Below are 230,686 nucleotides of genomic sequence, written 5' to 3'. Positions count from 1 at the left end.
TGCCCAATAATACCGTCGGCTTCCCACTCGATGGCCCAGTTCAGAATGCCATCGATACCCATCGTTTCGCGATGGAAAAGCGGCATTCGACAGAATACCCACGGGCCATATTCCCGCGAATATTTGGTAATCCCTTTCATTAGACTCTTGCTGTAGTCTTCCGAAAAATCGATCAACAGAATTATCTTGTGCATGATGAAAGAGCGAAAGAGCGAAAGAGCGAAAGAGTGAAAGAGTGAAAGAGTGAAAGAGTGAAAGAGTGAAAGAGTGAAAGAGTGAAAGAGTGCTGCTTTTCACCGCCCAGCGGAGCGGTCCGCTCTTTCGCTCTTTTGCTCTTTCGCTCTTTCACTCTTTAAGTTTATGGTTGCGTTTGTGATCAGTGGTCGGGCCCAGATGCCGATACTGAAAATATAGCCTAATGTAATCAAAATTGCAAGCATTGCCAGACGAAGACCAACCAGTTCGGCAAGGCCCCCAATAACGAGTGGCCACAAAGCCCCACCGACAATGCCCGTACACAAGATTCCGGAAAATGTACCATGGTGTTCGGGTACTGAATTGAGCGCGAGTGAGAAAACAATCGACCACATGACGGACGCAAAGAAACCCGTTGCCGGAAACGCATATAAGGCCATCTCTTTGGTGCCGAACAGCCCAATAAGTAACGCAAGAATTGCTCCCAGCGTGAAGATCATGAGCACCTTCCGGCTATCGGCCAGTTTGAGCAAAACCAGTCCCAGAACGCAGCCAATGGTCATAAGCCCCCAAAAATAAGCGACTACTTCGGCACCAGTAGTGGTTGGATCGACGCCATGATACAACTGAAGAAATTTGGAAATCCAGTTGGCAATGCCCTGTTCAGTGCCGACATAGGCGAAAATTCCGGCAAAAAACAGAAGTACGGTTTTGTTGCGGAGAAGTTCGGTAAGCGTTCCGCCCACTTCTATTTTTTCGTCTTCTTTCAATTCGACGGCCGGAAATCTGATCAGGGCAACCACCGCAATCATCAGCAGCGTGACGACGGCAAACACCCAATAGAGCGACACCCATTCGAGATGAAGCGGAACCAGGTTGTTTAGGACGGATAGTGGGAAAGTCGTATTGGCTGTGTGTAGATTCTGGACCAAATAACTGTAGAGGAATGGGCTAATAAACGAAGCGGCTCCCGAGAAAAGTTGCGCCAGTACGGAGTTAAATGCAAAATGTTCTTCGCCACCCGTAACGCGCAATAGCGGATTGATCACTACCTGCAACATGGCCATACCAACCCCAATGGAAAACAGCGAAACCAGCGCCACCGAAAATTTGGGTACCAGTGCAAACAGCAAGGCACCAAGAAAAGCCAGCACAAAGGCACCCAGCAATACGCGTTTTTCCTGATATTTCTCGACCAGCAATCCCGACGGAATGGATGCACTATAGGCCACAAAAAAGGCAAAAGGTAAAAAACCTGCCAGCCCGATGCTCAGTTGAAAACTGTCGACGAGATCGGGGATGATAGGCCCCAGAATATTGGTCAGGAAGGAAATGACGAAAAAAATGATCAGGATCAGAATAACGATCAGGGTATTTCGCTTCATATTCAGGTACGATTCAGAAAAGCAGACCCTGGAGAGAGCCTTAATCAAACGTATTGGTGCTGTATTTCGTTAATCAACGAGGGCGGCTGCTCCCAGCATGGCGATTCCTTCCCGCTGTGACTGGAAAATCTTTAGTCGTTGGAGCGTTACTGGATACGCAAAATCCTGCATGCTCTCAATCATGGCACCTTTAAAGAATGGATAGGCCTTCGAGATTGAGCCGCCTAACACAATTACTTCGGGGTCGTAGGCATACAGAACGGCTTTTATGGCACAGCCCAGATGAAAACCAAACTCTCGCCAGAGCGTTAACGCATATCCGTCGCCCCGCTGGGCTGCCTGACTGGCTTCCAGCGCCGTAGTGCCGTGGACAGCTTCGAAAAACTCAGCCGAAGCATAATATTCAAGGTTTTTATCGCGGTAGGGGAGCAAACCAATCTCTCCGGCCCCGCAGTTGCTGCCCACAATTAGTTTATTGTCGATAATAATACCCGAACCCAGCCCCGTGCCTATCGACATGCCTACTACCGAATGATAGGCTCTGGCCAGCCCAAATCGATGTTCGCCCAGGGTGAAACAATTGACATCGTTATTGACATAAACGGGTACCGCAAATTCTTCTTCCAGAATATCGCGTAGGGCGACTTCTTTCCACGACGGAATATTGGCAACGTTGTAAACAATACCCCGGTCAACATCCACTACCGATGGAACACCAATACCAATGCTGCTAACAGTTGATTCGGCTAGAGGCCGGATCAGTTCAATGAGTTGAGATAAAGTTGATGAAAGCGATTCTTTCTGATATAACAAGCCGCTTTTTTGCTGGAGAATAGAGCCCTCATGTACAAGGCCCGCTCGTACATTGGTTCCTCCTAAGTCGACCCCAATAGTCATTTGATGCATTATTTATTGGTGAAATTCGTTGCGTAAATAGTAAAAAATTACGTTAAAAAAGATTAAGGCATAGTTAATACGATGGTTCGACTTGATCGGCCAGCGGCATCAACGCATTTTAATTTCACCGTGCCGGAAACCTTTACAGGGGTTGTGTAGAGTGGCGATTGACTCGTTGGCTCTTCGCCCGTGGTTGTATAACGAATCGCCAGACCGGGCAATTCGCTGTTTGCTTTCAACAGGCCTTTCTCCAGGATAGCACCCGGCGGTGGTACCCGATAATTATAACCACCGTTTAACCGGGCTAATTTCGGAAACTCCCGCTGTGCCAGCGTATTGGCAAAAATAGTCCAGCCTGCGCTGATCGCTTTTTCGCGGGCCTGCCGGTCTTCAATGGTCTCCCAACTGCGTTCGGGAGCCCACGCACTTTCGGCAAAACCCAGTAGTTTCGGTAGCGTATAGTATTCGGCCATATCCGGGCCTTTTACGGTTTCGCTCCACAGTTGCGATTCAATACCAACTACGTTTTTGCGGGCTTCGGGTTTCATTCGTTCCAGACCCGCAAAACTGAGGGGTTGGCCCATCGAGTTTTTGTAGGTCGTCTTAAACATATCGAACGGAGCAAACGTCCAGTTATTACGGGTGTCGACATAGCCCGCCCAGTAGAGACCGGGCTCCAGTGGGTCGTTGTTATAGGCCAGATCGAAATAAAAGTTCGATACATTGCACAGAATGACCGGATAACCTGCATTGGCGAGCCGGTTGCCCAGATCGGGATCGTAGAGATTGTTCCAGATGTAGGGATAAACGCGCTTACCAACAAACTCAGGATTTGGCTCGTAGTTACCGTCGGCGGTTTTCAATAGCGCCACCTCTTCCCAGCCGTGAACGGCCAGATTTCGCTTTTCGAGCCGCTTCAGCAGATTGCGGAAGAAGTAAGTCTGTAAGTTCTTCGGATCTTTGAGGCTGGGGTTATCGTTCAGCAGTTTCTGAGCAATGGGCGATTTTGTCCAGGCACCTTCGGGCACTTCGTCGCCACCAGCATGCATTACATCCATCGGCACACCGGCTTCCTTATACATCTTCGTAATTTCATCGACCACCTTTTCGTAGAACCGGTACGTCGACTCCCGACCCACACTAACCACGTTGTCGGTATAGCCTTGCGCCGATTGGTAAACCGATTTATCGTCGGGATCGATGAGCCGGTATTCGTCTGCTTCTTTTTCCTTTCCTTCTTTCATCAACCGCTCATAGCGGGCCTCCATTGCTTTGATGGCGGCCCGGGCGTGGCCCGGAAAATTCAGCTCAGGAATAACCTTGATGTGTCGTTGTTTCGCGTAGTTGAGAATCTCGATAAAATCGGCTTTTGTATAGTAACCACTACCATATTTACCCTTGTCGTAGGCAACGGGACCTGAGCCATAGGCCGGGTGGAGGGCAGGCGCTTCTTTGCCAGAGGTATGTTCACGCTGAGCACCTACCTTGGTGAGTTCGGGTAAGCCGTCAATTTCGAGCCGCCAGCCTTCGTCTTCTGTCGTATAAAAGAGGAAGTGGTTGATTTTGTAGGTGGCCAGCAGGTCCAGAAAGCGTAAAATGGTTTCTTTGGTTTGAAAATTCCGGCTAACATCCAGGTGCATACTGCGGAAATGGAACCGGGGCGCATCTTCAATCTGAGCAAACGGCAACGAAAGGGTAGAGGAAGGTTTAAGGAGGGCTTCGGTCGGAACTAAGGCCAGCAGACTTTGCACCCCATAAAATACACCGGCAGCATCATTGCCTACAATACGAACACCATTGGCGTCGATGGTGAGTCGATAGGCTTCGCTGTTGATGCCCTTAACCGAGAGCGGTGCGATTTGCAGCGAAATCCGGTTGCCTGTTGCATTGCCGGGAGTAGTTTTAAACTCATTCCCGGTCAGCTCTTTCAGTTTCCGGGCCAGAAATGTTCCTTCATTCTCCAGTCCTGAGCCGTATTGAATCGCGAATGCCGCTGTTAGCGGCAACACACCATTACCCATACTAATTTTAACCGGCGACGGGATAATTTGCTGTAATTTATTGGCGGGCAGCAGCGAAACGGCCAGATTCTGCTGGTAGGCGTGTTCGGGCGTTGGCAGGGGTTCCTGATCTATTTTGCCCCGAAGGATTTGTTCGCGACGGGTGAATGGAACAACGGTATAATTCGCTACCTGAACAATATTTTCTTCCTTGCCCGACTGGTCATAAAAGACGAAATATAGCCCCATCGGCGCATCGGTAACTTTGTTTTCGGCCTCGGTGCCTTCGTAGGGAATATCGATACTGGCACCGGGTTTGAGGCTAAAGCCTTTGGTAGGCGTAAGTTTATACCAGTCGCCATTGATGTGCTGAACGGCAGCAGCTTGTGGTGTTTTCGAGGGGAGAATCGGGCGGGGCGACATATTGAAAAATAAAGCCCAGTTGGCATCCGTTAGCGGAAAATTACTCTCATTCCTGAGCCTGAATCGGGCCTGAAACCCCGTTTCAACCGGCGTGAAATTACTGACCAGTTCCCAGGAGATAGCGATCTTTTGGGCCTCGCCCGACGAATAGTTTTCGGTCGAGCCGCAGCCGGTCAATCCGGCAAAGCATACTGAAACAAGAAAGGCGTAAAAAGCAGTGCGCATAAATCCTGAGGTTAAGTAGCCTTTATACTACGTAAATCAGTACTAAAGATACCATTGGTTGGTGGTGGCTTTTTGAACTTTTTGATGATACAGCAACAAAAGCGGCTGATTTCTCTGGATGCGCTTCGTGGTTTTACGATGGCTGCCATGATCGTTGCCAATTTTCCCGGTAGTGAAGACTTCGTTTACTTCACCCTACGGCACACCCGCTGGAATGGGTTGTCGTTTACCGATCTGATCGCACCTGTATTCCTGTTTGTGGTGGGCGTTTCCATAGCTCTGGCTTACTCCAGAGCTGTAGAGCAGCAATGGCCTAAAGGAGGATTATACCGGAAAATCATGATTCGGTCGCTGAAGATTTTTGCTGTAGGTATGTTTCTGAATCTGATGCCCGATTTCGACGTGTCGACTATTCGCTGGACGGGTACCCTGCATCGAATTGCCATCGTCTTTCTGGTTTGCGCAACGTTATTTTTGAACACATCCTGGAAACAACAGGCCTGGATTGGTATTGTTACGCTGGTGGCCTACTGGCTGGCGATGACCCTGATTCCAACGCCCGATGTAGGAGCGATTGTGTTGGAGCCGGGGCAGAATCTGGCTGCCTGGCTCGACCGGAAGTACCTGCCCGGTCGGATGTGGCAGGGGTCCTGGGACCCCGAAGGTATTCTGAGTACATTCCCGTCCATTGTGACGGGAATTACCGGAATGCTGGCGGGCCGGTTGATGCTAAGTACATTTAACCAGCTCGAAAAAGTGGCTTACCTGATGACGATTGGCCTGTTTACGGCAATAGCGGGCTATTTCTGGGGACTGGCGTTTCCGGTGAACGAGAACCTGTGGACCAGTTCGTTTGTGCTCGTAACGTCGGGCTTTGCGTCGATGATGCTGGGGGCTATGTATTTTCTGGTCGACATTTTGGGATACAACCGGGGCACAAAACCAGGAATCATTTTCGGCGCTAACGCCATAACGGTTTATGTACTGGCCGACGTGTTTGCGCTGTTCTTCTACCGATTTCCGGTTACGGGGCTACCGCTGAACGAGTATGTAGTGCATCGTCTCAGCCAAATGGGTATTCAGCCTGAGTTAGCCAGCCTGCTTTATGCACTGTTCTTCGTTGGTGTCAACTTCATTCCAGCCTATTGGCTCTATCGGAAGCGGATTTTTATTAAACTATAGCGTATGCCCTTTCCTATTCTTACTCCCTTTTCCCTTTTTATGAAAGCTGCCAGAAGTATAGTATGTCTGGCAGCTTTGATGCTCTTATCGTCGAAGACCGTATTGGCCGATCCGATCGATTTGACAAAAGCACGGGTGGTCAATCTGGTGCGTGATAAACAAGTGTTACGCCGAAGTCTGGATGTATTGCAGCAGGAGGTGAAAAAACGAAGCGGTATTCAGCTACCGGTTGTAGCCAAACTGCCTGATGCTGGTCAGCCGATTATAGTTCTTGTTGAGGAAAATGACTTATCGCTCCTCCCTGCTCCTCTTCGCGCACTGGCGGCATCGATGCCTGAAATTAAACGCGATGGATACAAGCTGGTGGCAGACAGGAACACCGTTTTGATTGTTGGTAAGGATGCCCGTGGATTGCTCTACGGTGTCGGGCGGTTGTTGCGTAAACTTGAGATGCGAACCGGAAAACTGTCGTTGGCCAACAATATATCGATAGCTTCCAGTCCAACCTATCCGATTCGGGGGCATCAGCTTGGCTATCGGCCCAAAACCAATGCCTACGATGCCTGGACGGTGGCTCAGTATGATCAATACATTCGGGAACTGGCTTTGTTTGGTGCCAACAGCATCGAAATTATGCCACCCCGCACCGACGACGACGTGACCAGTCGGCACATGAAACTGCCTGCTATTGACATGATTCGGGAGCAGTCGCGGATTTGTGCCGACTATGGGCTGGATGTCTGGATGTGGTATCCGAACATGGGCATGAACTACACCAATCCCGACTCGATCAAAAAAGAACTGGCCGAGCGACACGAGATTTTTGCCAACGTGCCCAGGCTGGATGCCGTGTTTGTTCCCGGTGGCGATCCCGGCGATCTTGAACCCGATGCGCTGTTTGCCTGGCTCGCAAAAGAAGCCGACGTGCTTCATAAATACCATCCCAACGCAAAAATCTGGGTGTCTCCGCAGGTGTTCCGGCCCACAACGGCCTGGTTTGATGCCTTCTACAAACACGTCAATAATGAGTATTCGTGGTTTGGTGGGGTCGTATTTGGTCCGTGGATCAAAGTGCCGGTGCAGGAAATTCGGAAACGGATCAAGCCGTCGATCCCCATCCGGCATTATCCCGACATTACGCATAACTATGCGTCGCAGTATCCGGTGCCGCATTGGGACCTGGCCTATGCCATGACCCTGGGCCGCGAAAGCATCAACCCTCGTCCGCACGATGAAAAAGCCATTCATAATGCCTTCGACGAATACGGATCGGGGAGTATCAGCTATTCGGAAGGAACGAACGACGATGTAAATAAATTTGTCTGGAGCGATCAGGACTGGAGTCCAGAAACGCCTGTCATCGAAACCCTGCGCGACTATGCTCGTCTTTTCTTCGGGCCCGACTATGCCGAATCGGGAGCACAGGGGTTGGTTGCACTGGAACAAAACTGGCGGGGTAATCTCCTGACCAACGAGTCGGTCGATCGGACACTGATGCAATGGCAGGCACTCGAAAAAACGGCTTCCCTGGCTCTATTGCAAAATCCACGATTTCAGATGGGGTTGATTCGCGCTTATTATGATGCCTATACACGTCGGCGACTACAGTACGAAATGGAACTGGAAGCACAGGCGCGTGATCAGCTTAGACACCCGAACGCCGGTAAGTCGACAGACGCGATCCGGCAGGCCCGCATAATCCTGGAAAAAGCCTGGAAATCGCCAATTCTGCCCGAATATCGGCTCAGATGCGTTGCCCTGGCCGATTCGTTATTTAAAAGTATTGGCGCTCAGCTAACCATCGAAAAACACGGTGCCATGAGTGGAAGAGGCAATTTTATAGATAACATCGACATTCCGCTGAACGATTCGCCCTGGCTGCTGTCGCAACTGGAGCCAATTGAAAAGCTAGGCAATGAGCAACAGCGGTTGCTGGAAATTGAAAAAATGCTGCACCGCACCGATCCAGGACCGGGGGGCTTCTATGATTATTTTGGCGATCCGGCAAGCTGGCACCGGGTAGTTTCGGATGTGAGCTGGGCTGATGATCCGGGTGGTTTGAAATCGCCCAGAATTAGTTTTGGGGTTGGACTGGTTGGCGAAGAATGGGTCGACGAAATAAAGGCAACGGGCTTTCGCGGGCAGATTACGCCACGGGTCTGGATGAAGCAGGCGCAGGCGCTCTATGATCAGCCCCTGAAAATTGCCTACTCCGAACTGAATCCGGCGGCTTCCTACAAAATTCGGATTTCGTATACGGGCCGCTTTCGTTCCCGCATGAAACTAACCACCGACGATGGTTCAGTTATTCACGATTTTATTCAGACCGGTGAGCAACCCATTTATGAATTCGACGTGCCAAAAGCCGCATCGGCGGATGGCTCCGTAACGTTTATCTGGGCTTGTGGCGAAGGCGAACGCGGCTCACAGGTTACCGAAATCTGGTTGATGCCTAAGTGAACTAGTCATTGGTAAATACTCTTTCTAATGACCAGTAACCAATCCTGCTTTTTGCTTTCGTTTAAAGGTTTTTCTTAACCGCAACGATCGCCAGGGAATATTTCTCGGTGATCGTTGCGGTTAAACAGAATGGCTTTGATCTCTATTTTGGAAAGTTGATTACACCCGCAAAAACGTCTTTTTCTTATACAGGAAGTAGAGGAAGACCCACTTCACGGCAATATAGCCCAGAACGCCAAGCAGAGCCGCCACCCAGCCCGACGAAACAAGGTGAATAATGCCTTCGAAGAAAAACTTAGTCGCATATTCGAAGTCGATGAATTCGCCCGCCAGATAAATCAGGATGGAATTCATGCCGATAACCATAAAGAAGAATGTCCAGCCTTTGATGCCTTTCACGTCGATGATCCAATAGAAGATGCCGAGCAGGAGTAGGCTTAAACCACCCGTAACGAGCACAAACGAACTGGTCCAAAGGTTTTTGTTGACCGGGAAAACGAAATCCCAAAGCCAGCCTACTGCGAAGAAGACAGCTCCTGTAGCCAGTAATTGTACGGTTTTTTGCTGCTGTGTTTTTCCCGAGCGATGATCGCGCAGCAGGTTACCGGCAAAGATGCCCAGCAGCGCATTACAAATAGCGGGCAGTGTCGAAAACAGTCCTTCCGGATCATGAATGGTTTTATAAAGATGCCCCGGCACCAGCATCCTGTCGATGTAGCTGGCCAGATTGCATTCCATCGTTAACACACCGGCTCCGCAACCCGGCACCGGCACCAGCATCATCAGCGCCCAGTAACCGAATAGCAGCGATAGAAACCAAATATATTGCGCCCGCTGGTTGAAATACACGTAAATTAACTGGCCAAACATACCGGCCAGGCCAATCCGGGCCAGCACGCTCGGGAAACGCATGTCGTGAAACGGTTTGGTGAACAGGCCATTGTTGTAAATAATGCCCAACACGACCAGAATGAGCCCACGGGAAATAATCTTGCGGACAATGGCTGAACGGTCGTCGCCTTTTTCCAGCCGACTACCGATGGAAAACGGAGTCGAAACCCCGGCCATGAATAGAAAAAGCGGGAAGATGAGGTCGTAGGGCCGGAAGCCATTCCAGTCGGGGTGGGTAAACTGATCGGCCATGAAAACTGCCCAGCCCCAGCCCGTTGTTTTTCCCAGGATTTGAAAAATTTCTTCACCGCCCATGATCCAGAACATATCGAATCCGCGCAGGGTATCGAGCGACAGCAGTCGTTTGACCGGAGCAGGTTGAAGAACCGCAGGTTCCGGCTGGGTAGTTGGGGCAGACTTTGTTGACATAGGTTTTCGATAGAATTATAGGTTAAGAACTGATCTATTTGTTTTGCTGGGCCTGTTTTCGGGCTTTGTATTCCTGAAAACGATTTCGGTATTCGGTTTTTTGTTCGGGGCTGAATCGTTTCTCATATTCGGCGGGTAGGGCAAGTCGTTCGGGCAGTAGGGTAGGTGCCTGATCGACCAGCGTATTTTGGCCTTTGCTATTCTTGGTCAATAAAAAGGAGTCGTATTTCTGGCCGGTCACCGTAAACGATTGATAGGATAGCTTGTCGCCATCAATCGATATGGTTTGGTAGAGTTGCGTATTGGAAGCCGCCCGGTCCATCCAGTCCTGCAACCCAATATCATACATTTTAGGACCGCTTACCGAAACAACATAGATGGGGCCATCGGGCCGTTTGCGACTTTTGCCAAGGGGCATATTCAGCCCGCGTCCGTAGGTGTGGTCGTGACCCTGTAAGACCAGGTCGACACGGTATTTTTTGTAAATAGGCTCCATCCGGTTTCGCCAGTCGTCGTTATCACGACCGTTTTTGGTTGAATAAATAGGGTGATGATGAATGACTACTGTCCAGCGGTTTTCATTTTGTCGTAAAATCTGTTCGAGCCACTGGGCTTGTAGATCCATTACGGATGAATCGAGCAGCGCGGCCTGTGAATTTAAGGAAATAAACCGTGTTCCCTGATAATCGAAAAAATAGGCTGTTTCTTCGAGCCCTTTGGGGCCATTTTCGGGGAGCACAAACGACGGTCGCCAGTGTTTCGATACCCGGCTGTTGCCTTGCTCGTCCTTAAAATATTCGTGGTTTCCGGGCGTCGCCAGTGTTGGAATCATGCCATTGATCCAGCCACCCGCTTCGAACCATTCGGCCCATTGCCAGTCGGCATTGGATGTAGTGATCAGGTCGCCCGCATGAACCATCAGGCTAACGGTAGGAAGCGTTGAATAAGCCCCCCGAATGGCCCGCGACCAGAGCGAACGAATGTCGTTCTGGGCATCGCCAAAATATAAAAATGAAAACGGTGCTGATTGAGCCTGAGCTGTTTTAAAATGAAACCACTCGCTCCAGTGGGTGCCGTCGCCTACGCGGTAGCTGTATTGGGTAGCGGGTTTGAGGTTTTTGAAATGAACGGAATGATAGCGAACCTGATGGCCATCCAGCACCACTGGCTCACTAACGGCCGGTACCAGCGTAGCGCTTTTGACAAAGTCGGGCGATGGGTCGGCTTCGGATATTGCTCCAACCGCGTTGCTAACGGTAGAGTCGGTACGCCAGTTGACCGATTGCGATGTTGCCGGAGCGTCCTGCCAGCCTAAAATAAGGCGGTCGGGATAAACCGTTGCCGGATAATCTTTGTGCGTTTGTGCGTTGGCTGTTATGGCCGCTGCGACCAGAAAAAAGGAAAGACACGTTTTCATTTGACGGCAGTTAAACCGAAAAGGACTGATACGCCTTTTCGATTTGGACAATCTTAATTGGGCTTGCTGCTCAGGGCCTTATAAACGTTGAGGACAAAGTCGGTCTGGATAACGTCGAGTTTCAGGTGGGCGGCTTTGCGGTATTGTTCGGCAGTATCGGCTGGGCCGAGCAGATCCGAAAAGGCTTTGATCCCATGTCGATGAATTTGTTCGATAAGCGATTCATTGACTGCCTGCCAGCGAAGGTCGAACGCGTAGGGATGCAGTTTATTGATTTTGTCGGACAATTCGTCGGCTTTATTCAGCGAAGGCATTAACCGGGCCGTTGGTGCTACGTTTTTCAGGCTCAGCAGATAATCATCCGATCCGTAGAAAACGGCCTCGTTGAACAAGCCATATTTTTGGAGGGTTTCGACCAGCGGTTGAGGAGTTACCTCCTTACAATCGACATACAGATTGGTTTTGTGCGGATGGCTGGCATTCCAATCGGCAACCAGCTTACAAACTTCGTCCAGGGTTGGAATGCGTTCATCCCGAAACGAATCGCCATAGCCTTTCCCGGCCGACAGCGCTTTCAGGCTGGCCAGTGTTTGCTCTTTCATGGGGCCAGTACCTGTGGTTGTGCGGTTCAGCGACCCATCGTGCAGAATAGCTAACTGTCCGTCTTTCGTCGTTCTGACATCAATCTCAATATAGGCAACCTGCATCTTTAGCACTTCGCGGTACGTTGCCAGTGTATTTTCGGGGGCAATGCCCGATGCGCCCCGGTGCGCCGAAACATCAGTTGGATAGCGTTTGGCAAGAACGGTTCGGTAGTATTGAATAGAATCGGAAGGTTGCATAGTAGAACCCGATTGACCAGAAGCCGAACTGTAGATACTAATAAGGCCAGCGGACAAACATAGGCTGGTGATATAGGCCCGGAAACCAGATGGATATTTCATTTATGCTGGGCGTTTTTCAGATTTGGTTTAGCCCGCCAGTCGGCTTCCTGCCCAAAGCGGGTATGATACATGGTATCGTGTTTTTCCTGAAGTGGATACTGATAAATCAGTCGGTTCGTCAGCCAGAAGAAGGTAGTAGGCAGAATAATGGCAATGGCAGCTCTCAGCCAGACTTGTTTATAGAGGAGCGTAAACGATTCCGATGCCTGAACAACGACGGATTCAGCTTTCGACGGAAGGGTTATGATCAGGAATGTTGCCAGAATCGCGTTGAACGTAATGACCCATTCGGTGAGCAATCGGCTGGGGTGCCAGTTGACCAGCGCCCGTTCAAAATTACCAACAACCATAAGCCAGAGCAGGATCAGAAAAACCAGTTGCCCTTTGCCGAGCCAGCTTGTGGGAATAACGGCCAGCGGTTCCCGGAAATGCCGACGAACCAGAACGATGAACAGTATAAGCACTCCTAGCCAGGTCAGGTTAAACCAGCCGACCGGTGTTAGGTGCAGGAAGTCAGCACCGGGCAGGTGCCCCAGATAAGGTACTTCCCAGACGGCGGGTTCCGTTTCCTGAGTACCGTTGGGTAACGTAACTTCCTGAGTCCATACTTCAGGGTTAAGTTGTTTACCCCACTCTTCAACGTTTTTTACGAGATTGACATATGGAATGGCTACCAGAACAACTATAGCAGCCACGCCGAGAGTCCATTTTCCGCCAATGGCGCCATCTGCTTTGGTATCGTTGTGTTGGGGAATTCGGGTTGCCAGAAAACCCAGTGCCGCCACAATGGCCAGTCCATTGACAAACCCATAACTCTGTTCCAGAAAGCTATGCCAGTTCTGTTGTTGCCAACTGGCCCAGGTGTCGACCGTCGACCGGAACGGAATACTGTCGGGGGACATTCCCTGACCGAGCAAAATGCGCGGATTGCCGGGAACCATCAGGAATTGTTTGATCCATTGAATACCGGAGAAGCCTAATCCGCCGATGGTGCCACTAATAACCGATGCTGTAGCCACCGGAAGCAAGTCATTTCGGCGCATCCAGAAGATCATGCCAACGAATACACCCGTAATGCCGGCCCAGTCGTCGCTGCGGGGTGGCGTCATGCGGAGTCCACCGGTATCGGCAAACAGCAGACTGCCCAGTACCGGGAAGGCCAAAAAGCTCAGCAGCCAGCCCGTAGCCATATACACAATCAGCGAAGACCCATTGCGGAACTTGCCAAAGCGAACGAAATAGATCCCGAATCCGAGCATAAGCCCTATCACCCAGCCAATATGATCGGGATAATCGCCAAACCACTGCGGCCAGTTATTCAGAAAATTATGCGGGTCGTAGGCCAGTTTACCCGTTTCGGGATCAACATAGGTTAGGTCGCCCAGTTGATAGGTCAGGAGCGAAGCCAGCGACTGGTCCCAACCGAGCGAATGCAGCAACGACTGAACAAGCCAGCCCGCCAGAGCACCTGCGAGGGCAAAGACGGGCAACCACCAGCCATTGCGGCTTTTTCGATCAACCAGATCATAAACGCCCATTGCCAGCAGTGCGGTGGATGCGGCCAGATAATCGGCATCGAACCAATACAACGGACTTTTGTGTCGGGAGGCTGTATGGTCCAGCTTGATACCCGATTGCAGCGCATGGGCAATCGGATCTTCGATCAGGTCCTGAAGAAACCAGAACCCAAACAAAAATAAAATCGGCGTAACCAGACGAACCAGTCGGTCTCGCTCGGCCACCGCAGCCAGCGCCGTACCGGCCCCGCCCAATCCGGCCCACAAAAATCCGATGTAGAATAAGGCAACGTAGCCATACCATTGCGACAGACTATGGCCACTTTGCGTGTAGGCAATCACCTGCATGTAGGATACCGAAGCGCCAAATCCCCAGCCAATAGCGCCGAAAAAACCAAAGTAGAGCACACGATTCCGCCAGTCGGGGCGACCCGACATCAGGGGAATAACCAGCGCAGCCAGACAGCCCGCAAAAGCGGCACCGTATTCGTGCCCAAAATTACCCCGTATGCCCCAGCCAATCGACAGAGCCAGTCCGCCGAGGAGTATGTTTCGCCAGTGCCAGATTGGGGTTTCGTGACTACGAAAAAGGGCTAGCCTGCGCATCAGACAATCAGTTGGGTGGTTGAATCGGTCGATTGATCGTCGCCCGCAGCTTCTTTAATAATGCGTAAATCGTGGCGCAGCCGCTGACTGAACAGGGCTACGTCGAAACTATGCACAACCATGTTGACACCTTCCCGCATCCACTGAATTTGCCGTTCGGGTTCGAGGGAGAAATGAATGCCAATGGCCAACCCCTGCGCCCGTGTTTTATGAATAATGGTTCGGACGGCAGCTTCAAAGTCGGGGTGGTCATATTGCTCGGGTAACCCCAGACTAACCGACAGGTCGTGAGGCCCAATAAAAACGGCATCAAGCCCCGGTACAGAAAGCAGTTCGTTGAGCCGGTTCAGGGCCGGAACGCTTTCGATGTTGGCAATACAGATGATGCCAGGATTATAGCTGTCGATATAGGCTTTCATCTCGGCCGACATCGTTTCGGTTCCGGTCAGGTAAGCCTGTAGTCGTTCGCCTTTCAGCGGGCGGAACTTGGTTGCGCCCACCAGTTCCCGAACCTGCTCTATTGATTCCAGATAAGGGGCAACAACACCGAGGGCACCGCCATCGATCACCTGGCAGGCCCGGTAAGGGTCGGGGCTCGGAATCCGAACAATGGGCGTAATGTCATAGGCCCGGAACTGTTGACAGAGCTGGGCCAGTTCGGCGCGGTCGAGCGGGATGTGTTCGGTATCCAGAAACACAAAATCGACACCCGTTTGTTTGATCGCTTTGGGCCACATGGGCGCCGTTGAGGTAATGCAGGTGCCGTAGACGTTCTGGCCGTTTTTGAGCTTTTGCAGGAGGCTTAAAGGGCTTGATTCCTTCATTGAATGAGCAAATACAGGTTACTGATAGTACTGTTCAATGAAGGCTTCGGGCTACTATACCTGCGAATAAATTGATGCAGTCGATAGTCTGAATTAATCAGCAACTAGTAGTATAACCGGACTAGGAGTTGCCTTTTCTCGATTTAACTCAATAGAATACCCAATGGCGCTGGAGAATCCCCTACCAGAAGGCTTATGGCCTGTAATGTTAACCCCTTTTACAACAAGCAATCATGTCGATATAGATGGTTTAAAGCGAATTACCACGCTGTATCTGGATGCTGGGTCGAATGGTTTGTTTGCCAATTGCCTGTCGAGCGAAATGTTTCAGCTTACCGATAATGAGCGATTGCTGATTACCAAAACCGTTGTCGATCATTGTCAGGGAGCGGTTCCGGTAGTGGCAACCGGAACGTTTAGCCGCGATATGACGGCTAATAGTGAGTTCATTAAAAAGATATACGACACCGGTACGCAGGCGGTTATTCTGATCACGAGTATGCTGGTCGAACCCGATGAGAGCGAAGACGTACTGAAGGCGCGGCTGGAAACGATTATGGCGCAAACGGGTGATATTCCGCTCGGTGTATACGAATGCCCGATGCCCTACAAACGACTGCTAAGCCCTGGCATCATGCGCTGGATGGCCGACACCGGTCGGTTTGTGTATCATAAAGACACCAGTTGCCATTCGGGGGCCATCGATCGGAAAGCGAAAGCGGTTGAGGGAACGCTGTTTGGTTTTTATAACGCCGATACGGCTACTGCTCTCGATTCGCTCGATTCGGGTGCGCGGGGTATTTCGCCGATTTCGGGTAATTTTTATCCTGAACCGTACAGCTATCTGCTGAAAACCTACCGCCAGGAGGGACGCACCGAAGCCCTGAACCAACTTCATGCCTTTCTGACTATGATGGACCGGGTTACGCACGTTTTTTATCCATTTGCGGCCAAGCTGTTTCTGCAACGACGTGGCCTGAAAATCGAAACCAATACCCGAATCCCGGCCGAAACAATGGCCAATGTCGACCTGATTCGCCTGAATGCGTTAATGGATTCGTTTAAGGCCTTAGCCGGGATGTACGAAATTCCGCTGGTGTTGTAGGCCAGTTATTGATCACTCAAGTATTCGTCCGGCACGGATGCCGTTGTCGAATATGCTATTGCATTTGTTCCTAAAGCCCTTAGCCTTATGAAAACGCTCCCCATAATTGATTTGCTCATTATTGGCATTTATCTGGTCAGTATGGTAGCGGTTGGGATCTATTTTTCCCGAAAAACAAAAAATGCCGATCAGTTCACGACCGCTTCGGGTAAGATTCCGGGCTGGGCCATCGGTATGTCGTTATACGCAACGTTTCTGAGCAGCAATACCTTTCTGGGCGTACCCGGAAAAGCCTTTGGCAGCAACTGGAATTCGTTTGTGTTCAGCCTGTCGATGCCACTGGCGGCCTGGGTGGCGGCCCGTTTTTTTGTGCCTTTTTATCGCCACACCGGCGAAGTGTCGGCTTATACGCACCTCGAACACCGGTTTGGCGCCTGGGCGCGTACCTATGCCGTAATCTGTTTTCTGCTGACACAACTGGCCCGGATGGGGTCCATTTTTCTGGGAATTGCTCTTAGCCTACAGGCATTAACCGGCTATTCGATGCAGACCATCATGCTCGTTGTTGGAACCTGTATTGTGCTTTATACGGTGTTGGGTGGCATTGAAGCCGTAATCTGGACGGAGGTGGTGCAGGGCGTGGTGAAAACTGTGGGTGCGCTCGTGATTCTTTGGCTGGTGGTTTCGGGAATGTCGGGCGGAGTGGATCGAATTATGGAAATCGGAAAGGCAGACCACAAATTCAGTTTGGGTAGTTTTGCGCCCGACTTTACGCAGCCTACGTTCTGGGTTGTGCTGCTGTACGGTTTTTTTATGAATCTGAACAACTTCGGTATGGATCAGAACTATGTACAGCGCTACCATACCACCACGTCTATTCGCGAAGCGGCCCGGTCGATCTGGCTGTGTGTCTACCTCTATGTGCCCATTTCGCTGATTTTCTTCGTGATCGGATCATGCTTATATGCCTACTATCAAACCAACCCCGAATTGCTTCAGGCCGTCCAGCTTCAGGTAGCGGCCGAGCGCCTGCCGAACGGAACCCCGGACGCTATCCGACAACTGGCCGCAACGCTTAGTCCGGCTGATATTGGCGACAAAGTGATGCCCAACTTTATGGTGTCTAAAGTGCCAACGGGCTTGCTGGGGCTGATTGTAGCCGCTATTCTGTCTGCCGCGATGAGTACGATCAGTTCGGGAATGAACGCGTCGGCAACGGTTTTCTCGGTCGATATTTACCAGCGGTATGTGAAGTCGGACTTAACCTCAAAGCAGTCGTTGCGGCTACTATACATTGCTACAACCTGCTTTGGATTGCTGGGTATGGCAATGGGTATTGCCATGATTGGTGTAAAAAGCGTACTCGATGTCTGGTGGCTGCTGTCGGGTATTTTTGCCGGTGGAATGCTGGGTCTGTTCCTGCTGGGTATCATTTCGCAACGGACCGGCAATGCCGAAGCATTGGTGGCAACTCTGATTGGGCTGCTGGTGATTGTCTGGATGACGTTTTCACCGCAAATTCCTGAGCAGTACGATTACCTGAAGAGCCACTTGCAGCAGAACATGATCATGGTGGTTGGTACCTTAACCATTTTCCTGGTTGGCATACTGCTCAGCAACCTGCGCCGTAAAACCCCCAAACCCGTCAGCGAAGTCTATGAACGTTAATTAGTCATTGGTCATTTGGAAGGGGCATCTGACAAAAACAGCCCCTTCCAAATGACCAATGACTAATTAACTAATAACCATCTTATTCACTCTTTAGTAATGAAACCAATTGTTCAAATTTCTCTTGACCTGACCAACATCGACGAAGCCCTCGAAACGGCGGCTTTGGCTATGCGGGCTGGTGTCGACTGGCTCGAAGCCGGAACGCCGTTGATCCTGGCCGAAGGCTTGCATGGTGTTCGTAAACTGCGTGAAGCGTTTCCGGGCGTGCCTATTGTAGCCGACCTCAAAACAATGGATGGCGGTTATCTGGAAGCCGAAATGATGGCCAAAGCAGGGGCTACGCACGTTGTGGTTATGGCTCGGGCTCATGCCGAAACCATTAAATGCGTTGTGAAAGCCGGGCAGGATTTTGGCGTGAAAGTAATGGGCGATAACATGGTATGCCCCGACATGGTAGAAGGGGCCAAATGGCTCGAAGATCTGGGCTGCGATTATGTAATTCACCACATTGGCTACGACGAACGACGCGGCATTGCGGCCCAGGGTCACCGGATGCCGAGCCCGCTGGATCAGCTTCGTGAGGTTGTGCAGGCCGTAAAGGTGCCCGTTCAGGCGGTGGGTGGGCTGAGCCTCGAACAGGCCATTCGTTGCCCGGAATACGGCGCTCCGCTAGTCGTCCTGGGTGCTCCCCTGACCATCGATGCCGATGCGTTTAAAACCGCCGATGGAAATCTGGAAGCGTCGTTGCGGCTCATCTGCGAAAAAATTCATGCCTATGGCGATGTCGCCGTTGCTCAGTGAGTGTCTGGCGGCATCCATTCCTAATTCCTTAGCTAATTTGTTGATTACTCTATGAAATCTGCTGCCGTTGTTAATTATGCGCCAGAGAAAGGGTCGGTCGAAATTCGTGAGATCGACCGGCCAGCTATTGGCGAAGACGATGTTTTGCTCGAAGTAGCCAATGTAGGTGTTTGCGGGAGCGACCTGCATCAGTGGACCTCCGATCATAGCTGGCCCGTAAACTATCCGGTGGTGCTGGGTCATGAATTTGGTGGCCATATTGTTGAATTAGGAAGCCGGGTGTCGGGCTGGCGCGAAGGCGACCGGGTTGTCAGCGAAACAGCGGCTGTCATCGATCCGAACAATCCAATGTCGCGTCGTGGGCTATACAATCTCGATCCGACTCGCAAAGGCTTCGGCTATGGGGTCAATGGAGCCATGACGCGCTACGTACGGGTACCCGCTCGCTGCCTGCACCTGGTGCCCGAGCAACTGGCGTTTGAACAGGCCTGCCTGACGGAGCCCTGCTGTGTGGCTTTCAATGCCGTTGTCGAAAATACACGCCTGAAACCCGGCGACCGGGTCATTGTGCTTGGGCCGGGCACCATTGGGATTCTGTGTGCGGCTGTTGCGAAACTGTGCGGAGCCGATGTTGCCGTTGTTGGTCTGGAAGCCGACCGGCACCGGTTGGCCATAGCCGAACAGTATGGCTGTACGGCTATTGTGGGCGATGCTTCTGAATGGGCTAAACAAGCCGATGGGCTTGGTGCCGATTGTATCATTGATGCGGCTGGTGCCAGTGCTACCCTAAAAATAGCCATGCAACTGGTGCGGCCGAATGGCCATATTACCAAAGTTGGCTGGGGGCCGCAACCGCTGGGTTTTTCTCTCGATCCGCTGGTGCAGAAAAATGTAACGCTTCAGGGAAGTTTTAGCCATAACTGGCCCATCTGGGAGCGCGTTATTTCGTTGCTGGCCAGTGGCCAACTCGACGTAAAACCCATCATTGGCGGTGTTTGGGACATTACCAACTGGCACGAAGCCTTTGAAAAAATGCACAAGGGCGAGGTAGTGAAAAGTGTACTGAAACCCATATAGCTGATGCGATTGCAGGATAAGGTGGTGATCGTAACGGGCAGTTGCACGGGCATCGGTAAAGCCATTGCCCGACGCTGTGTTACCGAAGGTGCCAACGTAGTTGTGCATGGCCTGGAACGCGACCTGGGCGAAGCTGTAGTGGCCGAGTTAGGTGCTGACCGGGCGGTGCTACATATCGAAGAAATTACAGCCGACGAGGCACCGCAGCACCTGGTCGATCTGGCGATGGCCACGTTTGGGCGACTCGATGCCATTGTCAACAATGCGGCTTTTGTGGCCTCATCGAATATCGAAACAACAGATCTGGCTTTGTTTCGGCAGGTACTCGACGTGAATACGCTGGCACCGTTTGCGCTGATCAAAGCTGCGTTGCCGCACTTGCAGGAGCGCCGGGGTTGTGTACTCAATATCGGCTCGGTGAATGCGTGGAGTGGCGAACCGAATCTGATGGCCTACAGTGTATCGAAAGGAGCATTGCTGACCATGACCCGCAATCTGGGCGATTCGCTGCATCGGGAATATGGTGTTCGCGTCAATCAAATCAATCCGGGCTGGGTTTTGACTGAGCGCGAAATCGAACGAAAACGCGAGCAGGGAATGCCCGACGACTGGTACAGAACACTACCCGCCGAGCTTTCCCCGGCAGGACGAATGCTGATGCCCGACGAAATCGCAGCCGCAGCCGTATACTGGCTCGCCGACGAAAGCGGCCCCGTCAGCGGACAAAGTGTCGATCTGGAACAATTCCCGTTTATTGGACGAAACTTACCTAAAAATTAAAGAGTGAAAGAGCGAAAGAGTGGCTGACGCATCAATTTCACTCTTTCGCTCTTTCACTCTTTCACTCTTTAAATCTATGCCTCAATTAGCCGCCTTCCCGAAGGCATTTATGCAACAGCTTTGTAAGGATGGAACCATGACGGTTTCGGAATGGATTGAGCTGGCTTCTCAATTAAATATCGATGGGCTGGAATGGTATGCCGGGTTTCTGGAAATGGCCGATGAAGCCAACTGGCCGCTGTTTCGGCAGCAGGTAGAAGCACACGGTAAGGTTATTCCGATGATGTGTTGTTCGCCCGACTTTACGCATCCCGACCCCGCCTTTCGCGCGCAGGAAATCGAAAAGCAAAAGCGCTGGATCGATATGACGTATATACTGGGTGGTTCCTACTGCCGGGTATTGTCGGGGCAACGTCGGCCCGAACTGTCGATGGAAGAAGGCGTTTCGCTGGCCGCCGAATGCATTGAGGCCTGTTTGCCCTATGCCCAGGAACGGGGAATCACGCTAATCCTCGAAAATCACTACAAAGACGATTTCTGGACTTACCCCGAATTTGCCCAGAAAATGGACGTGTTCTGTATGCTCGTCGATCGGATTCATCATCCCAACTTTGGTGTCAACTACGACCCGAGCAATACGTATCTGGCGGGTGAAGATCCGCTGGAACTACTCTACCGTGTATCCAATCGGGTTGTAACGATGCATGCCAGTGATCGGTATCTCATCGAAGGCACCATCGAAGATCTACGACGTGAGGAAGGGGGCGCTGCTGGCTATGCCAAACGACTCAGTCATGGCGAAATTGGCAAGGGCCTTAACGACTACGATGCCATTTTTACGGAACTCAAACGCGTAGGGTTCGATGGCTGGATTAGTATCGAAGATGGTGTCGATGGGATGGCTCAACTGGAGCGGAGTGTGGCTTTCCTGCGCCGGAAAATAGCCGAATACTGGCCGTGTGACGAGTAAACGGTTTTTTCTGACAGGATTTACAGGATGAACAGGATTTAATTATGTCCAATAAAAAATCCTGTTCATCCTGTAAATCCTGTCAGAAAAAAAGAGGTACGATTGGGCTATAAATCAGTATAGTATACGTAGCCAGCCATTGGTTGGCAACACGCACTATTCCTAAACGCTCAAATTTTCGTACCTGATTATGGAAGAGAAGAATACGACTCCCCCGGCAAGTAGTCGTCGTGATTTTCTGAAAACATCGTCACTAGCCGCTACCTCCTTTATTATTGTTCCCCGTCATGTACTCGGTAAAGGGTTTGTTCCGCCAAGCGACAAGCTAAATATTGCCGGCATTGGTGTGGGCGGTAAAGGCAAAAGTGATCTGGCTGCGTTTGCCAACAGCCCCAATGTGAACATCGTAGCCCTTTGCGATGTCGACGACCGGCAGTCGGTCGAGTCGCGGACTCGTTTCCCGAAAGCAACATATTACAAAGACTTCCGGGATATGCTCGCCAAAGAGCATAAGCATATCGATGCCTGCTCCATTTCGACGCCCGATAACACCCACGCCGTGGCCACGCTGGCGGCTATGCAATTGGGCAAACACGTATATACCCAGAAACCACTTACCCACGATATTTACGAAGCCCGAATTCTGGGTCAGGCCGCCAAAAAATATAAGGTGATAACCCAGATGGGCAACCAGGGCGGATCGGGCAACGGCGTTCGTCGGATGAAGGAAATCTACGATTCGGGCATTATTGGTGAGGTTCATAAGGTGCTCTGCTGGACCAACCGCCCGGTGTGGCCGCAGGCTATCCCGACCGACAAAACCTATGATGTTCCCAAAGAACTGGACTTCGATCTGTGGCTTGGGCCGTCCAAAAAAGTACCATATAACGAAGCCTATCTGCCCTGGAACTGGCGCGGCTGGTGGCCCTACGGAACTGGTGCGCTTGGCGACATGGCCTGCCACATTATGGACCCCGTGTTCCGAATTCTGCCCATCGATTACCCAACTTCGGTTGAGTGCAGCGTAGCCGGAACCTGGACCTTTACGCTCCGTCCGCAGGACGATAATCCCGACTGGACACCTTTTTCGACGTCTATTCACCTCAACTATCCGCGTAAAGACAGCAAAGGCGATATAAAAGTAAGCTGGTATGACGGTGGTATTTTACCCGAACTGCCCGAAGAACTGCTACCGGGCGAAAGCTTTGGCAATTCGGACGGGGGCGTGTTGTTTATTGGCTCTAAAGGCAAACTGATGGCCGACTGCTATGGGGCTAACCCACGCCTGTTGCCGCTGAAAGCGAATGAGTCGCTCACTATTCCCGAAACTATTGCCCGGGTTCCTAATGAAGATCACTATCTACAATGGGTAAATGCCTGCATTGCTGGTTATGGGAAAGGCGTAACGAGCTCGCCGTTTGAGTATGCAGCGCCATTTACGGAGAGCATTCTGATCGGAAACCTGGCGCTACGTAGCTGGATGCTGCGCGATAATCCGTCGGCTAAACGCTCGGCGGAGCGGTATAATGGTCGCAAAAAGTTGTATTACGATGCTCCGAATATGAAAATCACCAACTACGATCTGGCCAATCAGTTTGTCAAGCGCGATTATCGCGACGGCTGGAACCTGACACTGTAATATATCAGAGTTCGCTATTATAATGATCGGGCGGAAGCGGGAATACCCCTCTTTCGCCCGATTGGCTTTAGTCGGTTGCCTTCCCGCCTTTGGCGTACCAGTTTACGATCGTATTAATATCGTTCTCCGACAAGGAGCCACCCTGCGGCATCCGTTTGTTGGTTGGTGATATTGGATCAGCAACGGCGGCTTTGATAGCACCGGCCAGATCGACGATCTGACTATCGGTATCAAATGCCACAGGACGCCCTGTCCAACTACCCGATGAGCTATGGCACGAAAGGCAATTAGTGCCGATAATTGCTTTTACGGCGGGAAAATAGGAATTGGTTGGTGTTACCGCTTCTGATTTTTTGCAGGCATTTAGCAGCAACAATTCTGCCGTCAGGCAAAGAACCAAAACTAGCTTGGCGAACTTGTTTAACGAAATCATTGGACCTGTTCGATGTAGCGAATAGTCGTATGATTCCGTTTTATAGAGCAGCGTTGCAAGTGGGATTCAACTTTAACAAAGTTTGAAACCACATCGGTCTTTACCGTCTTCGGCTGAACTGACGACTCATGTCGACCAGCCGGTACCGATCGATTTAGGACCCCATTGGCCTACCTGGGCCCTAGACTCATTGGAGCAGCTCGTTTCATAGAAATTTGGACTGAAGATACATAAGCAAGTGGGTACCCCGTGGCGTATTGAGTGTGCGACAGTTTACAGGCTTAAGTACTATCACGAGGCCCAATAGACTGCTGTTATTTATTATCTGCCGCAACCTTACCCGATGGCATCACCGTTAGGCCTTCCTCTGGTTTCCATTTGTCATACTCCATGTAGCGAGCGGTTTGGGTGGCTATAGCCTGCCCCTTTAATTTCGCCACTACGTGCAGGGCACCATCAATACCAGCCGAAACACCCGCCGTTGTGATAATTTGTCCGTTGTCGACAAAACGAGTATTGCGTAAAATCTGGGCTTTAGGCGTTGCTCGTTGGAGCGGTTCGATGTAAGAATGAAAGGTAGTCGCCTGCTTCCCATCGAGCAGTCCCGCTTTAGCCAGCAACCCGGCACCGGTGCAAACCGATAGCATAATCTCGGCTTGCGTAGACGCGTTTTTTATCCAGTCGATGAGTGGCTTATTCTCGATAAACGGTCCTGTTTTACCCCCTGGCAATACCACAATATCAGGCTTAGGACAGTCGGACAGGCTATAATTCGGCGTTATTTTAATAAATCCCTGACTAATGATTGGTTCTTTGGTGAGTGACACTGTGTAGACATTGAACCCCTCTGTAGAGGCAAACACCTCACTGGGGCCAGCGAAATCCAAAATTTCAACGCCATTGTGAATAAAAATGGCCACGTTCCGCTTTTTTTCCTGCCTCTGGTGGCTTGTCAGCGAGTCCATCAGAGCAACGCTACGTTGAACAAGGGGCATACCACAATGCTGACAACGGCCGGGCTTTTCGTGCCGTTCTAAATCACAGCTACTGCCGCAGGGCTCGCAATAGTATGCTATCAGGCGTTCTTTCGCAATGACTTTCTGAGCCCAAAGGAAACTACTGGTAATAATGAGCCAACCGGCAACGAGTAAGTAAAAACGGGACTGAAGAATGACGTTCATAGGGTTATGAATTAAGTTGATATAAATGACCTGGTGCTATTTTTAGATTCGGCTTTCTGCCAGATTCGACGTAGCTGACGGGCATCCTGAAAACCACACTGCTCGGCAATGGCTTCCATGGTCATACCCGGATTGTGCCGTAGGGTGCGGGCCCGTTCCAGCCGTAGCAGGGTGGTATAGTCATGAATGGATATCCCCGTCTCTTTTCGAAATGTTCGGGTTAGATTACGGGTACTCATACCGGCCACCTGGGCCAGGTCATCTAACGTGGCCTTCGTTTTTAGATTTGTAATCAGCCAGTCCTGCAAGTGGTGAACGGCCACATTCATGTGATTGCGGTAATCAAGGTAAACGCTTTTCTGCGAATGATAGGGGCCTCGACGTAAATAGACGACCAACTCACGGGCAATCTTTGCCGCAAAAAGTGGCCCTTGCCGCTCCTCCAGAATCGCCAGCGCCAGGTCTATACCGGCGGTTATGCCTGCACTGGTATAGATACCGCCATCCTGAACGAATAATCGATCATGCTGGGTAACGACCCGTGGATAGGTCGTTTGTAGTTCGTCCACGCGCTTCCAGTGGGTAGTACATTTTCGGCCATCCAGCAGACCGGTCTGAGCGACTAAAAATGCGCCCGTACAAATGGAGCATATGCTAACACCCTGACGATGCTGCTCCCGGAGCCAGCGCTGGAAATCGTGCTCCGCTTTACATTCAGCGGACCGGATATAAGCCATCTCCATGCCTGGTACAAAGATCAGATCGCCAGGTTGAGGTTGTACCTGGGTAAAAGGTTGCACAGGTCCTATAGCCAAACCTGCTGAGCTAACTAGCTGGTTCTGAAATGAGCAGTACTGTAATTGATACGGAGCTCCATACTCAACGGCTTCGTAAAAGACCTGAACGGGGCCCGTCAGATCCAAAACGTGGACATAAGGTGGTACAACAAAAATGACTTGTTGAGTAGGCGACATGATCTAGCTGAGTCTGGCCGTAAAAGTAGGCGATACCCGGCATTGATACGAGCCAAATAGCGGACATTTTGGGCCAAAAAATATGTGGCCTGGCTACTTCTGCTACCTGGCTATTTAAGGGAAGCCGATCAACCTGAGCAACTTGTTGAATTTTAGCAATTGGGAATTGCGGTGAAACCAATCCTCGGTATTAAAATATACAGCAACGAGCAAAACGATGACGTGAGTAACACAATAAACGATCCTCACAGCATCAACGCTGTAGGGGATATTCTTAGGGAGTCCTAAAATTCCATTTAGAATTATCGCTGTTAAAATCAAATTGGGCCAGGGTCGGTGTGCTGTCACCGGAAGATACCAGCGCTACTTTCTTTCCTGAATTCGGTACTACCTTGGGCATGATCCGGTAGGTGCCATCCGTCAATTGATCGATTCGCCATAACTGTTCGGGGGTACCGGTAAATGCCGGTACGGTTATTACTTCGGCGTCGGCAGTGGTCGCTAAGGCCCGATCGGTTCCGGCCAGTACAATTTTATAATAGGGACCACCTAAATACCCGGTGGAATCAGGCGCATCGGTAATCGTCCATTGTTGATGAGGGCGGGACATGTAATCGCCGATTCTTAACGTAATAGTCCCGGTTGGCCAGTTTTTCATGACATCGGCCAATTGCTGAGCCGGAACGGGCTTTATAGGCTCATTGTTGGGCTGACCAAATCCCCGTACAACGGGCATTCTTGTAAAATCAACAGCCAGCTCTAAGGCGTAGCCTCGTCGTACGGATTCAATTTCATACGTCCCTTCTTTAAACTTCTCTCCGGCAACAGGCCATCCATCTTTCCAAACCACCGGAAGTATGCCTAATACGCTTCGGCCACCCTGCTCTAAATCGGCTTCGTAATGGATAGACATTTTTTCAATGCCTTTCTCCAGCACGATATGGCCGAAATGTCCGGGGCCTATTAATCCGCCACGGGTAGCTACCACCAGTTTCCCCCCGCCTTGCAACATGCTTCTGCCTACATTATCGAGGTAAGGGCCAGTTATCTTTTTTGAACGGCCTGCCACCACATTGTAAGTAGAGTTGGCTCCATCGCAACAACTGCCATGCGTGGCAAGCAGGTAGTACCAACCGTCGCGGTAAACCAACGTGCTGGCTTCGCATACAATGGCTACATCGACGGGTTTATTGCCTGCTTTGAGGCCTCCGGTTTTGGGGTCTAATTCGATCAGGCGAGTGAAGCCAAAATACGTGCCGTAGGTGAGCCACAAGCGTCCGGTAGTGGGGTCGAGCATCACGCCAGGGTCAATGGCGTCGTTCTCTTCATAGCCATCCGACGTAGCTACCACAACCGGTTCAGAATACTTAAAGTCAGGGGATTTGGGGTCTAATGTCTTGTTCCACATGGTCAGGATAGCGCCTTTGTGGCTGGGCGAGCCACCGGTTGCGCCATAGATGACCAGGTAACGATCCCCAATTTTGATGACATCAGGAGCCGCTCCACCACCCGGCCTCACCCCACCCCCATACCAGGTCCAGCCATCGTCGGAAATCAATCCACCACCGCCTGTACCGAAGGTGTAATATTTGCCATCGCATTCCGTGACGGTTGAGGGGTCATGGATAAAGGGTCTTCCGATCTGAGCTAATACGGTTCGGGTTATCAGTAAGGCGAATAAGGTTGTCAGGGTGGTTTTCATGTATGTTAATGGGGTTTAATTGAACCCGTTTAATCTTTCCCTTTTTTAGTATTATCCTGACACACCTTCGGTGTTAAAAATAGTGCCTAACAGTGCTGCCATTCAGGGATTTAGGGGTGAAACAGTAAATTATACACAACTTATTATTCGTAACGAATACTGAGGTTTTTCACGGGCGACCCTTTTTCATCTAAAAAACGAACACAGAAGTTAGCCATTCCCGGCCCATTGATGACGGCCCCACGGATGATATTCCTGCCTTTTTTAAGCGTTAAACGGGCAGATGTGCCATTATCGGCAATCATATCCCGGTCGCCGGAAAGTAGCAGTGCTTCCTGACCATTGAGCCACCACATACTACCCGAATTACATCCGGCCGCCATCCTGACATTTTGAATTTCTTCAGGGCTATCAATGACCGTGACCAGCCAGACAAGTATGCCGTATTTGGGCTTGTTGATGGCGTAGGTAAAATGGTATAAATTAACGTTGAATGCCTTGCTGTCCAGCGCATACCATTTCAGTTCCTGATTGCCTACTTTTACCGTTTCGCCATTGTGAGGAATGGTGGTGTAATCGCCGGAAAAATTATCGGCTGAAAAAGTTGTTCTGAGATAGTTGTCCGTGAAAATATTATTCCTGACAATATCTTTCTTTACGGGTTCCAGCACTAGCCAGCGCTGAATAAATCCACTTGCATCCGGCGCTTTTTTGGCAGCAGATGCCAGGGTGAAGTGTTTGGATAGGGTATGAGTCGTATCGCTTTTTAGCGGTATGGGAGGCAGGGGTATTCGTTGTCCAGGACCCGGTCCCTGGGCGAAAGCGGTAAGGCTACTGGTTTGTAATCCTGATAAAACGATAAACGATAGAATCGGCAATGCGTATTTGTATTTTCTGTTCATAGCCTATTCCTTTTATAATGATTTCTATTTCTACATAAAGCGTAGTTTATGGAAACCTACTAAACGAAGCGGTGCTAACTTAACTCTAACAAGAATGAGGTGTTACAGGGCTAGCATCAATAGTGTTTACTGGAATCGGACTGCCGATGCGACTAATTCATCGTATTGTTGTTTCGGCGGGGAACCGTTGCGTTTAGCGGACTTGCTTAAATCATAGAAATTGGTCCGAGTTATCAAAATTGATAGTTGACAGAAAGGTCATTCGCTTATTGCTAACGCCAGTTTGATATGTGCCAGGTGATGTTGTACGTGCCAGGCCGTCATCGCTAATGCCTGTGCCTGTGAGTAGGAACGTTGCCGAACCGGATGGTAATACGAAATGGCTAGCTGATCGTTGGTCAGCGATTTAGCCAGATAGACATAGCGTCGGGTAGCGCCATCGAGCAGCAGGAGGGAATCGGTAATGGGGGCTTCCATAGCATCAGGCGTTTGTGCCCAGGCATTCATGTCGATCAGCGTAACCTCGTTGTAGTTAGGTTCGGTCAGGGCTTTTTTCATGCGCATAAAATGCACGAACTGAATGTCGGCCACATGGTGTACGAGTTGCTGCACGGTCCAGCTTCCTTCCCGATAGGTTTTGCTAAGGTCTTCTGGCACTAACTTTTCTACCAGTTGCCGATACTGTGCCGGACTAGCGGCTATAATATCAATCAGGTTGGCTAATTCTTCAATAGGATAGGTATCCTGACTAATGAATGGGCCAATGGGAAATCTGCGGTTGTCGTCCATATTTTTTAGAGTATCAGAGGTTACAGTAAAATGCTTATTTGACGCGTAAACGGATCTGGGCCGTATCGTCCTCACCCGTGTCGAAACCATTGGCCGGATTGGAATCGACATCTTCCCAATCACAATAGCTGATCTGGGCTTTGATGGAATCGGCTATCGGGCCCGTGACCTGAGCCTGAAAGCTAAAGGTTTGGGGCCAATTTTCGTAGAACCGGCCACCCGATAAATTGATCTGCTGACCTGCTGCGGTGAAATTGGCGCCCCCTACGAATGTAAGGCCTGCTGGTAACTGACAATTGACCTCAGGACTAAGTAACCGTCTATTCGTGTAATTATCCAGTTGTAGTGTTATCGTGATGACTTCATCTATAGCAGGCGTACGATTGCTGACAGATGCCTGCAGACTCAAATCAATCTTATCCGTAGGTAAAAATAGTTCATCGTATGCAGTAGTGGGAAGTAGGGCTGGAGTTGGCTCAGGAGATACGCTGACAAGAGAACCTGCCTGGCTTGTTCGCAGATCGACCCAGCTCATGTCATCCTGCCCGTCGTTGGTGCCACTTCCCGGATAGGAGTCAGGGTCTGGGTTGTCAGCGGCCATGATCTGGGCGGCTAACCGAATGGTTCCGATGGCAATGGGTGTGACCTGAAACGTTACTATTATCATACCGTTTGCCGGAACGCTTGGAACGGTTGCTGTTAGTGTGTTGCCGCTTAGCTGAAAATCACCGGTATTCAAGACAGACAGGAAATCAGGCAAAAGACTTTTTATCTGGACATTACGCGCTTCCTGCAGACTACTGTTTTGAACTATCAGAGTAATACTAACGGGCTGATTCAGGGCGGGGGTTCGATTGCTAACGATCAGTTGGACGCTTAAGTCGGCTTCCGGCTGGTCGCTAACCTGAACGGTTAATGGGTCAGACGGTGGGCTAAGGCACCCTTCCAGGCTGACGCAGACGGCCGTATAGACGGTGGTTTGGACGGGACTGACAACAATAGAGCGTCCTGTTTGTCCATCCGACCAGCGAACGTATTCTCCGGCGCACTGATCTGCCAGTAAGGCTGTTGATTTTCCCTTAGCAATAAACAGATTTCGTGACCATACCCGGGGAGATGGTATACCCACAACCAGATCAATGGTATCGCGTGTGACGGCAGGGGCACAGGCTCCACCCAGTGTCGTTTTTAGAATATAACGTCCTGCATCGGCGGCACTGGAACTGTTAATTGTCAGGGAGCTTGAGGTTGCTATTGAACCCGTAGGGAGTATCCATTCGTACGTGTTGTTAATCCCGAGAGAATCATACGAATAGGATTGTACATTGGGCGATAGCTTGTAGTAGTTTCCCGGACATAGTGGAAATGCGGGACCTCCGCTTCCATTAGCCCTATAAACACCAATGTAAACAGAAGGAGTTTCGGCTTTAATGTTTACGAAGTCAACCCGTTTACCGGCACACTGGCCGCCATAAATAGTAGTTAGACTATATACGCCCGTATTGGCTGGACTCAGTTTCCCAAGGGTAAAACTTTTTGCCGAACTGGTAAATCCGTTCGGACCGCGCCACTGGTAGGAAATAACCTCCGCATCATAAGGGAAAGTTGATGAAGATACCTGAACGGTAGACCCCGGACAGTAGGAGTCGTTCTGCGAGAGTCCTGTTAATGGAAAAGCGGAAGCGAAGCTTCGTGCCGTACCAATATTGACCTCCAGTGAAGACGTATATACACCACTGCATTCTCCGGAAATTGTAGCCTTCAGGCTATATATACCGGAGGCCAACGTGCTGGCCGCTGGAATCGTTGGCTGTTTCAGCGAGCTGGTGAAATTATTCGGTCCACTCCATTGGTAGGAGAACGTGGACTGGCTGGAAGGAAAGATAGCGGGAGTTTCGAAGAAGATTGGATACACATCAAACGAAGTGCCTGGGCAATATTGATCGCCCCCAGATGATTTGTTTGTCGCTTGGCTAAATATCCCTAGTGATGGTTTTTTGACCTGTGCCTGAACAAAACCAGTAATAGTACCCGTACAGCCGCCAGATAGCGTGGCCGTAACACTGTAGGTGCCAGCCATGGCCGGGGTGGCATTTGGTAGAATGAATTTTTGATCAGTACTCGTAAAACCGGTGGGGCCTGTCCAGCGATAGCTAGCCGGAATATTCGTTTGGATGTAGGAGATGAGTAGACCGGCGCCGAGCCTAAGCTCACCACCCGGACAGGCGTAAGGAGCATTACCCAGAAATAGGGTAGGCGTACCGATTAGGATCGATTTCGTTGCTTCTGATGTGCCAGGACATCCTCCTGAGAACGTGACTGTAAGGCTATAGTTGCCTGACATATCGGGCGATACATTGGCCAGGGTTAAGCTTTTTGCTGTGCTGGTGAACCCATTTGGACCACTCCAGGCATAGGTTGCCGGATACAGAGAGCTAGAAAGATAAGCGTCTATGAGAACCGTACTGCCGGTACAAAATGCAGTTTCGAATGAGGCTGTTGCTTCATAGTGAGAATTTATGGAAACCGTTGGTGTGCTTGCACTCACCTGAGCCGTAGCCGTATTGGAGCACCCGCCCGAAAATGTAGCCGTAACGCTGTAGGGGCCAAACATCTCGATGGTCGCATTAGTAATTGTTGTGCTTGAGGCTGTGCTACTGAATCCGTTTGGGCCACTCCATACATACGTAGCTGCACTATTATTGCCCGATACGCTAAGTCTGAAGCTACTGCCGGGGCAGTAGGATCTGTTTGTCCCTCCTCCATACAAATCGTTCGGGTCTGAACTGAAAGCGGCTACTGTAGGAGTACCTACCGTAATACTGACCGAATTTGTGCCACTACACCCCCCTGGCACTGTTGCCGTAACGCTGTAAAGGCCGCTTGTAGCTGTGCTTGCATTCGTGATCGTGGGGCTATCAACATCGCTGACGAAACCATTGGGACCGGTCCAGTGAAAAGCGACTTGTTTTGATGTATTTGATGGATATGCCATGACATAAGCACCTACACCAAAATCACTGCCTGGACAAATCGTTTGGGCAGGAGCCCGGTTACCATCGCTGAAAAAAGCAAAAGAACCCGCCGGAACCGTAAGTGACCAGACATTGACCTGCTGTGTGGCAGTTGCCGTTCCTGTGCAATTTCCCGAAAACGTAGCTGTTACGCTGTAGCTCCCGGTCATTGTTTCCTGCGCATTAGTCAGCGTAAAACTCTGCCCGGAGCTAATGAAGCCGTTTGGGCCTTTCCATTGAAAGGAGACTGTTGTGCCCTCGGGTAGATAAGAGGCCTGTGCCTGAACCGCTATACTCTGACCAGGGCAAATGCTGTTGACGGGCTGCGGATTGTTGCCTACCGAATAAGCGGTCGTATAGACAGACAGGTTGGTGTTATAAATCTGTACGGTGTCTTTGCCTACGCCACAATTATTAGGGTAAGTAGCCTCAACGATGTACAAACCAGCGACTCCCTGAACAACGACCGGGTTGCGTTCATTACTCACAAAATTGTTAGGGCCGGTCCAGCGGTACGTAGCCGAATTGCCGCTGAAGTTCTGATCGGGGTAAGCCGCTAACGATAGGCTCGTTGGGCCGCAGATAGACAGGGATGAGCTAAGGTACTGCCCATCACGTACGAGCGCTGCGGGTTTGGACGTGCCGAGCGAAACGGTTTTAGACGCTGTTGCTGTGCCTTGGTTCGTACCCGAGAACGTCATGGTTACTGAATAAACACCGGCCGTAGCAGCAGAGGCAGGTATGTTCAGCGTACTGGCAGTGGTATTGATTGGGCCATTGGGACCTGACCATCGGAAGCTGGTTGTTGTGCCCGAGGGAGGGACCGAATAGGCTGCATAAATCGCGAAGAACTGTCCTTCGCAAACGGGACTATTCGTGCTGATTTCAAAATAAGTGGGATAGGACTGACTAAAAACAGAAGAGGCCGTTAGTAAAACGGCCAGTAAAGAGTAAAAAAACGCATAAGAGGCAGTAAAAGTTACTGCTCAAAATAAGCAGAATCTTCGATGTGATCCTACGTTTATATATTTTTTGGATAGGTGTTACTTTACTTTTATCCCGCTTACATTTGACCACCAATTATTTATTTGCCGGAGCACTGATAACGCCCAGATAACGACCCATCCAGTAAGGTAATAGAAACGAATCGCCTGCGCTGAGTTCGCTCGATACCTTTTGCGGGCGGTCGAGTTTAAAGAGGTCGCGGTTATGCTTTAGTTCGGGCCGTTCGTCGGGGGGGAGTACTTCCCGTGTGGTTTGCCCCCGGAAATTTTCGGGCACCCGTTCGATGTCTTTCCGGTGGCTGTTCATGACTGGCCATTCGATCATGTCGAGCGGAAATTCTTGTAGATACCAGATTGTTTCGGGCAGGTCGAAGGCTTTGGCACCCGTCATGGCATAGCAGAGATTCCAGAGACCATCTTTTTCGGGGCGTTCGGCTTGCCAGTGATCCTTGATGGCTTCGCCGAAGTTAGCTTTCAGCTCGGGCGTGAAGGCATACGGATACAGGCACCAATAGGCCAGAAAATACATTTCATCGTCGGAATGGTTCCAGCCTTCCGAGAGCATTTTAGCCCAGTCGTCGGAGCCGGCTGGTGCTTTGCCGATTTCGTTCATGGGGCGCATGAGGTTTTCCAGATAGCCATATTTCTGCATCAGTTCGTAGGCTTTCTCCTTGTAAATTGGCTTTCCGGTAAAGTGATAAGCCGCCTGCAAAAAACCAATAATGTTGGACGAGTTTATCTTACGATCGCCTACATTCGTCGGAAAGCCATTGACATAGGTCGGATTCCATTTGCCCCAGAGCGTAGGCTTGCCATCGACATCGATCAGATACCAGTCGTTGTTGATAATGTTGGTCATCAACTGATCCATGAGCGTGATGGCTCGCTTTTTTATGTCGCCGTCCATCAGCTCGGCCACGAGCGTGAGCGTAAACATCTGGCCAACGGTCTGGTCGCTGCTGGTGGTGCCGCGCCAGTCCCATTCGGAGTCCTGGGCATGATTCCAGCCATTGGTCAGACCTCCATCCCAGGCCCTGGCTTCAAACGTATGATAGCCCCGGCGTTCGAAACCGCGACCAAAAAAGCCGCTCATATTCGTGATGCTAAACAGCCGCTCCATGGCATCGAACGATTCCTGAACATTTTGCAGAGCCTCTTTATCTCCCGTCACTTTATAGCGAAACAACTGACTTACCAGATACATCGACGTCCAGAGGTTGTCGCTGTCACGCTGGCCCATTTGCGCCGTTGCCAGATCGCCATTCTGAAGCGTTACAACATCGCAGTTGAACCCATAGCGGATGTGTCGTTGCCGAACCTGTTTTTCGTATACCAGTGCTTTCTGGTAGAGGGTCATCGGTTCGAAATGAATTTCGCCCAGCCCTTTGTTAGTCAGAATCAATACGGTTTTGTCGGTTCCTTCGGCAATAGCTGTTACGGTATTGCCCGGTAGCCAGCGTTCACCGTAATAGTAGTTGAATTTGCCATCGGGGCGGAGCATAAACGCGCCCATCGTCGAGCCAAACCACACAGTGCCGTGAGCAACCGAAATGGTAGTTAAGTCGGTCCACGGCAGTTTTTTCTGGATCGTGCCAATGGGCTTACCCGTTTTGGCGTCGAGGGTCCAGTAGCCGTCGTGTGTGCCGACATAGACTTTACCCGGAGCCAGATCGAAACAGGTTAGATTCGCGCTCTGAAAAATAGCGCTGATCTGTTTCCGAACAGGATCGAACCTGCTAAGGGAGTGTGAACCCAGTATCCAGAACTGGTTCTGGGTGGCTTCGTAGCGAATGGCACGAACAACATCCTGCTTCAATGCGCCGTCCCAAATGACGGTCGTGTCGGCAAAGGCTTTCAGGCTGGTGCCATCGGATACCAGAAACGTGTTGTTAGTGCCTGCTGCAAAAAACGTGGCATTGGGTAGTGCATGGTGGATAAGCATTTTACCCGCCCAGGCATTGCTAAAAACCGCCTTATCGTCCAGATAAACGAATTGCTGATCACGTATAGCCAAAGCGGTTAGCTTCCGATCCATCATTGGCCGATACGATCGGTCTGGTACCAGGGTTCCGGGATACTGAAACTGCCCGTTTCGTGGCACCAGTAAGCCTTTGGCCGACAGTACCTGCACGACACCATTCCGGTCGACGCCCACATTCGTTAGCTGAATTGTACTATCCGATGTATAGTATTTAATGCTGTAATCCTGCTGATAGGGCACATCGCGGTAGGCAGAAGGAGATTGGGCGGATATAAAGAGTGCCGCAACGGAAGTTGAAAGAGTGAAAGAGCGAAAGAGCGCTCCGTAGAACAACCAACTCGTTTTAGGTTTTTTCAGAAGGGTTAATAGCTTCATTGTGTAATAGGGCAAATAAAGAGGTTGTTCTAAAGCCTGGCCACTAGTCAACATCCGTTGCGGCAACATCCGTTGTGGCAACATCCGTTGTGGCAACATCCGTTGTGGCAACATCCGTTGTGGCAACATCCGTTGTGGCAACATCCGTTGTGGCAACATCCGTTGTGGCAACATCCGTTGTGGCAACATCCGTTGTGGCAACATCCGTTGCGGTACTCTTTTCGATCATTTAACTGGTGCGCTGATAACGCCCAGATAGCGACCCATCCAGTAGGGAAGTAGCCAGATATCGCCCGCACTATGTTCGGACGTGCCATTACCCCGCGTACGGTCGAGGCTGAACATATTGCCATTATGCCGCTGAATGGGCCGCTCGTCGGGGGGCAGTACTTCTTTGGTAGTCTGATTACGGAAGTTTTCAGCCATCAGGTCGATGTCTTTCCGGTGGCTGTTCATAATTACCCAATCGATGAGGTCGAGCGGATGCTCCCGCAAATACCAGGCAGCTTCGGGTAGATCAACATCTTTGGCACCCGTCAGGGCTGTAAAGATGTTCCAGGCACCTTCTTTTTCGGGGCGTTCGGCCTGCCAGTGGTCCAGAATAGCCTGTTTATATTTGGCCTTGAGTTCGGGCGTAAAGGCATACCGGTATAGACCCCAATAGCCAACAAAATACATCTCGTCGTCGGAGTGATTCCAGGATTCGGACATGTGTTTGCTGTGGTCGTCAGCGTTTTCGGGAGCCTGACCAATTTCTTTCATGGGGCGCATGAGGTTTTCCAGGTAGCCGTATTTCTGCATCAGTTCGTAGGCTTTGGTCTTGTATTTCTCCTTTTTGGTGAAATGATACGCCGTTTGCAGCATAGCCATAATGTTGGACGAATTCAGTTTCCGGTCGCCCACATTGGTGGGGAAATTATTGACATAATCCGGATTCCATTTGCCCCACATGGTTGGCTTGCCATCGTAGTCGATCAGGTACATATCGTGCGAAAGGATATGGCTCATAAGCGTGTCGATGAGCGCAATGGAACGGCGTTGCAGGTCTTTATCATCGACCAGTTCGGCCATTGCGCCGAAGGCGAAAACATGCCCGATCACCTCATCGCTGCTGGTCGTTGATTTCCAGTCCCAGCCGGGTTGCTGCGAATGTTGCCAACGATCAGGGTCAGATAGCTGCTTGATATAACCTGCCCGCTCAAACGACCGCGCCGGGAAACCGGGAACCGGGTTGATGGTGTAGAGCCGCTCCATGGCATCGAGCGATTCGCGGCAGTTTTGCAGGGCGTCTTTATCTTTCGTAACGGCATACCGGAAAATCTCTCCGCCCAGATACATGGAAGTCCAAAGACCATCGTTGTCGGAGTCGGACAGGTAGCCAGTGGCCAGATTACCTTTTGTCATGTTATCCAGCGACGCATTGAAGCCATTCCGAATGTGCCGCTGCCGAACCTGATCTTCATAGAATAGGGCTTTGTCGTGCAGGGTCATGGTCTTGAAGCAGAGTTGGCCCAGACCAGCAGTTGTCAGAATCAGTACCGAGTTTTTAGGACCTTCGGCAATGGCCGTTACGGTATTGCCCGGTAGCCAGCGTTCACCAAAGTAGTAATCGAATTTGCCGTCGGGTCGCAGTGCAAACGCGCCTTTGGTTGAGCCAAACCAGACCTTTCCGTTCACTTCATTAACCGTGGTGATTTCGGTCCAGGGGAGTCGGCGCTGCACCGCGCCGATCTGTTTTTTGCTAACAGCATCCAGCTCAATATAGCCATCGTTGGTGCCGATGATTACTTTCGTGCCGTTTTGGGCTAGTGTAAAGCTCGTAAGCCCCGACCCATCGAACACTTTGGTCAGTTTGAAACCAGCCAGCGGTAATGTATACAGCGATTTTTTGCCCAGAATCCAGAAGGTTTTGGTAGCAGGCTGATAGCGTGCCTCGATCGCTTCGTCGGATGGGAAGGTGCCTTTCCAGAGCACTTTACCATTCTGAACGACCTGCATCGCACTACCATCCGATACCAGAAACGTCAGATCGGGGGTTCCGGCGAAGAGGGTTGCCTGTGGCAACTGATGTTCGGCAAAAAGCTTTCCGGCCCAGGCATCGCTCAGAACGGCTTTATCGGAAAGATAAACGAACTGCTGATCATAGGCGTCGACAGCCCGTAGTTTCATGTCTTTCAGGGGCCGATAATGCTGATCGGGGACTAAGGTGCCGGGGTGCAGAAAAGCACCATCAGCCGTGTGGAGTAGCCCATCGGACGAAAGCACCTGGATGGTGCCGTTGCGGTCGGCGGCCACACTCGATAGATTGGTGCCTGATTTATCGAAATAATATTTAATGCTATAGTCCTGCTGGAAAGGCTTGTCCTGGTAGACAGCCTGAGCCAGCAGAACCCGGTCGAAAAAGAGGAAAGTAAGTAAAGCGAACGCGAATCGTGTATAACGAATGTGCATAATCGTAAGTGAAAACAGGTTGTACATACCGACGCCCTCGGGCGTTGATTCTAATTGATAATTCGTTTGGGGTCTACTACCACGTAGTTTATCGACTTGCCATCGGGCCGACCGTCGTGATGCGAGTACGTCATGTGCAGCAGCCCATCGGGTGTCTGGATCAGCGATGGATACGAATAGCCACCCTGCCCTGGCTTGTGATCTTCGATACGGATCTTCCATTTCCAGGTTTTGCCTTCGTCGTCCGACAGGTATAAACTGAGTCGGTAGCGGCCGTCGTTGATGTCGTTGCCCAGAAAGGCCCAGCGGCCGTCTTTCAGCGCCAGTAGTTCTACGCTGGCCGTGTTCGGGATGTCGGTTTTGGTCGTAGCGGTCCAGGTTTCCCCCTTATTCTTCGATTCGCTGTAGTGCACACGGGTTGGCTCGTCGCCACTGTCGCGCATGAGGGCCACCACCGTACCATCTTTTCGCCGGGCCAGTGCTGGCTGAATTGGCCCCCGACCGACTACGGGTAGACTTGGCCGCCAGCTACTCCCGTCGTCGTCTGAAATGGCCATTAGCGAGAAGTTGAAACCGTCGGAATAGAGCGGGAGCAGAATCCGGCCGTTGTCCAGCAGGAGCGGTTTAATACGGGTCATCCAGCCAATAGAGCGTTTGCCTGCATCGCGGCTGGCCTGAATTATCATGTCGTCGTATTTGGGCGCATAACCACCCCAGCCAGCAGTATATTTGGGCAGATCGCCGAATTTTTTAGCGACCTCCTCCGCGAAACTGTCGCCGGGTTTGAGCAGAATATTGTCCTGCCAGTTCCAGACGGGTGGCCCGCTTTTGCTATAGTCGGTAGCGGTTCTGACCCGTAGAATAGAGTATTCCCACTGGTTAGCCTCAACGGCAATCCAGACCAGAAACAGCTTTCCCTGACCGTTCAGAAACAATACCGGGTTACAGTCGGGGATGTTGGGCGTATCGGCCATTTCGAAGGGGGCACTCCAGGCTTTTTCTCCTTTTCGTAAGCGGGCTCCCATAATTTTGACATCGTCGGCCGAACGTTCGCCACTGCCATAAAACCATACGGCCAGAAAATCGCCATTGGGCAGATTGACAATACTGCTGCCGTGAACATGCTTGCTTTGAGCCGGAAAAATAAGCGACGACTGCACAATGGCCGGATTTGGGCTCTGTGCATGGGCGAGACGGATGGCCCAAACGATACTGAAGAAAAAAATACGTACTGTTTTCATTGGTGTCAGAACATGAACAACGATGTCCGATCGATAATGCTGGTGGGTGTACTTTTGAGAAAGCTATTTGACCTGTTTGCGTCGTTGCATCACCTCTCGCCAGGTCGTCAGAATGATGCCTTCTTTGTTGAGATAGGCTTTCAAATCGGGGTCGATCATCGACAGCATATCGCCGTAGCGCGAACCGCCCGACGACGATATTTGCTTGAATTCTTCCGACGCATCGGTACTGTGGATGATGAACATGGCCAGTCCGGGTTCCATCCGGTTAATTGCATCTTTAAACTGTTCGGTCTTGTAGTGGCCCCAGGCTTCGGGCGTTACGTTGTTGCCTGCGGGTTTCCAGTTGCCGCTGATGGTATGTAGGTCATCGAGAACGGGTAAGCCAGCCTGCCAGATTGTTTCGCCCACGGCTTTCGCTTTTTTCAGGTTGTCGGGTGTGGGTAGTTGCATCCCGTCTTTCCATTTGCCTTCGGCTTTTAACTTACTGACAAGTGGGTAATTAGTACATTCGATAATGAGCTTGTTATTGCCGCCCGGAAACATAACCGGAATACCATAGGCAATGCCTGTTTTGATATATCGTTCCAGAAACGACTCATCGGCAAAGAGCGTACCCATGTGTGAGTCGAGGTGGGTTGGTTTGAGCCCCATGGCCAGTGCCCGGTCGATCTGGGCTTTTATCTCCCGTTCCACTTCATCGGCTTTGGCATGTTTAATTACATCCACGACTTCGGGCCAGAGCGCGCCTTCTTCGTCGGTCAGACCTGGCACCTGGTTGCTACCCGCCAGTGGACTCCAGCGGTAGTTTTTCCATTCGGAAGTCAGGGTAAGATGGATGCCTGCGTCGATGCCCGTTTTTAGCGCATACTTCACAAAGCTGGCCGACCACGGGCAGGGCATCATAATGCTGGTGGAGGTGGCCACGCCCTGCTCCATCGATTTGATGGTTCCCTGATTGGACGGATACGACATGCCCGCATCGTCGACATGGAAAATTACTACTTTAGCTCCCTTTGGCCAGCCCAGTTTTTCGGCATAGGTTTGAGCACTTGCCGGAGAAACAGCATAGGCCAGCAGCACCAGTAAAATGAGACCGTATTTCATATCGTTTGTGGTTCAGACTATACGTATTGCCATTTGGGGATTAGTTCAATTTTGGCTGTGCTGGCTCAATCATGCCCAGATAGCGGCCCATCCAGTAGGGGAGTAACCAGAAAACGGGTTCCCGTTCAATATCGGGTTGACCGTTGATGGCCGCCCAGGGGTTTTTGTCCCAGCGAACTACCGTGCGGATGCTGGCCGGTGGGAGTTCGCTGACCTGAAGTTCATCCAGCACCGGATTATGTACCATCGTTACATCCTCACGCTTGCTATGGTCAATTGTCCAGTTGACGAGGTCGAGCGGAGTGTCGACCAGAAATTCGACCGACGAAGCCAGCTCCACTTTTTTATTCCGGCTGTAGCAGTACAGAAAGTTTATCAGCGGGTTTTTATCGCCTTTGCGCTGTTGGAGCCAGCGGTCCATATGCTCTTCGTAGAATGCCCGAAGTTTGGGGTCGGTTTCGCAGCGAATCAGAATGGGATATACATAGGCTGCCAGTATCACATCGAAATAAATGAACCAGGCCGGATTCTGGTCGAGGTTTTTGCCCATGTTGTCGAGGTAGCCTTCCCTGTCTATTAATTGCCGATAGTGCTGTTCATATTTCGGGTTGCCCGTCATGTGATAGGCAAGCTTCAGAAACGCGAGCAGTTCCATTGAGTTCTGATTACGGTCAGGGGCCCAGTCGGGGTCGCGGTTGAGCCGGTCGGGCGACCATACGCCCCAGCGCGTATGGTTGCCGTCGATGTCGGTCAGCGTATAGTTATGCGCAATGAGATGATCGACAATCCGGGCAACGTGTTTTCGGACAACGGCTTTTTCGGCTTCGTCGGCAGCAAGTTCGTAGTAGAAGTAGTAACCCATCATGTGGCCACACACCTCGTCGCTGCTGGTATCACCTTTCCAGAGCCATTTGCCGTCGTTCGATTTATGCCATCGAACCTCAACAGGTTTAAAACGAGGTTCGTTTACCCGTTCATCAGCTCGTTCGCGGTCGGTATAGGTTCGGTTGCCATCGTCGACCCGCGTCCAGTCGGTTGGTACCACTGTTCGGGCAAAGAAACCGTCGGTATTTGTCACTTCCTGAAGTAATTTCAGAAAACCGAATGCTTTTTTTGCTTTTTGGCGGGCATCCGGATTTTTCGTAGCCGCATACCGGAAACTTTCCATGGCCAGATAATTGCCCGTGTATTCGCCATCGTTATCATCGTCGTCGGGTTCCCAGCGACTGATGTCGCCCGGTGTGGGCAATCGGCATTGCCCGGCAATCCACGGAGCGCGAATATGCCGTTGCATCAGTACGTCGTAGAAATAATCCTGCTTCTGAGCCAGCGTCATTGGCCGTTTTCGGATTGCACTAACGCCTTTGGTGGTGGCTATCCAGGCCGTTCCCTGCCTGTCGAACGTAATGTCGTTGATGTGGTCGTCGAGCAGCCACCGTCGGCTAAACCGCAGTGAATGCGTTTTATTAGGATGATAACGGACAATGCCCGCTTCAGTACCAACCCACATACTGCCATCAGGAGCCTGTTCGACACAGGTAACAAAAATGGACGGGATGCCCTGCGCCGGGCGAAGCGTTTTCTGCACTTTGCCATCCTGACGTATTGTGACACCGCCCAGGCCACCCACCCACAGGGCCTGACTGCTATCGGTAGCCAGACCTTTAACCGATGCGCTCAGCAATTCGTCGGGCTTTTGAAAAACGGTGGTTTGCTGATCGGTGGCATGATATAACCCCACGTCGGTAGCAATCCACAACCCCCCCCGATTATCGGAACGACTACTCCGAATGGAGCGAGCCAGCCGATAGGGTTTTTTCTGTACGCCTTTGGCATTTATTAACCACACACCCTGCGGGCCGAGTGCATAAATTCCTTCTTTGGCAATCGTTATTGATGCAATAGGTGCTTCGGGGCCATTAATGCGCTCAAGTTGCTGATCTTTATAACGATACAGCCCATTCCAGACACCGAACCATACGACCGACTGCTCGTCTACCACAACGGCATAGGCTGGCCCTTCGTCGGCAGAAGAGAGTACAGATGCCCAGTGTTGCTGCCCACTTTCCTTTTTGTAGATACCGGCTGCGGTTGCTGCCCAAAGGGTTCCCTGCCGGTCTGCCGCAATGTGGCGAACGTCGTTGGCTTTGCTGTCTGTTCCTATGGGGTACGGTTCATGATAGTCCTGCTCAAAGGCTGTATCGGTATAGGTTGTTACAGATGCCTGGTTTCCATGTGCCGAGCATCCCCAAAGTAGTAAACCAGCCATTCCCATGGTCAGGCTTTGCTGAAAATAGCGATACAGATTCATTCGGAAGAGCACAGGATTCGATTAGTGAGCTTTGGTGGTCAGAACTTCAGGCGGAGACGTGTCCTGGTTTATTGACACGCGAGAGGGAACCGGGGCACGGCTCTGCGTGAAGTCCTGTTGGTATACTCACGAAAAGAAGTATCGGACTATTGGAGTAGGGGAAAATTTCTGGATAGCCGACGGGCCTTGAATCAGAACAGGATTTCCTAATTGTGCCTGTATATACTTCCATTCATGCCTTTTGGGGAGGTTGCGGGTTAAATCAGGCTCATTTTTATAATTAGTTGATAATGAGAGCGCTGTGTAGATGCATATTAAGGAACTATTACCCCCGTGTGAAATTTCTACGTGTTGCGCAAATGGAAGGTTATTTTACGTAAAAAGCGAAATTTAATTAAAAGTAGCCCCTCTATATTTGTTGTGGTCAAAGTGCTATGGACAAAATCTTATTTGGGGAAATATCGTCTTTGCCGGACGATGACGATGTGATTGTGTACGATCGCCAAAAATCGTTCTGTACTCAGATCTCAAAATCCTATTCGGTTATTCTCTCGATTTATTTATAAAAATTTTGCAATTAATTCAATTGTCCTATTTCCAGGGCAGTTTAGGCAAAGGAACACAGTGGCTGTTGAGCTTTCTGATGACCTCCATTTCAATTTGAATTCCCAAAAACCAAAATACCCAGAATTCCACCTATACCTCGTACGATCATGATCTGTTCAATCGAAAGCATCCTATTGCAGGCAGTGAAGGGCGATCAGTCAGCTTTTGCTAAACTGTATCAGCATTACCGAACGCCCGCGCTTAAGTTCTGTTTCTGCCTGTTGAAAGATGAGGAAGAAGCGGAGAATATGGTGCACGACGTATTTATAAAAATCTGGGAAAAGCGAAACCTCATCAATCCTGAACTGAATTTCAGTTCATACCTCTTTACATGTCTGCGGAATATGGCTTTCGATTATATGAAGCAGGTAGAAAAGAGCCAGCTACTGCGCCAGCGGTATATGGAACGGATGGAACGGTTGAGCGACGACGACCATGAAGAGCAGGAAAACCGGGATCGGCTCCTGCGCAATGCCATCAATTCGCTGTCGGAACGGCGAAAGATGATACTGATGCTCAGTGTAGAAGGAGGAAAATCATATCAGGAAATTGCCGATTCGCTCCGCATTTCGAAGAATACTGTCAAGAACCAACTCGTAAAGGCCAAACAACTCCTGCGCGAACGGGTCGATCTGCATTAGTCATTGATGTTGGTCACTGGTCGTTAGAATATACTAATAGTCAGTGACCAACATCAATGACTAATGCCCAATCACTTCGGAACGACCGTAACAATCACCCGTTTGTAGCGACTGAGTGCCGGAGTGCCTTTGTCGGTTACGCGCAGGATAAAATGAATGGTTTGGGGCGACGTGACGGTGGGTGCTGTTACCGGAACATCATACAGGTTTGACGCGTAGGGCCGGAAACTGACGAGACCCGGATAGGTTCCGGCTTCAGGATATTGAAACCACAGATAGCTCATCGAATCGCCGTCGGGGTCGGTCGTGCCGGCCGCATTTAAATGAAACGGTTCTCCCGATCGCACAGTCAGACTGGTAGGGTGTGCCAGCGCAGGTTTTGGGGGATGATTCGCTGCCTGATACGATTTTGTACACCAGTCCATACGAGCGGCAAAATCGTTCTGAAAATCCTGCCGCCACCGCCAGATGGTGGTGTAGATGCTTTTCGGCGGGGTCGATTCGGGGGCTTCCATAAACGATTTTCGGACTAGAGCACCTGCGTAGAGCGAGTCTTCGGTGTTTGTCCAGATGGGTCGTGTTTCCAGCTCATCGGCCGGGAAATCGGGCCGGGAGAAACGGCCTTTTGGGGGAAGTGATGTAGGTTGATAGAGCCTGTACCGGCCACCCCAACCCCCAAAATCAGGATGCTCAGGATTGTTCAGGCCGTTTGGAATCAGGTTCATGAACGAAGGCGTGTCGCCTTCCATACCATAGGCCACATCGGGATACATCGCGCCCATTGGCCCATGTCCCTGCTGAATGTGCTGAGCAAGCCAGTCGCTGCTGATTACGTCGGGATGGGTTCCTTTTTCGGTAGTGTTGATGCCGCGCCACGTTGCTGCTTCATAGCCGTAACCGGGGCTACAGATGAAGAAAACGCCCGGAAATGTTTTCCGAATCCAGGGGCCCGAATCGTCCTGATCCGAGATGGTATAGACCCGCAGTTTTCGATACAGCTTTTCGGCCTGCTCTGCCGAACGGGTCTTTTGAATTTTCCACAGCGCCTGCGCCAATGTATTGGGCCCACCCCAAACCGGAACCCATAGCGGTCGGGTATCGGGCTTTTCGAGTACCTTAATAATCCACTCGGAGCCTTCCGAATCATGGCCTTCGCCAACACCACCCATGCCATAAACCGGTAGCCCTTTTTTGATGACTGCTTTGATGGCCTGGGCTGTTGGATAACCCGGCTCATGTTTGAGCAGATTGGGCTGCACTTTTCCGTAGGCATCCACAATCTGATGAATGGTTTCGGGAGCAACGCGTTGTTTCTGGTGAATCGACGTGGTGGCAACCAGTCCTTCAATATCCCATTTATTGGCATAGGTCAGAAACCGGACAAGGGATTGAGAATCGTCGGGGTCGGCTTCTATATCGGTCAGCACGAGCACCCGCGTCCGGGGTTCGGGCTTCGGTTGAGCGGGATTAGCCTGGCCATATGCCATTGACGACAATAGTATTCCGCTGGCCAGCAAACATGAGTGTAAAAGGGTTAGCATAGGGGTAAGGGGTTGGGGCAAAGGGAAAAGAGATCCTGTTAATCCTGTCGAAAAACTTACGGATTCAGCAACTCCAGTTTAGCAAAGAAATCGTTGAACATCAGATTCGTATCCATATGCGTATACACCCGAATCGACCTTCCTTGGTGGTTGTGTTCATACGAACCGGCTCGGTTGATGAGAGGAGCCTGTCTGATTACATAATCGCTGGATGATGGGTCGGGTTCGAACGACGACTGTAGGGCGGTGAGCAGAACCAAAGGGCTGTCGCCTAGTATGTAGGTTTCGCCAATGTTAATGAACCGCTGAATTCGAGTCATCAGTGTTTCGAGAGTTCCGCTCAGATAGGCACCAACTTTTCCTCTGGGTTTCACCTTAACCAGAAGCTGCGAATAGGAAAGCAGACATTGGCGATACACATTCCGGGGAACCTGCCACAATGCTATCGTCGACTGATTAAAAATGACTCTGGCGGCCGAAATGTCGATGTTCAGGTTGTATTCGGGATTGGAGTAACCCGGTGGTGGTAGCGCCAGACCGGAATATTCGGGACCACCGATCCAGATCAATGTCAGTTTGCCTGCAATTTGAGGATTTGTCAGTACGGCCGATGCAATCTCGGTTAACCCGGCTCCACAAACAACGTATAGCGGCAATTTGGTGTCGGTGCGCAAGGCTTCCTGAATGATGAAATTGACCGCTTCATTTTTTGCCGGCGTGCTGTCGTTTGCCATCGCCGTATTCGATCCGGCAAAAACAGGTATGTTGCTCGTGCTGTTCATGATCTGGAGCACTTCCCGCGCTTTTTTAGCTGCATTGTCGGCTTGTGTTTTGGAGGGGTCGAACCCATCGCCAACTTTCAGATGCGACCCGATGATGGCACGAATATCGACCGATGGGGACATCAGCAGATGTGCCAGTTGGAACAGACCATCGGGGTCACCGCTGAAGTCATTATCGACAATTACCCGCATTCGGGGTGTTATGGCGACGTTGCTGCCGACTGATTGACAGATACTTATTGCTGGGTTTGTCAGGAGGAGCAACAGGAAAAACAGGTTTATTTTTTTTATCATGGTGGTATTAGGGATTGGATTAGGGCTTTTTCATATCAATGCCGTGGGCATGCTACTGTAGTAGTTCGTCCGTGAGTTTGTGTATTTTCAGTTCCATAGGAGCGGCATGATTCCGGCAGATATCGTTCCAGCGGCCCACCACTACGTGGTTATACTGTTTTATGAAAAAGCCCTGTATCAGGGATTAGAGATGCGTAAGGTGGTTTTATTGATTCGTTGCAATGGCATTTAACCAGCCTTCATACGATTGCATAACTAGTGCATTATTCGGATTGGGTTGAATAATTGCTTTTCCCGCTTCCAGTCGTTGCAGGTGCGCCAGATCAGTATAAATTCCGGCTTTCAGTCCCGCCAGATAGGCGGCTCCCTGGGCCGAAACATCGGGCATGCCTTTGTTAACGACGGGTTTCTGTAGCAGATCGGCCAGAAATTGCAGCACAAACTGATTCGAGCTGATGCCGCCATTGACCATCAGTTCGGCCAGCGGAATGCCGGTGTCTTTTTCCATCGCCACAATCACGTCTTTAATCTGATAGGAAATCGATTCCAGAGCCGCTCGAGCCAGATGATTTTTGGCTGTTCCAAACGTCAGTCCTGAAATCGACGCTTTACGCGCCATTTGCCAGTGGGGAGCACCCAGGCCGCTAAATGCCGGAATAATATATACGCCACCATTGTCGGAAACAGCTGTAGCCATTGCTTCGGTATCGCGGCTGTTGGCAAACAAACCCAGGCTGTTTTTAAGCCATTCGATTGTTGCGCCACAGCTTACAATAACGCCTTCGAGTGCATAATCGACCGAACGTCGGCCCGGTCGCTCTTCGGTGCTCCAGCAAATGGTTGAAACCATGCCATACTGCGATTCGGTCAGTCTATCGCCAACGTTCATGATGATCGAACAGCCAGTTCCCAGCGTTGCTTTGGCCGTACCTGACGAAAAACAGCCTTCACCAAAAGCAGCCGCGTGCGAGTCGCCGATCATAGCTGTTAGCTGAACAGTATGGTCGAACAGACCGTTGAAGGTTGATTCGCCAAAAAAGGCTGAAGAAGGTTTTGGCTCTGGTAAATTCAAGCCCGAAAGGCCGAACAGTTCCAGTAGCTCGGTGTCCCAAAGGAGGGTTTTCAGGTTAAAAAAAAGCGTGCGCGAGGCATTGGTGTAGTCGGTGAAATAGCAGGCTCCGTTGGTTAGGCGGTAAAGTAGCCAGGTGTCGATGGTTCCGAAATAGGCGTTGCCCGACTGAATAGCCTGTTGCACCGATGCCACGTTTTCGGCCAGCCAGATAAGCTTGGTTCCCGAAAAATAGGGGTCGATAAACAAGCCGGTTTTTTCCCGGATCAGGGCTTCATGACCCTGCGCTTTCAATCGCTCACAAACGTCGATAGACCGTTTGCATTGCCAAACAACGGCATTGTAGAGCGGCTCACCCGCTTTATTCCAGACAACAAACGTTTCGCGCTGATTTGAAATGCCAGCTACCGAAATGTGGTGCGGATTACCACCGGCAGCCGCAAATCCGCCAATGCATTTGCCAACGGAGGTCAGCACGTTTCGGTAGATTTCTTCGGGCTCCTGTTCTACATAGCCATCGCCATAGTAATGGGTTTTCAGCGGCTCCGAAGCACGCGCCACTACCTGCCCGTTTTCGTCAAAAATGAGCGTTTTCGTGCTGCTGGTGCCCTGGTCGACTGCCAGTATAAACGACTGTTGTATGTCCATAAACGCTTACTCGTCTTTCGTATTCGATTTGTCGATAATTACGGCCAGCAGAATCACAATCCCTTTTACGACCTGCTGCCAGAATGGCGACACATTGAGCAATACCAGACCGTTGTTTAGTACACCGATAATGACAGCACCCTGCACCGTTCCCAGAATACTGCCTCGCCCACCCGACAGCGATGTGCCGCCAATAACTACGGCCGCAATGGAGTCGAGTTCGTAGCTGACACCCGCATTGGGTTGTGCCGAATCGAGTCGCGATGTCACCAGCAAGCCACCAACAGCCGCCAGTGTGCCAGCAAGGGTATAGACGATTACTTTGATCCGCTCCACATTAACGCCCGACAATCGGGCGGCACTTTCGCTGCCGCCAATGGCATAGATGTATCGCCCTAACCGGGTTTTGTTGGTAACCAGTACGGCAATTGTCACAATCAGCCCGGATACCCATACCGGAACCGGAATGCCCAGAAACCAGCCCGTGCCGAGGTACGTAAACGAATCGCCGAGGCCCGTTATGGGAAAACCTTCCGTCCAGAGCATGGTTAGCCCCCGCGCAATGGTGAGCATGGCCAGTGTGGCCACGAAGGGCGGAAGCTTGAAACGAGTGATTGCCCAGCCATTGAACCAGCCCAATGCCGACCCTGTCAGCAGTCCGGCCACCATACCTCCCAATAGCGTAAACCCGATGAACAGATTGGCACTGGGTATGGGAATGCCATTGCGAAGCAGGCCCGCCGTAATCGCACCCGACAGGGCCAGCACCGAGCCAACCGATAAGTCGATACCGGCCGTGAGCACAACCAGCGTCATGCCCGTTGAAATACATACGTTGACCGAAATCTGCCGAAGCACGTTCCAGAAATTGGCAACCGACAGAAATTTATCCGACAATAGGCTGATTGCCAGGCATAAAACAAATAGAGCAATCAGCGACTGAAAACGGATAAGTAACGGTCGGTAGGCGGTTAGGGATAACTGCATGTTGGTTCAGTTTACAGGATTCGGTTTACGGGATTCGGTTTGCAGTTTACGGTTGCTCTTCTTGTTGGCACACCTCCTTAGGCGGAGCAACCGTAAACCGAATACCATAAACCGAATACTATTTTGGTATTGCGGCTTTCAGTATGGCATCTTCAGTAGCTTCGGTAAGGCTTAGTTCGGCGGTAAGGCTTCCTTCGCACATGACTAGAATCCGGTCCGATATGGACAGAATTTCGGGGATTTCGGACGATACCACCAGAATGCTCATGCCTTCGCTGGCTAGTTGTAAAATGAGTTTATAGATTTCGTTCTTGGCGTTGATGTCGATGCCACGTGTGGGCTCGTCGAGCATCAGTACTTTCGGGTGCGTAGCCAGCCATTTCGAGAGCACAATCTTCTGCTGATTACCTCCACTCAGGTTTTTGGCGGTCTGTTTTTCCGATGATGTTTTAATCCGTAGATCGGCAATGTATTTTTGAGCCAGCGCAGTTTCCTTGCGCTGATTCAGAAAGCCAGCCTTTTCAATAGCGTCCAGCGCTGTCAGACTAATATTTGTCCGCACATCCAGGTCAAGCACCAGCCCGTCGCGTTTCCGGTCTTCGGGAACCAGGGCCATTCCGGCTTCAATGGCCCGCATGGGCGCTTTCAGTGAGATCGTTTCTCCGTCGACCTGAACCGTACCGCTGGCCCGTTTGGGGTGAAGCCCAAACAGGGTTTCGAGCAGTTCGGTACGACCCGCGCCCATGAGTCCGAAAAGACCAACGACTTCACCGCGCCCAACCGTAAACGACAGATTTTTTAGCTGAAGCTCCTGCGGTCGAATGGGGTGCGTCAGGCAAAGGTTCGTTACGGACAGCAAGGGTTCGTAACTCGCTTCGTCGGTTTTTCGCCGGATAATCTGCACTTCCCGACCTACCATTTTACGAATCAGGTTATCGTGATCCATATTGTGCATATCGCCCGACTCGATGGATTTGCCGTCGCGCAACACAACATAGTGGTCGGCAATGGTGAACAACTCATCGAGCTTATGCGAGATGTAGGCAATGGCTTTACCGCGCTGCCGCAGCTCATTGATGATGCGGAACAGCACCGCGACCTCGCTTTCGCTGATGGCCGAAGTTGGCTCGTCCATGATGATCACTTCCGATTCTTCGAGCAACGCCTTGGCAATTTCGACAACCTGTTGTTGCCCTACTTTCAGATCGGCGATGAGCGTGTCCGGGTTGATCGATAATTGCAGATCGTTCAGAAGCTGATGAGTGCGTTCCCGCATGGCGCGTTTGTCGAGAGTACCCCATTGGGTAGTCGGTTCGCGGCCCAGAAAGATATTTTCGGTGATGCTGAGATAGGGAATCAGGTTTAGCTCCTGGTGAATGATGGCAATTCCGCAGTCCTGCGCATCGCGGATCGACCCGAAATGCACAGGGGCACCCTTAAACCGAATCTGCCCTTCATAATCGGCATATACGCCCGAGAGAATCTTCATCAGCGTCGATTTACCCGCACCGTTTTCGCCAATGACGGCCGTGACTTTACCCGCCTGAAATTCCAGACAGACATTGTCGAGAGCCGTTACGCCCGAAAATCGTTTGGTTATGTTTTCTGCTACTAGCATAGGGTTGGGGGCGGGGGAGTTGCGGGGAGAGCAGGGGTGGCTCGGGTGGCTCGGAAATTCCCCGCCACTCCCCGCCATCCCTGCTAGTTAACCGAAATCGGAATAATCTCTATATCAGCTAGGTGTAAATGCGCCTGGTTTAATTCGACAGCGCCGACGAAGGTCAGTTTCTGGCCGGTTTTAGCCGTCGATTTTAAGGGCGGAATGACTTTGTTGCGGATGATGTCGTTTAGGGCTTCCGACACGCTGTTCAGATCGGCCGTGTTGTCGAACTCGGTGATTTTGATCAGGCCCGACGCATCGCGCGCGGCATTCCCAAAAATGTATTCTGTTGCCAGATTAACCGTTTCGCCCGTCGGCAGCGATACCGAAATAGTGTTATCGCCAACGCTTGTGATGGTGCCTTCGCCTTTCACCAGAAAGTAACGAATGTTGCCAATGCCTAATGCCTGTGAGTAGGTTGTGAAGGCTTTTTCTTTATCCGTTTTCAGCAACGGTAGAAGCGTAGACAGATTCGTAGCGGAATCCTGCGCGGCAGGAAGCAGCTTTTTTGTCCAGAACGTTTTGGCATAGCTGGCCGCATCGAACTTCCCGGTTTTGGCGGCTCCGGCCCTGACTTCGTCCAGCTTTCGGAAATAGACCGAATTGTAGGCTACAATAAGCACCAGCGCCAGACCGATCAGGTACGTCAGCGGTTGCGGTTTCCGATGGGTTGCGTTTCGGGTCATGGGCGGGCCGGGGTTTCGTAATCGGCACTATTTTTCTGCGTGACCAGTTCGACCGCTACCGGAATTCGCTGGGCGAAGTCGCGCTTGCCTTTAAAGTATTCGTCGGCAAACCGGGCGGCTGTTTTAGCCATCGTCTGGGGCGATTGCAGCCCCGTAGCCCTGATTTTGCGGTCGCGGATGGCATTCATGACATCATCGGCCCCGTCGAAACCATAAACCCCCACACTGTTGGCTTTGCCCGCAGCAACCAGCGCCTGATAGGCCCCCATTGCCATGGCATCGTTGCCGCAGAATACGGCATCAATGTCGGGGTGTGCCTGCAGAATGGATTCCAGCACGTCCATCGCTTTGTTACGGTCGAAATCGGCACTTTGCTGCGCCACCATGTTCAGGCCCGGATACCGATCCACCACGCTATGAAACCCCTTCGAACGATTCCAGGTGTTGTTGTCGCCCACGAGACCGAGAATTTCGACGTAGTTGCCTTTTTTATTCAAATCCTTCACAAAGTCTTCACCGATCGCAACGCAGCCCGAATAGTTGTCGGACAGAATCTGTGAGGTTGCTACGTTCGACGAGTTAACTTCCCGGTCCATGCAGAACACCGGGATGCCCGCTTCCTTCGCTTTCATCACATTAACGATTGAGCCGTCCGAATCGGTTGGATTAAGCAGAATGGCGTTGAACCCCGACACAATCGCATTCTCGAAATGATCGGCTTCCAGCGAGGTATTATTCTGCGAATCGAAGATTTTGGTTTCATACCCTAGCTTTTTCGCTTCGGTAGCCGCTGTTTCGGCCAATACGACAAACCATGGGTTATTTAGCGTCGACACAATGACGGCCACTTTTTTAGGCGCGTTTGCCTTATCGTTTCCTGAGCGGCAACTGGCAAACACGCTGGCAAACACGAGCAGAAACAGCATCGACCCATAGCTGGCCCGGCCAGAAACATCGCTTCGATTTGGGCCGAAAAGCGGATTTATGGAATGCGCATTTGGTGTCATAGGCAGGGCAGGGGCATTAGGGAAAGACAGTTACAATGACTCGCTGATAGCGCGTAAGTGCCGGAACACCCTTGTCGGTTACGGCCAGAATAAAATGCAGTGTTTCGGGCCTGGCGACTTTAGGCGCGGTGAATGAAGCAACTTTACTGGTTCGATTCGATACCATTACCGGATTGTTACTTTCGAAAGTGCCTACTTCGCGGTAGTAAATCCAGTCATACGTCAGGTTGTTGCCATCGGGGTCGGTAGAGCCTTCGGCACTGAGCGTAACTGTTTCGTTGCTTTTTGCTCGTAGTTCATTCGCATGTCCCAGTTTGGCAACGGGTGGGTGATTAGCTTCTTTATACGGTTTGATTGTCCAGTCGATGCGGGCCGCAAAATCGTTCTGGTAGGCGCTGCGCCACCGCCAGATGGTGGCTTTGTCGCTGGTATGATAACTACTGTCAATGCCCAGTACTTCGTCTTCCGCATTGGTCCAGATCGGGCGGGTTTCGGGTTCGAAAAACCACTTGCGCGTGCGGGGTGTATACAACTCGTAGCGTCCGCCCCAGCTACCATAGTCAGGATGTTCGGGACTGCCTAATCCGTTCGGAATCAGGTATAGGAAGGTTGGCGTGTCGCCTTCCATCATAAATTCGGTATGCGGGTGCTGGGCACCGAGTGGACCATGGTTTTTACGGATGTTTTCGTCGAGCCAGGGATTGTCTACGATGCTGAAATCGGCACCCGTAAAGCGCCCGTGTTTCTTATCGCCACTGATGCCGCTCCAGGTACTGTAGTGATAGCCGCCCCTGGAATGATAACCCGGACTGACGATGTAGAACAGATCGGGAAACGTTTTCCGAATCCAGGGGCCGGTGTCGTCCTGATCCGAAATGGTATAGACCCGAATTTTGCCAACAAACCGGGCCAGTTCGTCGGGGGTGCGGGTCTGGCGTACTTTCCAGAGTGCCTGCGCCAGGCAGTTGGCACCCCCCCATACCGGAATCCATACCGGTCGCGGATCGGCTTTGTCGACTACACTGATGATATGCTCCGAACCTTCCGAATCGTTACCTGGTCCTACGCCTTCCATGCCGTATTTGGGTATACCAGATTTCAGTACGCTCAACAAATAGGCCGTTTCGGGATAGCCTTTTTCGTGCAGCAGCAGGTTATTCCGTACCTGACCGTAGGCATCGACAATTTGCCGGATACGTTGGGGGGCTACCCGATTTTTCAGGTGAATGGAGGTGGTCGCTAGTAAGCCCTCAACATCCCATTGATTCGAATAGGTCAGAAAACGCACCATCGACTGAGCATCGTCGGGTTCGTTTTCGATGTCGGTCAATACGAGCACCCGCAGTTTCTGATTCGGCGACTGAGCCTGAAGTGGGCCCGTCAGAACGATCAGCACACTCAGGGCGATCAGTGAAAAAATAGGTTTCATCAGGTTTAGGAACGAAATCGGTTGAGTGATTGAGTGATTGAGTGATTGAGTGATTGAATGATTGAATGATTGAATGATTGAATGATTGAATGATTGAATTGTTTACTGCCAGAACGGACGTTGAATAATTCAATCATTCAATCACTCAACCAGCGTCAGCGCTTCGCGTGCAATGCCGTTCTCAGATAAACCATAATGGTTGAAAATCTCGATCTGAGAGCCTGTTACGGTATATTCGTCGGGAATGCCCATGATTTTAAAGCGGTTATGATAGCCATTCGTGAGCAGGAAGGATGCACAGGCTTCGCCCAGGCCACCGAAAATGCTATGTTCTTCAACCGTCAGAATGGGCACGCCTGTAGCGGCCACTGTTGCCAGCAGTGCATAGTCTAAAGGCTTAATTGTGTGCATGCTAATGACCGTTGCCCGAATTCCGTGGGTATTTTCCAGTTGATGAGCCGCCTGACGCGCCGGATAAACCGTTTCGCCAGTAGCAATCAGTACCAGATCATCGCCTTCGTTCACGACGCGCCCTTTCCCGAACTCGAACGTCTGGTTTGTTTCCGATAACAACGGCATCGGTTTTTTACCAAAGCGGATGTAAATAGGGGTGTCGAGCTGGGTTGCCTGTCGAATGGCTTGTTCAGTTTCGAAATTGTCGGCTGGCGCTACTATCGTCAGATTATGTACGGCCCGCAGTGCCGCGTAATCGTGCAGACTGTGGTGCGTCGAGCCTAATGCGCCATAGCTGACCCCCGCACTGATGCCGATCAGCCTAACCGGATTGTTCGAATAAGCCACGTCGGTTTTGATCTGCTCGAACGACCGAGCGGTTAGAAAGCAGGCTGGCGATACGGCAAAAACGTTTTTACCCGTAGAAGCCAGACCGGCCGCAACGCCCACCAGATTTTGCTCGGCAATGCCAATCTCGACGATTTGGCGGGGGTATTTCTGGCCGAAAGGTACCAGCTTACCCGATCCACGCGAATCGCTCGTAACAACCAGCAGATTGCGGTCGGTGGCCGCCAGTTCCTGAAGCGTGGCCGAAAAAACGTCCAGATTAGCCTGATAGGCCAGTGGTACTGCAGTAGCAACTTCTCCCATGTTTTTGATTATGAAGTCATTAGTCATTCATTGAAAGGTCAATGACCAATGACTAATGACCAATGACCGTTAATTCTTCCAGTGCCTGCGCGTATTGATCTTTATTCGGTACGCCGTGGTGCCATTTGAGCTGATTTTCCATAAAGCTGACACCTTTCCCTTTTACGGTATGCGCAATGATCAGGCTGGGTTTGCCCGATGCAAAGGGCAATGCATCGAACGCTTGCTGAAGAGCGGCCAGGTCGTGGCCATCGACATGATGCACTGCCCAGCCAAACGCTTCGAACTTCTGGTCGAGCGGATCAGTGTTGCATACGTCGGCGGTTGGTCCCGAAATCTGTAAGGTGTTTTTATCGACAATGGCGCAGAGGTTGTCGAGCTTATAGTGCGATGCCAGCAGAGCGGCTTCCCAGTTCGAGCCTTCTGGTAATTCGCCATCACCCAGCAGCGTAAACACCCGATAGTCGAGATCATCCAGCTTGGCAGCCAGTGCCGTACCAACGCTTAGTGGCAGGCCGTGCCCCAGTGAACCAGTGTTTTGTTCGACGCCCCTGATCTTACGGGTGGGGTGGCCAATGTAGTGCGACTGATACCGGCACAGTGTTTCAAGATCCGATTCCGGAAAAAAGCCCTGATCTGCCAGCACCACATACAACGCTTCAACCGTATGCCCTTTACTCTGAATATACCGGTCGCGGGTGGGCGACGTAAACGTTTCGGGCGAGACATTCAGCACATTGTTATACAACACGTTCAGAATGTCGATGCACGATAAACTGCCGCCGGTATGACCAGCATTAGCCCCAACAATATAGTTAAGAATGTTTCGGCGGTATTGTGCCGACTTCTGAGCCAGTTCAGCGGTGGTTAGATGGGTCTCTGCTTTCATACCTAAGCCTGGTGATGATAAACGTCCCAACCCATGTAATTTTCCAGGGCTTCTTTCAGGACGTCAGCCGTTTTTGACGCATTCATGACAACGTGATGCTCGAAACCGTTGCGGCATACATACTGCATCAGCCCCTGAAGATTACTGATCTGAGCGACGGCGCGGTTACCAAACGTGTTGAGCGGATCGTCGGTCAGGGCGCCCTCGCCAATGTAGGCTTTCATGATGCCCTTTGGGTCGTCGGTACTGATGCGACCGTAGGTGAGTGGATTGGCTGGTGTTCGACCCGCCAGTGCGCCATAGGTGTTTTCTTCGCCCACGCTTGTTCCGAGAATTGGGGCTGTGCTGATTTCAATATCAGGCAGGAACGATTTGGCCCAGTTGCCACAGTGAAACAGTACGCACTTGTTTTCGTCGTCGGCGTAGTTATTATTCCAGTCGACCAATGCACTCGGAGAACCTGAAGCCAGTTGCATGGCATACATACTGAGCGTACCGGTCACGTCGACTTCACAGGCGCTGGGTAGCATGTTTTCGCTCATGATGCTCATATTGGTGCATACATTGCAGCCGTAGTTTTGCTGCAACGAGGTCCAGCACTGGATGGCGGTGGCATCCAGTGCATATTCCTGCATGAAATTGGCCAGTACAACATCCAGTTTGGCAATCTGCACCAGTTTGTCGGTTGGGGTGCGGCCCGTGGGGGCGTAGGCCGTGATGGCGTCGAGACGGTCTTTAACGACCTGATCGGCGGCTGTTAGCTTATTGGCATCGCCCAGAATCTGCGACAGATCGACCGTAACGACCGAAATACCATTGCGTTGCAGGATCTTCTCACTATACCGTACCGTATTGAACGAACTCGGACGAGCCCCTACGGCCCCGATACGCACGTTGCGGAGCCCTTTCACGACCCGGCAAACGCCCATGAAATTCTTCAGGTCGGTTTCGAAGCTCGGGTCCGACGGATGAACAACGTGTTTGGTTGTAAGCGAATACTTAATGCCGAACTGATAGAGGTTATTGCAAACCGAGATTTTGCCACACCACGAATCCCGCCGACGCGCCACGTCGAGCCGGTTCAGATCGTCGGGGTAGGCCTGAATCAGTACCGGAACGTCCAGACGAGCCATTTTCAACGTTTCGGCCACGCCTTTTTCGTCGCCAAAGTTGGGTAGTACGACCAGAACGCCCATGATTTCGTCGGCATGTTTACGGAACAGTTCGGCGCATTTCTGGGCCTCCTGAAACGTTTCGACACCGCCCAGTTTCGTGACCGATTCGTCGAGCATGATTGGGTTAATCCCTACCTTCTCAAATACCGCTAGTAAGTCGGACCGGCATTCAGCTACCAGTCTGTCGGGAAAAAAATCTCGGTTACCAATGATGACCCCGAGTGTAATGGGGCCACTTGTTTTAACATTCATGGCTGATCTGTCTATCGAATTCCTAAATCAATCGAATAGCCATTACCCTAATTCAGGGTAGCAGGGCTTTCTTATGCTTTCGTTTTATTTGGTAGTCTGGTGTTTAGCTTCCTGCAAACCCCGGTTTTTACCTGTGTTTGGATAACAGGAATATAAACCTGTGTTTATTTAAGGGCAAATATAAAGAATCTTAAGTAAAAGAAAATAAAAGAAGAAAATAATAAATAATAGAAAATTGAAGTGCTTGAATGATCAGGCTATATGTCTTGATACAGAACCTTTGCCTGTGGCTTTGCTGCAGGCTGTAATCGTTAAAAAACGAGAAAAATCAGCAGTTTTTGGGTAGGACAGTGGAGAAAAAGCAGGTGTTTGCCTTTAGTTATCGATGAAACACTACAGTCTTACTCTCTTCTTAGTGCTATGTATGCTGAGTACACAGGCTCAGCAGTCTACTTCCCTGAAACTCTGGTATAAACAACCCGCCGGAACCACCTGGACCAGTGCACTGCCTATTGGCAATGGACGCCTGGGGGGAATGGTGTATGGTAATCCCGATCAGGAAATCATTAAGCTGAACGAATCGTCGGTGTGGTCGGGTGGGCCAAACCGAAATGACAACCCCGATGCGTTGGCGGCTCTGCCAACCATTCGGAAATTGATTTTTGATGGAAAACAGGCCGAAGCGCAGAAACTAGCCGCTAAATCCATTGAGTCGAAGAAAATCAACGGCATGATGTATCAGCCGGTGGGCAATCTGGTGCTGAATTTTCCGGGCCATCAGCAATCGTCCAATTATTATAGGGAACTGGACATTGAAAGGGCAGTTGCGACGACAACCTATACCGCTGATGGCGTTCGCTATACCCGTCAGGTGATTGCGTCGGTGCCCGATCAGGTGATTGTTCTTCGGCTGACTGCCGACAAACCCGGAAAATTATCGTTTGCTGCGTTTATGACCAGCCCCCAGAAAAACGAACGAACCGTTGATGGGGCCACTAAACTGGTGTTGACCGGTACGACCAGCGATCATGAAGGCGTGAAAGGACAGGTGCATTTTAATGCCCATGTACGGGTGCTGCCCGAGGGTGGCCAAACCAGCCGTACCGATACCTCCATTACCGTAACGGGTGCCAATGCGGCAACGCTCTTTGTGTCGATAGCAACCAATGCTGTCGATTATAAAACCCTGACTGCCGACCCGCAGGCATTGGCCGATAAGTATTTAGCTTTGGCCGCGAAACGCTCATTCGCTGCCATCCTGAACGATCATATTGCGGCTTATCGGCGCTATTTTAATCGGGTGAAGCTCGATCTGGGAACAACCGACGCGGCCAAACTACCCACCGATGAGCGGCTGAAACAATTTGCCTCCGGTAATGATCCGCAACTGGTTTCGCTCTATTTTCAGTTTGGGCGCTACCTGCTCATTTCGGCTTCGCAACCGAACCCGAAAGGGATGTTAAGTCAGCCTGCTACCTTACAGGGACTCTGGAACGATCAGATGAGTCCGCCCTGGGATAGTAAGTACACCATTAACATCAACACCGAGATGAACTACTGGCCCGCCGAGGTTACCAACCTGACCGAGATGCATGAGCCACTGGTACAGATGGTAAACGACCTGTCGAAAACGGGGCAGGAAACCGCTCGGGTGATGTATGGTGCCAAAGGCTGGGTGGCACACCACAACACCGATTTCTGGCGAATTACGGGACCTGTCGATCCCATCTATTACGCTATGTGGCCAATGGGTGGTGCCTGGCTGAGCCAGCATTTATGGGAAAAATACCAGTATTCGGGTGATAAAAACTACCTCAAATCCGTGTATCCGGCTATAAAGGGAGCCGCCCAGTTTTTTGTCGATTATCTGGTTGAGGACCCCAATCATCATTATCTGGTGGTTTGTCCGGGTATGTCGCCCGAGAATGCACCATCTACCCGTCCCAACACGTCGATCGATGCGGGGGTAACGATGGATAACCAGCTTGTATTCGATAGTTTTACCAGTACCATCCGGGCGGCAAAAGCGTTGAATGTCGATGCCGATTTCGTGAAAATTGTTCAGGATAAACTGGCGCAGCTACCACCTATGCAGGTTGGTAAATATGGACAATTGCAGGAGTGGATCGACGATCTGGACAATCCTGACGATAAACACCGGCACATATCGCATTTGTATGGGCTATATCCATCGGCGCAATTGTCGGCCTTCCGAACCCCACAACTATTTACGGCCGCCCGAAACACGCTCGAACAGCGGGGCGATGTATCGACAGGCTGGTCGATGGGCTGGAAAGTGAACTGGTGGGCGCGGTTGCTGGATGGAAACCGGGCGCTCAAACTCATTACCAATCAGTTGTCGCCAGTGGGTAGGCAGCAGGGTGGAGGAACCTATACCAACCTGTTCGATGCACATCCGCCATTTCAGATCGACGGTAATTTTGGCTGTACAGCGGGTATTGCCGAAATGATTATGCAAAGCCACGACGGAGCCATTCATCTGCTTCCGGCACTGCCCGACCGGTGGCAGGATGGTAGCATCAGCGGTTTGCGGGCGCGGGGTGGTTTCGAACTAGTGGGGCTGGTGTGGAAAGACGGCAAGGTAGCCCGAGTTACCATAAAATCGACGCTGGGAGGTAACTGTAGGTTACGGGTTCCGAATGAACTGAAGGCCAATGGCTTTGCAGTAACACCGGAAGGGGGCGAAAATCCAAACCCATTTTACCAGGTATTAGCCATAAAACAACCTATTGTGTCGCCCCAGGCGCAACTGGTGCTGCCCAATTTTCGGACAGGAAATGTGTATGACTTCATGACTCAGCCCGGTAAGACCTATACCCTTATGGCGAAGTAAAGGAGTGTGGCTTTGCTATTGGAAATTGGTCATTGGATAAGAGGACGTCTATAGCTGATGACTAATTCCCAGTTTTATGCCTGACATCGGATGGGACAAAAACGAATCCAGCTTGGTTCTTCTATGGAAATTAGTGTCAACAGAATACAACCATGGAATTAGGCATCAGTAGTTTTGGGGAAGTAAACCCCGATGGAGTAGCCGGAAGAGCCGTCAATGCACATCAGCGTATGCAGGAACTGCTCGACGAAATAAAACTGGCCGACGAAGTAGGGCTGGATGTGTTTGCGCTCGGCGAACACCACCGGCCCGATTTTATTATATCAGCTCCCGAAGTCGTTTTGGCGGCTGCGGCTGCCCTGACGAAACAGATACGGCTTTCCAGCTCTGTTACGGTGCTGAGTTCGGCCGACCCGGTTCGGACGTTTCAGAATTTTGCGTCACTTGATCTGATCTCGAACGGCCGCGCCGAAATTATGGCGGGGCGCGGATCGTTCATCGAGTCGTTTCCGCTGTTTGGCTACGACCTGAACGACTACGACGAACTCTTTACCGAAAAGCTGGACCTGTTACTCAAAATCAATCAGCAGGAGATCGTTAGCTGGCAGGGGAATCTTCGCCCGTCCATTCCGAATCGGGGTGTTTATCCCCGGCCCTTTCAACCGGCATTGCCGATCTGGATTGCGGTGGGTGGAACACCCGCGTCGGCTGTGCGGGCGGGTTCACTGAATCTGCCGATGGCGCTGGCCATTCTGGGTGGTACACCCGATCGCTTTGTGCCGTTCGTAAATCTGTTTCGGCAATCGGCCGAGCGAGCCGGACACGATGTGAGTAAATTACCGCTGGCCATTAACTCTCAGTTTTATGTGGCCGATACGTCGCAGCAGGCAGCCAATGAGTTTTTTCCGCCCTACGAACTGCTAATGAACCGGGTTGGAAAAGAGCGGGGCTGGTCGCCAATTGGCCGTGATCATTTTGAGTTCATGCGCGAACAGGGACCGCTGATGGTGGGCAGTCCGCAACAAGTCATCGACAAGATTCTGTATTTCCACGAGTTGTTTGGCAATACGCGGTATCTGGGGCAAATGATTACCGGTCAGGCTATTGAACACACCAGCTCAATGCGGTCCATTGAATTGTTTGGTACGGTGGTTGCCCCGGCTGTTCGGAAGGCGATTGGTGGTTAGTCATCGGTCACTAGCCATTGGGAAGGATCTAATGACCAATGACTAATCACCAATGAAAGCGTTTTCGGGTTGTTCGTAACTACGCAATCCCGCCTGCAATCGTTTCTGGATAATTCGGCGAAGGCGTTCGGGTTCGAGTACGATCATGCCTTCGCCAAAGCCCAGGATTTCTTTTTCCAGCTCAAAATTGTGCTGAACACAAATCTGAACGACAATGCCTTCGCTGGTGCGTTCCAGAATCTCCTGTGAATGATGAAGCGGTTTGGTTTCAACGTAAGGAGCATGGAGTCGACTCACAAACAGCTTTACCTTCATGGCCCGCATGTTCTCACTGACCGATACACCGATCACATCGCGGTAAAACAGATCAGGGTCGGTATGGCTGGCAATATAGTCGATGTCGGGAGCAGTCGCAACGGTCAGCATTCGGTCTAAGGCCAGATTCATGATTTGCCCTTTTCCATCGCGAACGCCCACTGCAAACCAGCGGTTTTTGAACTCTTTCAGCCACCAGACATGAAAAATAAGTGTCTGTGGTTGTCGGGCCGAAAACGACTGGTAGTCGATCCGAACGGCCTGTTTCTGAATGATGGCCTGATACAGATCGTCGAGGAAATGAAGCCCTTTAAGGTTTTCGTTCTTTTCGAAATCAATTACGGGTACTGATTTCTGAGCCGTCGAGTAAACATAATCTTCCAGTTTCTGCACCACTTCGTTCAGTGCCGTAAAGTGCGAAAACCCTTTAAACTGCTTCAATACGTCTACTGCCTGGTTCATACGCACCAGATCGCCGTCTGATAGGGGAATGTTGGTGATGCTATAGGTCGGATCTTCGTAGGTGTAGTATTTTTTATCGACAACAACAATAGGCGCAAAGTAGCCCAGTTTATCGCTGCGCATCATCTGCAAATCGGCCTGGATGGTTCGTCGGCTGATGCCTTTGTCGATTCCTTCGTATTCAAAGAGCGCTTCCGATACTTTTTCGATCAGCGCATCGAGTGTCCATTTACGCTGCCGATTGCGCAGGCAGGCATCCAGTGTTTTATAGCGAATAAGGGCGTTACGGTTGACGGGCATCTGATTTTCAGATATTTTTTGGGGAAAATCTGAAAATTTTCTGAACTGCGCAAAAAGACTGCGCAGATGTCCTAAATCTTTGCAACGACGGGAGCATCGATAACCGAACCGGATGCGGGTTTCTGCATAGCCCCATAGTGTCGCAGCCACTGGTTGAAATCGATATGCTGTTGGTTATTTATGATTCTGTCGCGATCTGTAGGCCGGAGGTTCGAATCCTCCCGCTGTTTCGGCAGTGTAGCTCAGGGGGTAGAGCAACAGGAAAATGCAGGTTCGAATCCTGCTATCAACGCTGTAAAGGTTGATCCATTGGATGGGGAAGCCGACCACTTCTAAAACAGGTCACCATGTTCCAGAAAACTACGCAGGAGCTATCTGGTTGGGCGACCGATTCGTCGGAAGCACAACAATTTGGCCCAGGCCAGCAGGCCAATACCGCGTTTGTCGGCGTACGTTGCCGTAGCCTATGTGCTCTGATCGATAAGTTGCTTTGAAAAGGCAATTGCCTGTCTAAAAGCAGTCGTTGGTCTGATCGATTCGCACCGCATCGTACCAGGGCACTCGTCAACCGGCTTCCGCTCTGGCCAGATGGATAGCTCCAAGCGGGTTTTATTGTTTATCGTTTATCTGCATTAGAGGGTTGTATGCCGACGGGCGAAACAACAATAGACCAAAAACTAAATACCGTAAACCAATAAATAACGATGAAAACTGTACGCATCCAGGCCTGGCAAATCGGGCTTGTGTTTAAACAAGGCGGGTATAAACGAATTCTTTCGGAAGGCAAACATTGGTTTTGGCTTAACGAAACCGTCCATGTGTTTAACCGGGGAGAGCGACTACAGAATGCTCCCTGCGATCTGGACGTGCTGCTGTCGTATCCCGACGTGGCGGCTGCGCTCGATATAGTCGAAGTAAAAGACCCTGAAATTGCGCTGCAATATGAAAAAGGCCTTTTTCTGTCGATTTTGCCGAAGGGTCGCTGGGCTTATTGGAAAGGTATCAAACAGTACGATTACCAGAAAGCCGATTTACGCCAGATCGGGATTCCGGCTACTGTCGACCCGGTTTTGCTGACGGCAGCGCCATTGTCTGCTTATGTTCGTACGTTTACCATTGAAGCACAGGAGCAGGGTGTTTTGTTTATCGACTGGACGTTCGACCGGATTTTGAAACCCGGAGTCTATTCCTGGTGGAAAAACAGCACGCCGATTCATGTGGCGAAAGTCGATACGCGCCAGCAGCAGATGGAAGTGTCGGGACAGGAAATTCTGACCAAAGACAAAGCCTCGCTGCGGTTGAGTTTCTTTGTTCAATATCAGGTGCAGGACATTATCAAAGCCCTGGTCGAAAATAAAGAGTACGATAAGCAGTTGTACGTGTCGATTCAGTTGGCGCTGCGCGAGTATATCGGTAGCCTGACGCTCGATGAATTGCTCGACAAAAAAGGCGATCTGGCTCTCTATGTGCTGTCGGCTACGGCCGCCAAAGCGTCGGAACTGGGGGTAGACCTGCGTAGCGGTGGGGTACGCGACATTATTTTGCCGGGCGATATGCGCGACATCATGAATCAGGTATTGATGGCCGAAAAGAAAGCACAGGCAAACAGCATCATGCGTCGGGAAGAAACCGCTTCGACCCGGAGCCTGCTGAACACGGCCAAACTGATGGAAGACAACGAAATGCTCTGGAAACTGAAAGAGATGGAATACGTTGAGAAAATCGCGGATAAAATCAGCTCAATTTCCGTATCGAACGATGGCTCTATGGTCGATCAGTTGAAACAGCTTTTCGTCCGTAAACGCTATGCTGTTACTAAAAAATAATGAGCTAGTCCAGGCGTAGTTACGTGTAGCGAATACTACGCCTGCGAAAATCTAAAACCTATATGGAAGTACCATTTTTAATTGACGACATTCTGACGCTTGGGCCTATTCCTGAGCCGTTACATAACGCATTCCTGCGCGTGGCCAACGGGCTGGTGCAGCGAGCCGACTACTCTAAAGAAAGAGCGATGGGATTGCTGGCGCAGATGCTCCAGAACCCGAAAAAGTTTGCCTATTCGCGTAATAAAGTCACGAATCTGGCGCGGTCGGTTTACGATCTGGCTAAACAGGGCGTACTGATTCCGCTGAGCGAGGTAGGGGCTACTTACCTGCCACCCGAACCTGAGCCGTATGTACTGGCCGCTACCGGCAACCAGACCGAGCGAACCTTCGACCTGCGAACGGGACCATTGCCCTATGCCGTATTCGGTCGGGAGCATATTGAAGAAGGTGCCCTGAAGCAGATGGAAACGGCTGCCAGCCTGCCCATTTCGGTGGCTGGTGCGCTCATGCCCGACGCCCATCAGGGCTACGGATTGCCGATCGGTGGGGTGCTGGCAACTACGGCCAATACGGTGATTCCGTTTGCGGTTGGGGTCGATATTGCCTGCCGGATGTGTCTGTCGGTGTTCGATCTGCCGCCCACGTTTTTAAAGCGTGAACCGCATCTGTTGAAACGGTCGCTGGTTGAGCAAACCAAATTCGGAATTGGTGGCGAAACCCGCGAAAAATACGACGAGTCGGTGATGGATTTGCCCGAATGGAGAGCCACGAAGGTGATCCGCGACCTGAAAGACAAAGCCTACCGACAACTCGGAAGCTCCGGTACGGGCAACCACTTTGTGGAGTGGGGTATTGTGGAGGTCTATAGCGACGACGCAGCGGCAGAAGGCGCACATCTGAACCTGCCACCGGGCGAATATTTGGCGTTGCTGTCGCATTCAGGCTCGCGCGGATTCGGTGGGGCGGTTGCCAACTACTACTCTAAACTGGCCATGCAGAAAACCCGTTTGCCGAAGCAGGCGGCTCACCTGGCCTGGCTCGATCTGAACACCGAAGAAGGGCAGGAGTACTGGATTGCCATGAACCTGGCCGGTGACTATGCGTCGGCCAACCACCACGAAATTCATAACAAGCTGGCCAAAGTGCTGGGCGAGAAACCGCTCGTCAGGATCGAAAATCACCACAATTTTGCCTGGAAGGAGCAAATGCCCGACGGGCAGGAGGTAATTGTTCACCGCAAGGGGGCAACGCCCGCCGGACCCGATGTGCTCGGCATTATTCCGGGCTCGATGACGAAACCGGGCTTTGTGGTGCGTGGCCGTGGCTTTGCCGATGCGCTGAATTCGGCTTCGCACGGGGCTGGTCGGGTGATGTCGCGGACGCAGGCGTTCAACAGCATTACGCGCTCGCAGCTTAACAAAGCCTTACGGGATGCCGATATTGAACTGATCGGTGGCGACCTCGACGAAGCGCCAATGGTTTACAAAGACATCGAGACCGTTATCGGTGCCCAGCACGATCTGGTATCGGTACTGGCGAAGTTTACGCCCAAAATTGTCCGCATGGCCGACGCCAACCGCAAGGAAGGCCGCGAGGATTGAGAAGTGGTATTTTTCTCCCCGAAAGCTTGCTGCTTTTGGGGAGATTTCACGTTTCGTAAATACGCATAATAGCTGGTGGATTGAGACCGTAGGAGTAGGGGAAATATGCGTATATTTATGAGTTGGCGGCAATGCCGTGAGCCTCTACAAGTGAAAGACGACCGAATGAAAAGCATCTATATATTTAGCGGATTGGGAGCGGACGAAAGGGTTTTCAAACATTTAGACTTTTCAGGCTTTGACACAACTTTTATTCGTTGGACACAACCAACAAAAGGTGAAACGATTGAACATTATGCTTGTCGGCTGAAAGAACAAATTGGAACTGAAAGACCAATTTTGTTAGGACTTTCATTTGGCGGAATTATGGCAATAGAAGTCGCAAAGCATATTGACACAGAAAAAATTATTATTATTGCATCGGCAAAGACAAAAAATGAAATACCTTTTTACTATCGACTTGCAGGACGTTTAAACATTCACAAACTATTGCCGATAGCAATTATGAAACGACCAAATGTCTTGAGCTATTGGTTTTTTGGTACACAAAGCAACAATGACAAAAGAATGCTAGCCAACATTTTGCACGATACAAACGCTGAATTTTTAAAATGGTCTATCGACAAAATTGTAAAATGGAAAAACCAAACACTACACAAAAACCTAATGCATATTCACGGAACAGCGGACAAAATTTTACCTTTATGTTTTGTTGACTGCGACTTGAAAGTGAGTTGTGGTGGACATTTTATGACAGTAAACAAAGCGGACGAACTAACTAAAAAAATACGTAGGTTGCTATAACATCGCGAAAAAGGCACTGCCGCCAACATTGCATTGGCGTTATGGCGGCTGACGAGCATATGCTCAACATTTGTACTACTATTTAGCTTTTGTGCTAAATTCGGCTGACGGAAGGTTATTTCCGCCACAACGCCAATGCTTCAACGTTGTATGCAAGCCTAAAAGACGACACAACAAGAAATGGAAATTTGGCAATACATAGAAATTTTAAGACGACCTAACAAGACTTGGTTTTTCTCAAAGGACAACACAGAAGATAAAATTAACGCCTTGACCAAAATAGCCAGTGATGGTTATCCAAGTCTTATATCGAACTTGACAGATTTTCTAAAAGACGACAACAAAGAAATAAGAGAAACTGCTTGCAGGACAATAATTCACCTATTCAAAAAGGTAGACAGCAAAAAAGGATATTACGACACTCTAAAACATTGCGGCATTTCAAAAAGTGACATTGACTTTTACGAAAATAATTTTCCCAAAGATCAATTTGTTGAGTTATTGGCAATAAGTTCATTAAACAGAAGCGGATACGTAAGAGAAAAAGCAGTTAAAAAACTTTCTCAAGTTGACAGTCCAAAGGCTATACAATTTTTAATCTATCGTTTAGCAGATTGGGTTTTACCAGTTCGACAAGCTGCACTAAAAGGGATTCACAACTTTATAACTATCAACTACGTTGACAACTTAATTGAAAATTTACCGATTTTTGAGTGGCTACAAAAAGTTGAGCGGACAAACCTTAGCGGAATTTACCAAGAAACTCTTGAGTTTCTTGTTTCTAAAAAAAGGGCATATGTAATTGATAATTTCAAGAAATACCCAGACAAAATAAGAATACTTTTAGCAAGACACATTTCAAGTTCACTTAGGGAAAATTCGCAAGAATTAAAACTGTTCTTAACTGACAATCATTTTTTAATTAGGAACTTTGCAATAAACCACTTTAATAAACTTGGACAAGCAGAAATCGAAGAATTATTGAATGACAAATCAGCGAATGTTCGACTTCAAACACTTTATTGCTTGAAAGACCAAAACGGTTTTAAAACAACTGCAAAGAAATTTTTAGCGGACAATTCAGCTACAATAAGACATTTTGCAAGGTTTACGCTTAAACAATCAAACATTGACTTTGCGAAATTTTACAACGACAACTTACATAGAAACTATCAGGTTGTTGGTTCATTAAGCGGACTTGCTGAAACCGAAGAAAAACACTATTCGGAAATAGTTAAGTCGTATCTGAATGACAAAAAAATAAGAGTTAAAAAGACAGCGTTTTTAGCGCTTTGCAAACTTGATGAAGAAAGTGCTTATGATTTTGCACTTGCAAACCTTGACAACTCTTATCTTGGACTTAGAAATGTAATAATTGAATTTCTATCGGACATTCCGAGGCAAGAAGTTTTGACAAAAGCAAGAAACATTTACGAAATAGGTAATTGTGATTTAAAAAAGTCAATGCTCAAACTCTTTAACAAAGTTGGCGGTTGGGCAGCAATCCCCGAATTGATGATTGGAACAATTGATAAAAACGAAAACATAAGACAATTGGCATTTGGATATTTGCAAATTTGGAGAGCAAGAGCGGTAAGGCTATTTTCAATACCTAAACAAGGAGAAATTGAAAGAGCAAAACAAATTTTTGACTTCGTAAATGAGACACACGAATACAAACAATATTTTAAAACAAACCCAGTAAATGGACTTGACTTTTACTTCAAATAAGAGAAGGCCAGCTTGTAACACAGGTTTGGCAAAAGTGGCGGTTCAGTGCTCCGCAGACACATTTGTGGTTAATAAAACATTGATTCTTCGCATCAACATGCCACCTTTACCAAGCCCGAAACCGTTAGAGGCAAGTTTAAACAACGGCACTCTAACAATGATAAAATGGAAATAGCACAAAGATTCAATACCCTTACATTAGAGGAATACTTCTTTTACATTGACAATTATAAGAAGTATAAAGACTTTAATACGCTTGGACTTTATCGCTCATTGTGGAGAACGAAAAATTGACACTTGACGACAAAATAGCCGTTAGAGAGTATGCACATAAACAATTTAAAAAAAACATTTGACTTTCTTCAACTTAAAGACCCAAAAACATTTGTTGAGGTTGAACATTTAGGGCAAGAGCTAACCAAAGGTGACGAGCAAAGAATTTGGGATGATGTTAGACGAAACCAACAACGAATTTTAGAAGGTAAACGAATTACGCAGAGAAATTTTGGTGAATATTCTAAGCATAATTGCGGTTACAGGGCTTTCTTAGAGCGTGTTGGGGAATTGAAAAGAGTTGAGAGTCGTGTCAACTTTGTATCGACCAAAATGCAAAGTGATGACCAAACAGTGGCAACCACTGACCGACCCTCAATGGGACGCAATTTCGCCTTTCTTTGACCTCAAACGCAAGCGAAAACATGAATTGCGCCAGATCATCAACGTTATTCTGTGGCTGCTGCGAACCGGTTGTCAATGGCGGAACCTGCCACCGCAATGGCCTAACTGGCAGGCGGTTTACTATTACTTTGACCGCTGGAAGCAGGACGGCACCTTCGAACGAATCAACGCAGCCTTGAATCAATCAGACCGAAAACGAGTGGGTAAGGAAGCTCAGCCATCTGTTCTATGCATTGATGCACAAAGTGTTAAGTTAAATCCCATGATCTGCGAACACCGGGGTATGGACGTCAATAAACGCGTCAACGGGCGAAAACGAGAGTTCGTCGTGGATACCGACGGCCGCTTGTGGGTGGTCGATGTGCATGCGGCAAATGAAGCAGAAGGACCGGCGTCAATTTCTCTGATTGGGACAATCCTTTGGCGAGTTGGGGAACGCCTGGAGAAGGTTTACGGCGATCAGGCTTACAATGGAGCTTTTGCCCAGGCATTAACCGAGTGGAGCATCGATTTCGAGAAGGCTTCGCGTCCCGAATCAACCCAAGGTTTTGTGCCTGTGGCCAAGCGATGGGTCGTTGAACGGAGCATTGCCTGGACGAATTTCTTCCGGCGCATCGTCAAAGATTACGAGTACACGCTATCTTCTTCGGTGAGTTGGCTGTATTTAGCAAACATTCAGATCATGCTACAACGCCTTTGACTGCTTCACCAAATAAAATTCCCCAACACGTTCTTATAAAAATGCCACCCTTCCAGGGTTCAACGTTTTTATAAGAAAGCCCTGTATCGCGCATGAGCAATGAGCCAATTGTTACCGCTGCCGACGGCGTTCTTTCATGGCGCTACGCATTTCTTCCTTGATGTCCTGATATTGCTTGAATTGCTCTTTGGTCAGCACTTTTTCCAGTTCATCGTCTTTGCTTTTCATTATTGACCGGGCTTCCCGTGCGGTTTTCAGGTTCCGGCTTCCCGTTTCGAGCAGGGGCTGTGCCTGTTTGGCGTATTTCAGGTTGATACTGGCTACGGCCGTTTCCTGATCGGGCGACAGGTTCAGGGCTTCTTTCATACGGGTGGTCTGTCGGCTGGCGCGTTCTTCGGGTGTGCCCACCTGCCGCTGCTGGGCAAATGAGCTGATAGAAACCAGAAGTAATGAGAACGATAAGGCGATTGTTAACAGGTTGTTTTTCATGACTTTTAGTTGTGTTTTTGCAAATTGTTCATTAACTGTTGTTCGTTTCTACCATACCACTACCCGGCGAGGGCGAGCCACAACGGCCACCGGTGGTGCCGGAACCACCACAACGGGCGGAGCAACCACCACCGGACGACGCATTATTACGGGCCGAGGCCGAACTACTACAACCGCAGGCCGGACGGGCCGACGGACTACAACCACCTGCGCATTGGCCCAGGCACTTCCCAGAAGACTTACTGCCAGCAATAAACCAGCTACTCGTTTCAACGTGTTCATGTTAATTGATTGTTGATTGGTCATTAGTTAGTTGTCATTGGTTATTAGTCATTAGCTTTTTAATACAAGAGAGGAATCCAATGACTAATGACGCCGAATGCAATTAATTCACCGACTTACTTCTTTTAAAAAGGTACCCGTCTGATCGAAGATGAGCGCTTTGCGTTTGCCGCCGATCTCAATCACGATTCCGTAGTTGCCTTTGGGGCCTTGTCCGGCCTGTTTGATGGTGGCACCGGCATAGTTGCTGGTTATGTAGGTCGTGATGGCGGATGGTAGTTCGCTGGTTTCAATCAACTTACCGCCCGATGCTCGGTCGATCTGTTTCAGAAAAACCCCGTTTTTCGTGAAGACCAGCAGTTCGTAGGTGTTGCCGGATTGAAGGAGAACACCGTAGTTTCCACGTGGCCCCTGTGCTACCCGCCGGATGGCAGCATTCGGGTAATGCTTCTGGATGTAAGTGTTTGCCAGTGTTGGGAGTGCTGAGGCACCCAGGCTTTTTACCTTCAATGTATGCTCAGTTTTGAAACTACCATCCGCTTTAAAAAACAGGACGGTTTCGGTGCCGTTCTGGTCAACCAGCACAGCATAGTTTCCTCGCGGTCCTTTCCCCGCCTGTCTGATGGTGGCACTGGCATACTGATTCTGGATGTAGGTTTTGATTGCGTCGGGGAGTTTGTCGGGACTTACTACCATGAGCTTACCACCTGTGGTTGTGGCTATGCGGGCCGTTGCATCGTCAGGAGCAGGCGAATTGTTGTCTTTCTGGCAGGCGGCCAGACTGAGAGTTAGGGTTGTCAGGCCAATTGCCCAAAATCGTTTCATACGTAAGTGTTGGTTTGTTGTTTATCGGATTACGCTTGCCGAAAAGCGACGATACAAACCTAGCCGTTGGATGAAGGCACCGCTGGAAAACAAACGTGAAAGTGGCAGATAGGCAACTCAAACAACCTGAAGTTACGGTGAATTTTCGTCGGGGCTTTCACCACAAGTCAGTCACGGTTGCTGCCCGACTTGCGGCTCTATTTTGTTTTATGATAAGCAGCGATGCGTTGGCGGACATTTGTGCGGATGTTCATCCAGAACAGGTTATAGTCGAGCACATGCAGGTTTTTTAACCGTTTGGCGCGTTCGTCGATGCCGTCGGGGAAACGAACCCACAAAATGGCCAACTCGGGTTCAATACCTGCGCTGATGCTATGCGGCAATAGTTCCGTGAAATGTCGCAACGCGCCCAGATGCAATTCGCGGGAGGCCCATTGGCTGCTGGTTGTCCAGGTTAGCGGATTTACACAAACCGAATTGCCATTTTCAGCATTAATGCCTCGTGGTCGTTCCCCTTCCTGATACGACCGCCAGCCCACTACACAGCCCGTTGCGGTTGGCGAATTGCCAATGGGTAGTTTCTGGAAGGCTTTTTTCTCAATCTGATAGCCGACTATATAGGCGCATACCAGTTGCTGCTGCAATGGTTTTCCATCAAAAAACTCCTGCAACAGCCGAATCGCGTGTAAACTGCCCTGGCTGTGCGACGCAATGACGATGGGTCGACCGTGGTTATCATGTTCCAGATAATACTGAAAGGCTTTTCTGACATCGCTATACGCCAGATCGAAAGCCGCTTGTGCGCTGGGCGAACTGCGTACAAAAAACGCTTTCAGGCTGGCCTGTCGATACCGTGGCGCAAACACCCGGCAACTGCCGTTAAACACCGAAGCCTGATATAAAATAGGGCGTAGATCGGTCAGGCGATTCAGCGCCGTATCGCTCAGGTCGGCATTCCAGGCCGAGGTTTTCAGTTCGGTCATTAAATTGACCCGTTCAGTAGAGGGTTCGCTGGCATCGGCTTCGGAGTGAATGCCGGTGGCGAAAGTTGTTGGGTGGATAAAAAAAACATCGGCCGTACTATCGCGCTGTTCCGATTTCAGAAAAGCCGGAATACTGTCGGCCGGATCGTGTTTGTGGGGGGAGGCTGCCCAGTAATAGAGCTTGCTATAATCGGGAGTTGGGCCGGTTGTTGGGGCCGAATTTCGCTCGAAACTCCGTTCGAGCATCTGCTGCATGAGCCGTCCCCGCTGGGCAGAGGCAGTGAAATATGTCAGGCAGGTGAAAAGTATGAGTAGCGTCGATTTCATACGGTCAGAAGGCTTCCATCCATTTTTTGAATTGCGGAGCACGGTCTTTGCTAATCAGAACCGGCGTTGTAGGCTCGGGTTGGAGCTTGAGTTGTAGCCGCCCGTTGAAATACAGCTCAGCTTCGCGGATGCTGTTGCGCGACACCACAAACTGCCGATTGGCCCGAAAAAACTGCTGGGGGTCGAGCTGTGTTTCCAGCTCTTCCAGTTTCAGATCAATTGGGTAGCTGATTGGCTGAACCGTCACACGGTGGTCCGTCACACGGTGGTCCGTCACACGGTTAACGAGAGTGGCCGAAACGACACCACCCTCAATGGAAAAATAGGCAATGTCCGACACCTTAATGGGCAGTAGCTTATCCCGAAACTGAATGAGAAAGCTTTGCCGATACGTTTGCGTCAGAAAAGCCTGACTACTCAGGAGCGTTTGCATCTGTCGGACCAGATCGGTGGTGGCCGGGCGGGCCAGCGAACGGTATTTGTGTAAGCTGGCGGCTAGCGCTTCGGCTTCGATGGGTTTGAGCAGGTAGTCGATGCTGTTGAGCTTGAATGCCCGAATAGCATAGTCGTCGTAGGCTGTTGTGAAAATAATGGGGCAGGGCACAGGTACCTGTTCCAGCAGCGAAAACGAAAGGCCATCGGCCAGTTGAATGTCTGAAAAAATCAGATCGGGTGTCGGGAGGTGGGGCCACTGTAGCCGACCATCGTCAACACTGTCCAGAATGCCGAGCACCGTCAGCGATGGTTCGATATCCCGAAGCAAGGCCGTCAGGTGATTTGCTGCCATCTGTTCGTCTTCAATAATCAATACACGCATTGTACGGGTTGGTTTACGGTTATCAGGCAGGGTTCGATAACTCGTGGTTGGAAAGGGGGATAATGGGTAGACGTACGCAAAACTCGCCATCGGTTTGACTAAGCTGGATCGACTGACCCGTCAGCAACTGAAATCGGCTGTTCAGATTGGCTAACCCGCTCCCCATGCCATCGGCGGGTTCGGTTTTGGGTTGATTCACATTGCTGACGGCGATGTACTTGTTGTCGCCATCGGTTGTCAGATGAATGGTCAACGGGCGAGTGTTCGAAACAATGTTGTGTTTAACGGCATTTTCAATGAGCAGTTGCAGCGACATAGGCGGAATCTGCCACGGAGCCTGGTCTGGAAGTTCATTGTCGATTCGGAGATTGCTGCCGAAGCGAATCGTTAGCAGATAGGAATAGGCTGCGGTAAACTGCATTTCTTCGGCAAACGGAACAAGTGTTTGCTGCTGCACCTGTAACGAATAGCGCAGTACCTGCGAGAGTTTGGTCAGGTACTGCTGGCTCGCTGGTCCGCCTTCGCGAATGAGCGAACTAAGGGCATTGAGCGAATTGAACAGGAAATGCGGGTTGAGCTGGGCTTTTAGTGCGTCGAGCTGGGCTTGCAGGCTCTGTTGTTTGAGTTGTTCGTTCTCGGCCTGCATGGCCCGATTTTGCTGCAGTACGGTCAGAAAGTTACCAAGAACCAGGGCTGTTATCCAGACGAAAAACGTACGGAAATAGGAGGTGATAATGACCAGCAAAGGCCGTTCGGAATACCAGAATAACACAACGACGACGAACAGCCCAACCAGAAACAGGTAGAGCAGAAAGTTGATGCCATACCAGCCAACGAGATTCATCCGCGACCGATATAGTTTTTTGGGCAGCACATATCGGTTCAGTTCGATAAAGAAAAAGGTAAAAAGGGTATGAAAAAACAAACGGCTGAAGGTGAAACTGCTATCGGGCACACCCGGCACCGCCACCCAGCGCGAATGGGTTGTTAGAGTAATGAGTGGGAGGTTGACCAGAACGGCTACAATGAGCGATGCAATGGCGGCAATCTGACGCCACGATAAACGAACATTCATAATCCAAGATAGCGAGTTGGGAGGGTTTTCAGGTTAAAAAAAAGGTGAAACCACCGAAACAGCGGGTTAAGCTGATAAATCGAACTGCGAACCCAACAGTAGGGCAGGGTTACCGGAATTGCCAGGAAGACATTTATTTTAGACCTAAAGAGTATTTTTGAAACATAAGTGCCTATTCTTCTATGAAATCGCACTTGTAGAAAACGATTCTGAGACTGTAATGCCAGGATCGGGCAACTACCGAGGCTGCCAATCAATACACGTATGCAAACAGAACGGACAACACTAGCAGAACAGCCAACTGACCGGGAGGTGGTTTTTGAAAGCCGATACGCCACCTCACCCAATGAAGTGAAGGGGATGACTACCGAACAGCTTCGGCAAACTTTCCTGATCGAAAATCTATTCGTAGCCGATCAGTTTCGGTGGGTGCTGTCATTTTTCGACCGCTACCTCACGGGAGGGATTATGCCGGTTGAAGGCCCCGCTACACTATCGGTGCCCGATCAGCTTAGGGCTGATTATTTTCTGGAACGTCGCGAACTGGGCATCATCAATGTGGGGGGCTCTGGCCGGGTTGTGGTTGATGGTGATTCAATCGATCTTGACTTCAAAGAGGCTTTGTATATTGGCCGGGGTATAAAAAAAGTACAGTTTAGTTCGCACGATGCCACCGCACCCGCCCGATTCTACCTGAACTCAACCCCAGCCCATAAGCCTTATCCAACCCGTAAAGTAGCACGGACAGATGCCGAAGTTGTTGAGTTAGGAAGCCTTGAAACGGCCAATCATCGTGTCATCAATAAACTGCTGGTTAATAGTATATTGCCAACCTGTCAGCTACAGATGGGTATGACCGAACTGAAAACCGGTAGTGTCTGGAACACAATGCCCGCGCATACACACGACCGACGCATGGAGGTGTACTTCTATTTTGAAGTGCCCGACGGTCAGTCGGTCTGTCATTTTATGGGACAACCGCAGGAAACCCGCCATATCTGGATGCAGAACGAACAGGCTGTTATATCGCCCAACTGGTCGATTCATTCCGGGGCTGGTACGTCCAGCTATACATTTATATGGGGAATGGCCGGTGAAAACCTCGACTATGGCGATATGGATTTCTGTGCGATTACCGATTTAAAATAAGATGAGAAGTTTATTTCTAGTAGCCATTTTGATTGCTTTGTCGGGGATGGTAGTTGGTCAGAGCACAACACTGACTATCCGAAACCCAAGTTCGGTTTCACTCCGGCAAACGGTTGTAGAGATACCGTGGGCAACTGTTATAAAAGCCTATCCGCAGGTCGATACGGCGCATTTGCAGGTTTTGCAGGGAGCGAATGAAGTAGCGTATCAGCTTGAACATCGTGGCCATAAGACCATACAGAATCTGCTGGTACAGGTTTCTCTGGAACCCAGACAGCGTATTGTGTTAACCCTTCAGAAAGGCCAGCCCGCTAATGTGGAATCGAAAACCTACTGCCGCTATGTTCCCGAACGATACGACGATTTTGCCTGGGAGAACGATCGGGTGGCCTTTCGTATCTACGGAGCAGCGCTGAATGGCCGCCCCGATAATGCCTACGGTTCCGACATCTGGGCGAAACGTACGAATGCGCTGATTCTGAATAAGTGGTATAAACAGAATGATTACCACAAAGACCACGGCGAAGGGCTCGATTATTATCATGTCGGGCTAACCCTGGGGGCGGGCGATATTGGCGTTTTTCTGAACGATTCAATTCAGTTTATTCACAATTACCGTTCGTGGGAGATTCTGGATAATGGCCCACTTCGGTCGACTTTCCGGGTTAAATTCGATCCGTATACATTCAATGGCATCACGGTAAACGAAACCCGAACGGTGTCGCTGGATGCCGGTTCGCAACTAAGTAAGGTGCAGGTCAGTATTGCCCATACGTCGGATAAAGCGTTGCCTATGGTTGCCGGGATAACCCTTCGCCCGGAGGCCAGCCCGCTGCTGCTTAATGAAACGAAGGGGATTCTGGGCTACTGGGAGCCGAAACACGGCGACGATGGCACTATTGGCGTTGGTTGTATTTTTCCTGCTACTCCCGTATCGATGCAGCGAAAATATCAGCATGGACTGGCTAAACTTAGTGTGAAATCCGGAAACACTATTATTTACTATTCGGGCGGGGCCTGGGACAAAGCCGGACGTATTACATCGGGCGATGACTGGTTCGCCTACCTGCACCAATTCGCCGATCAATTGAAAACTCCTCCCATGGTGACGGTAGGGAAATAGGTATTCGGTTTACGGTTGCGCTGCTTATTAGCATACACCATACTAAGGCAGCGCAACCGTAAACCATAAACCCAACTACCCAAACCAACTATTTTTTATGAGCATAGTTACTGATTCTTTTTCACTTGCCAGGAAACTGGCACTGGTTACGGGTTGCAAACGCGGTATTGGTAAGGCAATGGCTGAGGCTCTGGCCGAAGCAGGTGCTGATATTATTGGTGTTTCGGCCAATCTTGAGCCAACGGGGAGTGCCGTTGCAGAAGCTGTTGAACAGCGCGGACGTAAATTCTATGCCTACCAGGCCGATTTTGGTAAACGGGAGGCTATTTATGCATTTCTTGAGCAGGTTAAAAAAGACCACCCCGTTATTGATATTCTGATTAATAACGCCGGAACGATTCTTCGCAAACCGGCTGCCGAACATCCTGACGAATACTGGGATGAGGTGATTGCCATTAATCAGACGGCACAGTTTATTCTGACCCGCGACATTGGCAGAGATATGCTTGAACGGGGGAGGGGGAAAGTTATTTTTACCGCGTCGCTGCTTACGTTTCAGGGGGGCGTCAATGTGCCGGGTTATGCTGCCAGCAAAGGCGCTGTTGGTAGCCTGGTTAAAGCGTTTGCAAACGAATGGGCCTCTAAAGGGGTCAACGTAAATGCCATTGCTCCGGGCTATATTTCGACCGATAATACGGAAGCCTTACGGAACGATCCGGTTCGGAGTAAAGCCATTCTCGACCGTATTCCAGCCGGTCGGTGGGGCGAGCCCGACGATTTTAAAGGGCCAGCGGTCTTCCTGGCTTCGTCGGCTTCCGATTATGTGCATGGTACGATTCTTACGGTCGATGGAGGCTGGATGGGTCGATGAGCCAATCGGCTTTGTAATCATGAAAACCCCGGCCAGCGTCGGGGTTTTTTGTTGATGACACAACGATACTTGTTGCCGACAAATCATTAACGCAGACAAGTTTCAGGAAGAAACCTTACCTGGACTGCCAGAATATGCTTACCAGGGTTTCGCTTAGCGCCTTGCCACGACTCTATAGCCCATAAAAAACAAACCACAGCGCATCATACGCTGGCACAACGCTAAGCAAAAGTCCTGCCTAGGATTCTGAGGTACTTCCAAATGATAAAGACGCCTTTATAGGCATATTGATAAACAGATATACAGCTAAACTTTTGAATAATTAGGTTATAGCTAAGGCAAATAAGGTTAATTTAATTTACAGATAGGATAAAACGTTTACTTGTATTCCGATAGTATGTTGATTGTCAGATATATGGATATATAGTTTTTTGTATTATTAATAAAAGCTTAAAAATTTCTTAAATTTTTTTAATTTCTAACGAGTAGTTACTGAGAAATAAGTATTTCTAGCAAGAGGTTAGGGCCCTATTCTGCTATTTCTATTGTTCAAACCTAAACATGCCGCTTTAGGGCGGTAGTAATCGTTATGCAAAAACGTTTACGCCCGCAGGCTTTGTCTGCGAGGATAGTGAGATCATGTCTCATGCCCAACCTTTTACTTATTTTCTGCACTACGTTCGCTTTTGCCACTACGGTCACAGATCGGAAAGCCGCTCCGGCAAACCGCTTTACCTTTTCTACGCGCATTGCTTTTGATCGGTCGATTGCTGGCCGGGTTACGGATGAAAATAATGCTGTTTTACCGGGTGTGAGTATTGTTGTGAAAGGTACTCAACGCGGTACGGTTACCGACTCTGAGGGTCGCTATAAAATTGACGTGCCGAATAGCGATGCTACACTTGTTTTTTCATTTGTAGGTTATTTGCCACAAGAGGTTCGCGTGGGTGCTCAGGCTACCATCGACATATCACTGAAAGCCGATAGTAAAGTACTGGACGAAATCGTTGTGATTGGTTATGGTACGACCAAGAAATCGGATCTGACGGGGGCTGTCGCCAGCGTAAAAGAAGCACAACTTCAGGAGCGTCCGGCACCGTCGCTTAACCAGGCGCTTTCGGGTCGGATGCCGGGTGTGCAGGTAAACACAAACTCGGGGCGTCCCGGTGGCCGGACAACCATTCGGATTCGGGGGTTTAGCTCGATCAACTCATCGAACAATCCGCTCTACGTGGTCGACGGAGTAATGCTGCCACAAAGCACGGGTAATCAGTTTAGTTCGCCAATCGACTACATTAACCCGAATGATATTGTTTCGGTAGAAGTTTTGAAAGATGCTTCTTCAACAGCCATTTATGGAGCCAGAGGTGCCAACGGCGTTATTCTGGTACAGACCAAAAAAGGAAAAGCAGGCGAAGGCCGGGTTACCTACGATGCCAACTTCAGTGTAAATACCATTGGTCCTAACCGGCCTCAGGTGCTGAATGCGAAAGAGTATCTGGCGGTCGAAGATCTGGCGTATGCCAATATGGCAAAATATGACCCTGTTGGCTGGGCGGCTGGTAAATGGTCTTATCTGGACCCAAAAGTTCGGCGAGCTGCCTTTAGCGCAGCCCACCCTGGGATTTTTGATGCAAATCTGAATCCTCTGTACGATACCGACTGGATGAAAGAAGCAACGCAAAATAAGCTGTCGCAGAACCATCAGTTAAACTTCAGCGGTGGTAACGAACGGACTCAATATTCCTTGTCGGTAGGGTACCGGAATGATCAGGGATTGATCAAAACATCGTATCTGAAACGCTATTCGGGTCGGTTTACGATTGACGATCAGGTGAAAAAATGGTTGAAAATTGGCGGAACCCTAAGCTACAACAACCAGTCTGAAAACATTGTCGACCAGAACGATGCCGTTGCCCGGCAGATTGTTGAAGACTTTCCGTTCCTGCCGGTTAAGTATGCCGATGGAAGCTATGCGAACAACCGCGATTATCCGTATGCCGAAGGAACGATGAGTTCGGTGCACCGGCTGATGGATCGTCGGTATATTCTGAATACACAGACCACAATCGGTAGCCTGTTTACGAATCTTAATCTGGCGAAAGGGCTGGAAATGCGCACCGTACTTGGTGTAAATATCCAGACGCAGGAGAACGATCAGTCGAGCACCCGCACACTGGAAATCGGCGCAAACGGAACCGCTTCGACCAGCAACCGGAAAGAGAGTTTCTGGTCGTTGGAAAACTACCTGACCTATAACAAACAGTTTGGTGCCGACCATTCGTTTACGGGCCTGTTGGGTATTTCGTGGCAGGAAACGAACATTTTTAGCATGAGTGCCAGTGTTCGGAATTTTGCAACGGACTATTTTGGCTACAACAACCTGGGAGCCGGTAGTACGCTACCAACGGTTGGGTCTGATGCTTCGCGGTTTGCCTTTAACTCATACTTCGGTCGTATCAATTATGGCTACAAAGATCGCTACCTGCTGACCGTAACGGGCCGGGCCGATGGTTCGTCGAAGTTTGGTGAAAACCACAAATTTGCTTTCTTCCCGTCGGCTGCACTGGCCTGGCGCGTAACCGAAGAGAATTTCCTGAAAGGCAATCCGGTGATCTCGAACCTGAAAGTTCGGACCAGCTTTGGTTTGACCGGTAACTCTGAAATTCCGCCCTATACATCGCTGTCATTGCTCAGCTCGAACTATGCTACGATCTATAACGATGCCAAAGTAACCGGAACTGGCATCAGCCGATTGGCCAACCCCGATCTGCGCTGGGAAAAAACAGCCCAGAGCGATGTGGGTCTGGAAATTGGTCTGTTTAAAGGACGCGTCAATCTGGAGGCTGATTACTACTACCGGAAAACAACCGACATGCTGCTCGATGCCCCTGTACCTCGCACCAGCGGTTATGCAACCATCCGTCGGAATGTGGGTTCGATGCAGAACTACGGCTTTGAGTTTGGCCTGAACACGGTCAACATCGACCGGGGAGGTTTCCAGTGGAGCACAACGTTCAATATCTCGTTCAACCGCAACAAAGTTCTGTCGCTGGCAACGCCATCGGATATTTTCGGCGTAGGTGGTCCTAACTTCACCAACCAGACCAACATCATTCGGGTAGGGCAGCCGGTTGGTTCGTTTTGGGGGCTAACCCGTCTGGGTACCTGGAGCGAAGCAGAACGCGAAGAAGCGGCTAAGTTTACCAGCTATCGGAACGGTCTGACTATTCTGCCGGGCGATATCAAGTATCTGGACGTAAACGGCGACCATGCTATTACGGATGCCGACCGGAGTATTATTGGCAATGGTAGCCCAAAATCGTGGGGAGCCATGACCAATACCTTCCGGTATCATAATCTGGACCTGACGCTTGAACTTCAGTTCTCCTACGGAAACGATGTGCTGCTGATGAACCTTCACCCCAGCGAAGACCGCCAGGCACTGGCCAACAGCTACAAAAGTGTGCTGAATGCATGGACGCCAACCAATCAGAACACGCCGATTGCCGAAATCCGCGATACACGGGCTGGTTACGTAACCAATGTAGATAGTCACTGGGTGAAAGATGGCTCGTTCCTGCGTGGTAAAAACCTGTTGCTGGGCTACACCTTCACGCCCGAAGTGCTCAACAAGATCAAGGTGAATCGCTTGCGGGTATATGCAACGGTGCAGAATTTCTTCCTGGCTGTTCACGACAAAATCATTGGCGATCCAGAAGTTACACCAACCAACCAGGGTAACGATAGCAGTGCGTTCTCGCAGGGCGAAATCTGGCATAACTATCCAAAACCTACAACCTATATGGTGGGTTTGCAGATCGGTTTATAAGCTAACCAGGCATGAGTCATACGGGCCATTTGTCGGTGAAAGATGAATCTGAACAATGAGGAATGGCCTTTGACAGCGGTTCAGGATAGTTAACTCCAAAATCTTTTTAAGACATTTACAATGAAGTTTATCGCAAAAAATATAGGTAAGGTAGCGGTTTTAGGCGCTGTTTTGCTTGGCCCCGTTGGTTGTACGGATTTCCTGGTTGAGAAAGCTCCCTCAAATCTGACTCCCGACAATTTTTACACAATTCCCGACCATGCCGAAGCAGCCCTGGCCGCTGTGTACGACAACATGCGGTTTATGGGCGACGGAGCCGGGATTTTCTCGTCGAACTGGCAACTGCTCGAAGCGCCTACGGGAACGTCGACAACCGAAACGGCCCAGAACTCCGACCTCAACAACCTGTATGGGCTGGTGTATGATGGCAATACGGCGCACGTTGTCAACTACTGGAATGGCCTGTATCGGGTTATTGCCCAGGCGAACCAGTTGCTTGATAAAGTACCTGCCATTACGCCGATGGATGATGCTCAGAAGACAAAAATTCTGGGCGAAGCCAGGTTTCTGCGTGCTACGGCCTATTTTACGGCAGTACGGCTATGGGGCGATATTCCGCTCGTAACCAAGCCACAAACGGCGAACTCCGCTGACTTTCAGCCGCCCCGTGCTAAACAGGAAGATGTCTACAAGCTCATTGTTGAGGATCTGACCGCAGCCGAAGCTGCCGGGCTGGCCTGGATGGATGTGAGTGGTCGTGTGAACCTGGCTGCGGTTAAATCGCAACTGGCCCGCGTTTATCTGACAATGGCCGGTCAGCCGCTCAACAAGGGGGCTTCGTACTACAAACTGGCCGCCGACAAGGCATTTGAAGTGATTACCTACGCCAATGCCAATCCGTCGACAATCAACCTGTTTCCAACGTATGAAGATGTACATAAGGAAAGCAACAAAAACAAGGTTGAACACCTGTTTATGCTTCAGTACAACACGCTGGTAGCTGGTAATCCAATGGACAATATGTATCCGAATTTTAAACCGGTGACCTATAACGGTCCATCAGGGACGGGTAGTACGGTGCCAACATCATCGTTCTACAAGTCGTATGAAGCAGGCGATCTGCGGGCGAAAGATCAGGAAGGGTATTTTTATACTACCTACTTCACGAATGGGAACGGTGCCCCGTTCGATCTGGGGGCTCCGTATATTTTCAAACACTTCAACCGTACGGCCAATGGTACGTTTGGGGTAGCGGGTACGCGGAACAATAACCTGAATGTGCCACAAATCCGCTATGCCGAAGTGTTGCTGATATACGCCGAAGCTCAGAATGAGGTAGGTGGACCTACGCAGGCAGCCTACGATGCCTTCAAACGGATTCGGGATCGGGCCCAGTTGACAACTCCGGCACTGGGTACCTACACACAGGCGACCTTCCGCGAAGCCGTATGGCGCGAACGCTGGCATGAACTGTGCTACGAGCAAATCACCTGGTTCGATATGGTTCGTTTGCGGAAGGTCTATAATGAGCAGACAAACGGTTTCGACGACTTCGTTGGACACGTTAACCAAAGCTCCAAACAGGCATTGCAGGAAAAACACCTGTTGTTTCCGCTGGGCAAGCAGGAAATGCTGAATAACCCGAACCTCCGCCCCCAAAACCCTGGCTACCCAGGCGTGTAATTAGTCCGTATCAATATGCGTGCTGCCACAAAAGCTCTCTCAGCAATGGGAGGGCTTTTGTTTTAATACCATTAGGTGAAGTTGATTTCTCCTGTTGTGTTGCTAATTTGTGCCCAAAAACTTATACATTATCTTTGTTGAATACAGGAAGCCTGTACGCTTATTGCTTATGATAAATTTCGTCTGCTCGTGGGTTCTGTCCCGATTTACTTTGCTGAGTAGGCGTTTGCTTTCCCTGAATACCTGGCCCATTCTATTCTGTTGCCTAGTAGGGGCGGGGTGTACATCGCCAACTGAAAATAAATCATTTCGGATTGGCTTTTCGCAACGCACGGAGGCCGACACCTGGCGAAAAACCATGCTGGACGACATGAACCGCGAGCTGTCTTTTAACCCCGAAATCGAATTATTGGTCGAAAATGCCGATGGGCAGAGTGCAAAACAGGTACAACAGATTCAAAAACTTATTGGGCAACAGATCGATTTGCTGATTGTTTCGCCCAATGCCGCACTACCCATTACCCCCATTGTTGAAAAAGCTTACCAGCAGCAGATTCCCGTCGTTATTCTGGACCGGCGTACCGCGTCTGACGAGTATACGGCTTATGTTGGTGCCGATAATGTTGAGGTAGGCCGAACGGCAGGAATCTATGCAAACGCTCTGTTGCATGGGGCTGGCAATGTGCTGGAAATAGGAGAGTCGCCGGGCTCTTCGGCCGATATCGACCGGCATCGCGGTTTCATCGAAGTTATTCATCAACATCCGGGCCTCCGGCTGGTCACAAAACTCGAAGGCGACTGGGATACGCACTCCTTTGCCGGGAAATTGACTAAGTTGCTACAAGAGAAACCGGGCCTACAACTGATTTTTGCCCAGAATGACCGTACAGCGCTGAAAGCGTATCGGGTTTGTCAGCAGGCAGGAGTAGCTAATCAGGTGAAAATTATTGGTGTCGATGGCTTGCCAGGCAAAAACGAAGGTATCGATCTCGTTGACCGGGGTATTCTCAGTGCTACGGTCTTATATCCTACTGGCGGTAAAGAAGCCATTCAGACTGCGCTTGCCATCCTGAATAAACAACCGTTCAAACGGGAAAACCGGCTTCCTATTACGCTCATCGATTCGACGAATGTACGCATCATGAAGCTACAGAATGAGCGGATTATGGCGCAACAGACCGACATCAACCGTCAGATTCGGCGCATCAGAGAACTCACGCAAACGTATTCATCCCAAAAAAATACACTTTATTTTACGCTGATCTGTCTGATTGTTGTGATTGCGCTGGCTGCCTGGGCACTTTACCTGTTTCGCCAGAAACGGGCCGCTTACCAAACGCTCGAACGGCAGAATCAGGAAATTCTTGATCAGAAAGATCAGATTGAAGCCGTATCGCAGCAGGCACGGGCGGCCACCGAAGAAAAACTACGGTTTTACTCCTACATTTCCCACGAATTTAACACACCCCTAAGCCTGATTCTGACTCCAACTGAAGATCTGCTGGAGAAAAAGAATGTGAGCCCTCATGAGTTGAAAACTAGTTTGGGGCTGGTGCAAAAAAATGCCTATCGACTCCTGCGACTGGTGGATCAGATGTTGGATCTGCGCAAAACGGATGCCGGTAAGCAGCGGCTGCATGCATCGGAACAGGATTTGGTGGCCTTTGTTCGGGAAATTGTTCATGACTTTGCCCGAAAGGCGCAAAAACAACGCATCGATCTGCAATTTATACCCGAAAGAACCAGTCTGCCGGTATGGTTCGATGCCGAAAAGCTGGACAAAGTTCTCTTTAACCTGCTATCCAATGCCTTTAAATATACGCCCAAAGGCGGTCTGATTCATGTTCGGTTAACGTTGCTTGACAATTGGGTACAGATTCAGGTGAGCGATAATGGCGAGGGAATGACACCGGAAGAACAGGAACATGCCTTCGATTTGTTCTTTAGCGGGGCAAAACCATTCAATCTTGGAAAAGGCTTAGGCCTCGCGCTTTCGATGGAGTTTATTCAATTGCATCAGGGCGAACTTCGTGTGCAGTCGGAGAAAGGAATTGGAACGGAGTTTACCATTCAGTTGCCCACGGGTAATCAGCATTTAAGTCCTGATGAGATGGGGAAACCCGCATCGCCATCGGTGATACGGCCACGAATACTGACGCTGGACGAAGAAGTGGACGATACGGGCGAATTGATAGTAAATGTACCAAAACAGGCAAGTACGGTATTGATTGTTGAAGATAACGATGACCTGCGTACGTTTCTGGCAACCCGGCTCGGGCAGGAGTTTGAGGTAGTAGTTGAAAAAACAGGTGAAAACGGATGGGAGCGGGTTCTGGAAATTGTACCGGATGTGATTATCAGCGATGTAATGCTGGATGGCACTGCTCTGGATGGGTTGCAGCTCACCCAGCGGATAAAGGCAGATTCGCGCACATCGCACATTCCGGTTATTCTGTTGACTGCGAAAGGGCAGATGGAAAATCGGATCGAAGGAACCCGTGCCGGAGCCGATGCCTATATCACCAAACCATTTAACAGCACGTATCTGCTCGAAACATTGCGTACCACGCTGGCCAATCGGGCGAAATGGCAGCGCCGTTATTCGGCCGATTTATTGCCGCAGCCGGCCAATCGGCAGGAGAAGAAATTCCTCAACGAACTGACTGCTCTTATTGAAAAACACCTGGCCGATCCAACATTTAGCGTTGAAAAGCTTAGCCGCGAAATGGGATTGTCGCGCGTTCAGCTCTACCGGAAAGTACAGGCACTGCTTGCTATGAATGTAAGCGATTATCTGGCTGAAGTAAGGCTGAAAAAAGCGAAATATATGCTGAAAGAAACCAATAAATCGATGGCTGAAATTGCGGCCGAAACAGGTTTCGGCTCGGCAGCCTACTTCACAACATTTTTCAAACAGCATACCCAGAAAACGCCCTCCGAATACAGGAAATCGCCGATGCGTGTATAAAGGCAACAGAGGCCAGCACTGATTGCTGGCCTCTGTTTAACGAAATGAATCAACTCAGTTATTTACTCAGCAATACCCGGTCAATAACGTGCAGCACACCGTTGGAAGCTACCTGATCGGCCTGCGTAATTGTGGCGGCATTAGTACCATTTCCTTTACCTAGTATGGTAACCTTGCCGTTGCTAACATTCGTCTGAACACTGCCTCCCTGTGCCGTTACAATGGTAGCACCATTCTGGAAGGTCTGCGAATAGGCACTGTATGTCAGCACATGATAGAGGAGCAGATCGGCAAGAACTTTCGGATCGGCCGCTTTGATGGCTGCTTCGTCAGCATAGCCAGCCGCTTTGAAGGCATCGTTGGTTGGTGCAAACACTGTATAGCCGTTTTGAGTGTTTTTGTTCAGCACATCCAGCACGCTCGAACCTGCCCGATCAACAGCGGCCGAGAAGAATGAAAGATTGGCATTGTTTTTCGCCAGCGCAACCAGATTGACAGTGGCAGGCATCAGTACCTGATTGATAATGTGAACAACACTGTTCGTGGTCGGGTTGTCGCCTTCAACAATTTTGGCCTGGTTAACGCTAATGTCGCTCATACTGACCTTATAGACCGAAAGCTGATTATCGGCCAGATCAGTTTGATAAGTTGTATTGACGGCGGTCGGTATAGCCGATTGGTCGATGCGGGAATTAACGATATGATAGCGGAGAATACGCTCAATATCGGCAGCGGGGGCAGCCGAAACGGCTGCTTCGCTGGCATAACCCGCAGCTTTGAATGCATCATCTGAAGGGGCAAAAACCGTAAGGTTTCCTTTGTTGAACTCGCTGGTCAACCCGGCCCGGTCAATGGCAGCCTGTAGGAAATTGAGATTATTTTTCTGCCCGATATATTCAACTGTTGAAACAACAACCAGAGTGCCGGAGCCAGGATTTGTGCTAGTGCCCGATCCGGGTGTTGTGCTGGTCCCTGATCCGGGCGTTGTCGATGTGCCCGATCCGGGTGTTGTACTGGTGCCTGAGCCGGGAGGGGTGGTACCGGTTCCGCCAGTAGGGTCAGGGGTATTGTCGTTGCAGCTAAAAAGTAAAGGCGATGCTGCAAGCAGTAGAACAAACGTACTCTGTTTTAAGTACGTGCGAATTGAATGGTTCATACGTTGAGTAATTAAAATGAACAGATGGAACAACAGTCGTCTGTTACATACCCCGTCTTGCCGAGATACGTACAAGACTACCTAATAAGAACAGGCTTTTGGGGGCGATGTTGCATTGGGGATAAGTCACAAATACGGAGCAGCTATCGACAAATTTTAGGTAACTACTTGATTTTGTTTAATTTATCTTGTAATAATCCTATTTTTTGTAACCAGTAATAACTGATTAAGCGGTACATGCCCCATCAGCTCAGCACGGTCTGCGATTGCATCGATAGCTAAATGTTTAGCAACCAAATCGCTACTTCAGCTCCTTTCTCTGACTTTCTGGAAGTTGGGCTTAAAGAAAAGTAGCTAAGTAGACCAGGTCATTAATTAATGGAGTCGATCATTGCCGGGCGTCAGGTGCCTGTTCAACCGCTGATTCGACCGAAACATAATCAAAAAACGACGAAACAAAATCAAAAGATAAATTTTTAAACTTAATGGTAACTATTTGATTATGAATTGGTTGGCATTTTGTTGGTATTTCGAAAGTATTTGAACGAATAGCAAAAGCCGGGGCCTAATTAATGTGGTAAGTTTGGTTCAGGAACCGGCAACTGACCCGGTTCTGCTAAGCCTGACATGCATCAAAAACAACGAATTTTTTTCTGGTCGATCACGGCAGCTTTGGGTGGCTTTTTATTTGGATTCGATACGGCTGTTATATCCGGTGTTGAACAATCGCTTCAGGTATTGTGGAAATTGAGCGTGTGGGAGCATGGGCTTACCGTTTCGATTGCCTTGATTGGAACTGTTCTGGGGTCGATGCTGGGCGGAATTCCAGCGCAGCAACTAGGGCGCAAAACAACGCTTTTCTGGATTGCTGTTCTATATCTGGCGGCATCGGTGGGGACGGCACTGGCGGCTAACTGGCATATTTTTCTGATTTTTCGTTTTCTGGGTGGGTTAGGAGTGGGTGCCTCATCGGTGGCTGCCCCAATGTATATCACCGAAATATCACCGCCTAAATCGCGTGGTCGATTGGTTGCCCTGTTTCAGTTCAATGTGGTACTGGGTATTCTGATCGCCTATCTTTCCAATTTTCTGCTGGAAGGGCTAGGCGATGAATCGTGGCGCTGGATGCTGGGCGTGCAGGCGTTTCCGTCGCTGATTTTCTTGATTGCGGTTCTCAATATTCCGGAGAGTCCACGCTGGTTATTGTTACAGAAAGGTAATGTTGCGGCTGCCCGCGATGTATTGACTATGATTGATCCTGAAACGGCTGAAGAGACCCTTCTGGCCTTGCAGCAACATGCCGGGCAGCAACAAACGGCCCATCTGTTTTCGAAACGATATAGCACACCCATCATGCTGGCTGTTTTGTTTGCCGTTTTCAATCAGGTATCGGGCATCAATGCCATCATTTACTATGCGCCCCGGATTTTTGAGATGACTGGCCTCGGCAAAAGTTCGGCCCTGTTGTCGTCGGCAGGAATTGGTCTGATCAACCTTATTTTTACCCTTATTTCGCTCAATCTGATCGATCGTTATGGCCGCCGAACGCTGATGAAAGTAGGATCGATAGGGCTGATTGTAACACTAGCCCTGGTTGCCCGTGCTTTTTACGTACAGGATTTTGGCATGACCGTACCTCTGCTGTTGTTTGCTTACATCGCCTTCTTCGGCTTTTCGCAGGGAGCCGTGATCTGGGTGTTTATATCGGAAATTTTTCCGAACGAAGTACGCGCCAGTGGGCAGGCATTGGGTAGCTTTACACACTGGTTCATGGCGGCAATTATTACGTTTACATTCCCCTATCTGGCCGAACACGCTGGCGGAGGAAATACGTTTCTTTTTTTCGCCGTCATGATGGTACTCCAGCTCCTGTTTGTGCTTCGGTTAATGCCCGAAACAAAAGGGACCAGCCTGGAAAAAATCGAACGGACATTCGTTGGTCATTAGTTATTTGTTACGCTTCTACTGACGAAAGACCAATAACTACTGATCAATAACTACTGACAACTAACGATGATACCAACAATCACTTGTTTCGGCGAAATTCTGTGGGATGTACTTCCTACCAGTAAACAACCCGGCGGTGCACCTATGAATGTGGCTGCCGATCTGCGCAATTTTGGCGTGAATGCTCAGATGATCAGCCGCGTTGGCAATGACGAACTTGGGCAGGAAATGCTGAAATTTCTGGCCCAGAAACATATTCCGCTCTATCTGGTGCAGATCGGTGAAACTCATCTGACTGGTGTGGCCAAAGCAAATATTTCGGATTGTAATGAGGTTACCTATAAAATCGTGCAGCCTGTAGCCTGGGATTATGTTCAGCTTGTGCCGGGCCTGCTTCAGACGGTGCAGCAGAGCGATCTGTTTGTGTATGGGAGCCTGGCCGCCCGTAGCCCACAAACGCGCGAAACGCTAAATGCACTGCTGGCTGTTGCACCCCGGAAAGTTTTTGATGTAAACCTTAGGGCTCCTCACTACGATCGCGAAACGGTAGAAGAACTCCTGTTTCAGGCTCACATTGCCAAACTCAATGAGTTCGAACTGATCGAGTTGTCGGGATGGTATGGCGAAGAGAATGACCTGCATGGTGCCATGCACCAATTGCGCGACCGCTATCAACTCGAAACCTTATGCGTAACCCTGGGCGAAGCGGGAGCCGTGTTGTTAGATGATACAGGGCTATACAGTCAGGTAGGTTTTCCGGTTAAAGTGGCCGATACGATCGGAAGCGGTGATGCGTTTCTGGCGGCTTTCCTGTATAAAAAGCTTCGGGGCGAATCGCCGAAAAAAGTCCTTGAATTTGCCTGTGCAACCGGCGCTTATGTGGCAACAAAACAGGGCGCAACTCCCAACTTTTCGGAAAACACGATTCAGGCATTTATTGAGCAGGCTGCTCAGGTAGCCTAGACCAGACAATAACAGTTGCTATGCATAAACAGATTGGGTTTCTTTCGCTGCTCATAGCAATGTGTGCTACTGTTGGCGCATTGGGGCAGTCAGCCGCAGCTTCTGGTTCAGAAGCGCACCGGCCGCAGTTTCATTTTTCGCCCAAAGCACACTGGATGAACGATCCGAATGGCATGGTCTACTACAACGGGACATACCATTTGTTTTTTCAATATTATCCCGACGGTACAACCTGGGGGCCTATGCACTGGGGCCATGCCACCAGCAAGGACATGGTGCATTGGCACGAACAGCCCATTGCGCTTTACCCCGATAGCCTTGGTTATATTTTTTCGGGGAGTGCTGTCGTCGATGTGAACAACACCACGGGTTTTGGTAAAAATGGTCAGACACCTTTGGTTGCCATTTTTACGCACCATAATCCGGCTCTGGAGAAGCAGAAATCCGATAAATTTCAGTACCAGAGCCTTGCTTATAGTCTCGACGAAGGCAAAACCTGGACCAAATACAAGGGCAATCCAGTCGTACAGAACCCCGGTATTACCGACTTCCGCGATCCGAAAGTTCGGTGGTTCGAGCCGCAGAAAAAATGGGTAATGACACTGGCTACTAAAGATCGGGTTACTTTTTTTTCGTCGCCCGATCTCAAAAACTGGTCGAAAGAAAGCGAATTCGGGAAGGAGTCAGGAGCGCATGGCGGGGTTTGGGAGTGTCCTGATCTGTTTCCGCTTGACTACCATGGAAAAAAAGCCTGGGTATTGCTCGTTAGCATCAACCCTGGAGGCCCTAACGGTGGATCGGCCACGCAATATTTTGTGGGAGATTTCGATGGACACCACTTTAAACCCTATTCAACCCAGGCCAAATGGATGGATTACGGTACCGATAATTATGCCGGTGTTACGTTTTCAAACACGGGTAACCGAACAATTCTGATGGGTTGGATGAGTAACTGGCAGTATGCGAGTGTGGTGCCAACAGCCTCCTGGCGCAGCGCCATGACCGTTCCCCGAATGCTTCAGTTAAAAGCGGTAGGTAAAGAGTTGTTTCTTGCATCGACACCGGTTACCGAGCTGAACAAGCTGGATGTTCCCGCGTTTTCGCTGAAAAACCTGACCGTGCATAATCAGTTTGACCTGACGGCTAAAGCTAAAAACGAAACAGGGTTATTTCGACTAGACCTGTCGGCCCCGAATACGGCCGATTTCGCTCTTGTGCTGGCCAATGACAAAGGTGAAGAGCTAACCATCGGCTATAACAAACAAGCGAACGAATACTATATCGACCGAACGCAATCGGGCAAAACAGATTTTGAAAAAGGCTTCGGAAAACGACATACAGCGCCAAGGTTAGCGACCGATAGCAACCTGACACTCACATTGGTGGCCGACGTGGCCTCTGTTGAGTTGTTTGCCGACAACGGCCTTACGGTTATGACCGACATCTTTTTTCCAGATGCAGTCATGACCAGGCTGCACCTGAAATCAGCAACAGGAATTACCATCAATAAAATAACCTACTCCAAACTGACTCCGTCTGTCTCTATAAATTGAGCTTGTCTTCGTGTTCACAGCAGGACCGCCGAAGCAGAGACGCAGAGGGCACAAAAAGCGGATACATATATCAGCAATCCCATTTATCAGCAATCCCATTGGATCAGACTACTTCTGTGGGCGCTTTGTGCCTCCGCTTCGGCGGTTCGATGTGACCAGTAATAGCCTTCAGATTAACGACGTTGCTCTACTGGCCGTTCAGGCTAGTTCCAAAAACGTGCACATCGATTGCCGCAGCGTAAACGAGACACCATAAATGGCGATCTGTTTTCGGAATAGCTTATACGCAGCCGAAAAATGCGGAATCGCCCGCAAGTTTGCCGAAACTAATGGTTCAATGTCCAGTAAAGAAAGCTCATCGTGGTCATTGATTTTATCCCAGTCCGTTTCCGTTAGGCGCGGCTCACTAACCGCATACGGGTCGCCTTTGTCATCGACAGATGTACGCAAATAATGGCCGTAGGCTGCCAGCAAAAAGGCCAGGCAGTAGGGGCGGTTCTGCTCCGACAGTTTGACCAGAATCGGCAGCAGGAATTCGGGGAGTTTTGAGGCTCCGTCGGCACAGATGTCTTCCAGCGAGTCGGTCGCGTAGACCAGCCGGGTAAGCAGTTCCGAAGTGAAGGCCGTTCGGTAGGCCGTTTCGGCGGCTGGAATGAGTGCTGAAACGGCGTGGTTGACGAAGACGCTCAGGTAATTACTGAATACCGGGTCGCTTAGGCTATCCTGTACCGTTCGATACCCAGCCAGCAAGGCCGGATAGGCGAGCATAGTTTGCGAAGTTTGCAAAAATTGCTCCTGTAGTGTTTCGTTGATGTCGAACAGACTTTCTGTTAGAACATCCTGTATGGGGGTTTGCATTGATAATGCGTTTCTGGAGTCTGATTGATAGCCATGGGCAGAGGCTAACAGATTGTTTACACTTCGTTTGTACTAAAAAGCTGCGGTTGGGCCATCGCCTGTAGCCGTTGTTCGGCCGTAGACTGGTCGTGCTGGCGTAGCTCCTGAGCAATTCGAATCATGTAGTCGCCCGATTTTCCCTGCTCTTCAATGGTTGCCTGATCGTAGTGTTGCTGCAAATCGGGTTTCCAGGAGAAGAGCTCAGTTTTAGCGTCGTAACTGCCAATTGGTGTGTGCCCTTTTCGGGAAGCCAGCTCTGCTAAAAGAGCATCTGCTTCGGCCTGAGTGGCACTATATAGATGATGATACTGCTTTCGATGCAGGTATATGACTGAAAAACGGTTCATAACAATGAAATGGATTCATGTCCAAAGCCTCTTTATATTGACTCGAAATCAATCGGAAACGTCACCAATCAAATTAGAAATCAATATTTTTAGAAAGGCTTTAGGGCTGTTGTTATCCTGGTTAACAGAGAACATCCCTGGGGAGCCATAGGCTGAAGGTGTCGGCTGGAAAACCAACGATCTAATCAGATAAGAGGCTCATCCGAATTGGATACCCTTGCAATGAGATCAATCTGAATTGACCTTCCTGCAAAAGCTTCGTTGCGTTGATGTCGATTCGTGAAATCAACGGTTGGGCCATGTCCTGATGCGTTGGTTAGTTTCAGTGGAAAGACACTGGCTCAGAATGACGTGACGATCTACCGGCGATTGCCCAGTACATTGCCACCAAATGGGGTTGCCATGCGGAGAAACCCCTCAAAAACATCGGAATTATTGCGAATAAAGCCAGCTATGAATAAACGTGAAAAAGTACAAATAGATACTCCGATAGCTTTTACTTTATTTCCCTGGTTTAGCGTGTATGATGAATGCATGATACTTATAAGTTATTTATAATCAGTATAAAAATGTAGGCTGTTATACCCGGTTTTTTATCTATAAAACTAAAAGCCGGTCGGGAATAGTTTGCTATTAGTGGTAAAGTGCAATAACTGCCTTTGATTTTTCTGTGAAAAAGTAAATTGTACAAGTGATTCTTGCCGTATTCCTATGTATTAACACCTATTTTGGGCCATTTCCTCATTCCAATTGTTAGGAAAACGGGCGAAAAAAGCATAAAAAGCTACTCGTAATTCATCATAGTAGTCTCATAGTCAGGTAGTTGTCCTGGGCAACAGACCAAGGCCCGGCGAGTAATAGCCGCAATAATTGTTCAATCAACTGAGGTGACTCGGGTTGCGTAACGAGCAGAAAGAAGGCAATGGTAAAGTGTATTGGACCGAAGAGCCGATAGATGGATGTTGCAGGCTCTTGGCATATTCGTTTGTGCCTGATTGATTAGCACATAAAACACCTAAAATTCGCGGAGTTCGGTATATTGTAGCACCAGAAATCTAATCAACACTATGAGGCTATTCGTTTGCCTGATCGCATCGATGTGGGCACTTTCTGTCGTTGCCCAATCGACATTGCCTGTACCTTCCCCGGCGAAACCCGTCTATGGCAGAAATGCCCGTGTGGGTAACTATGCCAACATTCGTGGTTTCAGGATGTATTATGAAACATATGGAACCGGTAAACCGCTCCTGCTGATTCATGGTAACGGTGGGTCTATGAACGACTTCAAAAATCAGATCCCGTTTTTTGCCAGAAACTATCAGGTGATTGCGGTCGATAGTCGTGCGCAGGGCAACTCAACCGATACCAGCGATTCGCTGACCTACGAAATGATGGCCGACGATTTCAATGCGCTGCTCAACAAACTCCATCTGGATTCATGCTACGTGATTGGCTGGAGCGATGGTGGCATCAATGGGCTGCTGCTGGCAATGCGCCATCCCGAAAAAGTAAAGAAATTGGCCGTTACGGGGGCAAACTTATGGCCCGATACTACGGCTATAGACCCTTCTCTTTTTCAGTGGATTGTGTCTATGAACGACAGTTTGGCCAGAGTGCAGCAAACACCGGCTGTAAAAGCGCAGAAAAAGCTGCTGAATCTTATGATTCTCCACCCACATATCGAAACCGCCAATTTGAAAAAAGTTCACTGCCCAACTCTGGTCATTGGTGGCGATCATGACGTAATTCTGCCAACGCACACACTGGCAATTGCCGAAGCTATTCCGCAGTCGTATTTATGGATTTTGCCTCATTCCGGCCATTCAACCCTGATCGCGTACAAGGATCTGTTTAATCAGATCGTCAGCGATTTTTTCAAAACACCCTACCGATCCATCAAAGGTATGGCAAAACTCAACTGACCTGACGTTTTGATCGAGCCAGAATTGTCTCCTTGTCCACAAGCATAGCTATGCGCCTATTCTTCTGCTTGTTCGCCATCGGTTTCCTGCCGGCAAACTGATGCGTCAACGGTTGGCTTACCTACGCCGATTCACCCGAAGCAGGCAAGATACCATGGGCCTGCACAATTCACGCAAACAACAGCTCAGTCTTATTCAATCCGAATCAGTTTCTTTCGTTGATCGAACGAGACGATATGTTCTTTCAGAAAATCGACGCCCACGTTGATCTGGTGGGCTTTGTCGGAGTAGTATATTGTCTGATCTTTTAGTCTGATTCCGCCCAGTATCAGTTCATCATGCAGAATAGCTTCCTGTAGTACAAACGTTGTGTTGGCCAGGGTAACAACCCGTTGGTTGGTGGTATCCGTATAATGAATACCCATGAGCGACGCTTTTGGGAACAGGAGCGGAAGGCTGGAACCCATCTCCAGATTGAACAGGAGATCTTTGGGGCCGAGTTTGCCCAAAATCAGGAAAGGGCTACTATAGCGGCTAACACCTTTTGCCCGCACAGACAGCGTATCGGCCGATACGATTAACTGACGGGCAGGCCCATCCATTGTGATCAGGTAGCGCGTAAAAAAATCCCGGCCGATCATACCGTCAATAGGGAGTTCTCTGGGAATTTCGTTATGATTGATAACGGCCAGTTTCAGATCCGTATGAGTAAGCTGGCCTACACTTAGCTTGTCGATAGTAACCAGAAATTCGCGCTTTACCTGATTGGCTTCCCGGTTTTCCTGGTAGCCCACCACCTTTAGCCCAAGTTCTCGGGCAATACGCTGGTCGATGCGCCCTATGCCAGATACACCTGAATTGAGAATAAAATTATACGGCCCATGTCCATTGACCCGAACCTGTACATAAATCAAACCGTCCTGGATAGTAATCGGGTTTTGTTGCCGAATGGGTTGACTGGTAGCCAGCCGATCGACGACCAACAGATTTATTATCAACAATAGCACAGTGAAGATGGATAGTCGGCTGGAATTCATACGGGACAAGTTGGCATTAGAGCACAAGTTACGTTCTGTAGGAGTGTATAAAAAGCCGCCCCGGATTGTGTTGTGCCGTCGGTGTCGGGAGTCGGCCTTTAAACCCGAACGATGGCAAGCAAAGACATGGTAGGTGATTACAGAATTTTTGCAAAAAAAACGTGCCACGGTTCGCTCATTATGCGTAAACTAACCACCGTGCATCGTACACTGGACTGGCTTTTGGCGAACGTCCTGGAAGATAAAAAACCAGCCCGAAGTTCGCTGAAAAATTAATAGTACTGCCCAACATCGCCACTGAAAACAGGGAAACCGTTCCTGTTAAAAAGCGCCTGGGGAAGTATAGCCTTTGCTTCCTTCCCCAGGCGATTTCCTGAGCAACTATGCCGGATTAAGAACGTGATTAATAAACCGATCGGCGTTCACGTTCATACTTTTCCCGAATGGCAGCTTCAACAAAAGCTGTGCTATTTAGTTGCTGACTAACAATTTCGGCCACATCGGAGGCAACCCCATGAATGGGAAGTGTAACTTTTTCGTCGGTATTTTCGGGAAGCGCCTGGTTTGCTATCAGCGACCGCACCGGATGACCGATCAGGCGGCCTGTTTCATCATACTCACCCCAAAACTCCCAGTTTCTGGATTGGAAGAGATTGCCTCCCACCGATTTAACCAGAATTTGTTTGTTATCAACTAAAAGACGAATTCCATATTTTTTAGCAGTTAACATAAGCATTGATCATTCGTTAAGCAAGGATAAAACGAATCGTAATACCGTTGCTTAAACCGTTAAGCATTTAAAGAAAATAAGATGACGTCACATGCTTCATCTTGTTATTTCTTAAAATTGACAACAATCTGGCATTGATAAAAAAACAAATCGACCAATGCCAGAATTGTCTGGCTGAATCTGGATTTTTCACCGATGAACGCAATGATGGCTATTACCAGAAATAGGTTCCAACAGACCCGGCCGGTAGTGACGTACTCATCAGTTTCCCCCGGTAACGAATGTTAAACGCCTGGTTTGACGCCTGGGTGTTAAGCACCACAACAACTTTGCGGCCATCGGGTGTTTTAAACGCAACGTTGGGCAGGGTTTCAAACGTATTCGACTGAATCCGTACCGAACCCGGACGGACGAATTTGGCGGCCAGGGCAATATTGTAATAGGCCGGATTGCGGGTGATGGTATTGCCATCGATCGTAATGGCACCCAGGCATTCGGTGCAGCCACCGGGCGTGTGTGGTTGCTGGTTCGGGTCGGCCGCGAGGTTCCATTCCAGCACGGTTCGGCTCCAGTTGCGGGTGCCGCCAATGATCAGTGTTTTAACATGCCACGCCAGATCACCTTTCAGATTGCCGGGCGCACCAATCCACTGCTCGGTAAAGTATATGTTCTTGTCAGGATACGCATTGTGTACTTCCGATAGTGCCGTAATAGGCCCTGCGTAGAGATGGAAAGCCGATCCGTCGACATACTTTCTAGCCTCGGGGTCGTTCAGAATCGAAATCGGATAGTCGGGTCGATCGGCATTGTGATCGTACAGAAAAATCTTGGTATCTATCTTCGCTTTCTGGAAAGCAGGGCCCAGACTTGTCTTAATAAATTTGGCCTGATCGTTCGCCAGCATCAGCATACTGGGGTTATTGCCCGGATGCAGTGGTTCATTCTGAATCGTGATGGCGTCTATTCGGATACCTTCAGCTTGCATACCCTGAATGTATTTGATGAAATACTGGGCATAGACGTCATAAAAGTCCGGTTTCAGGCTTCCTCCTTTCGAGTTGTTGTTGGTCTTCATCCAGGTGGGTGGCGACCAGGGTGAGCCCAGAATTTTAAGGTTCGGGTTGATCGCCAGAATTTCCTTCAGTACCGGAATCAGATGTTCGCGGTCGGGAGCCAGCGAAAATTTTTCGAGTTTCTCGTCGGTCTGGCCATCGGGCAGATCGTCGTACGAAAAAACGTGGTCATCGAGGTCCGATGCGCCGATGCTGATGCGCAGGTAGCTAACGCCAATGCTGTTGCCCTGGGTCGAGAAGAGTTCAGTCAGCAGGGCCGCCCGTGCTTTCGCATCCATGCGATGAATCAGCATGGCACTTCCTCCGGTCAGGGTATACCCAAATCCATCAATCGACTGAAACGTCTTCGATTCATCGACATCGATGGTGGGGTTTTGATTGGTGGCATCACTAAACGTGAGCGTTCCTGGTTGTTTGGCAAACAACGACGACCGGTCGGGGTTGGTAAGCCAGAATTCTACACCGCCTGATGAATGCTGGCTGAGGGTATTTCGCTGGCAACCACTTCCCAGTGAAACCAGCGCCAGCAACGAAAAGGCCAGCGTGTTTTGTTTTAGTGTCATATGCATAGAACGGTAGGTGGTTTAGAGTTTATGGTTTATCGTTTATGGTTGCGCTGCCAGTTCAGGACCTAAATAAGCAGCGCAACCATAAACGATGAACAAATTAATACCCCGGATTCTGCTGAATCAATGCATTGTTGTTGATTTCGCTTTGTGGGATCGGGAAGAGCAGGTAATTCACATCCCGATTGCCGCGAATCTGCTCAATAATGTCCAGCGCCGTAACCTTATGGGTAGCTCCCGCATCGGCCTGTGTATGGCGGGCATACCGAAGCAGGTCGAACCAGCGCTCTCCTTCAAAAGCCAGCTCCAGCCGACGCTGGCGGTCTACCTCATCGCGGAAGGCTTGTTTGGTGGCCAGATTGGCCAGCGTGAGAGCTGGTAAACCCGCCCGTGTACGAATGGTGTTCAGTTGCGTAAGCGCATCCTGATTTGGGCCATTCTGTTCGTTCGAGGCTTCGGCAAACATCAGCATCACATCGGCCAGCCGCAATACATAATAGTTGTCGGGGCTGTTGAAGGCATTCGGATTGCTACGCCACTTATAAACGAACGGACCACTGTCGTTGGCATTGCTCGATGTGCCCATCACAAAGCTGGCATGGTTGCGGCCTGCCGACGTTATTTCACCCGTAAATTTCCAGCGCAGGTCGTTCAGCGTATCGGCATACTGGATTAGTTCGGCTGTAGGAATATTGAATTTCGGAAACGAATAGGTAGCGGGGGGCGATGGCAGCAGCAAATCGGGTAGAATGAACCCCCCATCGGCATTACCCGCAAACTGTACTTCTACAATCGATTCGGCATTATTGTCGGGCGGAAACAGCGCGTTGAAACTTGGCGATAGCTGGTACAAACCACTCGTAATTACTTTATTGGCCGCTATTGTTGCTTCGTTCCATTGGCGCCGGGTCAGATAAACTCGTGCCTGTAGGGCATTGGCTGCTGTTTTGATGATACGGATTCGGTTAGCCGCCTGGCTGCCAAAACCTTTTGCCGTAAGAGCCTCCGCCTGTTGCAGATCGGTTATCACCTGAGCATATACCTGATCGGCTGTTGCCTTTGCCAGCGAGACCACCCCCGCATCGCCCGATTCGGTTGGTTCGAGTCGCAGCGGTACACCACCATACATCCGCACCAGGTTGAAATAATGCAGTGCCCGCAGAAAATGTGCTTCGCCCAGAATCTGATTCCGGCGCGTTGTATCCATCTGGATAGCTGGAACATACTGCAAAACAGCGTTGGCCCGGTTGATACCAATATAGGCATGCTGAAAGGTGTTGTTCATCTGACTGGTAAGTGGTGTCCAGATCAGGCGTTCCATTGCATTGACGTCGCCGTTGCTACTGGTTACGTTGTCGGATGGCATCTCGCCTACTACGTTCAGGTCCTGACCGTATACGCCCGTTTGTTGCAGGGCATCGTAGGCCGCTGTTAGTGCAGCTTCGGCATCGTCGGCAGTCTTAAAAAAGTTTTCGGGTGTAATACTTGGCAACGGTTGTTTGTCCAGCACATTACAACTCGCCAAAAACAGGAAAGGAATGCAAAATATGATAAGACGTTTCATAAATGATTGAATTGTTGAGTGATTGAATGATTGAATTGTTGTGGAGCATTCATTCAACAATTCAATCATTCAATCACTCAATTATTAAAATGTGACATTAAGACCAGCCGTGTAGGTGCGCGCCTGTGGATATACGCCATAGTCTCGGCCAAAGCCGACCGACGAGAATGGATCGGCGCTTACTTCGGGGTCGTAACCGCTGTAGTTGGTGAAGGTGAGCAGGTTCTGACCCGTCACATACACCCGGATACCGCTGATTTTAGCCTTTTGCAGGAACTTGCCCGGCAGGTTATAGGCAACGGTCAGGTTTTTCAGACGAACGTAGGTGCCATCTTCCACAAAACGAGTCGAGAACCGGTTGTTCTGGTTGGGGTCATACCGAACGGCGCGGGGCATGTTAGTATTTGTATTGGTCGGCGTCCAGCGGTTCAGCACTGCCGTTGTCTGATTGAGAGGGTCCGACATGCCCTCGATCGTTACCCGGTTCTGGTTATAGATGTCGTTGCCGAAACTTCCCTGGAAGAATAAACTCAGTTCGAATCCTTTGTAGGAGAAGTTGTTCGTAAAACCAGCAATGAACTTCGGATTCGGATTGCCGATAATGGTCCGGTCGCTGGCGTCGATTTTGCCGTCGCCGTTGAGGTCTTTAAAACGAATGTCGCCTGGCTTTGGCTGCCCCGGCTGAGTGGCGGCACTGGCAATTTCGTCGGCAGTCTGGAAAATACCCTGAACAACATAGCCATAGAACGCGCCCAGCGGGGCCCCTTTCTGCGTAATAGTATAGCTGCCAATGATGGTTCGGTCAACTTCCTGTCCCTGATCGTTCCGAAGCGTACCGATGTCGACCACTTTGTTGCGGTTCAGCGAAAAGTTGAGATTGCTCGACCACGTAAGGCCATTGCCTTCGCTCTGGATGTTGGTGCTGTTCAGACCAATTTCGAATCCTTTGTTCTGAACAGTACCAATATTCTGAACGGTTTGTGGTGTCTGCGCTCCGGCGTTGTAGGGGAGCGGTACGCTGGTGAGCAGGTTTTTGGTCTGTTTCAGATAGGCATCGAGCGTAACCGTCAGCCGATCTTTGAAGAAACCCGCATCGATACCCGCATTGTATTGGTAAGTGGTTTCCCAACTCAACTGGTTATTGCCGATTCGGCTGGGAGCAATACCGCCCGAAATGCCGCTGGCACTGGCATAGTTATACCCCGAGCTATAGGTGCTGAACCGATCGTAGGCGCCAATTTCCTGATTCCCGTTGGCGCCAAAGCTGGCCCGTACTTTCAGGTCGTTGATGGCGGCATTTTGTGGGAAAAAGGGTTCTCTGGATACTCGCCAGCCCAACGATACCGCTGGGAAATAGCCAAAGCGATTACCCGGTGCAAACCGGCTCGATCCGTCGGCCCGTAAGCTCAGCGTAGCCAGATAGCGTTCGTCGTAGTTATAAATAGCCCGGGCAAATAAACTGAACAAACCCCACTGATCCTGATAGCTCGATGGACGTGTAAACTGCGTACCGGCCGACAGATAAGGTACGGCATTCGATGGGAAACCCGTTACGGAAGCGCCCGACGTGAATCGGTCGGAGGCTTGTACCGACTGACCCGCCAGCAACGTCAGGTTATGTTTGTCGCCAATAGTTGGGTCGTAGGTAAAGGTATTTTCCCACAGCCAGACCACTTGCTGGTTCGTACCTGTGCGGGCACTGCCACGAGTCGACGGGCTGGCATTCTGCATTCCCGGATAGTTGCGCGAGATGAACTCGTTTTCGAGCTGCGACCGGAAATCCAGACCCAGCGAACTCTTGAAGGTCAGGTTTTTCAGAATGTCAAGCTCTCCATAGGCATTGCCAATCATCTGATAAATGACAGCATTGTTGTGGGTTTCGAGCAGGTTCCCTACCGGGTTGTCGAACTGCTGGAATGGGTTGATGCTATATGTGCCATCGGCATTTCGGATCGGAATGGTCGGAATCTGAGCCAGTGCGCCCAGCACTGTTCCCGAGTTGCCCGCACCCAGCTCAGAACGAACACTACCGTTGGTATTCGTACGGCTCATGTTCAGGCTGGCTCCCAGCCGGAAACGGGTGCTCATTTGCTGATCCAGATTCAGTTTGAAACTGTAGCGATCGAAGCCCGAGTTCAGTGAAATACCGTCCTGCTTGAAGTAGCCACCCGACACATAGTATTTAGTTTTGTCGGTACCACCACTCAGGCTGATCTGGTAGTTATGAATTGCAGCCTGCCGATAAATGGCATCCTGCCAGTCGGTGTTGTAGGGCAACGAGTCGAGGTTCGTAAAGGCGGGCTGGTTGCCTGCCGCAAGCTGCGCATCGTTATAATATTCGGCAAACTGGCGGGAGTTTAGCAGCGGAATTTTTTTGCGCAATTGCTGAACGCCATAATATGCACTGAAATTAACCTGAGCTTTGCCGGTTTTACCGCGTTTGGTTGTAATCACCACAACGCCGTTGGAAGCCCGCAACCCGTAAATAGCAGCAGCGGCTCCGTCTTTGAGAACGTCGATCGATTCAATATCGCTTGGGTTTAGCGTATTTAGCGGATTAGGACGCTGATTACCAACGCCTAATTCACGGTCGTAGGTAGGCAGAACGGGCACACCGTCGATCACATACAGGGGGGAGTTGGTGAGGCTGACCGAGTTGTTACCCCGAATCCGAACGTTGATTCCGGCACCTGGGGCACCGGTAGGCGACGTAACCTGGATACCCGGCGCCTGGCCCTGGAGTGCCTGATCGAAACCCGCAACGGGCTGGCGTTCGATGGCTTTGCTACCCACCGACGTAACGGCTGTCGTTAACTCCTGCCGACGCTGTGTACCATAACCGACTACAACGACCTCCGAGAGTGCCTGTACATCCGTTGCCAGGGTTATGGTTAACGTCGACCGGCCATTTACAGGAACTTCCTGGGTCTGAAAGCCTACAAAGCTAAAAACCAGTGTGGTATTATCGGTTGGGACGTTCAACGTAAAGTTACCGTTCACATCCGTTACCGTGCCTGTTGTGGTGCCTTTAATCACAACGCTTACGCCGGGCAGCGCTTCTCCCGCATCACTGGTTACCTTGCCGGATACGGTGAGGGCGGCCCGTTCGACGTTTGGGCTTTTTGCTTCCGAACTGGCGGGTGTAGCCCGTTTTAGAATAATCTGCTGACTGGCTACTTCGTAATTGATCTGAAGTGGCTTCAACAGATTATCGAGTACCATCGACAAGGGCTGGTTGTGGATCGAAAAGCTAACCCGACGATCGGCACGGATCAGTTCTGAACTATATAGAAAACGAACCTGGGCCGTTTTTTCAATTTGTTCCAGCACACGTTCAACCGTCTGGTTGGTGCAGGTAAGATTAATCCGTCTGTCGAGAAGTTCCTGACCGTTGCTGTCGTGGGCCAGCGAAACACCAGCAAACACGATGGCCAGAACAAACTGTAGTAGACTAATTTGCATGATTTTTAAGACTTGCTCACGCAACTGTCGTTTGTTTTTCATAATTTTTGACGCTTATTGTTGATTCTTGGGGAATTGGCAAAAAAGCTCCGTTAGCCTCCCGGAGGCCGATGTTTGGCGACATCGTACGGAATCTGTTTGAGTCGTCGGTGTTGGCGCACCGGCGACTTTTTTGTATCGTTCTGGATGCTTTATGTCATAGACGAAATCTGGTTTACGGTTTGTGGTTTACGGTTTATGGTTGCTCTGCTTATGAGTATAGGCCTTTCTTGTGCAAAGCCACCACAAGCCGTAAACCGAATACTTACTCACACCCCCGGCTGCTGATGATGATCTGGCCGTCTACAACTTCGTAGCTGGATTCAGTACCGGCGCATATCCAGTCGAGCTTTTTAAACAGCGATTCATCGTCTAGTCGGGCGGTAAGGGTACAATGAGCCATGAGGGCTTCATCGAAGACTATGTCGACTCCGTAGGCGCGCTCTAATGCCGCAACTACTTCGGCAATAGGCGTTTGTTTGAATATAAAGGATTTAGTGAGGCTTTGGGTGTCGCTATCGATCCGTACAGGATTTGCGACCAACGTTCGCAGCAGGCGTTTATCCGACCGGACCAGCGTAGCCTGCTGATTGGGCGTCAGAATCATGCCGCCCAGTTCGCGGCTGGTTTTCTGCGTGTTAGCCTGTTTGTCGGATTGGGCAAATACCGATACTTTTCCGGTTCTGACAGTAACCTGCACATGCTGATCGTTTTCATAGGCTTTCACGAAAAAGCTGGTGCCGAGTACTTTGGTAACCAGTTCATTGGCATAGACCAGAAAGGGCTTCGACGGGTCTTTATGAACCTGAAAAAACGCCTGCCCGGTCAGGTAAACTTCGCGGCTTTTGCCGTCAAACTGTTTCGGATAGCTCAATCGACTGTTCTGGTAGAGGAAAACAACACTACCATCGGCAAGGGTAATCTTTTTGGGAAGATGGCTCGTATTGTCAATTTCCTGTAGGGGTTCAATGGCCGATTGGATCAGTTGTGTATAAACTGTTTCGGCAGGTTTGGGTTTGAGCTGGTTCTGATAGATCCAGAACGTACCCAGCAATAGCGCTACGGATGCAGCCGCAGAATACCAGACTGGGCTAAACCGCCGGACAATTGGAAGGGATTTCTCAACAGAATTGTCTGGTGTCTGTACCTGTTGTATAATCTGCGCCACTTTCTGGTCGATGTAGTCTTCCGACAGTGTGGGCAGATTGCCCCTGATGGTCAGAAGCTGTTGACGAGCCTGACCAACTGCTGCTTCCTTTTCGGGATGATCGGCCAGCCACTGGTTCCAGAACTCCGTATCCTGAGGGCGAGGGTGATAGACCCAGCGTCGAAAGGATACGTCCTCCAGGAAATCGGCAAACTCGAAGAATTGATAATCTTTCATTGAAAAAGGCAGTTAGTAGCCCTGTTACAATGGATTATCCTGGTTTAATGGCTTTATACTTAATTTTTTTAAGAAAAATTTTTGTTCGGCGCGTAACACTCACAAAAACAGCGAATAATAAAGAAGCAGAAAGTATGTCCAGTGGTCGCGCAGGCGTTTGAGCGAGTTCTGAAGCAGGTTGGCAACCGATTGGGAGTTGATGCCCATCGTCTGTGCAATCTGTTCGTAGGTCAGGTTTTCGTAATACCGAAGGTAGAGGGCTTCCTGCTGCCGTTTGGAGAGGTCGGCCATGCGAGTTGTTAACTGTTGCCGGGTAAGCTGCCAGCTTTCTTCATCGATGATCCGGCTTTCGGCTCCGTTATCGTCGCTGACATCGAACCAGCTAGTCAGACGTTCGCTGATGGGCAGGGGTTTCTGATGCTGTTTAATAAAATGATGCCGCAGGGTTTTGAGTAAATAAAACTTAACGAAAAAGGTGTCGTTGAGATGAGTGCGGTGTTCCCACAGATTCAGAAAAATATCCTGAATAGCGTCTTCAATGAGGGTTGTATCCTTGGTGAACTTTGTGGCGTAGCGAAACAGCGTTTGGTAATATTTTTTGGCCAGCAGGCCCAGCGCTACGGTATCGCCCTCCCGAAATTGCTGCCACAACTGGTGGTCGTCGTCGGGAAGAAGACTAGGAGAAACGGACATGAAAACAGGTAATCTTAATGTGTCGGCAGGACGCGTTGTATTTTAGGCAACAATTTCAACGCAAAAAAGCTTCATTCTGTCTTAAAAAATTGCTGAACGCTGCATCAGGGATAGCGTGTGCACGCTAACTAAGTTGTGAGTTGTGGACGGCTAGTTGTGGACGGCTAGTTGCGGACGAAAATAGGGCAGGGAGCAGGCATTTACCGATAAAGCATTTGATTTTGTTATCGGTAAATGCCTGCTCCCTACCCTAACAGCTTGTTTTAGTGAGACGTCTGTGCTACTTTCTGCTCGGTTGGAATGGCCGCAACATTACGTTCGCGTTCTGTTTGTTCGACATATACGGCATAGTCGGCCGGTTGGATGCGAACGCCCAGATGGTTGGCATAAGCCTGCGTAAATTCGGCACCGAAGTAGAGAATAGCGGCTGTATAATAGATCCAAATCAGAATAACGATCAGCGATCCGGCGGCTCCGTAGGTTGAACTGGTGCTGGTTGTTTCGATGTAGAGGCCAATCAGATACCGGCCCAGCATGAAAAGTAATGCCGTAAAAAAAGCGCCCCAGCGAACGTCTTTCCAGGCAATTTTAGCGTCGGGTAGTACTTTGAAAATAACCCCGAACAAAACCGCAACCACACCCGTACTGAGAGCAAAATTAAATCCGCTGATAATAACCACGCCCAGGCTGGGAATGTAGCGGGCCAGAAAATCGCTGAGGGCCAGCACAATGCCATTGACAATCAGCGACACCAGTAACAGAAAACCAAGGCTGACAATCAGGGAAGAGGAAATCAGCCGATCTTTTATCACCTTAAGCCAGCCCCGTTTGGGTTTTGCTTTTACGCGCCAGATTATATTGACCGAATCCTGAATTTCGACGAAAATAGTGGTAGCTCCAACCAATAATGTACCGATGCCAATGATCAGGGCGATGTTGGTTTTGCCCGACAACTGCACATTTTTGATCATGTCCTGAATCTGCTGGGCTGCTTCGTTGCCGACCAGGCCGTTGATCTGTGAGAAAATCTGTCCCTGAATGGCCTCCTGCCCCAGAAAAATACTAATAAGCGAGATAACCAGCACCAATAATGGAGCCAGCGAAAAAACCGTGTAGTAGGCCAACGCTGCGCTTAGTTTGAGGCAGCGGTCATTCTGAAAGCCATTGAAGGAGTCTTTCAGGATAACCCATATGTTGGAGAAAGAAAGTTTTTCGGTCTTAGTCTTCATAACGTTCGTGAGTTTGTGTGGCCCTAATCGACTTATAGTTTGTTGGTTAGGGTTACTCAAATAACTCAAACAACGGCGGGTTGTTGCCAAAACAAACCATTGACCCACAAATGCCATCGTTTATTGACCAGCGATTTGGCCTTAAGAGACGGAATGACTCTCTGGCCGGGAGTGTCTTATAGCGGGTGTGTGGCTGATTTGGTTTTTAAATTGTGGCCGATTGTTTTAGCAGGCAGCTAAGATTGAGCTTTTCGGCAACCGTTATGTTAGCATCCAATACACGCTGCATATAGTCGATAGCGAGTTGGGTATGTTCTTCTGAGTCGCTGGCCACGCAGTTGGCGGGCACATACAGGTCGTAGTCGCGCATATAGGCGTCGTTGGCCGAAAACTGCACGCACACATCGGCACTGATACCCGTAATGATGAGTTGCCCAACCTGGAGGTAGGTCAGAAGTGCGTCTAGTGTGGTAGCATAGAACACCGAATGTTTAGGTTTAAGAACCACATAATCATCCGGCTCCGGGCGGAGCAGTTCGGCCAGGGGCTGCCCCCGAACACCATCGTTCAAACAATGGTCGATCAGTTCATTCAGATCGGATCGCCATCGGCCAAAATTGTCGTTTGTATAAATAACCGGAATTTTCAGGGCTTTGGCCTGTTTTTTCAGACGGGCAATATTATGAGCGGCTGTTATGGCTGGTTCAAGCAGTTGCTCGCCACCCGGAAACTCCAGGTCGTTAATCATATCGATAATCAGCAATGCCACCGGCGATGAATCGGGCGCATTTCCGTGTAAATCTTCATTTTTTGAGGCCATAACACTGCAGCGAAAGAATGAAAGGATACTATTGCTTTCCCTACCTAATAATGTATTAACAAGCAGATTGTTTTACCAGATCGTCCTCTCGTCAAGTTTCTTCTCGCCATAACCTCCTCGTTTTTTTAGATACCGGGCTAAGCACGATTAACAACGGTCGACGGGGCGTAGGGCAATAATGCCCGCGAACTGGCCCGGCACGATTTCAGCCTGGCTCGTTTTGTAGAAGACTGAAATCATGTTTAGTGTTTCGATGGGTCAATAAAAATTACCTGCCTTCGGCAACTATACCCAAACAGCGACCAACATCAGTGGGTTATAGAAACTAAGTGCCTGTTGGGCGATATATAGAGGGTTGTAACCCATATAACTGTTATTATGGAAACACTATTGAACTGGTTGTTCGAAAATATGGGTAATGAAGGAAATCAATACACCATTCTGAACGTGCAGCGGGGTGGAAATCCGCAAAAACCGACGTATCTGGCTGTAATGGCCCGTACGCCTGAGTTCAGGGTACTCGATTTATGGATCGATCAAACCGGAGATGGCAACGCATCTGATGCAGAACCTGGCTGGCTAAAGGAGCGGCAACCTCTGGAAATGGCAGTATTTACCGATGCTGAGCAGGTTATCGACTATCTGGCCAAAGGACAAAAAGCCGGGAATAATGGAGGAGAATCAGCAGCGGGCATACGAGTATCGGTGTTTGAACCCGTTGGCGATGCGGGTCAGATTACATTTCCGCCCAAGCCGTGATGAACTGCCAATCGAATAGCTAAGTAATTTCACTAAAAACGCCAGTCCCAAAAGGGCCGGCGTTTTCGATTATCTACCTTAAAAATACATGTTAAATTTGACTACAAAGGTACGGCCCCGCGCAAGGTAGACCGATTAGAGGAGCATTAGAAATAGCTTAGGAGAGCATTAAATAACTCGATAAGGGATGCTCAGATACCACAGCAACCTGCTGACCGACAAAAGGCACACTTATTGATAAGAGGCTAATCTGTTCTTTTTAACGTAAATACTATACATGGTTAATCAATTATTTCCTTAGTTTAAAATATGATTCTTTTAAAATGTAACTGTCTGGTTTTGAATTATTTGTATCCTTGTGGTTACAATATGGGTTAAAATTAGTATCCAAATAATTAATTTTTGGCTCTAATTTGGTTCGTACGGCATAGGCTTTGATATAAATTAATTCTGTTGCCTGAGTGCAAGTTTCTTTAAGAAAGTTGGTAATGCTCTCAGAACAACGCAGTTAACTTGTTCAGCCTATCCTATATGAAACATTGTTTACTTCTGTTTTGGAGTATTTTTAGCCTATTTGTATCCTTTTCAAACCCATCATTAGCCGATAATCCGTCTAAGCCATTCGGGAAACCATTACCTGTTTCAGATAACCCTAAACCGCTACCTCACCGGACGGTTAAATTACTTCAGCATGTCAATGCCTGGTCGACTGAGCAGAGTGTACAGACTCATTCTTCTGTTGAAGAACCAGGCAGTGGCACCGCCATTACAACTGCTCGTCCACCAAAGCCATTACCCATTCAAAAGCCCAATGGTCCCGACCCAATTCGGTTTACCCTACAGGCCAACAAAACACAGGTAGCCGTGGGTGAAGAGGTTGAACTGACCATCACGGCTGAGTTATTACCTATTGCAGCAAGCCAACTCTTTTTCTTTGATGAACAGAAATCGTTTCGGCTCAAGCTACTCTTGCCAGAAGGCGCCCAGCAAACAGGAGGAACCTATTACGATCTGATTGGAGAAACATTAAGCCCAGACCGTAATAGGCAAATCACCTACACATGGCGGGGAACCATAACTTCTGCTAATTCTTCAAGCTGTTTCAGGCTTCTGCGCGGAACGGTACCAACTGTTGATCAGAGTTTATTTGTTGAGAAGGGTAGACTCTGTATTCAACAGGTAGACGTTGCTAATAAAGACTCAGCTTCCATAGCACAAGAAACTGGAATAGATTTAAGCAAGGCCCGTATGGCGAGTTGTTCGGCCCCTACCGTTGTTTGGGCCGGAGACCAGACGACTACTAGTGTAAGCTGGGTGGTGGAGAACCTAACTACAAATGATCCGATTTCGACATTATTAGCTAAAGGCTGTCCTGCCGGAGCAACGATAAAATGGTATAAACGGGATGGGGCCAATGCAGCATTGCTATCTAGTGGGGCGTCTACGACCTATGTTACGCATAATGCAGTGAGTACTCAGACAGTAGAATACCGGTACTATGCAACCTGTATTTGTGCAGATGGTGAAAGCTCTCCTTCATCGGATTTTGTGATTACTGTTAATCGGAATCAAATTATACTAACTTCTGGATCTTCAACAGCATGTGGAAGTACTAAACAATATACTCCATTGACAGTGCAAGGATGTCCAAATGGGCACACTATAAAGTTTTATACGTCAGGGCCCTATAGCTGGACCGTGGCCTCGACAGGTAACCCGTATGTGTATGATGCTTATGGGGGAGTTCAGGAAGATACATATCAGGCAAGCTGCATTGTAAGGGGGATAGAAGGGCCGCGCTCCAATTCGGCAGTTATTGCTGGAAATTGTCCAACTGATCCTTGTGCTGGGGTAAGCTTACCCAAGCCAACCATTAGTGGTACACTGAATTTCACTACCGCTAGCCCTACTTCAACCCTGACCGCTTCGGGCTGTGGCGCTGGACAATCGGCTCGCTGGTACCGTGCGGATAACAACAATTATTTTTCGCCAGATGGACTTACCTTTACTTTCTCTGGAATTCCAAATGGTTTTCAGGTTTATGCAAAGTGTATTAGTGGGACCTGTGTCGGCGCTTCTTCTGATATTGTTACATTTACGGTCAGTACTCCCCCAACTGATCCTTGTGCTGGGGCGCCCCTCCCCGCAGCTCCGACCTCAACAAATGGAGCCACAATCTGCTCCAACAATACGGCTACCTTAACGGCCAGTGGGTGTAGTACCAATGGATACCGATGGTATACTACCAACACGGGGGGGAACTCCCTCAATTCTACCTTTTCATATACGACACCAACTCTAACCAGTCCAGTTACCTACTTTGTGAGTTGTTCCAATACCTGTGGGGAGTCGGGCCGGACGGCTGTTACGGCTAATATACACTCTCCTACGAATGCCATTTCTATTACAACAAATACGTCTAACTTGTGTCAGGGGCAAACAGCTCTATTAACCGTCAATAATTGTAACGGTACGGTCTTTTGGTCAGATAATGTTAATCTGCATGATAACCCTCGTTCAACTGGAGTTGTGGGTACCTATACCGCAAATTGTCAGGGAGTATGTGGAAATGCTACCCAATCAGCAATTTCAATACTAAATGGCAATCCTTCAATCCCCAGCATTCATCAGGAGGGTGGGAGCGCCACCAGCCTGACGGTGTGTGCTGGCTCGAACTCGGTGAGTTTATGGGGTGACAACTGTGAGGGGACGGTAGTCTGGTTTGCCAACGGTGTTCAGGCAGGTCAGGGATTACCCTTCCGACCCACTCCCAGTGCAGATGTGGTTTACACGGCCAAGTGTGTTAACGCTTGCACCACCAGTGCCGCATCCAACACCGTCACGGTTCATGTGATCAACACGGTAGCTCCCAGCATTCATCAGGAGGGTGGGAGCGCCACCAGCCTGACGGTGTGTGCTGGCTCGAACTCGGTGAGTTTATGGGGTGACAACTGTGAGGGGACGGTAGTCTGGTTTGCCAACGGTGTTCAGGCAGGTCAGGGATTACCCTTCCGACCCACTCCCAGTGCAGATGTGGTTTACACGGCCAAGTGTGTTAACGCTTGCACCACCAGTGCCGCATCCAACACCGTCACGGTTCATGTGATCAACACGGTAGCTCCCAGCATTCATCAGGAGGGTGGGAGCGCCACCAGCCTGACGGTGTGTGCTGGCTCGAACTCGGTGAGTTTATGGGGTGACAACTGTGAGGGGACGGTAGTCTGGTTTGCCAACGGTGTTCAGGCAGGTCAGGGATTACCCTTCCGACCCACTCCCAGTGCAGATGTGGTTTACACGGCCAAGTGTGTTAACGCTTGCACCACCAGTGCCGCATCCAACACCGTCACGGTTCATGTGATCAACACGGTAGCTCCCAGCATTCATCAGGAGGGTGGGAGCGCCACCAGCCTGACGGTGTGTGCTGGCTCGAACTCGGTGAGTTTATGGGGTGACAACTGTGAGGGGACGGTAGTCTGGTTTGCCAACGGTGTTCAGGCAGGTCAGGGATTACCCTTCCGACCCACTCCCAGTGCAGATGTGGTTTACACGGCCAAGTGTGTTAACGCTTGCACCACCAGTGCCGCATCCAACACCGTCACGGTTCATGTGATCAACACGGTAGCTCCCAGCATTCATCAGGAGGGTGGGAGCGCCACCAGCCTGACGGTGTGTGCTGGCTCGAACTCGGTGAGTTTATGGGGTGACAACTGTGAGGGGACGGTAGTCTGGTTTGCCAACGGTGTTCAGGCAGGTCAGGGATTACCCTTCCGACCCACTCCCAGTGCAGATGTGGTTTACACGGCCAAGTGTGTTAACGCTTGCACCACCAGTGCCGCATCCAACACCGTCACGGTTCATATTGCCAATCCAACTCCAACGACTAAGCAGGATGGTAGTGCCAACACCACGTCCCTGACGGTGGCCTATGGTACTACCATTGGCTTACGAGCCGATGGATGTCCAACAGGTTTAAATTGGTATAAAGAAGGACAGGCGTCTAGTATTGCCTCTAGTGTATCATTTACAACTATCGTTACCCAAAATGTTCGTTATCTGGCCAAGTGTATAAGCACTTTGGCCGCTTGCCCGGAGGGAGCAGCTTCTAACTGGATTGAGGTGTATGTAAATGGTATTACAACTGCATCCTTATCCGCTACGTCTGTTTGTCAAAGTGGAACCTTTACTGTCCCTTTCTCTTCAACTGGCACCTTCGGGGCTGGCAATACCTTTACAGTCCAACTCTCGGATGCTAATGGCGGGTTTAACTCGCCTACAGTGTTGGGGACAGGGGGAAGCAGTCCACTTTCGGTTAGCTTGCCCGCCAGTATTGCACCCGGCAATGGTTATCGTGTTCGAGTGGTCAGTTCGAACCCTGCTTTGGTAGGTAATTCCAGCCCAACAGTTTTAACCGTATCCGCTCCCCCCTCGTCGTTATCGGCTAGTAGCAATAGCCCAGCGGGACAGGTGAGTGTGGGGAGTTCGTTGAGTCTGACGCTAAGTGGGCAGGGATTGACCGGGGCTACTTACCGCTGGAAAGGTCCGAATAGCTTTACGTCTACCAACCAGAACCCAACGCTGCCTAATGCCACTACGGCCATGAGCGGTTCCTACACGGTGGTGGTCACTACACCGGGTGGGTGTACGGCCGTAGCCAGTACATCGGCGGTTATAGGAACAACATCGTTTACCTGCACCTGTCAGGATTGCGACTTGCCTGCCGTTCAGAATACCGATAACCCGCCCATTGCTGCCAGCAACAGAGGCAGTAGTACGCAGAACTACGTACAGGAGAGCGTGTATCTGGATGCCGCTGGTAGTAGTGTTGTTCAGAGTATTACCTATTTCGACGGCCTGGGCAGACCCAGTCAGAAAGTGAATGTGGGCGTAGGCGGTAAAACAACGGCAACACCCGTCTCCGATGTGGTCACGCCCATTGTTTATGATGCCTTTGGGCGCGAAACCACTAAATACCTGCCCTATGCCGAAGCCACCAACAATGGGACATTCCGCTCGTCGGCGGCAGGTAGCGTTAGTGGCTACTATTCCGGTTTGCCCGATAAAACCGGGAACGCCTATGCCAGCATCGTTTATGAAGCTTCGCCCCTGAATCGGGTGCTGAAACAAACAGCACCCGGTAGCAACACACCCGTACAACTGGCTTACCGGACCAATACAGCAGGTGAGTTGAAACTGCTGACCTACGATTTTTCGACCAAAAAAATAACCGTATCAACCTACGGTGCGGGGCAGCTTTACGTAACTGAAACCACCGACGAAAACGGCAACAAATCCACCGAATATAAGGATAAGGAAGGCCGCGTAGTGGGTAAGGATGTGTCGGGGCGGAAAACGTTGTATGCCTACGACGATTTTGGCTGGCTGCGCTGCGTAGTGCCTCCCAAAGCCAGTGGAAGTATCAGCGGCACCATCGACCCGTTTGCGGGCGATCTGCTGTTTGCCTACGACTACGACACACGGGGCCGCATGGTTACCAAAAAAGTGCCGGGAGCCGGCTCGACAACCCTGACCTACGACACGCGCGATCGACTGATTACCACCACCGACGCGAAGGGGACGGTTATCACCACCGATTACGATGACCTGAACCGGGTGACAGCCACCCGGCAGGGCAGCACCACGCTGACCCAGACTTATTACGACAGTTACGGCAGCGAAGCCAAAAGTTTCGATGCGACTCATGCCTACGGCGTGGCCAAGGTCGATAACCAGAAAGGCTTGGCAACCAGTACCAAAACACTGGTGTTGGGCACCAGTACCTACCTTACCACCAGCACTTACTACGACGACCTGGGCCGGGTGATTCAGACCGTGGCCGACAACCATAAAGGAGGACTCGACCGATCGTCGTCCAAGCTCGACTATACGGGCCGGGTGCTGGAAGGCAAGCTAACCTCATCGAACAGCCAAACTACTGTAACGGTAGAAACCCGTACCAGCTACGATGCCGGAAGCCGGGTGAAAGCGGTTTGCCAGCGCGTTTCCGATAATCTGCAAAGTGCCATTGGCAGCACGGGCGCCTACTGGGAGCCGGTGGCGCGCCATACCTACAATGGCATTGGCGAACTCACCCGCAAAACGCTGGGCTGCGGTATCCAGAACCTCGACTATACTTACCAGATGCGCGGCTGGCTGACTAAAATTAACGATCCGGCCAACCTCAACGCGGGCTCGTTGCCTGCCGATAAGGATTTCTTTGGTATGAAACTGACCTACGACCCCGTGGGCAACATTTCGGCCTGGGACTACCGGACGGCGCAGCGCAAGGGCGACATGACCACGCCTTATGACATCGACCAAAGCCAGCCCTATACCTACAGCTTTGCCTACGACAACCTGAACCGGCTCAAAAGCGGTACGCTGAACCAGCAGGGGCAGTCGGGAACGCTGTTTGCTATGGGTGGTGGCGACAATGGCCAGATCGGCTATGACGATAACGGCAACATCAAAACCCTGACGCGCAGTTTTAAGGGAACCGTTGTCGATAACCTGACGTATACCTACAAAAACAACGATGCTTCTAACCAGTTGGCCAGCGTGGCGGATGCCGGTACCAACCCCGGCACGGCTAATGCTTTCTTTAAGGACGGCACGGCCAGCTACACCTACGACGCCAACGGCAACCTGCTGACCGACTCCGGCAAGGGCATAACAACGGGTATTGCGTATAACTACCTCAACCTGCCCCAGACGGTGACCTACACTGGGGGCGCGGTGACGTATACCTACTCGGCCACGGGCCAGAAACTCAGAGCCGACTTTGGCAATGGCAAAACCTACGACTACATAGCGGGCTTTGTGTATGCAGGCAACCAGCTTGAGTTTATCCCCTCGGCCGAAGGGCGCGTGCTGCCACCGGGCCGGGCCAGCACGACTATTACGGCGGGCAGCAGTGCCACAGCCGCCAACAGTTATTACCGCTACGAGTATCAATTGAAGGACCATTTGGGTAACTTGCGGGTGGCCTGCCGCTGTGGCGAAAAGGCCAGCGAGAGCAGCCCCTCTGATGCGCAAACACCCCTGGTGGTGCAGGAAAACCATTACGACCCGTTTGGGCTTGACCTGACGGGCTTAAACAAAGTGCCCGACCTGACGGCTAACCGGTTTAAGTACAATGGGAAGGAGGATGAAGCGCCATTAGGGTGGATTGATTTTAACTGGCGGCATTATGACCCCGCCCTTGCTCGATTCGTTACCGTTGATAAATTAGCGGAGAAGTTCCCTTATCTAACAACGTATCAATTTGCATCAAATGATCCTATTGGTAAAATTGAATTAGATGGATTGGAGGGGATACACTATTTTGTTGCCCAACGTAAACAGTATGTTGGCCTTGATAATGCAATGAAATTATTAGAACAAAGTGGGATTTCTAATGAGCTTTCAAAGGAGTTTGCAGCAGATAATAATAAGACTGATATTTACATAAATGTTGCTATGAATACTTTTCAGCCTGAAACTAGTGGTGATTCAAAGTTATATTCAAATTATAATGGCTCTAATGCTGATAAGGGTATAACGCTTCAAGATATTCGTGCCGATAATCCTCAGATGTCTTTGAAAAAAGTTTTACTTGAGACAATTGCTAAAAATAAACAAGCAATTATAATTAGATTAAATGGGGAAAAGGTTGAGTCAGCAGGTAAAAACAAAAAGCTTGCTCTTGAAATAGCGGAGACGATTTCCCACGAAATAAAAGCTCATGCTATTGATGATAAAGATGGTGTCGATAATACTTCTCAGGCAAAGGAGCATCAAATTTATTATAACGACAAGTCTTTGGGTGAAACATCTCCTGCGTATCAAGAAATTAAGCACAATTCTCCTGCAGGGATGTACAAATCGAGAATTGAGAAAGCAGCAAGAGAATTGAAAATTTATGAAAATAATGAATAACTTTTTTGTGGTTTTTATGTTTATGTTGTTGTTTGGTTGTAGTAGAGAAGACAAAGATTCAAGCTATATTGAATTGGCTGGTAAATATAATATCCTTCATCTACAGCCGACTGATTATAGGTATAACACTCATAGGATATATCAAATTGATATTCCTAAAGCAAATAATTTCTCTGCTTTCTCTTCCAGTAACTATTTAGTTGAAGAAGGAGGTGTACTTATGGAAATTTTTTTGACAAAAAACTGTGAAGAAGAATATTTAAAGCAGAGCTATAAAATAATAAGTAATGCGTCTCAAGTGAATTATAATTCATTTAATAGGTGTGATATTACCTTAAAGCCATTGTTGGATTGGAACCTAAATGTAGGAGATACCTTGTATTATTATACAGACCACTTTGTGGTTCTAAATAGGAAAATGTATGACCCCGAATTGCATGAGTACGTATTTGAGTTTTATAGAAAATGGCGCAATACTTGCCTAACATCTATACTTGCTACACACGAGAAGGGAATAATTGGGTTGTATGACCTTTGTCCAGAGAATGGGGCATATACGGTTATTAAAAATGCTATTGGAAAATCATACCATTCCAAATGGAGATTTTTAGATAAAAAACAGTTAAGACAACCTGATGTTAATCTTAATAAAGTGGGGATTTTTACTAAGGATGATTAGAGTAATTGATTACCTTGACTCCTTGATAGTCTAATAGTAGCATACTAGTTAATTTATCAGAAGCATTATGATATATTTGACCATATCAGATACAGATCTAATAGGTAAATTTGTTGTCAGGTTCATTCAAATTCAAGTATGGTGATACTTTTTGAGCAGAAATTAACCTGTGGGATTAAAGCACTAGAACTTCATAGATGTATTTATAAATAATCTATCTCCCCAATTTCCCCAAAATAACCCCCACCTTTTATGAATCGACCTTTATCTGGGCTGAGTTGCCTGCTGGGTTGCCTGCTGCTGGCAACGGTTTCGCTGGGGCAGGATGGTAGTAGTGCGCCCCTGATGGCCAGCTACCAAACTGCTACAAACCGGCTAAAACTATTGCCACCCAACGTGGCTTCTATGGAGCGCTATGGCAACGTGCCCATCAATTTTAGTTCGGGCCAGCTCAACTATAGCCTGCCCATCCATACCATCGACGTCGATAACACGATGTCGATGCCCATTCAGCTCACCTACAACAACAGCGGCCTCAAACCCGATGAGGTGCCGTCGTGGGTTGGCAATGGCTGGGATTTGCACCTGGGTGGCACCATCGTGCAAACCATCAACGGTATGGACGATTTCGATGGCACTGCGGGGCTACAGGTGCAGGCCAGCCGTGATGCGCTCAATGCGTATATACTTGGCAACGGCTCCATGTCGCTAACCGATCAGTATCAGTATTGCGATGCCGTTGTTAAAAATTTTAAGGATTCGCAGTTCGATACGTTTTCGCTAACCCTGCCGGGCAAAAGTGGTAAGTTCTACTTCGACAAAGCCAGCGATGGATCGCCTAAGGCCGTTTTCTACAGCCAGCAGCCGCTGCGCGTTGCGTTTGCCAACAACCAGTTTACCATCACCGACGAGCGGGGTAACGTATACCTGTTTACTGAATCCATCGATGGGGCTGAAACCTATTCAAACGCTCCCTTCTATACCGATAGCGATCCGTATCGACTGAGTAGTAAAACCTGGTATCTGACCAAAATCACCACGGCTTCGGGCGTGGAGGCTGTCATTACCTATAAAGACGATACTACGTATGAGCTATGGACGACCAACTATTCCTGCAATGCACCTACAGCCGGTGCTTACACGTGTGGAGCGCAAAACTCGACCATGACTGTGCGGCAGAAACTGGTTTCGCAGATCAGTTGGAAAGGCAAAAAGGTCGTGTTCGAAACCATCGACCGCAACGACCTTAACGCCAGTGGCACCAGTGGCGCAAAAGCGCAGGCCCTGTCGCGCATTAAGGTCTACAACGAAAGCAACGAACTGGTGCGTCAAATCGGCTTTACCTACGACAACCGCAGCCGCCTGCAACTCAGCAGCCTCTCGTTTCTGGACAAAGTGACGGGCAATCAGGTCCAGACCTATTCGTTTGCCTACTACGGCGATGCCGGACCCATTGCCATTCCGTATCTGAGTAAGCCAGCGGGGCCAAATCCGGCCAACAACGCCATCGACCACTGGGGCTATTATAATGGCAAACAAAACACATCCAAAATTCCGGCCAGCAATTATACCACATTGACCGGTATAGCGGGCCAACCGTCGCTAGCCACGGCCAATCGGTCGTCGGACGGTAATTTTTCGCTGTATGGCATGTTGAAGCGTATTACGTATCCAACGCAGGGCTATACCGAAATTACTTACGAGCCGAACCGGGTCACCTACCCGTCTATGACCCAGGTTCCGTATTTCATGCGCGATCAGGATGTACTTTCCGGCTATACGGCATTTGCCCAGGATGCGAATTCGGACTGTAATCAAAAAAGAAAGACCGGCACACTGGTTATTGCGCAGAATCTGGTAGGAGTGCGGTTTCGCTGGGAGTTACAGGGATACAGCTATGCAGGAAACAATGCGGGTTCGTCGTTTCAGTTCTCGAACTCGGCGGGGCAGATTCTGGTAAGTGACGTTTCGGCTGGCTACAAAACAGGATCGACCCGGATCGATTTGCCTGCCGGTACCTATTCCTACACATTGATCGTTGGATGTCAGACACCTGCATCAGCGCCAGTTCCTCCAACGGACACGGTTCGAAATGGAACGTCAGGAGTTGTATCGGTTCCAGCATCGTTGGCTTCGTTTACGGCCGAAAAGCCCCAATCGGGCGATATTACACTAGCCGTTGGTGGTAACCGGGTTCAACGGATTATTGATAATGACCAAACCACTGGCTACAACGAACGCGTAATTACCTATACGCAGGCTTCATTACTGCATGAGCCTTATTATGTTACGAACCATCAAACACCAGGTACAATCGGGTCGGCGAATGCCTGCATTTCACTAGGCAAAACCTATGTCGTCAATGAGCGAAGTATTTATAACTGGGATGGCTTTCATGTGCTGTATAAACAAGTTACCGAATCGTTAGGCCAGGGTGGCGCTAATGGGCAAAAAAGCTACACGTTCGATGACCCATATTACCTCGGCACGTCCTACACGCAGGCACCCTATCCACCAGCCCAAAATTTGCCCTGGCGCACGGGTAATCTGCTAGCCGAAGGTTCGTATCAGAAAAACGCCAATAGTACTTTCGACCTTGTGGCTAAATCAAGTACGTCCTATACCAGTGGGCAGCTAGGAGCCACAGTAAAAGGTGTGAAAGTTGATCGGATTCTGGCTTGCCCCGTTGGAAGTATCGCTACTACAGACTTAGTGAATAGCTATTTCACTGTTATTACAATTCCGGCGGTCAGCGATCAGTTTGGGGTGGGTAGCCGCACTCAGGAGCAGTGGTTCAGTGGCACTTTATTAAGCCAAAGCACCCAATATGCCTATAATCAGGATTGGCTGGTCAATCAGATCACTACAATCAATAGCCAGAATCAGACCGAAAAAGTACTGACCTATTATGCCAACGATTACGATAACAGCGCAGGCAGTACTATTGCTTCACTAAAAGGAATCAACGCAATTGGGGTTCCTTTAAAAACCGTTCGCACCATCAACGATAAGGCGGTCGATGGTGTCATTACGCTTACCGATGCCGCAGGCAATCCAACGGAATTGTACCGGCTCGAAGTAGCTGCTCCCGCAACACTGACCCACAGCCGAACCGTTTATGTGCCAGCCGAGTTTGCGAAGTACGAAAGCCGTCAGTATAGCAGCAAGGGCAACATCACGCAGGTTATTCCACGAAATGGGCCAACGCGCACCTATGTTTGGGCGTATAATCACACTTATCCCGTTGCCGAAGTCCTCAACGCTACTCAGGCGCAGGTTGAAGCTGTGGGTGGTAGCCTGGAATCAGCCGCTATGTTAACCGATTTAACAGCCATCCAGAACCTGACCAATGGATTACGGTCGGGTTTATCGCAGGCGCTGGTCAATTCGACAACGATGTTTTCGGGCGTGGGTGTTCGTCAGCTTACCAACCCCGCCGGACTAAGCTCATCGTATGAGTACGATAACCTGGGGCGCTTGCAACGTATTAAAAACAATCGCCTGGAAACCGTAAAAGAATACACCTATAACTATGCACCAGGTATCGGTAGTGGCTCGGCCCGTTTAGCAACAAATTCTATTTCAACCCAGACCATTAGACGTAACGAGCCTTATTCGTATCCGATTCCTAATTCATTGTTTGCCAGTACGCTGGGGCAGTCCGTACAGTATTCGTTGAGCGGCTTACCGGCTGGTCTATCATTCGTTGATGGCCAAATCATGGGAACGCCCACCCAGGCGGGTACCTATTTGATTATTATTACCGCTACCAATGCTGCCGGATTATCGAGCAGCACAAGTTACAATCTGGTTGTTAATCCTTGATTTTAGGTTCATTAAAAACTTGCTCCCGATGGCCTGACTGATATGATCAGGCCATCGGGATTTTTGCTACTACAGTCTGTCTAATCATCTTACACCAGCGAAGACTATCTTTTAATGACCCGAACGGTCGGCCTCAGTTCGTAAAATAGTACGAAAACCTAAACCCAGTTATTAAATCAAGTTAGTAAGTTTGGGGTAACGTATTCAAGTTACAATGGCCAAGGCAGTAAATGATGGTAGAGTAATCAATAGAAATGCTGATCCTAAAAAGAGTATTCTGAGTTACTTCGCCAATGTAGGCAATGCAATTATTCCTGAATTAAGCAAAGAGCTAACCATCAGTGTGCCTAAAGTTACGTCGGTGGTGGGCGAACTGATCAAAGAAGGGCTGATTCAGGATTATGGTAAAATAGAATCGAGCGGTGGCCGAAAGCCGAACCTCTATGGCGTTGTTCCCGAATCGGCGTTCTTTATCGGGGTCGATGTAAAGCAGAGTCACATCAATATTGGCCTGCTCGACCTTCAGAAAAACCTGATCAAGGTAATTGAAAACCTGCCCTATACGCTCAATAATACACGCGAATCGCTCGATACGCTCTGCCAGCACATTAACGAATTTATTGCCGACCTCACTATTTCGAGAGAAAAAATTCGCGGAATCGGTATCAACCTCTCAGGGCGGATCAACTACGCAACGGGCTATAGCTATAGTTTTTTCTTCTTTGAAGAACGGCCATTGAGCGAAATCATCGAGCAGGAGGTGGGCATTCGGGTATTTCTGGAAAACGACTCGCGGGCTATGGCCTATGGCGAATTTTGTGCCGGAGTCGTTGAGAAAGAAAAGAATGTTCTGTTCCTTAACCTCGATTTTGGCATTGGCGTCGGTATCATGATCGATGGGCATCTGTATTATGGTAAGTCGGGCTATGCCGGTGAACTGGGTCATGTACCTATTTTCGACAATGAGCTGATCTGCCACTGCGGCAAAAAAGGCTGCCTCGAAACCGAAGCATCGGGCTGGGCGCTGGTTCGGATGTTTCGCGAAAAACTACAACAGGGCTCTACCTCCGTTCTAACGCGTAACGGTCTAAGCCCCGATCAGATTACGATGGAAGACATCATTATGGCCGCCAGGAACGACGATGTGCTGGCTATTGAACTCATTGCGAAACTGGGCGAAAATCTGGGGCGTGGTATTGCGTTCTTAATCAATGTCTTAAATCCAGAACTCGTCATTCTGGGTGGTAGTCTGGCGTCTACTCAGGAGTATATTCAACTGCCCATCAAAACATCCCTCAATAAATACTCCTTAAGCCTGGTCAACAACGACACGCAGCTAAAACTATCGAAATTGGGCGAACACGCGGGTATTGTCGGCGCTTGTCTGCTGGTACGCGACCGGGCGCTTTCACTGGCATAATTTGTTTATAGCCAAGTCTTTGCCAGTTTCGGTAACTGTTATAGAAGCAGTTTTAAACTTTCTACAATCGAGTCTTGAAGGGGCATTTTGTCATCCCGACGAAGGAGAGATGACAAAATGCGATTTCAGCAAAAGTTTAAACAAATTCTTTCAGTGTTCTCTGTGCCTCTGTGGACAATACAGGGCTTTTTCATAAAAACGTATAACCACGTAGTGCCGGGCCGCCAAAGCGATGGCATCATAGTAGTACTGATTGGCATTTCCTGTATGTATAGCTACTATGATGACATGCCTACGGCATTGGTATGAAAATGCCCTGGTAAACAAGTAAACTATTTGGCCGCAGAGGCAATCCGGGAAAGGATATAGGCCGAAATGGCATTCTGCTGAAAGCCTGCTATCATCATTCATCTAATAACCTGAATAAAATTTATTTTAATTTTCTGTTGCTATCTTAATTTTGAATATCTTACTTTACTGCCAAGTTAATAATTTGATTTATTAAGTAGGGCCAAATAAATAATAAAATCCTGTTTGCTCGTTCGCCTATCAGGAACTGTTTCATACTTATGCAACTCAACGATTACCAGCATCTCTACCGTACTAATTTGCTGAACGATGTTGTACCGTTCTGGTTCAACCATTCCGGCGACAAAGAATTTGGCGGCTATTTTACCTGCCTCGACCAGAAAGGGGAGGTCTACGATACTGATAAATTCGTGTGGCTACAGGCGAGGCAGGTCTGGTGCTTCGCGATGCTATATAACCGGGTTGAAAAACGGCAGGAATGGCTCGAATTTGCCAGTCAGGGAGCCGAATTTCTGACAGAACACGGTCGCGACGCCGAGGGAAACTGGTATTTTTCGCTTACCCGTCAGGGGCAGCCGCTTGTTCAGCCCTACAACATTTTCTCAGATTGTTTTGCCACCATGGCTTTTGGTCAACTCTATCAGGCAACGGGCATAGCCGAATACGGCAATATTGCGGTTAAGACGTTTCTGAACATTCTGCATCGGAAAGACGACCCGAAAGGAACCTACACCAAAGCCTATCCGGGAACGCGGCCGCTGAAGAATTTTGCCCTGCCCATGATTCTCTGCAATCTGGTACTGGAAATTGAACCGTTGCTGAAACCCGAACTGGTTGAACAGACGATTGCCACGGGCATCCGTTCGGTGATGGAGGAGTTCTACCGGCCCGAACTGGGGTTGATACTCGAAAATATTACCCCCGATGGCTCTTTCTCCGATTCGTTCGAAGGTCGGCTGGTCAATCCGGGGCATGGACTGGAGTCGATGTGGTTTATTATGGATCTGGGCGAACGGGCGGGCGATCAGGCACTGATTCGGAAAGCTGTCGACATTACGCTGTCGATTCTGGACTACGGCTGGGACCGGCAATATGGCGGTATTTTTTATTTCCTCGATGTGAAAGGCTACCCTCCCCAACAACTGGAATGGGATCAGAAACTCTGGTGGGTACACATGGAAACCCTCATCAGCCTGTTGAAAGGGTATTTGCATACGGGCGATGAGCGGTGCTGGCAATGGTTCGAAAAAGTTCACGACTATATGTGGAGCCATTTTGCCGACCCGGAATATGGCGAATGGTTCGGGTATCTGAACCGGCAGGGTGAGGTGCTGCTTCCGCTGAAAGGCGGTAAATGGAAAGGTTGTTTTCATATCCCAAGGGGCTTGTATCAGTGCTGGAAAACACTGGAGGCCATTGCTGAGAAAAAAGCCAGTACACTTTTACAGGACTAATTGTATGGCAAACGTTCCGCTACAAACCATAACGGTCGAAGAACCGACAGCGCAGGGGAGGCAGAATTACACCCCGGCCTTACTGTCGCTGGCTGTGCTTTATTTCATGATGGGATTCATCACCTGTCTGAACGACACGCTGGTTCCCTTTTTCAGGAAAGGCTTTAGCCTGACTTATTCGCAGTCGTCGCTGGTGCAGTTTTACTTTTTTCTGACCTACGGCATTATGTCGATTCCGGCCGGCCGAATTGTTGAAAAAGTGGGCTACAAGGCTGGTATGGTGATGGGGTTCGGTATTGCTGGATTGGGAGCAGTTCTGTTTTTTCCGGCCTCGGCCCTGCATCTGTATTCGTTGTTTCTGGCGGCTCTGTTCGTGATTGCCATCGGTATTGTGCTGTTGCAGGTGGCGGCCAATCCTTACATAACCGTGCTGGGGCCAGCCAAAACAGCATCAGCCCGGCTGACGCTGATTCAGGGCGTTGGGTCGATGGGGACAACGGTGGCGCCGTTGTTTGGTGCCTATTTTATTCTGGCACCACTGGCGCAATCCCATGCGTCGGGCGATGCCGTTCGGTATCCGTATCTGGGTATTGCGGCTTTGCTGATTTGCATTGCCCTGGTCGTCTGGCGGCTTAATCTGCCCGTTATCAAGACTACAGGTAGCGAAACGAGCGTAACGGTAGCAGGGAAAACCGTTTTTTCGTTTCGGAATTTGCGGTTTGGCATCGGCGGTATTTTCTGTTATGTCGGGGCGGAGGTGTCTATCGGCACCTTTCTGACCAACTACATTGCCGATACCTTACAGATTTCCGAGAATGAGGCCAATAGCTTTGTCGCTTTTTATTGGGGCAGCATGCTGGTTGGCCGGTTCATTGGCGCGGGCTTGCTCAAATCCATCAGGCCGTCGGTCATTCTGACCATCTGTGCTACGGTGGCCATGGCGCTGGTGGCGATCTCGATCAATTCAACGGGTTATGTGGCCGTCTGGACCATGATCGCTGTGGGATTATGCAACTCCATCATGTTCGCTATCATTTTTTCACTATCGGTACAGGGTCTCGGCCGGTTTACTACCCAGGCTTCCGGCCTGCTCTCGACGGCTATTGCAGGCGGTGCAGTGGTATCGTTTTGCCAGGGACTCCTGATCGATCAGTTCACCTGGTCCGTAGCTTTCCTGTTGCCCATTGCCTGCTACGGATACATCTTGTTTTACGGACTCAATGGCTATAAGGCGGTGATTAGTCATTAGGTATTGGTCATTAGCAAATACAAATGAGCAGTAACTAATGACCAATACCCAATGACCAAACATTAACCAACCTCTTTTCTATATGACTCGATTCCTAACCCTTCTTGTGCTTTTGGCTGGCTTACGCTTGTCGGCATTTGCCAGCAAAGAGCCGGGTTTTAGTGCGCGGATTCTATTTATTCCGCTCGATGATCGGCCACCCTGTCTGCAGTTTACGGAGCGGATGGGGCTAATCGGTAATGCGCAGGTAGTGGCTCCGCCCATGGAGTTGCTGGGCCGATTTACAACCCCCGGCCAGTCCGATAAAATTATTGCCTGGCTGCAACAGCAGGAGTTAAATTCGTTCGATGCGGCTATCATTGCGCTCGATATGCTGGCCTATGGTGGGCTGGTGGGGTCGCGCGTGCACGATGTTTCATACGAACAGGCGCGTAAACGACTGGATATTATCTCGACCTTACGCAAACGGGCTCCCTCGCTGAAAATTTATGGCCAGAGTGTGGTGATGCGGCTGGCGCCAACGGCCGATCAGCACAATGAAGCCTACCGCGAGAAACTGGCCCATTGGGCAGAAGTATCAGTAGGGGCCGATCCTGAGTCGAAAGCTGAAACGGCGAAACTGGAACGGGAAATTCCGACCGAAGGACTTGCCGATTATAAACAGGCCCGTTCCCGCAATCTGCGCATCAATCAACTGGCCATTGCGCTGGTTCGGCGGGGTGTTATCGACTATTTGCTGCTTACGCAGGACGATGCCAAACCCAAGGGCGTTCATATTGCCGACCGCGAAACGCTGATTGCCGAAACAAAGCGGCTGAAACTGACTGAAAAAATTGCCGTTCAACCCGGTGCCGATGAAGTGTCGATGCTGTTGCTGGCACGAGCCCTGAACAAACACGCCAATTTCTCCCCGAAAATCAAAGCCGTGTATTCGTCCCAAAAACTGAGTAACACGGTCATGCCGTTCGAAGATCGGCCTTTGCACCAGACGGTTAGTTTTCATATCAAGGCAACGGGCTCGCAGGAAGTGACCAACGAACAGGATGCCGATGTCCTGTACTATGTCTTTGCTTCGCGGTTCGAAACCGGTCGGGCCGATAGTTTTGCGGATGAGATTGCGCAGAAAATTGCGCAGAAAAAGCGCGTAATCGTGGCCGATGTCGACCCGAAAGGCGATGTGCAGGGTGGCGATACGCCATTTACGATGGCCCTGGAAAAACGCCATCTGCTACCCGAATTAAGCGGCTATGCTTCCTGGAATACGGCCGGAAATACCATCGGTACGGCATTACCGCAGGGCGTTGTGTTTACCCTTGCCGAGACAAAACTGTTGAAACAGTCTATCGCCACACCCGGTGTGGCCGATCGGATCTGGACCGCTCAAAACTGGTTTCTGATGCACCGCGTGCTCGATGACTACTATTTCCACAACCAGATTCGGGCGAAGGCCAACCAGTTTGCAAAACAGGTCGGGCGGAGTTCAACGCTGATGAGCGATGCCATGACAAAGCAGGTGGAAACGTATTGTCAGGAACTGCTACAAAAGTCGTTCGATGAGCTGATTACCAATTATGAATACAAACGTTCGGGTAGTTTGCAGAAATCCGTGCGGTGTTCGAAACCCACAGCGCTCCGGTTCGATCTGCCCTGGAACCGTACTTTCGAAGCCATGATTGATTTCGATATACGTTGTACAGAAAGCACGGAGTAGCCCGGAAGGGTGACCTGAGCGATTGCCGTTTCCTTGGCGAACTTCGTGTCTCCACGTTGGATAACTGAATTTTACCGTTACCGACTATTTATACTAACCCAGCAAAATCGCTGGCCGGGGATTGTATTGCCTTCTGTTTTTATAAAACCTCTTTTCTCTTTACAAACGCCAAATTGATTGACTTATGCAAAACTTCTTTACGCAGAGATGGCGTATCGGCTGGCTGCTTGCCCTGCTGATTTCGCTGTGTCAACAAACCTACGTTGCTGCTCAGAGCCAGCAGCTACTTCGCGGAAAGGTAACCGATGCGACGGGCGCTGTGCTGCCGGGCGTGACGGTGGTTGTGAAAAACACAACGGTGGGTACAACGACCGATGCCGAGGGTTTATATACCCTTCGTGTCAGTGAGCAGCGTGGTACGCTGGTGTTCTCGTTTATGGGTACCGTTAGCAAAGAAGTGGCCTTCGATGGGGCGGGCGAATACAATGCCACGCTGGCCGAAGATACTAAAACCCTGAACGAAGTGGTGGTCGTTGGTTATGGTACGCAGAAGAAAATAAACCTGACGGGTGCCGTAGCTGTCATTGAAAGTAAATCGCTTACGAATCGGCAGGTAGGCTCTACATCGCTGGCGTTGCAGGGGGCTGCACCGGGCGTAACCATCACCCAGCAGTCGGGGGCGCCCGGTGGCGATGCGGGTACCATCCGGATTCGGGGTGTTGGCTCGATCAATGCGGGGCAGAATCCGCTGATTCTGGTCGATAATGTGGAGATGAGTCTGGATGCCATCGATCCCAACAACATTGCCAGCATATCGATTCTGAAAGATGCCGCTGCGGCTGCGGTGTATGGGTCGCGGGCGGCCAACGGCGTTGTCCTGATCACAACCAAGCGGGGAGCCAAAGGCGTGAATGTTAGCTATAATGCCTATGGCCTGAAGCAGGAACCCACCGATTTGCCGCAGAAAGTGAATGCGCTCGAACACATGAAATACTGGGATGTAGCGCAGGTCAACAGCGGTTTACCGGCAGTGTTTACGCAACAAATTGCCGCCTATGAGAAAAATGGCCCCGATAATCTGACGCTCTTCAATACCGACTGGAAGAAACTGGTATTGACCAACAATGGCCTCATGCAGAACCATAACCTGAATGTGTCGGTAGGGGGAGAACGGGTAAAACTGTTTGCCTCCGGCAGTTTCCTCGACCAGAACGGGCTGACGGCAAACACGAATTATAAACGGATGGACCTGCGCTTTAACACCGATGTGGCCATTACCGATAAGCTATCGGCCTCTATGGACCTGGTTCTGAATAAAATGAATCGGTTGTGGCCCGGTCAGAATACGCCCGAGTACATCATCCGCGAGATGTTAGGCTTTCCGGCTACCACACCCGGACAATACAATTCGGGGCAGTGGGGTGAGGGCTGGTCGAATGCCAATCCGGCGGCACAGGCACAGGATGGCGGATTCAATCGTACACTGACCAACTCGCAGATTATTAAAGGCACATTGACCTACAAACCGGTTGCGGGGCTGGAACTGCTGGCAACTTATAGTTCGAACACCTACAATTCCCGCAACCGGCGGTTTATGGATCAGTACGACATCTACACGGCCGATGTGGCCAACAATACTCTGGTGTTTGCCCGGCCCTGGCCTGCCCTGAATTCACTGAGCGACAACTACGCACAAAATACCCAGAATCTGTTCAGAACCCAGGCTACCTATACCAAATCGTTTGGTAAACACGATTTTACGATTCTGGGTGGGTTCAGCACCGAAGATTTCAGTACCAGTAATGTGAATACATTCCGGCAGAATCTGCTCTCACCCGAACGACCCTACCTGGATAGTGGCGACCAGCTTGGCCAGACGATGAGCGGTGGCGAAAGCCGGTATTCGATGGTGTCGGCCTATGGTCGGTTGAACTATAATTACGACGAAAAATACCTGCTGGAAGTAAACGGCCGCTGGGATGCCTCGTCGCGGTTTCGACAGAACAACTGGTGGCAGCTATTCCCGTCGGTGTCGGGCGGTTGGCGGATTTCGCAGGAACGTTTCTGGACGGGGCTCAGTAAAATCATTCCCGAAGCAAAAATCCGGGCGTCGTATGGATCGCTTGGTAATCAGAACCTGATCCGAAATGGGGCTTCGGACTATTATCCGACTTACTCGCTGTTTAATTCGGGTTCGGCCTACAACTACTATTTCAACAACGTTGTCAACCCTGGCTATGCACTCACAACGGCGGCTAATCCGAATATCCGTTGGGAAACGTCGAAGATTCTTGACATTGGTGGCGACTTTAGTTTGCTGCGCAATCGACTGAACATAACGGCCGATTTTTTCCAGCGCGACATTGTCGATATGCTGCAACTGGTGCCGGTGCCATCGTATGTTGGGCTGACGGCTCCGTTTGTCAATTCCGGTTCGATGCGCAACAAAGGCTGGGAACTGGGTGTCGGCTGGCGCGATAAGATCCGTGATTTTAGCTATCAGGTGCAGTTGAATGCGTCGGATGTGAAAAATACACTGCTCAATAATGGCGGCAAACCGATCATCAATGGCGCTACCATTCAGCAGGAAGGCTATGCGCTCGATTCATATTACGGCTACATTGCCGATGGGTTGTTTCAGAGCGCGGAAGAAGTGAAAAATGCGCCGTTTCAGTATGGCAACACGGCTCCCGGCGATATTCGTTATCGCGACATCAGCGGCCCAAATGGTGTGCCAGACAACAAGATCGACAGCTACGACCGCACCATCCTGGGCAATTATTTTCCCCGTTATGAATATAGCCTGAACCTGTCGGGACAGTACAAAGGCTTCGACTTTACAGCCTTCTTTCAGGGGGTTGGCAAGAAAGATAACTACCTCTCGGGGACGGCCGCCCAGCCTTTCTACTCGGCCAATTTTCAGGGTACTATGTTCGAGTACCAGAAAGATTACTGGTCGCCCGATAACACAACTGCGGCCTATCCCCGGCTAACGGCCAACAGCATTCCGAACAACTACGTAACCTCGTCGTTCTGGGTGCGGTCGGCGGCTTATCTGCGGTTGAAAAACGTGGTGCTGGGCTATACGATTCCGACAGCGCTGACCAACAAGGCCAAAATCAAGTCGGCGCGGGTATATCTGAGCGGTCAGAACCTGGTAACCTGGACCAACTTCTTCCCCGGCTTCGATCCCGAACAGCGCGACACGGGTGGCGAGTTTTACCCCATCATGCGGACATATACGGTTGGTTTGAACATCAATTTCTAACGACATGAACAAGCGAATTCTTTATATAGCGGGCTTATGCCTTTCGATGACTTTGTTGTCGGGCTGTAAGGAGTATCTGGAGCAGGCTCCGCTCGATGCGCCAGCCACCGGACAGTTTTTTAACAACCAGACCGAAATGAACGCGGCTCTGAACGCTGTCTACAAATCGGCTTACTGGAATACGGGCAACACGGCCTACCAGTCGATGATGGATGGCTGGACGGATATTGCGTTGCTGCGTGCCGTCGATTTGGGCGAAGGTAATTTCGATGTCTACAATGCACACCCGAAAAATATCTGGTCGCTGGCCTATACGACCATTCAGCGGGCCAATACCATGCTGGATGGGATGGAAGTAGGCAAAAACAATGTACCGGCGGCCACCTACAACCGGCTTCAGGCCGAAGCGCGGGTCTTGCGGGTCTATGCCTATTTCTATCTGGTGATTATGTTTGGCGATGTGCCGCTGATTACGAAGCCTCTTTTGCCCACTGAGTTTTACACGCAGGCGCGTACGCCAAAGGCCGATGTGATCAGGTTTATCTACAGTGAACTGGATGCCGCAGCAGCAGCCCTTCCCTGGTCGCCTTCCGATCTGGGTCGGATGAGTAAAGCTGTTGCGTTGGGTTTCAAGGCACGTACGGCGCTGTTCAATAAAGAATATCAGGTGGCCGCCGATGCTGCCAAACAGATCATTGATGGCTCTGGGTTGGGACTGAATCCAAACTTTGGCGATTTATTTACCCGAGCCGGACAACTTACCAATGCTGGCAAGGAAATCATGTACCTGATTCTGTATTCGGAGGCCGATGCCAATGCCATTTCGTACCATCCGCTGGGGAGTATTTCCAGAGCCGCCGGGGGGCAGTCGGGGCGGTTTCCGCAGCAGCGGCTGGTCGATATGTTCGAGGCCAAAGACGGCAAACGGATTGACGAATCGGCGGTTTATAATCCGGCAAAGCCGAGCCAGAACCGCGATATGCGCCTGAAATATACGGTGTCGATTCCGGGCGATACGATTTTTATGAATCTGAAAACACTGGTTTACGACATCTATAAAAATACTACCTCGTTTAAGAATGCCGATGGTAGCTGGACTACACGTACCAATGCCGATTATGACAATGCCTACGGACCAGCCAAAAGCGGGGTAGGGTTGTTACACGCCAAATACACGTTTACGGCCGAAGATGCCTTCACGGCCCGCGTTGGGTTTATTCAGATGCGGTATGCCGAAATACTGCTAATGTATGCGGAAGCGAAAATTGAACTGAACCAACTCGACGATTCAGTTATCAGTGCCCTCAATCAGGTGCGGAAGCGGGCTGGTCAGCCAACAGTCGATGCGGCTATTCAGAACGATCAGAACAAGCTTCGGCAACTGGTGCGTCGGGAGCGGGTTGCCGAACTGGCTATGGAAGGATTCCGCTGGTTCGATATCCGTCGGTGGGGAATTGCCGATATTGTCATGCCGCAGCAGGTGATGGGCGTTGCCAAAGACCCGGCCAATGTGCCCCCGATTCCTACTTTCAAAACCAGTTCGGTACACGACCTGAACAACATTCCAGTATATACCGGCAGCGAAAACCTTCGGTATATACGCGAAAATCGGTATTGGTACCCGAAGCTTACCTTGCTGCCAGTTCCGCAATCGGAGCGTGACATTAACCCATCGCTGACCCAGAATGAGGGTTGGTAAATGGAATTGTAAAAGCATGAATAGACGGAGTTTTATAGAACAAGTATCAGTTGGGAGTGGAGTTGCTTTGGCGGCTTCATTGCCAGCATTTTCGGCGGCTGCATACGACTCGACCGGGCAACCGTTTCTGCGAGCCGGGCAGGCCGAATACAAAGCCGATCTGGTTATTGCCGGTGGTGGGTTGGGCGGCTGTGCGGCTGCGTTGGCTGCGTTGCGCAATCACCTGATGGTGGTCCTGACCGAAGAAACAGACTGGATTGGCGGGCAGTTGACCCAGCAGGGCGTTCCGCCCGACGAACATCCGTGGATCGAAACACACGGGGCCACAAAGCTTTATCGCGACTTTCGGAATGCGATTCGCAACTACTACATTCAGCACTACCCACTGACCGATGCGGCCCGGAATCGCCCAAACCTGAATCCGGGCGACGGGGTGGTGTCGAAACTCTGTCATGAACCACGAGTGGCGCTGGCCGTGCTTCAGCAAATGATGGCTCCGTATTTGAGTTCAGGTCAGTTGACGCTGTTGACCGAACATAAAATAACGGCTGCCGATGTGAGTGGCGATCGCGTTCAGGCGCTGAAAGCCATTAGCCAGCGAAGTGGTCGGGAAGTCATCCTGTCGGCACCGTATTTTGTCGATGCTACAGAATTGGGCGATTTATTGCCACTGACCAAAACCGAGTTCGTGACCGGGGCCGAATCGCGCCGGGATACGCACGAATTACACGCGCCCGAAAAAGCCGATCCTAACAGTTGCCAGGCATTTACGATGTGCTTTGCGATGGATTATGTGGCGGGTGTCAACCACGTGATCGACAAACCGAAGGAGTATCATTTCTGGCGTAACTACACCCCGAAGCTGACCCCGGCCTGGTCGGGTAAACTGCTGGATCTGGCCTATTCGAATCCGAAAACGCTGGAGCCAAAGAAACTGGGCTTTCATCCCGAAGGCATCAGCACGGGCGATAACCTGAACCTATGGAATTATCGTCGGATTATCAGTAAAGCTAATTTTAAGCCCGGTACTTATGCAGGCGACATCACCAATGTCAACTGGCCGCAAAACGATTACACGCTCGGAAATCTGATTGGTGCCAGCGAAAGCGATTTTAGAAAACACGTCGAGCGGGCCAAACAACTTAGTCTGTCGTTACTCTACTGGCTACAAACCGAAGCACCCCGACCCGATGGCGGTCGGGGATGGCCTGGCCTGCGCCTGCGTGGCGACATGATGGGCACCGAAGATGGCCTGGCCAAGTATCCTTACATACGCGAGGGTAGGCGTATAAAGGCAGTCTTTACCGTGCTGGAAGAACACGTCGGTGCCGATAATCGCGCTCTTGTGACTGGCAGGAAAGACAATACAGCCGCCGATTTTTACGATAGTGTGGGCGTGGGCTATTATCACATTGATTTACACCCCAGCACGAGTGGCAACAACTACATCGACTTTGGATCATTGCCGTTCCAGATTCCACTGGGAGCACTGTTGCCCAAACGCGTTGAAAACCTGTTGCCTGCCAATAAGAACATCGGTACCACCCATATCACCAATGGCTGTTACCGGCTGCACCCCGTCGAGTGGAGTATTGGCGAAGCCGTCGGAATGCTGGTCGCCTATGCACGCGACAAAAAAGTAATTCCCCGTGCGGTTCGGGAGCAGAAACCGCTACTTGACGGTTTCCAGACAATGGTTCGTTCACAGGGAATTGAAACGCACTGGCCTAAACCGTAAGCTCCATAAACTGTCTAAGAATTGTTATTGGTCATTAGTCTATTACCAATGATGCCGAAGGCAAATGACCAATGACAATTGACAAAAATCTAGTTGATTATGTATAAAGTCCTTGCTCTGTTTTTGCTGGCGTTGACGGTTGAGGCTCAGTCGGAAATTCCGGCATTGATTCCGACTCCGCAAACGCTGGAGCCCGGTACGGGTCGTTTTATCGTTACACCACAAACCCGACTTTCCATTCTGACACCCGCGCCCGATGTGCGCAAAATGGTGACGGACAACCTGCCGGGTATTTTAGTTTCGGATGCCCCCAAACCTGCCAAAGCCATCATTGTGCGCGTTGCCCCCGTGGCTGATGTCGGGCCCGAAGGCTATGACCTGACCGTAACACCAGCGGGAGTTGTGCTCACTGCTCCGCAACCGGCTGGTCTATTTTATGGCCTGCAAACCCTGCGGCAGTTGGTGCCTGTTGCTCAATCGTTTCGCAATCAGTCGATTCCGGCTTTGCACATCCGCGACCAGCCCCGGTTTGCGTGGCGCGGGCTAATGCTCGATGTAAGTCGCCATTTTTTCGATAAGGCATTTGTAAAACGGTTTCTCGATCAGATGGCACAGTATAAATTCAATGTTTTTCACTGGCACCTCACCGACGACCAGGGTTGGCGGATTCAGATCAACAGTCTGCCTAAACTGACGGAAGTAGGTGCCTGGCGGGTGCCGCGTACGGGGCGCTGGTGGGACATTGAAAATCCGCAGCCGGGCGAAGTGCCATCGTATGGCGGCTTCTATACGCAGGACGATATTCGCGAGATTGTTCGGTATGCGCAGGAGCGGAACATCACTATTGTACCGGAAATCGATATGCCGGGGCACATTATGTCGGCCATTGCGGCTTATCCGAATCTGACCTGTGGCAAAAAGCAGGTGGTTGTGCCGCCCAATGGCAAGTTCTATAAACTGGAAGACAACACCCTGAATCCCTGCAACGACAGTACCTACCTGTTTATCGACAAGGTGTTTACCGAAATTGCGCAGTTGTTTCCCGGACCCTATATCCATGTGGGGGGTGACGAAGCCTACAAAGGATTCTGGGCCAATTGTGAGGAATGTAAAGCTACCATGGCGGCCAACAGCCTCAAAACTGTGGAGGAGTTGCAGAGCTACTTCATCAAGCGGGTCGAAAAAATTGTGCAGTCGAAAGGGAAAAAACTGATCGGTTGGGACGAAATTCTGGAAGGCGGATTGGCTCCCGATGCCACCGTCATGAGCTGGCGGGGTATGAAAGGCGGCATTGAAGCGGCTAAACAAAATCATCCGGTCATTATGACACCCTACCAGTTCTGCTACCTGGATCTTTATCAGGGAGAACCGTCGGCCGAACCCAGTACCTATGGCATTTGCCGGTTAAGCACGTCCTATTCCTTCGAGCCGGTTCCTGATAGTGCCGGTATCGATGCGACATTAATTCTGGGTGGGCAGGGAAATCTGTGGGCCGAAAACGTGCCCAATACCCGCCATGCCGAGTATATGGTCTGGCCGAGGGCGTTAGCACTGGCCGAAGTGCTGTGGTCGCCGAAAGAACGACGGAGCTGGCCCGACTTTGTTAACCGGATGGAAGCACATTTTAAGCGGTTCGACGTGCAGGATGTGAATTACTCCCGCAGTGTTTACAACCCCATCGTCACATTTAAAAAACATCCGATGGGCATGATGGAGGTCGTTCTGAGCCACGAACTGCCCGATACGTATCTCTATTATTCGACCGATAACACCGTTCCCGACAACCATTTCCCGCTGTATACGCAGCCGTTTCTAATGCCGAAAGGTGCCGATCGGGTGAAAGTGGTTGCCTATCGGAACGGGAAACCCATTGGCCGAATGGTTGAAGTAACGCTGCCCGATATGGAAAAACGCGTTCAGTAAAACAAGTGAGCGATGCCGGAATTTAACGCCGGCATCGCTGAAAAAAACCTTCCTAACCGATCATTACCTGCGCGTATGAAGTTGATCAACGCCTTATTCATTCTGTCTACAATATGGTTTTCGTTTACTTCCCAACGGCCGGAACCCTGGCTGTATGAATTGACTCGTCAGGTTCCGCCCGATAGTAGCCGGTTTACGGCCATGCAGTTGGTTCAGGGCTTGGACGAGCCGATGGAAATGGGTATTCTTCCCAATAATAATGTACTGATCGTTGAACGAAAGGGGGCCGTTCGGTTGTATGATGCGTCGCTGAAACAGCTTAAAACCATTGCCCATATCAACGTATTCAGCGGTATTGAGGATGGCCTGCTGGGCGTGGCCGTCGATCCAGATTATGAACAGAACCACTGGGTTTATCTCTACTATGGCGTTGCTGGCGACAAGTGGGTGAGCCAACTGGCCCGCTATGAGTTGAAAGGAGATCAACTCATTCAATCGTCGAAGAAGGTGCTGCTGGAAATCAAAACGCAACGAAAATACTGTTGCCATTCGGCGGGGTATCTGACCTTTTCGAATGGGTTGCTGTACCTGTCGACGGGCGATAATACCAATGCCGAAGAAATTGAAGGGCATAACCCGACCGACGAACGACCCGGCCGTGAACTCTCCGACGATCAGGCATCGACGGCCAACAGCAACGACCTGCGTGGCAAAATCCTTCGGATCAAACCCGAACCCGACGGCACGTACTCGATTCCCGATGGCAACCTGTTTCAAGCCCCCGCGGCCCCCAAAGGGGGAGCCCGAAGTTGGTCTGCACTAAACCCGCCCCCGTTGGGGGATGGGGGGCTTAGTCGGCCAGAAATTTACGTGATGGGCTGTCGAAATCCTTTCCGCATATCTGTCGATCCGAAAAATGGCTATGTTTATTGGGGCGATGTTGGCCCCGATACAAACGTGCCCGCCGAAGAAGGAACGTTGAGTTACGACGAAATCAATCAGGCACGTAAGCCCGGCTTTTTTGGGTATCCCTATTTTTTAGGAAACAATGAGGCTTTTCCAAAATACGATTTCGCAACCAGGCAGGAGGGGCCGAAACAGGACCCGTTGCATCCGGTCAATAACTCGCCACACAACACCGGACTTCGCGAACTGCCCCCGGCTCAGCCTGCCATGATCTGGTATGGCAAACAGGCTTCCAAACGCTTTCCGCTGGTCGGAAAAGGCGGAGCAAGTGCAATGGCCGGGCCCGTTTATTATCGCGACCAGTTTGCCGGGGCAAAATACCGACTGCCTGACTACTACGATGGCAAACTGTTTATTTATGACTGGATTCGCCGATGGATGATGGCCGTTACACTCGACAACGATGGCAACTACGTCGGCATGGAGCCATTTCTGAGTCATCTGAAGCTGGTAGCGCCGATGGATATGCAGTTTAACCGCGATGGATCGCTCTATATTCTGGCGTATGGTACCAACTGGTTTGCCAATAATACCGATGCAGGACTGATTCGGGTGGAGTATGCAGAAGGAAATCGGAATCCCGTGGCCGATATTTGTGTCGATAAGCGCTACGGCGCTGCCCCTATGAACGTAAAGTTATCAGCCGCCGGTTCGAAAGACTATGATTCTGGTGACCAACTGACCTATTCCTGGCAAATTGGTTCGAAAAAACTAACCGGTGTCGATGTGTCGACAACGATCAGCAAACCGGGTGTTTATCCGGTAACGCTTACGGTTTCGGACCAGCATGGTGGGCAGGGTTTGTCGACCACAACGCTTCACATTGGCAACACACCCCCGCAGGTGCGTATCAACACAAAAGCAAACCGGAGTTTTTACTGGGATAACACTCCCCTCGACTACCAAATCGGCATCAGTGACCCGGAAGATAAATTAATCGACCCGGCTCGTACCCGGATTTCTTTCGCGTATCTGCCCTATGGGAAAGACATGGCCAGTGTGCTCTCGGGAGGTCATACGCCCTCGGCCCATTTGCAGGGTGAGAAACTGATGGCTGCATCGGATTGTAAGTCGTGCCACGCACTGGATAAAACGTCCATTGGGCCAAGCCTAAAGGCAATTGCTGCCCGATATAAACGCAAACCGGATGTGGAGACGCAGCTTGCGCAGAAAGTTATCAAAGGGGGGAGTGGCGTTTGGGGAAACTATGCCATGTCGGCGCACCCCGATTTATCGGCGCAGGATGCCCGGACAATGGTCGACTATATTCTCTCGCTCAGTCAGTCCGAAACTCGGTTGCCCATGCAGGGTGCCTTGCCGTTGACCGACCACATGGGCAAAGGCACCGAAGGAGCTTATGTACTACTGGCCAGTTATACCGACAAAGGGGCTAAAGGTATCGAACCGCTAACTTCACGCGACTATATTGCGTTACGCAATCCACTCATTCAGATGGAAGACAACGACCGGGGCAATGTAGGTGTTGTTATTGCGACGGCCAACACAGGCTTCGTTTCCTATATCCGCAAGATTTATCATACGAGTTTTGTTGCTTTTGATAAGCTGGATCTGGCCCATGTCAGTCATATCAGATACCGGGTGCAACCGCTGGCCGCTGGCGGCCGAATCGAGGTTCGGCTGGATAGTGCGCAGGGGCCGGTAGTGAGTGTAGTGGACGTGCCAGGTGGTAAGGTTCAGGACCCAAAAACAGACTGGAACGAGGTGCAGGCTGCGGTTAAGCCAACGGCTGGTCTGCATACACTGTACGTTGTCTTTACCAATCCCAAGGCGGCTCCCCGTCAGGAACTGTTTTACATCGACCAGCTATTTTTCGTCCACAAAGCTCATTAGTGATGGGGCATTGGTCAGTACTGCCTAGTCATATTGGTTAGCGGTTCCCCATGAACGGTATGTATAGTCAATGACTACTGACCAATGCCCAGCAACTGTGCTTTGCTTTTGTGAAATACAGACCTAGCCTGTTACTTATTCCTTTATCCCTACCAATTATTTATTGCTGATGGTTTTCCGGTGTTTATTCTGTCAAATTCGTCCAGATATAAACCATTGTTAAATCGAATTAATCAGCGTAGATACTATGAACCAAAAACCTTCAATGGCCTTTGTGTTTGCCTCGTGGATAGCACTGGGTGCCGGTATGGGTGGATTCCTGATCGGCCTTTGGCGATCCGATATGTTACTCAATGAAAAAGGCTATTATTTTACCATATTGATGTATGGACTTTTCGCGGTGGTATCTGTCCAGAAAAGTGTTCGCGACCGATTGGAAGGTATTCCTGTTACCGATATGTATTATGGTCTTAGCTGGCTTTCTACTCTTTTGGCAGTGGTGTTATTGACGGTTGGGCTATGGAATGCAACGTTGCTGCCCAGTGAAAAAGGGTTCTATGCCTTTGCGTTTCTTTTGGCATTATTTGGGGCAATTGCCGTTCAGAAAAACACCCGCGACAACCAAACCGTCGAAATTGGTCGCTCATAGTTGATTTAGCCGGGCGGGTTTGCGGTATAAATGTCAGCAACAAGACATTTATACCGCAGATAAGCACCTATCTTTGGGCATATCAACAAATTAGGGGCACAGATGGAGAGAAAGAGCCCTTCGTCTACGCTGATTAATCGTTTATGAAGGTTACATATCATTTTTTCTTCCTACTCATTTTTCTCTTTGTTGCCTGCCAGTCTCAGCCCGATGCCAATCGTATTGTTGACGAATGTATTAAAACCCATGGTGGAGAGAATTACCAGCATTTTCATATCGAGTTTGACTTCAGAACGTATCATTATTTGCTTAGTCACGAAGGAGGACAGTTTATCTATCAACGGTCGTTTACCGATAGCGCCGGGCGGCCAGTAGAAGATAAACTGACCAATACCTCGTTTACTCGCCGGGTTTCGAATCAGCTTGTCTCCCTCGATTCGGCTGGGCGAAACCGGTATAAAAACGCGGTCAATTCGGTGGCTTATTTTGTTCTGCTGCCGTTTAAATTAAACGACCCTGCTGCCCGGAAAACGTATGTAGGTCAAACGATTATCGATGGTCAGCCTTATAACAAAATACAGGTCTCTTTTAATGCCGAAGGCGGAGGAGATGATTTTCAGGATGTGTTTTTTTACTGGATACATCAGAAAAACCATACCATGGATTATCTGGCCTACAGCGAAGGAGGTGCCCGCTTTCGAAAAGCCGTGAACCCACAAACGGTGGGTGGCATCCGGTTTCAGGATTATATCAACTATACAAGTGCCAAAGGCGATACAACGTCGGTTGGTCAGTTTGATGAGTTATATCGAAAAGGAATGTTATCGGTCCTGAGTCAGATCGAGCAAAAAAATATTCGGGTAACCCGCTAATCGTTGCCGGTTGATGCCTTGTTAGGATAGGTCCATACTTCGGCCGACACCATGCCTTTAACCGCCCTTGCCTGTCTGGTTCGAATCAATTGGGTTTCGGCTAAAAGCAACTGCCAGTCGGCTAACTGGTGGGTTTCAATGTTGGCTGTAATCCTGAAAAAACGAATCATTATTTCCAGTAGTGCTTTTTGCCACCAGACGTTTGGTCGGATAAAATCTGTAATGAGCCAGAGACCATTCGTTTTAAGGTTGTTGATGAGGCTGGGAATCAGTTGTTTCTGTAAGGTTGTGGGCGTGAAGAGGTCAAGCAGAAACGGTGTCATAATCACATCGAACGGTTCCGCGGCCTGTAGCTCCAGAATATTCCCTACCCGAAACTCAACCGTTCCCAGTAATCCGTTCCTGATCATTCGCTGGCTGGCTTTATCGACCATTTTGGCCGATAAATCGAGGTAAAGCACCCGCTGAGGCTCACAAGTCCGGATAAGTTGTTCGAGAAGGGCGCCGGTGCCCCCACCTGCCAGCAGTACAGATGCACCCTTAGGGATACTCGATAGAAAAATAAGCTGGGCTTGTTGAAGCGAACGGCCAAATACAAGACTGGCCAGGAAGTCATAGAGCGGGGCAACCCGATCGAACTGATTAATGGTATTGCGCTCTGCAGGCATACGAAGCAAATTAAGAGGCAATAGTAAGCCATTTATAAACCGTATACTAAAAGATTTTGGATGCCGATAGCCGACGGGATAATATTATCCTGCCAAACTATCCGCTTCTGTTCCGTTATGGTTTCTCTAACAGCCGAAGTTACGGGGTATTCTATCCGGTTTACTCATGCTAATACCTCCAGCCAGTTGCCGTTCCGAAGCCGCTATATTCACCTGCATTTTGCTGCGAATGGCTCAAAACTGGAATCGTATCGGTTGAGTTTTGTGACCGAAACAAAACTCACATCGACCGGTACGGTCGAAAAGCAGAACGATGAGATGTTTCGTGGGCATACGGTGATATCAATCGATGAGTTTGCGGACTACTATAACCTGCTGCGTCATGAACGTTCCTTGTTTGTTCGGGCTGATTTTGACGATGATCCCGACGAAATTGCAGTGGGCGATCCTATTCCGCTAAAGTCGTTTACCTTATTTAGCGGTGGCGATACTGGCGACGAGTCTGGTTGAACAATAGAAAAGTGGTCGATCTGGCTTCGTTAAGAAACCGATCGACCACATTGTTTACTGGGGTTTTGTTGGTACGGTTACGCTTTTTTCGCTATTGCCGTGTATCGTCACCTCGTTTCCATAAATAGTCAGGGTGATAGGATCAGAGGCAAAATTATGAACAACCACGTCCGATTGGGTAGTTGAGACCTGTAGGAGAGCACCCCGGAAACGGATTTTGAAGGCCATCGATTGCCAGTTAGCCGGGCAGGAGGGGGCCAGCGCCAGCCCCGAACCACCATTTGCATACTGTTGTACCCGCAACCCGCCAAACCCTTTGACTACCGCCAGCCAGGTTCCGGCCATGCTCGTAATGTGGCAGCCATCTTCGGTGTCGTTGTTATAATCGTCGAGGTCGAGCCGGGCCGTGCGCAGATACATCTCATAGGCTTTTTCGTGTAGTCCGAGTTTCGACGCCAGAATGCTGTGTACACAGGGCGATAGCGACGATTCGTGTACGGTCATGGGTTCATAGAAATCGAAATTTCGCTGGAGGATATCTGTGCTGAATTCGTCTTCGAAGAAATAAAGACCCTGTAAAACATCAGCCTGTTTAATAAAACACGACCGCAAAATCCGATCCCACGACCAGTTCTGGTTGATAGGGCGCTGCCCCTTCGGAATATCCGATACCGGCATCAGCTCTTTATCCAGAAAACCTTCCTGCTGGAGAAATACTCCGCGTTCGTCGTCGAAGGGCAGATAGATCCTGTCGATAATCTGTTGCGCGGTAGCCACTTCTTTTTCTTCCCGGAAATGAATTCGATCGATTAGTTCGGTGTAAGCGTCAGAGTCGATTTTTTTTACGATAGCAATCGCTTTGAGCGTATATCGGAGGGTCCAGGTGGCAATGTAGTTGGTATACCAGTTGTTATTGACGTTATTTTCGTACTCATTAGGGCCGGTAACGCCCAGCATCACATAGTTTTGTTTGGCTTTCGACCAATTGACACGCTGGGTCCAGAATCGGCTGATGGCAATGAGTACTTCCAGCCCATAATCGGCCAGATACTGCTCATCGCCCGTATACCGTACGTAGTCATAAATAGCGTAGGCAATGGCACCATTGCGGTGAATTTCTTCAAAGGTAATTTCCCACTCGTTATGACATTCTTCGCCGTTCATGGTTACCATCGGATAGAGGGCTGCGCCTGCCTTAAACCCTAATTTCTGCGCATTTTCGATGGCTTTGCCAAGCTGCTTATACCGGTAAATCAGCAGATTTTTGGCAACATTCTGATCGGCTGTCGAGAGGTAAAACGGCAGGCAGTAGGCTTCCGTATCCCAGTAGGTCGAGCCACCGTATTTTTCGCCAGTAAAGCCTTTGGGGCCAATGTTCAATCGTTCGTCTTCGCCAGTGTAGGTTTGGTTAAGCTGAAAAATATTGAACCGAATGCCTTGCTGTGCGGCCACATCGCCCTCAATGACAATGTCGTTCATTTTCCACTTATCGGCCCAGGCTTGTTTCTGCTCATAAAGCATTTTGTCGAACCCTTTGCGCGTAATATGCTGGATGCTTTGGTGGGCAGCCTTCATAATGGTATCGGGATCGTGATTGAGCGACGACAGGTTGACGGCATATTTATAAATCGCCGTTTCCTGATCCTGCATACAGTCGAGCGTTATGCGGTTGGCAACGTATTTTTCGTACTTAATGGGCTGGGATTGATAGTCGACCTTTACACCGTCCTGCTCAATTTCTACACACATTCCGGTAGCGACATGAAAGCCGGTTTTGCGCGTACGAAGTTCAATGAAGGCTTCACCATAGCCCGTTTCTTTTCGCACTTCGTCCCAGAACGTTTCGTCGTAGTTGGCATCCCGGTTGCGAATGGCCCCATCGATGAAGGGCGTAATGGTGATTTTGGCGTCGAAATTCAGAGGCTTAAAGGCATAACGAATAACACCTGCATCGTCGTCGACAATAGAGCAGAAGCGTTTGGCTGTTACCTGAAGTTCTTTCCCACTTTTCAGAATAGCCACAAATGAGCGTTCGAGGTAGCCTTCGCGCATGTTGAGCACACGCCTGAAATCGCGCACCTCGCAATGGTTAAGATCGAGCGATTCATACTCAATGTCGATATCGATACCAATCCAGTTGGCCGCATTCAAAACTTTGGCAAAGTATTCAGGATAGCCATTTTTCCACCAGCCAACCCGGGTTTTATCGGGATAATAAACGCCTGCTACGTAGTTGCCCTGTAGGGTTTTTCCGGTGAATTTTTCCTCAAAATTACCGCGCTGGCCAAGTCGTCCATTGCCAAGCGCCATTACGCTTTCAGTAATCTCATTAAAGTCACGGTAGAATCCCTCTTCAACGATGCACCAGGGGTCCTGGGTAATGTAATTTTTCATTCAATGATAGGTTATGTATTGGGCAACAGCAGGTTTCTGCTACAGGAAGTCGTGTTTATGCTGGCTAAGCGCTTCGAGTCAACAACTGCTATGGGTTAGGTACATCAATTGTATGGAACTGGGCAAAAATAGCAATTTCCCCTGTCTTCTCTAGTGTTGGTCGGGCGCAGTATTTGCCTGTGCCTGCGCAAAAAGCGCAACATCCCGTTTCGAATCCAGATCGATAGCACCTGCTTCAAACGGTACTTCGGCACAATCCTGTTTGTGTTTGATAATAATCCATTTGGCTCCTTTATCGCCTTCCAGTTGGAGCATCTGCTCAATGTAGTTTCGGCTAAAAAGTGCCGGAACCCCCAACTGGTCATCGTATCGACAGGCAACAATTCCTTTATTGCTCTGGGTGTAGGTTTCGAGCATATAAGCCAGCAAACCCACCGAAACCAAGGGTTGGTCGGTCAGCAGAATCAGCACTGCATCGATGTTTTTGTGGGTTATATACAGAGCTGCCAGGCCACTTTTAAGCGATGAAGCCAGGCCAGTTTGCCAGGCAGGATTATCGACCAGAGTGATGGGGAGGCCCGAAAGTTCCGGTACAATTTGCTCCCGATTTGCTCCCAGAACAACTACAACCGGCCCGGTTTGAAGGGCCAGGCCCGTTTCGGTAATTCGGCGTATCAGTGATTGACCTTTGTACTGTAACAATTGCTTAGGCTCACCACCCATGCGGGTAGAACCTCCTGCCGCTAAGATTATTGTTCCGATTTTCAAAATAGAACTCGTGTTTGATAAAAGACGAATGTAGGGAAAAGGAGTGAGAAGAGAGCTTTTGTTGTTTATTGGCCACTCCTGAACATAAACACCGACTCAGGATAACCAACGGCCACCAGCGAAAGCCCTTCGGCCGGAGCGGCCCTACCCGCTTTCCGGCGGTCGTGGTCGCGAATGATCTGTTCGAAGGCGTCAGGGCTTAACCGACCCTGGCCCACATCCAGCAAGGTGCCAACAATAGCCCGAACCATACCGCGCAGAAATCGATCTGCTTTAATATGGAAGGTTAAATTGCCGGTAGGCTCAACGGCCCAATATGCAAAATCGATTCGGCAGTTAAATGTTTTAACGTCGGTCTTTACTTTACTGAAACTCTCGAAATTGGTATGATTTAGCAGTACACTGGCTGCCTGATTCATCAGCGCCACATCGAGTGGTAGGGTGAAAATGTAGGCTAAACCGTTGCGAAAGGGATCTTTACGACGGATAATTGAATATTGATAATATCGGTATGTGGCGGTATAGCGGGCATGATCGTCGGGATGGACCGAGAAACAGTCGTAGATGGCAATGTCGCCAGGAATAAGGCTGTTGATGGACCGCAGTAAGTTGGCAGGTAGCGGCAACTCCGTTTCGAAATGAGCGAACTGCTGGCCTGCATGAACACCAGTATCGGTACGGCCACTCCCTACAATACTGATGGGCTGGCGCAAAATGGTAGTCAGGGCTGTTTCAATCACTTCCTGCACACTCAGGCCATTAGGTTGTCGTTGCCAACCGTGGTACGTAGTGCCTCGGTAGGCTAATTCGAGAAAATAACGCATAATGGTCGTAAAAATACGAACCCGTTCAGGACTTTAGGCAACTGTATTGGGCAGACTTGCGGGAGACGGCCAGTTAAAAACAGTGGAGGGCTCTGATTCGAACACCATCAGGCATTTAAACCAAAGCCCTCGTTAAAAAGAGGAAAGAACGAAAATTGCCGACGTCTGTACGTAAAAAAAGAATTATAAACTATTTATTATAATTCGTAAATCAGATGCTATAACTAGCTGCAAGATAAACCTTCTTTTGAATACGATGTCTACATGTACACGTAATTTATTCCATTAGTGAGGTAATGGCCCTTTTGTGCTTCCTTACAGGCGCTCAACTTCAAACCGCAGTTCATCGACCAGTTGTTTCAGGCGATCGGTATTCGGAACCGGCGGAGGCATCTGCTGGCTAACAAAGGCGCAAACTTCCCAGACTTCAATTACATCTTTCAGAACTACCTCCTGATTGGGAACCCCCGCCTTGTCGGCCGTTAATAATAAGGTTCCTTTGATTTTTACCTGATTATAGACCCGCCGACACGTAATGAATGGCCCTTCGGAACGTTGGCTCTGCACAAGCAACACATATTGCCTGCCATCGGCAATGTCGAACCAGTTCCGGACAAACTGCCCCACAAGTAATGCTCCCGGAAACACAAAATCATCGCTGGCTTCAAATGCCCGATAATGTCCCTGGGGCAATATGGGCAGGTGCATGGCAGGCAATCGGTGCAAATAGTCAGCCTGCTGATACCGTTGTCCGTATTCGCCAAAATGGGTTTTCATCACCACCGGAATAGTTGGCGCAATCGACTGTGCTGTTGGATAAGTGCGGGCAATCGTGCCAGAACCCTCGTAAACATTATTAAAGGTCAATGGGTCGGACTGGCGGGAAACTGATCCTGATGGCAGATTGTCGGATGGGCCAAACAGTTGATCGACAGCCGAAGGCGCCTGTCGATTGGAAACTACCGGATTGGGTTGAGACGGCTGAAAATTTACGGACTGGGTTCGTTCGTGAACAGGCTTATCCTGACCGGGTCGTACGGGCGGGGTAATGACTGGCGGAACCGGAACAGGTCGATCTGCCGAACGCCGTTGTTCTTCCTGTGGGCGGTAGTAGTGATTCAATACCGCCGAAAGGGGTTTGGGCTCTGGTGTTGATGGAGCAGGCTGCGCAAAAATATCGGGGAAGTCGGGGTGCTGGAACGGCTCATCGTCGTCCGTATCCAGTTTCCCATCTGAGCGAATTGGACTCCCATCAATTCGCCCCGCAGGTTTATTGGCCTGACCCAGGGGTATACTTAGACTGGGTGTTTCACGGAGCTTTCGCAGATCCTGACGCGTCAGTAACTCTACTGTAGTATTAAATGCTTTGGCAATTGCCTGAATATTCTGTTGGTTTGGATTGGCCCTGCCCTCTTCGTAGGCGCCTAACAATGAGCGTTTTATGTTTATTTTTCGGGAGAACTGCTCCTGCGTTAACCCATTGAGTTTACGCAGGTAGCGGATGTTATCACTAACGAGCGTCATCCGGTTGGGTTGGCTAAAGTTTCAGCTAATATAAACGTTTCACGATATAAATACCAATGTTACCCTAAATGGTTAAATTTTTGTACTTTTAGTGTATAAATTTGACCTGATTATTCCTGGCTCTATCCTGCAATGAATACGTTACTAGCTGAAACCGCCCTTTATCCTGATTTACAGACAGTTTTTACGGCGCAGCGTCGACAGGCTCCTCACATGGCCTTAACAACTGCCAGCGAACGTATCGAACGAATTCGGCGGATTGCGACATGGATAACCGCTCACGAAACGGCTATTCAGCAGGCCGCTTATAACGATTTTCGGAAACCCGCTACCGAAGTTACGCTTTCCGAAATTTTGGCAGTATGGCTGGAAATTAAGCACACGAGTCGGCGTCTGAAACAGTGGATGAAGCCACAGCGCCTGCCAACAACCATTAGTATGATGGGGACGCGGAGCTATCTGCATCACGAACCCAAAGGAAACGTGCTGATTTTGGCACCCTGGAACTACCCATTCGCGTTGACCATACGCCCGCTGGTGTCGGCTATTGCGGCTGGCAACGTGGCCATACTGAAGCCGTCTGAGCTAACACCGCATATGGCTGCTCTTATCCGGCAGATGATTACGGAGCTATTTCCGGTTAACGAAGTTGCCGTTTTTGAAGGGGGCGCAGCAGTGGCTCAGGCATTAGTACAGTTGCCGTTTAACCATATTTTCTTTACGGGCAGTCCGGCGGTTGGGCGTGAGGTGATGAAGGCGGCAGCCACCCATCTGGCATCGGTAACGTTGGAGCTAGGCGGCAAGTCGCCAGCCATTATCGACGAAACGGCCAACATCAGACAGGCGGCCGAACAACTGGCCTGGGGAAAATGCCTCAATAATGGCCAAACCTGCATTGCACCCGACTATGTGCTGGTGCACAGTTCTGTTAAAGACTCTTTTGTGCAGGCCTATGAAACCGCCGTTAAAACGATGTATAGCCCTGATGGAAAGCCTATAGAGGCTTCGGATAGCTATGCCCGAATCGTGAATGAACGCCATTTTGAGCGGCTTCGGAGCTTAGTCCATGATGCGCTTGCCAAAGGAGCCAGGGTGGTTGTGGGCGGCTCGATGAAAGCAGAACAGAATTTTATAGAGCCTATCGTACTCGAAGGAGTAACCAACGATATGGTTGTGATGCAGGAGGAAATTTTTGGGCCGGTGCTCCCCGTGTTACCCTACACATCGCTTGATGAAGCATTGCAGGTGATAAACGAACGCGAAAAGCCACTAGCCCTCTACATTCATAGTAAAAACCGGAACAACATAGCGTATATACAGGCCCGAACGTCGGCTGGCGATACCGTTATCAATGATACGCTGCTTCAGTTTACCAATACCGAATTACCATTCGGCGGAATCAACAATAGTGGGCTGGGCAAATCAAATGGGTTTTTCAGCTTCCAGGAGTTTTCAAATCAGCGCGGAGTTATGCAGCGCGATTTTGGCTTAATGCAATGGCTATATCCACCCTACACGGATAAGGTTAATCGATTGATTTCCTACATTAAACGGTTGGCTTAGTGCTCCCAAAACCTCGTATATAATAGCCGCTATTGGTGGCGGGTTTATTCTCCTAAGTCGCTTCTCCTTTTCCTGCATATACTCACCCTGCTGCTGTTGCTCCTGGCAGTACGACTTCTCTAGTGCTTTTTTGTAAAAACTAATTTGAGTAGTAGACTAAGTATATATTTTCCATTGTTGATACAATTAAATGAGTACTTTTCTTAGGTTTAATTTGTATGAAATTTTTATTAAAAATATGTATTATTCTAATTTTTAGAATAATAATTGCTTTATTTAGTGAATAATAGAATTTTAATTTTAGTATAATAGATATAGCAATATTTTATATTGGTTAAAAACCTATTAATTTTAGCCCTCGATAATACTTTCTTAACTTAAACAATTTGGTCAATGAGGCAAAAACTACTTCTAGTATTAGGTAGTATAGTAATGCTGCTATCTAATTCTGCTATTGCTCAAAACGTCACCGTTTCGGGCAAGGTAACCTCTGCCGACGACGGCAGTGAATTGCCGGGAGTAAACGTGGTGCTGAAGGGAACATCAAGTGGTATAGTTACCGATGCCGATGGTAATTATAAATTAATTGTTCCGTCCGCTAAGGGTACGCTGGTCTTCTCATTTATTGGTCATAAGTCCATCGAAGAACCAATCAATGGCCGGTCGGTCATTAACGTTGGGTTGGTTAGTGATACCAAACAGCTAACGGAGGTTGTGGTAACGGCCCAGGGGATTCTTAAAACGCGAAATGAGCTTTCGTATGCTGCTCAGACTGTTTCGGGCGACATGATCAGCAACACCCGCGATGCTAACTTTGTCAATGCGCTGTCGGGCAAAGTAGCTGGCGTACAGATTCAGAAAAACAATGGTCTTGGCGGATCGACGGGTATCATCATCCGGGGCTGGAAATCGCTGAATGGTTCAAACCAGGCTCTGTTTGTTGTAGATGGAGTCCCGATCGACAATTCGACAAACAACGCGTCCCGGACGAGCCGGGGTACGGCCGGTTATGACTACGGCAACGCGGCTGCCGACATTAACCCCGACGATATTGAAAACACGACCATCCTGAAAGGACCGGCCGCTACGGCGCTCTATGGTTCGCGTGCTTCGAACGGGGTTGTGTTCATCACCACAAAAAAAGGGCGTAAAAAAGGATTGGGTGTTACCATCAACACGGGTGTAACGTTCAGCAATGCCGACCGCAGCACATTCCCAAAATATCAGCATCAATACGGCGGTGGTTATGGTAAATACTATGGTCCAACCGGCGACGGCTATTTTGATCAGGCCGATGTAGATGGCGATGGTAAGCCCGACAATATTGTGCCCACTTACGAAGATGCTTCGGTTGGGGCACCGTTTGATCCGAGCCTGCTGGTGTATCAATGGAATGCGTTTGGCGACCCGACTTCGCCAACCTACATGAAAGCAACGCCCTGGATGGCGGCTGCTCACGATCCATTCTCCTATTTTGAGCAGGGCGTAACGACTAACAACAACGTAACCATCGACGGAGGAAACGACAAAGGCTTCTTTAAGCTGGGCTATACGCTCAACAAAGACAAGGGTATTCAGCCAAACAGCCATCTGAAGAAAGATTACCTGAACTTCAGTGGGTCGTATGCAATTGCAAAACGCCTGACTGCAACGGCATCGATCAACTTTACGAACGTAGAAGGTCGCGGTCGATATGCGCAGGGATACGGCGGAAACAACAACATTTCCAGCTTCCGCGAGTGGTGGGAAATGAACGTCGATATTAAAGAACAGGAAGCGGCTTACAAACGGACTGGCCAGAACATCACCTGGAACTGGGCCAGTGGTCTGCCCGCTAAAACTGGTATCATTTACTGGGACAATCCGTACTTTGCTGCCTACGAAAATGCGCCGAAAGATAACCGCCTGCGCTATCTGGGTTATGTGAAACTCGATTATAAAATTACGGATTGGCTGAATCTGATGGGGCGCGCTTCACTGGATTCTTACACTCAGCTTCAGGAAGAACCAACGGCTGTAGGAAGTATTGTGTATAAAGCAGGTCGGTATTTACGCCGGGATCTGACGTTCAAAGAATATAACTACGATGCGTTGCTGACCGGTAATAAAACGTTTGGGACTATTGCGGTGAAAGGCGCTTTAGGGATCAACATCCGGCAAACCCAGCAAAATGGGGTGAGTGCACAAACCAACGGTGGGCTGGTTGTTCCAAAAATCTACGCATTGTCGAACTCGGTTAACCCCATTGAAGCTCCCAACGAAAAAGACTTTTATCTGAACAAACAGGTAAACGGTTACTATGCCGATGCCGAGGTGGGCTATAAAGACTTCATCTTCCTCAACGGTTCGTTCAGACGCGATGTGGCGTCGACACTGCCCGTTGGCAATAACGCCTACAACTACGGTCAGATTTCGACCAGCTTTGTCTTCTCGAAATTCATTGCCGAGAACCCCATCTTTACGTTCGGTAAACTGCGGTTGAACTATGCCGAGGTTGGTGCCGATGCACCCTTCAACGCGTTGAGCGATTTGTATGATAAGCCAACTGCTTTTGGTTCTATTCCACTTTTCTCGGTGCCGAGTACCAAAAATAACGACAAACTACGGCCCGAACGTACCAAGAGCTACGAGCTTGGTATTGAAACGTCTTATCTCGATGGCCGGATTGGATTAGATGTGACTTATTTTAATTCGCAGTCGGTCGACCAGATCATTCCGGTAACGGTTTCGACAGCAACGGGCTATAACTCCAAATATGTTAATGCCGGTACGCTGGAAAACAAAGGGATCGAAGTATCGCTGTCGGGTACGCCCGTTCGGGTTGGTGGTTTCAAATGGGATGTGAACCTGAACTGGACCCGCATTCGGAACAAAGTGGTTAAACTCTACGACAACGTAACCAACTTCGCCCTGCCCAATGGGGACTTCCAGGCGAGTGGTTCATCGAACGCTCCACTGGGCAAAAGCTATGGTACGCTCTACGGCACAGACTATATCTATACCAATGGTCAGCCAACGGTTGATGCCACAACTGGCCGTTATCTGAGAACCACCACCACGACCAACGAAATCGGGAACATTAACCCCAAGTGGACGGGTGGTTTGCAGAACACCTTTACCTACAAAAACGTATCGCTGGGCTTCCTGCTCGATGCTAAACAAGGTGGCGATATTCTGTCGATCGATATGTACTATGGTCTGGCTACTGGTTTATATCAGGAAAGTGCTGGCCTGAACGAACTTGGCAAACCCGTTCGGAGCGCGGTTTCGGAAGGGGGCGGTATTCTGCTGCCTGGCGTTAACCCCGATGGCAACGTGAACAAAACCCGTCTGAACATGCTCGACTATCCGCTGGCAGGTACACAGACCATTGGACCAACTCACCGGTATGTATATGATGCCAGTTATTTGAAACTGCGTGAGGTTGTATTTTCCTATTCGTTACCAACAGCGTTAGTCGCTCGTCTGGAGCCACTGCGTAGCATTTCAATTTCGGCCGTTGGACGGAACCTGTGGATCATCCATAAAAACATTCCATATGCCGATCCAGAGGATAACCTCGGTGCTGGTAATATCCAGGGCGTTCAGGTAGGGAGTCTGCCAAACGTACGGACAATGGGTTTCAATATTAAAGCAACATTCTAATTCCGATTCTTATGAAGAAAGTCATAAAATCGTTATATGCTGCGGTACTGCTCCTGGTAGTAGCAACGTCATGTAGCGAAGATCTTACCTCCTTAAATACAAACCCGAAAGCATATCAGTCGGGGAGTGTGCCTGCCGAACCATTTTTTAGTAATGCAACACGGAACCTGACCGATGCTGTCGTATATGGGTTTACGTTCAAGTTGATGGCGCAGCAGTTTGCCGAGACTACCTATTTCAGTACAACGGCCTATAACCTGGTCGATGTGGGGAGCGGTTTTTGGGTGTCGATGTTCCGGGATGTACTGCTCGATTATAAAGAGGCCAAGAAAATCATCACTAATAGCCCGAGTCTGTATCCGGCTGTCGATCAGAATAAGATGGCGATTATTGAGATTCTGGAGGTATATGCCTACGCCAACATGGTGAATATTTATGGCAACATTCCTTATTCGGGTGCGGCTAGTTCGAGCCTGAAATCGGAAGCTCTGAACTCGGATAATCTCACACCAGCTTACGACGATGCCGCTGCTATTTACGACGATCTGTTCACCCGGCTCGACAAGGCTGTTTCGCTGCTAAACACAGGTGCCGATAGCTTTGGTACTGCCGACCTGATTTATGGCGGTAAAGTGGCAAGCTGGATTAAGTTTGCCAACTCGCTGAAACTGCGTATGGCCATGACACTGGCAGATGTGAACCCATCGAAGTCAAAAACGTTGGCCGAAGCCGCCGTAACTGCCGGTGTATTTACGTCGAGCAGCGACAATGCCAAACTGACTTATCTGGGAACAACGCCCAACACGAACCCAATCTGGGTAGGACTAATCCAGAGTTCGCGCGAAGACTACGTGGCGTCGAACACGATGATGGATATGCTGAAAGCGTCGAACGATCCTCGGATTCCGCTCTATTATACAAAAGATAATGCGGGTGGCTACAGCGGTGGTATCTATGGCCGTAGTAATGCGTACATCACCTATTCGAAAGCAGGTGCTGCCATGACGGCTACCACTACGCCGGGCATTTTGTTGTCGTACGATGAGATTGCCTTCTATGAGGCTGAAGCGGCTGCTCGTGGCTATTCGGTGGGCGGCACAGCTGAAAGTTTCTACAATGCTGGAGTTACGGCGTCGATTCTGTATTGGGGCGGTACGGCCGACGCAGCGGCAACTTATCTGAAAGAACCAACCGTTGCTTATGCTACAGCTATCGGTTCGACACCCCTTCAGAAAATTGCTCGTCAGAAATACATTGCGCTGTTTAACCGTGGGCTGGAAGCCTGGACCGAGTATCGTCGGTTCGACTTTCCAACCTTCAATGCTCCTCCGATTCCGCAGGGTGATTTCCCCGTTCGGTTTACGTATCCGAACGCCGAGCAGAATGCCAATATCGCTAACTATACAACGGCGGCATCGGCTATTGGTGGAGATAAACTGACGACGAAAGTGTTCTGGGATACCAAATAGTGTCCTGGCTTACCGTAACTTTTCTGAAAGGCTGCTCTCTGGGCAGCCTTTCTTATAGAGAGATCGGGAACACGGATTTCTACAGATAAAATCCGTTCAATCCGTGTTCTATTTTATGTATAACCGGGCGAATACTGTTTTAGATAAACTGTCAGGAAAACGGGATCGGAAATAAAATAAGGAAGTCTGTCTGAAGTATTCTATTTTGTATACTAATGTATCGATAAAGTTTGTTTATTTTGGATATATTGTTCTTATACTAAACCTATCCCCTTATGAAACAGCTAATTGTCAGTCTGTTATTTTTTTGCCTGGTCGCTCAGTATGTACAGGCGCAGAATATCGTAAAACGCTGGGGAATCGGCGTGTTGGGCGGTGTTAACCGAACAATGCCTTTGTGGACTAGTAATAGCAGCACAGCTTACGATCCAGCCTATCAGCCAATCGTTGGTCTGGATATACAGTACAGGCTCAACCGCCATGCATCACTTCATCTACAACCTTCTTATACCCGCGTAAACGATCAAAGGTCACAAGCGAATAATTGGTCCAATATCATCTCTACGTATAGTCTATCATCCCTCAAACTGCCAGTACTCTATCGCTACCGACTTTTTGGGAGCGGTACTACGCCTTTTTTTGAACTGGGAGTAGGCTATAACCGAGCTATTAACGGTAACGGACTGGTTGATTCCCGATATATTTGTGATTTAATAGCTTGTCCAAACGATCCCATGTTCTATCAACAATACTCGTTAACCGGCAAGTCGGCGGTGAGTGCCATTGCGGGCGTAGGAGTCAATATTGAATTGCAGAAAATCAGCATACCAATTGTCCTTCGGTACGAGCGATACCTGAGCGGTCATACGTTTACTTCTGACTACAATGCCAATTCCTCGAACCTGAAAGTCGATGGCTTCATGCTGCTGACTGGTATAAATTTTTAGGGTGAGCGAATGCTCGTCCGCGATTGTATTGCGGATGACCGAGGTTCGCGTCTGTGACTCCTTTTCTGTCTTGCCTGTCACCGACGCGATTCGTTAATTGTTGCATTATTTTTCGTTAAATCTGCGTATCATTGATACTGCATGTTACGACGATCAATCTCTGCTGCGCTACTTCTGCTGTCGTTTGGAGCGAAGAGCCAACTATTGCCCATTCTCGACCAGAATCCGGCCAGCCTGCACTGGTACCGGCTAACAACACCGCACTTTCGGGTACTATACCCGCAGGGGCTCGATTCAACCGCCCAGCGAACGGCCCAACGGCTCGAAAGTCTGTATGAACCGGTCAGTGCGTCGCTGCAAAAGAAACCCCGGCGAATTTCGCTGCTGCTTCAGAATCAGACAACCAATAGCAATGGCTTTGTGACGCTGTTTCCGCGTCGGTCGGAGTTTTATGCCGTGCAGCCGCAGGACCCCGGCTTGCTCGGAACCTTAAACTGGCTCGATCTGCTGGCCGTTCACGAATACCGCCATGTGGTGCAGAACGATAAGGCACTTCAGGGCTACGGTCGCTTTTTTTATACAGTGTTTGGCAACACCGGACTATTTCTCCCTTTATTGACGGTACCTGACTGGTTTGCTGAAGGCGATGCCGTTAGTACTGAAACATTACTGAGTAGCAGCGGTCGGGGACGGATTCCGAATTTCGATCTGGGGATGCGGGCGAATCTGCTGGCGGGCGACCGGTTCGATTATGCCAAAGCCGTTTGTGGATCTTATGAGGATAATGTGCCGAACCATTACGTACTGGGCTATTTCCTGACCACGTACCTCAAACGGACCTACGGCCCTGATGCCTGGAGCCGCGTGCTGAATCGGAATTACCATCGGTTTCCGTGGCCATTTGCGTTTTCGGCCAGTATTAAAGAGGAAACGGGCCTTCGGGTGGAAGACCTCTATCGGAAAACGATGGACGACGTTACCGAAACCTGGCAGAAACAGCAGCAACAACTGACAACTACGCCCGCTGCATCGTTTAGCGTAACACCTGAAAAGGCGCAGAAAGCTATTTTCACGAATTACCAGCATCCTCAATATCTGACCGATTCCACCATTTTGTGCGTGAAAAGCGGGTTAGGCGATACACCCCGGCTGGTCGTTCTATCGAAAAACCAGCCAGAGAAAACCATTTTTGTACAGGGCTTTCCGAATGATCCAAATATGCTGTCGGCAACGGCTACGAAAGTCTGCTGGATTGAGTTTGGGTATGACCCGCGCTGGAGTCAGCGAATTTATTCGAATATTCGATTGCTTGATCTAAAAACCGGCAAATTCACCCGTCTGACGCATCGCGCCCGCTACACGGCCGTGGCGCTCTCGCCCGATAACTCGAAACTGGTGGTAGTCGAAAATACGGAACGTTACAAAACACAGTTGAAAGTACTCGACGCGAAAACTGGCAAACTGCTTCGATTGCTGCCAAATCCCGACAACGAATTTTACCTGCATCCGCGCTGGCAAAGCGATAACCAGACCCTTGTGGCCGTTGCGTTGAAAAACGGAAAGAAAACCATTCAGACCATCGATGCCAGCACGGGCGAACAAACCGATTTGTTGCCGCGTGTAAACGAAAACTTAAGTAATCCACAGCCGTGGGGGCAATATGTGTTCTATAACTCTCCCCGAACGGGCATCGACAATATTTATGCGGTCGATGTGCGAAGTAAAGCCGTGTTTCAGGTTACGTCGCGGCCGTTGGCGGCCTATCATGCGGCTGTATCGCCATCGGGCAGGCAACTTGCTTTCGAAGATTTCACGGCACGCGGGTTTCGTATTGCCGATATGCCGCTGAATCCGGCCGACTGGAAAGCCGTTTCGGTCAATCCCGTAGCCGAAGGCCAAACACAACCCGTTCGCTTTTTTGGTTCGCTGCCGCAACTGGAACCGGGTTCCGTTCAGGGACGGCAAATTTTGGCCGATTCGCTGCCGTCGACTTCCCTGTACCGACCCTCGCGGTTTCGTCGATTGCTCCATGCCGTTAATATTTACAGTTGGGGGCCAACCCTGAGCAGTTCGGGGCAGGCGTTGTCGGTTGGCATTACATCGCAGGATTTGCTGAGCACGACCCAGATTGGAGCAGGGTATATGTTTAACCAGGCCGAGCGGACCGGCAATTTTTATGCGAATCTGAGCTACCAGGGCTTATATCCAATTATTGACGTAAGCTTTCAGAGCGGTAATCGGAGCACATTGGGATACATCGATCATGCACCGCCTGCCGACAGTTTGGTTAATGACCGTTGGCACTATAACCTGTTGGCGGCAGGTTTTCGGCTCCCCTTACAACTGACTAATTCACGCTACAGTCAAACTATTAACCTGTCAGCTTATTACAATTATTTGCAGGTTACGGGCTACGATTTGCCTCGATACAATCTGGCAGAGGTTGGGCCGGCTGGGTCGTTGAATGCGCTTACCTATGGATTTACCTATTCGCGGCTGTTGCGGCAGAGCAAACGCGATGTAGCTCCGCGCTGGGGGCAGACACTTTCGGCTAACCTGCGGACAACGCCTTTTGGTGGCCAACTGAACGGCGAACAATGGGGTGTACAGGGGAATATGTTCCTGCCCGGATTAGGAAAGCATCATTCGCTGCGACTCCGGGCGGGCTATCAGCATCAGAATGGTAACTATCAGTTCGGAGCCGTAATCTTTTATCCACGTGGTCAGGCTTATGTGGGCGACGATAAAATTGCAGCCGGAACCATTGAGTACCGGCTACCCATTGCCGACATGCACTGGTCGCTGGGGCGATTGCTGTATGTGCAGCGGATAAAAGCGGGCGGGTTTTTCGATATGGCTAATGGCCAGAGTCTGGTCCAGGTTCGGGATGTGTATGGTCGGTTGCGAGGCTACGAAACCCAGCGTCATCAATACCAGACAACGGGTCTCGATGTGTCATTTGTCTTCAATGCGCTTCGGTTACGCACCCCGCTGGAAGCCGGTTTCCGAACCATCTATAACATTACCAACGGCCAGATCCTCGTCCAACCGCTGGTGATCGATATTGGGTTTTAGTATTTGGTTTACGGTTGCGCTGCATCAAAGCTAGCTGTCAGGCGGAGCAACCGTAAACCGAATACCGTAAATCATAAACCGATCTTCACCAACGCACGCTCAGGCGCACACCGCCCATACCATTGCGGGCGGGGGCTGCGTTGTAGAAACGGTTGCCAACGGCATTGAGGTCGTAGCCCAGCGAGTAGGTTTGGTTCAGGAGGTTGTCGCCACTGGCGTATAGGTCGAGCGCCCAGTGCTGGCCCAATGTTCGGCGGTAACCAATGGTTGCCTGCAACAGCCGGGTTGGGTCCGACATAACCGTGTTCGCATCGGTAAGCGGAAATTCATTCAGATACTGGAATGTCACGTGAGCATAGAGCCCCAGCCGGGTTTCGGCATCGATCCCCGTAACCAGTGTGGTCGGTGCTACGCCCGGAACCCGATTGTTCGATAAATCGGTGGTTCCCTGCTGATAATCTTTGAACCGATAATTCGTGAGCGTTAGGCTATGCCAGAGCCGTAGTAGCGAAAATAGTGACGTTGGCGACGATGGGGTTATGAAATCATAGGTTAACTGAGCTTCCAGTCCTCGCTGATCGGTTCGACCGGCATTGACAAAATATTCAGCGCCTGTCGCATCGGACCGCCGAACAATGGTTTGGCGCAGGTAGAACTGATAAGCGGCCATATTGAACCCGAGGTGTCCGTTCAATAGGGAACCACGTAGACCAACCTCATAGTTGATGCCCCGTTCAGGATTCAGAGTGGCATTAAAACCTCCGGCCGATGGTCGTACTTCCTGACTCGATGGCGCCGAATAGCCCGTGCTGATGCTGGCAAATGCCGACAGGTTCTGACCAAAGGTGCGCAACAACGCTACACGTGGTAACCAAACCGGCGAGAACGTTCGCCGGATGGTGGTGGCCGGTAGTGCCCCCGCCGACTGAACCGGGAACCGCGTAAAATCGTATCGGACGTCGTTGCGGCTTAAGCCTGCCGTAAGCCGGAAATGGACTGGTAATTCTACTTCGGCCTGCGCAAAAAGAGTTGTCTGTCGGGCAATCAGTTCTTCATCGGTCTGAATAGTGTCGGGAACACCCCCCCGGTTGCCAAAATTGCGATCTACCGTGAAATTGCGCAGCAGTTCGGCACCTACGGTAAACGTTGTTGGCAGTGGACCATTCGGAAGGCGAATCTGAGTAATAGTGCGACCACCCAGCCCCTGATCGGCTCGTTTTTCGTAGTTTGTGATAAACGGATTGGCAAAGTCGGTAGTCGAGCCATACAGAACGGTAGTGTTCTGGATGCGATCATTCCAGCGGTATTCGTGCGAAATGCCCAGATACCCAACTTTCTGATAAATACCCGCGTGTTGTGCTGCACTGCTGGGTAGTGTTGCCGTTGCGAGCCGGGAAGCCCTCGGATTGGCCCGATATTGCGCTTCGTTCAGTCCGCCCGGTGTTTGATAATGCAGATCAGAATACAAACCCAGTAATGATACCGTACGTTTAGGGCTGACCTGAAATGAACCGATCAGGCTGAGGTTATCGCGAACCATTGCACTCTGGTCGCGGTAGCCATCCGATTGCAGGTGATTATAGTTGACGGCAATGGCCGAATTGTTCTTGCCCGATTGCACAGCAATACCATTGCCATATAGGCCGTAGCTACCTCCCAGCGCCGATAGCTCGACGTTGGTTTTTCCGGCCGGAACGCCGAGACCGCTAAACAAAATGGTGCCGCCTGTTCCGGCTCCGTACAAACTGCCCGATGGCCCTTTGATTACTTCAATCCGACCCAGAGCCCGAATGTCGAGTGCATTGAGTGGGGTGTTGCCACCTGCATCGGTGAGGGGCAGCTCGTTCCAGTAGGTCTTAACATTGCGAACTCCAAACGGCGATCGGATGGCGCTCCCCCGAATGGCAAGCCGATAGCTACCGGGTGACCGTTCGTCGGCGCGTACGCCCGGTAGCGTATTCATGGCCGGAATAATGGTAGGGGTGCCAAATCGCTGGTTGAGGTCACGGCGGGTGAGCAGACCAATGGAGGCTGGAGTCTCCAAAAGTCGACGATTCGACGCATAGCCGCGCACAACCACTTCATTGATTTGTAGCGTATCGTCCAGCGCCGATGCGGTTGGCGTTGTTTGAGCAAAAAGTGACGTAGTGGTACTGAACAGGAAGACCGTAAGAACGTAGCGATGTAGCATAGTGCTAAGCGAAGGAAGGCAACAGGATTATAGGGCCCAAAAAAACACGCTGCAAATGTCCGAAATTCAATTTATAGTTTTCAGTTTATAGTTTACTGTTTTCCGAAGGAGTTATGTTCTAAACAAGCGGAGCACTGAAAACTGTAAGCTGAAAACCTATTCCGGCTCAATATGGACCAGTACATCATAAACCGCTGGTTTGGCATCCATAATAGCGGCTTTAACCGCGTGAGCAATGGCATGGCCCTGTGTTACGGTTAAGTTGCCGGGAACTGTTACGTGTAAATCGATGAAATACTCAAATCCGGTTTTACGTACCCTGAATTTTTCAATTCCTCTTACCTGCGGAATGGTCAGGGCAATAGTTTTGAGGTCCTGTTGCCAGTTGCCAGCTGGTGTTTCATCCATAATTTCGCCAAAGGAAGGTCGGAAAATATGGTATGCATTGAAGACTATAAAACCCGACGCAAACAAAGCGGCCCAGTCGTCGGCACTTTCGTAGCCAGGACCGCCAATCAACGCAATCGAAATACCAACAAAGGCCGTTAATGAGGTAATGGCATCGCTGCGATGGTGCCACGCATCGGCTTTTACGGCACTACTTTCTACCTCTTCGCCCACTTTCGAAATACGTCGAAAGAGTACTTCTTTCACCAGAACTACCCCCGCCAGCACGACCAGCGTAAACGGAGCCGGAATTTGGTGCGGAGTCTGAATATTCCGAATACTTTGAACCGCAATCAGGATGGCCGCTCCCACAAGAGCCATCGATACCAAAATGGCGGCCAGCGGTTCGGCTTTCCCATGTCCGAATGGGTGATTTTTGTCGGGGGCTTTTGCCGCTGTTCGGAGACCAATCCAGACAAACAGCGAGGTAATAATGTCGGTAGCCGACTCCATAGCATCGGCAATCAACGCATAGGAGTGGCCAAGCCAGCCCGCCAGTCCTTTTACAAGAACCAATCCGATGTTGACCAGAATACCGGTGATTGTGGTTTTTTCGCCCCGTTTTGCCTTGTGGGGTTCCAGCGCCGATGTTTCCATGCAGGGGTTGTTTTATAGAGATAACATCATTATTAGACAAAATGCATGGATGCGGGGCTTATTTTTTTTACTGAATGAGATGCGCCGAACCGTTTACTACCAGATTTCCGCCTGACACAGCCAAAATCTTCCGGCAACTCAATTGTTACTAATAGTCTGGTATGTTCAATTTATATTTCACCGAACGTTCTATGGATGATGTTTATTCGGATAGTTTTATTACTGAATGGGCTGATTTTGTGTCAGAATATGTTGGCTCAATCGCCCGTAAGTGGTTCGGGTAGTTTACAGTCGGGTGGACGAACGCGTACGTTTCGGTTCCATTTACCTTCCAGCCTTCCAAACGACAACTTACCCGTTTTGCTGGCGTTTCATGGCGACGGTGGTAGTGGAGCCGGATTTGAGGCCTATGCCGGTTTCGATGCGGTGGCTGATGCGCAGCATTTTATTGTTGTTTACCCGGATGCGGTTGCCGTAGGCGGAAGTATTCAATTTAACAAATATGCCGATAATGCACCGGGATTTGGCTCGGCTGGCGATGCTAATGGCCCGAATCCGCCCGACCCGAACGCCCCCGATGATGTGTTGTTTACATCGGATCTGATCGATTATTTGTTTCAAAAATACCGGATCAACCGCAACCGCGTATATGCGACAGGGCATTCGGGCGGGGGCTTTATGTGCTATTATCTGAGTCTGGCGCTGCCCAGTAAGATTGCTGCGTTTGCACCCGTTGCGGCTAATTTGTGGGGTAATAATAGTTTTTTGTCGAGCTATTTTACCGCTACGAAATTTAAGCCTGTGCCGCTTCTGCACATCCATAGTAAAGGTGATCCTACGGTTCAGTCGCCCATTGTTCCGTATCCGCAAACGCCCGGTTTTGTCTGGCCGCTATCGAACTACAGCTATTTCAATTGCGGAAATGGTAGTACTTATACCACAACCGCCTTTGCCCCAAATGTAGACTCACTTACGTTTTGCGGCTCCGGAACAAAAGTGGTGATGCTCATGACCAAGGATGCGACGCACGGCTGGAGTTCGCTTTTTACTGTGCCACAAACGATCTGGAATTTTGTTAAAGGCTTTCAGCTAACGACCTATCCGGAGGTTGATAATCACCTGAAAGTAGATCAGTTTGGGTATGTACCACGAGCCCGGAAAGTAGCCGTTATCAGTAATCCGCAAACCGGTTATAATGCTTCAGAGCCGTTTTCGCCCTCTACCTACTACCAAATCCGAAACGCTACCGATAATTCGGTTGTGTTTCGGGGAACGCCAACAGGCTGGAATGGCGGTGCAACCCATGCCCAGTCGGGCGATAAGGCGTGGTGGTTCGATTTTTCGTCAGTACAACAGGCCGGTAGCTACTACGTATACGATTCGTTGCGTAACAAACGGTCGTATACGTTCGACATCGGGAACGACGTTTACCGAAACGTACTGAAACAGACCACCCGGGTTTTCTTTTACCAGCGAAGCGGTTTTGCTAAACAGACACCCTATGCCGAAAATCCCTGGACCGACGGCGCGGCTTTTCTGGGAACGCAGCAGGATACCGATTGCCGACTGGTAACGAATACGAACGCATCGACGTCGAAGGATCTGCGAGGAGGCTGGTTCGATGCAGGCGACTATAACAAGTATGTTCCGTTTACTTACGGTCCGCTGATCGACCTGTTGCTGGCCTATCAGGATAACCCCGCAATCTGGACCGACGATTTTGACATTCCAGAATCGGGTAATGGTGTTCCCGATCTGCTCGACGAAGTGAAATGGGAACTCGACTGGCTCCGGCGGATGCAACAGGCCAACGGGTCGTTGCTGCATAAAGTATCGGTAACCGATTTTAGTGCCACATCGCCCCCCAGTGCCGATACGCACTACCGTCGCTACGGCGCGGCCAGTACCGATGCCACCGCCACGGGTGCTGCGGTGTTTGCCTTAGCGGCCATTCAGTTTAAGGCCTTGAGCGATCCGGCCAAAAAACGATACGCCGATACCCTGCAAACGGCCGCTATCAATGCATTTAGCTGGGCCAGTTCGAATCCGAATGTTACGTTTTCGAATACCGGCTTTCAAAGTGCCGACGCTACGATCGACGCCAATAGCCGACTGGCCCGGCGAGTGGCGGCAGCCGCGTTTCTGTTTGTGCTGACGGGCAACACGACCTACCGAACTTTTTTTGACGCCAATTACAGCCAGGTTCACCTCATTCAGTGGAGTTATGCCTATCCGTTTGAGGCTACCTATCAGGATGCACTGCTCTACTATGCCCGCGCTACGGGGGCGACCGCCAGCGTGAAAAACGCCATTCTGACCACCTATACGAACAGTATTAAAACTGACAATACTGAAAACTTACCGGCCTACCTCAACCAGTCCGATGCCTACCGGGCCTATCTGGCCGACCGTAACTATACCTGGGGAAGCAACGAAACCAAGGCCCATCAGGGGAATATGTTCTTTGCCATGAACAGCTATAACCTGGACAGTAACAATAAAACAAACTACCAGGATGCGGGTATGGGATTCCTGCATTATATGCACGGCGTAAATCCAACGGCTTATTGCTACCTGACCAACATGGGCGCGGTGGGTGGCGAGTTTTCAGATCCTACCATGTATCATAGCTGGTTTGGCGATGGTACCGTATTTGATTTCAATCCGCCACCGGGCTATTTGATGGGGGGAGCCAATCCAACCTATGCGCCCGATCCGGCCTATAACGGCCCACCCATTGTACCCCCACAGAATCAGCCGGTCCAGAAATCGTATAAAGCCTGGAATACCTCGTACCCCGAAAATTCGTGGCAACTGAACGAACCCGCTATCTACTCGCAGGCCGCCTATTTGCGGTTATTATCGCAATCGATGTGCTATACTGATGTTATCAGCAGTGTACAATCAGGTAGCTGGACTGATCCGTTTACCTGGTCGTGCGGGCGCATTCCGACCGCTGCCGACAACGTGCTGATTCAGGCCAATACGACCGTTTCTGTGAGTAGCAGTGTGCAGGCTAAACGCATAACCTTGCTGGGAACCATCAGCTATGCGAATGGCGGCAAGGTGGTGTTAGGCAACTAAGGGTGTAATTAAAAAACCGTACAAAATAGCAATATTGCCCCTAAATGAGGCTACCTACCGAATGTTGCCACCCGGATTGAGACCACTGGGAACACGAGTCGGAATGTACTTATCAAAGCCCGAATCGCTCAAGGCATTCAGGAATGAAATAAGATTCTCCTGATCGGCCGGGAGCAGCGCAATCCGCTGTATGTTTGCGTCTAATTGCTGCACACGCACGTGCGGGTTTTGTGAAAGAGGCTCACCGATATCGTCATAAAACTTGAGTACCTGCTTCAGCGTCTGAAAAACACCGCTATGCATGTAAGGCGCTGTTAGTCCGACGTTGCGTAGCGAAGGCGTTCGGAAGGCATAACTACCATCCGCACCCGCGTCAGAGCTAGCCAATCGGGTATTATCGGGCACCGACATAACATGCAATTTATAGTCGGAAAACATGGGGCCCGAATGACAAATGGGACAGCCTTCGTCCTTAAAAATTAGCATTCCCTGAATTTGCTGGTCAGTCAACGCCTTTTTATCTCCCTTTTGATACCGATCATAAGGTGAATTCATCGCCACTAAGGTACGCTCGAAGGTCGCAATAGCTATACCGATAGTAGTCGCTGTAATGGCCTGATCACTGCCAAAGACAGTCTGAAACAGTTGCCGATATTCTGTGTTTTTTGTCAATCGAGCCACTAAACTGTCTAACGTAATGGTTTCGGTATACGCATGACCACGCATTTCCTCAAATGTTGTTAGTGGGCCGATCAGTTGCTTTTCGAGACTTTTAGTTCGGGAATCCCAGAACATGGGAGCCGTCGACGCCACATAATTTCCACTTATATCCATGCCATTATAAGCCACGTTGAGTATGGTTTGGGTATTTCGCTTGGTTACAGGCACGTCGTTGGGCTTCAGAAACCGACGGTTTTGGCCGTAACCAACGGCATTGGTACCTAACGGCAGATCTAATCCATCCGTGTAGGCATTATTGGGGTGGTGGCAAGTAGCACAGGCTACGTCTTTATCACCCGACAGGATTGGGTCCCAAAACAAAGCCTGGCCAAGCAGAGCCGTATCATTGGTAATTAAGTTAGGGGCGACAATAGGCGGGCTAGAACTATCTGCTGCGGGCGCTATGGCCGTGGTAGATTCATCGTTTGTACAGGCTTGGATAAGCGCGATACAAAAAATAATTATCGATAGCAGGGCCAATAGCTTTTTGCGCATGGTCGGGTAGAATTGAGTACAAATAACTACTTATTACCGCCCATTTTCAGATGGATTCATCGTCGACCAACTAGCCATATGCATTTCCCCAAACTTATACCTGCTAGTTCAACGTGCATCATTACGCAGTCGGCGTTGGTTTAACACCCGCAACGGAAGAGCTGATATTAAAGAAAGTTAATGTTGTCGAACTTTCAAAAACTGGTAATATTGTCAACCGGTACCAAGCCGTCAGGTTGGCAATGGCAGAACAGACAATGGTAGCAAAAAATAGCGGATGCCAGTTTGTTGGTGACAGGCCCTAACGGACCCCCAAATTTTGCAATGAAAATATCCCTTTTTGTTCTACTTAGTGCCATCAGCCTGTGTAGGGTCTACGCCCAGTCAACAGCAGACTCAACAGTCAATCGAGCTAATAGTCTGAAAATTAATCCCCTGAGTCTTATTGTTGGCGACGTATCTGTGTTTTATGAACGGATGCTGACCAAACGTGCATCGCTGGTGGGTGGGGTGGGCTTCGGTTCGGAAACGTATGAATATCATGACGCCAACAACCCCTCGCCGAGATTATTTCACTATAAGCGGGTTACATTGGAATACCGGCACTATTTCCCTCGGCGTCCTTTTTCCCCTACTGGCTTTTACGCAGGCGTATACGGTCGCTATTCCGGGCTCACGCTCGACGACTATCAGTTCGACAATCAGGGTACTATTATTCGAGACCCGAGCGGTAAGTTAGTCAGGGCTATCCAGCAGCTTTACGTCTGGATGCCCGGCGCTATGGCTGGCGTACAGACAAGCACACCGCGAGTAGTGGTCGATTTGTTTCTGGGCCTTCACTATCAACTACCGACCAGCAGTCCCCCTCTCAAGGCAGTCCTGCCAGAACAGATGAGCCGGAAAGGGTTTACTCCCCGCTTTGGGCTGACCTTGGGCTATCGGTTTTGATGATAAGATCATGTAAGAGGATGTTATTATCAGCCGGGAAAAGGTTATTGCGTTTCGGTGCTGGTTAGGAGAATAGTCTGACAAGGGCAGGGTAGACCGAAACTCCGTCGAATGGCATCAAACGGCATCGCCTATAACGGCTTCCTGAATTCGCCAGGTAAGATTAGTTTAAAACACGACCCCCGTTTATTTAAATCTCCAGTTCAGGAGGCAACCTGCCAATTTATAGTATCTGGTTAACGTAATCAGCCCTATAGAATGGCTCTTTCGTTTTAAGTAGGAGTAACAAATCAAGAGCGGAACGGGGGAGCTTATAACTAACCAAATTTTATTAGAAAAAATTTGTAAGCATAGAAATTCTATGTATGTTTGCTATGCCTTGTGGTTCTATGTATAAAAACATGCCTGAATTTAACAAAGAGCTTATTGCGGCCACCCTGGTGCCGCTGGTGCTCACCATTCTGGCCGATAGCGAAAGTTATGGCTACGAAATTATCCGCAAAATACGCTTGTGTTCCCAAGGACAGCTTGAAGTAGCCGAGGGCACTCTTTATCCTGTGTTACGGAAACTTGAGCAGCGAGGGTTAGTGGAGACCCAATGGCGCACGGCGGAGAATGAGCGCCAACGAAAATATTACGCACTTAAACAGCAGGGGCGGGTGGTGCTCGAAGCTGAACGCGCCAACTGGAATATGATTAATCAACTCCTTCAATCGCTATGGACCACAAATCCCACTTTGACCTAACCCAGGCTACCCAAACTTGGCTTAGCCAACTTGAACAACGGGGCACTTTCACCAAAGATGACCTTCGGGAATTGCAAAGCCATTTATTGGATGGAATAGACGCCTTACAAACTACGGGTCTAAGTCAGCAAGAGGCTTTTCTAGTAGCGACCCACCGGGTAGGCCCCGTGGACGTTTTGGCCGAGGAATTCGGTAAACTAGGTCGGCCCGCACAGCCTCAACGGGAATCGGTACTGCTTCTGGTTGGTGTAATCAGTTTTATGCTGATCAAAAATATAGTTGCACTGGTGAGTGATTTTGGAGCCGTGGGATTGGCTCGCTGTTTGGGCGATTCGCTCCTAACCTCACTACTGGATATGAGCTTATCGCTCCTGTTACTAGGTGGGCTCTCGGTCGGCGTGAGTTGGTGGTTCAACGAGAGTGGGTGGCTGCGATCTTGGTTGTTTACTCAGCTCGATCAACGCCCCATCCGATTACTAATAGGAATGGTGGTCTTACTGGGTACCTCTGCTTTAGGGGCTTACATGGGCCACCATCAATTCGAAGCTTTGATAACCAAAACGAGCACGGATAGGTGGACGCACAACGAGTTTGGCCATGTTCATGCGCTTTTTTGGCGTGGCTTCTATTTAGTCTGGTTACTGATGCTTTTCCAGGTGGCGATAGGCTATCTATCTGCGGGAAGTCAAACCTTACTTACCTGGTTAAGGCAAGCGCCCGTAGGCTGGCTTCTTTTAGCTGGACTTTGCCTGTTTAGTTGCTGTTTAGGCATTAGTATTATGGGGATGCGCATCCTCTCCCCGGCCGATGGGACTCCGCACTTCTATGTGAGCGCAGCCCTGAGTGGCCTGCTCGGTGCCCTGGTGCTTAGCCGATCTCTACATTATCCGTTTTTGACTCGATTACTAGTCAGTGTTACCCCCTTATTGATCTGGTATCTTCTTGCCTTGGGAACTACCGTGCCCTTTGAAGAAAGGCCTTCTCGTCTGCTGGAGGACTTGTTCCCAGTAAAGTTTATTCTTTCTGGGCTAGTAGGCGGATTACTAGGGTTGTTTTTAGGCGGTCAGTCGAATCAGCGTCAGCTTCCATCTGAATCGGTTCGATAACATCAAGTGTGGACTTTGGTAGGTTGACCCCGCTACCGAGAGCGTTGCGAAGAATCCAGGAAAAACCTAGCTCTGTTGATGGATACTGTTAAACTAAACGAATGAAATGCGGCTATCAGAAACTGATCTGATAGCCGCATTTCATTTACCCTAAACTTTATTGTCCAATCATGGCAATAGAAATATTTATCAGTAGTGTAAAACGCCCATTTCAGGGCCAACCATAACTATCTTCTGACAATCTGCTTTTTTGAGGTCATCTAATTGTAAGTTCAGATTTTGATCTTGACCGGGCTGCCGACGGTCGGACCAGCCGGGGCGGTAGAAACACGGGCGTAGCCGAATAGCATAGTAGTATTTTAATAGAAGATGGGGACAAGCGAGTTTGAACAAGTAGCGGCTAACCATAAGCTATGTAAGAAAATGAGTAGGCCTGGGTTTGACTAACAAGCTATAGCCTTATGTGCAATTTTTGAGAAGATGCGACTAATAAGCTGTCAGTTGTATCTTCCTGAGAAACTACCATTTTGCTGTACCCTTACTATTATAAGCTGTCAGACTGGTCAAGCAGATAGCAAACTTGATCGAGTGAATTTTTATAGTTATCTTAGTGGAAAAATTCATTCTAATGGCCGCCAATTTGCCTTTCTTACCGCCTAATCAAGCCCTGCTACCCCGGCTCATGACCGAACAGGAGATCATCGTTCGCAGTCGACAAGGCGTGCTACGAGCGGAAGCTGACCGCGTAGCACGGTTAGTTGGCTTAACCGATAAAGAAATGGCTATTGCTTTAGGCTTATCAGCTTCATACCTGCATCGACTGAAAGTCGATCAACGCATTAGTCAGGATGCCTCCGAGCGACTGCTGCTGCTAGAGAACTTACTTCTACACATGTTAGATACCTTTGAAGGACGTGCTTCAACTGCTCTCAACTGGATGCGTGCCCCCTTACGTGAACTTGACTACCAAACGCCCCTTCAGACACTAGATACTGTTACGGGCTATACTTTGGTGGATCGGGTATTGGGTCGTATTGACTATGGCATCTTCGGATAAGCTATGGCCATTGTTTATCGCGTGGTGCGTCAGAAGTATGCCGCTCAACCCCTAGATGTTACCGGTACATGGCTCAATGGAGGCCGGTGGAATCCGCCAGGAGTTGGTATTCTTTATACGGCAGAACATCCGGCACTGGCTTTAGTGGAAATCTTAGTGCATATGCCTCAGGTGCCCTATGATGAGTTACCCGCATATCGATTGTTCAGTCTTGAGCTACCCCCTGACAGCCAGCGAGTATTGAATGCGAGGCAGCTACCGCCTTATTGGCAGGAAAATACGTACAACCGGAGTCAGCATCTTGTAGCCGATTGGCTAGTCAAGCCGGATGTACTAGCCTTAGGTGTACCCTCCTCGGTTGTGCCTGATGGCATCAACTATTTATTACATCCGGCTCATAGCAGCTATGGCTCCATATGGGTGATTGAGGAGAAGCCATTAGTAATTGACCCTCGCCTTTGGTCGACGTAGGCCAGGGTGACAGTAATCCACTTCGTCTCAGGAGAGAGGGTTATTGTGAGACAATCATTTTTTTGCATCCTTCAAACTTAGTTAGTGGAATACAGTCAAAATATGGTTGACTATGAGGGATATTGCATGGGCTATACGTTTCAAGCAACCCTTGGTCAGCTAGCGCCTGAATAATATACATATCCAGTAAACTACTGACGTATAATTAGCTATGACCTATCTTTAAGTTTTCAGACTTATCGGCCCAGGAAAAACAGCAGGTTCATCTGATTCCTCCTCTACCCCGTCTGCAGGTGACGGAAGCGCTGTTGAACGACTGGAAAAATGCCCAAAAATAAGGTATCTGGATCGATGATAAACGGGTATCGAATGATCGCCTGAATCACTATAAAGCAGCGGATTTTGGGTCTTACTTTTCTAGTAAGTTAATCTAAGTTGTATGTCACAAGTTTGTTTCGAGGGTATAGGCTATCAAAAACAACACGATTTTAATAAGGAAACCGGCTTCAGTAACGGCATGAATTTTCTTAGGAAATCGCATCGTAATCTGGCTAAAGGCCTGCTCAATCCGTTGGCGAAGTTGCTTTTTGTAAGCAGCTTCCCAAGCTTGATCGGGGCGTTGGCTATTACTTTTTCGTTGTATTCTTAAATTAACCTCCTCACACTCAGCATACAAATCCTCTTGCTCGTAATCGGTGTAGCCCGAGTCCCCATAGACTTCGCTACCCGCTGGCAACGTCAAATGCATCATCTGAAGCGCCGTCACATCCACATACGAACCCGGCAGAATAAAAAACTGAACCGGTTGCTTGTCGCGGGTGGTGATGAGTTGAACACGAAAGCCAAAAAAGAATCGACGCTTCGACGGAATCTTTCCTCGATATTCCTCCCCTTTGACCAACCGCGAGCGGCCAATGCGGCCGGGTGGCCGGAGCCATGTTGTCACAAACTGCCACAGGAAACGAATCGATCAGGTATTCTCCGCTCAGATTGAGTGCTTTGAAAAAGTCAGCCAGATAGTAGAACAGGGCACTCAGTGTGGTCGCCAGGCGGTGAAGACGACGATTGAACGCCGACTTCTCAAGCATGACAATACCTTGCTTATCAGCCATGTAGAGCATAGCCGAGGCTTGATTGCCACCAAAGAAACGGGCCGATATGATGGCGGTTGTCAACACGATACTGTCGCTAACTTTAGGAGTTGTCTGGGGTTTTACACTCCCCTGATTTTTGCCCACTTCGATGAAATAATCATCCGCACCGGCGGCCCGGCAAAAAGCAATAAATTGCCACTACTTTCTCAGACATAGCTGGTTAGATTTACCTCTGTTTTCGCACTTCAAAGGTAGTCTGGCTTGTGCTATGTCTGTTTTTTTAAGGGGTTTGCCTATCGAATCAATCGCCTTTCATGCAACTTAGATTAATTATTAAGAGGATAGGTGATTGGCGTAAGAGCTATCATACGATAATAATGATGAACCGTATCAGCTTTTTCTAAATAGGGATTTAGAAATTCACTCACAATTAATGTCGTCGCCTTGTCTGTCGTTTCAACTCTATAGTGAATGTAAGCTGTTGTAGAAGTCGAACCTGGTCCAGGAAGAATGTACTTAATAAGTACATTTTTATTATCCAACTCCTTAACTTCTGCACTATCTCCTACTGGTTCAAAATAGCGTCGTTGAAGTGTATCATTTCGGTAGAAGGAGACACTAGCGGGGGCAAGATCATTATACCCATTTCTACGAACTTTAAGTTTTTGAGAATAACCGATAGTGTTCGGAGTTAATACACGAGTCGGGGTAATCGTGCTGTCCCATTCAAAAGTTCCATAGGCATAACCAGCAGGAGCATTATTGACAGGCACATCCGACGGACATCCTTGTAGAGCGAGTGCAATTACAGCTATGGCTAAACATGATATGGTTTCCATAACGCTTTAGCTTAAGGATTAATCGTTTTGCCAAATAGACCCAAATAATCGGCAAATCGTTGGCAAGGCTTAATTTTAGTAGAGCAAACCCACGTTAAAAAGTACGAAACTTCAGGCTAAATGATGGTTCCGTAAACGCCCGTTTACCCGAGATTAAAATAGGGAATCTAATAAAAATGTTCATTGCTGAGGGCTTAAATCTCATAGTGCCATCTCACAAATCAAACTCAAATTCTCAACAATTAGCTGAGTTTGTGAGACTCTATTGATGCATGTCAAACGACGTATTTGCACTTTTTTTTATGCACCCAACAACTGTTTATTGAGTAAGCTCACTTTTGCTTTGGCCACTGTGCTAAGGGCATTGGCTTAGAGCCGAGTGACTTGCCTGTTTTGTCGGGAATGAGCAATACGGTGAGTGCTGTTTTTGTATTCGCCGGTAGTTTGGTTTCGAAACCGACCAGCGTTGTGCCAGGATTGGGGGCATCGTAGTCGTGCGGAGGGTCGGTTGGCCAGGTTTTTAGCTCGATGTTTGCGGGTTCCTGTACTTGTAGTGTCATGGTTCGCCCATCTTTCGTCAGCTCAACGGTTCGGTTGTCGGTAATCTTGACGGATGCCGGTGTCAGTAGCGTCCACCGGACGGTTGCTTCCGAAGAAGCCGTTTCCAGTTCGTCCCGAACCTCAACATAGTCCTTGTTAACGATAGCGATACCCCGATTGGCCTTTGCCAGCGAACCTTCGTAAACGCCCGAAAGATCGGTAATGGCATTCATGAACGACGGTACAGTAGAGAAACTAGTGATGGGAGCCTTGCCCGCAACCTGCTGCAACTGGTCGTTCACGGTGAGCGTATTATGAACAAAGTTATTGTACCGGAATACCTGCCACCGCTGCGAATCCTGTTTGCCATTCCACAAATCGACCTTTTTCGACTCCAGCGACTCATAATTTTGCATCCCGAAATCCATAGCCCACCGAACGCCATCGGCTTCCATCACAAATGAGCCAATATCCATATGGGCGTGATTGGTAGAGGGCGTACCGCCTTTCATGGCCACATAAATAGCATTCGGGTCGGTCCAGGAGGTGCGCATCATTGCTACGGGTGTTTTGCCCATGCCGACCCACATGGTTTCTTTAGGCGGTTGGATAGAACTAATGCCGATGCCATTACTCCAAAGAATAGCGCCCGGAAGAAGCCGGTTTTTGATGTGCCGTTTCATGGCTTCGTTCATGAGTCGACTCCGTTCTACCCAAAGCAGCGACGGTTCTTTGCGCTTCTGGGCAAACCAGAACATGGCCGGTTGTAGCTCTCCGCCCAGGCCCGAATCGGAAAAATTGAAGGCATTGCCCGATGGACCCGTCATGTTTTCCATAAAATCGGCCGTTTCCAGAAAACCCGGTTTGGCCGATAACCCAAAATCAGTACCATAGGCTTTTTCGACGGCACTCAGGAACATCACGTTGAAACTGGTGCCGTATCCCCAATAGCCGTAGCCTTCGGGGTAGGCTCCGTTGGGGGCATAATCGCCCATCGGTAGCGCGATAGATTCGATGGCCCGGTTGATGATTTGTTTCGCCAGTGCAGGCTGATCCTCGTAAATAGCTAGTGCCCCGTAGGTCATTCCAGCGTTGCAAACCTGATTCCAGTTATGGGAAGCTTTGAGCCAGCTATTGTATTTTGAATCGAGCGATGGCTCCAGGCCTTTTTTCAGGATAGCTTCTTTAATGGTAGCCCGCGATGGCTCCGGCAGATCTGCATAGAGCCAGTCATAGCCAATGGCAACGGCCATCGTCATTTCGGCAACATCTAAAAAGTGCGACGGATTCCAGTCGCTGAACGCCGATATGGCCAGCAGTTCAGATTCTGCCCGTTTCAGGTACTTGTCCTGATGGGTCATGCGCCAGGCATACGACAGAAAAAACAATCGGCGGAGGGCTTCCCGCGATTTATCGAGCAGACGCCTGCCTATTTGGATACGCTCAACCGGCGGAGTATTCAGCAACGCATCACACTCGGTCAGGATTGCCTGATTCAGAGCGTTCCAGGTTTTGTCGGCTCCAACGGTTCGCTTCAAGCCAGTTTCTTCGCCTTTAAGAACCAGTAATCGCGGATGGTCGGGAAGTTTGCGAGCGTTGGCCAGATGATCGGTTTGCGCCGACACATATGGGGTAGTAAGGGCGAGAATAACAAAGAAAATCAGAAGCCGGAAAGCCGTTTTCATGACGGAGAGCGCTTTAGAGGAATGCTGCAATAGAATACTCATAAAGCATAAGCAACGGCCTGAAACTCTTTACTCATCGCCAGAATCGTTCTGATCGAGGGATTCATGATAAGTCACAATTTGCCGAAGCACATCGACCGCAATCGTAAAGTTGTCTTCGCCAACAACCTGTTGGTATTGGTCCATGATGCTTTGCTGAGCCTGTTTTACGAGCAAAAGACGTTTCTGTCCTTCTGGCGTTAAGCTGATGTAAGCACTCCGACCATCTTTCTGATTTTTTTCGGTTCTGATCAGGCCAAGCTCTTCCATTTCTTTCACGGTTCGGCTCATGGCTTGTTTAGGCACTTTTGCTCGTTTAGCCAGTTCACGATTGGTGATTTTTTTAAGACTTACTGCGGCCAGAAAAGGTATATAGGAGGTTTTGAATGGCTCTGCACCCGCGTTCTGCATGGTCTGTTGCATTTGTTTTTCAAACAATCGCTTACAGGTCCATATCAGGTATGCCCAGTTGCGGTCGTTCCGGCGCATATAGTCAGCCAGTAGTTTCGGTACCTGATCCTGTTCGTTCATGCTATTCATGGGTATAATCGTCAAAAGAGTTGCTACGCTACGCGGTGCCATTCTGGTTTACCTCAAAACTAGTCATAATTATTGACTATATAGTCAATAATTATGACTAGTTTTGAGCGATTTTAAGTAGTGAGCAACAATAGTACATTAACAGTCTGATTTTTATGATTCTCAACCATTTAAACCTGGCCGTGCCCGATGTGGCACAAACCCGCGCCTTTTTCGAGACCTACTTCGGCTTTACGTGCGCAGAGGTAAAAGGTAATGATACACTGGTAATTCTGATAGGGAAAGACGGATTTATTCTGGCCCTGAGCAACTTCAGTAAAGATGAAATACCTGAATACCCAACGGATTTTCATGTGGGTATGGTGGTCGATTCACCGGAGGAAGTCATGCAAACCTACCAGCGTATGAAAGACGATGGTATTGTGCTGGGCAGAGAGCCCAAACGCTACGGGAGCCGGGGAACAATGTCGTTTTATGTAAACGTGCCCGGCAATTTTCTGGTCGAAGTGCTGAGCCTGATCTAAAACAGGTCATTTGTAGATTGGTCATTTGTCATTGGGAAGACGTGTTCTTATTATAAATGACCGATGACCAATCCACAAATAACTAATGCCCAAGTTTCATTCGGTAGAGCCGAAACGGGTAGTCTACTTTATCCTCGCCCTTGTTATATCGTTTGGTACGATGAATCTGGGCCGCTGTCAGATATAGATAACCGTCCGTACCGATGCCAAAGCTATCGGGCCACAAAAAACGGTTGTCCTGGGCGAGTGTTTTGAGTTTACCGTCGGGCGTAAAATAGCGAACCGCTTTGTTAGGCGAATCGGTTAAGTAAATATTGCCTTTCTTGTCGGCGATCATACCGTGCGAAACGCCCGTTTCGGCCATCGTTTCCACATGCGACGAAACCACCGATGGGCTAAGTTTCGGATCGAGCAGGTACTTTGTTTCAATCCGAAACAGTTTTGTTTGGGTGATCGGGCGAAAGTACAGGAATTTGAAGTCGGTAGTGAGCGCAATCCCGTTAACATTGCTGCTGAATGGGTTGCCTTTGGTGTCGCGTACTTCTTTTCCGTCGATAGTCAGCACGAAATTTGGGTCGGCTTTGGTGGATTTATCGCCCTCCAGCAAGGCGCGGCTTTTGCCGGTTTTTAAATCCAGGACAATAATGGCGGCTCGCCTGGGATCGGACAGATAGGCAACCTGACGAGTCGGGTCGACCTGCACATCGTTCAGGCCCGTACGGTTGCGGGGGAGGTCTTCAAATCGATAAACTTTTTCAACCAGATTGGTTGCAAGGTTAATTTTCAGCAGCTTAATTCCCGTCGGAAAAGCACCCATTCCCGATGGACTGGCCGGGTCGAGAACCCAAAGGACATTGGTCTGATCGACAAACAATGCCTGTACGCTGATGAACCGGTTTTGCGGATTTAGAGAATCCCACCTGTTCCATTCGGCATCTGGGTAGGGGCGTCGCTGACCGTTCACAATTTCGGCCAGACCGTAATCGTAGTGATCAGGGTTTTTGGGAAACGTAACAAAAATTCGATTCTCCTTCGAAACGCCCAGGCCAATCGGCTGGTGTTTTCCGAACTCTGCAACGGTTTCGACGTTGGGCGATTGTGCCAGGGCTATAAAGCAACTCAGCAATAGGGGCAGAAATAGGAGTGCAGATTTCATAGAAAAACAGTTCTGACGATAGTACTCTAACGGCTTATGGTGAATATGGTTCATAGAAACTAGCCGTGGAATCTGGCCTCAGGCTACCCTGACAAGTAAAACCCAACGGATTAAAAAGCATATAGGTCTGGTCGATAAGTGCGTATCTTTGCCGTATGATACTGGAACAGAAACAACAGGAACAGGCAACGGTTAGCTCAACTCCGATGGCTTTGCCCGTTATGGAAGCGTTCTATACGCTGCAGGGCGAAGGAGCGCATACTGGCAGAGCCGCTTACTTTATTCGATTAGGTGGTTGCGATGTCGGATGTCATTGGTGTGATGTGAAAGAATCGTGGGATGCCGAGGCTCATCCCAAACTACCCATCGAGGCCATTGTTGAAGGGGCTTTGCAATATCCAGGCCGGATGGCAGTTATTACCGGGGGGGAGCCTCTCATGCACGACTTAACAGGACTGACGGCCGCTTTGCAGCAAGCAGGCTTCAGAACCAATATTGAAACATCGGGGGTATGTGAAACCGTAACTGGCTCATGGGACTGGGTTTGTTTTTCACCAAAGAAGTTCAAAAAGCCCAATCCGGCCATTTTCGATAAGGCTAACGAACTAAAAGTTATCATTTATAATCAGTCAGATTTCGCGTTTGCCGAGTCGTTTGTGCCGCATCTGCGCTCCGATTGTAAACTCTTTTTGCAAACAGAGTGGAGTCGATCCAATGAAATGCTACCCCGCATCGTTGATTACGTTAAAAATCATCCGCAATGGCAAATCTCGTTGCAGACACACAAGTACATGGATATTCCGTGAAAACCTCTACCCCCCCAAAGGAGGTTTGCTACACTACGATTCGCTGTTTTTTTAAGCCCTCTTTGGGGGTTTGGGGGCTTTTCTTACTGTTGACCGTTGGCCCCAGGTCCTATGCGCAAAATGCCAAAGCGCGGGAGCTGTATAATCAGGCCATCAAACTGTTTGGGGAGCGAAAAGCTGGCGAGGCTATTCCGTTTATGGAGCAGGCCACAAAGCAGGACCCATCGTTTATGGATGCATATCTGAAGCTGGGCCAGCTCTATGAGTTTACAAGGCGTTATGAATCCGCTATTTCAGCCTATCGAAGTGCCATTCAGCTTCAACCCGACAGTCCGGCAGCAGGAGCCGCCTATCAGGCACTGAGTAATTCACTATTGCGCCTGGGCCGCTATGGAGAGGCTTTGCCTTATCTTGAGAAATTTCAGGCGATGTTTCCGCCACAGTCAGTACAGGCACAGCGGGTTGCGCGGCAAATAGCATCAGCAAAGTTTGCTCAGGAAGCGGTTCTGCATCGGCAGCCTGTCGATCCCAAACCAATTTCGTCTGTCCTGCAAACAACTCCTTCTCAGTATTTTCCGGTGCTGACCGCCGATGAGCAAACACTGGTATTTACTGCATTAAAGCCCGAAGGCGATGAGGATCTGATGGTGTCGACCTTCAATGGAGAAACATGGTCGCCACCGGTTTCGCTGTCGCCCAGCATAAATACGCCCGACAACGAAGGAACCGCCAGTCTCTCGGCCGACGGGCGTATGCTTGTGTTTACAGTCTGTCAGGGTCGCAAAGGGTTCGGTAGCTGCGATCTCTACATTAGCCGTAAAACCGGCAGTGACTGGTCGGCTCCCGAAAATCTGGGACCTTCGGTCAATACCCGTTTTTATGAATCACAACCGTCGTTATCGGCCGATGGACGGCGGCTCTATTTTGTGTCGGACCGGCCGGGTGGCAAAGGACGGCGCGACATCTGGCGCAGCGATCTGGATGCTGATGGAAACTGGCTCGAACCTGTAAATGTCGGTGTCCCCGTCAACACACCATTCAACGAAGCATCGCCATTCATTCATGCCAACGGGCAAAGTCTGTTTTTTGCCTCGGAGGGCCACCTGGGGCTGGGTGGATATGATCTGTTTGTCTCCGATAGTTCCAACACGGGTTGGTCGGCGCCTGCCAACCTGGGCTTCCCTATCAACACATCCGAAGATCAGGCGTCGTTGTTTGTCTCGGCCAATGGCAAACGGGCCTACTATTCGTTTGAGGAACAGAAAGATGGCGTTTCACAGAAATCAAGATTATACACTTTCGAATTGCCCGAATCGCTACGGGAGCGTGTAAAACCGGTCAGCTATCTGAAAGGCGTTATTGCTGATGCAAAAACCAGAAAACCACTGGCCGCAATAGTCGAATTAGTGGATTTGAAAACGAATCAGATTGTGTCGCGTGTGCATGCAGATGAGCAGACAGGACAGTACACGGCCATATTGCCCACTGGTGGCGAATATGCATTATACGTGAGTGTTCCGGGTTATCTGTTCAAAAGCCTTTCATTTGATTTTACGCAGAAAACCAAATCCGAACGGGAAGCCGGAGCAGGGATGTCGCTCAATGTTCCATTAGAACCCGCCATAGCTGGTGAAACGGCTAAAGAAACGTTGAATAATCTGTTTTTTGAAACGGGCCGTTACGATCTGGCTGAAAAATCACGAACCGAACTCGATCGGCTGGCGGCTTTCATGAAAGCGAGCCCTTCCGTAAAAATTGAAATTGCGGGCCATACCGACGATCGGGGTGATGGAGCGGCTAATCTGGCGCTTTCCCAAAAACGGGCTCAATCTGTTGTCGATTATCTGGTAAAAGCCGGTATTAGCTCCGATCGAATCCGGGCCGTTGGCTACGGTAAAGCCCGCCCTCTGGTTCCGAACACTAGTGATGAAAACCGCCAGCTTAACCGCCGTATCGAATGGCGGGTGCTTTAGGGCGGGGAGAATAGCGGGGGCGGGGATTGCGGGGTGTTGCTCACCCATCCCCGCAATCCCTGCCATTTCCCCTTTTGCTTTCCTGAGGGATTTTTTTCAACTTTGTATATGTTGTCAGATCAACTTCTCTTTTTGGGGAACTGGATAGTGTTATTATGAAGACAACGAAGTACCAATCACATGACATCTGAACACGTAAAGTGCCTGATCATCGGCTCCGGTCCTGCCGGGTATACGGCCGCTATATACGCTTCACGGGCAAACATGAACCCTGTTATGTATCAGGGGCCACAACCTGGTGGGCAATTGACTATCACCAATGACGTTGAAAATTTTCCGGGCTATCCCGATGGCGTAAATGGACCACAAATGATGCAGGACCTGGAAAATCAGGCGCGTCGCTTTGGTTCCGACATTCGCTATGGAATGGTGACTGCGGTTGAGTTCTCAGATCATCCGGGCCGCGACCGGCCACACCGGGCTATTGTCGACGATAGCCACGAGATCACGGCTGATTCGATTATTATCTCAACTGGTGCTTCGGCAAAATGGCTTGGATTGCCTTCCGAAATGCGGCTGAATGGCCGGGGAGTATCGGCCTGCGCCGTCTGCGACGGTTTCTTCTTCCGGGGGCAGGATGTGGCTATTGTAGGGGCAGGTGATACGGCTGCTGAAGAAGCCAGTTACCTCGCAAATCTTTGCCGCAAAGTATATATGCTTGTTCGGCGCGACGAGATGCGGGCTTCCAAGTTCATGCAGCAGCGCGTGAAGTCGGCTCATAACATCGAAATTCTTTATAACACCGAAACCGCTGAAGTTCTTGGAGACGATGAAGTTTCGGGACTTCGGATAAGAAATACCATAACGGGCGAAGAAAGCGTTTTAGGCGTGACCGGCTTCTTTGTTGCCATTGGCCACAAACCCAATACCGATATTTTCCGGGATTATCTCGATATGGATGAGAATGGCTACATTCTCACCGAAAAAGGGAGCACCCGAACCAATATTCCTGGTGTCTTTGCCTGCGGAGACGCTCAGGATAACGTATATCGTCAGGCCATAACAGCTGCCGGAACGGGCTGTATGGCTGCTCTTGACGCTGAACGTTATCTTGTAACAGTTGAAATGCAGGAACAACAACTTGTTCATTAACAACTTATCAGTTTGTGGTTTATGGTTTATGGTTTACGATTTATGGTTGCTCCGCTCGTTAGTGCACACCTCCTATAGCAGCGCAACCATAAACCGTAAACCATAAACCATAAACCACAAACTCATCCCTACTGCTGATGAGAAAAAAGGCTTTTCGATGGCTCCTGGCCATCAGTTGCCTGTGTTTGACCGTAACAGCACAGGCCCAGGAACGAGGGCGGTTTAAAAAAAACCTGACCATTACGCCCAAAAATCAAATTACCCCGAATGCTCCAGTCGTTGAACAGCCTCAAAAAGCGGACGACCCATTCGAACAGGAAACTACTCAACTGCGCTTTAATAACCAGTTTGAACCCAAAAAAGAACTTAATCAGGTCGCTAGTGAAGATACCAGTACTATCGACCAGGGCGAACCCAGTGTTGTCGAAGTTATTGATTCCGTATTGGTTGGTGACGAATGGGTTAAAATCGCTGATTATTATGCCGTATGGGATTCCAGAACCATTGATCCGTATAATATCAATCCGCTGGAATTCGATGAAGCGATCGACATTAAGCTCTATGATCCACCCGCAAACCGCTATTGGTCGGCTCCACTCAATGAAGGGAAAATGACCTCTAATTTTGGCTACCGATGGGGACGCTGGCATACGGGAACTGATCTTGACCTGGAAACGGGTGACCCTGTTTATTCCGCATTCGACGGTATTGTTCGGGTAGTTGGCTGGGATGGCAACGGCTATGGCCGCTACGTTCTGGTTCGGCACTACAATGGTCTCGAAACACTATACGGCCACATGTCGAAGCAAACGGTTGAGTCGGGGCAACTGGTAAAAGCGGGCGATCAATTAGGGTTAGGAGGCAACACGGGTCGTAGTTATGGATCGCACCTCCATTTTGAAACCCGGTTTGAGGGCAATCCATTCAGCCCACTGAATATTTTCTCCTTTCCCGAAAATACGATCAATTCGGATCATTTTCTGCTGACCAGTGCTGTCTGGGACTATCTGCGTGGGGGCCGTTCGGGGTCAGAGTCTAGTTCAAGAACACGACTAAAACGTACGGTATTACATCGGGTCCGCCCAGGCGAAACGCTTAGCTCTATTGCCCGTCGGTATGGAATGTCAGTGTCGGCTCTGAGTCGTAAGAATCACCTTTCGTCGCGTTCGCGTATCCGGCCAGGGCAAAAACTCCGGGTCAATTAGTTATTGGTAGATTAGTGATTAGTCTGTTACCAAGGACTAATCACTAATCCCAATATGTTTACCGGCTACGTAGCCGGTTGTCCAGGCATTCTGGAAGTTGAAACCACCCGTAATACCATCGACGTCCAGCACTTCTCCCGCAAAAAAAAGTCCAGCATGCGTTGTGCTTTCGAGAGTTTGTGGGTGTATACTGCCTGGTGCAATACCGCCACAGGTCACAAATTCATCCTTAAACGTACTTTTTCCTGTTACCTGAAACTGACTGTTTGTCAGACGTTCAATGAACCGGTTAAGTAATTTTGCCGGAAGATCGGCCCAGCGCTGACTGTCTTCAATACCCGATTCGGTAGCCAGCGCTTCCCAGAGCCGGGAGGGTAGTTTGAACGGATTTTGCGAAACCACCAGCTTGCGGCCATTTTGTTGCCGGAACTCCTGCAGAGCAGTCCGTAAATCATGTTCTGTCTGCGTAGGAACCCAGTTGATCCGAAGCGTAAAACGGTATCCTACATTGGCCAGATCGCGGGCGGCCCAGGCCGATAGCCGCAAAATAGCCGGTCCACTGAATCCCCAGTGTGTTAGCAGTAAGGCCCCTCGCTGCTCCTGCTTTGTGCCAAGTACATATACCTTCGCATCGGCAACTGCCACTCCTGCAAGCGACAGAAATGGACTGTTGGGTACGTTGAATGTGAATAACGATGGAACCGGCGAAATGAGCATTTCGGCCTGTTTGGGTAGCCAGCCATAAGCCGATTCCTGTGGGTAACCACCCGTAGCAACCAAAACCCGGTGGGCAAACAGTGTCTCGCCCGACAGGAGTTCGATGGTCCATCCATTGGCCGCAGGTTGCAAACAACTGACACCACAACTGGTGCGGATGTCGATGCCGAGCCGTTGTGCTGTATGCAGCAAACAATCGACAATAGTTTCAGATGTATTGGTACTGGGAAACATGCGTCCATCGGCTTCGGTCTTGAGGGTTACTCCTTTGCTCTCAAACCAGCGAACGGTTGCCGTTGTATCGAACTGATTCAGTAGCGGACGCAGTAACTTTTCGCCACGGGGGTAGTTCTTAACCAATTGGCGATTGTCGAAACAGGCATGAGTGACATTGCACCGCCCTCCGCCCGAAATACGGACTTTGTTTAGAACAGTACGGTTTTTTTCAAGAATGGTAACGGTAGCTTTGGGAAACGATTCGGCGGCTGTTATGGCCCCAAAGAACCCGGCTGCTCCACCGCCAATGACAATAATTCGTAACGACGACATGTTCTTCCAACAGGATTAGGCAATTTGTAGTTCGGCCGCGATTTGGGTTTGCAAGAAGTAGAACTAACTATGCCAGTTAAAAAATTACGGGCCGAAATCGGCGCACCTTTGTAGCTTTACATTTATGTTTTTTAGACCTCGATTTTCGACCAAACACTACATGCGCCGGGGCTTACGATTGCGGGGCAACACGCTTGTATTACTCTTTATTTTTTTTCTGATCGGCCTGTTTCTGCATTATGGCGGCAAAACAAAACCTGTCGTGGCGTTCTGGAATGACTTTCGGGAACTAGTTGGCCTAAGGCATTCGAAGCCTGGTCGCGATGAGCCTAATCCATATAAAGCGCCTGAACCCAGCGCCGACGTGGCTACAGATGAACGAACGGAAGCCACGGACGAAAGTGAAGCCAGCGACAAGCAGAATACTACTTCGCCAACCACTTCGCCCAAAAATACACGGTTCGATTTTGAAAAACAGGTCGACTTTCTGCTGCCCACCTCTAAAAACAGCGGAGAACTTATCCGCCATGAAGGTTATACGCTCAGTTATCTTGATGCCTATAAAGATGCCCAGTGGGTAGCCTACCCGTTACTCGATTATGAAACAACGGGCGACGCCGAACGAAAAAACGAACAGTTTACGCCCGACCCGGCCGTGCCAATCGGAACGGCTTCGCCCTCCGATTACACCCGTTCGGGATACGACCGGGGGCACCTGGCACCAGCAGGCGATTTCAAGTACTCGCAGCGGATGATGCGCGAGACATTTCTGATGAGTAACATCACTCCGCAGGAACCCCAGTTTAATCGGGGAATCTGGAAAGAACTTGAAGAGCAGGTACGTGCCTGGGCAGTACGGGATAATGGATTATATGTAGTAACGGGGCCCGTATTAAAGCCCGGCTTATCGACTATTGGGCGGACCAATGAAGTGAGCGTGCCACAGAAATTTTACAAAGTACTGCTCTACTGCAACAAACCCGACATTCGGATGATTGGGTTTTTGCTCGACAACGAACCGTCCAGCAGTTCGCTAAAACAGTTTGTGGTGCCGGTAGATCAGATCGAGCAATTGACGGGCATCGATTTCTTTCCCAAGCTACCCGACGAGCTGGAGCGGAAACTGGAGAGCAAAAGCCGGGGCGAAATGGTCGACGAATGGTTTAGTTACTGATTGCTGGTGCCTGGTTGAATCAGCATGGGAGTTTTGCCGTCGGTTACGATAATTTTTGTATTGGGCGATGTTGCCAGTTGCCGAAAAGCTTCAATTGTTTTGTATTCGATAATTTGTTTGTTTAATCCTTCGGAAATTATCTTTTGAGAGTCGGCAATACCCTTCGCTTCAATTACTTTTCGTTCGGCTTCGCGTTGTTCTTTTTGCAGAATAAATTCCATCTGCTGAGCCTGTTGTTCGGCTTCGAGCTTCTGTTCAATTGAAAGAGCAAGTCCTTTAGGCAATGCAATGCTTTTCATCAGAACACTTTCAACAACAATACCGCGTGGTTCAAGTACTTTGTGCATTTCTGCCGCAATCTCTTTTTCAATTTCTTCGCGTTGACCCGTATACATATCTTTGGCATAAAAGCGGGCGCAGACATCGGCGGCTGCCGACCGGAAAACGCTTACGATCACTACACTTTCGTATTTTTCGCCAATGGTTGTCAGCACTTGTGGTGCTTTTTCGGGAACGATTCGGTAAAGTACAGCCATCTCGGCACTAATATTCAGTCCCTCTTTCGATGGTATATTTTCCAGCGCCAGCGGTAGGTTGATCGTACGGGTAGGAACGCGCAAAATGGTTGTCGTTAAGGGATTGTATGTATGAATTCCAGATCCTTTGACGCTTGGGTCCAACTTACCAAACCGACGTTTTACGCCAACTTCTCCCTGGCGGATAGTGGTGCAATTATAAAAAACACTGCCAATCATTAGATAATAAACGATCTTCTTCATAGTCGTAGTGGCGTAAGTTTGATAGCCCCTAACTACTTATGCGTTTATTAAAGCCTGATTGAAACAGAGTTAACTTGTTGTTAAAGTTTGAGGGCTCACAGGCCAGGAAAAAGAGAAAGCTGCCTGAATTGACTATTGACCATACTGCACTCAACAACGAGACCTCGATTCGCTTGCTAACACAAAAACTTGTAAGGGCATTCGATTAGTCGTGCACATGGTCTGACTAACTGAATGCCCCTTCTCTGGCTTTTGCTGCTCACCAATCAAATCTGCTAGGTTTTCTGTTTTTTCTTTTTTGCGGCCGGGAACAGAATATTATTCAGAATCAGGCGATAGCCCGCCGAGTTGGGATGTAGGTTCAGATCGGTCGGCTCTTCGCCGATTTCGTGCCGGTAATCTTCAGGGTCGTGACCACCATAGAACGTAAAGAATCCACGACCGTAGGGACTATGAATGTAACGCGCTTCGCCCGCAGCACGATTTTCGGCCATGATTACCACTTCGGGTTTAATCAGATTTTTCTTAAAAGCAGTAGTTTGCCCCATAAAACCCTTGATCACATTCATGTGGTTCTGGGTAAGCATGGTTGGAATAGGGTCATATTTAGCCGAAAACTGGAACAGTGTAAAATAGTCGTTGTGTTCGCTCAGGCCACGTTCTTCGGGCTGGTTGTCGATGTTCGAGAATTCGATCAGGTATGGATTCGTGTAGACCTGAAAATTGCGGAACGCAAACGTTTGGCTATAATCCAGCTTATTATTGGCGTTAGGATCGGCCGGATCGCCATCGTAGAATGAGTCGACGATGTCGGTATTATGAGCGGCCAGCGCAATGTCGTACGTATCGGTTGCATTACACATGGCGAACAGATAGCCACCTCCCAATACGAAATCCCGGATTTTTTGCGAAACCGCGAGTTTTAATTGAGGAACTTTAGAAAAGCCAAACTTGTGCGCAATGCTTTCGGCCTCATGTTTCTGGGCAATATACCAGGGCTGGTCTTTGAAATGGAAGAACTTGCCATACTGTCCTGTAAAGTCTTCATGGTGCAGGTGCAGCCAGTCGTATTCGGGCAGTTTGCCATTCATCACCTCTTCGTCGAACACAACATCGTAGGGGATTTCGGCATAGGTCATCACCATCGTAACGGCGTCGTCCCAGGGTTGTTTGGTTTTGGGCGAATAAACGGCCACTTTGGGCGGTTTCTGAAGTTTAACGGCATCCATATTGGCATCTGCAGCCGCAATTTCGGCGAGAATCTGAGCCGACTGAGCATCCGAAATAACTTCATAGCTAACCCCCCGAATAACCATCTCGTTGATAAAGGTCTGGCTTTGGGGCATCATAAACGATCCGCCCCGATAGTTAAGCAGCCAGTCGATTTCGGTATCGTGTGTTTTCAGAACCCAATAGGCGATGCCATACGCTTTGAGATGATTCTTCTGTGAGTCGTCCATCGGAATCAGTATTTTAGACGCTCTGACCTGACTCGTCAGAGTTAAAATTAGGATAAGCGGTAACAGCAGCCGTTTCATTGGTTTCTTCGTTAAGAATGCCCGTAGTAGTTTTGCTATAACGAAAGATAAGCAAATTTTGTGCAAAAAAGTGTTGGGCATGGCGAAAGGACTGAGGGAAATGAAAAACTTTAGCCTGAACGTATTCCCGTTGCACCATCTCCTATGAATCTGATCGAAAACATCCGTGAAGGTTTGGCTTCTATTGCAGGCAATCGACTGCGAACGGTACTGACTTCGCTGATTATAGCCATCGGGATTACATCGCTGGTTGGTATTCTGACGGCTATTGAAGGAATCAAAAGCTCAGTTGCCAACAGTTTTGCCGGGTTGGGGGCCAATACCTTCAGCATTGTGGCACGTCAGGATGCGTTTCGCCGGGGCGGACGGGTCGAAAAGCAGGATAAACCGATTGACTATCGCCAGGCCATTCAGTTTAAGCAACGGTTCCCCTACGGAGCTACGATTGCGGTGTCGACAGTAGTTTCGGGAGGGGCTCAGGCCAAATTCGGATCGAAAAAAACAAATCCAAACGTACAATTGATTGGCGGTGACGCTGCTTATATTGCTGTGAAAGGATTTACCCTGCAAAGTGGCAGAAATTTTACAGATAATGATCTCACCTATGCGTTGAATGTTGCCGTGTTGGGCAGTGAAGTTGCCAACACGTTGTTCGAGAAAAAATTAAATCCGATCAATCAGGTAATTCGCGTATCGGGCAATCAGTATAAAATAATTGGCGTGCTGGCCAAAAAAGGTGGACTATCGGGGGGCGACGAAGACCGGATGATCCTGATTCCACTCGATAATGCCCGGGCAGTGGCCGGAACACAGCAGCTTACATTTAACATAACCGCATCGGCCCCAACGGTTGCCGACCAGGACGAAGCCGTTGGAGAAGCCCGGGGTGTGATGCGGGTAATTCGACAGGACCAACTGGGCCAGCGCGATTCGTTTGATATTGAGCGTGCCGACGAACTTGCTAAAGAAACGGACACTATAACGGGCTATTTGCGGATGGGGGGCTTTGGTATTGGGTTTATTACACTACTGGGAGCCTCCATTGCGCTGCTGAATATAATGTTGGTATCCGTTACGGAGCGTACCCGCGAAATTGGCATCCGCAAATCGCTGGGCGCTACGCCCGCGCGCATTCGCGAACAGTTTCTGATTGAAGCTATTGTTATCTGCGTAATGGGTGGCATTGGTGGTATCGTCCTGGGGTTAGGGGTTGGTAATTTGATTGCGGGGCTGATCAGTCAGGGAAACGGTACATTTGTGGTACCCTGGCTCTGGATGGGTATGGGCATTCTGGTTTGTATATCAGTCGGATTGTTTGCGGGAATCTATCCGGCCGTTCGGGCATCCAAACTTGACCCTATTGAAGCCCTTCGGTATGAATAGAATCAGTGAGGCTGTTTAAACTTTCTGGAATAATCACCCAATGCGTTCAGTTTTACCGCAGAGAACACAAAGATTATACGCAAAGCTTGCCAAGCAGAACGTCTCGGTGTCCTCTGCGGTAAAAAGGCAAAAGTTTAAACAGATTCAGTATAAGACCTGCTGAGGAAGGGGAGAATCTGAAAAATTTTCATCGTACTATTTCGACTTTCCATCGTTTTTCATAGTTTTGCACCCACGTTTGACAAACGCACCTCTGGAAACAGAGACGATTCTGTCGCCGGGATGGCGGAATCGGTAGACGCGATGGTCTCAAACACCATTGTCTGCAAGGACATGCCGGTTCGAGTCCGGCTCCCGGTACTAAACGCTCTAGCAAAAGCCACTGATAATCAGTGGCTTTTGTGTTTTCCTGACTTTGCTTGTCTCACTCTTATCGAAATGCTGACTGGAGCTACCTCATAAAGTGGGCAAGTGGGCTCTTACTTTTACCCGTAGCATTACTTCAGTTCTGTAAAAGCGAACCGTTACCTCAATGAATCGGCTCCGCTAAATGGCTCGCTTAACCAAAGTGCTTAACAGGGCGTTTCGCAGTTGGTAGTTTCAGGCTATCCCGCTACCATCATAGGTAGGGTGAAACAAGTGTAGAAAACAGCAGATTGTAATGAACGACGAACATCAACTTAGCCGACGTCAGTTAATAGCCGGAATTGGAACCGGACTGGCTTCGGTAGTGGCAACACCTGTAATCAGCGCTTCCGATATGGCAACTTCATCAACATCCGAACCACCTGCACTCGATAATCCGGTTACTAAATATCCGAAGCCGCCGTTTGAAGGGCAATCGCAACCGTGGCCCGGACTGGCCAGTAAAATGAATCCCCGGCCAGACCATGGCGAAACCAGTTACAAAGGGTCTGGACGATTGCAGGGCCGCAAAGCCCTGATTACTGGTGGCGACTCAGGTATGGGACGGGCAGCCGCTATTGCTTATGCCCGCGAAGGTGCCGATGTTGCCATAAACTACTATCCGACCGAAGAATCGGATGCGCAGGAAGTGATTGCCCTGATTAAGAAAGAGGGCCGAAAGGCAATTGCCATTCCCGGTGATATTCGTCAGGAAGCATTTTGCCAGAAACTGGTTGACGAAGCTGTGAAAGGATTAGGTGGACTCGATATTCTGGTTAGCAATGCCGCCCGGCAGCAGGCCCGTGAATCACTCGCCGATCTGACGTCCGAAGATTTCGACGCTACCATGAAAACAAATATTTATGCACCATTCTGGATTATTAAAGCAGCTCTGCCGCATCTGAAACCGGGCTCGGTAATTATCGGCACAACCTCCGAACAGGCCTACGATCCATCGCCCGACCTGTACGACTATGCCCAGACTAAGGCCGCTACCATGAACTATGTAAAGTCGCTGGCCAAACAGCTCGGACCAAAAGGAATTCGGGTGAATGGAGTAGCGCCGGGCCCAATCTGGACACCGCTGCAGGTGAGTGGGGGAGCAACACAGGAAAAACTGAAGAAATTTGGTGGGCAAACGGCTCTTGGCCGACCGGGGCAACCGGTCGAACTGGCGTCTATTTATGTACAGTTGGCCGCTAATGATGCTAGCTATGCTACAGGACAGGTTTACGGTGCCGCCGGTGGAAATGGCCAGCCTTAATGAGAAAGAGTTCGCTTACCGGTACAAATTAACCTCAGTGCTGGACATTGAGGGAGTAGAATAGGAAAAAGCGAGGGCAAATGCTTGTTTTGTAGCGTGACCAACTTAACAAGATTCCACTCCTCGCTTTTGGACAAAGCTAAGGATTTTGGCCAGGATCTCTCACCGACTCTGCTGAAAAATCTCATCGCCATCGGCTGCGCCATCCTCATCAAGGAGACCGTCAACCTTAACAAGCTTAAGAACCACATGGGGCTACTACTAGGTAATCAGCACACCCAGACGGATTCGCACTATCGCCGACTTACCCGCTTCTTTGACCATCCAGTGGCCCAGCGGAGGCTGTGGAAGTGGCTGCTGGTGTGGATCTTAGGCTATATCAAACGCTGGGATGGCCGCTCCATGAGCCTTTACCTAACGTTGGATGCTACCAGTTGGCAGCTAGGTAAACAACCTATTCAGTTGTTGGTTTTGTCTCTGGTCTATCGGCAGGTGAGCCTGCCTTTATTCTGGATGGATTTGGCCAGGAAAGGTCATTCTTCTCAGCAGCAGCGCAAACGCTTGCTCCAGCAAGCCATGAAGCTCTACCCCGTGAAGGGCTTCTGCCTGTTAGGGGATCGTGAGTACGGGGGTAAAGCCTGGTTGCAGTTTCTAACCCAGAGTGGCCTCAACTTTATTATCCGTTTACCCAAAGATTCTTATAAAGAGGCTATTAGCGCCGGGGGCAAGGCCTACAGTGCTTTGCTCAAGCGAGCTTTAAGGGGCCGCACCGTCAGCCAGTGGTTTACCCTGGAGGGCCACCGCTACCAGTTTGTAGCTCGGTCTCATCAGGATGGCGCCCAAAGTGCGGACCCTTTGGTGCTCTTGATCAGTAATCTAAGCTGGTCCAAACACGTCGTTGTTGAGCGCTACCGCATCCGCTGGACCACGGAGTGTCTGTTCAAGCATTTGAAGAGCAATGGGTTCCATGTAGAAGAGCTGGGCGTTCAGCACTGGGCTAAAATTAGGCTGTTAGTGGTCATTATCGTCGTGTTATACGTGATCTGTGTCGCTGAAGGCTTTCGGCAGTATCATCGGCTTCGTCCGAAAAAGAAGGAATTGGGCAACTTTCAGCCACGGGAGTCGGTGTTCCGCAAGGGTTATTCAGGCGTGGTTAATCAGCTTAGCTCGATTGAACATTTCTTAGATTGGTTGATGAAGCAGTTAAGTAAGCCGCTGAAGATTCCTATCCGCATCTTTTTCTTCAATGTCCAGCACTGAGCAAATTAACACTGCCCGGCGCGCTGGGCAGTGTTAGTCAATGCATTGGGCTCAAAAACCAGGTTCTATTGACTGTTTTTTCTGGGCGGAGTTGTTACGGGAGTCGTCTTTTTGGGGCTTTCTGGTGCAGGAGCAGGCTTGATACCTAGTTGTTTGAGCACCAGGTCGGTGATGTTATAGGCTTCGTCGGCATACAAAACATTGAACGTGTCGCCGGAGCCGACGTTCAGAATATACTGGTAACCATTTTGTTTCGCTACCGTATCGATGGCTTGTTGAACCTTGGTTAGAATGGGGCCCATTAACTGATTGTACTTATCCTGCAATGATTTCTGAGCCGATTGGCTGAACTCCTGAACCCTGCTTTGCAGCTTTTGTAGCTCTGTTTCCCGGTCTTTTCGGATTGCTTCCGACAGTTGTGCGCCTTCCTTCTGGTAGATGCTCAATTTATCTTCAAATTCTTTCTGAAGCCGTTTCAACTCATTTTCGGCCTGGGTTTGCTGGATGGATAGTTGATTGTTGACCTGCTTCGACTCGGGAAGCTGGGCAATCACATAATCGATACGTGTAAAGCCAATTTTTAATGACTGAGCTTGCAGACGATTGCTCAGAACCAGCAAAGCCATTGTCAGCAAGGGCAGTAGGAGGGCAGGAGCTAGGTTGATGCGCCAAAAAGAGAATCCGGTAAGCTTATTCATGCGTCAGGTATAATGGTATCTCTAATTGGAACAAGATAATAAGAATAAAAGGCTGATAATCAGTATTAACACTTTTTAACAAAACCTGAGTTTGGCTAATTAAGGCTGATTGGAAAGACTCCCGAAACTAGTCCAGGCTATTTTGCTCGTAAGCAATCTCGGTAAATGGCTGTAGCTTATAAAAATGATTTCGGCAGCGGGGACAAACGTAGGCCTTCAGTGGAAGCGTTTTTGCCATCCCTTTTCTGGGGACCCGATTCGGTTCGGCATAGCCACAGGCAGGACACCGCTTTCGGAAACTGAATTTTCGATAAATGACCACCAGAAGTCCTGCAAGTAGAAGAACCCCCAGGGCGCGGGCGAGAAGAGGAATCATGAAGCTCGTTGGATCAGGTTGTATATACGAATCTACTCAAGAGCATGAAACCTTCTAGAACACGCAGAGTATGAATTAATTAAGCGGCAGCCGCTATTAAAAATTCCCGCTGGCAGGTGCTGGCGGGAATTGGGTCTCGATCTTGTAAAAACTCAAAGGGTACTTGATAAACCCAAAAACCGACCTTTGGCTCCATGTTCTTCCCATTTTTTTTAGTGAATTGATTATTCGGAGGATCAGATTAGGCTGCTTTCTAAAAAGACCGGTTTGATAACTTACCAGCAGGTTTCAGAAACTGACTGGTAATTAAGTAAATAGGGGCATTGATCTGCACGGGGGAGATATTGACAGGGTAACCAGATGTTACCAGTGGACTTGCAGAGAAGCCATATACTGTTTAAAAGTAAGCTGCCTCATATCCAGATATTAAGCAAGGCGGGGCTGTGTAGGTTTCGATTGCTAGAGAATGTGTTTTTTGTTCGGCCAGATCGGGAATTTTTTCGGCTGTTGAACCAGACAGTGGTAGCCGTCGGTAAATAAGTCGTGTTAACTAAGAATCTGTTTTACCATTTGAACCGCTGTGAAATAAATTTGGCCAACTGATTACCCCCTATTTTTTGTTCGCAGCTTAGTGAACAGAAAAAGGGTAGTAATTTGATGAAAAGTTTATTAATTACTAAGTTTAGTGTATAATCTGGTATTCTGTTAAATACGCTCAACACAAGAAGAATCGTTCGTTTCGCTTATCATGAAAACCAATACCTGGCTTCTGCTCTGTTACCTCTACATAGTGTCGGCCTGTTTGTTCCCCGTTTTTGCTCAGCGTAGCCTGATCGATAGTCTGAAGAATTCGCTCCGTAATAAACAACCCGATACAACTCGCGCCAATACTTACTACGATATTGCCAATGCGTTTTACAAGCAGAACCGTCTCGATTCGGTTGATTATTATCTGAGGTTTACGAAACAGATTTGCCTGCAAAAAAACTATGTTGCCGGACTAGGCGATATAAACCGGCTTCGGGGAGCTATTGCCATGCGGTTGGGAAAATTTGAGGAAGCACTGGCCTTTGACCAGGCATCGATTCGGTATTATACAAAAGCCGGAAAAATGAAATCGGTAGCCCATGTCTATAATAACATGGGCTGGCTCTATAAAATGATGGGCGAAAGCCAGCATGTTCTGGCCCATACCCGGCAGGGGCTGGTGAGTATTCAGCAATCGATTGCCATCAATCAGCAGTTTGGTTTCAGGCAATCGTTGCCCGACAACTATATTAATCTGGGCATTATTTATGAAGACCTGGGCGAATATAAACAGGGGAGAGACTGTTTTTTTAAAGCCCTGGCTATCAACGAAGAACTACATGCCGACCCCGATGAGAACCGGATTCTTTATAATAATCTGGGAAAGAACTACAACGTAGAATCGCAGTATGAAAAAGCGATCGATTACCTGAATAAGTCGCTGGCCATCAATTTGAAACTGAAGCGGCATAGCAGTCTGGCTCATAACTATCGGAATTTGTCCTACGCTTATCTGGGAATGAAACAACCCGAAAAAGCACTGCTTTTTGCCGAAAAAGCGCTTGATCAGGTTAAACAAAGCGGAGAGGCTCCCCTGTCGGTTTCGGTATATGCAATGCTTGCCAAAGCCTATGCGGCTACGGGGCGCTACGAGAATGCCTACCAAACGGTTCTGGCATCGAAACAGATTGAAGATTCGTTGATGAATCTGGAAAAAACACAGGCCATTGCCCGATTGCAGGGGCAGTATCAGTTGCAGCAGGCACACGACCTGGCAAAAATTAAAGCCGGTCTGGAATTAGCCAAAGCCTCGGATGTTGCTCGAATAGAAGCTGACAAGAGTAAGCAGATGGCTACACTGCATGCTCAGATAAAAGCCGATGGGGAAATCGAAAAAGCGCGGGTTATTGCCGATGTCGAAGCAAAGTATAAAACCCAGAAACGGCTTCAGCAAATTGCTGCATTGGACGAGCAGAATCAGCAGCGATCGCGCCAGATAAAACAAATGACAGGTGGTTTGGGTATATTGCTGGTTCTGCTGAGCATCCTGTTCGGGCAATATTACATCATTCGTGGTGCCAACCGCCGGTTGTCGACCCAGAACGAAATCATTACCCGAACCAGCAAGGAATTAGCCAGCCAGTCGAATCAGCTACGCACGCTGATGAAAGAGCTGCACCATCGGGTTAAGAATAATCTGGCCATAGTATCGAGTCTGCTCAATTTACAGGTAAACAGTCTGCACGACGAAAAAGCCATTCAGGCCGTTCGGATTGGGCAGCAGCGGGTTGAGGCCATGTCATTGATTCATCAACAGTTGTATCGGACCGATCAGCTTACGGTGATCAATATGGACGAGTACCTGACCAGTCTGGCACAAAGCCTGATGCGGGCCTACGGCTACCAGTCCGACACATTTAGGCTCCAACTGGATATTGAGAAACAGGAGCTGGATGTCGATATTGCGATACCGATCGGATTGATTGTTAATGAGTTGATTACGAATGCTTTCAAATACGCCTATCTCGACCAGCAAGACCCGCTCTTACGGATTGCCCTGCATGGCGATAAGGCGCCGTCGCCATCGGGTATTGTGCTGGAAGTAGAAGATAACGGTCCCGGTATGGAAGTAGGTGACTGGCAAAAAGTTGACAATCGGACCTCGTTTGGCAAACGACTGATTATTTTGCTGAGTCAGCAACTCGACGGGCACTTCGATTTGCGTACGGAGCATGGTACTCTGTTTCGCTTACACATTCCCACCAGTCGGTTAGCTGCGTAACGAGTCTACAGATAGCCTTTCCGGGCTTCGTCCAGGTCGGTTTCTGTCAGAATACCCATTTGGCCCAGTGTGGTCAGGTTTTCAACCGTGTGGATTCGCTCGGGATCGTTGGGTTGAGTCGTTTCTGTTTCTCCATATACAACCTGATCAATGGCCTCCCGTAATTGAGTAACATTCTCGAGAGCAAATACTTCATTAGTGTGAGCTGTTCGTTCCGTTTGTTCCTGGCTGACTGAAGGAACTGTTTTCTTATGTTTCGCCATGAGATGAAATAGCTTAGTTTGTCAGTAACTCATAAACGAACCGGCCGAACGTCATTCCTATAAAGTCCGGTTTCGCCATCAGTTACCATGCATGTAGTTCTATAAACTGATAATAGCCAATTCGGTTGTGACAGTAGGTCTAAATGGTATCTATTCCAGAAGTAGAAAAAGCCCGTATACTGGCTCTCTTAAGCTGATACAGCAGGCTATTGGTGGCTAAAACGGTCAGCTTGTGGAAGTAAATCACTACAGATCGAGCGTTAGCTGGCCGTTGGAGGCAGTAGTTTTCTCCTGAAGGCTCGACAGAGAAACGCCCAGCAACCGAATTCCCTGCGAGAGTGGTAAGATCAATTCGAGCAGTTCGATCACTATGCGTTCCAGCGTTGTTTTGTCTGGTAACCCGCTCACCAGGCTTTTGCTGCGGGTAATCTGGGTAAAATCGGTGTACTTAACTTTTAGCGTAATGGTTCGACCCCGTATGCCACTCCGCTCGCAGTAAGCCCACACACTATCGATCAGTGGATGAAGGGCATTGATCAGATCGGGCAAATGAAGCAGATCCTGCTCAAAGGTAGTTTCGGAACCAACCGATTTACGAATACGATTTGGCGTTACAGGCCGATTGTCGATAGCGCGGGCAATGGAGTAATAATGATGGCCAACTTTGCCAAAATGATGGATTAAAAAAGCTTCGGTTTGTCGACGCAGATCCAGGCCCGTAAAAATGCCGAGTTGATTCATTCGTTCGGCCGTAACTCGGCCAATGCCGTGAAACTGGCCAACCTCCAGGCTTTCGACAAAAGCTGGGCCCTGATGCGGTTTTATGACATACAAGCCATCGGGTTTTCGATAGTCGGAAGCCAGTTTGGCCAGAAACTTATTGTACGATACGCCAGCCGAGGCCGTAAGATGGGTTTGCTGTTTAATTTCGGCTTTAATGGCCTGCGCCGTATGCGTGGCCGATGGGCTGTCGGTAAGATTGGCCGTGACGTCGAGGTAAGCTTCATCGAGCGATAGGGGTTCGATGAGGGGTGTATAATGGGAAAAAATAGTGCGGATCTGGCTCGAAACGGCTTTGTAGACCTCGAAGCGGGGTTTAACAAAAATCAGGTCAGGGCATTTGCGAATGGCTATTGACGAGGCCATTGCTGAGCGTACGCCAAACTGTCGTGCTTCATAACTGGCAGCCGCCACCACACCCCGCTGTCGGGAGCCGCCAACGGCAACGGGTTTTCCCTGTAGTTGCGGATTGTCGCGCTGTTCGACTGATGCGTAAAAGGCATCCATGTCGATGTGAATAATTTTACGTTGTTCAGACTGCTCCATGATCTAACGTGCAGTGGCGAATTTACGACTATTTGCTGCTCCGAAAAAACGGTTTGTAAGGGCAGCGACTGGAGCTACGGAAGACTAAAAACGATGCCTTTGCCAATGGTACGAATACACTGATTTTACGTACTATACTAGATTGAATTGAGTCGTGAAGCGGACTTCTGTTACTGCCAATGGTACGGATTTACTGGAGGACAGTTAACGACTCGATTTGAATAGTAGGTTAAGACAATATTGTTTGCGGAAAAGCCCGGTCGTTTTACGGCCGGGCTTTTTATTCGGACATTTCTCCCGGTCGAAAGGCAGTAGTGACGTTTCGTGGTCAGAGTGATCAGATAAAAAATCTCCACCAGCAAAGCCAGCGGAGATTCAACCTACATCTTGTATTGACAATTCAAAGCGTTAGTACGGTGGTCGTTAATCCGAGATTTTCTTAGTTGTGGTAAGGCAGCCTGGCATTGCGGCTATCTTAGAAAATGATATAGATCAGGCCAGCTAACCAAAGTGCCGATAAAGTCATTATCGACAGCCAGGTAATAGCACTGGTTGGGTCAATAGGTTTTGATCGTGCGGTCATGAAGGAGGCTGGTAACTAATTAATGCAAAGTAAATAAAAAGCTATTGAACTGCTATTATTACTTAAGTAATTATAGCAAAAATTTAATCAGATTTTAAGATTATTTGGGCCCGTATTTTGATATTATGAGTTTGATAGTTAGGTAGTTAATGTTTTTTTATGTGCGGAATGTACTTAAGCGCTCTGTTTGCATCAGGGAGTGCTTTAGGTAGTTGTGGGAAGTTGCTAAGCCTTTTATTGGCAATTGACGAACCTATATGCTATACGCTTACAGGATTTCAGGTCTATTTGAAGGATGGCAGTTGGGAATCGGGCCATAATTTCTGTAAAGCATCATTACAGTTTTGCCAGATAAGTAGCCATCTGTGCCTGAATTTTCTGATCTGGAAATTGCCCGAATCCGGCTCCCATATTATCGAGCAGGTGTGCCGGGTTGGAGGTGCCCGGAATTACACAGGTTACGGCCGGGTTCGCCAGAATAAACTTCAGAAAAAACTGTGCCCAGCTTTCAATACCGTATTCTGCCGCCCAGGCTGGTAGCTCACGCCCTTTCACTGCCCGAAAGAGCGAACCCGTTTCAAACGGCTCATTGATAAGAACAGCGACCCCTTTTTCGTGAGCGGCTGGCAACAGACTCTGTTCCGCATTTCGAACCCGAATGGAATAGTTCACCTGCACAAAGTCGATTGGTTCCGTTTTGACGATGCGTTCGAGCTGATCGTGTGCTGAGGCCGTGTAGTGCGTTACCCCAATGTAACGAACCTTTCCTGCCTGTTTCCAGTCTTTGAGGGTTTTGAGGTGAGTTTGCCAGTCCAGAAGATTATGTATCTGCAGTAAATCCAGCGTTTTTCGGCGCATCTTCCGAAGCGAATCCTCCATCTGATCGATGCCTGCCTGTTTGCCGGTGGTCCATACTTTAGTGGCCAGAAAAAACGAACTATTTAACCGTAAATCGGTGGTTAAGTCGCCAATAACCTGCTCGGCCCGACCATACATAGGTGAGGCATCGATCAGTTTTCCTCCTTTCTGGTGCATCCGCGTAAGCACCTGCCTGAGCGGTTCCCGATCAGACGCTGATGAGCCAACATCAAACTGTTGCCACGAACCCAGGCCAACAACAGGAAGCGGTTCGTTTGTGGAGGGTATTGGTCGATACATCATAGACTGATTAACTGTTCCCAACAGGTCGAATGGGTTTATTAAACAACCGCTGCCAAGAGCCATTGTCTGCCTAAGCATGGTTCGCCTGGAAACCCAATTCATCATGAGGCTAATTCAGGAGTTGTAGTAGTGGGTTGCTGCCTGGCAGTTTGGCTGATTTGATCACAAGGTCGTGGACGGTTCGTCTTTGCGGGAATACAAACGAAGCCGGGTGTTTACTCTCGGTGCCCTGCTCAATGCAGGCTTTCTGTAGGGTAGCTACTGCCCGTAACATCAGAACCGGTATCCGGCATAGGCCCGGATGTGCTTTTAGCTCTTTCAGAACGGCCAGACTTTCAACACAAGAGTCAATTAAAATCATTAATGGGGGAGCACCACTTGTTAAGTCAGCTAACAAACCTGAATCAATTTGTCGAATTTTCAGTGTTAACTGCGAATAAATCTGCTGTAGTGTCGGACCGAGTTGGGCGTTTAGTTGCTCAATATCCTGGGTCAACACCAGAACCGTTGCCATGGTAATTTCTTAGTTTGTAAATGTGATATAATCTTTATGCTCCATTGTTTTTAGAGGCAACGTCAATCAGGAATGGTGGGTTAAGAAAAATAAGGAATAGTGAGGCAACGGCCCCCGGAGCAACCGTACCATTTAAGTCGTTAAACGGCACCAAACGAAGAGTGCGTACGACTTGATTGTTTCGGTCGTACGCACTCTTCGTTTGGTGTCGGGCAATGCAAACACGGTCTTACTGCCGTTTATTGAATCGCCTAATCGGTTGCCCGGTTAGGGGTTGAGGGAATGCCCGTCTGGTAAAGCTGATTAAATAAAAGTTTGAACGTTCCATGTGCCTGACCACGAAACGTAATTTCGGGCCCAAAACAGTAAAGTTTGCCCGAGCCAATGGGGGCCATGAAGGCTGCAACGCCATTCTGTAGGTACGATTGTCCCCATGCCCAGCCGCTGCGTAGCGGTGAATCAGTAGCAAACCACGCCAGCGGAGTAACTACGCCTTTGGCAATGGCTTGGGGCGAAATGGTAAAGACCGGACTATGTTCAAAATAAACGTCCGTTAGTGTAGGCATACCCCAGGTTGCCTTTTGAGTTGAGTCGAGCGAAACCCGTAAAACGCTACCCGGAACATAAAACTTTTCGTTCGGTAACGGCCTCGGCTGTCCCGTGCCGGTCATTTCGACGAGCGCATTTTTTACGGGCAGGTTGAAGTGATACGCCAGGTTCGTACTCGTTCCGATAGTGACAATAGAGCCGCCAGCTTCCAAAAATGCTTTCAACTGAGGAATCGATTTTTCGGGTGTGATTCTACCGAGCCAGGAACGGAACTCAGACGGAATTTCATCGGGTTTGGGTTCCCGTCGGAACGATGCTTCGGAGGCTCTGCCTACGGGCGGAATTGCCTGTGTAACAAATACAATAACGTCATATTTTTTACGGAGATTACCCGCGTCAATGTCCTGAGCATAAATGAGTTTCATTGGGAAATGGTATTGCTCCATCAACCACCGGACCCAGCCCGATGGCATCGAGCCGCCGTAAGTATCCCAGATAGCTATTCGTTGCGGGCTTACTTTATGCAAAGGCCCGGCGGGCCGTTTTGACGATCCGGCTATTTCCAGCCCCAGGTCGGTGGCCAATTTACTCAGTGCGGTTTTCGCTTTGGCTGATGCTGGAACAAAGAACGTTCCGGCAGGCAGTTGCCCGGCTGTTCCTTCTGGAAGCCGAAAGACATCAATGCCTGCTGCCAGCAGATTGTTAACTGCAATGAACGAATTGTTGGCTTTCGCATTTAGCAAATAACCAGCCGTTGGCATACCAGTTATATGCCCTTCGGGTGCCAGCAGTTTGCCATAGGGTAGTTTTTGAAACGGCCCGTCGAATCCGTCGAGAATCCGGTCGAACTGAACATTCATCAGGTAGGCAGGCGTCCAGCCCGCCACGTCATATGGTCGAACGGGCGGCCCACCCGGATACTGAAAATCGTTGGGATAGTCCTGAGGCTGGAACATATCCAGAATGTGGGGCCGAAAAGCCTGATCGGTTTTAACCACATACGAACCTGCCGGATAGTTTTTACCCGCAACGGTAAAGTTGCTGGTTGCCTGCTGGATCTGAATTCCGGCTTTGATCAGCGCATTCAGGAATTTGACGGCCGTGGCCAAATCGGGTTGACTGGCCGGAATGATAAACCCGCGCGGATCGCGCAGAGCCGGGGCTTTCAGAATGGAATCATAGTATTTCATGGGCACACCTCCGCCGTTGGGCAGAGAACCATACAGGTCGAGTGTGCTACCAGTTGACGATCTTCGACCGGTTTTCTTCTGATCGTCCTGGTAGGCCTGCGTGATGGCATCAATCCGCTTCGGATACAATGTCCAGTTGTCGTGGCTACCGCGCTCGATGGAGTTTTTGCCCATGCGGTAAATGGTGTATAAGACCAGGTCGCGCTGGCGGGCAGCGTAGTTAAGAACAGCGTAATTGAGCGACACCGAATAATCGATCGATTGTTTAAAATGCCACTGCTGCGGGGTGATCGGGAAGGGTGTGTTGCCGTTCGGAATCAATCGGTCGGGAACTAGTGGAATGCTCTCGGGAGTTGGGTTGCCCACAATTTCGGTGAGCAGACCAATCATATTATGAAACAGGTTGATGGAGCGCAAACCACCGTTGAACCAGTTGGAATAGGGGGTGCCGGTCAGGCGCGTATAGCCCGGTTTATTTTCGGAATTAAGCCGGTTGATCATCGCCGAACCCAGGGCATCCATGCCCGTTACAATGGATGGGTCCAGCACAAAATTGAACGGGTCGCGCAGGGGAGGTCCCGCCAGCACAGTGCCTGCCGGGCCACGCTGATGGTGATTATAGATGATTTGGGGGAACCATTCCAGAAACAACTGCCGGCCCATATTCTGGGTTTCCTGCATGTTAAGCATGAAAAAATCGCGATTGTTGTCGTGACCAATGTATTTCTGATAGAGACGGGGTAGGTAGTCCTGTGTACGTTTTTCGGCAACCGGTTCGCGCATGTACCAGTTGCCTACCAGTTCGTGTCCGTCGGGGTTAGCGTGCGTAAGCAGCACAATCACATTATCCAGAATCCGGCGTGTTTCGGGGTCGTTACGGCTGACCAGTTGCCAGGCTGTTTCGATCAGTTGCATGGTTCCAACGGTTTCGGTCGAATGCAGCCCGCCATCAATCCAGACAACGGCTTTTCCTTCGCTGGCCAATGCATGCGCCTGTTCGTCATTGAGACTTTCGGCTCGGGCTAGCTTTTGGGCTATTTCCTTGTAGTGGGCCAGCTTTTTCTGGTTTTCGGGTGAGCTGACAATTAGCATATACTGATGCCGTCCTTCGGCCGTTAAGCCAATATCGACTAGCTGCGTTCGGTCCGAAGCCGCCAGTTTCTTAAAATAGGCTTCGGTTTGGGTATAGTTCGATAGCTGATAATCGTCGCCTATCGAGAAGCCAAAGTGTTCTTTCGGGGAGGGAATGGTTTGTGAGTGCCCAGCAACAGCATGAATAAGCAGGGGAACAACAAGCAAAAGGAGTAGTCTGATCATGAAGCAGTTCTTTTTCGGTAAGAAGTGCTCTAAAATATATATTTATTTGTCAATATTAATTTTTAGCCATATAAACTATTGGGTTATGCTGATTGATAGGAATAATGTAATTTTCAATAGCCTTTGAGCTATAACTAGAGAGCCGTCAATTAAAGCGGTATGTTACGACTACTTTAATAGCCTGTCATAACCAATTGGGGCAGTGCTGCCAGGTAAGATGGCATCGGTGTAGCATATAGTTGAGTATATTCTCAAAAAAACTCCGAAAGCGCAACATCTCAGACTAAAGATGCCACGTCTTCGGAGTTTAAAAAAAGAATTAAGACTCTTCTTCTGCTACTTACTACGGTAGCGTCCCAATAGAATAGAAAATGAAATCGGCTACTACACAGGATTTTAGCAAAATGATTGGTATGCCCTACTCAGTGCGTAGGCTCTTTACGGGGTCGAGCAGCGCGGCCCGAATGCTTTGGACACTTACGGTTAACAGAGTAACAACAAGGGCGCCAAGACCAGTTACGCCAAAAATCCACCACGACAGATCGGTTCGGTATTCATAGTTTGCCAGCCAACTGTCGAGGGCGTAGTAGGCAATCGGTATAGCAATCACAAAGGCGATGCTAACCAGTATCACAAAATCGCGGGATAGGAGCCCCCACAGATTCAGGACAGAAGCCCCGAGCACTTTCCGAACCCCAATTTCTTTGGTACGCTGTTCAGCTACAAAAGAGGCCAAACCCGATAAACCCAGGCAGGAGATAAAGATTGCCAGCAGAGAGAAGAAAGTTGCCAGTTTCCCAATTCGTTCTTCGGTCGAAAATTTGGCCGCAAACTCTTCATTGGCAAATTTGTAATCGAATGGTGCCGATGGAACAATGCGTTTAAATACCGATTCAACCGTGGCTACTGATTCGCTCGCGCTGCGATTGGGATTCAGTTTGAGGTCAATCCAGTTCACATTTTCATAATCCATAAAATACGCAGCCTGTTTTATCGGTTCGTAGGGCGATTCCATCAGCATATCGTCGATAACACCGATCACCTTATATGATTTCCCGGTCTTGTCGTCGCCCCACCGAACAACTGTTCCGATTGGGTTTTTGATATTCATGAACTTAACAGCGGCTTTGTTCAGGATGATGGCCGACGAGTCGGTAGTGAACGTTCTGGAAAAATCGCGTCCTTCTTTAAACTGCCAGCCAACCGTTTTACCAAAATCGTGGGTAACCCATACCGTTGCAAAGTCGGCATCCAGATCGGGATCTTTGCCCGGCCAGGTGAAGCCCCCACTGTTCGACCAGATTTGCGTTAACGGGCTCGATGATTCGGCCATTTCGACGATGGCTCCCGAATTTTTCAGTTCAGTTCGGAGGATGTCGAATTTGCCGTAGAAATCGGGCGATTTCATCTGAATCATCATCAATCCGTCGCGACTATAGCCAATGGGCCGATTTTTGGCGTACTGAATCTGACGATACACAACGATGGTTCCAATGATGAGCGTAACTGAAACCGTAAACTGCAACACTACCAGCACCTGACGAGGAATCGATGCAAAGCGCCCCGCTCTGAACGTGCCTTTCAGTACTTTAATAGCCTCGAAGGATGAAAGATACAGGGCCGGATAGCTCCCGGCAATCAGCCCGGTCAGTACACTAAAGCCAAGGCCAAGAACCCAGAAAGCAGGTGTCGACCATAAGATCGTCATGTGTTTGCTGGCTACCTCATTAAACCACGGCAGACTCAGTTGCACCAGCAATAGGGCCAGCGAAAAAGCAATGATAACAACTACCAGAGACTCGCAAAGAAACTGGCTGATCAATTGTCCGCGGATGGAGCCGACGGCTTTGCGAATGCCTACTTCCTTGGCTCGTTTTTCGGAACGGGCCGTAGACAGATTCATGAAATTGATGCAGGCCAGCAATAGGACAAATATCCCCACGATACCAAACAGCCAAACGTAGTCGATCATGCCACCGGTTTGAATGCCGTTTTCCCAATGCGACCGTAAGTGCCAGTCGGGCATTGGATGCAGAAAAATTTGCGCATTGTATTTTTTGTCTTCTTCCGGCACATTATTCTGCTTGGCATTTAAAATATGCTTGTCGACCGTAGCGAAGTCGGTGTTGTCGGCAATCTGGGCAAATAGCTGAAACGAATTATTTCCCCACTGATTGGTATCTCTGGCTCGTTTGATCCAATCTTCCGATGAAACATATAAAGACCAGGGAGCAATGAACAGCAACTCTTTAAACTGGCTATTGAACGGAAGATCTTCATAGACGCCCGCCACTTTCACATCCAGCTTATTGTCGATTTTTAGTAATTTATTTAGTGGGTCGGCGTCGCCAAAAAGTGCTTTGGCCGTCGATTCTGAAAGCAGAATCGAATTTTGATCCTGCAAACCGTTAGTAGTACCCTTTTGCATGTTCAGCGAAAACAGTTTCGGAGCGTCGACATCCATGAATGCACCTGATTTCGAGAATTTTTTATCGCCAAAGGTTAGGATATGAGCCCCTTGCCAGGACGACATGGCCAGGTATTTGAAATTGGAGCCATACTTGGTTTTTAGTTCGTTGCCCAGCGGAAACGGAATGGCGCGTTGGGTTCCAATTTGCCCGTTGGAGGTCTGATGCTGCATCACCTGCGCAATCCGGCCGTAGTTCTGGTGATAGGTATCGAACGCTAGTTCGTCGTAAATCCATAAGCCAATCAGCATGGCTACCGCCATACCAATGGCGAGTCCGCCAATGTTGATGGAGGAGTAAACTTTGTTATTAACCAGATTTCGGAAAGCGATTTTTACATAATTGCGTAGCATGGTAGGACTCAGAAAAAAAGGTTGTTTAAAATCTGTTGACCGGGCATTGGCTGAAATAAAAGAACCGGACGTTTCCCGACGCCATAGTCTGGGATGTAGCAGCAGCGTAAAATCGATCAGGTAGAAAAAGCAGGCTCGACGGTACCCATGGCGCTGGCTCCGTTTATAAAACAGTTCGGCCAGATCGCCCTGAATTTCTTCGCGCAGATGCGGAGCCGTAATTCGCTGAGTCAGGTAGTTGGCCCAACGGGGCGGCTGTTGTTTGGAAGATGCAGGTGGAGTATTGCTTATGTTGGCCGACCCAATGCGTTGCGGAGATGTATGATGCTGATTCATGCCAGTCCTCCTTTAAAGGCACCCGAGGGTATGCCGGCCCATAGTTCATTACGAATTCGGCGGGCTTCTTTTACGGCCTGTTCGCCATCGGTCGTTAGCGTAAACAGACGTTTCCGTCGACCGCCCCGCTCGGCAGTTGCCTCTCCAAATCGGGAGAGCACCAGCTTTTTTTCTTCCAGTCGCTGCATCGTGCGGTGAATAGCGCCTAAACTCATCGGACGTTCTAACCGCTGGCTGAGCTCTTCCATGACGGCCACACTGTAGGCGTCGTCGTAAAGAAGCGCAATTGTCAGTAGAACCAGCTCTTCAAATTCGCCTAACTGAGTGCCTTTCATTACCTTTCTATTGGTCGATTGTTCCTGTTAGCGTAGGAAAACGGGTATGCTACTCATTTGTATAGCAAATAGATTGCCAACATCCTGAAACCCCGTTTTGTGCACGTTATAGGTGTTTTTGACCTGACATAAGCGGCTACTTATTGTCCATTTACGGACAGTTTTCGTACGATTCAGGACAGACCAGGTTGGGGAGCCTACAGCCGTTTTTCGATTTATTTTCAGCCCTTATGCAACACAGGACACTTATTTTTACTCCTTATGTCAACAAGCCAGCCAGGATGAGACCGGGTCATCCTTACTCGTCTGTTCGACACATTCAACCAATAGTATAGGTAGTCACACATACCAAAACCAGTCCTCTCCTCATAGTTTATGAAACACATTTTAACCCTGCTTTTGCTGGGCGTATGGATGGCTAGTGCCCTGGCTCAGGCGGTTCATACTGGAAAATTAACCGGTTCGCTCATCGACTCTACCACCAACAAACCGGTTCCCTTTGCAACGGTGGCCTTAATGAACGGACAAAAGCTTATTACGGGCACCACAACCGATGGCGACGGCGCTTTTGTTTTGCCAAATCTTGCCCTTGAAAAATATACACTCGTTATGTCGTTTGTGGGATACCGAACCAAATCAGTGCCGGTGTTGCTATCGGCCGAACGGCCAATACTTCCGCTTGGGGCTATTCGGATTGAAAATGAAGGCAAAACACTCGGCGAAGTAACCGTGGCGGGCCAAAAAGCAATGGTCGAAGACAAGGGCGACAGATTGGTTTATAATGCCGAAAAAGACATTTCCAATGCGGGGGGTACGGCGGCCGACGTGCTTCGTAAAGTGCCTACATTGAGTGTCGATCTGGATGGCAATGTGCAGATGCGGGGCAACAGTAACATCAAAGTGTTGATTAATGGAAAACCATCGGCAATGATGGCCCGTAACCTGGCCGACGCCCTGCGCCAGATGCCCGCCAATGTGATTAAGTCGGTGGAAGTGATAACCAGCCCAGGAGCGAAATATGATGCTGAAGGATCAGCCGGGGTGATCAATATTATTACGAAAAAAGCCCTTCAGGGCATCAATGGAACAGTCAGCGCAACAGCTGGTAACATGAATCGGGGAGTGGGGACAACGCTCAATGTTCGGCAGAAAAAATTTGGTCTGTCGCTTTCGGCCAATGGCTATCAGTTTCGAAACATACGCCGAAATCAATCGAGCCGAACGTCTTTTCTGACCGATTCGGAAGGAAATCGAATACCACAGACCCTCCTGACTCAAAGCAGCAATGCCGACAACACAGGAACAGGTGGCTACGGTGAAATGAGTATCGATTATGATCCGGATTCGACCAGTCATATCAACTTTGCGGCCAATGTCTGGGGAGGCTATTACCCCAATAACAGCGTGGTCTATAACCGGTTGACCAATGCGTCGGGCGAGGAGTTGCAGGCCTATCGAAACGATGTTAGGTTCCGTAATCCTTACGGCAATGGTCAACTGGATCTGGGCTATACGAAAACGTTTCGCAAACCGGGGCAGGAGTTTTCATTTCTGACGCAGTTTAGCCGGATGCCCGACAATTACTTCTACGACACCGATCGGTATGCGTCGTCGGAAGAGCTTATTTACCGGCAGCATAGTACCAACTACAGCCGCAACAAAGAATATACAGCTCAGGCCGATTACACCCATCCGTTCACGATCAGAACAGAAACCGACACCATTGACCTGAAACTGGAAGCCGGGCTCAAAAGCATCCTGCGCGACATTGGTAGTGAATATCGGGTTACGCAATCGCTGGATGGGTCGAGTCCCTTCGTTACGGACTCGACCCAGTCGAACGATTTCAATTATATTCAGAAAGTATATTCGGGCTATACATCGCTGCGGTTCGAATCGAAACGAAAGTGGAGCCTGAATGCCGGGGCCCGTTTTGAACATACCGATATTCATGGCGATTTTGTGACAACAAAAACCAAGCTGGCTAGTCAGTATAGTAACCTGATTCCCAGTGTTACGGTGTCGAAACGCATCGGAATCCATACCATTAAAGCCAGCTACACGCAACGCATCCAACGGCCAATGGTCTGGTATCTGAATCCGTGGCAGAACCAGAGCGATCCGAAAAATATCCAGACGGGTAATCCGTATCTGAATCCTGAGCTCAGCCACGCCACCGAACTAGCCTATAGTGTGAGCACAAAGAATGGCTTGTCGATCAATACGGCGCTGTACTGGCGTCAGACAAATAATGCCATCGAATATTTGTCGACGGTCGACTCGGCCGGAATATCCCTGAGTAAACCGCAGAACATTGCTCAGCGGAAAGCCTACGGACTCAATATGAATCTGAGCAGTCAGCCAGTGAAAAACTGGAACCTCAACGGGGGCGGAGATATTCGATATGTCGATTTGCGGAGTCCGGCACTCCAGCAGGGCAATAGCGGTATTGTGTGGAGCATTAACATGAATACCAGCTACAAATTCCCGAAATACTATACTATTCAGGCCAATGGTAACTATAGTTCGGGCTGGATTAGCCTTCAGGGAACCAATACGGGCTTCTATTGGCATAGTATTTCGCTCAAACGCGACCTAATGAATAAGCAGGCCAGCCTGACATTGGGGATTAATAACCCCTTTATTCAGACTATTTCGCAAACAAATCGCCAAACGGCTCCAACGTTCGACTCTCAGGCGCAGTATTACTTCAACCGCCGGTCGGTGCGCCTATCTTTTGAATGGCGGTTTGGCCAGATGAATGCCAATGGAGGGAAAAAAGGAAAGAAAATCAGTAATGATGATGCTGGAGGCCGGTAGGTTCTACTTAAGAGCAAACGAACAAGACCCTATAAATTAGTAAGCCAGTCTACCGTAACCCGAATGGTAATCTGAATAAAGCGGATGGTTGCCAGCAGGTTAACACCCGGCAGGATAGCAACTCGGAGTGCATTGGGTATGGTTTCTTCTTCGGAATTAGCCAACAACCCGAATGTTAACACAATAAGAAGGGGAACGATATAAAACGAAATAAATAGTGTAGATGCCATACTGCCTCAAAGGTTAGTTTTTCATTACTGACAGTATTAAGACTTACTATATAGAGTAGCGTCATGTTTGGTGCGATGAAATTCAACAATAAGTACAATTATACATTCGATAAAGTCTATAAAACTAGGTTTACCTCTTCTTTTTATCCTGAATAGGCCAGCCTGATGAGGCTATTTTCAATACCTGTTTGATCAACTCAGGTTAAGCCAGCATCTACAAAACAGATTGCAGAACGGACGTATTATTGTTAAAACATTTGTGCCTTAACTGTGGTTTTGGTGCTAGAATTCTCCAGTATTGTACCATCATACACGCACAGCGCCCGATGTAGCTACTACTCGGGCGTTTTTTATGAGAAAGCGGTCCCGGCAAAACTGATCGCAAACACCCAAGGCTAAATATGGTTTTTTAGCATAGGAACCAAGCACATCGTCAGCATCTGTCATTCGGCTAGTAGTCATCGGAGTAACTCAAATGCCTAATGGCCAATGATCGGTGCTGTTTTTGGAAAGTTAGTTCTAACACTAAACCAGTTACGATCATGCCACGAGGAGATAAGTCTGCTTATACTGATAAGCAAAAACGACAGGCTGAACACATTGAGGAGAGTTATGAAGATCGGGGAGTACCGAGCGAAGAAGCGGAACACCGAGCCTGGGCCACGGTAAATAAAACATCTGGCGGTGGCAAAAAAAGTGGTTCGGGACGCGGCCATGCCGAAAACAAAGAACCTGAACTCAAAGGAGGTCATAAAGGCGGAGCCGCTTCGGCAGCGCGTCCGGCGGCCGAGCGGTCGGCTTCGGCCAAAAAAGCGGCTGCTACCCGAAAAGAGCACGCTCATGACAAATGAAAAACCAGTTGATAACAGGTGCCAGTCAGCCCTATCTGACTGGCACCTGTGCTTATTGCTGGAGTGGTTTAAAAACACCGTTTGTGCTGGCCGGAGCCACAGCATCATAACAGGCCGTTTGGGTTCCAATCCGAATTTGGTCGAAATACACCGTTTTCTCGGTATGTGAAGCACTGCCAGTATAGCAATTTATCCCAAATTTCCAGAGGGGCTTACCCGCTCTGTAGCCAAGCCGGATACGCTGCTCATTGACAACCGGAGTACCATCCTGCCAGAGTTGTAGGATGCCGGTTAATGCAGCCGGAGAAAATCGGACATGCACCACATAGTCGACCCATTGATCGAACGTTATTTTCCCCAAATTTCGGGTAACCGACGGGCCTATAGCTGCCTGGTTCGGAGCAACCGGTGTGGTGGGCGAATAGCTATAAATCAATTGTAACTTGCTATTGGGCTGAAGAATCAACAGAATAGGAGGAGTGCCGTAGCTATATCCGCCCTTATAGCCGAAATAGCTCGATGGCCATTGCATCAGCAAAACCGGGTAGGCGTCATTTTTCATCGTTGCGGCAGGAACAAACATACTAAAACCATACCAGGCCTCAGTGGTATCAATATTACTGCTAAAGGTCGAAAGTTCTGCCCGACTGGCGTAGTTGCCCGGTGGGGACAATTTGTTGGGCTGGCTGGTCAGGTGGAATTTCAATGACGTATTTCCCGCCCTACTTTGTTCCGGACTAAATGAAATGTCGGATTTGTTGGTTGCCTGATTCAGAAAGTAAAAAGGAAACTGCGGTTCTTCAAAATCGTCGGCTGTAATAACGGAACTAATGTTGCAGGTCGATATTGCTCTGTATGTTCGGGCGGCCTGCGTTAATGGAATTGGGGTAAGTACGGGTGTACAACTTAACAGGGCACTAATTAATAAACAAAGTAGTAAATAGTTTGTCATACATCCGGTGGGGTTAATTTTTTGTATACTTGTTGTATATACTTAATATTAACTCAGTCGGATTTTATCATTTTATGCCTTTTACTAAATAAATAGTAAGTATTTTTTTTATTTTGTATGTGAAAAATAACTATAATAAACTTAATAGATTTTTAGTTAAGTATATTGATGTTAAGGAAACAAATAATAAAATGGTATAGATGCTTTTAGGTTAGGAGTATGGAGCGCCTTAACCAGAACCTAAAGTAAGGAATCACTAACCAAATTATCCGGATCTCACCTCAAGGCATCCGTAGTCCGGCAAACAGCAGGCTGAACTTCCAGTAAATGCGTGTCAATGGCGCTAAAGGGAAGAAATATACTTAGTAGCTAATCATTCTTTGAACAGGAATTCGTCTGAATAGTTATAGCTACAGGAATGGATATAAAAGTCATTCCGAAGAGAAGTAAGGGGCTACGCCTTATGCTGGATGTATGCCTTCGGTTGAGCTAAAGACTACAATGCTGAAAAACAGGTTGAGCGACTAAGAGGTGGATATGCTGAATTAGATTGAAATGTCGACAGTTTTGAAAGGAAAGTTTAGATCGACCAGATGGAAATACCCCTGTCTTCGTTAATTGAATAAAGCATATTTTTCGAAGTATAGAAGCTTTTTGATTGGCAAGTGGCCCTTTTACAAAATTTCGTGTAGAAATTAATTTGGCAATTTGCCCATAATTACTGAATTCGCTTAGTAGTTTTGTTTTATAGAAACCATTCCGGCACCAGATACCTATGTCACAAGATCAATCTTTTGAGATTTTGCTGGTCGATGATGATCCTGCAGTAGCCGATCTGTTGACACGAATTGGTCAGCAACATTTTGCGGAAGCAACGTTTAGCTGGGTAACATCCCCGCAGGAGTCTATTGACTTTCTGAATCAGCGATCAACAAAATTGCCTCGCCTGATTTTGCTTGATATTGATTTCCATCTGGAAGTAGATGGGCTGAATTTTCTGCCCGATCTATCTAATCGTATTAAAGGGCTGATTCCAATTATTATGCTGACAGTATCTAATACGGAAGATAATGTTCAGAAAGCCTATGCTGCCGGGGCAGCGGCATTTACTCTGAAGCCCGACGGACTCCAGGGCTGGAAAGATTACCTCAAGGCTTTAAAAGCTTATTGGTACGAACTGATTACACTTCCTCCTCCGTCCCTATCGCAGAATTAAACGAAATTAGCCCGGCGAATTCTGTTTCTCAAACCAGGTATTAGGCAACAATACGGTTTCGTACCAGTACATTCTGAGCAGGGTAACAAAGGACTGCCAGCCCTTCAGAGAAAATGGTTTTTGGGTGAAAGAAGCCGCTCCCAGCCGGTAGGCTGCTTTAATGTTAGTTTCAGTACCCGTAGCAGACAAGACCACAACCGGTAAAAAACGACCTTGAGGATGCTGCTGCATAAGAGTTAGAAAATCAAGTCCATTTTTGTCGCCATCGAGATTAATATCCAGTAATGCCAGTTTTGGCCCCAGTCCTTCGATGTTGTAGAGATAGCCAACCGCTTCGTTAAAACTGGTGACATGGATAAAAACGGCCTCTGGAAACCCTTTCTGAGCAACCCGTTTGATCAATTCAACGGTATCCAAATCATCTTCAACTAACAGAATAGGGAACTGACGCGTCATCTCAAATAGATATAGTAGGCTAGTTCTTTCAAAACTACGTCAAATTGGCGCTCAACCAGCTATTTCGAAAAAAATTATTAGTGATTAGTAGTTTTTTATTAGCACAAGTTACCTCCTGCAATCCTCTGACGCCTGATGTATACGTTACGTTGTCCAACCAAACAGTTTCTAATTAAAATTGATCAATCGATTATCGGCTATACTACTTCGTTTAAAGATTAGGAAAGGGCATCATAGAGCGTTAGCTATGTCAAATCCTGATAACAACTAATTAATTTATACGCCGTTTAATAAATTAACGATCTTTCTGTATAAAGTACACTTTGAATAACTGCTTAAAAAATACTATCATTGCTTAAATTAATTATAGATAAGCCAGCAGTTTGTTAAATTTTTTGATAAGTTGAAAAACTTAAAGTATTAAAATAGCTGATTTAGTTTGATTAAATGTCTATATGTCCCTTCCTGCCACTTTAACTACATTTGTCTTGCATGCGTTATGTATGTATAACCATAAGAAGATAAGCTATTTATGGCACAAAATAGTCTAACGGGTAAGCTAAATGATCAGGATGCAGGTGCCGTTTCCTTTGAAACGATTTATAAGCAGTATGTTAGAAAGGTATATCAGAAGTGTCTTTCAATGACGAAAGATTCGACGGCTGCTCAGGACTATACGCAGGACATTTTTCTAAAAGCGTTTGCCAAACTCGATAGCTTTAAAAACCAGGCCAGCTTTTCTACGTGGTTATACTCAATTGCCCATAACTATTGTTTGGATCAGATAAGGTTAACTACCCGTAGTGCAACCGAACGTTTAGAAGAGCAGGAGTATGCGATTGGCCCTGATGATAAACTAGAATCGACAGATTATAAACTTCAACAATTAGAGCGATTACTGGACCAACTGTCGGCCGATGAGGTTATGCTCCTTCGCTTAAAACATGAGCATGGCTTGTCGATAAAACAACTCAGCCAGCGTTATGAACTCTCCGAAAGTGCTATTAAGATGCGCCTGAAACGAAGTCGCGATAAGCTGATCAGTTTATATAGAAACCAGTATGCTGATTAATCCGGGGTCATTCAGTTAAAGAAAGTGCCCATTGAATTCGTTTAGTCTGCTTTTGCAAGTGAAAGGCGTGTAGCTGTAGCTGTTAAATAAAGTCCTGGGGCGATTCCGATTTCAATTCCGGCCCTTCTTCCATTGCCTCCAGCAGTCGACGGAGTTCAATAAGCATGGCCTTCTGAACCTCTTCAAGCAGGTAAATGCCCGACGGAACCGATTGGTCGGTGAGCCGGTGGTCGGACCGGCGTTGTGTCTTCGCGGCTTTTTGCTGGACTTGTAGGGTTTTTTCCAATACCTTATACATAGCCTCGAATGTACTGGCAGATTGGTACCAACCGGCCAATGCACGAGATAAATCAAGTGATGTAGTCGGTTGATTCAAATGCTTGTTTGTACGTTTATCGCTCCTCGTTTGTTTCATCTTTTTCTTATGGTATAGATTAAGTTAATAACATTAGAAATAGCGATAAGTAAAGGTATTGTACTGGGTGATATGTTGACAGACCATATAATTAATTTATAATACTCTTGCTGTGGTGTTACATAATGCCTAAAACTGGGCAAACTTTCTTATTGTGTTCAGAGAATAACCCTATAACGTATTATTTCTCATTAAATGGGGCACAATAAGCGTTGAAGTATTAACTGGATTCGTGCAAAAATTAAGCCATAACTACACTATCCCGATAAATAGTTAGATCTAAAAAGATATATCTACTTAAATCGCTCATTATTAGATAATAACGCACTTTATCGGGAGATGTTTTAAGGATATTTTGCTGATAAACGCCAGCGTATGACTTGATTGAGATTCTATTTTGTCGTCTTATTTGTGGTAATAGATTAATCTTTATGTGACTCTATATTTATTTTTGGTTTTATTTTATTTGTTGGCAACAGAAACGTTTAAACTAGTTGCATCGTTGTGGCTGAGTCTGGCTTTTGGTGTAGTAGTAAAGGGTGGAGTAGGGGAAGTTATATCGGCTTTGCTGATTGAGAGTTAGCCGCTAGGGTCTAATTTAGATTGAAGTAGGCAGATATAAGCACTTACAACGGGTCAGGAACTAATTTTGTACTATGTTTACAGTTCACTCGCTGCCTAGAATTTCATGAATGAATTTATATCAGATAAGTCCAATTGTTCTCTCAATTCACCCAAAACGATCCTGTTTACTTCTCACACCGTTTTGAAGTAAGCCTTGTACTAACTGATTCATGGTACTTTTGCATCAGAACAAAAACCATGGCATCGCTATTGGCAAAAGGTTTATAATGAAAACAACGTTACAATTAACGATTGACGACACCCGATTGCGGTGGCTATTGCTTGTTTCTCTGTTTCTACAAATCATTTTCTGTATAACACAGGTCGGATTTCTTCATCCTGATCAGCACTTTCAATTAATTGAATTTTCGTCCTGGCAGTTGGGCGAGCCATCGGGCGCTACCAGTGTCTGGGAGTTAAAGAGCCATATACGTCCAACCTTACAGGTATATTTATTTTCTGGATTCATAAAACTTTGCCGATTAGTTGCTATTAATGATGCCTACACACAATTAATAATCCTGCGCCTTATTTTTGGATTAATAGGTTTTGTTGTATTTAATGCAATTGGTCTTTATTATTTTAAATTTAATAGAAAGTTATTATTTTGGGTATTACTACTCCTCAACTTATCCTGGCCGTTGCCATATATACGTACTCTTTTTAGTTCAGAATTGGCGTCATCAATTACATTCTTTGGGGCCATTTTAGTGTATGAATTAAAAAAAGAAAAAACGTTCTACATTTTAGCGACTGGATTTCTGTTTAGTCTGGCTTTTTATTTTCGGTTTCAAATTGCCTTTGGGATTGTTGGTTTTGGAGTCTGGCTACTGTTTGTGGAAAAAAGTTACATTCGTTTACTTCCACTGGCAATTGGTTTTTTGGCTGGAGTGGGGCTTAATGTATTTTTAGACGATCAGTTCTATCACCAGTTCGTTTTTACACCCTACGATTACTACCGGGTAAACATCACTGAAGGGAAAGCTGCCGAGTTTGGCACAGCTAGTTTTTGGTGGTATATTCTGATGCTGATGCTGGTTGTAGGTGCCCCACCGCTTAGTATTGTTTTATTTTATTATAGTCTGAAAGGTAGTATAAAGAACTACCGGCAGCCGATTGTTTGGGCTGTGTTGTTTTTTGTGGTAGGCCACAGTCTGGTAGCCCATAAAGAAGAACGGTTTATGTTCCCGATTCTGACAATAATGCCCGTTATTGCCGGTTGGGGCTTACAGTCTTTTATTGATTATTATCAGCGCGCAGGAAAAGGAATACGTAGATTGTTGAATAGCGTTATTTATTTTAGTATAGGGCTAAATGTGCTGGTTCTTGCCTTATTCCTTATTTTAAACCCTTACTATCAGGCCATTGAATTTACCCGGAAACTGGTCAATAAATTTAGCAACTCGACACCTACGATTTATTGCCTGTCCCGCTCTCCGTTTGAAACGGAAAGTGGCCTGCCACTAACGTTTTATCGTAGAAGTGCGTCTAATATAAAACTCGTTAAATTTCATGAAGCTGATTCGGCTCGTTTTTTAAATAATGCCTGGCTGGTAACAACATTCAACGACGCCAAAAAAGACTTGCCGCTGCTGGATAGTTTAGGCTTTAAGCCACAACTATATTCATCCGAAATTTTGTGGAATGTCAATACATTTTTACTGTCGAAAGATGCCAATACAATCAACGAAATTTGGGTGCTGTATAGGAGGGAATGATTGAATTGTTGAATTACCTTATCATTCCTATACCCGCGTCAATTTTACGGGTGGCGTATAGCTGGCGTTCCACTGGCACACATACAGGTTTTCGTCCTCGTCGACACATACGTCGTGGCCATGCTGAAAAACCGGAACTTCTGCCTGTAAGGTAGATTGTAGAACGCCGTTTTTATAGACGGGAGCTTCTCCACCCGGACACGAAACGACCTTGTTCTCTGCGTCCAGAATCGTGACAAAGCCTGAATTGGCATTCCGGTTGCCTGCTTTATCTTTCGACCAGCAAACCCCTGCATAAACAGACTGACCGGCAATAACCGGCCGACACACATACATACCCGGCAGATCGATGCGCCGGAGGAATTTTCCATCCAGCGTAAACACTTTAAAACAGTTTTCTTCACGTGATGTGCAGAGCAGGGTTGGGTTGTTCCTGTCGCGGTAGTCAATGGCGACACCGTGGGCATTCTGGAGGTTGTGTTCGGGATTACTGTTATGGTGCCCGCCGAAATGCCGGATGTATTCGCCCTTGCTGTTGTACTGAATGATGTAGTCCGAACCGTAACCATCGGCCACATAAATATCGTCGTTCGGCCCAATGGCGGTTTCGGTTGGCATAAAAGGCTCATTGTCTTTGTAAATCCCAATCGTGCGCGGATGACCAATCGTGAACAGAATTCGCCCATTCAGATCGGTTTTTACGATCTGGCCAGCCTGTTTGTTCCAACGGCCCATGCGGTCCTGATACCAGCCGCAGTCGACAATAAACAGAACATCGTCACCGCCTTCATGGGCGAGCGTAAGGCCATGTCCACCCGGATAGGCCGTTCCCCAGCTATCGAGCAGTTTGCCTGATTTGTCAAATATCAGGATGTTATTGCGGGTATTATCGCCCAGCATAATCAGCCGCCCCCGGCTATCCTTTACCATTTCATGACAGTTGAACAGGGGCGTGGTGTTCACACTGATTTTAGCCCAGTTTTTATCGACCTTATACCGGTAGCCGTTGTGGCCAATGATCGGGTCATCAGCAGCCGTAGGGATGGGTTTTGTGCCTGATGCAAGTAGATCGGACGTACTGATTCCCAGGGTCGAAGCCAGTGCCGTATGTTTAATAAATTGTCTCCGAGTCGTCATGATGGAGGGGTTGCGCTCTGGTTTTACGATTAGGCTGTTTAAATCTTTTTTCACCGCAGAGTGCGCAAAAATTACGCTAATATGCCTTTCACTACTTTACCGTGAACGTCGGTCAGACGGAATCGCCGACCCTGATATTTGTAGGTCAGTTGTTCGTGATCGACACCCAGCAGATGCAGTAATGTAGCCTGAAAATCATGCACATGCACCGGATCTTTCACAATATTATAGCTGAAATCGTCTGTTTGCCCATATGTAAAGCCCGGCTTTATGCCTGCTCCAGCCATCCACATCGTAAAACAGCGCGGATGGTGATCGCGGCCGTAGTCGTTTTTGGCCAGTTTCCCCTGCGAATACACCGTTCGCCCGAATTCGCCACCCCAAATCACGAGCGTATCTTCCAGCAGTCCACGCCGTTTCAGGTCGATGAGTAGGGCTGCCGTTGCCTGGTCGGTTTGCTGGCATTGCTTGGTGATACTTTTGGGCAATGAGCCATGATGGTCCCATCCCTGGTGGTACAACTGCACAAACCGAACGTCTTTTTCCAGTAGTTTTCGGGCCAGCAGGCAGTTGGCCGCAAAACTTCCCTTGTCCCGGCTGCCGGGTCCGTAGAGGTCGAAGACTTCGTCGGGTTCTGTGCTGGTGTCCATCACCTCAGGAACAGACGTCTGCATTCGAAAGGCCATTTCATACTGCGTAATCCGGGCATTCACCTCGGGGTCGCCCCAGCTTTCGTTTTGTAGTTTATTGAGCTGATTGAGGTAGCTCAGCATTTGCTCCCGGTCGGCTCCGTCGTAGCCTTCGGGGTTGTTGAGAAACAAAACCGGATCGTTGCCCGACCGAAACTGAACACCCTGGTATTCCGATGGCAGAAATCCGTTCCCCCAAAGGCGGGCATAGAGCGGCTGATCTTTGGCCGCATTTTTCGAAACCAGCACAATAAAGGCGGGCAGATTCTGATTTTCGGACCCTAACCCATAACTAACCCACGAACCGATAGACGGCCGACCCGGAAGCTGATGGCCCGTCTGGAAAAATGTAATAGCCGGATCGTGGTTGATCTGCTCCGTAAAAACCGATTTGACAAGGCAAAGCTCATCGACCACCTGAGCGGTGTAGGGGAGCAATTCACTGACCCAGGTGCGGGTTTTTCCGTATTGTTTAAACGAATAGGCCGATGGGGCAATGGGCAGTGATGCCTGATTAGCGCTCATACCCGTCAGGCGTTGGCCTTTCCGAACCGAATCGGGCAGGGAAGTGCCGAGCATCGACATGAGTTTGGGCTTATAGTCGAACGTTTCGAACTGTGACGGACCACCGGCCATGAACAGATAAACGATTCGTTTGGCTTTAGGAATCATCGGTGCTGCGCCTAAGGCCGTATTCCCGAAAAGTCCGCCCAACGCCATAGCGCCCAGGCCCGAAGCCGTTCGAAGTAGAAAATCCCGGCGGTCGAGCCGCTGATTCAGTTCCCGGAGGTCGGGGAGCGGTAGCCGGAATGCTTCGTCGTGATGATGGTTCATGGCATTAGCGTTTGGTTAGGGTTGCATCCGAATTGAGAATTGTACTGGCAACAACGGCGTTGGCCGCAACCTGCGCCGGGTCGAGCGTGGCATTTGGCTTGTGCAGACCACTTTTGAGCCAGCCGGTGGCTTTGGCGGGCGTTGCCCTGAATTTTTCCAGTTCTGTTTGTTGCAGCTTTAGCAGGAGCGCCAGCTCACGGTCGGCAGGGGAACGTCCCGTGAGTTGGCGATAAGCGCGACTGATAGCCTGCGATGGGTCGGTTTCCTGAGTCATCTGTTCGCCGAGCACACGCGCGGCTTCCAGAAAGGTAGGGTCGTTGAGGGTTACCAGTGCCTGCAAGGGCGTGTTGGTGCGTTGTCGGCGCACAACACAACTGCTGCGGGAAGGCGCATCGAAGGTGGCCAATGTTGGATTGGGTACCGATCGTTTCACGACCACATATAGGCTACGGCGGTAAATGGCATCCGTTGAGTCGGGTTTATAGGTCATGCTGTTGATTTCCCACAATCCTTCGGGCTGGTAGGGTTTCACGCTCTTGCCACCGATTGCCGGATTTAGCAGCCCACTGGCCGCCAGTGCATTGTCGCGGAGCATTTCGGCCGTAAGGCGGGTTGCCGGACCATGGGCTAACAATCTGTTTTCAGGGTCGTGCTCGCGCAGTTCGGCGGTCGAGTGCGAATCCTGCTGGTAAGTGGCCGACATCACCATGAGCTTTGCCAACCGTTTTACGTCCCAGTTATACTCATCCCGGAACGTAACCGCCAGCCAGTCGAGCAGTTCGGGATGGCTGGGTAGTTCGCCCTGATTGCCGAAGTCTTCAGTTGTTTTGACAAGCCCGGTTCCAAAGAAATTCTGCCAGTAGCGGTTCACGGCTACACGGGCCGTTAGCGGATTACTGGTATCGGTTAACCATTGCGCCAGCCCGAGCCGGTTTTTGGGAAGGTTCGTTGGGTAAGGTAAAATGGAAGCGGGCGTATTGGGGAAAACCTCAGGCCCACGGGCGTCGTATTGCCCGCGTTGTAGCAGAAAGGCTTTTTTAGGCGTAGGCATCTCCTGCATTACCATGATTTCGGCAATGTTGCGGGTCGAGTCGCTAAAGGCCGTGCGGAGTTTCTGTAAGGTTTGCCGTTCTGCCGTCACCGCTGGATCAACCGCCGACAGGTAGTAAGCCTGTAAAAGGGCTTTTTCATCGGCGGTCAGCTTGGCTGGTGCTTTTTGTGCAACCGTTGCCCAACTGTTTTTGCGCGCCAGAACACTAATCTCGAAGGGCGTTAACTGACGATTATAGACAACCACATCGTCGACTTTGCCGCCTTTAAAACCCAGTCCGCGCCACCAGCCACCGATTTGCAGGGCAGGTTCGCTTTTTTTGTCATAAAAGATAATGTCCTTATATAACTGGTCGATCACCGTTTCCATCGGTAGTTCGTTCCCATCCAGATACAACTGAAAGCCATCGGCTTTGGCCGACCCATCGTAGCTCATCGTCAGTTGCACCCATTTTTCGCGCGGAACGGGCAATCGGCTCTGGCGGGTTATGGCATTGGACGGAGCTGTATGTGCCATGCTGATTTCCAGTCGATTATTTTTGAGGGAAAGCTGGTAGCCTTTGAAATTGTAGAGCCGCTCGGCGTTGCTCTTATGGAAAATAACGCCCTCGGAAAGATCTTTCGGAAACCAGGCCCATATGCCGATGGAAAATGGGTCTGCCATCCGAAAAACGCCAACATCCCGTAAATCGGCATACGAATCGCCATTGAGCGTTAAGACCTGCCCCCGCGTCGTTTTCTCGAATACAGGTTTGTCGGGATCACCCGCATCGCGTTTCATCAGGCCGGTTTGTTTTGGATTCAGGCTATTTCTGAGCGAATCTTCAAACGTGTACAAACCCTGCAAACCCGATTGCGGAATCGTTTCATGCCCTAAGGTGCGATAGGTGCCCGACGTCAGCCATTGAGTAAACGATGGGGTCGCCTGCTGACGAACGTTGGCAAGTTTGGCTTCCTGCTCCGAAATGGCCGATCGCATGAACTGAATCAGTTCTTCCTCTTTCTGCGTCGGCAGCAGGAGCGTTGGTGTGGGTAAATCGTCGTTCCAGGAAATTTGCCCGGCCTCGCGCACATTGTTGAAAAAGCTGTAGAGTTCGTAGTAATTTTTCTGCGAGATCGGATCGTACTTATGATCGTGGCAACGGGCGCACCCCAGCGACAGGCCTAAAAATGCATCACCCAGCGTATTGGTCCGATCCATCACGTATTCGGTCTGGAATTCTTCTTCCACAATGCCCCCTTCCATATTCTGCGGATGATTTCGATTAAACGCTGTCGCAATCAGCATATCGCGCGTGGGTGGGCCACCCGCAGGTCCGTGCATCAGATCGCCCGCCAGTTGCTGATGAATGAAGGTGTTATAGGGCATATTCTGGTTGAATGCCCGAATCACCCAATCGCGGTAGGGCGACATATCCCGCAGGCGGTCGACTGTATAGCCGTGCGAATCGGCAAACCGGGCCAGATCGAGCCAGTCGATAGCCATTTTTTCGCCAAAATGCGGTGACGCCAGCAGCCGGTCGACCTGTTTTTCGTAGGCATTCGGACTCGTATCGTTCAAAAAGGCATCGAGTTCCGAAACAGTAGGCGGTAAGCCCGTCAGGTCGAGCGATAACCGGCGTAGCAGTAGGTCTTTAGCGGCCTGGGGAGCTGGTTTCAAGCCAGCGCGTTCAAGCCGACTGATAATAAACTTGTCGATGGGGTTACGAATTGAGCCTGCCAGCGTCTGACTAACGGCCGGAATGGGTTTCTTTTCGGGCTTCACAAAGGCCCAGTGCGGTTTATAAACGGCCCCATCTTTTATCCATTTCACCAACACCGCTTTGTCGTCGGCCGATAGCGTCAGGTGCGACTGAGGTGTTGGCATTTTGTAGGTCGGGTCTGCCGACAAAATGCGGAGAACCAGTTCACTTTTGGCCAGATTGCCGGGTTTGATGGCCACTTTACCGGGGCTTTCGGGCAGAGGGCCATAGGCGTTCTGCGCCAGATCGAGCCGCAGGCCCGCCTTCTGTTTGGCCTTGTCGGGTCCGTGGCAGGCAAAGCACTTGTCGGACAGAATGGGTTTCACGTGCTGGTTATAGTCCAGTTCGGCGGGTAGCTTCTGGTAGGCAGCCGCCACGTCGGCGGGCAACTTAACGCCATCGGCGGGCGGTGGAGCCGGGAGCCAGACCGGAGCACTGGTGAGCAGGAGCAGAAAAAACCGTAGCATACCGTTAGTCGTTGACGTTACAGGGTTTTGTTTGTATCGGGGTGGGTCAATTGCAGATTACCCGCTTCGATTTTCAGCGTTGGTTTCGCCTTGTGGAGCCGGTCGATGCCGGTTGGTGTGGTTTTGGTTTGCCATAGATATACCACTTTTAATCGGGGCGACCTGGCCAGTTTTTCCAGGCCCGCATCTGTCACCGACGTGCCGTAGAGGTTGAGCTGTTCCAGATTTGGCAACTGGCTCAGGTAGGCCAGCGCCGTATCGGTAATGCGCGTGTTTTCCAGATTGAGCCGCGTCAGGTTCGGATAGGTCATAAACCGTTTGATGTCGGCATCGGCAACCGGCTGATTGGTCAGACGAAGGTGAACCAGTTGCTGACGAACACCGTCCAGATCTGTTAGCATATCGGGCCGAATGGTTTTCACGTTGACGAAGTTGGCCGTCAGGTAAGGCGTGTCTTCGCGAAGAGGACCCAGCGCGATCTGTTGCTGCTTCAGTTTGTTGACAAGGGCGGCATCGGGGGCCGCTACCGGTTTGGCCAGTATCGATGTTTCGACACCTGGCTCGTTGTTATAGGGAGGGGCATTAACCGTATCGGCTAATGCAGGAACCGCCAGCTCAGGAACCGGCAAACTGGCAACCGTTGCCAGTGGCGTTTCCTGAGCTGGAATTACTTCCATTTCTTCCCGAAACGAAGCCCCTGATTTGATCCAGTGATGAAGAATGGCTATCTCCTGATTGGTCAGCGGACGTTTTCCCTTGGGCGGCATATGCTGGTCATCGTCGTGGGGAAGCAGCAGGTAGCTGAACAGTTTACTTTTTTGGGGATTACCGGCTACCAGCACAGCCCCGTTTTTGCCGCCCTGTTTGATAAACGCTTCCGTATCGAGCCGTAGCCCGCCTTTTTTCTTGCGGGCAGAGTGGCACGAATAGCAGTTCGTTTTCAGAACCGGAACAACCTGATCGCGGTAGAAAAACGTCCGCCGAATGGTGGGCTGATTGCTTTGTGTGGTCGAATCGGTTCGTAAAGCTACTGGTTCAGCTTGAGCGAGTGTAGTCGTATCGGACGCAGAATCGGTATGGCGAGTAAAGGAAAGATAATCTTCGCCGTGGGTGAGGTTGCCGCCATAGTGACCGGCCACGGTGAGCAGGCAAACCGTGGCAATAGCCAGCGGCCAGCGATAGCGCTTCAACAGAACCGTAAGCGTACTGATGCCAGCCGTTGCGAGGCCTGTCCATTGATGGAGTTGTACCAGCTTCGCATCGTATTCGCCCGATTGGGCCAGTAGCCAGCCCGCTCCACAGGCCAGCAATGCCGACACCGCTCCCAGCAACCAGGCAATAGAAACGGCGGCATCGAGATCGACCGATTTCAGACGGCCAATGAGCATCAACGCCATCGCAAAAAGCAGTATACCGATGGGCAAATGGACAAGCAGCGGATGGAAATGGCCGATGTACTCAGTAAAAGTCATTCGGTTCGGGTAAGGCGTTAGGCTGATTCAAAGGAGGAATAGTACAAAAGTAGTTAGTGCTAATTGGTAGAACAATGAAGGAAGTAGTGCTAATTTTGTACAAATCCGACCTGGTTACGTGATTTGATGACAAAAGCTATCCTTGTTGAGCGTAGTATGTACTACGTTCGGGCGTGTATCGGTATCTGACCGAAGTACTGAGCAGGTTTTACGCCGGTCGGAGACCGGAAAACGCCCGAGCATAGTCTGAGACTATGCTCAACGGTTAAAACAAACACCTCCTAACCCTATGACCGATCCGTTTTACAAACTCAACCTATTACACCTCGGCCACATCCGCGTCGGTAACGAGTGGCGGTTCGATAGTGTAATCAGTCCGTTTTCGCGTTTGTATCTGGTCATGAACGGTAGTGCCTGGGTGTATCATCACCAGAAAAAATACGAGCTGAAACCAGGCTATCTTTATCTGATTCCGAGTTTTTCGCTCAGTCGGTATCAGTGCGACACGGTGATGGAACAGTACTATCTTTCGTTTCTCGAAGAACCGGGAAGTTCTATTTTTGAGCAGGCGTCTTTCTGTTATGAAACACCCGCGCTGGCGAATGACGAGCAATTGTTCAGCCGATTGCTTACCCTTCATCCGAACCGGTCGCTTCCAAACATCGACCCGAAGGCATACGACAATCGGGCTGATCTTCTCAGTTTCAATCAGCCGGTTGTGCTCCAGCCCGACAGCCGGGGTACCGAAACGCAGGGTATTCTGCTGCAACTACTGAGTCGGTTTATCCGACCGGCCGATGAGATGGGTAATCCATTGCCGCCTGGAGCCAAACAGTTTAATCAGGTGCTGGCCTATATTCACACGCATTTGCATGAAAAACTATCGGTGGAGCAGCTCGCGACCCTGCAACGCTTAAACGTCGATTATTTCTCCCGGCAGTTTCAGGCCGTATTGGGGAGCCGCCCCATCGACTACATCATTAACAAACGCATGGAACAGGCCCAGTTGCTGTTAGCCACGTCGTCGTTTTCTTTGCAGGAAATAGCCGAGCAGGTTGGCATTGCCGACATCTACTACTTCTCGCGACTTTTCAAACGCCGGTTCGGTATGCCGCCCGGCCGCTACCGCAAGCTCATCTGGAACGTGTGAGTCGCCCACCGAAAGTAAAAATCAACCGACTCCGCCTTCCCCTGACAGTTGGTTGTATCGTAAACTCCACCCTTCCTTCGTGAAAACACTTTTTTTCGTTCTGCTTACCGTAACGCTGGCCAGTGCACAGACCCTAACGTGGCAACCCGTTCAGCCGGGTATCTGGAAGGCTACGGTTGGCAAACCCGAAGCCTATAACCTGCTGACAGCCAGTGGTGCAATGCCAAACATAGTCGCACTGACGAAGCTGGGGCAAACCACGTTCCCGCTGCCCAAACTGGCTATTTCGGCTCGGGTGATCGACGGGAAAACGTACCTGCGCTTTCCGCTGAATCGTACAGAACAGCTTTACGGTTTCGGGCTTAATTTTCAGACGGTTCACCAGCGCGGCCGAATCCTGAACCTGCACGTCGATCATTACGGCGGTACCGACAATGGGCGTACCCATGCGCCAACGCCGTTTTATGTCTCGTCGGATGGCTATGGGGTTTTTATTAATTCGGCCCGGTATATGACCGTGTATGCCGGTACAGCCGTTCGCAAAGATAGCCCCGACCCGCCCGTGTCGCAGGATCGGAATACCGACAAATCCTGGACGAGCCGCCCCTATTCCGATGCCGTCGAAATCCTTGTTCCGGCGGCTGGAGTAGAGATCTATGTGTTTGGCGGACCGAAGCCGCTCGATGTGGTTCGGCGCTACAATCTGTTCAATGGGGGCGGGTGTTTGCCGCCACGCTGGGGACTGGGTTTTCAGCAGCGGGTTCCTAAACTCTATACGGCCGGAGAGGTGCAGGCCGAAGCCGATGCCTTTGAGCACAAAGGCTTTCCGCTCGATGTAGTCGGGCTGGAACCCGGCTGGCAAAGTAAGTCGTATCCCTGCACGTTTGAGTGGGACAAAACCCGCTTTCCCGATCCGAAAGGCTTTTTGACCACGATGCTCAACAAAGGCGTTCGGGCGAATCTGTGGCTCAATCCTTATGTGTCGCCATCGGCCTCGATCTTCAGCGCCATCAGCCCGTTTACGGCGTCGCATACCGTCTGGACGGGGCAGGTGCCCGACCTGACGCTCCCGCAGGCGCAACGGATTTTCTTTGGTCAACTGGCCAAAGATGGCGTAGTGCCGGGTGTAAGTGGCTACAAAATTGATGAGGTCGACGGTTACGATTGGTGGCTCTGGCCCGATGTGGCGACCTTTCCATCGGGGCACGCAGCCGAACAAATGCGGCAAACTTACGGGCTGTTGATGCAGCAGCACAGTCTGGCGCTCTACAAACAGCAAAACCGCCGAACCTTTGGACTAATCCGGGCTTCGAACGGGGGAGGCTCGTCGTTTCCCTACGTGATCTACAACGATTACTACAAACACCAGGATTTTATTACGGCGCTGATCAACAGCAGCTTCGCGGGTGTGTTGTGGACACCCGAAGTGCGCTCGTCGGACAGCAGCGAAGAATGGATACGCCGGTTCCAGACAGTTGTTTTTTCGCCACTAGCCATGATCAATGCCTGGGATAGTGGGGCCAAACCGTGGTCGTTTGCCGATGTGAGTCAGGAGGTGCAGGAACTGGCACTGTTGCGGATGCGAATGATGCCCTACTGGTACAGTGAGTTTGCCAACTACCATTTTGACGGAACGCCCCCCTTCCGGGCCATGAACCTGGAAGAGGGCTTTCGGGCCGACGTAAAACACGAACTGCTGACGACGAGCCTGGAGAAAAACCCGTATGCCGAAGCCGTTCGGCAGGAGATAAAAGACCAGTATATGGCGGGTGAGTATCTGCTGGTGGCTCCGTTGTTTGCGGGCCAGAAAAGCCGCACCGTAACCCTGCCAACGGGCAACTGGTACGATTTTTACACGGGCGAACTCGTTGGCAATGGCCAGCAGATTACCGTTACGCCGGGCCTCGACCGGATTCCGGTATTTGTGAAAGACGGCGGCCTTATTCCGCTCATGCCCGCCCGACTCCATGCGCCCAAACCCGGCGAGGTTGTCCCCATCGAGATTCGGTACTACGGCAGCAAACCCGGCACCTACCGACTCTATGACGACGACGGCGAAACCTTCAACTATGAAAAAGGCCAGTACAGTTTCCGTACCATTCGCGTAAGCAAACAACCTAATGGCCGCATCAGTGGCACCATTTCGCCCCCCGAACCGGGCAAACCCAATACCATTGGCACCGTTACGTTCATGCAGATGACGAAATGAAGGGGGGCAAGGATCAGTAGGGGATGTGCTCATATGGATAAAAAAGTGAATTGTTCCACTGTAAAACCTTCCTTAAAACACCCTACTGACATATAGCTGTCAGTGGGGGCGGTTTACTTTACGTTGTCAAAACAAACGTAAAGTGCCATGAATTTTGTCTCAGTTCGAATCATTACCGAAGCCATCAAACCCCTCGTTGCGTTCTATGAGCAGGTCACGGGTTTGCCTGTAATTCAGTATACCGACGATTTTGCGGAGGTGCAGACGCCTTCGGGTACGGTAGCGATTGGCAGCACCCGCACGCTCCAACTGTTCGGCGGAGAGCATATTGCCAAAGCCGCCCATAACCAGTCGGCCATTATCGAATTTCGCGTGGCCGACGTCGATGCCGACTACCAGCGGCTGGCCGAGATGCTGGGCGATAGCGTGGTGCAGAAACCCACTACCATGCCCTGGGGCAATCGGTCGCTGCTGTTCCGCGATCCAGACGGTAATCTGGTTAATTTCTTCACACCAGTTAGTGCGGAAGCTCTGGCGAAGTTTGATCAGCAGGGCTAAATTTCGATAATCGAAACATCTTACCCTTGTTTACAGTACCGTATCTAGCGGTCCCGATGGGCGGCTGGATACGGTACTACGTTTTTTAGCTGTAAACGAGAAACAATAAACGCATGACGAAGCTGATTGCCATCGAAGAGCATTTCCTGACCCCATCTATTCGGGCTGCGTGGGCGGCATCCGCAATCGGGCAGGAGGGAACCGATCGTTTAGACCGGGGTGAGATTGAAAAACTTCTCGACGACCTCGGCCCGCATCGGCTGGCGCTTATGGGCGAAAGCGGTGTGGATGTGCAGGTGCTGTCGGTAACGACACCCGCTCTGCACAATCTCGAACCGGAGCAAAGCGTGACGCTGGCTCAGCAGACGAACGACTTTATAGCCGCAACCATTGCAAAGCACCCCACCCGCTTTCAGGGATTTGCCACACTGCCAACGGCGTCGCCGGAACACGTTGCGCCCGAACTGGAACGAAGTGTCCGGCAGCTCGGGTTAGTTGGGGCCATGCTCTGCGGTCGTACACGCGACAAGAATCTGGATCATCCCGATTTCCGGCCTATGTTCAAAACCGCCGAAGCGCTGGGCGTGCCTTTGTTTATTCATCCGCAAATTCCACAGCGTGCCGTGAGGGATGTCTACTACTCGGGATTTAATGATATTGTCGATACGGCCTTTGCAACGTTTGGGTTGGGATGGCACTACGAGGCTGGTATTCAATTCGTGCGCCTGCTGCTTGCCGGTGTGTTCGACGAATGTCCGAATCTGCAACTTATTCTGGGTCACTGGGGCGAGGTGATTCTTTTTTTTCTGGAACGGATGAATTCTCTGGGGCATATCGCAAAGCTACAAAGGCCCATTGCCGAGTATGTCCGGCAGAATCTATACGTAACGCCAAGTGGTATGTGGCATCAATCGTATTTGCAGCGCACCGTTGAGCTGGTTGGCTCCGAGCGGATTCTGTTCTCCACCGATTACCCCTACCAGTATAGGCCGGGTGGACAGGCGCGTTTGTTTCTGGAAGAAGCAACGCTTTCGGCAGCACAAAAGGAGTTGTTTGCGCATGGCAACTGGGAGCGGCTCACTGGGAGCAATTAGTGATTGAGTGAATGGAGCCTACGATCGATAGTTGGATAAGCGTTCCTGTTGTACTCAGGCTACTGCGTGCTACGGCATTGAGCTTATATCTTTTTTGATGGACAATTCGTCATTGAGCGTTAGGTTGCCATTGCGGGAAAATTTATAAAAAGCCTGTCCACAGCTCATCGCCTGCGCTTTAGTGCCAGTAGCTATAGCAGTCTGATAGGCTTTATATAAGGCTTTTCCCCGCTTTTGGCGTTTGCCTGCCAGGTGAATACTGAGCCAGAGGGAGCCTATCACGAGTCCCATGCATAGAATTGTTTCCATATTCTGAATGACCTCTTGCGTTGTAGAAAAAAACGGTACAGTTAGGCAGGTTATGGGAAGAGCCAATTCCATTAGTGTATAGACTCGGCCAGTATAAAACCGGTTAATTGCCGTGTGGTGGTTGTGGCGTCGACCTCAGCGGAATCGGTTGCAGCTTAACCGTCCTCAGCTCTGGACGATAGCAGTCCTGAAACATGAACTCTGCCACAAATTGACTCGCATGGTTTATTTCGTCAACCAGCGGATTTCTCCCTAAAGGATGACGTACCATCATCGTTCTAATTACCCACTCTACTAGCTTTTTCATGTGTTATTTGGGGTTGTTGGTCTAAATGGCTAAAAACTATAATGTTGGTCCGTGCCAGAGATTAGTTACCTGAATAAAACGTCTCTGCTCTTTCCTGCTTTCTTCACTCACTAAATACACATCGATAGGCTGGCTAAAATCGGGTAGCGCATAGGGATATGGTTGAAAGACCGGTTGGTTGACGATTACATAGGATTTTGTGATTGGACCGGCTGTTCGTTCAATAAGCAATATGGTTTGCCCTTTTCTAAACCCTGTCAGCGAGTTGGTCTGGATATCGGCCAGCAGGTGATGAAAGGTTTTGCAATCGGCATCATCATAGACATAAAAGCGGATATTGAATAGCATGATTATGTGTTTTTAGAAACTATCGGTTCCGGGAAGGAGATAAGCGATTGGATGCGTTAAGCAAAATAAGTTCTGGTACGGAACCGGGTAATACACTTTTGGACAAAGTTGCAGGGGGCAGCAGTGTGAGTGCCGACTAAACCACCCGTATAAAAAAATCAAACTACGGCTAAGCCCTGGATATAGTATTCTTTACGTTCTCCGGCCTTGCGTATATAGACCTTCAGGTCTTTACCATGCCAGGTAAATGGGTCGCATCCGTTTATCGTCAGACTGCCTTTAGCCAAAGAAATCTCGGGGCCACCCCGAACTACATTCATAATATTAATCAGTACGCGTGGCCTCATAATTTGACCTTGTATGCTAAAAAGCGTGGCAAAATTGATTCGCATAAGAATAGTTACATTGTATGCCCGTAATTGCTCTAGCTGAAGAATGCAAACAATAACGGGACTGATTTGCTTATGATGCGATGAGGTATTCTCCGGCCTCAATATAGGCTCGCATGAGGTGCCGATAGAAGTAGATGCGATCCTTCCCGATGTAAAAGGCCAATTCTCGCGGGTGCACACAATTGAAAAAAACACCATTGGCAAAATACCCTACGCCAACACCATACACATGATTAAAGTTGGGGTAAATGATCGTTAACCCAGAATCTGCCTGCCCGACCGTAATAACAAAGGCCGACAAACACATTCCATCAAGTAAACTCGTAATGTCTCGCGACTCATTTTCCGTACTTACCTCGTCGGTAAATGAGATCCGTTTCCCGGCTAGGTCGGACTGCCTGACCAAGTCGCTCACCGACCGAATTAATTCAATCCATTGAGCCTGGCTTTGATGGGTGAAAGGAGTAGATTGACGGAATATTTTGGACCGAAAGAGATAGGCAATATGAGAAAGTCGATCCAGAAGTTGGGGCTTGCTCCAGACGGTGTCAGGATAGTTAATCATCATGGACAGGCATTTAATTGCCTTTTAGCAAGCTTACAGCCGGGCTGTTAACCTAGTAACATACCCCGAGCCTAAATAGTTATCTATTGGCAAGATAAATCTGAGAATATCTGCACGTTACGTTGTTGGCAGCCGACTGGAAGCCTTGAAATCGTTCTGGGCCATTCTCAAACTATAGCTATAGCCTCTCATTCGCTTGCCTTTGCGGTTGATCCATCTAAAATTTAAGGCGATTTTACGTAACGCTTCGGCCGACTCAGGCCAATAATCAGAGACGGCAGAAGCAACCTTAACTATTCCTTCGTTTTGATAAATGGCCGGAATCATTAAGGTGTCCTGCTGTAGAGGCAAAAGTTGAATTAATGCCGTTGCTGGTGCCATAACTACTTTTGATAGGTCTTTTGAAAATAAAGGCTCTTGCTTGTATTGGGCTCGGCTTTAGCTGCTAAACCTGGCTCGACCCTGGCCTGACCGAGCTCAATAAATATGGTCTTTGGGGCTTCTGGTTCAGAAGAACCCTGTCCGGAAAGCCCAACACGGCTTCAATAAAAGAAAAGGGCGGGAGTCAGTGTAGTACCCGTCTACTTTTTATTGTTCGGAAGCTGGCCATGCGCTGTCCTTTGGTTGATTTGGTTTGTTTGGCTGGCTTGCTGAAGAAGATGCTGACCGACAACAGGAGGACAAAGCCTAATGGAATAAACATCCAAACGGCAACATCTATCATATCCACTAAAAACAATAAAACGGATATAATCGCCCATAGCAGTGAGCTGGCTATTAGTTGAATACGGGCATACGCCAGGGTTTCAAGCAACATAAAAGGAGAGGGATATACTATGGGTGAGATTCCACTACCGTTTACTCGTATGGGTAACCGATACTAGCCTGGCATAATCCAGATTGAAAGCGCATCTGGTTATAGTTTAAAGGAAGCCCAATACCGACCACGACAAGCCAGAACTCCTCCTTCGGTGACGTACCAAAAAACGATTTTCTGAAAAGGAATACTGAACCGGTGCAGGAACGCATCCAGTCGCCATTCACTAATAAACGAACCATCGACATCGACTGTCATTCTGGAATCAGCCAGGTTTACGGCCTGCAGTCGCGAATTGTATGTGGAGAGCTCTTCTGTTAATGCCTCTAGTTCCAGATCTGTCATAAGTAGCCCGAATGAAAATGTAATCGGTAGCGTAGAGGAGTGCTCCCTTTAAAAACATTGACTACTCTGACTTAACCAGACAACGATAAGTAGGAACCATTGGTTCTGAATAGGGGCTGCCTGGCTCAACAATTGGCAATAACTCCGTATGGAAGGTTTGCCGGGCCTATTTTCCTGAACTTTATTATTGCCCGCTGGTTCCAGTGTGAGTCAAACATCTGGTCTATATAGTGGTTACTGACAATCGCCCCCCGATTGTGGAAGCTGGTTGTTTTGTTGAGCCACTAAACGCTCCTGCAACATTCTTAGTTTCGCTCTGGCGGTAGGGGCACTGATTCCAGTGCGCAAATGAGTAAGCTGACTGGCAATGAAGCCCGGCAGATCATAGATAAGTTCATGAGCGCTCAGTCGCAATGGAGATTTGGGCAGCACTAAACCGGCAAAATAATCAACCAGATCCTGATCTTCCGTG

Annotated in this window: 168 protein-coding genes and 1 tRNA gene (2 of these 169 running past the window's edge); 76 read left to right on the top strand and 93 right to left on the bottom strand. The window is 49.4% G+C overall.

The features are described from left to right. From WBJ53_RS18620 to WBJ53_RS18605, 4 genes are all read right to left on the bottom strand, one after another. Positions 1–194: the start of a DNA-binding transcriptional regulator gene (locus WBJ53_RS18620; protein WP_338868861.1), read on the bottom strand. Its footprint begins 976 nt before the window's first position; only the first 194 of its 1,170 coding nucleotides appear in the window; its start codon is at positions 192–194; the stop codon falls past the left edge of the window. Positions 195–293: 99 nt separating this feature from the next. Next, positions 294–1,580, bottom strand: a complete 1,287-nt coding sequence (locus WBJ53_RS18615; protein ID WP_338868859.1) for a sugar MFS transporter — start codon at positions 1,578–1,580, stop codon at positions 294–296. A 69-nt stretch (positions 1,581–1,649) separates the two neighbouring features. Next, the gene (locus WBJ53_RS18610) at positions 1,650–2,477 is read right to left on the bottom strand and encodes an ROK family protein (protein ID WP_338877208.1); all 828 of its coding nucleotides are present in this window, start codon (positions 2,475–2,477) and stop codon (positions 1,650–1,652) included. Between the two features lie 62 nt (positions 2,478–2,539). Further along, the gene (locus tag WBJ53_RS18605) at positions 2,540–5,125 is read right to left on the bottom strand and encodes a family 20 glycosylhydrolase (RefSeq protein WP_338868857.1); all 2,586 of its coding nucleotides are present in this window, start codon (positions 5,123–5,125) and stop codon (positions 2,540–2,542) included. An 84-nt stretch (positions 5,126–5,209) separates the two neighbouring features. Here WBJ53_RS18605 and WBJ53_RS18600 point away from each other — a divergent pair, with 84 nt between their 5' ends. Further along, positions 5,210–6,307 (top strand): heparan-alpha-glucosaminide N-acetyltransferase domain-containing protein, encoded by a 1,098-nt coding sequence (locus WBJ53_RS18600; protein ID WP_338868855.1) that lies wholly within the window; start codon positions 5,210–5,212, stop codon positions 6,305–6,307. A gap of 39 nt (positions 6,308–6,346) precedes the next feature. Beyond that, positions 6,347–8,767 carry a glycoside hydrolase family 20 zincin-like fold domain-containing protein gene (locus tag WBJ53_RS18595; RefSeq protein ID WP_338868853.1) on the top strand — a complete coding sequence of 807 codons (2,421 nt, stop codon included), beginning with the start codon at positions 6,347–6,349 and terminating at the stop codon, positions 8,765–8,767. 159 nt (positions 8,768–8,926) lie between these two features. On the opposite strand, the gene WBJ53_RS18590 is transcribed toward WBJ53_RS18595, so the two are convergent. The 5 genes from WBJ53_RS18590 to WBJ53_RS18570 are packed head-to-tail and all read right to left on the bottom strand — an operon-like array spanning position 8,927 to position 15,395. Beyond that, positions 8,927–10,087, bottom strand: coding sequence for a DUF5009 domain-containing protein (locus WBJ53_RS18590; protein WP_338868851.1), 1,161 nt, complete (start codon positions 10,085–10,087; stop codon positions 8,927–8,929). A gap of 34 nt (positions 10,088–10,121) precedes the next feature. Continuing rightward, the gene (locus WBJ53_RS18585) at positions 10,122–11,504 is read right to left on the bottom strand and encodes a metallophosphoesterase family protein (RefSeq protein ID WP_338868849.1); all 1,383 of its coding nucleotides are present in this window, start codon (positions 11,502–11,504) and stop codon (positions 10,122–10,124) included. Between the two features lie 53 nt (positions 11,505–11,557). Next, complete coding sequence (locus WBJ53_RS18580; RefSeq protein ID WP_338868847.1) at positions 11,558–12,448, bottom strand: glycerophosphodiester phosphodiesterase family protein; 891 nt, start codon at positions 12,446–12,448, stop codon at positions 11,558–11,560. Then, positions 12,445–14,571: a hypothetical protein gene (locus WBJ53_RS18575; RefSeq protein WP_338868845.1), complete on the bottom strand. Its 2,127-nt coding sequence runs from the start codon at positions 14,569–14,571 to the stop codon at positions 12,445–12,447. The genes WBJ53_RS18580 and WBJ53_RS18575 overlap by 4 nt, the downstream gene beginning before the upstream one ends. Next, entirely contained in the window at positions 14,571–15,395 is an 825-nt protein-coding gene (locus tag WBJ53_RS18570) for an aldolase/citrate lyase family protein (RefSeq protein WP_338868843.1), read from the bottom strand. Before WBJ53_RS18570 ends, WBJ53_RS18575 begins: the two co-directional genes overlap by 1 nt. Positions 15,396–15,600: 205 nt before the next feature. Here WBJ53_RS18570 and WBJ53_RS18565 point away from each other — a divergent pair, with 205 nt between their 5' ends. From WBJ53_RS18565 to WBJ53_RS18535, 7 genes are all read left to right on the top strand, one after another. After that, entirely contained in the window at positions 15,601–16,500 is a 900-nt protein-coding gene (locus WBJ53_RS18565; protein ID WP_338868841.1) for a dihydrodipicolinate synthase family protein, read from the top strand. Between the two features lie 87 nt (positions 16,501–16,587). After that, complete coding sequence (locus WBJ53_RS18560) at positions 16,588–18,168, top strand: sodium:solute symporter (protein WP_338868839.1); 1,581 nt, start codon at positions 16,588–16,590, stop codon at positions 18,166–18,168. Positions 18,169–18,267: 99 nt separating this feature from the next. After that, a complete protein-coding gene (locus WBJ53_RS18555) occupies positions 18,268–18,972 on the top strand; it encodes an orotidine 5'-phosphate decarboxylase / HUMPS family protein (protein ID WP_338868837.1) in 705 nt (234 codons plus the stop codon). Positions 18,973–19,023: 51 nt separating this feature from the next. After that, complete coding sequence (locus tag WBJ53_RS18550; protein ID WP_338868835.1) at positions 19,024–20,049, top strand: zinc-binding dehydrogenase; 1,026 nt, start codon at positions 19,024–19,026, stop codon at positions 20,047–20,049. Between the two features lie 3 nt (positions 20,050–20,052). Beyond that, positions 20,053–20,829, top strand: a complete 777-nt coding sequence (locus tag WBJ53_RS18545) for an SDR family oxidoreductase (protein WP_338868833.1) — start codon at positions 20,053–20,055, stop codon at positions 20,827–20,829. A 76-nt stretch (positions 20,830–20,905) separates the two neighbouring features. After that, on the top strand, positions 20,906–21,799 hold the full coding sequence (locus tag WBJ53_RS18540) for a sugar phosphate isomerase/epimerase family protein (RefSeq protein ID WP_338868831.1): 894 nt from the start codon (positions 20,906–20,908) through the stop codon (positions 21,797–21,799). 190 nt (positions 21,800–21,989) lie between these two features. Then, the gene (locus tag WBJ53_RS18535) at positions 21,990–23,438 is read left to right on the top strand and encodes a Gfo/Idh/MocA family oxidoreductase (RefSeq protein ID WP_338868829.1); all 1,449 of its coding nucleotides are present in this window, start codon (positions 21,990–21,992) and stop codon (positions 23,436–23,438) included. Between the two features lie 67 nt (positions 23,439–23,505). Here the strand turns inward: WBJ53_RS18535 and WBJ53_RS18530 are convergent, their stop codons facing one another. The 13 genes from WBJ53_RS18530 to WBJ53_RS18470 all read right to left on the bottom strand — a co-directional run bounded on the left by WBJ53_RS18530 (position 23,506) and on the right by WBJ53_RS18470 (position 42,903). Further along, on the bottom strand, positions 23,506–23,871 hold the full coding sequence (locus WBJ53_RS18530; protein WP_338868827.1) for a hypothetical protein: 366 nt from the start codon (positions 23,869–23,871) through the stop codon (positions 23,506–23,508). Between the two features lie 314 nt (positions 23,872–24,185). Beyond that, the gene (locus WBJ53_RS18525; protein WP_338868825.1) at positions 24,186–25,052 is read right to left on the bottom strand and encodes a DJ-1/PfpI family protein; all 867 of its coding nucleotides are present in this window, start codon (positions 25,050–25,052) and stop codon (positions 24,186–24,188) included. Between the two features lie 11 nt (positions 25,053–25,063). After that, a complete protein-coding gene (locus WBJ53_RS18520) occupies positions 25,064–26,026 on the bottom strand; it encodes a DJ-1/PfpI family protein (protein ID WP_338868823.1) in 963 nt (320 codons plus the stop codon). 274 nt (positions 26,027–26,300) lie between these two features. Continuing rightward, positions 26,301–27,728, bottom strand: coding sequence for a family 43 glycosylhydrolase (locus tag WBJ53_RS18515; protein ID WP_338868821.1), 1,428 nt, complete (start codon positions 27,726–27,728; stop codon positions 26,301–26,303). 143 nt (positions 27,729–27,871) lie between these two features. After that, positions 27,872–28,630 (bottom strand): acetylxylan esterase, encoded by a 759-nt coding sequence (locus WBJ53_RS18510; protein ID WP_338868819.1) that lies wholly within the window; start codon positions 28,628–28,630, stop codon positions 27,872–27,874. Between the two features lie 258 nt (positions 28,631–28,888). Beyond that, complete coding sequence (locus tag WBJ53_RS18505) at positions 28,889–29,419, bottom strand: YfiT family bacillithiol transferase (protein ID WP_338868817.1); 531 nt, start codon at positions 29,417–29,419, stop codon at positions 28,889–28,891. A gap of 34 nt (positions 29,420–29,453) precedes the next feature. After that, complete coding sequence (locus WBJ53_RS18500) at positions 29,454–33,134, bottom strand: hypothetical protein (RefSeq protein WP_338868815.1); 3,681 nt, start codon at positions 33,132–33,134, stop codon at positions 29,454–29,456. Between the two features lie 379 nt (positions 33,135–33,513). Beyond that, positions 33,514–35,793 (bottom strand): hypothetical protein, encoded by a 2,280-nt coding sequence (locus WBJ53_RS18495; RefSeq protein ID WP_338868813.1) that lies wholly within the window; start codon positions 35,791–35,793, stop codon positions 33,514–33,516. Positions 35,794–35,836: 43 nt separating this feature from the next. Next, complete coding sequence (locus WBJ53_RS18490) at positions 35,837–36,022, bottom strand: hypothetical protein (protein WP_338868811.1); 186 nt, start codon at positions 36,020–36,022, stop codon at positions 35,837–35,839. Continuing rightward, positions 36,019–38,244 carry a hypothetical protein gene (locus WBJ53_RS18485; protein WP_338868809.1) on the bottom strand — a complete coding sequence of 742 codons (2,226 nt, stop codon included), beginning with the start codon at positions 38,242–38,244 and terminating at the stop codon, positions 36,019–36,021. Before WBJ53_RS18485 ends, WBJ53_RS18490 begins: the two co-directional genes overlap by 4 nt. A 50-nt stretch (positions 38,245–38,294) precedes the next feature. Beyond that, on the bottom strand, positions 38,295–39,485 hold the full coding sequence (locus WBJ53_RS18480; protein ID WP_338868807.1) for a sialidase family protein: 1,191 nt from the start codon (positions 39,483–39,485) through the stop codon (positions 38,295–38,297). Between the two features lie 63 nt (positions 39,486–39,548). Continuing rightward, positions 39,549–40,592 (bottom strand): polysaccharide deacetylase family protein, encoded by a 1,044-nt coding sequence (locus tag WBJ53_RS18475; RefSeq protein ID WP_338868805.1) that lies wholly within the window; start codon positions 40,590–40,592, stop codon positions 39,549–39,551. 40 nt (positions 40,593–40,632) lie between these two features. Then, entirely contained in the window at positions 40,633–42,903 is a 2,271-nt protein-coding gene (locus WBJ53_RS18470; RefSeq protein ID WP_338868803.1) for a two-component regulator propeller domain-containing protein, read from the bottom strand. A 713-nt stretch (positions 42,904–43,616) separates the two neighbouring features. On the opposite strand from WBJ53_RS18470, the gene WBJ53_RS18465 reads away from it, so the two are divergent. Next, positions 43,617–44,150, top strand: a complete 534-nt coding sequence (locus WBJ53_RS18465) for an RNA polymerase sigma-70 factor (protein WP_338868801.1) — start codon at positions 43,617–43,619, stop codon at positions 44,148–44,150. 71 nt (positions 44,151–44,221) lie between these two features. Here WBJ53_RS18465 and WBJ53_RS18460 read toward each other — a convergent pair whose 3' ends face one another. From WBJ53_RS18460 to WBJ53_RS18410, 11 genes are all read right to left on the bottom strand, one after another. Further along, the gene (locus WBJ53_RS18460; RefSeq protein ID WP_338868799.1) at positions 44,222–45,691 is read right to left on the bottom strand and encodes a nucleoside hydrolase-like domain-containing protein; all 1,470 of its coding nucleotides are present in this window, start codon (positions 45,689–45,691) and stop codon (positions 44,222–44,224) included. A gap of 56 nt (positions 45,692–45,747) precedes the next feature. Then, positions 45,748–46,767 carry a nucleoside hydrolase gene (locus WBJ53_RS18455; protein WP_338868797.1) on the bottom strand — a complete coding sequence of 340 codons (1,020 nt, stop codon included), beginning with the start codon at positions 46,765–46,767 and terminating at the stop codon, positions 45,748–45,750. Positions 46,768–46,972: 205 nt separating this feature from the next. Further along, positions 46,973–48,484 carry a glycerol kinase GlpK gene (gene glpK, locus WBJ53_RS18450; RefSeq protein ID WP_338868795.1) on the bottom strand — a complete coding sequence of 504 codons (1,512 nt, stop codon included), beginning with the start codon at positions 48,482–48,484 and terminating at the stop codon, positions 46,973–46,975. Positions 48,485–48,490: 6 nt separating this feature from the next. Then, positions 48,491–49,471: a ribose ABC transporter permease gene (gene rbsC / locus WBJ53_RS18445; protein WP_338868793.1), complete on the bottom strand. Its 981-nt coding sequence runs from the start codon at positions 49,469–49,471 to the stop codon at positions 48,491–48,493. A gap of 118 nt (positions 49,472–49,589) precedes the next feature. Then, positions 49,590–51,089: a sugar ABC transporter ATP-binding protein gene (locus tag WBJ53_RS18440; RefSeq protein ID WP_338868792.1), complete on the bottom strand. Its 1,500-nt coding sequence runs from the start codon at positions 51,087–51,089 to the stop codon at positions 49,590–49,592. A gap of 83 nt (positions 51,090–51,172) precedes the next feature. Further along, positions 51,173–51,817 carry a DUF2291 domain-containing protein gene (locus WBJ53_RS18435; protein WP_338868790.1) on the bottom strand — a complete coding sequence of 215 codons (645 nt, stop codon included), beginning with the start codon at positions 51,815–51,817 and terminating at the stop codon, positions 51,173–51,175. Continuing rightward, entirely contained in the window at positions 51,814–52,743 is a 930-nt protein-coding gene (locus tag WBJ53_RS18430; protein WP_338877207.1) for a D-ribose ABC transporter substrate-binding protein, read from the bottom strand. Before WBJ53_RS18430 ends, WBJ53_RS18435 begins: the two co-directional genes overlap by 4 nt. A 97-nt stretch (positions 52,744–52,840) precedes the next feature. Then, positions 52,841–54,253 carry a nucleoside hydrolase-like domain-containing protein gene (locus WBJ53_RS18425; RefSeq protein ID WP_338868788.1) on the bottom strand — a complete coding sequence of 471 codons (1,413 nt, stop codon included), beginning with the start codon at positions 54,251–54,253 and terminating at the stop codon, positions 52,841–52,843. A 141-nt stretch (positions 54,254–54,394) separates the two neighbouring features. After that, positions 54,395–55,357: a transketolase C-terminal domain-containing protein gene (locus WBJ53_RS18420; protein WP_338868786.1), complete on the bottom strand. Its 963-nt coding sequence runs from the start codon at positions 55,355–55,357 to the stop codon at positions 54,395–54,397. A gap of 52 nt (positions 55,358–55,409) precedes the next feature. Continuing rightward, positions 55,410–56,246: a transketolase gene (locus WBJ53_RS18415; protein ID WP_338868784.1), complete on the bottom strand. Its 837-nt coding sequence runs from the start codon at positions 56,244–56,246 to the stop codon at positions 55,410–55,412. Positions 56,247–56,248: 2 nt separating this feature from the next. Continuing rightward, positions 56,249–57,673 carry an L-fucose/L-arabinose isomerase family protein gene (locus tag WBJ53_RS18410; RefSeq protein ID WP_338868783.1) on the bottom strand — a complete coding sequence of 475 codons (1,425 nt, stop codon included), beginning with the start codon at positions 57,671–57,673 and terminating at the stop codon, positions 56,249–56,251. Between the two features lie 424 nt (positions 57,674–58,097). Between WBJ53_RS18410 and WBJ53_RS18405 the strand changes: the two genes are divergently transcribed. Both WBJ53_RS18405 and WBJ53_RS18400 read left to right on the top strand, forming a co-directional pair. Then, on the top strand, positions 58,098–60,527 hold the full coding sequence (locus WBJ53_RS18405) for a glycoside hydrolase family 95 protein (RefSeq protein ID WP_338868781.1): 2,430 nt from the start codon (positions 58,098–58,100) through the stop codon (positions 60,525–60,527). A gap of 152 nt (positions 60,528–60,679) precedes the next feature. Further along, entirely contained in the window at positions 60,680–61,714 is a 1,035-nt protein-coding gene (locus WBJ53_RS18400; RefSeq protein ID WP_338868778.1) for an Atu2307/SP_0267 family LLM class monooxygenase, read from the top strand. A gap of 42 nt (positions 61,715–61,756) precedes the next feature. Here WBJ53_RS18400 and WBJ53_RS18395 read toward each other — a convergent pair whose 3' ends face one another. Beyond that, positions 61,757–62,791, bottom strand: coding sequence for a WYL domain-containing protein (locus WBJ53_RS18395; RefSeq protein ID WP_338868776.1), 1,035 nt, complete (start codon positions 62,789–62,791; stop codon positions 61,757–61,759). A gap of 347 nt (positions 62,792–63,138) precedes the next feature. Between WBJ53_RS18395 and WBJ53_RS18390 the strand changes: the two genes are divergently transcribed. The 7 genes from WBJ53_RS18390 to WBJ53_RS18360 all read left to right on the top strand — a co-directional run bounded on the left by WBJ53_RS18390 (position 63,139) and on the right by WBJ53_RS18360 (position 70,134). Beyond that, positions 63,139–63,285 carry a hypothetical protein gene (locus tag WBJ53_RS18390; RefSeq protein ID WP_338868774.1) on the top strand — a complete coding sequence of 49 codons (147 nt, stop codon included), beginning with the start codon at positions 63,139–63,141 and terminating at the stop codon, positions 63,283–63,285. Between the two features lie 210 nt (positions 63,286–63,495). After that, a complete protein-coding gene (locus tag WBJ53_RS18385) occupies positions 63,496–64,617 on the top strand; it encodes a slipin family protein (protein ID WP_338868772.1) in 1,122 nt (373 codons plus the stop codon). A gap of 62 nt (positions 64,618–64,679) precedes the next feature. After that, the gene (locus WBJ53_RS18380) at positions 64,680–66,221 is read left to right on the top strand and encodes an RtcB family protein (RefSeq protein WP_338868770.1); all 1,542 of its coding nucleotides are present in this window, start codon (positions 64,680–64,682) and stop codon (positions 66,219–66,221) included. 165 nt (positions 66,222–66,386) lie between these two features. Continuing rightward, complete coding sequence (locus WBJ53_RS18375) at positions 66,387–67,025, top strand: alpha/beta hydrolase (protein ID WP_338868768.1); 639 nt, start codon at positions 66,387–66,389, stop codon at positions 67,023–67,025. Between the two features lie 180 nt (positions 67,026–67,205). Further along, on the top strand, positions 67,206–68,756 hold the full coding sequence (locus WBJ53_RS18370) for a hypothetical protein (RefSeq protein ID WP_338868764.1): 1,551 nt from the start codon (positions 67,206–67,208) through the stop codon (positions 68,754–68,756). A 324-nt stretch (positions 68,757–69,080) separates the two neighbouring features. Next, a complete protein-coding gene (locus tag WBJ53_RS18365; protein WP_338868762.1) occupies positions 69,081–69,434 on the top strand; it encodes a hypothetical protein in 354 nt (117 codons plus the stop codon). Next, complete coding sequence (locus tag WBJ53_RS18360) at positions 69,373–70,134, top strand: IS5 family transposase (protein ID WP_338868759.1); 762 nt, start codon at positions 69,373–69,375, stop codon at positions 70,132–70,134. Before WBJ53_RS18365 ends, WBJ53_RS18360 begins: the two co-directional genes overlap by 62 nt. Positions 70,135–70,245: 111 nt before the next feature. Here the strand turns inward: WBJ53_RS18360 and WBJ53_RS18355 are convergent, their stop codons facing one another. From WBJ53_RS18355 to WBJ53_RS18330, 6 genes are all read right to left on the bottom strand, one after another. Further along, the gene (locus tag WBJ53_RS18355) at positions 70,246–70,623 is read right to left on the bottom strand and encodes a hypothetical protein (RefSeq protein ID WP_338868754.1); all 378 of its coding nucleotides are present in this window, start codon (positions 70,621–70,623) and stop codon (positions 70,246–70,248) included. Positions 70,624–70,671: 48 nt separating this feature from the next. Further along, entirely contained in the window at positions 70,672–70,905 is a 234-nt protein-coding gene (locus WBJ53_RS18350) for a hypothetical protein (RefSeq protein ID WP_338868752.1), read from the bottom strand. 108 nt (positions 70,906–71,013) lie between these two features. Further along, entirely contained in the window at positions 71,014–71,730 is a 717-nt protein-coding gene (locus WBJ53_RS18345; protein WP_338868749.1) for a PepSY-like domain-containing protein, read from the bottom strand. 197 nt (positions 71,731–71,927) lie between these two features. Then, positions 71,928–73,040, bottom strand: coding sequence for a DUF3089 domain-containing protein (locus WBJ53_RS18340; protein WP_338868747.1), 1,113 nt, complete (start codon positions 73,038–73,040; stop codon positions 71,928–71,930). A gap of 4 nt (positions 73,041–73,044) precedes the next feature. Beyond that, a complete protein-coding gene (locus WBJ53_RS18335; protein WP_338868745.1) occupies positions 73,045–73,857 on the bottom strand; it encodes a LytTR family DNA-binding domain-containing protein in 813 nt (270 codons plus the stop codon). A 22-nt stretch (positions 73,858–73,879) separates the two neighbouring features. After that, on the bottom strand, positions 73,880–74,932 hold the full coding sequence (locus tag WBJ53_RS18330; protein ID WP_338868743.1) for a histidine kinase: 1,053 nt from the start codon (positions 74,930–74,932) through the stop codon (positions 73,880–73,882). Positions 74,933–75,196: 264 nt separating this feature from the next. On the opposite strand from WBJ53_RS18330, the gene kduI reads away from it, so the two are divergent. The 6 genes from kduI (at position 75,197) to WBJ53_RS18300 (ending at position 86,558) form a co-directional block, all read left to right on the top strand. Continuing rightward, positions 75,197–76,081 carry a 5-dehydro-4-deoxy-D-glucuronate isomerase gene (gene kduI, locus WBJ53_RS18325; RefSeq protein ID WP_338868741.1) on the top strand — a complete coding sequence of 295 codons (885 nt, stop codon included), beginning with the start codon at positions 75,197–75,199 and terminating at the stop codon, positions 76,079–76,081. A 1-nt stretch (position 76,082) separates the two neighbouring features. Beyond that, positions 76,083–77,204, top strand: coding sequence for a DUF4861 family protein (locus WBJ53_RS18320; protein WP_338868739.1), 1,122 nt, complete (start codon positions 76,083–76,085; stop codon positions 77,202–77,204). A gap of 97 nt (positions 77,205–77,301) precedes the next feature. Further along, the gene (locus WBJ53_RS18315) at positions 77,302–78,075 is read left to right on the top strand and encodes an SDR family NAD(P)-dependent oxidoreductase (protein WP_338868737.1); all 774 of its coding nucleotides are present in this window, start codon (positions 77,302–77,304) and stop codon (positions 78,073–78,075) included. Positions 78,076–78,664: 589 nt separating this feature from the next. Continuing rightward, complete coding sequence (locus tag WBJ53_RS18310) at positions 78,665–81,907, top strand: TonB-dependent receptor (RefSeq protein ID WP_338868735.1); 3,243 nt, start codon at positions 78,665–78,667, stop codon at positions 81,905–81,907. A 120-nt stretch (positions 81,908–82,027) separates the two neighbouring features. After that, positions 82,028–83,590: a RagB/SusD family nutrient uptake outer membrane protein gene (locus WBJ53_RS18305; protein ID WP_338868733.1), complete on the top strand. Its 1,563-nt coding sequence runs from the start codon at positions 82,028–82,030 to the stop codon at positions 83,588–83,590. A 169-nt stretch (positions 83,591–83,759) separates the two neighbouring features. Then, entirely contained in the window at positions 83,760–86,558 is a 2,799-nt protein-coding gene (locus WBJ53_RS18300; RefSeq protein WP_338868731.1) for a substrate-binding domain-containing protein, read from the top strand. A gap of 58 nt (positions 86,559–86,616) precedes the next feature. Here the strand turns inward: WBJ53_RS18300 and WBJ53_RS18295 are convergent, their stop codons facing one another. Further along, a complete protein-coding gene (locus tag WBJ53_RS18295; protein WP_338868729.1) occupies positions 86,617–87,714 on the bottom strand; it encodes a fasciclin domain-containing protein in 1,098 nt (365 codons plus the stop codon). Positions 87,715–88,341: 627 nt separating this feature from the next. Here WBJ53_RS18295 and WBJ53_RS18290 point away from each other — a divergent pair. The 3 genes from WBJ53_RS18290 to WBJ53_RS18280 all read left to right on the top strand — a co-directional run bounded on the left by WBJ53_RS18290 (position 88,342) and on the right by WBJ53_RS18280 (position 92,177). Continuing rightward, complete coding sequence (locus WBJ53_RS18290; RefSeq protein ID WP_338868727.1) at positions 88,342–89,661, top strand: sugar porter family MFS transporter; 1,320 nt, start codon at positions 88,342–88,344, stop codon at positions 89,659–89,661. A 66-nt stretch (positions 89,662–89,727) separates the two neighbouring features. After that, the gene (locus WBJ53_RS18285) at positions 89,728–90,624 is read left to right on the top strand and encodes a carbohydrate kinase (RefSeq protein WP_338868725.1); all 897 of its coding nucleotides are present in this window, start codon (positions 89,728–89,730) and stop codon (positions 90,622–90,624) included. Positions 90,625–90,683: 59 nt separating this feature from the next. Further along, positions 90,684–92,177, top strand: coding sequence for a glycoside hydrolase family 32 protein (locus WBJ53_RS18280; protein ID WP_338877206.1), 1,494 nt, complete (start codon positions 90,684–90,686; stop codon positions 92,175–92,177). A 198-nt stretch (positions 92,178–92,375) separates the two neighbouring features. On the opposite strand, the gene WBJ53_RS18275 is transcribed toward WBJ53_RS18280, so the two are convergent. Beyond that, on the bottom strand, positions 92,376–93,035 hold the full coding sequence (locus WBJ53_RS18275) for a hypothetical protein (RefSeq protein ID WP_338868723.1): 660 nt from the start codon (positions 93,033–93,035) through the stop codon (positions 92,376–92,378). Positions 93,036–93,091: 56 nt separating this feature from the next. Further along, entirely contained in the window at positions 93,092–93,421 is a 330-nt protein-coding gene (locus WBJ53_RS18270) for a hypothetical protein (RefSeq protein WP_338868721.1), read from the bottom strand. 1,067 nt (positions 93,422–94,488) lie between these two features. Between WBJ53_RS18270 and WBJ53_RS18265 the strand changes: the two genes are divergently transcribed. Beyond that, positions 94,489–95,343 carry an alpha/beta hydrolase gene (locus tag WBJ53_RS18265; RefSeq protein ID WP_338868719.1) on the top strand — a complete coding sequence of 285 codons (855 nt, stop codon included), beginning with the start codon at positions 94,489–94,491 and terminating at the stop codon, positions 95,341–95,343. A gap of 191 nt (positions 95,344–95,534) precedes the next feature. Here the strand turns inward: WBJ53_RS18265 and WBJ53_RS18260 are convergent, their stop codons facing one another. From WBJ53_RS18260 to WBJ53_RS18220, 9 genes are all read right to left on the bottom strand, one after another. Continuing rightward, complete coding sequence (locus tag WBJ53_RS18260) at positions 95,535–96,380, bottom strand: retropepsin-like aspartic protease (RefSeq protein WP_338868717.1); 846 nt, start codon at positions 96,378–96,380, stop codon at positions 95,535–95,537. A gap of 403 nt (positions 96,381–96,783) precedes the next feature. Further along, on the bottom strand, positions 96,784–97,110 hold the full coding sequence (locus WBJ53_RS18255) for a hypothetical protein (protein ID WP_338868715.1): 327 nt from the start codon (positions 97,108–97,110) through the stop codon (positions 96,784–96,786). Positions 97,111–97,324: 214 nt separating this feature from the next. Further along, a complete protein-coding gene (locus WBJ53_RS18250) occupies positions 97,325–98,752 on the bottom strand; it encodes a glycoside hydrolase family 30 beta sandwich domain-containing protein (RefSeq protein ID WP_338868713.1) in 1,428 nt (475 codons plus the stop codon). A 97-nt stretch (positions 98,753–98,849) separates the two neighbouring features. Then, the gene (locus WBJ53_RS18245; RefSeq protein WP_338868711.1) at positions 98,850–100,313 is read right to left on the bottom strand and encodes a RagB/SusD family nutrient uptake outer membrane protein; all 1,464 of its coding nucleotides are present in this window, start codon (positions 100,311–100,313) and stop codon (positions 98,850–98,852) included. 84 nt (positions 100,314–100,397) lie between these two features. Continuing rightward, a complete protein-coding gene (locus WBJ53_RS18240) occupies positions 100,398–103,817 on the bottom strand; it encodes a TonB-dependent receptor (protein WP_338868709.1) in 3,420 nt (1,139 codons plus the stop codon). A 262-nt stretch (positions 103,818–104,079) separates the two neighbouring features. After that, positions 104,080–105,198 carry a FecR domain-containing protein gene (locus WBJ53_RS18235; protein ID WP_338868707.1) on the bottom strand — a complete coding sequence of 373 codons (1,119 nt, stop codon included), beginning with the start codon at positions 105,196–105,198 and terminating at the stop codon, positions 104,080–104,082. Positions 105,199–105,297: 99 nt separating this feature from the next. Continuing rightward, on the bottom strand, positions 105,298–105,891 hold the full coding sequence (locus WBJ53_RS18230) for a sigma-70 family RNA polymerase sigma factor (protein WP_338868705.1): 594 nt from the start codon (positions 105,889–105,891) through the stop codon (positions 105,298–105,300). Between the two features lie 263 nt (positions 105,892–106,154). Further along, positions 106,155–107,120, bottom strand: a complete 966-nt coding sequence (locus WBJ53_RS18225) for a YihY/virulence factor BrkB family protein (RefSeq protein ID WP_338868703.1) — start codon at positions 107,118–107,120, stop codon at positions 106,155–106,157. 205 nt (positions 107,121–107,325) lie between these two features. Further along, entirely contained in the window at positions 107,326–107,940 is a 615-nt protein-coding gene (locus WBJ53_RS18220) for an isochorismatase family cysteine hydrolase (protein ID WP_338868701.1), read from the bottom strand. 378 nt (positions 107,941–108,318) lie between these two features. Between WBJ53_RS18220 and WBJ53_RS18215 the strand changes: the two genes are divergently transcribed. From WBJ53_RS18215 to WBJ53_RS18145, 15 genes are all read left to right on the top strand, one after another. Then, the gene (locus WBJ53_RS18215) at positions 108,319–108,699 is read left to right on the top strand and encodes a hypothetical protein (RefSeq protein ID WP_338868699.1); all 381 of its coding nucleotides are present in this window, start codon (positions 108,319–108,321) and stop codon (positions 108,697–108,699) included. Positions 108,700–109,230: 531 nt separating this feature from the next. Next, positions 109,231–116,613 (top strand): DUF6443 domain-containing protein, encoded by a 7,383-nt coding sequence (locus WBJ53_RS18210; RefSeq protein WP_338868698.1) that lies wholly within the window; start codon positions 109,231–109,233, stop codon positions 116,611–116,613. Then, entirely contained in the window at positions 116,606–117,292 is a 687-nt protein-coding gene (locus tag WBJ53_RS18205; protein ID WP_338868696.1) for a hypothetical protein, read from the top strand. The genes WBJ53_RS18210 and WBJ53_RS18205 overlap by 8 nt, the downstream gene beginning before the upstream one ends. 252 nt (positions 117,293–117,544) lie before the next feature. Then, on the top strand, positions 117,545–121,117 hold the full coding sequence (locus tag WBJ53_RS18200; RefSeq protein ID WP_338868694.1) for a putative Ig domain-containing protein: 3,573 nt from the start codon (positions 117,545–117,547) through the stop codon (positions 121,115–121,117). A 214-nt stretch (positions 121,118–121,331) separates the two neighbouring features. Continuing rightward, entirely contained in the window at positions 121,332–122,537 is a 1,206-nt protein-coding gene (locus WBJ53_RS18195) for an ROK family protein (RefSeq protein WP_338868692.1), read from the top strand. Positions 122,538–123,106: 569 nt separating this feature from the next. After that, positions 123,107–124,300, top strand: a complete 1,194-nt coding sequence (locus WBJ53_RS18190) for an AGE family epimerase/isomerase (RefSeq protein ID WP_338868690.1) — start codon at positions 123,107–123,109, stop codon at positions 124,298–124,300. A gap of 4 nt (positions 124,301–124,304) precedes the next feature. Continuing rightward, positions 124,305–125,549, top strand: a complete 1,245-nt coding sequence (locus tag WBJ53_RS18185) for a sugar MFS transporter (RefSeq protein ID WP_338868687.1) — start codon at positions 124,305–124,307, stop codon at positions 125,547–125,549. An 82-nt stretch (positions 125,550–125,631) separates the two neighbouring features. Further along, the gene (locus WBJ53_RS18180) at positions 125,632–127,260 is read left to right on the top strand and encodes a DUF4127 family protein (RefSeq protein WP_338868685.1); all 1,629 of its coding nucleotides are present in this window, start codon (positions 125,632–125,634) and stop codon (positions 127,258–127,260) included. A 184-nt stretch (positions 127,261–127,444) separates the two neighbouring features. Continuing rightward, positions 127,445–130,528, top strand: a complete 3,084-nt coding sequence (locus tag WBJ53_RS18175; protein ID WP_338868683.1) for a TonB-dependent receptor — start codon at positions 127,445–127,447, stop codon at positions 130,526–130,528. 4 nt (positions 130,529–130,532) lie between these two features. Then, on the top strand, positions 130,533–132,227 hold the full coding sequence (locus WBJ53_RS18170) for a RagB/SusD family nutrient uptake outer membrane protein (protein ID WP_338868681.1): 1,695 nt from the start codon (positions 130,533–130,535) through the stop codon (positions 132,225–132,227). A gap of 16 nt (positions 132,228–132,243) precedes the next feature. Beyond that, positions 132,244–133,965: an FAD-dependent oxidoreductase gene (locus WBJ53_RS18165; protein WP_338868679.1), complete on the top strand. Its 1,722-nt coding sequence runs from the start codon at positions 132,244–132,246 to the stop codon at positions 133,963–133,965. 99 nt (positions 133,966–134,064) lie between these two features. After that, a complete protein-coding gene (locus WBJ53_RS18160; protein ID WP_338868677.1) occupies positions 134,065–135,888 on the top strand; it encodes a family 20 glycosylhydrolase in 1,824 nt (607 codons plus the stop codon). Positions 135,889–135,963: 75 nt separating this feature from the next. Further along, entirely contained in the window at positions 135,964–138,705 is a 2,742-nt protein-coding gene (locus WBJ53_RS18155; protein WP_338868675.1) for a PQQ-dependent sugar dehydrogenase, read from the top strand. Positions 138,706–138,952: 247 nt separating this feature from the next. Beyond that, a complete protein-coding gene (yiaA, locus tag WBJ53_RS18150) occupies positions 138,953–139,354 on the top strand; it encodes an inner membrane protein YiaA (protein WP_338868673.1) in 402 nt (133 codons plus the stop codon). Positions 139,355–139,497: 143 nt separating this feature from the next. Then, positions 139,498–140,226: a DUF6503 family protein gene (locus WBJ53_RS18145; RefSeq protein WP_338868671.1), complete on the top strand. Its 729-nt coding sequence runs from the start codon at positions 139,498–139,500 to the stop codon at positions 140,224–140,226. Here the strand turns inward: WBJ53_RS18145 and WBJ53_RS18140 are convergent. Next, on the bottom strand, positions 140,223–140,894 hold the full coding sequence (locus WBJ53_RS18140) for a class I SAM-dependent methyltransferase (RefSeq protein WP_338868669.1): 672 nt from the start codon (positions 140,892–140,894) through the stop codon (positions 140,223–140,225). The two genes, WBJ53_RS18145 and WBJ53_RS18140, sit on opposite strands and share 4 nt — an antisense overlap. Positions 140,895–141,011: 117 nt before the next feature. Between WBJ53_RS18140 and WBJ53_RS18135 the strand changes: the two genes are divergently transcribed. Then, on the top strand, positions 141,012–141,404 hold the full coding sequence (locus WBJ53_RS18135) for a hypothetical protein (RefSeq protein WP_338868667.1): 393 nt from the start codon (positions 141,012–141,014) through the stop codon (positions 141,402–141,404). Between the two features lie 54 nt (positions 141,405–141,458). Here WBJ53_RS18135 and WBJ53_RS18130 read toward each other — a convergent pair whose 3' ends face one another. The 4 genes from WBJ53_RS18130 to WBJ53_RS18115 form a co-directional block, all read right to left on the bottom strand. Next, positions 141,459–143,798 (bottom strand): glycoside hydrolase family 65 protein, encoded by a 2,340-nt coding sequence (locus WBJ53_RS18130; RefSeq protein WP_338868665.1) that lies wholly within the window; start codon positions 143,796–143,798, stop codon positions 141,459–141,461. Positions 143,799–143,948: 150 nt separating this feature from the next. Beyond that, complete coding sequence (locus WBJ53_RS18125; RefSeq protein ID WP_338877205.1) at positions 143,949–144,521, bottom strand: nucleotidyltransferase family protein; 573 nt, start codon at positions 144,519–144,521, stop codon at positions 143,949–143,951. Between the two features lie 110 nt (positions 144,522–144,631). Beyond that, positions 144,632–145,390 (bottom strand): tRNA pseudouridine(38-40) synthase TruA, encoded by a 759-nt coding sequence (gene truA, locus WBJ53_RS18120; RefSeq protein ID WP_338868664.1) that lies wholly within the window; start codon positions 145,388–145,390, stop codon positions 144,632–144,634. 315 nt (positions 145,391–145,705) lie between these two features. Next, positions 145,706–146,914 (bottom strand): helix-turn-helix transcriptional regulator, encoded by a 1,209-nt coding sequence (locus WBJ53_RS18115; protein ID WP_338868662.1) that lies wholly within the window; start codon positions 146,912–146,914, stop codon positions 145,706–145,708. 132 nt (positions 146,915–147,046) lie between these two features. Between WBJ53_RS18115 and WBJ53_RS18110 the strand changes: the two genes are divergently transcribed. The 5 genes from WBJ53_RS18110 to WBJ53_RS18090 all read left to right on the top strand — a co-directional run bounded on the left by WBJ53_RS18110 (position 147,047) and on the right by WBJ53_RS18090 (position 157,613). After that, entirely contained in the window at positions 147,047–148,477 is a 1,431-nt protein-coding gene (locus tag WBJ53_RS18110; protein WP_338868660.1) for an aldehyde dehydrogenase family protein, read from the top strand. Positions 148,478–148,909: 432 nt separating this feature from the next. Next, positions 148,910–152,122, top strand: a complete 3,213-nt coding sequence (locus WBJ53_RS18105; protein WP_338868658.1) for a SusC/RagA family TonB-linked outer membrane protein — start codon at positions 148,910–148,912, stop codon at positions 152,120–152,122. An 11-nt stretch (positions 152,123–152,133) separates the two neighbouring features. Beyond that, positions 152,134–153,591: a SusD/RagB family nutrient-binding outer membrane lipoprotein gene (locus WBJ53_RS18100; protein ID WP_338868656.1), complete on the top strand. Its 1,458-nt coding sequence runs from the start codon at positions 152,134–152,136 to the stop codon at positions 153,589–153,591. Positions 153,592–153,866: 275 nt separating this feature from the next. After that, complete coding sequence (locus WBJ53_RS18095; RefSeq protein ID WP_338868654.1) at positions 153,867–154,538, top strand: outer membrane beta-barrel protein; 672 nt, start codon at positions 153,867–153,869, stop codon at positions 154,536–154,538. Positions 154,539–154,679: 141 nt separating this feature from the next. Then, the gene (locus WBJ53_RS18090; protein ID WP_338868652.1) at positions 154,680–157,613 is read left to right on the top strand and encodes a hypothetical protein; all 2,934 of its coding nucleotides are present in this window, start codon (positions 154,680–154,682) and stop codon (positions 157,611–157,613) included. Positions 157,614–157,698: 85 nt separating this feature from the next. Here the strand turns inward: WBJ53_RS18090 and WBJ53_RS18085 are convergent, their stop codons facing one another. Together WBJ53_RS18085 and WBJ53_RS18080 are read right to left on the bottom strand one after the other, a co-directional pair. Continuing rightward, a complete protein-coding gene (locus tag WBJ53_RS18085) occupies positions 157,699–159,804 on the bottom strand; it encodes a TonB-dependent receptor (RefSeq protein WP_338868650.1) in 2,106 nt (701 codons plus the stop codon). A 156-nt stretch (positions 159,805–159,960) separates the two neighbouring features. Beyond that, on the bottom strand, positions 159,961–160,848 hold the full coding sequence (locus tag WBJ53_RS18080; protein WP_338868648.1) for a cation diffusion facilitator family transporter: 888 nt from the start codon (positions 160,846–160,848) through the stop codon (positions 159,961–159,963). 249 nt (positions 160,849–161,097) lie between these two features. Here WBJ53_RS18080 and WBJ53_RS18075 point away from each other — a divergent pair, with 249 nt between their 5' ends. Continuing rightward, entirely contained in the window at positions 161,098–163,932 is a 2,835-nt protein-coding gene (locus WBJ53_RS18075; RefSeq protein ID WP_338868646.1) for a glycoside hydrolase family 9 protein, read from the top strand. A 54-nt stretch (positions 163,933–163,986) separates the two neighbouring features. Here WBJ53_RS18075 and WBJ53_RS18070 read toward each other — a convergent pair whose 3' ends face one another. Next, positions 163,987–165,147 (bottom strand): cytochrome c peroxidase, encoded by a 1,161-nt coding sequence (locus tag WBJ53_RS18070; RefSeq protein WP_338868644.1) that lies wholly within the window; start codon positions 165,145–165,147, stop codon positions 163,987–163,989. A 324-nt stretch (positions 165,148–165,471) separates the two neighbouring features. Here WBJ53_RS18070 and WBJ53_RS18065 point away from each other — a divergent pair, with 324 nt between their 5' ends. The 5 genes from WBJ53_RS18065 (at position 165,472) to WBJ53_RS18045 (ending at position 169,475) form a co-directional block, all read left to right on the top strand. Then, positions 165,472–166,095 carry a hypothetical protein gene (locus WBJ53_RS18065; protein WP_338868642.1) on the top strand — a complete coding sequence of 208 codons (624 nt, stop codon included), beginning with the start codon at positions 165,472–165,474 and terminating at the stop codon, positions 166,093–166,095. A gap of 401 nt (positions 166,096–166,496) precedes the next feature. Beyond that, positions 166,497–166,841, top strand: a complete 345-nt coding sequence (locus tag WBJ53_RS18060; RefSeq protein WP_338868640.1) for a helix-turn-helix transcriptional regulator — start codon at positions 166,497–166,499, stop codon at positions 166,839–166,841. After that, positions 166,814–167,947: a permease prefix domain 1-containing protein gene (locus tag WBJ53_RS18055; RefSeq protein WP_338868638.1), complete on the top strand. Its 1,134-nt coding sequence runs from the start codon at positions 166,814–166,816 to the stop codon at positions 167,945–167,947. Before WBJ53_RS18060 ends, WBJ53_RS18055 begins: the two co-directional genes overlap by 28 nt. A 628-nt stretch (positions 167,948–168,575) precedes the next feature. Beyond that, positions 168,576–169,004 (top strand): antitoxin Xre/MbcA/ParS toxin-binding domain-containing protein, encoded by a 429-nt coding sequence (locus WBJ53_RS18050; RefSeq protein ID WP_338877204.1) that lies wholly within the window; start codon positions 168,576–168,578, stop codon positions 169,002–169,004. A gap of 3 nt (positions 169,005–169,007) precedes the next feature. Continuing rightward, the gene (locus WBJ53_RS18045; protein ID WP_338868636.1) at positions 169,008–169,475 is read left to right on the top strand and encodes an RES family NAD+ phosphorylase; all 468 of its coding nucleotides are present in this window, start codon (positions 169,008–169,010) and stop codon (positions 169,473–169,475) included. A gap of 442 nt (positions 169,476–169,917) precedes the next feature. Here the strand turns inward: WBJ53_RS18045 and WBJ53_RS18040 are convergent, their stop codons facing one another. The 4 genes from WBJ53_RS18040 to WBJ53_RS18025 form a co-directional block, all read right to left on the bottom strand. Then, the gene (locus WBJ53_RS18040; protein WP_338868634.1) at positions 169,918–170,421 is read right to left on the bottom strand and encodes a transposase; all 504 of its coding nucleotides are present in this window, start codon (positions 170,419–170,421) and stop codon (positions 169,918–169,920) included. A 474-nt stretch (positions 170,422–170,895) separates the two neighbouring features. Further along, positions 170,896–171,408, bottom strand: a complete 513-nt coding sequence (locus WBJ53_RS18035; protein ID WP_338868632.1) for a hypothetical protein — start codon at positions 171,406–171,408, stop codon at positions 170,896–170,898. 332 nt (positions 171,409–171,740) lie between these two features. Beyond that, entirely contained in the window at positions 171,741–173,633 is a 1,893-nt protein-coding gene (locus tag WBJ53_RS18030) for a heparinase II/III family protein (protein WP_338868630.1), read from the bottom strand. A 69-nt stretch (positions 173,634–173,702) separates the two neighbouring features. After that, positions 173,703–174,203: a MarR family transcriptional regulator gene (locus tag WBJ53_RS18025; protein WP_338868628.1), complete on the bottom strand. Its 501-nt coding sequence runs from the start codon at positions 174,201–174,203 to the stop codon at positions 173,703–173,705. A gap of 164 nt (positions 174,204–174,367) precedes the next feature. Between WBJ53_RS18025 and WBJ53_RS18020 the strand changes: the two genes are divergently transcribed. Next, complete coding sequence (locus WBJ53_RS18020) at positions 174,368–174,736, top strand: VOC family protein (protein ID WP_338868625.1); 369 nt, start codon at positions 174,368–174,370, stop codon at positions 174,734–174,736. 82 nt (positions 174,737–174,818) lie between these two features. Here WBJ53_RS18020 and WBJ53_RS18015 read toward each other — a convergent pair whose 3' ends face one another. Beyond that, positions 174,819–175,892: an L-dopachrome tautomerase-related protein gene (locus WBJ53_RS18015; protein ID WP_338868623.1), complete on the bottom strand. Its 1,074-nt coding sequence runs from the start codon at positions 175,890–175,892 to the stop codon at positions 174,819–174,821. Positions 175,893–176,047: 155 nt separating this feature from the next. On the opposite strand from WBJ53_RS18015, the gene WBJ53_RS18010 reads away from it, so the two are divergent. From WBJ53_RS18010 to WBJ53_RS17995, 4 genes are all read left to right on the top strand, one after another. Beyond that, the gene (locus WBJ53_RS18010) at positions 176,048–176,698 is read left to right on the top strand and encodes a 7-carboxy-7-deazaguanine synthase QueE (protein WP_338868621.1); all 651 of its coding nucleotides are present in this window, start codon (positions 176,048–176,050) and stop codon (positions 176,696–176,698) included. After that, a complete protein-coding gene (locus tag WBJ53_RS18005) occupies positions 176,653–178,671 on the top strand; it encodes an OmpA family protein (protein WP_338868619.1) in 2,019 nt (672 codons plus the stop codon). Before WBJ53_RS18010 ends, WBJ53_RS18005 begins: the two co-directional genes overlap by 46 nt. Positions 178,672–178,851: 180 nt before the next feature. Next, positions 178,852–179,823, top strand: coding sequence for a thioredoxin-disulfide reductase (trxB, locus tag WBJ53_RS18000; RefSeq protein ID WP_338868617.1), 972 nt, complete (start codon positions 178,852–178,854; stop codon positions 179,821–179,823). A gap of 137 nt (positions 179,824–179,960) precedes the next feature. Further along, entirely contained in the window at positions 179,961–181,028 is a 1,068-nt protein-coding gene (locus WBJ53_RS17995; RefSeq protein ID WP_338868616.1) for a peptidoglycan DD-metalloendopeptidase family protein, read from the top strand. 36 nt (positions 181,029–181,064) lie between these two features. Here the strand turns inward: WBJ53_RS17995 and WBJ53_RS17990 are convergent, their stop codons facing one another. Then, positions 181,065–182,294 carry an NAD(P)/FAD-dependent oxidoreductase gene (locus tag WBJ53_RS17990; RefSeq protein ID WP_338868614.1) on the bottom strand — a complete coding sequence of 410 codons (1,230 nt, stop codon included), beginning with the start codon at positions 182,292–182,294 and terminating at the stop codon, positions 181,065–181,067. A 124-nt stretch (positions 182,295–182,418) separates the two neighbouring features. On the opposite strand from WBJ53_RS17990, the gene WBJ53_RS17985 reads away from it, so the two are divergent. Continuing rightward, the gene (locus WBJ53_RS17985; protein ID WP_338868612.1) at positions 182,419–183,468 is read left to right on the top strand and encodes a DNA/RNA non-specific endonuclease; all 1,050 of its coding nucleotides are present in this window, start codon (positions 182,419–182,421) and stop codon (positions 183,466–183,468) included. On the opposite strand, the gene WBJ53_RS17980 is transcribed toward WBJ53_RS17985, so the two are convergent. After that, positions 183,462–184,247, bottom strand: a complete 786-nt coding sequence (locus WBJ53_RS17980) for a prohibitin family protein (protein ID WP_338868610.1) — start codon at positions 184,245–184,247, stop codon at positions 183,462–183,464. The genes WBJ53_RS17985 and WBJ53_RS17980 overlap by 7 nt on opposite strands. 275 nt (positions 184,248–184,522) lie before the next feature. Next, the gene (locus WBJ53_RS17975; protein WP_338868608.1) at positions 184,523–185,785 is read right to left on the bottom strand and encodes an asparagine synthetase B; all 1,263 of its coding nucleotides are present in this window, start codon (positions 185,783–185,785) and stop codon (positions 184,523–184,525) included. Between the two features lie 144 nt (positions 185,786–185,929). On the opposite strand from WBJ53_RS17975, the gene WBJ53_RS17970 reads away from it, so the two are divergent. The 4 genes from WBJ53_RS17970 to WBJ53_RS17955 all read left to right on the top strand — a co-directional run bounded on the left by WBJ53_RS17970 (position 185,930) and on the right by WBJ53_RS17955 (position 190,097). Beyond that, entirely contained in the window at positions 185,930–187,168 is a 1,239-nt protein-coding gene (locus WBJ53_RS17970; protein ID WP_338868606.1) for an ABC transporter permease, read from the top strand. A gap of 276 nt (positions 187,169–187,444) precedes the next feature. Then, positions 187,445–187,528 (top strand) — tRNA-Leu (locus WBJ53_RS17965). A gap of 301 nt (positions 187,529–187,829) precedes the next feature. Next, on the top strand, positions 187,830–188,837 hold the full coding sequence (locus WBJ53_RS17960) for an SDR family oxidoreductase (RefSeq protein WP_338868604.1): 1,008 nt from the start codon (positions 187,830–187,832) through the stop codon (positions 188,835–188,837). Positions 188,838–188,966: 129 nt separating this feature from the next. Continuing rightward, positions 188,967–190,097 (top strand): transposase, encoded by a 1,131-nt coding sequence (locus WBJ53_RS17955; RefSeq protein WP_338868327.1) that lies wholly within the window; start codon positions 188,967–188,969, stop codon positions 190,095–190,097. 65 nt (positions 190,098–190,162) lie between these two features. On the opposite strand, the gene WBJ53_RS17950 is transcribed toward WBJ53_RS17955, so the two are convergent. Together WBJ53_RS17950 and WBJ53_RS17945 are read right to left on the bottom strand one after the other, a co-directional pair. Then, entirely contained in the window at positions 190,163–190,795 is a 633-nt protein-coding gene (locus tag WBJ53_RS17950) for an OmpH family outer membrane protein (protein ID WP_338868602.1), read from the bottom strand. 127 nt (positions 190,796–190,922) lie between these two features. After that, on the bottom strand, positions 190,923–191,171 hold the full coding sequence (locus WBJ53_RS17945) for a hypothetical protein (RefSeq protein WP_338868600.1): 249 nt from the start codon (positions 191,169–191,171) through the stop codon (positions 190,923–190,925). A 748-nt stretch (positions 191,172–191,919) separates the two neighbouring features. Between WBJ53_RS17945 and WBJ53_RS17940 the strand changes: the two genes are divergently transcribed. Then, complete coding sequence (locus WBJ53_RS17940) at positions 191,920–193,980, top strand: tetratricopeptide repeat protein (RefSeq protein ID WP_338868598.1); 2,061 nt, start codon at positions 191,920–191,922, stop codon at positions 193,978–193,980. A 5-nt stretch (positions 193,981–193,985) separates the two neighbouring features. Here WBJ53_RS17940 and WBJ53_RS17935 read toward each other — a convergent pair whose 3' ends face one another. The 7 genes from WBJ53_RS17935 to WBJ53_RS17905 all read right to left on the bottom strand — a co-directional run bounded on the left by WBJ53_RS17935 (position 193,986) and on the right by WBJ53_RS17905 (position 204,375). Next, entirely contained in the window at positions 193,986–194,243 is a 258-nt protein-coding gene (locus WBJ53_RS17935) for a hypothetical protein (RefSeq protein WP_338868596.1), read from the bottom strand. Between the two features lie 246 nt (positions 194,244–194,489). After that, positions 194,490–195,569 carry a DNA polymerase IV gene (dinB, locus tag WBJ53_RS17930; RefSeq protein WP_338868594.1) on the bottom strand — a complete coding sequence of 360 codons (1,080 nt, stop codon included), beginning with the start codon at positions 195,567–195,569 and terminating at the stop codon, positions 194,490–194,492. A 919-nt stretch (positions 195,570–196,488) separates the two neighbouring features. Then, complete coding sequence (locus WBJ53_RS17925; protein WP_338868592.1) at positions 196,489–197,313, bottom strand: aldo/keto reductase; 825 nt, start codon at positions 197,311–197,313, stop codon at positions 196,489–196,491. 109 nt (positions 197,314–197,422) lie between these two features. After that, the gene (locus WBJ53_RS17920; protein WP_338868590.1) at positions 197,423–197,827 is read right to left on the bottom strand and encodes a hypothetical protein; all 405 of its coding nucleotides are present in this window, start codon (positions 197,825–197,827) and stop codon (positions 197,423–197,425) included. 251 nt (positions 197,828–198,078) lie between these two features. Continuing rightward, a complete protein-coding gene (locus tag WBJ53_RS17915) occupies positions 198,079–200,883 on the bottom strand; it encodes a M14 metallopeptidase family protein (RefSeq protein WP_338868588.1) in 2,805 nt (934 codons plus the stop codon). Positions 200,884–201,301: 418 nt separating this feature from the next. Further along, a complete protein-coding gene (locus tag WBJ53_RS17910) occupies positions 201,302–204,040 on the bottom strand; it encodes an ABC transporter permease (protein ID WP_338868586.1) in 2,739 nt (912 codons plus the stop codon). Continuing rightward, positions 204,037–204,375, bottom strand: a complete 339-nt coding sequence (locus tag WBJ53_RS17905; RefSeq protein WP_338868584.1) for a helix-turn-helix transcriptional regulator — start codon at positions 204,373–204,375, stop codon at positions 204,037–204,039. The genes WBJ53_RS17910 and WBJ53_RS17905 overlap by 4 nt, the downstream gene beginning before the upstream one ends. 375 nt (positions 204,376–204,750) lie before the next feature. Here WBJ53_RS17905 and WBJ53_RS17900 point away from each other — a divergent pair, with 375 nt between their 5' ends. Beyond that, complete coding sequence (locus WBJ53_RS17900) at positions 204,751–207,195, top strand: outer membrane beta-barrel family protein (RefSeq protein WP_338868582.1); 2,445 nt, start codon at positions 204,751–204,753, stop codon at positions 207,193–207,195. 29 nt (positions 207,196–207,224) lie between these two features. On the opposite strand, the gene WBJ53_RS17895 is transcribed toward WBJ53_RS17900, so the two are convergent. Further along, positions 207,225–207,425, bottom strand: a complete 201-nt coding sequence (locus WBJ53_RS17895) for a hypothetical protein (protein ID WP_338868580.1) — start codon at positions 207,423–207,425, stop codon at positions 207,225–207,227. A gap of 542 nt (positions 207,426–207,967) precedes the next feature. Here WBJ53_RS17895 and WBJ53_RS17890 point away from each other — a divergent pair. After that, positions 207,968–208,276 carry a plasmid stabilization protein gene (locus WBJ53_RS17890; protein WP_338868578.1) on the top strand — a complete coding sequence of 103 codons (309 nt, stop codon included), beginning with the start codon at positions 207,968–207,970 and terminating at the stop codon, positions 208,274–208,276. 52 nt (positions 208,277–208,328) lie between these two features. Here WBJ53_RS17890 and WBJ53_RS17885 read toward each other — a convergent pair whose 3' ends face one another. Next, positions 208,329–209,228, bottom strand: a complete 900-nt coding sequence (locus tag WBJ53_RS17885; RefSeq protein WP_338868576.1) for a heparin lyase I family protein — start codon at positions 209,226–209,228, stop codon at positions 208,329–208,331. A 775-nt stretch (positions 209,229–210,003) separates the two neighbouring features. Between WBJ53_RS17885 and WBJ53_RS17880 the strand changes: the two genes are divergently transcribed. Then, the gene (locus tag WBJ53_RS17880) at positions 210,004–210,444 is read left to right on the top strand and encodes a response regulator (RefSeq protein ID WP_338868574.1); all 441 of its coding nucleotides are present in this window, start codon (positions 210,004–210,006) and stop codon (positions 210,442–210,444) included. 6 nt (positions 210,445–210,450) lie between these two features. Here the strand turns inward: WBJ53_RS17880 and WBJ53_RS17875 are convergent, their stop codons facing one another. Next, positions 210,451–210,900: a response regulator gene (locus WBJ53_RS17875; protein ID WP_338868572.1), complete on the bottom strand. Its 450-nt coding sequence runs from the start codon at positions 210,898–210,900 to the stop codon at positions 210,451–210,453. Positions 210,901–211,432: 532 nt separating this feature from the next. Here WBJ53_RS17875 and WBJ53_RS17870 point away from each other — a divergent pair. Continuing rightward, a complete protein-coding gene (locus WBJ53_RS17870; protein ID WP_338868570.1) occupies positions 211,433–211,972 on the top strand; it encodes an RNA polymerase sigma factor in 540 nt (179 codons plus the stop codon). Positions 211,973–212,054: 82 nt separating this feature from the next. On the opposite strand, the gene WBJ53_RS17865 is transcribed toward WBJ53_RS17870, so the two are convergent. After that, positions 212,055–212,387, bottom strand: coding sequence for a hypothetical protein (locus WBJ53_RS17865; RefSeq protein ID WP_338868568.1), 333 nt, complete (start codon positions 212,385–212,387; stop codon positions 212,055–212,057). Positions 212,388–213,181: 794 nt separating this feature from the next. On the opposite strand from WBJ53_RS17865, the gene WBJ53_RS17860 reads away from it, so the two are divergent. Continuing rightward, positions 213,182–214,729: a hypothetical protein gene (locus tag WBJ53_RS17860; protein ID WP_338868566.1), complete on the top strand. Its 1,548-nt coding sequence runs from the start codon at positions 213,182–213,184 to the stop codon at positions 214,727–214,729. Positions 214,730–214,756: 27 nt separating this feature from the next. Here the strand turns inward: WBJ53_RS17860 and WBJ53_RS17855 are convergent, their stop codons facing one another. From WBJ53_RS17855 to WBJ53_RS17840, 4 genes are all read right to left on the bottom strand, one after another. Then, a complete protein-coding gene (locus WBJ53_RS17855) occupies positions 214,757–215,866 on the bottom strand; it encodes a 6-bladed beta-propeller (RefSeq protein ID WP_338868564.1) in 1,110 nt (369 codons plus the stop codon). 71 nt (positions 215,867–215,937) lie between these two features. Next, positions 215,938–217,389: a DUF1501 domain-containing protein gene (locus WBJ53_RS17850; protein ID WP_338868562.1), complete on the bottom strand. Its 1,452-nt coding sequence runs from the start codon at positions 217,387–217,389 to the stop codon at positions 215,938–215,940. Positions 217,390–217,393: 4 nt separating this feature from the next. Then, positions 217,394–220,648 carry a DUF1553 domain-containing protein gene (locus WBJ53_RS17845; RefSeq protein ID WP_338868560.1) on the bottom strand — a complete coding sequence of 1,085 codons (3,255 nt, stop codon included), beginning with the start codon at positions 220,646–220,648 and terminating at the stop codon, positions 217,394–217,396. 17 nt (positions 220,649–220,665) lie between these two features. Next, positions 220,666–222,120 carry a c-type cytochrome domain-containing protein gene (locus tag WBJ53_RS17840; protein ID WP_338868558.1) on the bottom strand — a complete coding sequence of 485 codons (1,455 nt, stop codon included), beginning with the start codon at positions 222,118–222,120 and terminating at the stop codon, positions 220,666–220,668. A 289-nt stretch (positions 222,121–222,409) separates the two neighbouring features. Between WBJ53_RS17840 and WBJ53_RS17835 the strand changes: the two genes are divergently transcribed. The 4 genes from WBJ53_RS17835 (at position 222,410) to WBJ53_RS17820 (ending at position 227,131) form a co-directional block, all read left to right on the top strand. Next, the gene (locus tag WBJ53_RS17835) at positions 222,410–223,270 is read left to right on the top strand and encodes an AraC family transcriptional regulator (protein WP_338868555.1); all 861 of its coding nucleotides are present in this window, start codon (positions 222,410–222,412) and stop codon (positions 223,268–223,270) included. A 79-nt stretch (positions 223,271–223,349) separates the two neighbouring features. Next, entirely contained in the window at positions 223,350–225,479 is a 2,130-nt protein-coding gene (locus WBJ53_RS17830) for a TIM-barrel domain-containing protein (protein ID WP_338868553.1), read from the top strand. A gap of 147 nt (positions 225,480–225,626) precedes the next feature. After that, complete coding sequence (locus WBJ53_RS17825) at positions 225,627–226,037, top strand: VOC family protein (protein ID WP_338868551.1); 411 nt, start codon at positions 225,627–225,629, stop codon at positions 226,035–226,037. 113 nt (positions 226,038–226,150) lie between these two features. After that, on the top strand, positions 226,151–227,131 hold the full coding sequence (locus WBJ53_RS17820; protein WP_338868549.1) for an amidohydrolase family protein: 981 nt from the start codon (positions 226,151–226,153) through the stop codon (positions 227,129–227,131). A 69-nt stretch (positions 227,132–227,200) separates the two neighbouring features. On the opposite strand, the gene WBJ53_RS17815 is transcribed toward WBJ53_RS17820, so the two are convergent. The 8 genes from WBJ53_RS17815 to WBJ53_RS17780 form a co-directional block, all read right to left on the bottom strand. Beyond that, positions 227,201–227,440, bottom strand: coding sequence for a hypothetical protein (locus WBJ53_RS17815; RefSeq protein WP_338868547.1), 240 nt, complete (start codon positions 227,438–227,440; stop codon positions 227,201–227,203). 343 nt (positions 227,441–227,783) lie between these two features. Further along, positions 227,784–228,095 (bottom strand): hypothetical protein, encoded by a 312-nt coding sequence (locus tag WBJ53_RS17810; protein WP_338868545.1) that lies wholly within the window; start codon positions 228,093–228,095, stop codon positions 227,784–227,786. Positions 228,096–228,253: 158 nt separating this feature from the next. Then, positions 228,254–228,442 carry a hypothetical protein gene (locus tag WBJ53_RS17805; RefSeq protein WP_338868543.1) on the bottom strand — a complete coding sequence of 63 codons (189 nt, stop codon included), beginning with the start codon at positions 228,440–228,442 and terminating at the stop codon, positions 228,254–228,256. A gap of 115 nt (positions 228,443–228,557) precedes the next feature. Then, positions 228,558–229,055 carry a hypothetical protein gene (locus WBJ53_RS17800; protein WP_338868541.1) on the bottom strand — a complete coding sequence of 166 codons (498 nt, stop codon included), beginning with the start codon at positions 229,053–229,055 and terminating at the stop codon, positions 228,558–228,560. Between the two features lie 114 nt (positions 229,056–229,169). Then, positions 229,170–229,433, bottom strand: a complete 264-nt coding sequence (locus tag WBJ53_RS17795; protein ID WP_338868539.1) for a hypothetical protein — start codon at positions 229,431–229,433, stop codon at positions 229,170–229,172. Positions 229,434–229,617: 184 nt separating this feature from the next. Then, on the bottom strand, positions 229,618–229,869 hold the full coding sequence (locus tag WBJ53_RS17790) for a hypothetical protein (RefSeq protein WP_338868537.1): 252 nt from the start codon (positions 229,867–229,869) through the stop codon (positions 229,618–229,620). 99 nt (positions 229,870–229,968) lie between these two features. Continuing rightward, on the bottom strand, positions 229,969–230,214 hold the full coding sequence (locus WBJ53_RS17785; RefSeq protein WP_338868535.1) for a hypothetical protein: 246 nt from the start codon (positions 230,212–230,214) through the stop codon (positions 229,969–229,971). Between the two features lie 234 nt (positions 230,215–230,448). Continuing rightward, positions 230,449–230,686 carry the 3' portion of a hypothetical protein gene (locus WBJ53_RS17780; RefSeq protein ID WP_338868533.1) on the bottom strand. 8 nt of this gene lie beyond the right edge of the window, so the window shows 238 of its 246 coding nt (coding positions 9–246); the start codon falls outside the window, past its right edge — the gene reads right to left on this strand; the stop codon is at positions 230,449–230,451.

Source organism: Spirosoma sp. SC4-14, from assembly GCF_037201965.1.
Taxonomy (GTDB): domain Bacteria; phylum Bacteroidota; class Bacteroidia; order Cytophagales; family Spirosomataceae; genus Spirosoma.
This window is presented reverse-complemented; position numbering and strand designations above follow the sequence as displayed.

Bases quoted from the DNA above. Each gene is read 5' to 3' on its own strand.
- WBJ53_RS18580 (WP_338868847.1), bottom strand. From the start codon at position 12,448: ATGAAATATCCATCTGGTTTCCGGGCCTATATCACCAGCCTATGTTTG.
- WBJ53_RS18010 (WP_338868621.1), top strand. From the start codon at position 176,048: ATGATACTGGAACAGAAACAACAGGAACAGGCAACGGTTAGCTCAACT.
- WBJ53_RS18140 (WP_338868669.1), bottom strand. From the start codon at position 140,894: ATGCCTGCAGAGCGCAATACCATTAATCAGTTCGATCGGGTTGCCCCG.
- WBJ53_RS17860 (WP_338868566.1), top strand. From the start codon at position 213,182: ATGGTACTTTTGCATCAGAACAAAAACCATGGCATCGCTATTGGCAAA.
- WBJ53_RS18255 (WP_338868715.1), bottom strand. From the start codon at position 97,110: ATGTTAACTGCTAAAAAATATGGAATTCGTCTTTTAGTTGATAACAAA.
- WBJ53_RS18600 (WP_338868855.1), top strand. From the start codon at position 5,210: ATGATACAGCAACAAAAGCGGCTGATTTCTCTGGATGCGCTTCGTGGT.
- WBJ53_RS18480 (WP_338868807.1), bottom strand. From the start codon at position 39,485: ATGAAAACAGTACGTATTTTTTTCTTCAGTATCGTTTGGGCCATCCGT.
- WBJ53_RS18320 (WP_338868739.1), top strand. From the start codon at position 76,083: ATGAGAAGTTTATTTCTAGTAGCCATTTTGATTGCTTTGTCGGGGATG.
- WBJ53_RS18020 (WP_338868625.1), top strand. From the start codon at position 174,368: ATGATTCTCAACCATTTAAACCTGGCCGTGCCCGATGTGGCACAAACC.
- WBJ53_RS18545 (WP_338868833.1), top strand. From the start codon at position 20,053: ATGCGATTGCAGGATAAGGTGGTGATCGTAACGGGCAGTTGCACGGGC.
- WBJ53_RS18435 (WP_338868790.1), bottom strand. From the start codon at position 51,817: ATGACCCGAAACGCAACCCATCGGAAACCGCAACCGCTGACGTACCTG.
- WBJ53_RS18180 (WP_338868685.1), top strand. From the start codon at position 125,632: ATGACTCGATTCCTAACCCTTCTTGTGCTTTTGGCTGGCTTACGCTTG.
- WBJ53_RS17800 (WP_338868541.1), bottom strand. From the start codon at position 229,055: ATGATGATTAACTATCCTGACACCGTCTGGAGCAAGCCCCAACTTCTG.
- WBJ53_RS18240 (WP_338868709.1), bottom strand. From the start codon at position 103,817: ATGAAAAACAAACGACAGTTGCGTGAGCAAGTCTTAAAAATCATGCAA.
- WBJ53_RS18070 (WP_338868644.1), bottom strand. From the start codon at position 165,147: ATGCGCAAAAAGCTATTGGCCCTGCTATCGATAATTATTTTTTGTATC.
- WBJ53_RS17910 (WP_338868586.1), bottom strand. From the start codon at position 204,040: ATGAATCAGCATCATACATCTCCGCAACGCATTGGGTCGGCCAACATA.
- WBJ53_RS18535 (WP_338868829.1), top strand. From the start codon at position 21,990: ATGGAAGAGAAGAATACGACTCCCCCGGCAAGTAGTCGTCGTGATTTT.
- WBJ53_RS17875 (WP_338868572.1), bottom strand. From the start codon at position 210,900: ATGACGCGTCAGTTCCCTATTCTGTTAGTTGAAGATGATTTGGATACC.
- WBJ53_RS18115 (WP_338868662.1), bottom strand. From the start codon at position 146,914: ATGACGCTCGTTAGTGATAACATCCGCTACCTGCGTAAACTCAATGGG.
- WBJ53_RS18145 (WP_338868671.1), top strand. From the start codon at position 139,498: ATGAAGGTTACATATCATTTTTTCTTCCTACTCATTTTTCTCTTTGTT.
- WBJ53_RS17810 (WP_338868545.1), bottom strand. From the start codon at position 228,095: ATGCTATTCAATATCCGCTTTTATGTCTATGATGATGCCGATTGCAAA.
- WBJ53_RS17890 (WP_338868578.1), top strand. From the start codon at position 207,968: ATGCCACGAGGAGATAAGTCTGCTTATACTGATAAGCAAAAACGACAG.
- WBJ53_RS17985 (WP_338868612.1), top strand. From the start codon at position 182,419: ATGTTTTTTAGACCTCGATTTTCGACCAAACACTACATGCGCCGGGGC.
- WBJ53_RS18570 (WP_338868843.1), bottom strand. From the start codon at position 15,395: ATGAAGGAATCAAGCCCTTTAAGCCTCCTGCAAAAGCTCAAAAACGGC.
- WBJ53_RS18585 (WP_338868849.1), bottom strand. From the start codon at position 11,504: ATGAAAACGTGTCTTTCCTTTTTTCTGGTCGCAGCGGCCATAACAGCC.
- WBJ53_RS18350 (WP_338868752.1), bottom strand. From the start codon at position 70,905: ATGAACACGTTGAAACGAGTAGCTGGTTTATTGCTGGCAGTAAGTCTT.
- WBJ53_RS18470 (WP_338868803.1), bottom strand. From the start codon at position 42,903: ATGAATCTGTATCGCTATTTTCAGCAAAGCCTGACCATGGGAATGGCT.
- WBJ53_RS18460 (WP_338868799.1), bottom strand. From the start codon at position 45,691: ATGCTAACCCTTTTACACTCATGTTTGCTGGCCAGCGGAATACTATTG.
- WBJ53_RS17845 (WP_338868560.1), bottom strand. From the start codon at position 220,648: ATGCTACGGTTTTTTCTGCTCCTGCTCACCAGTGCTCCGGTCTGGCTC.
- WBJ53_RS18060 (WP_338868640.1), top strand. From the start codon at position 166,497: ATGCCTGAATTTAACAAAGAGCTTATTGCGGCCACCCTGGTGCCGCTG.
- WBJ53_RS18160 (WP_338868677.1), top strand. From the start codon at position 134,065: ATGTATAAAGTCCTTGCTCTGTTTTTGCTGGCGTTGACGGTTGAGGCT.
- WBJ53_RS18440 (WP_338868792.1), bottom strand. From the start codon at position 51,089: ATGCTAGTAGCAGAAAACATAACCAAACGATTTTCGGGCGTAACGGCT.
- WBJ53_RS17975 (WP_338868608.1), bottom strand. From the start codon at position 185,785: ATGAAACGGCTGCTGTTACCGCTTATCCTAATTTTAACTCTGACGAGT.
- WBJ53_RS18210 (WP_338868698.1), top strand. From the start codon at position 109,231: ATGAAACATTGTTTACTTCTGTTTTGGAGTATTTTTAGCCTATTTGTA.
- WBJ53_RS18285 (WP_338868725.1), top strand. From the start codon at position 89,728: ATGATACCAACAATCACTTGTTTCGGCGAAATTCTGTGGGATGTACTT.
- WBJ53_RS18200 (WP_338868694.1), top strand. From the start codon at position 117,545: ATGAATCGACCTTTATCTGGGCTGAGTTGCCTGCTGGGTTGCCTGCTG.
- WBJ53_RS18560 (WP_338868839.1), top strand. From the start codon at position 16,588: ATGAAAACGCTCCCCATAATTGATTTGCTCATTATTGGCATTTATCTG.
- WBJ53_RS18370 (WP_338868764.1), top strand. From the start codon at position 67,206: ATGGAAATTTGGCAATACATAGAAATTTTAAGACGACCTAACAAGACT.
- WBJ53_RS17885 (WP_338868576.1), bottom strand. From the start codon at position 209,228: ATGACAAACTATTTACTACTTTGTTTATTAATTAGTGCCCTGTTAAGT.
- rbsC (WP_338868793.1), bottom strand. From the start codon at position 49,471: ATGCAGTTATCCCTAACCGCCTACCGACCGTTACTTATCCGTTTTCAG.
- WBJ53_RS17805 (WP_338868543.1), bottom strand. From the start codon at position 228,442: ATGAGGCCACGCGTACTGATTAATATTATGAATGTAGTTCGGGGTGGC.
- WBJ53_RS18025 (WP_338868628.1), bottom strand. From the start codon at position 174,203: ATGAACGAACAGGATCAGGTACCGAAACTACTGGCTGACTATATGCGC.
- WBJ53_RS18195 (WP_338868692.1), top strand. From the start codon at position 121,332: ATGGCCAAGGCAGTAAATGATGGTAGAGTAATCAATAGAAATGCTGAT.
- WBJ53_RS17865 (WP_338868568.1), bottom strand. From the start codon at position 212,387: ATGAAACAAACGAGGAGCGATAAACGTACAAACAAGCATTTGAATCAA.
- WBJ53_RS18125 (WP_338877205.1), bottom strand. From the start codon at position 144,521: ATGGGTGGTGAGCCTAAGCAATTGTTACAGTACAAAGGTCAATCACTG.
- WBJ53_RS18555 (WP_338868837.1), top strand. From the start codon at position 18,268: ATGAAACCAATTGTTCAAATTTCTCTTGACCTGACCAACATCGACGAA.
- WBJ53_RS18385 (WP_338868772.1), top strand. From the start codon at position 63,496: ATGAAAACTGTACGCATCCAGGCCTGGCAAATCGGGCTTGTGTTTAAA.
- WBJ53_RS18355 (WP_338868754.1), bottom strand. From the start codon at position 70,623: ATGAAAAACAACCTGTTAACAATCGCCTTATCGTTCTCATTACTTCTG.
- WBJ53_RS18520 (WP_338868823.1), bottom strand. From the start codon at position 26,026: ATGTCGCCTACTCAACAAGTCATTTTTGTTGTACCACCTTATGTCCAC.
- WBJ53_RS18265 (WP_338868719.1), top strand. From the start codon at position 94,489: ATGAGGCTATTCGTTTGCCTGATCGCATCGATGTGGGCACTTTCTGTC.
- yiaA (WP_338868673.1), top strand. From the start codon at position 138,953: ATGAACCAAAAACCTTCAATGGCCTTTGTGTTTGCCTCGTGGATAGCA.
- WBJ53_RS18130 (WP_338868665.1), bottom strand. From the start codon at position 143,798: ATGAAAAATTACATTACCCAGGACCCCTGGTGCATCGTTGAAGAGGGA.
- WBJ53_RS18215 (WP_338868699.1), top strand. From the start codon at position 108,319: ATGGAAACACTATTGAACTGGTTGTTCGAAAATATGGGTAATGAAGGA.
- WBJ53_RS18565 (WP_338868841.1), top strand. From the start codon at position 15,601: ATGTTAACCCCTTTTACAACAAGCAATCATGTCGATATAGATGGTTTA.
- WBJ53_RS17785 (WP_338868535.1), bottom strand. From the start codon at position 230,214: ATGACAGATCTGGAACTAGAGGCATTAACAGAAGAGCTCTCCACATAC.
- WBJ53_RS18455 (WP_338868797.1), bottom strand. From the start codon at position 46,767: ATGATAAAAAAAATAAACCTGTTTTTCCTGTTGCTCCTCCTGACAAAC.
- WBJ53_RS18080 (WP_338868648.1), bottom strand. From the start codon at position 160,848: ATGGAAACATCGGCGCTGGAACCCCACAAGGCAAAACGGGGCGAAAAA.
- WBJ53_RS17945 (WP_338868600.1), bottom strand. From the start codon at position 191,171: ATGATTCCTCTTCTCGCCCGCGCCCTGGGGGTTCTTCTACTTGCAGGA.
- WBJ53_RS17795 (WP_338868539.1), bottom strand. From the start codon at position 229,433: ATGGCACCAGCAACGGCATTAATTCAACTTTTGCCTCTACAGCAGGAC.
- WBJ53_RS18030 (WP_338868630.1), bottom strand. From the start codon at position 173,633: ATGAAAACGGCTTTCCGGCTTCTGATTTTCTTTGTTATTCTCGCCCTT.
- WBJ53_RS18110 (WP_338868660.1), top strand. From the start codon at position 147,047: ATGAATACGTTACTAGCTGAAACCGCCCTTTATCCTGATTTACAGACA.
- WBJ53_RS18050 (WP_338877204.1), top strand. From the start codon at position 168,576: ATGGCCGCCAATTTGCCTTTCTTACCGCCTAATCAAGCCCTGCTACCC.
- WBJ53_RS18375 (WP_338868768.1), top strand. From the start codon at position 66,387: ATGAAAAGCATCTATATATTTAGCGGATTGGGAGCGGACGAAAGGGTT.
- WBJ53_RS18410 (WP_338868783.1), bottom strand. From the start codon at position 57,673: ATGAATGTTAAAACAAGTGGCCCCATTACACTCGGGGTCATCATTGGT.
- WBJ53_RS17940 (WP_338868598.1), top strand. From the start codon at position 191,920: ATGAAAACCAATACCTGGCTTCTGCTCTGTTACCTCTACATAGTGTCG.
- WBJ53_RS17920 (WP_338868590.1), bottom strand. From the start codon at position 197,827: ATGGCAACGGTTCTGGTGTTGACCCAGGATATTGAGCAACTAAACGCC.
- WBJ53_RS18090 (WP_338868652.1), top strand. From the start codon at position 154,680: ATGTTACGACGATCAATCTCTGCTGCGCTACTTCTGCTGTCGTTTGGA.
- WBJ53_RS18055 (WP_338868638.1), top strand. From the start codon at position 166,814: ATGGACCACAAATCCCACTTTGACCTAACCCAGGCTACCCAAACTTGG.
- WBJ53_RS17870 (WP_338868570.1), top strand. From the start codon at position 211,433: ATGGCACAAAATAGTCTAACGGGTAAGCTAAATGATCAGGATGCAGGT.
- WBJ53_RS18610 (WP_338877208.1), bottom strand. From the start codon at position 2,477: ATGACTATTGGGGTCGACTTAGGAGGAACCAATGTACGAGCGGGCCTT.
- WBJ53_RS18515 (WP_338868821.1), bottom strand. From the start codon at position 27,728: ATGAAAACCACCCTGACAACCTTATTCGCCTTACTGATAACCCGAACC.
- WBJ53_RS18005 (WP_338868619.1), top strand. From the start codon at position 176,653: ATGGCAAATCTCGTTGCAGACACACAAGTACATGGATATTCCGTGAAA.
- WBJ53_RS18295 (WP_338868729.1), bottom strand. From the start codon at position 87,714: ATGAACCATTCAATTCGCACGTACTTAAAACAGAGTACGTTTGTTCTA.
- WBJ53_RS18170 (WP_338868681.1), top strand. From the start codon at position 130,533: ATGAACAAGCGAATTCTTTATATAGCGGGCTTATGCCTTTCGATGACT.
- WBJ53_RS17960 (WP_338868604.1), top strand. From the start codon at position 187,830: ATGAACGACGAACATCAACTTAGCCGACGTCAGTTAATAGCCGGAATT.
- WBJ53_RS18245 (WP_338868711.1), bottom strand. From the start codon at position 100,313: ATGAAACGTCTTATCATATTTTGCATTCCTTTCCTGTTTTTGGCGAGT.
- truA (WP_338868664.1), bottom strand. From the start codon at position 145,390: ATGCGTTATTTTCTCGAATTAGCCTACCGAGGCACTACGTACCACGGT.
- WBJ53_RS18605 (WP_338868857.1), bottom strand. From the start codon at position 5,125: ATGCGCACTGCTTTTTACGCCTTTCTTGTTTCAGTATGCTTTGCCGGA.
- WBJ53_RS18360 (WP_338868759.1), top strand. From the start codon at position 69,373: ATGACCAAACAGTGGCAACCACTGACCGACCCTCAATGGGACGCAATT.
- WBJ53_RS18015 (WP_338868623.1), bottom strand. From the start codon at position 175,892: ATGAAATCTGCACTCCTATTTCTGCCCCTATTGCTGAGTTGCTTTATA.
- WBJ53_RS18220 (WP_338868701.1), bottom strand. From the start codon at position 107,940: ATGGCCTCAAAAAATGAAGATTTACACGGAAATGCGCCCGATTCATCG.
- WBJ53_RS18260 (WP_338868717.1), bottom strand. From the start codon at position 96,380: ATGAATTCCAGCCGACTATCCATCTTCACTGTGCTATTGTTGATAATA.
- glpK (WP_338868795.1), bottom strand. From the start codon at position 48,484: ATGGACATACAACAGTCGTTTATACTGGCAGTCGACCAGGGCACCAGC.
- WBJ53_RS18185 (WP_338868687.1), top strand. From the start codon at position 124,305: ATGGCAAACGTTCCGCTACAAACCATAACGGTCGAAGAACCGACAGCG.
- WBJ53_RS18310 (WP_338868735.1), top strand. From the start codon at position 78,665: ATGCAAAAACGTTTACGCCCGCAGGCTTTGTCTGCGAGGATAGTGAGA.
- WBJ53_RS18095 (WP_338868654.1), top strand. From the start codon at position 153,867: ATGAAACAGCTAATTGTCAGTCTGTTATTTTTTTGCCTGGTCGCTCAG.
- WBJ53_RS17825 (WP_338868551.1), top strand. From the start codon at position 225,627: ATGAATTTTGTCTCAGTTCGAATCATTACCGAAGCCATCAAACCCCTC.
- WBJ53_RS18250 (WP_338868713.1), bottom strand. From the start codon at position 98,752: ATGCATATGACACTAAAACAAAACACGCTGGCCTTTTCGTTGCTGGCG.
- WBJ53_RS18175 (WP_338868683.1), top strand. From the start codon at position 127,445: ATGCAAAACTTCTTTACGCAGAGATGGCGTATCGGCTGGCTGCTTGCC.
- WBJ53_RS18205 (WP_338868696.1), top strand. From the start codon at position 116,606: ATGAATAACTTTTTTGTGGTTTTTATGTTTATGTTGTTGTTTGGTTGT.
- WBJ53_RS18045 (WP_338868636.1), top strand. From the start codon at position 169,008: ATGGCCATTGTTTATCGCGTGGTGCGTCAGAAGTATGCCGCTCAACCC.
- WBJ53_RS18510 (WP_338868819.1), bottom strand. From the start codon at position 28,630: ATGAACAGAAAATACAAATACGCATTGCCGATTCTATCGTTTATCGTT.
- WBJ53_RS17880 (WP_338868574.1), top strand. From the start codon at position 210,004: ATGTCACAAGATCAATCTTTTGAGATTTTGCTGGTCGATGATGATCCT.
- WBJ53_RS17905 (WP_338868584.1), bottom strand. From the start codon at position 204,375: ATGAAAGGCACTCAGTTAGGCGAATTTGAAGAGCTGGTTCTACTGACA.
- WBJ53_RS17895 (WP_338868580.1), bottom strand. From the start codon at position 207,425: ATGGCATCTACACTATTTATTTCGTTTTATATCGTTCCCCTTCTTATT.
- WBJ53_RS18525 (WP_338868825.1), bottom strand. From the start codon at position 25,052: ATGAACGTCATTCTTCAGTCCCGTTTTTACTTACTCGTTGCCGGTTGG.
- WBJ53_RS18315 (WP_338868737.1), top strand. From the start codon at position 77,302: ATGAGCATAGTTACTGATTCTTTTTCACTTGCCAGGAAACTGGCACTG.
- WBJ53_RS17980 (WP_338868610.1), bottom strand. From the start codon at position 184,247: ATGAAGAAGATCGTTTATTATCTAATGATTGGCAGTGTTTTTTATAAT.
- WBJ53_RS18395 (WP_338868776.1), bottom strand. From the start codon at position 62,791: ATGCCCGTCAACCGTAACGCCCTTATTCGCTATAAAACACTGGATGCC.
- WBJ53_RS18505 (WP_338868817.1), bottom strand. From the start codon at position 29,419: ATGGACGACAACCGCAGATTTCCCATTGGCCCATTCATTAGTCAGGAT.
- WBJ53_RS18540 (WP_338868831.1), top strand. From the start codon at position 20,906: ATGCCTCAATTAGCCGCCTTCCCGAAGGCATTTATGCAACAGCTTTGT.
- WBJ53_RS17915 (WP_338868588.1), bottom strand. From the start codon at position 200,883: ATGATCAGACTACTCCTTTTGCTTGTTGTTCCCCTGCTTATTCATGCT.
- WBJ53_RS18495 (WP_338868813.1), bottom strand. From the start codon at position 35,793: ATGAAGCTATTAACCCTTCTGAAAAAACCTAAAACGAGTTGGTTGTTC.
- WBJ53_RS18340 (WP_338868747.1), bottom strand. From the start codon at position 73,040: ATGAAATCGACGCTACTCATACTTTTCACCTGCCTGACATATTTCACT.
- WBJ53_RS18590 (WP_338868851.1), bottom strand. From the start codon at position 10,087: ATGTCAACAAAGTCTGCCCCAACTACCCAGCCGGAACCTGCGGTTCTT.
- WBJ53_RS18335 (WP_338868745.1), bottom strand. From the start codon at position 73,857: ATGCGTGTATTGATTATTGAAGACGAACAGATGGCAGCAAATCACCTG.
- WBJ53_RS18595 (WP_338868853.1), top strand. From the start codon at position 6,347: ATGAAAGCTGCCAGAAGTATAGTATGTCTGGCAGCTTTGATGCTCTTA.
- WBJ53_RS18100 (WP_338868656.1), top strand. From the start codon at position 152,134: ATGAAGAAAGTCATAAAATCGTTATATGCTGCGGTACTGCTCCTGGTA.
- WBJ53_RS17855 (WP_338868564.1), bottom strand. From the start codon at position 215,866: ATGACGACTCGGAGACAATTTATTAAACATACGGCACTGGCTTCGACC.
- WBJ53_RS18430 (WP_338877207.1), bottom strand. From the start codon at position 52,743: ATGCTGTTTCTGCTCGTGTTTGCCAGCGTGTTTGCCAGTTGCCGCTCA.
- WBJ53_RS18365 (WP_338868762.1), top strand. From the start codon at position 69,081: ATGCACATAAACAATTTAAAAAAAACATTTGACTTTCTTCAACTTAAA.
- dinB (WP_338868594.1), bottom strand. From the start codon at position 195,569: ATGGAGCAGTCTGAACAACGTAAAATTATTCACATCGACATGGATGCC.
- WBJ53_RS17925 (WP_338868592.1), bottom strand. From the start codon at position 197,313: ATGATGTATCGACCAATACCCTCCACAAACGAACCGCTTCCTGTTGTT.
- WBJ53_RS18225 (WP_338868703.1), bottom strand. From the start codon at position 107,120: ATGAAGACTAAGACCGAAAAACTTTCTTTCTCCAACATATGGGTTATC.
- kduI (WP_338868741.1), top strand. From the start codon at position 75,197: ATGCAAACAGAACGGACAACACTAGCAGAACAGCCAACTGACCGGGAG.
- WBJ53_RS18035 (WP_338868632.1), bottom strand. From the start codon at position 171,408: ATGGAAACCATATCATGTTTAGCCATAGCTGTAATTGCACTCGCTCTA.
- WBJ53_RS18475 (WP_338868805.1), bottom strand. From the start codon at position 40,592: ATGAAATACGGTCTCATTTTACTGGTGCTGCTGGCCTATGCTGTTTCT.
- WBJ53_RS18575 (WP_338868845.1), bottom strand. From the start codon at position 14,571: ATGCGCAGGCTAGCCCTTTTTCGTAGTCACGAAACCCCAATCTGGCAC.
- WBJ53_RS17970 (WP_338868606.1), top strand. From the start codon at position 185,930: ATGAATCTGATCGAAAACATCCGTGAAGGTTTGGCTTCTATTGCAGGC.
- WBJ53_RS17840 (WP_338868558.1), bottom strand. From the start codon at position 222,120: ATGACTTTTACTGAGTACATCGGCCATTTCCATCCGCTGCTTGTCCAT.
- WBJ53_RS17900 (WP_338868582.1), top strand. From the start codon at position 204,751: ATGAAACACATTTTAACCCTGCTTTTGCTGGGCGTATGGATGGCTAGT.
- WBJ53_RS17950 (WP_338868602.1), bottom strand. From the start codon at position 190,795: ATGAATAAGCTTACCGGATTCTCTTTTTGGCGCATCAACCTAGCTCCT.
- WBJ53_RS18275 (WP_338868723.1), bottom strand. From the start codon at position 93,035: ATGCAAACCCCCATACAGGATGTTCTAACAGAAAGTCTGTTCGACATC.
- WBJ53_RS18230 (WP_338868705.1), bottom strand. From the start codon at position 105,891: ATGTCCGTTTCTCCTAGTCTTCTTCCCGACGACGACCACCAGTTGTGG.
- WBJ53_RS18345 (WP_338868749.1), bottom strand. From the start codon at position 71,730: ATGAAACGATTTTGGGCAATTGGCCTGACAACCCTAACTCTCAGTCTG.
- WBJ53_RS18485 (WP_338868809.1), bottom strand. From the start codon at position 38,244: ATGCACATTCGTTATACACGATTCGCGTTCGCTTTACTTACTTTCCTC.
- WBJ53_RS18155 (WP_338868675.1), top strand. From the start codon at position 135,964: ATGAAGTTGATCAACGCCTTATTCATTCTGTCTACAATATGGTTTTCG.
- WBJ53_RS17835 (WP_338868555.1), top strand. From the start codon at position 222,410: ATGACCGATCCGTTTTACAAACTCAACCTATTACACCTCGGCCACATC.
- WBJ53_RS18305 (WP_338868733.1), top strand. From the start codon at position 82,028: ATGAAGTTTATCGCAAAAAATATAGGTAAGGTAGCGGTTTTAGGCGCT.
- WBJ53_RS18415 (WP_338868784.1), bottom strand. From the start codon at position 56,246: ATGAAAGCAGAGACCCATCTAACCACCGCTGAACTGGCTCAGAAGTCG.
- WBJ53_RS18290 (WP_338868727.1), top strand. From the start codon at position 88,342: ATGCATCAAAAACAACGAATTTTTTTCTGGTCGATCACGGCAGCTTTG.
- WBJ53_RS18235 (WP_338868707.1), bottom strand. From the start codon at position 105,198: ATGAAAGATTATCAATTCTTCGAGTTTGCCGATTTCCTGGAGGACGTA.
- WBJ53_RS18075 (WP_338868646.1), top strand. From the start codon at position 161,098: ATGTTGGCTCAATCGCCCGTAAGTGGTTCGGGTAGTTTACAGTCGGGT.
- WBJ53_RS18330 (WP_338868743.1), bottom strand. From the start codon at position 74,932: ATGAATGTTCGTTTATCGTGGCGTCAGATTGCCGCCATTGCATCGCTC.
- WBJ53_RS18425 (WP_338868788.1), bottom strand. From the start codon at position 54,253: ATGAAACCTATTTTTTCACTGATCGCCCTGAGTGTGCTGATCGTTCTG.
- WBJ53_RS17820 (WP_338868549.1), top strand. From the start codon at position 226,151: ATGACGAAGCTGATTGCCATCGAAGAGCATTTCCTGACCCCATCTATT.
- WBJ53_RS18500 (WP_338868815.1), bottom strand. From the start codon at position 33,134: ATGACGTTCTCGGGTACGAACCAAGGCACAGCAACAGCGTCTAAAACC.
- WBJ53_RS17815 (WP_338868547.1), bottom strand. From the start codon at position 227,440: ATGGAAACAATTCTATGCATGGGACTCGTGATAGGCTCCCTCTGGCTC.
- WBJ53_RS18400 (WP_338868778.1), top strand. From the start codon at position 60,680: ATGGAATTAGGCATCAGTAGTTTTGGGGAAGTAAACCCCGATGGAGTA.
- WBJ53_RS18270 (WP_338868721.1), bottom strand. From the start codon at position 93,421: ATGAACCGTTTTTCAGTCATATACCTGCATCGAAAGCAGTATCATCAT.
- WBJ53_RS17850 (WP_338868562.1), bottom strand. From the start codon at position 217,389: ATGAACCATCATCACGACGAAGCATTCCGGCTACCGCTCCCCGACCTC.
- WBJ53_RS18280 (WP_338877206.1), top strand. From the start codon at position 90,684: ATGTGTGCTACTGTTGGCGCATTGGGGCAGTCAGCCGCAGCTTCTGGT.
- WBJ53_RS18380 (WP_338868770.1), top strand. From the start codon at position 64,680: ATGGAAGTACCATTTTTAATTGACGACATTCTGACGCTTGGGCCTATT.
- WBJ53_RS18135 (WP_338868667.1), top strand. From the start codon at position 141,012: ATGGTTTCTCTAACAGCCGAAGTTACGGGGTATTCTATCCGGTTTACT.
- WBJ53_RS18165 (WP_338868679.1), top strand. From the start codon at position 132,244: ATGAATAGACGGAGTTTTATAGAACAAGTATCAGTTGGGAGTGGAGTT.
- trxB (WP_338868617.1), top strand. From the start codon at position 178,852: ATGACATCTGAACACGTAAAGTGCCTGATCATCGGCTCCGGTCCTGCC.
- WBJ53_RS18420 (WP_338868786.1), bottom strand. From the start codon at position 55,357: ATGGGAGAAGTTGCTACTGCAGTACCACTGGCCTATCAGGCTAATCTG.
- WBJ53_RS17990 (WP_338868614.1), bottom strand. From the start codon at position 182,294: ATGTCGTCGTTACGAATTATTGTCATTGGCGGTGGAGCAGCCGGGTTC.
- WBJ53_RS17995 (WP_338868616.1), top strand. From the start codon at position 179,961: ATGAGAAAAAAGGCTTTTCGATGGCTCCTGGCCATCAGTTGCCTGTGT.
- WBJ53_RS18405 (WP_338868781.1), top strand. From the start codon at position 58,098: ATGCTGAGTACACAGGCTCAGCAGTCTACTTCCCTGAAACTCTGGTAT.
- WBJ53_RS18105 (WP_338868658.1), top strand. From the start codon at position 148,910: ATGCTGCTATCTAATTCTGCTATTGCTCAAAACGTCACCGTTTCGGGC.
- WBJ53_RS17790 (WP_338868537.1), bottom strand. From the start codon at position 229,869: ATGTTGCTTGAAACCCTGGCGTATGCCCGTATTCAACTAATAGCCAGC.
- WBJ53_RS18615 (WP_338868859.1), bottom strand. From the start codon at position 1,580: ATGAAGCGAAATACCCTGATCGTTATTCTGATCCTGATCATTTTTTTC.
- WBJ53_RS18550 (WP_338868835.1), top strand. From the start codon at position 19,024: ATGAAATCTGCTGCCGTTGTTAATTATGCGCCAGAGAAAGGGTCGGTC.
- WBJ53_RS18530 (WP_338868827.1), bottom strand. From the start codon at position 23,871: ATGATTTCGTTAAACAAGTTCGCCAAGCTAGTTTTGGTTCTTTGCCTG.
- WBJ53_RS18300 (WP_338868731.1), top strand. From the start codon at position 83,760: ATGATAAATTTCGTCTGCTCGTGGGTTCTGTCCCGATTTACTTTGCTG.
- WBJ53_RS18190 (WP_338868690.1), top strand. From the start codon at position 123,107: ATGCAACTCAACGATTACCAGCATCTCTACCGTACTAATTTGCTGAAC.
- WBJ53_RS17935 (WP_338868596.1), bottom strand. From the start codon at position 194,243: ATGGCGAAACATAAGAAAACAGTTCCTTCAGTCAGCCAGGAACAAACG.
- WBJ53_RS18390 (WP_338868774.1), top strand. From the start codon at position 63,139: ATGTTCCAGAAAACTACGCAGGAGCTATCTGGTTGGGCGACCGATTCG.
- WBJ53_RS18085 (WP_338868650.1), bottom strand. From the start codon at position 159,804: ATGCTACATCGCTACGTTCTTACGGTCTTCCTGTTCAGTACCACTACG.
- WBJ53_RS18465 (WP_338868801.1), top strand. From the start codon at position 43,617: ATGATCTGTTCAATCGAAAGCATCCTATTGCAGGCAGTGAAGGGCGAT.
- WBJ53_RS18065 (WP_338868642.1), top strand. From the start codon at position 165,472: ATGAAAATATCCCTTTTTGTTCTACTTAGTGCCATCAGCCTGTGTAGG.
- WBJ53_RS18490 (WP_338868811.1), bottom strand. From the start codon at position 36,022: ATGATCGAAAAGAGTACCGCAACGGATGTTGCCACAACGGATGTTGCC.